Source organism: Bacillus capparidis (assembly GCF_017832095.1).
In the GTDB taxonomy this organism is placed as follows: Bacteria; Bacillota; Bacilli; order Bacillales; family Bacillaceae; genus Bacillus; species Bacillus gobiensis.
The window spans coordinates 1,093,562-1,324,247 of sequence record NZ_JAFDST010000001.1 but is presented as its reverse complement, the minus strand read 5'-3'; the positions used below and the strand labels follow the sequence as shown (position 1 = coordinate 1,324,247).

The 230,686-nt window shown below is 38.9% G+C and carries 260 protein-coding genes, 1 tRNA gene, 5 pseudogenes and 2 other annotated features (2 of these 268 cut by a window edge); of the genes and pseudogenes, 223 read left to right on the top strand and 43 right to left on the bottom strand.

Features of this window, described 5'->3' with window-relative positions; all coding sequences use genetic code 11:
• Both JOC74_RS06815 and JOC74_RS06810 read right to left on the bottom strand, forming a co-directional pair.
• Positions 1-313, bottom strand: the beginning of a protein-coding gene (locus JOC74_RS06815) for a transporter substrate-binding domain-containing protein (RefSeq protein ID WP_053603568.1). It extends 512 nt beyond the left edge of the window; 313 of the gene's 825 nt are visible here — the first part of the coding sequence; it begins with the start codon at positions 311-313; the stop codon falls past the left edge of the window.
• A gap of 21 nt (positions 314-334) precedes the next feature.
• Positions 335-1,063, bottom strand: a complete 729-nt coding sequence (locus tag JOC74_RS06810) for an amino acid ABC transporter ATP-binding protein (RefSeq protein WP_053603567.1) — start codon at positions 1,061-1,063, stop codon at positions 335-337.
• Positions 1,064-1,386: 323 nt separating this feature from the next.
• Here JOC74_RS06810 and JOC74_RS06805 point away from each other — a divergent pair, with 323 nt between their 5' ends.
• The 26 genes from JOC74_RS06805 to JOC74_RS23395 all read left to right on the top strand — a co-directional run bounded on the left by JOC74_RS06805 (position 1,387) and on the right by JOC74_RS23395 (position 25,235).
• Positions 1,387-2,448 carry an AI-2E family transporter gene (locus JOC74_RS06805; RefSeq protein ID WP_053603566.1) on the top strand — a complete coding sequence of 354 codons (1,062 nt, stop codon included), beginning with the start codon at positions 1,387-1,389 and terminating at the stop codon, positions 2,446-2,448.
• A 43-nt stretch (positions 2,449-2,491) separates the two neighbouring features.
• Positions 2,492-2,701 (top strand) — a binding site (T-box leader).
• Positions 2,702-2,758: 57 nt separating this feature from the next.
• The gene (gene alaS / locus JOC74_RS06800) at positions 2,759-5,398 is read left to right on the top strand and encodes an alanine--tRNA ligase (RefSeq protein WP_053603565.1); all 2,640 of its coding nucleotides are present in this window, start codon (positions 2,759-2,761) and stop codon (positions 5,396-5,398) included.
• Positions 5,399-5,485: 87 nt separating this feature from the next.
• Positions 5,486-5,752, top strand: a complete 267-nt coding sequence (locus JOC74_RS06795) for an IreB family regulatory phosphoprotein (RefSeq protein ID WP_082363915.1) — start codon at positions 5,486-5,488, stop codon at positions 5,750-5,752.
• A 7-nt stretch (positions 5,753-5,759) separates the two neighbouring features.
• Entirely contained in the window at positions 5,760-6,176 is a 417-nt protein-coding gene (gene ruvX / locus JOC74_RS06790; RefSeq protein WP_053603564.1) for a Holliday junction resolvase RuvX, read from the top strand.
• A 17-nt stretch (positions 6,177-6,193) separates the two neighbouring features.
• Positions 6,194-6,472 (top strand): DUF1292 domain-containing protein, encoded by a 279-nt coding sequence (locus JOC74_RS06785; protein WP_053603563.1) that lies wholly within the window; start codon positions 6,194-6,196, stop codon positions 6,470-6,472.
• Between the two features lie 151 nt (positions 6,473-6,623).
• On the top strand, positions 6,624-7,751 hold the full coding sequence (mltG, locus tag JOC74_RS06780; protein WP_082363913.1) for an endolytic transglycosylase MltG: 1,128 nt from the start codon (positions 6,624-6,626) through the stop codon (positions 7,749-7,751).
• Positions 7,752-7,978: 227 nt separating this feature from the next.
• Entirely contained in the window at positions 7,979-8,641 is a 663-nt protein-coding gene (locus tag JOC74_RS06775; protein ID WP_053603562.1) for an O-methyltransferase, read from the top strand.
• Positions 8,638-9,570: a peptidase U32 family protein gene (locus tag JOC74_RS06770; RefSeq protein WP_211086095.1), complete on the top strand. Its 933-nt coding sequence runs from the start codon at positions 8,638-8,640 to the stop codon at positions 9,568-9,570. Before JOC74_RS06775 ends, JOC74_RS06770 begins: the two co-directional genes overlap by 4 nt.
• A 17-nt stretch (positions 9,571-9,587) precedes the next feature.
• A complete protein-coding gene (locus tag JOC74_RS06765) occupies positions 9,588-10,856 on the top strand; it encodes a peptidase U32 family protein (protein WP_053603560.1) in 1,269 nt (422 codons plus the stop codon).
• 6 nt (positions 10,857-10,862) lie between these two features.
• Positions 10,863-11,498 carry a uridine kinase gene (gene udk, locus JOC74_RS06760; RefSeq protein ID WP_053603559.1) on the top strand — a complete coding sequence of 212 codons (636 nt, stop codon included), beginning with the start codon at positions 10,863-10,865 and terminating at the stop codon, positions 11,496-11,498.
• 239 nt (positions 11,499-11,737) lie between these two features.
• On the top strand, positions 11,738-12,214 hold the full coding sequence (gene greA, locus JOC74_RS06755) for a transcription elongation factor GreA (protein ID WP_053603558.1): 477 nt from the start codon (positions 11,738-11,740) through the stop codon (positions 12,212-12,214).
• Positions 12,215-12,265: 51 nt separating this feature from the next.
• The gene (locus JOC74_RS06750; RefSeq protein WP_053603557.1) at positions 12,266-14,008 is read left to right on the top strand and encodes a peptidoglycan D,D-transpeptidase FtsI family protein; all 1,743 of its coding nucleotides are present in this window, start codon (positions 12,266-12,268) and stop codon (positions 14,006-14,008) included.
• Positions 14,009-14,060: 52 nt separating this feature from the next.
• Entirely contained in the window at positions 14,061-14,738 is a 678-nt protein-coding gene (locus tag JOC74_RS06745) for a YrrS family protein (protein ID WP_225970349.1), read from the top strand.
• Between the two features lie 93 nt (positions 14,739-14,831).
• Complete coding sequence (gene mtnN / locus JOC74_RS06740; RefSeq protein WP_053603556.1) at positions 14,832-15,524, top strand: 5'-methylthioadenosine/S-adenosylhomocysteine nucleosidase; 693 nt, start codon at positions 14,832-14,834, stop codon at positions 15,522-15,524.
• 55 nt (positions 15,525-15,579) lie between these two features.
• Positions 15,580-16,503: a PLP-dependent cysteine synthase family protein gene (locus JOC74_RS06735; protein WP_053603555.1), complete on the top strand. Its 924-nt coding sequence runs from the start codon at positions 15,580-15,582 to the stop codon at positions 16,501-16,503.
• Between the two features lie 2 nt (positions 16,504-16,505).
• Positions 16,506-17,645, top strand: coding sequence for a bifunctional cystathionine gamma-lyase/homocysteine desulfhydrase (locus JOC74_RS06730; RefSeq protein ID WP_053603554.1), 1,140 nt, complete (start codon positions 16,506-16,508; stop codon positions 17,643-17,645).
• 75 nt (positions 17,646-17,720) lie between these two features.
• Positions 17,721-17,954, top strand: a complete 234-nt coding sequence (locus JOC74_RS06725) for a YrhC family protein (protein WP_053603553.1) — start codon at positions 17,721-17,723, stop codon at positions 17,952-17,954.
• A gap of 396 nt (positions 17,955-18,350) precedes the next feature.
• Positions 18,351-18,500, top strand: a complete 150-nt coding sequence (locus JOC74_RS06720; RefSeq protein WP_082363911.1) for a YrzI family small protein — start codon at positions 18,351-18,353, stop codon at positions 18,498-18,500.
• 156 nt (positions 18,501-18,656) lie between these two features.
• The gene (locus tag JOC74_RS06715; RefSeq protein WP_053603552.1) at positions 18,657-18,836 is read left to right on the top strand and encodes a hypothetical protein; all 180 of its coding nucleotides are present in this window, start codon (positions 18,657-18,659) and stop codon (positions 18,834-18,836) included.
• A 239-nt stretch (positions 18,837-19,075) separates the two neighbouring features.
• Positions 19,076-19,882 carry a creatininase family protein gene (locus JOC74_RS06710; RefSeq protein ID WP_053603551.1) on the top strand — a complete coding sequence of 269 codons (807 nt, stop codon included), beginning with the start codon at positions 19,076-19,078 and terminating at the stop codon, positions 19,880-19,882.
• A gap of 22 nt (positions 19,883-19,904) precedes the next feature.
• Entirely contained in the window at positions 19,905-20,699 is a 795-nt protein-coding gene (locus JOC74_RS06705; RefSeq protein ID WP_053603550.1) for an ABC transporter ATP-binding protein, read from the top strand.
• Between the two features lie 5 nt (positions 20,700-20,704).
• Positions 20,705-22,033: an FAD-binding oxidoreductase gene (locus JOC74_RS06700; protein ID WP_053603549.1), complete on the top strand. Its 1,329-nt coding sequence runs from the start codon at positions 20,705-20,707 to the stop codon at positions 22,031-22,033.
• 28 nt (positions 22,034-22,061) lie between these two features.
• Positions 22,062-22,907: an ABC transporter permease gene (locus JOC74_RS06695; protein ID WP_053603548.1), complete on the top strand. Its 846-nt coding sequence runs from the start codon at positions 22,062-22,064 to the stop codon at positions 22,905-22,907.
• A gap of 15 nt (positions 22,908-22,922) precedes the next feature.
• Complete coding sequence (locus JOC74_RS06690) at positions 22,923-23,921, top strand: ABC transporter substrate-binding protein (protein WP_053603547.1); 999 nt, start codon at positions 22,923-22,925, stop codon at positions 23,919-23,921.
• Positions 23,922-23,973: 52 nt separating this feature from the next.
• Positions 23,974-24,315 (top strand): amidohydrolase family protein, encoded by a 342-nt coding sequence (locus JOC74_RS23400; RefSeq protein WP_245212795.1) that lies wholly within the window; start codon positions 23,974-23,976, stop codon positions 24,313-24,315.
• 8 nt (positions 24,316-24,323) lie between these two features.
• The gene (locus tag JOC74_RS23395; protein WP_312883779.1) at positions 24,324-25,235 is read left to right on the top strand and encodes an amidohydrolase family protein; all 912 of its coding nucleotides are present in this window, start codon (positions 24,324-24,326) and stop codon (positions 25,233-25,235) included.
• 21 nt (positions 25,236-25,256) lie between these two features.
• On the opposite strand, the gene JOC74_RS06680 is transcribed toward JOC74_RS23395, so the two are convergent.
• Positions 25,257-25,418: a YjcZ family sporulation protein gene (locus JOC74_RS06680; RefSeq protein ID WP_082363908.1), complete on the bottom strand. Its 162-nt coding sequence runs from the start codon at positions 25,416-25,418 to the stop codon at positions 25,257-25,259.
• 143 nt (positions 25,419-25,561) lie between these two features.
• Here JOC74_RS06680 and JOC74_RS06675 point away from each other — a divergent pair, with 143 nt between their 5' ends.
• A complete protein-coding gene (locus tag JOC74_RS06675; RefSeq protein WP_053603545.1) occupies positions 25,562-26,032 on the top strand; it encodes a DinB family protein in 471 nt (156 codons plus the stop codon).
• Between the two features lie 9 nt (positions 26,033-26,041).
• On the opposite strand, the gene metG is transcribed toward JOC74_RS06675, so the two are convergent.
• Positions 26,042-27,700, bottom strand: a complete 1,659-nt coding sequence (gene metG / locus JOC74_RS06670) for a methionine--tRNA ligase (RefSeq protein ID WP_264080185.1) — start codon at positions 27,698-27,700, stop codon at positions 26,042-26,044.
• A 23-nt stretch (positions 27,701-27,723) separates the two neighbouring features.
• Positions 27,724-27,998, bottom strand: a binding site (T-box leader).
• Between the two features lie 413 nt (positions 27,999-28,411).
• Here metG and JOC74_RS06665 point away from each other — a divergent pair.
• The 12 genes from JOC74_RS06665 (at position 28,412) to JOC74_RS06610 (ending at position 41,274) form a co-directional block, all read left to right on the top strand.
• Complete coding sequence (locus JOC74_RS06665) at positions 28,412-29,197, top strand: SDR family NAD(P)-dependent oxidoreductase (protein ID WP_053603543.1); 786 nt, start codon at positions 28,412-28,414, stop codon at positions 29,195-29,197.
• Between the two features lie 453 nt (positions 29,198-29,650).
• Positions 29,651-30,856, top strand: coding sequence for an MFS transporter (locus JOC74_RS06660; RefSeq protein ID WP_211086094.1), 1,206 nt, complete (start codon positions 29,651-29,653; stop codon positions 30,854-30,856).
• Between the two features lie 19 nt (positions 30,857-30,875).
• On the top strand, positions 30,876-31,274 hold the full coding sequence (locus JOC74_RS06655; protein WP_053603542.1) for a carboxymuconolactone decarboxylase family protein: 399 nt from the start codon (positions 30,876-30,878) through the stop codon (positions 31,272-31,274).
• A gap of 25 nt (positions 31,275-31,299) precedes the next feature.
• Complete coding sequence (locus tag JOC74_RS06650; protein ID WP_053603541.1) at positions 31,300-32,103, top strand: amidohydrolase family protein; 804 nt, start codon at positions 31,300-31,302, stop codon at positions 32,101-32,103.
• Positions 32,104-32,229: 126 nt separating this feature from the next.
• A complete protein-coding gene (locus JOC74_RS06645) occupies positions 32,230-33,069 on the top strand; it encodes a helix-turn-helix transcriptional regulator (RefSeq protein WP_053603540.1) in 840 nt (279 codons plus the stop codon).
• A gap of 536 nt (positions 33,070-33,605) precedes the next feature.
• Complete coding sequence (locus JOC74_RS06640; protein ID WP_053603539.1) at positions 33,606-34,238, top strand: winged helix-turn-helix domain-containing protein; 633 nt, start codon at positions 33,606-33,608, stop codon at positions 34,236-34,238.
• Between the two features lie 116 nt (positions 34,239-34,354).
• Positions 34,355-35,239, top strand: coding sequence for an acyltransferase (locus tag JOC74_RS23875; protein ID WP_053603538.1), 885 nt, complete (start codon positions 34,355-34,357; stop codon positions 35,237-35,239).
• A gap of 13 nt (positions 35,240-35,252) precedes the next feature.
• Positions 35,253-36,491: a glycosyltransferase gene (locus JOC74_RS06630; protein WP_053603537.1), complete on the top strand. Its 1,239-nt coding sequence runs from the start codon at positions 35,253-35,255 to the stop codon at positions 36,489-36,491.
• 10 nt (positions 36,492-36,501) lie between these two features.
• Positions 36,502-38,733 (top strand): prenyltransferase/squalene oxidase repeat-containing protein, encoded by a 2,232-nt coding sequence (locus tag JOC74_RS06625; RefSeq protein WP_053603536.1) that lies wholly within the window; start codon positions 36,502-36,504, stop codon positions 38,731-38,733.
• Between the two features lie 42 nt (positions 38,734-38,775).
• Positions 38,776-39,837, top strand: coding sequence for a dTDP-glucose 4,6-dehydratase (rfbB, locus tag JOC74_RS06620; protein ID WP_053603535.1), 1,062 nt, complete (start codon positions 38,776-38,778; stop codon positions 39,835-39,837).
• Positions 39,834-40,730, top strand: a complete 897-nt coding sequence (gene rfbA / locus JOC74_RS06615; RefSeq protein WP_053603534.1) for a glucose-1-phosphate thymidylyltransferase RfbA — start codon at positions 39,834-39,836, stop codon at positions 40,728-40,730. Before rfbB ends, rfbA begins: the two co-directional genes overlap by 4 nt.
• A gap of 13 nt (positions 40,731-40,743) precedes the next feature.
• On the top strand, positions 40,744-41,274 hold the full coding sequence (locus JOC74_RS06610) for a chorismate pyruvate-lyase family protein (RefSeq protein WP_053603533.1): 531 nt from the start codon (positions 40,744-40,746) through the stop codon (positions 41,272-41,274).
• A gap of 130 nt (positions 41,275-41,404) precedes the next feature.
• Here JOC74_RS06610 and JOC74_RS06605 read toward each other — a convergent pair whose 3' ends face one another.
• Entirely contained in the window at positions 41,405-42,232 is an 828-nt protein-coding gene (locus tag JOC74_RS06605) for an aldo/keto reductase (RefSeq protein ID WP_053603532.1), read from the bottom strand.
• A 239-nt stretch (positions 42,233-42,471) separates the two neighbouring features.
• On the opposite strand from JOC74_RS06605, the gene JOC74_RS06600 reads away from it, so the two are divergent.
• Positions 42,472-43,053 carry a DUF6518 family protein gene (locus JOC74_RS06600; RefSeq protein WP_053603531.1) on the top strand — a complete coding sequence of 194 codons (582 nt, stop codon included), beginning with the start codon at positions 42,472-42,474 and terminating at the stop codon, positions 43,051-43,053.
• 145 nt (positions 43,054-43,198) lie between these two features.
• Positions 43,199-44,164: pseudogene (locus tag JOC74_RS06595) on the top strand (NAD(P)H-dependent flavin oxidoreductase).
• 332 nt (positions 44,165-44,496) lie between these two features.
• Here the strand turns inward: JOC74_RS06595 and JOC74_RS06590 are convergent.
• Positions 44,497-44,751, bottom strand: a complete 255-nt coding sequence (locus tag JOC74_RS06590; RefSeq protein ID WP_053603530.1) for a helix-turn-helix domain-containing protein — start codon at positions 44,749-44,751, stop codon at positions 44,497-44,499.
• A gap of 168 nt (positions 44,752-44,919) precedes the next feature.
• Here JOC74_RS06590 and JOC74_RS06585 point away from each other — a divergent pair, with 168 nt between their 5' ends.
• Positions 44,920-45,108, top strand: coding sequence for an SPOR domain-containing protein (locus JOC74_RS06585; protein WP_053603529.1), 189 nt, complete (start codon positions 44,920-44,922; stop codon positions 45,106-45,108).
• Between the two features lie 533 nt (positions 45,109-45,641).
• On the opposite strand, the gene JOC74_RS06580 is transcribed toward JOC74_RS06585, so the two are convergent.
• The 3 genes from JOC74_RS06580 to JOC74_RS06570 form a co-directional block, all read right to left on the bottom strand.
• Positions 45,642-46,103: a CarD family transcriptional regulator gene (locus JOC74_RS06580; protein ID WP_053603528.1), complete on the bottom strand. Its 462-nt coding sequence runs from the start codon at positions 46,101-46,103 to the stop codon at positions 45,642-45,644.
• A gap of 213 nt (positions 46,104-46,316) precedes the next feature.
• Positions 46,317-47,225, bottom strand: a complete 909-nt coding sequence (locus JOC74_RS06575) for an acyl-ACP desaturase (protein WP_053603527.1) — start codon at positions 47,223-47,225, stop codon at positions 46,317-46,319.
• A gap of 547 nt (positions 47,226-47,772) precedes the next feature.
• On the bottom strand, positions 47,773-48,150 hold the full coding sequence (locus JOC74_RS06570) for an SET domain-containing protein (protein WP_053603526.1): 378 nt from the start codon (positions 48,148-48,150) through the stop codon (positions 47,773-47,775).
• Between the two features lie 833 nt (positions 48,151-48,983).
• On the opposite strand from JOC74_RS06570, the gene JOC74_RS06565 reads away from it, so the two are divergent.
• Together JOC74_RS06565 and JOC74_RS06560 are read left to right on the top strand one after the other, a co-directional pair.
• The gene (locus tag JOC74_RS06565; RefSeq protein ID WP_053603525.1) at positions 48,984-50,072 is read left to right on the top strand and encodes an N-acetyltransferase DgcN family protein; all 1,089 of its coding nucleotides are present in this window, start codon (positions 48,984-48,986) and stop codon (positions 50,070-50,072) included.
• Entirely contained in the window at positions 50,069-51,145 is a 1,077-nt protein-coding gene (locus JOC74_RS06560) for an alanine/ornithine racemase family PLP-dependent enzyme (RefSeq protein ID WP_082363905.1), read from the top strand. Before JOC74_RS06565 ends, JOC74_RS06560 begins: the two co-directional genes overlap by 4 nt.
• Before the next feature lie 438 nt (positions 51,146-51,583).
• Here the strand turns inward: JOC74_RS06560 and JOC74_RS06555 are convergent.
• The 3 genes and pseudogenes from JOC74_RS06555 to JOC74_RS06545 all read right to left on the bottom strand — a co-directional run.
• Positions 51,584-51,982: pseudogene (locus tag JOC74_RS06555) on the bottom strand (sigma-70 family RNA polymerase sigma factor); the annotation flags it as partial.
• A gap of 23 nt (positions 51,983-52,005) precedes the next feature.
• Complete coding sequence (locus JOC74_RS06550; protein WP_053603524.1) at positions 52,006-52,500, bottom strand: ImmA/IrrE family metallo-endopeptidase; 495 nt, start codon at positions 52,498-52,500, stop codon at positions 52,006-52,008.
• Between the two features lie 399 nt (positions 52,501-52,899).
• Complete coding sequence (locus JOC74_RS06545) at positions 52,900-53,271, bottom strand: helix-turn-helix domain-containing protein (RefSeq protein WP_053603523.1); 372 nt, start codon at positions 53,269-53,271, stop codon at positions 52,900-52,902.
• 160 nt (positions 53,272-53,431) lie between these two features.
• On the opposite strand from JOC74_RS06545, the gene JOC74_RS06540 reads away from it, so the two are divergent.
• The 17 genes from JOC74_RS06540 (at position 53,432) to JOC74_RS06465 (ending at position 60,762) form a co-directional block, all read left to right on the top strand.
• Entirely contained in the window at positions 53,432-53,674 is a 243-nt protein-coding gene (locus JOC74_RS06540) for a helix-turn-helix transcriptional regulator (protein WP_211086093.1), read from the top strand.
• Positions 53,675-53,687: 13 nt separating this feature from the next.
• Positions 53,688-53,810, top strand: a complete 123-nt coding sequence (locus JOC74_RS23870) for a hypothetical protein (RefSeq protein ID WP_264080176.1) — start codon at positions 53,688-53,690, stop codon at positions 53,808-53,810.
• A 117-nt stretch (positions 53,811-53,927) separates the two neighbouring features.
• Complete coding sequence (locus JOC74_RS06535) at positions 53,928-54,497, top strand: helix-turn-helix domain-containing protein (protein ID WP_053603521.1); 570 nt, start codon at positions 53,928-53,930, stop codon at positions 54,495-54,497.
• On the top strand, positions 54,494-54,766 hold the full coding sequence (locus tag JOC74_RS06530) for a hypothetical protein (RefSeq protein ID WP_053603520.1): 273 nt from the start codon (positions 54,494-54,496) through the stop codon (positions 54,764-54,766). Before JOC74_RS06535 ends, JOC74_RS06530 begins: the two co-directional genes overlap by 4 nt.
• A complete protein-coding gene (locus tag JOC74_RS06525; RefSeq protein WP_158320299.1) occupies positions 54,766-54,942 on the top strand; it encodes a hypothetical protein in 177 nt (58 codons plus the stop codon). The genes JOC74_RS06530 and JOC74_RS06525 overlap by 1 nt, the downstream gene beginning before the upstream one ends.
• Positions 54,943-55,120: 178 nt before the next feature.
• Complete coding sequence (locus tag JOC74_RS06520) at positions 55,121-55,333, top strand: YqaI family protein (RefSeq protein ID WP_053603519.1); 213 nt, start codon at positions 55,121-55,123, stop codon at positions 55,331-55,333.
• Positions 55,334-55,432: 99 nt separating this feature from the next.
• Positions 55,433-55,618: a YjzJ family protein gene (locus tag JOC74_RS06515; protein ID WP_053603518.1), complete on the top strand. Its 186-nt coding sequence runs from the start codon at positions 55,433-55,435 to the stop codon at positions 55,616-55,618.
• Positions 55,615-56,559: a hypothetical protein gene (locus tag JOC74_RS06510; RefSeq protein ID WP_211086092.1), complete on the top strand. Its 945-nt coding sequence runs from the start codon at positions 55,615-55,617 to the stop codon at positions 56,557-56,559. Before JOC74_RS06515 ends, JOC74_RS06510 begins: the two co-directional genes overlap by 4 nt.
• The gene (locus tag JOC74_RS06505; protein ID WP_312883778.1) at positions 56,519-57,319 is read left to right on the top strand and encodes a PD-(D/E)XK nuclease-like domain-containing protein; all 801 of its coding nucleotides are present in this window, start codon (positions 56,519-56,521) and stop codon (positions 57,317-57,319) included. The genes JOC74_RS06510 and JOC74_RS06505 overlap by 41 nt, the downstream gene beginning before the upstream one ends.
• Positions 57,320-57,506: 187 nt before the next feature.
• Entirely contained in the window at positions 57,507-58,475 is a 969-nt protein-coding gene (locus JOC74_RS06500; RefSeq protein ID WP_053603516.1) for a winged helix-turn-helix domain-containing protein, read from the top strand.
• On the top strand, positions 58,420-59,238 hold the full coding sequence (locus tag JOC74_RS06495; protein WP_192841142.1) for an ATP-binding protein: 819 nt from the start codon (positions 58,420-58,422) through the stop codon (positions 59,236-59,238). The genes JOC74_RS06500 and JOC74_RS06495 overlap by 56 nt, the downstream gene beginning before the upstream one ends.
• Positions 59,231-59,398: a hypothetical protein gene (locus JOC74_RS06490; RefSeq protein WP_098945219.1), complete on the top strand. Its 168-nt coding sequence runs from the start codon at positions 59,231-59,233 to the stop codon at positions 59,396-59,398. The genes JOC74_RS06495 and JOC74_RS06490 overlap by 8 nt, the downstream gene beginning before the upstream one ends.
• Positions 59,398-59,622 (top strand): hypothetical protein, encoded by a 225-nt coding sequence (locus JOC74_RS06485; protein WP_053603515.1) that lies wholly within the window; start codon positions 59,398-59,400, stop codon positions 59,620-59,622. The genes JOC74_RS06490 and JOC74_RS06485 overlap by 1 nt, the downstream gene beginning before the upstream one ends.
• Positions 59,619-60,023, top strand: coding sequence for a RusA family crossover junction endodeoxyribonuclease (locus JOC74_RS06480; RefSeq protein ID WP_225970348.1), 405 nt, complete (start codon positions 59,619-59,621; stop codon positions 60,021-60,023). The genes JOC74_RS06485 and JOC74_RS06480 overlap by 4 nt, the downstream gene beginning before the upstream one ends.
• Positions 60,020-60,181 carry a hypothetical protein gene (locus JOC74_RS06475; protein WP_192841141.1) on the top strand — a complete coding sequence of 54 codons (162 nt, stop codon included), beginning with the start codon at positions 60,020-60,022 and terminating at the stop codon, positions 60,179-60,181. The genes JOC74_RS06480 and JOC74_RS06475 overlap by 4 nt, the downstream gene beginning before the upstream one ends.
• A gap of 78 nt (positions 60,182-60,259) precedes the next feature.
• Positions 60,260-60,508: a hypothetical protein gene (locus JOC74_RS06470; RefSeq protein WP_053603514.1), complete on the top strand. Its 249-nt coding sequence runs from the start codon at positions 60,260-60,262 to the stop codon at positions 60,506-60,508.
• Positions 60,508-60,762, top strand: a complete 255-nt coding sequence (locus tag JOC74_RS06465) for a hypothetical protein (RefSeq protein WP_053603513.1) — start codon at positions 60,508-60,510, stop codon at positions 60,760-60,762. Before JOC74_RS06470 ends, JOC74_RS06465 begins: the two co-directional genes overlap by 1 nt.
• A gap of 7 nt (positions 60,763-60,769) precedes the next feature.
• Here the strand turns inward: JOC74_RS06465 and JOC74_RS06460 are convergent, their stop codons facing one another.
• The gene (locus JOC74_RS06460) at positions 60,770-61,249 is read right to left on the bottom strand and encodes a hypothetical protein (RefSeq protein ID WP_053603512.1); all 480 of its coding nucleotides are present in this window, start codon (positions 61,247-61,249) and stop codon (positions 60,770-60,772) included.
• 236 nt (positions 61,250-61,485) lie between these two features.
• On the opposite strand from JOC74_RS06460, the gene JOC74_RS06455 reads away from it, so the two are divergent.
• The 31 genes and pseudogenes from JOC74_RS06455 to JOC74_RS24075 all read left to right on the top strand — a co-directional run bounded on the left by JOC74_RS06455 (position 61,486) and on the right by JOC74_RS24075 (position 85,955).
• Complete coding sequence (locus JOC74_RS06455) at positions 61,486-61,686, top strand: XtrA/YqaO family protein (RefSeq protein WP_053603511.1); 201 nt, start codon at positions 61,486-61,488, stop codon at positions 61,684-61,686.
• Positions 61,687-61,824: 138 nt separating this feature from the next.
• Complete coding sequence (locus JOC74_RS06450) at positions 61,825-62,598, top strand: hypothetical protein (protein ID WP_053603510.1); 774 nt, start codon at positions 61,825-61,827, stop codon at positions 62,596-62,598.
• 65 nt (positions 62,599-62,663) lie between these two features.
• Entirely contained in the window at positions 62,664-62,852 is a 189-nt protein-coding gene (locus tag JOC74_RS06445) for a hypothetical protein (protein WP_053603509.1), read from the top strand.
• Between the two features lie 96 nt (positions 62,853-62,948).
• Positions 62,949-63,131, top strand: a complete 183-nt coding sequence (locus JOC74_RS06440) for a hypothetical protein (RefSeq protein WP_053603508.1) — start codon at positions 62,949-62,951, stop codon at positions 63,129-63,131.
• A 20-nt stretch (positions 63,132-63,151) separates the two neighbouring features.
• Positions 63,152-63,610: a helix-turn-helix domain-containing protein gene (locus tag JOC74_RS06435; protein ID WP_053603507.1), complete on the top strand. Its 459-nt coding sequence runs from the start codon at positions 63,152-63,154 to the stop codon at positions 63,608-63,610.
• Between the two features lie 186 nt (positions 63,611-63,796).
• A complete protein-coding gene (locus tag JOC74_RS06430) occupies positions 63,797-64,732 on the top strand; it encodes a DUF6731 family protein (protein ID WP_211086091.1) in 936 nt (311 codons plus the stop codon).
• Between the two features lie 18 nt (positions 64,733-64,750).
• Positions 64,751-65,305, top strand: coding sequence for a hypothetical protein (locus JOC74_RS06425; RefSeq protein ID WP_053603505.1), 555 nt, complete (start codon positions 64,751-64,753; stop codon positions 65,303-65,305).
• 152 nt (positions 65,306-65,457) lie between these two features.
• On the top strand, positions 65,458-66,210 hold the full coding sequence (gene terS, locus JOC74_RS06420) for a phage terminase small subunit (protein ID WP_053603504.1): 753 nt from the start codon (positions 65,458-65,460) through the stop codon (positions 66,208-66,210).
• Complete coding sequence (locus tag JOC74_RS06415) at positions 66,185-67,384, top strand: PBSX family phage terminase large subunit (protein WP_053603503.1); 1,200 nt, start codon at positions 66,185-66,187, stop codon at positions 67,382-67,384. The genes terS and JOC74_RS06415 overlap by 26 nt, the downstream gene beginning before the upstream one ends.
• On the top strand, positions 67,384-68,787 hold the full coding sequence (locus tag JOC74_RS06410) for a phage portal protein (RefSeq protein WP_053603502.1): 1,404 nt from the start codon (positions 67,384-67,386) through the stop codon (positions 68,785-68,787). Before JOC74_RS06415 ends, JOC74_RS06410 begins: the two co-directional genes overlap by 1 nt.
• On the top strand, positions 68,753-69,778 hold the full coding sequence (locus JOC74_RS06405) for a phage minor head protein (RefSeq protein WP_053603501.1): 1,026 nt from the start codon (positions 68,753-68,755) through the stop codon (positions 69,776-69,778). The genes JOC74_RS06410 and JOC74_RS06405 overlap by 35 nt, the downstream gene beginning before the upstream one ends.
• A gap of 142 nt (positions 69,779-69,920) precedes the next feature.
• Positions 69,921-70,541, top strand: a complete 621-nt coding sequence (locus JOC74_RS06400; protein ID WP_225970347.1) for a hypothetical protein — start codon at positions 69,921-69,923, stop codon at positions 70,539-70,541.
• Positions 70,542-70,685: 144 nt separating this feature from the next.
• Positions 70,686-71,297, top strand: a complete 612-nt coding sequence (locus tag JOC74_RS06395) for a DUF4355 domain-containing protein (RefSeq protein ID WP_053603500.1) — start codon at positions 70,686-70,688, stop codon at positions 71,295-71,297.
• Positions 71,298-71,311: 14 nt separating this feature from the next.
• On the top strand, positions 71,312-71,686 hold the full coding sequence (locus JOC74_RS06390; protein ID WP_053603499.1) for a hypothetical protein: 375 nt from the start codon (positions 71,312-71,314) through the stop codon (positions 71,684-71,686).
• A 17-nt stretch (positions 71,687-71,703) separates the two neighbouring features.
• A complete protein-coding gene (locus JOC74_RS06385; RefSeq protein WP_053603498.1) occupies positions 71,704-72,747 on the top strand; it encodes a major capsid protein in 1,044 nt (347 codons plus the stop codon).
• Positions 72,748-72,764: 17 nt separating this feature from the next.
• Positions 72,765-72,920, top strand: coding sequence for a DUF7210 family protein (locus JOC74_RS06380; protein ID WP_158320298.1), 156 nt, complete (start codon positions 72,765-72,767; stop codon positions 72,918-72,920).
• An 85-nt stretch (positions 72,921-73,005) separates the two neighbouring features.
• A complete protein-coding gene (locus JOC74_RS06375; RefSeq protein ID WP_053603497.1) occupies positions 73,006-73,845 on the top strand; it encodes an MBL fold metallo-hydrolase in 840 nt (279 codons plus the stop codon).
• 146 nt (positions 73,846-73,991) lie between these two features.
• The gene (locus tag JOC74_RS06370; protein ID WP_225970346.1) at positions 73,992-74,306 is read left to right on the top strand and encodes a phage head-tail connector protein; all 315 of its coding nucleotides are present in this window, start codon (positions 73,992-73,994) and stop codon (positions 74,304-74,306) included.
• Positions 74,303-74,644: a phage head closure protein gene (locus JOC74_RS06365; protein ID WP_053603496.1), complete on the top strand. Its 342-nt coding sequence runs from the start codon at positions 74,303-74,305 to the stop codon at positions 74,642-74,644. The genes JOC74_RS06370 and JOC74_RS06365 overlap by 4 nt, the downstream gene beginning before the upstream one ends.
• Positions 74,637-75,074 carry an HK97-gp10 family putative phage morphogenesis protein gene (locus JOC74_RS06360; RefSeq protein ID WP_053603495.1) on the top strand — a complete coding sequence of 146 codons (438 nt, stop codon included), beginning with the start codon at positions 74,637-74,639 and terminating at the stop codon, positions 75,072-75,074. Before JOC74_RS06365 ends, JOC74_RS06360 begins: the two co-directional genes overlap by 8 nt.
• A 5-nt stretch (positions 75,075-75,079) precedes the next feature.
• Positions 75,080-75,484 (top strand): DUF3168 domain-containing protein, encoded by a 405-nt coding sequence (locus tag JOC74_RS06355; protein WP_053603494.1) that lies wholly within the window; start codon positions 75,080-75,082, stop codon positions 75,482-75,484.
• Positions 75,485-75,496: 12 nt separating this feature from the next.
• Complete coding sequence (locus tag JOC74_RS06350) at positions 75,497-76,000, top strand: phage major tail protein, TP901-1 family (protein WP_211086090.1); 504 nt, start codon at positions 75,497-75,499, stop codon at positions 75,998-76,000.
• Positions 76,001-76,055: 55 nt separating this feature from the next.
• Positions 76,056-76,508 carry a tail assembly chaperone gene (locus JOC74_RS06345; RefSeq protein ID WP_053603492.1) on the top strand — a complete coding sequence of 151 codons (453 nt, stop codon included), beginning with the start codon at positions 76,056-76,058 and terminating at the stop codon, positions 76,506-76,508.
• Between the two features lie 95 nt (positions 76,509-76,603).
• On the top strand, positions 76,604-76,855 hold the full coding sequence (locus tag JOC74_RS06340; RefSeq protein ID WP_053603491.1) for a hypothetical protein: 252 nt from the start codon (positions 76,604-76,606) through the stop codon (positions 76,853-76,855).
• A 16-nt stretch (positions 76,856-76,871) separates the two neighbouring features.
• Positions 76,872-79,313 (top strand): phage tail protein, encoded by a 2,442-nt coding sequence (locus JOC74_RS06335; protein ID WP_053603490.1) that lies wholly within the window; start codon positions 76,872-76,874, stop codon positions 79,311-79,313.
• Positions 79,310-80,767 carry a distal tail protein Dit gene (locus tag JOC74_RS06330; protein ID WP_053603489.1) on the top strand — a complete coding sequence of 486 codons (1,458 nt, stop codon included), beginning with the start codon at positions 79,310-79,312 and terminating at the stop codon, positions 80,765-80,767. Before JOC74_RS06335 ends, JOC74_RS06330 begins: the two co-directional genes overlap by 4 nt.
• Positions 80,764-83,682: a phage tail spike protein gene (locus tag JOC74_RS06325; RefSeq protein ID WP_053603488.1), complete on the top strand. Its 2,919-nt coding sequence runs from the start codon at positions 80,764-80,766 to the stop codon at positions 83,680-83,682. The genes JOC74_RS06330 and JOC74_RS06325 overlap by 4 nt, the downstream gene beginning before the upstream one ends.
• 11 nt (positions 83,683-83,693) lie before the next feature.
• A complete protein-coding gene (locus JOC74_RS06320) occupies positions 83,694-83,891 on the top strand; it encodes a hypothetical protein (RefSeq protein WP_053603487.1) in 198 nt (65 codons plus the stop codon).
• 74 nt (positions 83,892-83,965) lie between these two features.
• Positions 83,966-84,394, top strand: a complete 429-nt coding sequence (locus JOC74_RS06315; protein ID WP_053603486.1) for a phage holin family protein — start codon at positions 83,966-83,968, stop codon at positions 84,392-84,394.
• Positions 84,395-84,914: 520 nt separating this feature from the next.
• Positions 84,915-85,436, top strand: a pseudogene (locus tag JOC74_RS23385) (peptidoglycan recognition protein family protein); the annotation flags it as partial.
• Positions 85,437-85,457: 21 nt separating this feature from the next.
• On the top strand, positions 85,458-85,955 hold the full coding sequence (locus JOC74_RS24075) for a peptidoglycan-binding domain-containing protein (RefSeq protein WP_225970385.1): 498 nt from the start codon (positions 85,458-85,460) through the stop codon (positions 85,953-85,955).
• Positions 85,956-86,156: 201 nt separating this feature from the next.
• Here the strand turns inward: JOC74_RS24075 and JOC74_RS06305 are convergent, their stop codons facing one another.
• Both JOC74_RS06305 and JOC74_RS06300 read right to left on the bottom strand, forming a co-directional pair.
• Entirely contained in the window at positions 86,157-87,014 is an 858-nt protein-coding gene (locus JOC74_RS06305; RefSeq protein WP_053603484.1) for a YitT family protein, read from the bottom strand.
• Between the two features lie 372 nt (positions 87,015-87,386).
• On the bottom strand, positions 87,387-87,935 hold the full coding sequence (locus tag JOC74_RS06300; RefSeq protein WP_053603483.1) for a helix-turn-helix domain-containing protein: 549 nt from the start codon (positions 87,933-87,935) through the stop codon (positions 87,387-87,389).
• 503 nt (positions 87,936-88,438) lie between these two features.
• On the opposite strand from JOC74_RS06300, the gene pruA reads away from it, so the two are divergent.
• The 19 genes from pruA to JOC74_RS06205 all read left to right on the top strand — a co-directional run bounded on the left by pruA (position 88,439) and on the right by JOC74_RS06205 (position 110,361).
• Positions 88,439-90,007: an L-glutamate gamma-semialdehyde dehydrogenase gene (gene pruA / locus JOC74_RS06295; protein ID WP_053603482.1), complete on the top strand. Its 1,569-nt coding sequence runs from the start codon at positions 88,439-88,441 to the stop codon at positions 90,005-90,007.
• Positions 90,008-90,086: 79 nt separating this feature from the next.
• Positions 90,087-91,001 carry a proline dehydrogenase family protein gene (locus JOC74_RS06290; protein ID WP_053603481.1) on the top strand — a complete coding sequence of 305 codons (915 nt, stop codon included), beginning with the start codon at positions 90,087-90,089 and terminating at the stop codon, positions 90,999-91,001.
• Between the two features lie 276 nt (positions 91,002-91,277).
• Positions 91,278-92,573, top strand: a complete 1,296-nt coding sequence (locus JOC74_RS06285; protein WP_053603480.1) for a Glu/Leu/Phe/Val family dehydrogenase — start codon at positions 91,278-91,280, stop codon at positions 92,571-92,573.
• Positions 92,574-93,110: 537 nt separating this feature from the next.
• Entirely contained in the window at positions 93,111-94,466 is a 1,356-nt protein-coding gene (brnQ, locus tag JOC74_RS06280) for a branched-chain amino acid transport system II carrier protein (protein ID WP_053603479.1), read from the top strand.
• Positions 94,467-94,546: 80 nt separating this feature from the next.
• Entirely contained in the window at positions 94,547-94,819 is a 273-nt protein-coding gene (locus JOC74_RS06275) for a (2Fe-2S)-binding protein (RefSeq protein ID WP_098945218.1), read from the top strand.
• Positions 94,816-95,157, top strand: a complete 342-nt coding sequence (locus JOC74_RS06270) for a (2Fe-2S)-binding protein (protein ID WP_053603478.1) — start codon at positions 94,816-94,818, stop codon at positions 95,155-95,157. The genes JOC74_RS06275 and JOC74_RS06270 overlap by 4 nt, the downstream gene beginning before the upstream one ends.
• Positions 95,150-96,382, top strand: a complete 1,233-nt coding sequence (locus JOC74_RS06265; RefSeq protein WP_053603477.1) for an NAD(P)/FAD-dependent oxidoreductase — start codon at positions 95,150-95,152, stop codon at positions 96,380-96,382. Before JOC74_RS06270 ends, JOC74_RS06265 begins: the two co-directional genes overlap by 8 nt.
• Positions 96,383-96,393: 11 nt before the next feature.
• A complete protein-coding gene (locus tag JOC74_RS06260; RefSeq protein WP_053603476.1) occupies positions 96,394-97,575 on the top strand; it encodes an NAD(P)/FAD-dependent oxidoreductase in 1,182 nt (393 codons plus the stop codon).
• A gap of 153 nt (positions 97,576-97,728) precedes the next feature.
• Positions 97,729-98,706: an ornithine cyclodeaminase family protein gene (locus tag JOC74_RS06255; RefSeq protein WP_053603475.1), complete on the top strand. Its 978-nt coding sequence runs from the start codon at positions 97,729-97,731 to the stop codon at positions 98,704-98,706.
• Positions 98,707-98,905: 199 nt separating this feature from the next.
• Positions 98,906-100,204, top strand: a complete 1,299-nt coding sequence (locus JOC74_RS06250) for an MFS transporter (protein WP_053603474.1) — start codon at positions 98,906-98,908, stop codon at positions 100,202-100,204.
• A complete protein-coding gene (locus tag JOC74_RS06245; protein ID WP_312883777.1) occupies positions 100,201-100,386 on the top strand; it encodes a tyrosine-type recombinase/integrase in 186 nt (61 codons plus the stop codon). Before JOC74_RS06250 ends, JOC74_RS06245 begins: the two co-directional genes overlap by 4 nt.
• 1,446 nt (positions 100,387-101,832) lie before the next feature.
• Positions 101,833-102,615 carry a class I SAM-dependent methyltransferase gene (locus JOC74_RS06240; RefSeq protein WP_053603473.1) on the top strand — a complete coding sequence of 261 codons (783 nt, stop codon included), beginning with the start codon at positions 101,833-101,835 and terminating at the stop codon, positions 102,613-102,615.
• A gap of 195 nt (positions 102,616-102,810) precedes the next feature.
• Positions 102,811-103,431 (top strand): YcxB family protein, encoded by a 621-nt coding sequence (locus JOC74_RS06235; RefSeq protein WP_053603472.1) that lies wholly within the window; start codon positions 102,811-102,813, stop codon positions 103,429-103,431.
• Positions 103,432-103,975: 544 nt separating this feature from the next.
• Positions 103,976-105,010 (top strand): tyrosine-type recombinase/integrase, encoded by a 1,035-nt coding sequence (locus tag JOC74_RS06230; protein ID WP_211086089.1) that lies wholly within the window; start codon positions 103,976-103,978, stop codon positions 105,008-105,010.
• 454 nt (positions 105,011-105,464) lie between these two features.
• Complete coding sequence (locus JOC74_RS06225; protein WP_211086088.1) at positions 105,465-105,734, top strand: hypothetical protein; 270 nt, start codon at positions 105,465-105,467, stop codon at positions 105,732-105,734.
• 400 nt (positions 105,735-106,134) lie between these two features.
• Positions 106,135-106,554 (top strand): hypothetical protein, encoded by a 420-nt coding sequence (locus JOC74_RS06220; protein ID WP_211086087.1) that lies wholly within the window; start codon positions 106,135-106,137, stop codon positions 106,552-106,554.
• A gap of 62 nt (positions 106,555-106,616) precedes the next feature.
• Positions 106,617-107,216, top strand: a complete 600-nt coding sequence (locus JOC74_RS06215; protein WP_211086086.1) for an HNH endonuclease — start codon at positions 106,617-106,619, stop codon at positions 107,214-107,216.
• An 821-nt stretch (positions 107,217-108,037) separates the two neighbouring features.
• Positions 108,038-108,850: a helix-turn-helix domain-containing protein gene (locus JOC74_RS06210; RefSeq protein WP_211086085.1), complete on the top strand. Its 813-nt coding sequence runs from the start codon at positions 108,038-108,040 to the stop codon at positions 108,848-108,850.
• Between the two features lie 263 nt (positions 108,851-109,113).
• Positions 109,114-110,361, top strand: a complete 1,248-nt coding sequence (locus tag JOC74_RS06205; protein WP_211086084.1) for a hypothetical protein — start codon at positions 109,114-109,116, stop codon at positions 110,359-110,361.
• 361 nt (positions 110,362-110,722) lie between these two features.
• Here the strand turns inward: JOC74_RS06205 and JOC74_RS06200 are convergent, their stop codons facing one another.
• Complete coding sequence (locus JOC74_RS06200) at positions 110,723-111,934, bottom strand: hypothetical protein (protein WP_211086083.1); 1,212 nt, start codon at positions 111,932-111,934, stop codon at positions 110,723-110,725.
• A 279-nt stretch (positions 111,935-112,213) separates the two neighbouring features.
• Here JOC74_RS06200 and JOC74_RS06195 point away from each other — a divergent pair, with 279 nt between their 5' ends.
• The 5 genes from JOC74_RS06195 to JOC74_RS06175 all read left to right on the top strand — a co-directional run bounded on the left by JOC74_RS06195 (position 112,214) and on the right by JOC74_RS06175 (position 116,940).
• Positions 112,214-112,795: a recombinase family protein gene (locus tag JOC74_RS06195; RefSeq protein WP_211086082.1), complete on the top strand. Its 582-nt coding sequence runs from the start codon at positions 112,214-112,216 to the stop codon at positions 112,793-112,795.
• 120 nt (positions 112,796-112,915) lie between these two features.
• A complete protein-coding gene (locus JOC74_RS06190) occupies positions 112,916-113,113 on the top strand; it encodes a hypothetical protein (protein ID WP_211086081.1) in 198 nt (65 codons plus the stop codon).
• A gap of 776 nt (positions 113,114-113,889) precedes the next feature.
• The gene (locus JOC74_RS06185; RefSeq protein ID WP_312883776.1) at positions 113,890-114,327 is read left to right on the top strand and encodes a very short patch repair endonuclease; all 438 of its coding nucleotides are present in this window, start codon (positions 113,890-113,892) and stop codon (positions 114,325-114,327) included.
• Positions 114,328-114,468: 141 nt separating this feature from the next.
• A complete protein-coding gene (locus tag JOC74_RS06180; RefSeq protein ID WP_211086080.1) occupies positions 114,469-115,869 on the top strand; it encodes a DNA cytosine methyltransferase in 1,401 nt (466 codons plus the stop codon).
• Positions 115,870-115,983: 114 nt separating this feature from the next.
• Complete coding sequence (locus JOC74_RS06175) at positions 115,984-116,940, top strand: hypothetical protein (RefSeq protein WP_211086079.1); 957 nt, start codon at positions 115,984-115,986, stop codon at positions 116,938-116,940.
• A gap of 350 nt (positions 116,941-117,290) precedes the next feature.
• Here the strand turns inward: JOC74_RS06175 and JOC74_RS06170 are convergent, their stop codons facing one another.
• Together JOC74_RS06170 and JOC74_RS06165 are read right to left on the bottom strand one after the other, a co-directional pair.
• Positions 117,291-117,587, bottom strand: a complete 297-nt coding sequence (locus JOC74_RS06170; RefSeq protein ID WP_211086078.1) for a hypothetical protein — start codon at positions 117,585-117,587, stop codon at positions 117,291-117,293.
• Between the two features lie 171 nt (positions 117,588-117,758).
• Positions 117,759-118,505 (bottom strand): putative immunity/bacteriocin fusion bifunctional protein, encoded by a 747-nt coding sequence (locus JOC74_RS06165; protein WP_211086077.1) that lies wholly within the window; start codon positions 118,503-118,505, stop codon positions 117,759-117,761.
• Positions 118,506-119,201: 696 nt separating this feature from the next.
• Between JOC74_RS06165 and JOC74_RS06160 the strand changes: the two genes are divergently transcribed.
• Positions 119,202-119,275 (top strand) — tRNA-Arg (locus tag JOC74_RS06160).
• Positions 119,276-119,405: 130 nt separating this feature from the next.
• Here JOC74_RS06160 and JOC74_RS06155 read toward each other — a convergent pair.
• Positions 119,406-120,635, bottom strand: a complete 1,230-nt coding sequence (locus tag JOC74_RS06155; RefSeq protein WP_053603471.1) for an MFS transporter — start codon at positions 120,633-120,635, stop codon at positions 119,406-119,408.
• 126 nt (positions 120,636-120,761) lie between these two features.
• On the opposite strand from JOC74_RS06155, the gene JOC74_RS06150 reads away from it, so the two are divergent.
• The 3 genes from JOC74_RS06150 to JOC74_RS24070 all read left to right on the top strand — a co-directional run bounded on the left by JOC74_RS06150 (position 120,762) and on the right by JOC74_RS24070 (position 123,897).
• On the top strand, positions 120,762-121,445 hold the full coding sequence (locus JOC74_RS06150) for an ArsR/SmtB family transcription factor (protein ID WP_053603470.1): 684 nt from the start codon (positions 120,762-120,764) through the stop codon (positions 121,443-121,445).
• A gap of 79 nt (positions 121,446-121,524) precedes the next feature.
• On the top strand, positions 121,525-122,094 hold the full coding sequence (locus JOC74_RS06145) for a VanZ family protein (protein WP_053603469.1): 570 nt from the start codon (positions 121,525-121,527) through the stop codon (positions 122,092-122,094).
• 306 nt (positions 122,095-122,400) lie between these two features.
• The gene (locus tag JOC74_RS24070; protein ID WP_053603468.1) at positions 122,401-123,897 is read left to right on the top strand and encodes a recombinase family protein; all 1,497 of its coding nucleotides are present in this window, start codon (positions 122,401-122,403) and stop codon (positions 123,895-123,897) included.
• Between the two features lie 30 nt (positions 123,898-123,927).
• On the opposite strand, the pseudogene JOC74_RS06135 reads toward JOC74_RS24070, so the two are convergent.
• Positions 123,928-124,275: pseudogene (locus JOC74_RS06135) on the bottom strand (sigma-70 family RNA polymerase sigma factor); the annotation flags it as partial.
• A 266-nt stretch (positions 124,276-124,541) separates the two neighbouring features.
• On the opposite strand from JOC74_RS06135, the gene JOC74_RS06130 reads away from it, so the two are divergent.
• The 7 genes from JOC74_RS06130 to JOC74_RS06100 all read left to right on the top strand — a co-directional run bounded on the left by JOC74_RS06130 (position 124,542) and on the right by JOC74_RS06100 (position 127,823).
• On the top strand, positions 124,542-124,916 hold the full coding sequence (locus JOC74_RS06130) for a hypothetical protein (RefSeq protein WP_053603467.1): 375 nt from the start codon (positions 124,542-124,544) through the stop codon (positions 124,914-124,916).
• Positions 124,917-124,999: 83 nt separating this feature from the next.
• Complete coding sequence (locus tag JOC74_RS06125; RefSeq protein ID WP_053603466.1) at positions 125,000-125,347, top strand: hypothetical protein; 348 nt, start codon at positions 125,000-125,002, stop codon at positions 125,345-125,347.
• 156 nt (positions 125,348-125,503) lie between these two features.
• On the top strand, positions 125,504-126,076 hold the full coding sequence (locus JOC74_RS06120; RefSeq protein WP_053603465.1) for a TetR/AcrR family transcriptional regulator: 573 nt from the start codon (positions 125,504-125,506) through the stop codon (positions 126,074-126,076).
• Between the two features lie 13 nt (positions 126,077-126,089).
• Positions 126,090-126,431 (top strand): DMT family transporter, encoded by a 342-nt coding sequence (locus tag JOC74_RS06115; protein WP_053603464.1) that lies wholly within the window; start codon positions 126,090-126,092, stop codon positions 126,429-126,431.
• Complete coding sequence (locus JOC74_RS06110; RefSeq protein WP_053603463.1) at positions 126,432-126,746, top strand: DMT family transporter; 315 nt, start codon at positions 126,432-126,434, stop codon at positions 126,744-126,746.
• A gap of 133 nt (positions 126,747-126,879) precedes the next feature.
• Positions 126,880-127,605, top strand: a complete 726-nt coding sequence (locus JOC74_RS06105; RefSeq protein WP_053603462.1) for an SGNH/GDSL hydrolase family protein — start codon at positions 126,880-126,882, stop codon at positions 127,603-127,605.
• A 38-nt stretch (positions 127,606-127,643) separates the two neighbouring features.
• Positions 127,644-127,823: a hypothetical protein gene (locus tag JOC74_RS06100; protein WP_211086110.1), complete on the top strand. Its 180-nt coding sequence runs from the start codon at positions 127,644-127,646 to the stop codon at positions 127,821-127,823.
• 97 nt (positions 127,824-127,920) lie between these two features.
• On the opposite strand, the gene sda is transcribed toward JOC74_RS06100, so the two are convergent.
• The gene (sda, locus tag JOC74_RS06095) at positions 127,921-128,061 is read right to left on the bottom strand and encodes a sporulation histidine kinase inhibitor Sda (RefSeq protein WP_053603461.1); all 141 of its coding nucleotides are present in this window, start codon (positions 128,059-128,061) and stop codon (positions 127,921-127,923) included.
• 344 nt (positions 128,062-128,405) lie between these two features.
• Here sda and JOC74_RS06090 point away from each other — a divergent pair, with 344 nt between their 5' ends.
• From JOC74_RS06090 to JOC74_RS06055, 8 genes are read left to right on the top strand one after another with little or no spacing between them, the layout of a single operon-like run.
• Complete coding sequence (locus JOC74_RS06090; protein WP_053603460.1) at positions 128,406-128,924, top strand: YqeG family HAD IIIA-type phosphatase; 519 nt, start codon at positions 128,406-128,408, stop codon at positions 128,922-128,924.
• A gap of 6 nt (positions 128,925-128,930) precedes the next feature.
• The gene (yqeH, locus tag JOC74_RS06085) at positions 128,931-130,031 is read left to right on the top strand and encodes a ribosome biogenesis GTPase YqeH (RefSeq protein ID WP_211086076.1); all 1,101 of its coding nucleotides are present in this window, start codon (positions 128,931-128,933) and stop codon (positions 130,029-130,031) included.
• Positions 130,032-130,047: 16 nt separating this feature from the next.
• Entirely contained in the window at positions 130,048-130,896 is an 849-nt protein-coding gene (gene aroE, locus JOC74_RS06080; protein WP_053603458.1) for a shikimate dehydrogenase, read from the top strand.
• Positions 130,883-131,173 carry a ribosome assembly RNA-binding protein YhbY gene (gene yhbY, locus JOC74_RS06075; protein WP_053603457.1) on the top strand — a complete coding sequence of 97 codons (291 nt, stop codon included), beginning with the start codon at positions 130,883-130,885 and terminating at the stop codon, positions 131,171-131,173. Before aroE ends, yhbY begins: the two co-directional genes overlap by 14 nt.
• Positions 131,174-131,194: 21 nt before the next feature.
• Complete coding sequence (locus tag JOC74_RS06070) at positions 131,195-131,776, top strand: nicotinate-nucleotide adenylyltransferase (protein WP_053603456.1); 582 nt, start codon at positions 131,195-131,197, stop codon at positions 131,774-131,776.
• Positions 131,754-132,323, top strand: coding sequence for a bis(5'-nucleosyl)-tetraphosphatase (symmetrical) YqeK (gene yqeK, locus JOC74_RS06065; RefSeq protein WP_053603455.1), 570 nt, complete (start codon positions 131,754-131,756; stop codon positions 132,321-132,323). Before JOC74_RS06070 ends, yqeK begins: the two co-directional genes overlap by 23 nt.
• Positions 132,324-132,668, top strand: a complete 345-nt coding sequence (gene rsfS / locus JOC74_RS06060) for a ribosome silencing factor (protein WP_053603454.1) — start codon at positions 132,324-132,326, stop codon at positions 132,666-132,668.
• The gene (locus tag JOC74_RS06055) at positions 132,665-133,411 is read left to right on the top strand and encodes a class I SAM-dependent DNA methyltransferase (protein ID WP_053603453.1); all 747 of its coding nucleotides are present in this window, start codon (positions 132,665-132,667) and stop codon (positions 133,409-133,411) included. The genes rsfS and JOC74_RS06055 overlap by 4 nt, the downstream gene beginning before the upstream one ends.
• 78 nt (positions 133,412-133,489) lie before the next feature.
• On the opposite strand, the gene comER is transcribed toward JOC74_RS06055, so the two are convergent.
• Positions 133,490-134,317 (bottom strand): late competence protein ComER, encoded by an 828-nt coding sequence (comER, locus tag JOC74_RS06050; RefSeq protein WP_053603452.1) that lies wholly within the window; start codon positions 134,315-134,317, stop codon positions 133,490-133,492.
• Between the two features lie 82 nt (positions 134,318-134,399).
• On the opposite strand from comER, the gene JOC74_RS06045 reads away from it, so the two are divergent.
• The 3 genes from JOC74_RS06045 (at position 134,400) to JOC74_RS06035 (ending at position 137,985) form a co-directional block, all read left to right on the top strand.
• On the top strand, positions 134,400-135,029 hold the full coding sequence (locus tag JOC74_RS06045; protein WP_053603451.1) for a helix-hairpin-helix domain-containing protein: 630 nt from the start codon (positions 134,400-134,402) through the stop codon (positions 135,027-135,029).
• A gap of 65 nt (positions 135,030-135,094) precedes the next feature.
• Positions 135,095-135,673, top strand: a complete 579-nt coding sequence (locus JOC74_RS06040; protein WP_098945217.1) for a ComE operon protein 2 — start codon at positions 135,095-135,097, stop codon at positions 135,671-135,673.
• On the top strand, positions 135,670-137,985 hold the full coding sequence (locus JOC74_RS06035; protein WP_053603450.1) for a DNA internalization-related competence protein ComEC/Rec2: 2,316 nt from the start codon (positions 135,670-135,672) through the stop codon (positions 137,983-137,985). Before JOC74_RS06040 ends, JOC74_RS06035 begins: the two co-directional genes overlap by 4 nt.
• A gap of 126 nt (positions 137,986-138,111) precedes the next feature.
• Here the strand turns inward: JOC74_RS06035 and JOC74_RS06030 are convergent, their stop codons facing one another.
• Positions 138,112-138,246, bottom strand: coding sequence for a YqzM family protein (locus JOC74_RS06030; protein ID WP_082363884.1), 135 nt, complete (start codon positions 138,244-138,246; stop codon positions 138,112-138,114).
• 244 nt (positions 138,247-138,490) lie between these two features.
• Between JOC74_RS06030 and holA the strand changes: the two genes are divergently transcribed.
• Positions 138,491-139,510: a DNA polymerase III subunit delta gene (gene holA / locus JOC74_RS06025; protein ID WP_211086075.1), complete on the top strand. Its 1,020-nt coding sequence runs from the start codon at positions 138,491-138,493 to the stop codon at positions 139,508-139,510.
• 39 nt (positions 139,511-139,549) lie between these two features.
• On the opposite strand, the gene rpsT is transcribed toward holA, so the two are convergent.
• Complete coding sequence (gene rpsT / locus JOC74_RS06020) at positions 139,550-139,816, bottom strand: 30S ribosomal protein S20 (RefSeq protein ID WP_053603448.1); 267 nt, start codon at positions 139,814-139,816, stop codon at positions 139,550-139,552.
• Between the two features lie 185 nt (positions 139,817-140,001).
• Between rpsT and gpr the strand changes: the two genes are divergently transcribed.
• The 3 genes from gpr to JOC74_RS06005 all read left to right on the top strand — a co-directional run bounded on the left by gpr (position 140,002) and on the right by JOC74_RS06005 (position 142,744).
• Positions 140,002-141,105 carry a GPR endopeptidase gene (gpr, locus tag JOC74_RS06015; protein ID WP_053603447.1) on the top strand — a complete coding sequence of 368 codons (1,104 nt, stop codon included), beginning with the start codon at positions 140,002-140,004 and terminating at the stop codon, positions 141,103-141,105.
• 71 nt (positions 141,106-141,176) lie between these two features.
• Positions 141,177-142,385, top strand: coding sequence for a stage II sporulation protein P (gene spoIIP / locus JOC74_RS06010; protein ID WP_053603446.1), 1,209 nt, complete (start codon positions 141,177-141,179; stop codon positions 142,383-142,385).
• Between the two features lie 14 nt (positions 142,386-142,399).
• A complete protein-coding gene (locus JOC74_RS06005; RefSeq protein WP_053603445.1) occupies positions 142,400-142,744 on the top strand; it encodes a YqxA family protein in 345 nt (114 codons plus the stop codon).
• A 27-nt stretch (positions 142,745-142,771) separates the two neighbouring features.
• Here the strand turns inward: JOC74_RS06005 and JOC74_RS06000 are convergent, their stop codons facing one another.
• The gene (locus JOC74_RS06000) at positions 142,772-143,305 is read right to left on the bottom strand and encodes a GNAT family N-acetyltransferase (protein ID WP_225970345.1); all 534 of its coding nucleotides are present in this window, start codon (positions 143,303-143,305) and stop codon (positions 142,772-142,774) included.
• A 131-nt stretch (positions 143,306-143,436) separates the two neighbouring features.
• Here JOC74_RS06000 and lepA point away from each other — a divergent pair, with 131 nt between their 5' ends.
• The 10 genes from lepA to deoC all read left to right on the top strand — a co-directional run bounded on the left by lepA (position 143,437) and on the right by deoC (position 155,222).
• Positions 143,437-145,272, top strand: coding sequence for a translation elongation factor 4 (lepA, locus tag JOC74_RS05995; RefSeq protein WP_053603444.1), 1,836 nt, complete (start codon positions 143,437-143,439; stop codon positions 145,270-145,272).
• A gap of 60 nt (positions 145,273-145,332) precedes the next feature.
• Entirely contained in the window at positions 145,333-146,466 is a 1,134-nt protein-coding gene (gene hemW, locus JOC74_RS05990) for a radical SAM family heme chaperone HemW (protein WP_053603443.1), read from the top strand.
• Positions 146,467-146,551: 85 nt separating this feature from the next.
• Positions 146,552-147,583: a heat-inducible transcriptional repressor HrcA gene (hrcA, locus tag JOC74_RS05985; RefSeq protein WP_053603442.1), complete on the top strand. Its 1,032-nt coding sequence runs from the start codon at positions 146,552-146,554 to the stop codon at positions 147,581-147,583.
• Positions 147,584-147,651: 68 nt separating this feature from the next.
• Positions 147,652-148,245 carry a nucleotide exchange factor GrpE gene (grpE, locus tag JOC74_RS05980; RefSeq protein ID WP_053603441.1) on the top strand — a complete coding sequence of 198 codons (594 nt, stop codon included), beginning with the start codon at positions 147,652-147,654 and terminating at the stop codon, positions 148,243-148,245.
• A gap of 23 nt (positions 148,246-148,268) precedes the next feature.
• A complete protein-coding gene (gene dnaK, locus JOC74_RS05975; RefSeq protein WP_053603440.1) occupies positions 148,269-150,104 on the top strand; it encodes a molecular chaperone DnaK in 1,836 nt (611 codons plus the stop codon).
• A gap of 154 nt (positions 150,105-150,258) precedes the next feature.
• Positions 150,259-151,383, top strand: coding sequence for a molecular chaperone DnaJ (gene dnaJ, locus JOC74_RS05970; protein WP_053603439.1), 1,125 nt, complete (start codon positions 150,259-150,261; stop codon positions 151,381-151,383).
• Between the two features lie 19 nt (positions 151,384-151,402).
• A complete protein-coding gene (prmA, locus tag JOC74_RS05965; protein WP_053603438.1) occupies positions 151,403-152,338 on the top strand; it encodes a 50S ribosomal protein L11 methyltransferase in 936 nt (311 codons plus the stop codon).
• Positions 152,339-152,357: 19 nt separating this feature from the next.
• Positions 152,358-153,128 carry a 16S rRNA (uracil(1498)-N(3))-methyltransferase gene (locus JOC74_RS05960; protein WP_053603437.1) on the top strand — a complete coding sequence of 257 codons (771 nt, stop codon included), beginning with the start codon at positions 152,358-152,360 and terminating at the stop codon, positions 153,126-153,128.
• Positions 153,128-154,483, top strand: coding sequence for a tRNA (N(6)-L-threonylcarbamoyladenosine(37)-C(2))-methylthiotransferase MtaB (mtaB, locus tag JOC74_RS05955; RefSeq protein WP_053603436.1), 1,356 nt, complete (start codon positions 153,128-153,130; stop codon positions 154,481-154,483). Before JOC74_RS05960 ends, mtaB begins: the two co-directional genes overlap by 1 nt.
• Positions 154,484-154,550: 67 nt before the next feature.
• The gene (gene deoC, locus JOC74_RS05950) at positions 154,551-155,222 is read left to right on the top strand and encodes a deoxyribose-phosphate aldolase (RefSeq protein WP_053603435.1); all 672 of its coding nucleotides are present in this window, start codon (positions 154,551-154,553) and stop codon (positions 155,220-155,222) included.
• A gap of 209 nt (positions 155,223-155,431) precedes the next feature.
• Here deoC and JOC74_RS05945 read toward each other — a convergent pair whose 3' ends face one another.
• Complete coding sequence (locus JOC74_RS05945; protein WP_053603434.1) at positions 155,432-156,349, bottom strand: Na/Pi symporter; 918 nt, start codon at positions 156,347-156,349, stop codon at positions 155,432-155,434.
• A gap of 179 nt (positions 156,350-156,528) precedes the next feature.
• Here JOC74_RS05945 and rpsU point away from each other — a divergent pair, with 179 nt between their 5' ends.
• From rpsU to JOC74_RS05830, 23 genes are all read left to right on the top strand, one after another.
• Entirely contained in the window at positions 156,529-156,702 is a 174-nt protein-coding gene (gene rpsU, locus JOC74_RS05940) for a 30S ribosomal protein S21 (protein WP_003152957.1), read from the top strand.
• Between the two features lie 14 nt (positions 156,703-156,716).
• A complete protein-coding gene (locus JOC74_RS05935; RefSeq protein ID WP_053603433.1) occupies positions 156,717-157,163 on the top strand; it encodes a GatB/YqeY domain-containing protein in 447 nt (148 codons plus the stop codon).
• Positions 157,164-157,310: 147 nt separating this feature from the next.
• Positions 157,311-158,624, top strand: coding sequence for an NfeD family protein (locus JOC74_RS05930; RefSeq protein WP_053603432.1), 1,314 nt, complete (start codon positions 157,311-157,313; stop codon positions 158,622-158,624).
• Positions 158,625-158,646: 22 nt separating this feature from the next.
• Complete coding sequence (gene floA / locus JOC74_RS05925; RefSeq protein WP_053603431.1) at positions 158,647-159,642, top strand: flotillin-like protein FloA; 996 nt, start codon at positions 158,647-158,649, stop codon at positions 159,640-159,642.
• 27 nt (positions 159,643-159,669) lie between these two features.
• Positions 159,670-160,107, top strand: a complete 438-nt coding sequence (locus JOC74_RS05920) for a YqfB family membrane protein (RefSeq protein WP_053603430.1) — start codon at positions 159,670-159,672, stop codon at positions 160,105-160,107.
• A gap of 54 nt (positions 160,108-160,161) precedes the next feature.
• Positions 160,162-160,446, top strand: coding sequence for a sporulation protein YqfC (yqfC, locus tag JOC74_RS05915; RefSeq protein WP_053603429.1), 285 nt, complete (start codon positions 160,162-160,164; stop codon positions 160,444-160,446).
• A 15-nt stretch (positions 160,447-160,461) separates the two neighbouring features.
• On the top strand, positions 160,462-161,652 hold the full coding sequence (gene yqfD / locus JOC74_RS05910) for a sporulation protein YqfD (RefSeq protein WP_053603428.1): 1,191 nt from the start codon (positions 160,462-160,464) through the stop codon (positions 161,650-161,652).
• 3 nt (positions 161,653-161,655) lie between these two features.
• Positions 161,656-162,618: a PhoH family protein gene (locus JOC74_RS05905; RefSeq protein WP_053603427.1), complete on the top strand. Its 963-nt coding sequence runs from the start codon at positions 161,656-161,658 to the stop codon at positions 162,616-162,618.
• A 74-nt stretch (positions 162,619-162,692) separates the two neighbouring features.
• Positions 162,693-164,840 carry an HD family phosphohydrolase gene (locus tag JOC74_RS05900; protein ID WP_053603426.1) on the top strand — a complete coding sequence of 716 codons (2,148 nt, stop codon included), beginning with the start codon at positions 162,693-162,695 and terminating at the stop codon, positions 164,838-164,840.
• Positions 164,837-165,310: an rRNA maturation RNase YbeY gene (ybeY, locus tag JOC74_RS05895; RefSeq protein WP_053603425.1), complete on the top strand. Its 474-nt coding sequence runs from the start codon at positions 164,837-164,839 to the stop codon at positions 165,308-165,310. Before JOC74_RS05900 ends, ybeY begins: the two co-directional genes overlap by 4 nt.
• A complete protein-coding gene (locus tag JOC74_RS05890; protein ID WP_053603424.1) occupies positions 165,291-165,674 on the top strand; it encodes a diacylglycerol kinase family protein in 384 nt (127 codons plus the stop codon). The genes ybeY and JOC74_RS05890 overlap by 20 nt, the downstream gene beginning before the upstream one ends.
• Before the next feature lie 109 nt (positions 165,675-165,783).
• Positions 165,784-166,191 (top strand): cytidine deaminase, encoded by a 408-nt coding sequence (locus JOC74_RS05885; RefSeq protein WP_053603423.1) that lies wholly within the window; start codon positions 165,784-165,786, stop codon positions 166,189-166,191.
• Positions 166,175-167,077: a GTPase Era gene (era, locus tag JOC74_RS05880; protein ID WP_053603422.1), complete on the top strand. Its 903-nt coding sequence runs from the start codon at positions 166,175-166,177 to the stop codon at positions 167,075-167,077. The genes JOC74_RS05885 and era overlap by 17 nt, the downstream gene beginning before the upstream one ends.
• Before the next feature lie 132 nt (positions 167,078-167,209).
• On the top strand, positions 167,210-167,350 hold the full coding sequence (locus tag JOC74_RS05875; RefSeq protein WP_082363881.1) for a YqzL family protein: 141 nt from the start codon (positions 167,210-167,212) through the stop codon (positions 167,348-167,350).
• A gap of 35 nt (positions 167,351-167,385) precedes the next feature.
• Positions 167,386-168,153: a DNA repair protein RecO gene (recO, locus tag JOC74_RS05870; protein WP_053603421.1), complete on the top strand. Its 768-nt coding sequence runs from the start codon at positions 167,386-167,388 to the stop codon at positions 168,151-168,153.
• A gap of 410 nt (positions 168,154-168,563) precedes the next feature.
• A complete protein-coding gene (gene ccpN, locus JOC74_RS05865) occupies positions 168,564-169,202 on the top strand; it encodes a transcriptional regulator CcpN (protein ID WP_098945301.1) in 639 nt (212 codons plus the stop codon).
• Between the two features lie 18 nt (positions 169,203-169,220).
• Positions 169,221-170,033: a pyruvate, water dikinase regulatory protein gene (locus JOC74_RS05860; protein ID WP_053603419.1), complete on the top strand. Its 813-nt coding sequence runs from the start codon at positions 169,221-169,223 to the stop codon at positions 170,031-170,033.
• A 246-nt stretch (positions 170,034-170,279) separates the two neighbouring features.
• On the top strand, positions 170,280-170,768 hold the full coding sequence (locus JOC74_RS05855) for a YaiI/YqxD family protein (protein ID WP_053603418.1): 489 nt from the start codon (positions 170,280-170,282) through the stop codon (positions 170,766-170,768).
• 35 nt (positions 170,769-170,803) lie between these two features.
• Positions 170,804-172,618 carry a DNA primase gene (gene dnaG / locus JOC74_RS05850; protein ID WP_211086074.1) on the top strand — a complete coding sequence of 605 codons (1,815 nt, stop codon included), beginning with the start codon at positions 170,804-170,806 and terminating at the stop codon, positions 172,616-172,618.
• Between the two features lie 177 nt (positions 172,619-172,795).
• Positions 172,796-173,914, top strand: a complete 1,119-nt coding sequence (gene rpoD / locus JOC74_RS05845; RefSeq protein ID WP_053603416.1) for an RNA polymerase sigma factor RpoD — start codon at positions 172,796-172,798, stop codon at positions 173,912-173,914.
• 302 nt (positions 173,915-174,216) lie between these two features.
• Positions 174,217-174,576 carry a cytochrome c550 gene (gene cccA / locus JOC74_RS05840; RefSeq protein ID WP_053603415.1) on the top strand — a complete coding sequence of 120 codons (360 nt, stop codon included), beginning with the start codon at positions 174,217-174,219 and terminating at the stop codon, positions 174,574-174,576.
• 92 nt (positions 174,577-174,668) lie between these two features.
• Positions 174,669-175,385, top strand: a complete 717-nt coding sequence (locus JOC74_RS05835; RefSeq protein ID WP_053603414.1) for a tRNA (adenine(22)-N(1))-methyltransferase — start codon at positions 174,669-174,671, stop codon at positions 175,383-175,385.
• Positions 175,378-176,487, top strand: a complete 1,110-nt coding sequence (locus JOC74_RS05830; protein WP_053603413.1) for a Nif3-like dinuclear metal center hexameric protein — start codon at positions 175,378-175,380, stop codon at positions 176,485-176,487. The genes JOC74_RS05835 and JOC74_RS05830 overlap by 8 nt, the downstream gene beginning before the upstream one ends.
• A gap of 64 nt (positions 176,488-176,551) precedes the next feature.
• Here the strand turns inward: JOC74_RS05830 and JOC74_RS05825 are convergent, their stop codons facing one another.
• A complete protein-coding gene (locus tag JOC74_RS05825) occupies positions 176,552-177,493 on the bottom strand; it encodes a 4-hydroxy-3-methylbut-2-enyl diphosphate reductase (RefSeq protein ID WP_053603412.1) in 942 nt (313 codons plus the stop codon).
• 125 nt (positions 177,494-177,618) lie between these two features.
• Positions 177,619-178,212, bottom strand: coding sequence for a VrrA/YqfQ family protein (gene vrrA / locus JOC74_RS05820; RefSeq protein WP_082364335.1), 594 nt, complete (start codon positions 178,210-178,212; stop codon positions 177,619-177,621).
• A 200-nt stretch (positions 178,213-178,412) separates the two neighbouring features.
• On the opposite strand from vrrA, the gene JOC74_RS05815 reads away from it, so the two are divergent.
• Positions 178,413-179,732: a DEAD/DEAH box helicase gene (locus tag JOC74_RS05815; protein ID WP_053603410.1), complete on the top strand. Its 1,320-nt coding sequence runs from the start codon at positions 178,413-178,415 to the stop codon at positions 179,730-179,732.
• Between the two features lie 10 nt (positions 179,733-179,742).
• The gene (locus JOC74_RS05810; RefSeq protein WP_211086073.1) at positions 179,743-180,636 is read left to right on the top strand and encodes a deoxyribonuclease IV; all 894 of its coding nucleotides are present in this window, start codon (positions 179,743-179,745) and stop codon (positions 180,634-180,636) included.
• Between the two features lie 47 nt (positions 180,637-180,683).
• Here the strand turns inward: JOC74_RS05810 and JOC74_RS05805 are convergent, their stop codons facing one another.
• Positions 180,684-180,929 (bottom strand): DUF2624 domain-containing protein, encoded by a 246-nt coding sequence (locus JOC74_RS05805; protein WP_053606040.1) that lies wholly within the window; start codon positions 180,927-180,929, stop codon positions 180,684-180,686.
• A 163-nt stretch (positions 180,930-181,092) separates the two neighbouring features.
• On the opposite strand from JOC74_RS05805, the gene JOC74_RS05800 reads away from it, so the two are divergent.
• From JOC74_RS05800 to JOC74_RS05770, 7 genes are all read left to right on the top strand, one after another.
• Positions 181,093-181,977 (top strand): YitT family protein, encoded by an 885-nt coding sequence (locus JOC74_RS05800; protein ID WP_053603408.1) that lies wholly within the window; start codon positions 181,093-181,095, stop codon positions 181,975-181,977.
• A gap of 142 nt (positions 181,978-182,119) precedes the next feature.
• Positions 182,120-182,890: a metal ABC transporter ATP-binding protein gene (locus tag JOC74_RS05795; RefSeq protein ID WP_053603407.1), complete on the top strand. Its 771-nt coding sequence runs from the start codon at positions 182,120-182,122 to the stop codon at positions 182,888-182,890.
• Entirely contained in the window at positions 182,890-183,750 is an 861-nt protein-coding gene (locus JOC74_RS05790) for a metal ABC transporter permease (RefSeq protein ID WP_053603406.1), read from the top strand. Before JOC74_RS05795 ends, JOC74_RS05790 begins: the two co-directional genes overlap by 1 nt.
• Positions 183,728-184,138, top strand: a complete 411-nt coding sequence (gene zur / locus JOC74_RS05785; RefSeq protein WP_053603405.1) for a zinc uptake transcriptional repressor Zur — start codon at positions 183,728-183,730, stop codon at positions 184,136-184,138. The genes JOC74_RS05790 and zur overlap by 23 nt, the downstream gene beginning before the upstream one ends.
• Positions 184,139-184,231: 93 nt before the next feature.
• Positions 184,232-184,675, top strand: a complete 444-nt coding sequence (locus JOC74_RS05780) for a CHRD domain-containing protein (RefSeq protein WP_053603404.1) — start codon at positions 184,232-184,234, stop codon at positions 184,673-184,675.
• 144 nt (positions 184,676-184,819) lie between these two features.
• A complete protein-coding gene (locus tag JOC74_RS05775; protein WP_053603403.1) occupies positions 184,820-185,299 on the top strand; it encodes a hypothetical protein in 480 nt (159 codons plus the stop codon).
• Between the two features lie 103 nt (positions 185,300-185,402).
• Complete coding sequence (locus JOC74_RS05770) at positions 185,403-185,759, top strand: DUF4190 domain-containing protein (protein ID WP_053603402.1); 357 nt, start codon at positions 185,403-185,405, stop codon at positions 185,757-185,759.
• Positions 185,760-185,800: 41 nt separating this feature from the next.
• Here the strand turns inward: JOC74_RS05770 and ispG are convergent, their stop codons facing one another.
• The 3 genes from ispG to JOC74_RS05755 form a co-directional block, all read right to left on the bottom strand.
• Positions 185,801-186,919 carry a flavodoxin-dependent (E)-4-hydroxy-3-methylbut-2-enyl-diphosphate synthase gene (gene ispG / locus JOC74_RS05765; protein WP_098945215.1) on the bottom strand — a complete coding sequence of 373 codons (1,119 nt, stop codon included), beginning with the start codon at positions 186,917-186,919 and terminating at the stop codon, positions 185,801-185,803.
• Between the two features lie 95 nt (positions 186,920-187,014).
• Positions 187,015-187,356, bottom strand: a complete 342-nt coding sequence (yqfZ, locus tag JOC74_RS05760) for a protein YqfZ (protein ID WP_053603400.1) — start codon at positions 187,354-187,356, stop codon at positions 187,015-187,017.
• A 233-nt stretch (positions 187,357-187,589) separates the two neighbouring features.
• A complete protein-coding gene (locus JOC74_RS05755) occupies positions 187,590-188,351 on the bottom strand; it encodes a DUF1189 domain-containing protein (RefSeq protein ID WP_053603399.1) in 762 nt (253 codons plus the stop codon).
• Positions 188,352-188,610: 259 nt separating this feature from the next.
• Between JOC74_RS05755 and sodA the strand changes: the two genes are divergently transcribed.
• From sodA to JOC74_RS24255, 11 genes and pseudogenes are all read left to right on the top strand, one after another.
• On the top strand, positions 188,611-189,219 hold the full coding sequence (gene sodA, locus JOC74_RS05750; protein ID WP_053603398.1) for a superoxide dismutase SodA: 609 nt from the start codon (positions 188,611-188,613) through the stop codon (positions 189,217-189,219).
• 113 nt (positions 189,220-189,332) lie between these two features.
• A complete protein-coding gene (locus JOC74_RS05745; RefSeq protein WP_053603397.1) occupies positions 189,333-190,619 on the top strand; it encodes an MFS transporter in 1,287 nt (428 codons plus the stop codon).
• A 126-nt stretch (positions 190,620-190,745) separates the two neighbouring features.
• Entirely contained in the window at positions 190,746-192,869 is a 2,124-nt protein-coding gene (locus tag JOC74_RS05740; RefSeq protein WP_082363878.1) for a peptidoglycan D,D-transpeptidase FtsI family protein, read from the top strand.
• Positions 192,870-193,046: 177 nt separating this feature from the next.
• Positions 193,047-193,964, top strand: a complete 918-nt coding sequence (locus JOC74_RS05735; protein ID WP_053606039.1) for a phosphate ABC transporter substrate-binding protein — start codon at positions 193,047-193,049, stop codon at positions 193,962-193,964.
• Positions 193,965-194,037: 73 nt separating this feature from the next.
• Positions 194,038-194,964: a phosphate ABC transporter permease subunit PstC gene (gene pstC, locus JOC74_RS05730; RefSeq protein WP_053603395.1), complete on the top strand. Its 927-nt coding sequence runs from the start codon at positions 194,038-194,040 to the stop codon at positions 194,962-194,964.
• Positions 194,964-195,851: a phosphate ABC transporter permease PstA gene (gene pstA / locus JOC74_RS05725; RefSeq protein ID WP_053603394.1), complete on the top strand. Its 888-nt coding sequence runs from the start codon at positions 194,964-194,966 to the stop codon at positions 195,849-195,851. Before pstC ends, pstA begins: the two co-directional genes overlap by 1 nt.
• A gap of 21 nt (positions 195,852-195,872) precedes the next feature.
• The gene (pstB, locus tag JOC74_RS05720; RefSeq protein ID WP_053603393.1) at positions 195,873-196,691 is read left to right on the top strand and encodes a phosphate ABC transporter ATP-binding protein PstB; all 819 of its coding nucleotides are present in this window, start codon (positions 195,873-195,875) and stop codon (positions 196,689-196,691) included.
• Positions 196,692-196,702: 11 nt separating this feature from the next.
• Complete coding sequence (pstB, locus tag JOC74_RS05715; RefSeq protein WP_053603392.1) at positions 196,703-197,485, top strand: phosphate ABC transporter ATP-binding protein PstB; 783 nt, start codon at positions 196,703-196,705, stop codon at positions 197,483-197,485.
• A gap of 20 nt (positions 197,486-197,505) precedes the next feature.
• Positions 197,506-198,168: a phosphate signaling complex protein PhoU gene (gene phoU / locus JOC74_RS05710; protein ID WP_053603391.1), complete on the top strand. Its 663-nt coding sequence runs from the start codon at positions 197,506-197,508 to the stop codon at positions 198,166-198,168.
• A 94-nt stretch (positions 198,169-198,262) separates the two neighbouring features.
• Positions 198,263-199,063: pseudogene (locus tag JOC74_RS24260) on the top strand (HAMP domain-containing protein); the annotation flags it as partial.
• 372 nt (positions 199,064-199,435) lie between these two features.
• Positions 199,436-200,002: a methyl-accepting chemotaxis protein gene (locus JOC74_RS24255; protein WP_376773350.1), complete on the top strand. Its 567-nt coding sequence runs from the start codon at positions 199,436-199,438 to the stop codon at positions 200,000-200,002.
• Positions 200,003-200,139: 137 nt separating this feature from the next.
• Here JOC74_RS24255 and JOC74_RS05700 read toward each other — a convergent pair whose 3' ends face one another.
• Together JOC74_RS05700 and JOC74_RS05695 are read right to left on the bottom strand one after the other, a co-directional pair.
• Positions 200,140-200,625 (bottom strand): hypothetical protein, encoded by a 486-nt coding sequence (locus JOC74_RS05700; protein ID WP_053603389.1) that lies wholly within the window; start codon positions 200,623-200,625, stop codon positions 200,140-200,142.
• Entirely contained in the window at positions 200,622-200,975 is a 354-nt protein-coding gene (locus JOC74_RS05695; RefSeq protein ID WP_053603388.1) for a hypothetical protein, read from the bottom strand. The genes JOC74_RS05700 and JOC74_RS05695 overlap by 4 nt, the downstream gene beginning before the upstream one ends.
• 242 nt (positions 200,976-201,217) lie before the next feature.
• On the opposite strand from JOC74_RS05695, the gene rpmG reads away from it, so the two are divergent.
• The 10 genes from rpmG to JOC74_RS05645 all read left to right on the top strand — a co-directional run bounded on the left by rpmG (position 201,218) and on the right by JOC74_RS05645 (position 210,120).
• Complete coding sequence (gene rpmG / locus JOC74_RS05690; RefSeq protein WP_082363875.1) at positions 201,218-201,367, top strand: 50S ribosomal protein L33; 150 nt, start codon at positions 201,218-201,220, stop codon at positions 201,365-201,367.
• 54 nt (positions 201,368-201,421) lie between these two features.
• Positions 201,422-201,988 (top strand): 5-formyltetrahydrofolate cyclo-ligase, encoded by a 567-nt coding sequence (locus tag JOC74_RS05685; protein ID WP_148564322.1) that lies wholly within the window; start codon positions 201,422-201,424, stop codon positions 201,986-201,988.
• A 45-nt stretch (positions 201,989-202,033) separates the two neighbouring features.
• Positions 202,034-202,207 carry a protein YqgO gene (gene yqgO / locus JOC74_RS05680; RefSeq protein WP_098945214.1) on the top strand — a complete coding sequence of 58 codons (174 nt, stop codon included), beginning with the start codon at positions 202,034-202,036 and terminating at the stop codon, positions 202,205-202,207.
• A gap of 138 nt (positions 202,208-202,345) precedes the next feature.
• A complete protein-coding gene (locus JOC74_RS05675; RefSeq protein ID WP_053603386.1) occupies positions 202,346-203,521 on the top strand; it encodes a rhomboid family intramembrane serine protease in 1,176 nt (391 codons plus the stop codon).
• 154 nt (positions 203,522-203,675) lie between these two features.
• Complete coding sequence (locus JOC74_RS05670) at positions 203,676-203,870, top strand: YqgQ family protein (protein WP_053603385.1); 195 nt, start codon at positions 203,676-203,678, stop codon at positions 203,868-203,870.
• A 34-nt stretch (positions 203,871-203,904) separates the two neighbouring features.
• Positions 203,905-204,900 carry an ROK family glucokinase gene (locus JOC74_RS05665; RefSeq protein WP_053603384.1) on the top strand — a complete coding sequence of 332 codons (996 nt, stop codon included), beginning with the start codon at positions 203,905-203,907 and terminating at the stop codon, positions 204,898-204,900.
• A gap of 386 nt (positions 204,901-205,286) precedes the next feature.
• Positions 205,287-207,185 (top strand): LTA synthase family protein, encoded by a 1,899-nt coding sequence (locus JOC74_RS05660; RefSeq protein WP_053603383.1) that lies wholly within the window; start codon positions 205,287-205,289, stop codon positions 207,183-207,185.
• A 93-nt stretch (positions 207,186-207,278) separates the two neighbouring features.
• Positions 207,279-208,403: a M14 family metallopeptidase gene (locus tag JOC74_RS05655; RefSeq protein ID WP_053603382.1), complete on the top strand. Its 1,125-nt coding sequence runs from the start codon at positions 207,279-207,281 to the stop codon at positions 208,401-208,403.
• Between the two features lie 315 nt (positions 208,404-208,718).
• Complete coding sequence (locus tag JOC74_RS05650) at positions 208,719-209,810, top strand: YqgU-like beta propeller domain-containing protein (protein WP_053603381.1); 1,092 nt, start codon at positions 208,719-208,721, stop codon at positions 209,808-209,810.
• A gap of 1 nt (position 209,811) precedes the next feature.
• Positions 209,812-210,120: an MTH1187 family thiamine-binding protein gene (locus JOC74_RS05645; protein ID WP_053603380.1), complete on the top strand. Its 309-nt coding sequence runs from the start codon at positions 209,812-209,814 to the stop codon at positions 210,118-210,120.
• 37 nt (positions 210,121-210,157) lie between these two features.
• Here JOC74_RS05645 and JOC74_RS05640 read toward each other — a convergent pair whose 3' ends face one another.
• Positions 210,158-210,331: a DUF2759 domain-containing protein gene (locus tag JOC74_RS05640; RefSeq protein ID WP_082363869.1), complete on the bottom strand. Its 174-nt coding sequence runs from the start codon at positions 210,329-210,331 to the stop codon at positions 210,158-210,160.
• Between the two features lie 157 nt (positions 210,332-210,488).
• Between JOC74_RS05640 and JOC74_RS05635 the strand changes: the two genes are divergently transcribed.
• Positions 210,489-211,127 (top strand): MBL fold metallo-hydrolase, encoded by a 639-nt coding sequence (locus JOC74_RS05635; protein WP_053603379.1) that lies wholly within the window; start codon positions 210,489-210,491, stop codon positions 211,125-211,127.
• Between the two features lie 40 nt (positions 211,128-211,167).
• On the opposite strand, the gene JOC74_RS05630 is transcribed toward JOC74_RS05635, so the two are convergent.
• Entirely contained in the window at positions 211,168-211,410 is a 243-nt protein-coding gene (locus JOC74_RS05630) for a DUF2626 domain-containing protein (RefSeq protein WP_211086072.1), read from the bottom strand.
• Positions 211,411-211,617: 207 nt separating this feature from the next.
• Between JOC74_RS05630 and mgsR the strand changes: the two genes are divergently transcribed.
• The 3 genes from mgsR (at position 211,618) to JOC74_RS05615 (ending at position 215,144) form a co-directional block, all read left to right on the top strand.
• Positions 211,618-211,998, top strand: coding sequence for a transcriptional regulator MgsR (mgsR, locus tag JOC74_RS05625; protein WP_053603377.1), 381 nt, complete (start codon positions 211,618-211,620; stop codon positions 211,996-211,998).
• Between the two features lie 386 nt (positions 211,999-212,384).
• Positions 212,385-213,368 carry a glycosyltransferase family 2 protein gene (locus tag JOC74_RS05620; protein ID WP_053603376.1) on the top strand — a complete coding sequence of 328 codons (984 nt, stop codon included), beginning with the start codon at positions 212,385-212,387 and terminating at the stop codon, positions 213,366-213,368.
• A gap of 75 nt (positions 213,369-213,443) precedes the next feature.
• A complete protein-coding gene (locus JOC74_RS05615) occupies positions 213,444-215,144 on the top strand; it encodes a DUF6044 family protein (RefSeq protein ID WP_264080171.1) in 1,701 nt (566 codons plus the stop codon).
• Positions 215,145-215,605: 461 nt separating this feature from the next.
• On the opposite strand, the gene JOC74_RS23845 is transcribed toward JOC74_RS05615, so the two are convergent.
• Positions 215,606-215,728, bottom strand: coding sequence for a hypothetical protein (locus JOC74_RS23845; protein ID WP_264080170.1), 123 nt, complete (start codon positions 215,726-215,728; stop codon positions 215,606-215,608).
• A 220-nt stretch (positions 215,729-215,948) separates the two neighbouring features.
• Between JOC74_RS23845 and JOC74_RS05610 the strand changes: the two genes are divergently transcribed.
• A complete protein-coding gene (locus JOC74_RS05610; RefSeq protein ID WP_053603375.1) occupies positions 215,949-216,515 on the top strand; it encodes a hypothetical protein in 567 nt (188 codons plus the stop codon).
• Between the two features lie 690 nt (positions 216,516-217,205).
• On the opposite strand, the gene JOC74_RS05605 is transcribed toward JOC74_RS05610, so the two are convergent.
• Positions 217,206-217,910, bottom strand: a complete 705-nt coding sequence (locus JOC74_RS05605) for a TioE family transcriptional regulator (protein ID WP_053603374.1) — start codon at positions 217,908-217,910, stop codon at positions 217,206-217,208.
• 344 nt (positions 217,911-218,254) lie between these two features.
• Here JOC74_RS05605 and JOC74_RS05600 point away from each other — a divergent pair, with 344 nt between their 5' ends.
• From JOC74_RS05600 to JOC74_RS05590, 3 genes are all read left to right on the top strand, one after another.
• Complete coding sequence (locus JOC74_RS05600) at positions 218,255-218,851, top strand: ATP-binding cassette domain-containing protein (RefSeq protein WP_053603373.1); 597 nt, start codon at positions 218,255-218,257, stop codon at positions 218,849-218,851.
• Positions 218,852-218,946: 95 nt separating this feature from the next.
• Entirely contained in the window at positions 218,947-219,942 is a 996-nt protein-coding gene (locus JOC74_RS05595; protein ID WP_211086071.1) for an alpha/beta hydrolase, read from the top strand.
• A gap of 710 nt (positions 219,943-220,652) precedes the next feature.
• Positions 220,653-221,117, top strand: coding sequence for a hypothetical protein (locus JOC74_RS05590; protein WP_053603371.1), 465 nt, complete (start codon positions 220,653-220,655; stop codon positions 221,115-221,117).
• Positions 221,118-221,429: 312 nt separating this feature from the next.
• On the opposite strand, the gene JOC74_RS05585 is transcribed toward JOC74_RS05590, so the two are convergent.
• The gene (locus JOC74_RS05585; protein WP_053603370.1) at positions 221,430-221,702 is read right to left on the bottom strand and encodes a YdbC family protein; all 273 of its coding nucleotides are present in this window, start codon (positions 221,700-221,702) and stop codon (positions 221,430-221,432) included.
• A 679-nt stretch (positions 221,703-222,381) separates the two neighbouring features.
• Here JOC74_RS05585 and comGA point away from each other — a divergent pair.
• The 10 genes from comGA to JOC74_RS05535 all read left to right on the top strand — a co-directional run bounded on the left by comGA (position 222,382) and on the right by JOC74_RS05535 (position 227,404).
• Positions 222,382-223,452 (top strand): competence type IV pilus ATPase ComGA, encoded by a 1,071-nt coding sequence (comGA, locus tag JOC74_RS05580; protein ID WP_053603369.1) that lies wholly within the window; start codon positions 222,382-222,384, stop codon positions 223,450-223,452.
• Complete coding sequence (gene comGB, locus JOC74_RS05575) at positions 223,439-224,476, top strand: competence type IV pilus assembly protein ComGB (protein ID WP_053603368.1); 1,038 nt, start codon at positions 223,439-223,441, stop codon at positions 224,474-224,476. The genes comGA and comGB overlap by 14 nt, the downstream gene beginning before the upstream one ends.
• Positions 224,477-224,489: 13 nt before the next feature.
• Positions 224,490-224,789 (top strand): competence type IV pilus major pilin ComGC, encoded by a 300-nt coding sequence (gene comGC, locus JOC74_RS05570; RefSeq protein ID WP_053603367.1) that lies wholly within the window; start codon positions 224,490-224,492, stop codon positions 224,787-224,789.
• Complete coding sequence (comGD, locus tag JOC74_RS05565; RefSeq protein WP_211086070.1) at positions 224,782-225,225, top strand: competence type IV pilus minor pilin ComGD; 444 nt, start codon at positions 224,782-224,784, stop codon at positions 225,223-225,225. Before comGC ends, comGD begins: the two co-directional genes overlap by 8 nt.
• On the top strand, positions 225,206-225,556 hold the full coding sequence (gene comGE, locus JOC74_RS05560) for a competence type IV pilus minor pilin ComGE (RefSeq protein WP_053603365.1): 351 nt from the start codon (positions 225,206-225,208) through the stop codon (positions 225,554-225,556). Before comGD ends, comGE begins: the two co-directional genes overlap by 20 nt.
• Positions 225,465-225,968 (top strand): competence type IV pilus minor pilin ComGF, encoded by a 504-nt coding sequence (gene comGF, locus JOC74_RS05555; RefSeq protein WP_211086069.1) that lies wholly within the window; start codon positions 225,465-225,467, stop codon positions 225,966-225,968. The genes comGE and comGF overlap by 92 nt, the downstream gene beginning before the upstream one ends.
• Positions 225,965-226,333, top strand: a complete 369-nt coding sequence (comGG, locus tag JOC74_RS05550) for a competence type IV pilus minor pilin ComGG (protein WP_053603363.1) — start codon at positions 225,965-225,967, stop codon at positions 226,331-226,333. Before comGF ends, comGG begins: the two co-directional genes overlap by 4 nt.
• 63 nt (positions 226,334-226,396) lie before the next feature.
• Entirely contained in the window at positions 226,397-226,579 is a 183-nt protein-coding gene (locus tag JOC74_RS05545) for a YqzE family protein (protein ID WP_053603362.1), read from the top strand.
• Between the two features lie 137 nt (positions 226,580-226,716).
• The gene (locus JOC74_RS05540; protein ID WP_098945300.1) at positions 226,717-226,917 is read left to right on the top strand and encodes a helix-turn-helix transcriptional regulator; all 201 of its coding nucleotides are present in this window, start codon (positions 226,717-226,719) and stop codon (positions 226,915-226,917) included.
• A gap of 1 nt (position 226,918) precedes the next feature.
• A complete protein-coding gene (locus JOC74_RS05535; RefSeq protein ID WP_053603360.1) occupies positions 226,919-227,404 on the top strand; it encodes a DUF2178 domain-containing protein in 486 nt (161 codons plus the stop codon).
• A 31-nt stretch (positions 227,405-227,435) separates the two neighbouring features.
• Here JOC74_RS05535 and JOC74_RS05530 read toward each other — a convergent pair whose 3' ends face one another.
• The 4 genes from JOC74_RS05530 to JOC74_RS05515 all read right to left on the bottom strand — a co-directional run.
• The gene (locus JOC74_RS05530) at positions 227,436-227,765 is read right to left on the bottom strand and encodes a DUF3889 domain-containing protein (protein ID WP_053603359.1); all 330 of its coding nucleotides are present in this window, start codon (positions 227,763-227,765) and stop codon (positions 227,436-227,438) included.
• 210 nt (positions 227,766-227,975) lie between these two features.
• A complete protein-coding gene (gene sinR, locus JOC74_RS05525) occupies positions 227,976-228,305 on the bottom strand; it encodes a transcriptional regulator SinR (RefSeq protein ID WP_098945299.1) in 330 nt (109 codons plus the stop codon).
• Between the two features lie 108 nt (positions 228,306-228,413).
• Positions 228,414-229,202 carry a YqhG family protein gene (locus tag JOC74_RS05520; protein WP_053603357.1) on the bottom strand — a complete coding sequence of 263 codons (789 nt, stop codon included), beginning with the start codon at positions 229,200-229,202 and terminating at the stop codon, positions 228,414-228,416.
• Between the two features lie 29 nt (positions 229,203-229,231).
• On the bottom strand, positions 229,232-230,686 hold the 3' portion of the coding sequence (locus JOC74_RS05515; protein ID WP_053603356.1) for a DEAD/DEAH box helicase. 195 nt of this gene lie beyond the right edge of the window; the window shows 1,455 of its 1,650 coding nt (coding positions 196-1,650); its start codon lies beyond the right edge, outside the window; its stop codon occupies positions 229,232-229,234.

Genomic DNA, 230,686 nt, shown 5'->3' with positions numbered 1-230,686 from the left:
AAGGAATTCTTGTTTTGGAAGTCACTTCTTTGAATTCAGCTTTGTTTTCGTCGCCAAGAATTTCTTTTGCAATTGCTTTTGAAATATCAATATCAAAACCTTCAATTTCGCCAGAGCTTGGATTTTTTAAGCCAAATAACCGAGTGTCGTTTTTCACTCCGAAGACGATTTTGTCATTTTCTTTAATCGTGTCCAATGCGTTTTTGCCGCTGTCAGCGTTTCCGCCGCTGCCTCCGCTTCCGCAGGCTGCAAGCAGAAGCATTGCTAAAATTGTGACAATTGAAAGTGATAGAAATTTCTTTGAAGTTTTCATTTTTTTCCCCCTATATCTTTCTTAATGATTTAATATACGGCTAAGAAATAAGCGAGCCCGTTCTTCTTTTGGATTCGCATAAAATTCAGCCGGTGTTGCTTCTTCTAAAATTCTGCCTTCATCAATAAAAACAATACGGTCAGCGACTTCTCTGGCAAAGCCCATTTCATGGGTAACAACGACCATGGTCATGCCTTCTTTAGCCAGAGCCTTCATTACATCCAGCACTTCGCCGATCATCTCCGGGTCTAGCGCGGAGGTCGGTTCATCAAATAACATAACCTCAGGCTTCATCGCAAGTCCTCTTGCAATCGCGACTCTTTGCTGTTGTCCTCCGGAAAGTTGGCTTGGGTAGGAATTTGCTTTATCGGGGATCCCGACTTTTTCCAAATAGTACTCAGCTGTTTTCCGTGCCTCGCTTTTTGAAACTCCCAACACTTTTACAGGAGCCAGCATGATGTTCTCAATGACTGTTTTGTGCGGATAAAGATGAAAATGCTGAAACACCATGCCAATATTTCTCCGAACTTTATTAATATCGGTTTTTTTATCGTTTATGACTGTTTCATTAACCTTTAACTTTCCTTCATTTACTGTCTCAAGCCGATTGATGCAGCGCAGCATTGTGCTTTTGCCTGAACCGGAAGGACCAATGATTACGACAACTTCACCTTTTTTTATTTGTAGATTAATATCTTTTAAAACATGAAAATCACCGTAATGCTTGTTGACATTTTCGAATGAAATCATGGTGTTCCCCCTCGCTAATCCAAAATTAACCTATTAGAAAAACTATGTAATAATTCCTTACATGAAAGACTAGATTTTCTAACATCGAAGATATTATACCTTTATCCTATAATTGGAGTCAAATCTTTTCAAAAGTTTTGAAAAATCGCAACATTATTTCGAATAAGATTATATTAAGATACATAATGGTGGAGAAATCAGGAAAACTAGGTAGAACGAAAAAGGTAAGCAGTATTTTCTATATATTCTCTTAAAAGTTGAAAACACCTTTTTTAATGTATGAATATGATCTGTAAATCTCAATTGACATGGAGATGATGCTGTTGCTGAAAAAACCGATGCAGCTGCTTATATGGATTACCATCCTCCTGCTTTTCCTGCTATCAATATATGTGGCAATCAAGCTGAAAATATTATGGTATCCATTGTTCGCTATTTCAAAAGCAATCCTTATACCACTAGGCATCTCCATATTCATAACCTATTTGCTTTTGCCGATTATCGAAAAGCTGCATGAAACAGGGCTGCCGAGAACATTAAGCTTGCTAATCATATATCTCTTGTTTTTTGGCAGCGCCGGCTATGGTTTATACAAAGGCATCCCGATATTGCTAAATCAGCTATACGATTTATCTGAGAACATCCCTATGTTTGCAGAAACCTATAATGTGATGCTGAAGAAAATTCACAACCATACAGATCAATGGCCGGATGGGATGCACGAAAGGATCGATCTGGTGATTAGCCAAACGGAAGGGTTTGTCGCTAATGCTGTAGAAAAAGCGATAAGAAGCATGCGGATATTGTTTGATTATCTTTTAATTGGCGCTCTAATCCCTTTTTTAGTTTTTTACTTAGTAAAAGATATTAGTCTAATGAAAAAAACAGTATGGTATTTTACCCCGTCATCTTGGAGGAAGCGAGGATGGAGATTTCTTAAAGACGTCGATGATTCTCTCGGCGGGTATATCAGGGGTCAGCTGTTTGTGTGCGTCATTATAGGTACTTGTGCAGGGCTGACGTTTTGGCTCTTTCATATTCCATACCCGCTTATTCTCGGACTGGTGATCGCTCTAACAAACATCATTCCGTATTTCGGACCGTTTATCGGAGCTATTCCAGCACTTTTAATAGCAGCAGCTGTATCGTCGAAAGCTGTTATTGTTGTATTGGCAACGATAGCAATTCTTCAATTTATTGAAGGGAATATTCTCGGTCCTCTTATTGTAGGGAGAAGCTTGAATATGCATCCGGTTGCTATTATGCTCGCTCTTTTGGCAGGAGGAGAGCTGGGGGGGATAGTCGGCATGATTATTGCTGTCCCTGCGGCATCTATTCTCAAAATTATGTTCACTCATATGATTTCGATTCGCGCAGAGCATTGACAACAAGCAATGGACTGTCTATAATTTCGTTAGAATGAATATCGATAATTCGTTGAAGGATCTGAGTAAACTGATGTCCTGTTCAAAGAGAGAAGCTCTGTTCGCTGAAAGGAGCTTTAGCAGAAGGGCAGTTGAAGCTAATCCTAAAGAGCAGGAAAAGCCTGCCGAGCATTCCAGCGTTAATGGAAATTAAGGTGATGGGTGAATAAACCCATAATCAGGGTGGTACCGCGAGTAAGCTCTCGTCCCTGTATAAACGTTGTTTATACAAGGACGGGAGCTTTTTTAATCGTTAAAGGAGGAAAGGAAAATGAAGAAATTAACATCTGCTCAATTGAGACAAATGTTTTTGGATTTTTTTAAAGAGAAGGGCCATGATGTTGAGCCGAGTGCGTCGCTTGTGCCTCACGAGGATCCGTCTCTATTATGGATAAACAGCGGAGTAGCTACGTTAAAAAAATATTTTGACGGCAGAATTGTCCCTGAAAATCCAAGGATATGCAATGCGCAAAAATCGATTCGGACAAATGACATAGAAAATGTGGGGAAAACAGCAAGACACCATACATTCTTTGAAATGCTCGGTAATTTTTCAATCGGTGAGTATTTTAAAGAAGAAGCAATTGTCTGGGCTTGGGAATTTCTCACGAGTGAAAAATGGATAGGCTTTGATCCAGAGCTGCTTTCCGTGACGGTTCATCCGGAGGATCATGAAGCGTATTCGTTTTGGGAAGATAAAATCGGAATTCCTACTGAACGGATCATTCGTCTGGAGGGGAACTTTTGGGATATAGGTGAAGGTCCAAGCGGTCCTAACTCAGAAATTTTTTACGACCGAGGAGAAAGCTATGGGAACGACCCTAACGATCCGGAACTCTACCCTGGCGGTGAAAATGAAAGGTATTTAGAAATTTGGAACCTCGTGTTCTCAGAATTTAATCACAATCCAGATGGAAGCTATACTCCACTTCCGAAGCAAAATATCGATACCGGGATGGGCCTGGAACGGATGGTTTCGGTTATCCAAGACGTCCCGACCAATTACGATACTGATTTGTTTGTTCCGATTATCGAAGCAACGGAATCGATTTCAGGCAAGACGTACGGTGAAACGGTAGAACAAGATGTTGCTTTTAAAGTCATTGCCGACCATATGCGGACCGTGTCATTTGCCGTTGGGGATGGAGCTCTTCCTTCGAACGAAGGCCGTGGATACGTACTTCGCAGGCTGATACGCAGAGCTGTCCGTTATGCAAAAGCATTGGATATAAACCGTCCGTTTATGCATGAACTAGTGCCGGTTGTTGCTGAAATCATGGTAGCCTTTTACCCTGAAGTCAAACAAAAGCTCGAGTTCATTTCCAAAGTAATCAAAACAGAAGAAGAACGGTTCCATGAAACGTTAAATGAAGGTCTCGCAATTTTGTCAGAGATCATTAAGAAAGAAAAAGACAACGGAAGCAGCGTAATTAAAGGCATTGATGTGTTTAAATTGTATGACACATACGGATTTCCCGTCGAGCTTACTGAAGAATACGCAGAAGATGATCAAATGACAATTGACCATGACGGCTTCCAAACGGAAATGGAAAAGCAACGTGAGCGTGCGAGAAGTGCACGGAATGAATCAGGAAGCATGCAAATCCAAACAGGGGACCTTGGGAATATCAAAGTTCAAAGTGAATTCGTCGGCTATACAACTTTGATAAATGAAGCAGAAGTCCTTGAATTGCTGAAAGAAGGAGAGCTAGTTTCATCTGTTCAAGAAGGGGAGTCTGTACAGCTCATTCTGGACCAAACGCCATTCTATGCGGAAAGCGGCGGCCAGATTGGTGATAAAGGGTATCTTGCTAACGCCGAAACAGTGATACGTATTTCAGATGTACAGAAGGCTCCAAACGGCCAGCATCTCCACAAAGGAATTGTAGAAAAAGGCTTAGCGGAAAAAGGAATGAAATTAGAAGCAAAGGTTGAAAATAGAATGAGAAGCCAAATTGTGAAAAACCATACGGCTACCCACCTGCTGCATCAAGCGTTAAAGGATGTATTGGGACCGCATGTCAATCAGGCTGGATCTCTCGTATCAGAAAACAGGCTTCGCTTTGATTTCTCCCACTTCGGTCAGGTGACAAAGGACGAGCTTAAGGAAATTGAAAGTATTGTAAATGAAAAAATATGGGGCACACTCCCTGTACAAATCGAACGGAAACCTATTGATGAAGCGAAGGCAATGGGTGCCATGGCTTTGTTCGGTGAGAAGTACGGCGATGTTGTCCGAGTTGTTCAAATAGGCGACTACAGCTTGGAGCTGTGCGGAGGCTGCCATGTTGGGAATACGGCTGAAATCGGCATGTTCAAGATTGTTTCTGAATCCGGAATCGGAGCGGGAACCCGAAGAATTGAAGCTGTGACCGGCAAAGGGGCTTATGAAGAAATGAACGGGCAGGTCGCGCTTTTGCAAGAGACAGCATCCTTGTTAAAAGCAAATGTAAATGAAGTGCCAAAAAGAGTTGAAAGCCTCTATGCTGATTTGAAAGAGCTGCATAAAGAAAATGAATCATTGCTTGCAAAAATAGGGAATGCGGAAGCTGGCGCTATCCTGTCCAAAGTTAAAGAAGTAACTGGAGCCGTTAAGCTGCTTGCCGAACAAGTAAACGCTAAAGACATGAATCATCTTCGTACAATGGCTGATGAGCTGAAAAACAAGCTGGGCTCAGGAGTTATTATCCTTGGCGCTGTAAACGGTGAAAAAGTTAATTTGATTGCAGCTGTTACAAAGGATTTAACAAGTAAAGGCTTGCACGCAGGAAAACTCGTAAAAGCAGCGGCTGAGATCTGCGGAGGTGGTGGCGGAGGCCGTCCGGATATGGCCCAAGCAGGCGGCAAGAACCCGGATAAGCTTGCAGAAGCATTAACTTCTGCAGAAGAATGGGTGAAATCCGTTTTATAATTATTCAATATAGTGTAGAATGGGTGTAAGACAAGGACACGCCAGCTTCACTAGCTTGCGGGAATCTGGAAAAGAGGTGCATTACTTTTGAGCTCGTATGATAAGACGATGAAATTTAACTTTTCTGACGATTCGGCTGAAACCCACGTGGACGAGGTGCTGCTCACCGTTTATGATGCCCTTCAAGAAAAAGGGTACAATCCGATCAACCAAATTGTGGGATACTTATTATCAGGGGACCCTGCGTATATCCCAAGGCACCGAGACGCCAGAAACCTGATTCGTAAGCTTGAAAGAGATGAACTGATTGAAGAGCTTGTGAAATCGTACTTACAACAGAATAAAGAGGCATAAAAAATACATGCGGATTATTGGTTTAGATTTAGGCTCCAAAACACTCGGAGTTGCACTCAGCGACGAGATGGGTTGGACAGCACAAGGAATAGAAACAATCCAAATAAATGAGGCAATAGGAGACTATGGCCTAATCAGACTGTCGGAATTGCTAAATGGCTACTCTGTCGAAAAAATTGTGCTCGGTTTTCCGAAAAACATGAATGGTACGGTAGGGCCCAGGGGAGAGGCAAGCCAAAAATTTGCTGAAGTTCTTGAGGAAGCATACGGGATTCCAGTCGTTTTATGGGATGAGCGGCTTACGACAATGGCAGCGGAAAAAATGTTGATTTCAGCTGATGTCAGCAGAAAAAAGCGCAAAAAAGTAATTGATAAAATGGCTGCAGTCATGATTCTTCAAGGCTATTTAGACAGCCTGAATTGAAAATTGGAGTGATTATAATGGAACATGGTGAGAAAAACATCACGATTGTAGATGACAATGGAAATGAACAGCTTTGTGAGGTTCTTTTTACGTTTGAAAACGAAGAATTTGGCAAATCTTACGTTCTATATTACCCGGTCGAAGCCGAGGGGGAAGAAGAGATCGAAATTCACGCATCCAGCTTTACTCCGAATGAAGATGGAACAGATGGTGAACTATTGCCAATAGAAACGGAAGAAGAATGGGATATGATCGAAGAAACGCTAAACACCTTCCTTGCTGAAGAGGACGAATAATAAGAAGAAGCTGCCTTACATAGGCGGCTTTTTTGTTGTTTGGAGAAGTAAAAAAAGGTGTCAGAAAACATACCATATATCTCATTCCTATTTCAATTGCCGAACTAAATCGAATCATGTAGTATAGTAGCAGAGAGAAGGGAGGAATAAGATGCCTACTAAATTTTCAAACAAATCATTTGAAAAAAAGCTCCAGGAAAAGCGGATCCAAGCGAAAAAAGTACGGAAAATTGTTTTTTCCATTATTGCTGCTATCGTGGTGGTAATTGCCGTTTCTGCCGGAGGAGCTTATTTTTACATAAAATCCGCGCTTGAACCAACTGATTCAACAAATAATGAGTCCATCCACATCAATATACCAAGCGGATCATCTGTTTCCGATATTGCTGGAATTTTAGAATCAAATGAGTTAATTAAAGATAGCAGGATTTTTAGATACTATGTCAGATTTGAAAATGTTTCGGGATTTCAAGCAGGAGATTTTAATTTGAAGAAAAGCATGGGTACATCTGAAATAATTGAGAAACTGACTAAGGGGGAAAATGAGGTTGCCTTTCAACTGATTGTCCCTGAAGGAAGAAAGATTGATCAAATTGCTGATACCATTGCTGAAAATACAAGCTACTCAAGTGAAGAAGTAATGAAAACCCTTGATGATCGGAAATTCATAAATGAATTAAAAGAAAAATATCCGGAAACGATCACCGATGAAATTTTCAATAAAAACATTAAGCACCCTTTAGAAGGATATCTTTATCCGGCGACATATCCGTTTTACAATCCGCAAACCTCTTTGAAAGAAATTGTTATCCGGATGGTTGAGGAAACGGATAAACAAGTGAAAAAATATAAATCGACGATGGACGAACGAAATATGTCTGTCCATAAAACATTGACGATGGCTTCGCTGATTGAAGAAGAAGCAACGGCTAAAGTGGATCGGCATAAGATTTCAAGCGTTTTTCATAATCGATTAAAGAAAGATATGCCGCTGCAGACGGATCCGACTGTCCTTTACGCTCTTGGAGAGCATAAAGACAGGGTTGTTTATAAAGATCTCGAGGTCAATTCTCCTTTTAACACTTATAAAAACAAAGGACTGACACCGGGACCGATTGCAAATGCAGGGACAACCTCGTGGGAAGCAGCACTTAACCCAGAGAATACTGAATTTGTTTATTTTCTTGCCAAAAAAGACGGTGAGGTTGTTTTTACAAAAACATTGGAAGAACATAATGCTGCAAAAGAAAAGTTTATTATTAATCCAGAAGGCGAATGATTAAGAGGAGAGTAAGCGTGCTCTCCTTATTCGCTTTTCTCTATGAATTATGGTAAAATATATCGGGTTATTTACATGTACCTACGAGAGAACAATTCCTGAGTGCTCAGTCTTTTTAGAATGAGGCTCTTTTTTTGAGAGACACGCTTTTCGGTTTATAAGCATGTGCCAGATTCAAAAACAGGCTCGGGCTTCATAGCCGATTGTGCAAAAGGAGGGGCCTGCTTGTGAATATTATGCAGGATCAAATCAACAAATATATCGAAAAGTTTATCCAGCCAACATCTCTTGAACTGGCAAAGTTGGAGGCTAAAGCAAAAATAAATCATGTACCGATTATGGAAAGCACCGGAATTGAAGTTTTGCTTCAGCTATTAACAATAAAAAAAGTAAAACGAGTGCTCGAAATTGGTACAGGTGTCGGGTATTCAGCAATCCGTATCGCCACTGCTCTGCCGGAAGCAAATGTCTTTACTGTCGAACGGAATCAAGAACGCTATAACGAAGCGATCAAAAATATAAAAGAATTTCAACTCAATGAACGAATTCATGTTTTCTATGGAGACGCCTTGGAATCAGCTGATGCTGTTCGTACGGTTGCCCCATACGATGCTATCTTTATCGACGCTGCCAAAGGACAGTACAAGAAATTTTTTGAAACATTTGAACCGATGCTTGCAGACGATGGTCTGATCATTACCGATAACGTTTTGTTTAAGGGGCTTGTCGCTACAAATTACGAGGAGCTTGAAGATAAAAGAAAGCGGAATCTCGTATCAAAAATCGATGGCTATAATGAATGGCTTATGCAAAATACATCCTATCATACGACGATTATTCCTGCAGGAGATGGAATTGCCGTCAGCACAAAAAGAGGTGAACAGTTATGAAAACGACTCCAGAGCTTTTGGTGACACCTGCGAAAGCAGAACAAATTTCTTCCCTTATAAAAGCAGGGGCGACCGCATTTTTAATCGGTGAACAAAAGTTTGGACTGCGTTTAGCAGGAGAATTTCCAAAAGAAGAAATAACGAAAGCAGTGCAGCTTGCACACCAAGGCGGAGCAAAAATTTTCGCGGCCATGAATGCGATATTCCATAATGACATGGTACCGGAGCTTGGCAGCTACCTTTCTTTTTTAAAGGAAGCCGGTGTAGATGCGGTTGTTTTTGGCGATCCTGCTGTTCTTATGGAGGCGAGAGAGTCAGCTCCTGATATGCCGCTTCATTGGAGCACAGAAACAACGGGAACCAATCATTTTTCTTGCAATTATTGGGGGAAAAAAGGGGCTAAGAGGGCTGTTCTAGCGAAAGAACTCAGCCTGGACAGTGTTTTGGAAATCAAAGAAAAGGCAGAAGTGGAAATCGAAATTCAAGTACACGGTATGACATGCATGTTTCAGTCAAAACGCTCCCTAATTGGAAACTATTTTGAATATCAAGGAAAAACAATGAATATCGAAGGCGATAAAAAGGAATCTGGAATGTTCCTTCACGATAAAGAACGGAATTACAAATACCCGATTTTTGAGGATGTTAATGGCACACATATTATGAGTCCGAATGATGTGTGCATGATTGACGAACTCGGGGACTTTATCGATGCGGGAATCGACTCCTTTAAAATCGACGGGATTTTAAAATCACATGACTATCTGCTTGAGGTTACCCGCATGTATCGCGAAGCAATCGACCTATACATGGCCGATCCTGATGAATATGAGAATCGAAAAGATGCTTGGGTCGAAAAAATCGAATCGATTCAACCAGTAAACAGAAATATAGATACAGGATTTTTCTTTAAGGAAACCGTATATTAAACGAAGGAGGGGATAAAATGACAGCAGTGAAGGATCAAATTTCTTCTGTCGTTAATGGAAAAAGAGTCATAACAAAAAAGCCAGAGCTTCTTGCGCCTGCCGGCAACCTGGAAAAATTAAAAATTGCCGTCCATTACGGGGCAGATGCTGTTTTTATTGGTGGTCGTGAGTATGGTCTCCGCTCCAACGCTGACAACTTTTCAATCGAAGAGATGGCAGAAGGTGTGAAATTTGCAAAAGCATACGGCGCAAAAATTTATGTTACAACGAATATTTTTGCTCATGAGGAGAATATAGACGGTCTTGAAGACTATTTGAAAGACCTTGAAAAAGCGGGAATAACCGGGATTATTGTCGCTGATCCGTTAATTATAGAAACGTGCAAAACGGCAGCTCCAAAGCTGGAAATACATTTAAGCACACAGCAATCGCTGTCCAACTGGAAGGCAGTTCAGTTCTGGAAGGAAGAGGGCCTTCATCGTGTCGTCCTGGCGCGGGAAACGAGTGCGATGGAAATTAGGGAAATGAAAGAAAAGGTTGACATTGAAATCGAAACCTTTATTCATGGAGCAATGTGTATTGCTTACTCCGGCCGCTGCGTGCTAAGCAATCATATGACGGCAAGAGACTCCAACCGTGGGGGCTGCTGCCAGTCTTGCCGCTGGGATTACGATCTCTATCAACAGAATGGTACAGACGCAGTGGCCCTCTATAATGAAGAGGATGCGCCATTTGCGATGAGCCCAAAAGATTTGAAGCTGATTGAATCGATTCCGCAAATGATTGAAATGGGAATCGACAGTTTGAAAATTGAGGGCCGAATGAAATCGATTCACTATATCGCAACCGTAGTCAGCGTCTACCGTAAGGTTATTGATGCATACTCAGCAGATCCTGATCATTTTGAGATTCAGGAAGAATGGCTCAAGGAGCTTGATAAATGCGCGAATCGTGATACCGCCCCCGCATTTTTTGAAGGCGTTCCGGGTGTCAGTGAGCAGATGTTTGGCCAGCACGGCAAAAAGACAACTTTTGATTTTGCTGGTCTTATTCTTGACTATGATGAAGAGACGGAGCTAGTGACTCTCCAGCAGCGCAATTTCTTTAAAGTTGGTGATGAAGTGGAATTTTTTGGTCCGGAAATTTCAAATTTCACTCATGTAATTGATGCAATTTGGGATGAGGACGGAAACCCTTTGGATGCAGCCCGCCATCCCCTTCAAATCGTCAAGTTCAAAATCGGCAGAAAGCTTTTTCCGAGCAACATGATGAGAAAGGGGAAATAGAGAAAAATGGGGAAAAAGCCTATAATAATTGGAGTAGCAGGAGGGTCCGGTTCAGGTAAGACTAGTGTCACAAAAGCTATTTATGAACATTTCAAAGGACACTCCATACTCATGATCGAGCAGGATTTTTATTACAAAGATCAAAGTCATCTTCCATTCGAAGAACGGCTAAACACAAACTATGATCACCCTCTGGCATTTGATAATGATTATTTGATTGAGCATATTCAGCAACTATTGAATTATGAACCGATTGATAAGCCCGTATACAACTACAAGCTTTATACTCGTTCAGATGAGGTGGTGCGAGTAGAGCCAAAGGATGTCATCATTTTGGAAGGTATCCTTATCCTTGAGGACGAGCGGCTTCGCGACTTGATGGACATTAAGCTGTATGTTGATACAGATGCCGATTTGCGAATCATAAGAAGGATGCTTCGTGACATAAAGGAAAGAGGCAGATCGATTGATTCTGTCATCGAACAATATGTCACCGTAGTCCGACCAATGCACAACCAGTTTGTTGAACCGACGAAAAGATATGCCGATATCATTATTCCCGAAGGTGGCCAAAATCACGTAGCGATCGATTTAATGGTGACAAAAATCCAGACAATCCTTGAACGAAAAGAAATTTTGTGAAACAATAGCATATACAATCTCTGCAAAAGTCCATATTATGTATAGGTTGGAAAGGTATGAAAAAATATCTTTCAAGGATGTTTTTTTAATTGCATGATTTAACAATTTAAGCTAACATAAAATTCATTAATATGGGAGAGAAGAACGAGGACATTGGTGTCCTCATTCTTGTATATTTAAGGCTGTGCTCTCATACATAATACAAGTGATGAGCGACCAACCAGAAGGAGTGAAGGAAAATGGCACAAGAGAAAGAATATCCTATGACAGAAGAAGGAAAACAAAAGCTCGAACAAGAGCTTGAATATTTAAAAACAGTGAAACGTAAAGAAGTTGTGGAACGAATAAAAGTAGCACGGAGCTTTGGAGACCTTTCCGAAAACTCTGAGTACGATTCCGCAAAAGAAGAACAAGCATTTGTAGAAGGACGAATTACTACTTTGGAAAACATGATCCGCAATGCGAGAATCATTGAGGATGATGTGACAAATTCAAATATAGTCGGTCTCGGTAAAACGGTAACATTCGTAGAATTACCGGATGGAGAAGAAGAATCGTATACCATCGTAGGAAGTGCGGAAGCAGATCCGTTTGAGGGCAAAATCTCGAACGATTCACCAATTGCCAAAAGCCTGCTCGGAAAGCAAGTGAGCGATCAGGTGACGGTTCAAACTCCAGGCGGAGAAATGTTTGTTAAAATCATAAAAATCTCTTAAAGGGTTTATGATCGCTTAGCCTCGTCCACAATGTGGATGAGGTGTTTTTGTATGAAATCGTTTAATCGAGTAAAGCTGGTTTTGATTGTTTTCATATTGTTCTTTCTCATTCTTATCTATAGATTGATCGATATCCAGTTAATTTCGACTGAATCCTTTTCCAAGCTGAAGGTGAATTTGTTGCAGGAAAGCGTCAGGCAGCGAACAGAAGAAGTCGTAATTTCAGACGGAAGGGGATCCTTTATAGATAGAAATGGTGAATCTCTATCTATAAAAGAAAAGCCTGCTGTCATAGCTTTTCCTTTTATCAAAGATCAGCCCGACCTGATCCGGCAAGCTTCTGAGATTCTTCACATCGATGAAAACAGGCTGAATGACCTGTTGTCAGATGCAAAAAAGCCTGTCGTTCTAGAAGAAAAGATTACCGATCAGTCCATTAAAGATATAAATAACTTAAAGGCTGTCGGCATATATGGTGTATATATGGAAGAAAAAATAAACGAAAGGCTTGCGATGCATGCATTAGGAGTCACAAATGAAGATCCTGGACTGCTGAGGGCTAAATACCCGGACAAAAAAGATTTGTCCATTCGAACGGAAGTAGGTACTAGCGGCTTGGAACGGACATTTGACGAATTTTTGCTCCCTGAAACCGAAACGAAGCTTTTATATCATGTTGACGGAAAAGGAAACCCTTTGTTCGGTATGGACGTCAAATATAGTGCGGAAGCCAATGCCTTTTATCCGCTGAAAATTCAGACGACACTGAATAAAAAGCTGCAGGAATCACTGGAAGCAGTACTAAGAGACTATCAATTGACGAAAGGGGGCGCAGTCCTGGTTGATATTGAAAATAGCAGTATCGCGGCAATGGCCAGTAAGCCGGATGTGAACATGTCTGATCAAATGACAATGCAAAATCTTATGCTCTCCCCTGTTTATCCCGGCTCTGTATTTAAAACAGTGATTGCCGCTGCAGCTATTGAAAACGGGCTCGATCAGCCATCAAAGACGTACGATTGCAATTTGAACCTGTACGGAGAGCAAGGCGACGATAAAGGAAGGCTCTCCTTTGAAGAAAGCTTTGCCGAGAGCTGTAATTATACGTTTACACAGCTTGCTGAAGAAATGACAACCCGCAATCAGGATGCGATTGAGGATATGGCGGAAAAGCTGACACTGACACAAAATGTTGGATGGGAAGGAACTCTTTATCATCAGGAAAATTTCAGGCAATTGTACAACGAGCCGAAAAGCATGATTTGGAAAGACGAAAATGACAAACGAATTAAAAAAGCCATTGATCAAACGGCTATTGGCCAAAAGGATGTCAAAATCACACCTCTTCAAGCGGCAAATATGATGGCAACGATTGCAAGAGGCGGGGAAAAAGAACAAATTCGCCTAGTTGAGAAAATAAACTATAAAAATAATACGACGATGTATACATTCAAGGAGCAAAAAATGCCGGGGAAACAGCTCGATCGTTACACCGTCCAAAAAATGCAAAAGCTCCTTAGGCAGGTGGTTACTTCAGAAAATGGCACGGGTAGAAGGTTTCAAGATCTTCCGTATCAGGTTGCCGGAAAATCGGGTACCGCTGAAACCGGCTTGAAGAATGATCAGGGGAAAAAGTTATACCATAAGTGGTTTGCCGGCTATTTTCCTGCCGACCAGCCCAAATATGCCCTAGTTGTCGTTCATATGGATACTACAAGTGAACAAGCGGCAACTAACCCTGTGTACTATGACTATGTTAAAAAGGTTTATGAAATTGAAAATGGGCAGAAATAGAACTACTTGTTTATAAATGATAGAATAAGGTGTAAGGCAAGAGGGAAAAGGAGTGTATACGAAATTGGAAGAAAATCGTTCATCCCGCTATGAGAAACAAGATAAGCGGAGAAAAGCAAATTTTGTCCTTAACATATTAATTGGAATTGTTGCGATATTAATTGTTTTGGTTGCTTCACAGCTTTTAAGGAATCCACCTTCAAATGAGCAGGCAACCACCAATCAAGAAAATGAATCAAGTGCACCTGCATCGGATGATAAGAATCAGTCTGGCGGAGAAGATCCAGGCTCAAACGATGATTCAAACGAGACAGCAAATGATCAAGATGATCAAGCTGATAAAGATAACGATGAAGGCAACAGCGATAAATCAGACAGTGATGACCCGTTTGCCGGAGCAAAAGTTACCGAAGGCGGATCTTCTTCTGATGTTGAGCAGACGATCGTGAATCCGGAGTGGAAAGCGGTAGGGACCGAGCAGACTGGCGATCACGTAGCAACGTATGACGATAGTTCAAAGGATTGGGCAGAAATGCTGAAAGCGATGTCGTATGCAACAGGAGTATCTGAGGATAAAATGACCGTTGTATGGCTAGGGAATAACGGCGGACCTCAGGACGCAAAAGGAACAATTAAAGATAAAGAAAGTGGAGAAAAATATAAGGTTGAAATCACATGGGAAGACGGGAATGGATGGAAGCCGACTAAGGTTGAAAAATTAAAATCTTAAAAAACTGATGCGAAACGCATCGGTTTTTTCCGTACATATAGAAAAAGATGTCGTAAATAAACTAGTAATGTATGCCAAGAAAGGATGAAATATATGAAAATAGCGGTTATTGGAGCAATGGAGGAAGAGGTTTCTATTCTTAGAGACAGTCTTAAATTCACGAAGCAGGAAGTGTTAACAGGATATGAGTTTACGAGCGGGCGTTACCAAGATAAAGAGGTTGTCCTGTTAAAATCTGGTATCGGTAAGGTGAATGCGGCAGTGAGCACTACACTTTTGCTTGATCATTATCAGCCGGATTTTGTTATTAACACAGGCTCAGCCGGAGGGTTTCACCATACACTGAATGTAGGGGACGTTATTATTTCAAGTGATGTGCGGCATCATGACGTGGATGTCACTGTGTTTAACTATGAGTACGGCCAGGTTCCCGGGATGCCGGCAGCTTTTGCAGCAGATGACCGGCTTATTATGTTGGCGGAAAAAGGAGCAGAAACACTAAAGCCGTTACAAGTGGTTAAAGGTACAATTGCGACAGGCGATTCATTTATGAATGATCCTGAACGTGTAAACTTTATTCGCAGCAAATTCCCAGATTTGTATGCTGTAGAGATGGAAGCGGCTGCTGTTGCACAGGTGTGCTGCCAATTTAAAACGCCATTTGTCGTTATTCGGTCGTTATCTGATATCGCCGGGAAAGAATCGGAAATTTCATTCGAACAATTTTTAGAAACCGCCGCAGCAAATTCTACTCAGCTCGTAAAAAGAATGCTTGAGCAATTATAAGGAGAGGGAGGGCTTCCTCTTTTCTCCCTGTTAATTTGTGAAGGAGGAGATGCAGGTGGCCGTGATCTCGGACATTACTGAGTTAATTGGAAGAACGCCATTGTTCCATGTAACAAACTTCCCATTGCCTAAAGGGGTAAATCTATACGCAAAGCTGGAAATGAGAAACCCGGGAGGAAGCATCAAGGATAGATTGGGAAAGAAGCTTATCCAAGACGCATTTACTTCGGGAAAGCTGGCCGAAGGAGGCACTCTAATCGAAGCAACGGCTGGAAATACGGGGATAGGACTTGCGCTTTGTGCGAGAAAATTTGGAATCAACGTCTTATTATGCGTGCCAGAGCACTTTAGTCAAGAAAAGATAAGTCTGATGAAAGCTCTCGGCGCACAGATTATTTATACACCAAGATCTGAAGGTATGAAGGGAGCAATAGACAAGGCATTAGAGCTGGAACGTGAAATCAACGGTTCCTATTGTGTCAGTCAGTTTAAAAACCGAGTGAATCCATCGACATACTATGATACAATTGCCCCGGAAATATGGGAGGACCTGCACGGTCGAATCGACATTTTTGTTGCGGGTTCAGGAACAGGCGGAACATTCACAGGAACAGCCCAATATTTAAAGGAGAAAAACAATCAGATTAAAACAGTGATCGTTGAACCTGAAGGATCGATTTTAAATGGGGGAATTGCGGGTCCGCATAAAACAGAAGGAATCGGAATGGAATTTATCCCTGAATACATGAATCCCAATCACTTTGATAAGATCTATACTGTCAATGATAAGGATGCTTTTCGGCTCGTTAAAGAAGCGGCAATAAAGGAAGGATTACTCATTGGAAGCTCTTCAGGCGCAAGCTTATATGCCGGATTGAAAGAAGCGGAAGCCGCACAGCCAGGAACTAACATTGTCACCATTTTCCCGGACAGCAGTGAACGTTATTTAAGTAAATCCATATACGAAGGCGGGATATAGCGATGAAGAAAAAAACAAAGGTCATACATGGGGGCATCACGGGGGACGACCGCACAGGAGCCGTTTCTGTCCCTGTTTATCAAGTAAGCACATACAAGCAGCAGAAGGCGGGGCAGCACTCCGGATATGAGTATTCCCGTACAGGAAACCCTACCAGGGCGGCTTTAGAAACGATGATTGCCGAGCTTGAAGGCGGACATTCCGGCTTTGCATTCGGTTCAGGTATGGCCGCGATAACAGCTGTGATGCTCTTGTTCGATAGAGGGGATCATATTCTTTTTACCGATGATGTATACGGAGGCACGTACAGGCTGGCAAGTAAAGTATTACAACGAATTGGTATTGAAGCCACTTTTGTAGACACGAGCGATCCGGAAAAAGTGGAGGCAGCGATACAACCAAATACGAAAGCGATCTTCATTGAAACGCCGACCAATCCACTCCTTAAAATTACTGATTTACAAAGAGTATCCCAAATTTCCGTACAAAATCACCTCTTGTTTATCGTTGATAATACATTTTATACGCCGTATTTCCAAAACCCTATCCAGCTTGGGGCTGATCTCGTACTTCACAGTGCGACGAAATATATTGGCGGCCACAGTGATGTTGTAGGCGGACTCGTGGTAGCAGCCAATAAAGAGCTAGGGGAAAAGCTTCATTTTATTCAAAACTCAACGGGAGGAATTCTTGGGCCGCAAGATTCATGGCTTTTGCTTAGAGGAATTAAAACATTGGGTCTAAGGATGGAAGCGCATGAAAAGAACGCTGAGAAAATTGCAGCGTACCTAATCGATCATCCACAGGTCAAGCAAGTTTATTATCCCGGGCTTGCAACTCATACCGGTCACGAGCTGGCAAAGACTCAAAGCAGTGGGTTTGGAGGGATGATATCATTTGAAATTGATGAAGAAAAAGTAGATTCTTTTTTATCGAAGCTGACCTTTTTTGTCGTTGCAGAAAGTTTAGGTGCAGTTGAAAGCCTTATTTCTGTTCCGTCTAGAATGACTCATGCTTCCATCCCAATTGAACGGCGGCTTGAATTGGGAATTACTGAAGGTTTAATCCGTATATCTGCTGGAATCGAAGACTCGTCGGATCTCCTTGAAGACCTCGATCAGGCATTTAAAGCGATTGGCTGAATTTTCTAGTCTTTCATCCTTTAAATCTATGTTACTCTTACCTGTATAAAACTTATGATTGGCAGGTGAGGAAGCTTGAATGCAAAACAACTGAAGTCACTCGCGGAGGATTACAAGCAATTTGCGTTTACTTTGCTTGCGATCAGCGCGTTTTTATATATTGGATCCGTTCTTCCGAATCAGGAATTAAACATAGAGAAAAAAAATCTTTTACTATTTGTTGATTGTTTGTTTATTGCTGCCTCTTTTTTATGCGTAAAGAGATCCTTGCATTATAAGAAACAATTAGAAAAAGCAGAAGATGAATGAATTCATCCGGCTTTCATGAGAAAAAATCTCATTGAAGCCGGTTTTTTGTGTCAAGAGCACAAATGTGTCTATTTTTTAAAAATCACGTTTACAAAAAGGAAACTGTTGGATATACTTACTAAGTAAGAAAAAAATTAGCTAAGGAGGTTGATGAAAATGAAGAAGATTAAATTTGTAAAACATACCCAATTAAATACGTTTTTATTCAACCTGCGGGAGAATTGGTGCCCTTCCTTAACCGAGGCTAATGAAAGGCACACTTGCGTTTAATAAGATTGAAAACATTCGCGAAAAACTCCTCCGCAGGCCGATAGAACTTCTCCTGCGGATTTTTTATGCCCGCAGGAAGAAACTCAGGAGCGGGCTGTTTGATTTACTTGAAGGGAGGTGAGCGATATGACAATTAACCTATTTTTTTTAACATTAACGATTCACAGGCGATTTAAAAGTGCCGAAGAGTACGAACGAGAATTGGAAGTTCAACGAATTTATGAGGAAATGAAAGACAAACAAATTCGCAACATGAATTACTACAACATCCGATAAATGCCAAAGAGGGCAAAATATTAAGAAGGAGAGGATATTATGCAGGTCATTAAAATGGAGCTACTAGCAAGTTATACTATGGAGAAGGACCAGGTTTAGCGAATAATCGGTCAAAAGCCATTCCCGCATTTCTCATTATTGCATAGGATAGTAAAAATGAAAGATGCGGGTGATTCATTGATGTATGGGAACGGACCTAATAAACGGATAGCTTCAATCGGACACGGATATGCCTCTATGCCGCATTCATTTAAGCATGGGTATGGCAATCCATATAGATTAAAAAGGCTTCAGGCTATAGAGAGGGCAAATATTATACCGCCATATTGGTATTAACGACGAAAAAAAGAGTAGCTGCAGTCTCTTTAAAGAGACCGACTGCGAGTTGTTCTTTTTTTTTTCATTCTCAATTGTTATTTTCTCTAAATCATAGATATCTTTTTGTACAACTATACAAATATAGCCATTTATTGAAAGGAAATCTTACGAACAATATGTCTGAATAGTAAGACTATATTACGCTGTAATCATTCCTGCCAGTGATCTTGACATTCTAATATGAGGAGGCAAGACAAATGATTCACAGCCGTTACCAAGGGATTGCATTTGAAAAACGATTTCTCCCGCGATTGACAACTATGCAAATAAAAGAAATGCCAAAAGAGGATGCCCTGCTTGTATTGCCAATAGGAGCGACTGAGCAGCATGGCCCTCATTTGCCAGTCTATACAGATACACTTTTAGGCGAGGGTCTGCTCAACCTGGCATTTACTCATTTGGAAAACGAAAATGTTTGGCTGCTTCCTCCAATTCCATACGGCAAAAGCAACGAGCATTTTGGTCTTGCCGGAACAATAACCTTATCAGCAGCAACTCTTCAAGCTGTCGTCATGGATATTGCAAAAAGTGTGAGTGAAAGTGGATTTAAGAAAATTGTGTTGTTTAATTCCCATGGAGGAAATCACGATCTTCTCAATATGATGGCAAGAGAAATCAGAATTGAAACAGGCTTGATGGTTTTCCGACTTAATTCCACCGCATTTGATGTAACATCTGAAGTCATTTCCGAAAAAGAGCAGAAATTTGGTATTCACGGCGGGGAGGTCGAGACATCAATGGTGCTTGATTTGAAGGAAAGCTGGGTTCAAATGAAGTACAGCACCCGGGAATTTCCCAAGCTCGATGAGGATAGCAACATTTACTTAAAGGGCGGATGCTACTTTGCATGGCTTACAAAGGACATATCCGAGTCAGGTATTGCCGGTGATGCAAGCTTAGGTACGAAACAGAAGGGAGAGCAATTCAATGAAAAGCTAGGCATAAAAATTGCGAAAGTTTTGCTCGAAATGAGCCATTTTGACCTTTGCCGTATCAATCAGTAAATAAAAAGAAGGGAATGGGATCATGAGTCAACAGATCGAGGAAACGAAAGAGAGTAATCTTACATCAGCTTTAGTCGAACTGAACCATGTCTCTAAAATTTATGCTTCCGGAAAAACTGCGGTACAAAACGTAAATTTAACGATTAAAGAAAATGAATTTATATCATTTGTCGGTCCATCTGGCTGTGGAAAATCGACGATCTTTAAAATGATTGCCGGCTTGATCGAACCGACAAACGGATCTCTGAAAATCTTCGGAGAAGAAAAAGGGCAGAATACTTCTGACATTGGCTTTGTCTTTCAGGACGCGACACTTTTGCCATGGCGAACGGTGCTTCAAAATGTCATGCTCCCTCTCGAATTTTTCCCTATAAATAAATCGGAAAAGCAAGAGAAAGCATACGAAGCACTTGAGCTCGTCGGTTTAAAGGATTACGGAAAATCATTGCCAAGGGAGCTGTCCGGCGGTATGCGAATGAGGGTTTCGATTGCCAGGGCCCTTGTAGCCAAGCCGAAACTCCTGTTAATGGACGAGCCATTCGGAGCGTTGGACGAAATCACCCGCCAAAATCTGCAAAGCGAATTGCTGCGCATTTGGGAATCAGAAAAAATGACGGTACTGTTTATCACCCATAATGTGTTTGAATCGGTGTATTTATCAACAAAGGTTGCCGTGATGACAGGAAGTCCGGGGAAGATAGAATCTGTCTTTGATGTACCAATTCCGTTTCCGAGAGAAGATGAAACCCGTTCCACCCATGCCTTTAGTGATATGGTTGCCAAGGTTTCACGCCATTTAAAATCAACTGTGAGGTGAAGGTTATGTGGATCAATGAGCTTAACTCATTACTTGGTGAAAGGAAAGTGATTGTAAAAGAGACGACGCTTAATCGCCTATCAAAAGATTATTATTGGTACTCACCTGTATTATTCGAAGCTTTGAAAGAGAAAGTTGCTGATTGCGCTGTAGCTCCGGATACAGTGGATGAGCTGAAAACCGTTGTCTCTTTTGCTGTAAAACATAAAATACCACTGACTGCAAGAGGCGCAGGCACCGGCAATTACGGACAGGCTATTCCATTGCACGGTGGAATCATTATCGATTTAACAAAATTAAATCAAATGATAGAAGTATCAGAGACTAGTGTCAAAGCGCAGGCGGGAACAAAGCTGGGAATCCTGGAAAAAGAGCTTCGCCGGCAAGGCAAGGAGCTGCGCATTTTCCCAAGCACCTATGCAACAGCCACAGTCGGAGGATTTTTATGCGGTGGCTCCGGAGGTATTGGCAGTATTAGATGGGGCGGCCTTTGGGACGGAAATGTCCTTGGTGTGACGGTGATGACGATTGAAGAAAAACCAAAGCTTTTAACGATTAAAGGAGAAGAGATTCAAAATTATATCCATAATTACGGGACAACAGGCATCGTAACTGAAGCCATTTTGCCCATCGAACTGAAACAGGAATGGGGCCAGTATATCGCTTACTTTCCTTCCTTTAAAGAGGCAGTGTCCTTCAGTGATAAGCTGGCACGAGATGATTCCATAATAAAACGCCTTATTTCTGTTTGTGAATGGCCCATTCCGAAGCATTTCCAGCCTCTGAAAAAATATATACGCGATGGAAAGTCGATCGTTATGCTCGAAGTGGAAGAAGAGGCAGCTGGCAAGCTTAAACGATTGGCTGCAGAATTCTCGGGCGACATTGGATTTGAAATACCGGCAAGCAGCTATCAAAAAGGATTGAAGCTTTCCGATTTTACTTGGAATCATGCGACGTTGTGGGCACACAAGCATGGAGAAAATCTCACCTATCTGCAAGCGAGATTTACGTCAGAGCTTATTTTTCAACAAATGGATAGGATTCGGGAAGCGTTTGGATACGAGGTTCAATTCCATTTTGAATATATCAAAAGCAAAGGAGAAGTGATTCCTTCATCTTTGCCGATCATTCAATACCGCTCGAAGAAACGTCTATATGAAATTATTAATTTCTTCGAGTCGATTGGCGTGGCCATCAATAACCCGCATACATATTTACTCGGATTCGGCGGCTATAACCTCAGAATGGAAGAGATTATGAAGATAAAAGAAGAAAATGACCCGTATCATTTGCTCAACAAAGGGAAAATCCCTCTTCCGAACAAAATATAAGCTTTCAAAGAAGCAAAGGAGAATAAGAATGAATCAATTACAATCAGAAGGCGCCATTCAAAAAGTAAGCTCAAAGCCCATGAAAAAAAACAATAAACAATCTAATGCTTGGATTCCGCCGCTTGTTGTCTTTCTTTTATTTATTCTTTGCTGGCAGTTCGGACCTCCGTTGCTTAATATCAAGAGTTACCTGCTTCCAACACCTGCAGATATCTTTCAAGCATCAATAGAAAATTGGGAGAACCTGAAGAGCTCTGCGATACGCACAATTTCTGAATCAGTTTTCGGATTTATATTAAGTGTCATTGGCGGAGTTGCCGGTGCAATCGTCATGGCTTCTTCGAAAATACTAGAACGAAGCCTGTATCCGTATGCCATTATTCTACAGACGATTCCAATCGTAGCCATTGCGCCAATCATCGTGATTTGGTTTGGCTCAGGAATGAATGCAATTGTGATCATTGCTTTTACGATCGGATTTTTTCCGATGCTGTCCAATACTCTGATTGGATTAAACGCAACAGACAGGGGGATGATCAACCTTCTTCATTTGTACAAAGCTTCGAAGTGGCAAATCATGTGGAAAGTACGGATTCCTTCGGCGCTTCCTTATATTGCAGCGGGCTTGAAAATATCATGTACACTTGCAGTTGTTGGAGCCATTGTCGGAGAATATATTGCCGGGATCGGCGGAGGAGAAGGCGGGCTTGGCTATGCAATTACAGTCGCTTCCTCAAGACTGGAGACGCCTTATCTATTTGCGTGCGGAATTTCTGCTTCAATTCTCGGCATTGTTTTCTTTCTTCTAGTCCAGCTCTTTTCAAAATGGCTGCTAGGCTCGTGGCACGAATCGGAAATGAAAAATGAAAATTAATTTGGAGGGACACCAATGAAAAAAATAAAGTATACAGGTATCTTTATTTCTATTTTATTACTAACGATCCTCTCGGCTTGCGGCGGCAGTGAAGGAGCTTCCGGAGAGGGAGACGGAAACAAGGCCAAAAAAGCCACCTTGATCACAAACTGGTTTGCCCAGCCTGAGCATGGCGGGAATTATGCTGCGTTGAAAAAGGATTTTTATAAGGATGAAGGAATAGATGTAACAGTTGAACCAGGCGGCCCGAAAATCTCTTCCACACAAATTGTTGCTTCAGGAAAAGCCCAGTTCGGCTATTCACAGGCAGAAGATATTTTAATTGCCAGAGACAAAGGGATTCCTCTCGTAGTTATTGGCGCCATTTTTCAAAAAAGCCCGTATGTGTTTATTTCTCATGAAGAATCTGGAGTGAAAGATTTTTCCGACTTAAATGGGAAAAATGTATTCACAGCTCCAGGAGTTGGTTATTGGGAATACATTAAGAAGAAATACAAACTGGAAGATGCAAAAGAGCTTTCTTACACAGGACAGCTGAATACGTTCATTGATGATCCCAAAGCTGTAACACAGGGCTATATTACAAGTGAACCATTTGCGCTTGATCAGCAAGGAGTGAAAAACAGCACACTGCTGATTCATGATTCTGGTTTCCAGCCTTATGGAAACGTGATCTTCACGACAGAAGATACAATTAAAGATAACCCGGAGTTAGTTCAAGCCTTTATGAACGCGACCGTGAAGGGCTGGGATTATTACAAGGATCATTCAGATGAAATCAATCCATTTCTGCAAGAGAAAAACCCGGATTTGGATGTGGAAGCGATGAAATACGGAGCTAAGGCGCAAAAGGAACTTATATTCGGCGGTGATGCACAAGAGAACGGCTTTGGATATATGAGTGAAGAAAGATGGACAAAGCTGCGTGATCAACTCTTGGATCTTAAAATTATCAAAAACGAAGAAGATGTCTCTAAGGCGTATACGACTGAATTTTTGCCGGGAAAACAATGATTTTGAATGATTCACAGAACAACTTACATTCGAATAGGGTGAAGGTGATTAGATGTATGATTCGGTACTAACCAATGTCCGCTTCTTAGAAGATAAAAACCGCTATTCGATCGGAATGATTGACGGCAAGATCTCTGTGATCACAAAAGAAAATATAAATGGTATCCAGAATTATGATGCAGAGGGAGATTTCATTTTGCCTGCTTTTGTTGAAATGCACACCCATCTGGATACCGCTTTGACAGCAGGCGATCCGGCATTCAGTCAATCAGGAACGTTATTTGAAGGCATCCAGATCTGGCAGGAACGAAAAAAACTGGTGACTGAAGAAGACGTGATTAGCCGAGCGACAATAGCCTTGCGTATGCTCATTGAGCATGGGTATTGCATGTGAGGGCGGCAGTGGATATTTCCCAGCCAACCTTGGATTCTTTAAAGGCCTTATTAAAGGTACGTGAATCATTTAAAGATCTGATCGACTTGCAAATTATTGCCTTTCCCCAGGATGGCTTGATCAGCTGCCCGGAAAACCGTGAACGATTGGAAAAAGCACTATTGATGGGCGCTGATGCAGCAAGTGCAGTTCCGCATTTGGAGACAACGAGAGAGAACGGGATTGCTTCCCTCGATTATTGCTTTTCTCTTGCCAAAGTTCATCAGAAGTTTGTTCATGTATTTTGCGACGAAGTTGATGACGGACATTCGAGATTTATAGAGGCAGTTGCTGATTTAACAATTAAATACAGCATGGAGGGGTTAGTCACTGCGAGCCACGCAAATGCCATGGCGTATTATTCAGATGCGTATTCGCAAAAGATTTTTTCGCTCATTAACAAAGCTAAGCTGACGATTGTGTCGTGCCCCTTGATTAGTTCAGTTACCCAAGGGAGATTTGATTCTTCGCCAAAAGGCAGAGGGATCACGCGTGTAAAAGAACTTCACGAATCGGGAGTGTCTGTATGTATTGCTCATGACGATATTCGATCCCCGTTTTATCCCTTTGGAAACGGAAATATTCTTCAAGCGGCGCATATGGCTAGCCATTTAGCTCACATGACTGGCGAAAAAGAAGTCCTAGATATTATACAGATGATCACTGAAAACGGTGCAAAAGCTTTTGGCATCGCTTCAGACTATGGAATAGAGGAAGGAAACTCGGCAAGCTTCATCACCGTTCCAGCTGATGATATCATGGATTTATTCAGCCGGCAGCTCAAATCCCGATATGTGTTTAAAAATGGCCGTCTGATCGTTTCTACTCCGCCTTCAAAGTCTGTTTGGTATGTCGAACAAAAGAGAAATGTGGGGGATTGATCCCCCGCTTTTTCTATCTACCTAACTAACGTAACAAGCACCAATAATGATTAGAAGAATAAACAACACGACCACAAGCACAAATCCGGCGCCGTACCCTGGATAACCACCAGAATAACCTCCAGGATAACCACCAGCAAACGCAGGCGAGACATTGCTTGGATAACCGTAACCTTTCACCATACACACCACCTTTTACGAATGTCCCTATATTCTATGCGGCTAACACGAAAACGAAAGAAATTACCTGTAAATTAATGAAAACGCCTAGGAATTCAGTGTGTATGTGTCCAATTGATAAAGGGAAAACGATGGGAGGACAACAAATGAACAAAAGACAAAAAGTTCTTTTTGAACAGCTTTATACATACAGAGATGAATTGCTTCAATTGGTTGAAGATGTGTCTGATGAGGCTGCGAACATGATCCCACATGGATGGAACAACAATATCCGCTGGAATTTAGGGCACATTTATCTTGACCAGTATTTATGGATTCACACGTTAACAAAGGAGGAAGTGCCTGTTTCAATGTGCTTTAACGGTTGGTTCGGTTTCGGAACGAGCCCGAAGCAGTTTACTCATGAAACGCCTACTTTTCAAGAACTAATCAAACTTCTAACACAGCAGCCGGATGAAATCAAGGGGAGATATAAAGATCGATTGGAAGAACAATTCCCGCCGACTGAAATGGGAATGCACACGATTGAACAAGTATTGACCCGGACCATCTTCCACGAGGGGCTGCATACTGGCGCGATCCTGGCTATAAAAAAAGGATTAAAGCTTCAGCATTAACCATTCGGACTAGAAAGCTTCGGTTTTTAACCGTTCAAGCTCATCATCGATGCGTTTAACATCAATTCTTTCAAAAAGCGGTTTTACGTAAGAAAGCTTTTCCGCAGGAGCGATCTCTTTCCAAACAAACTCGTTAATTCCGAGCATTTCCTTTACCTGTCTGCTTGAAAAAGGCAGAAAAGGATTCAATAGCTGGGCAGAATTCGTAACAATGTAAAGACAGGTTATTATCGTATGATCACAGGTATTTTTATTTTCTTTGATTTGCTTCCAAGGTTGTTCTTCATCAAAATATTTATTGGAATATCGGATGAATTCAAATATGTTTTCTAAAGCGAGTTTGAAATGAGCTTCTTCGATAAGACGGCCGATTTGTTCATAAAGAGTTCGAACCTTTGTTTGAACAGATGGGTTAACATGTCCTTCAGGAATGAATCCATCATAATATTTCTCAATAAACTTTAAGGATCGGTTGACAAAATTTCCGTAAGCTCCTAACAGTTCACTGTTATGGCTATAGATAAATTCCCGCCAAGAAAAATCTGTATCCCGATTTTCAGGAGCGTTACTTACGAGAAAATACCGGATAGAGTCTGGATGGTATCGTTCAACAAGATCCGGCACCCAGACCGCCCAATTCTTACTCGTTGATAACTTCTTTTTTTCGACCGTCAAGTATTCATTGGAAACAACATGCTGAGGTAGGGCTTTATTCCCAATTCCTAATAAAATGGCCGGCCAGATGATTGTATGGAAAGGGATATTATCTTTTCCGTGTACATAGTATGTTTTTGTCTGTTCATTCCAAAAGAGCGAATCATCCCTGTTGTTTTCTCTCGCCCATTGCTTGCTAGCAGAGTAATAGCCAGCCACAGCCTCTATCCATACATACACTTTTTTTTCTTCGTATCCAGAAACGGGAACGCTGACCCCAATAGGTAAATCCCGTGAGACAGCACGGTCTTGCAATCCCTCGCTTATATACCTTTCAGAAAGCTGAATGGCATTATCACGCCATTTTTTATGTTTTTTTGCATCTGCGATAAAGTTTTCAAGCTCTATCTGGAAAGCACTCAATGAAAAATAAAAATGTTCGGTGACTTTAATTGCAGGAGAACTGCCGCATAGCTTGCACGTTTTTTCTAATAAATCGATCGGATCTAAAATGGCCGAACAATAATCGCACTGATCTCCTCGGGAAGACTGCCTGCAATTAGGACAAATCCCTTCCACATATCTGTCAGGCAAAAATTGATTGCACGATTCACAAAAGGTTTGTTCAATCTCTTTTTTATAAATGAAGCCTTTTTTAAGCAATTCCAAAAAAATCTGCTGGACGATTGTGTGATGATGCCTCGTGTCTGTTCTTGTATAACAGTCATAAGAAAAACCCAATTTTGCAAAACATCGGCTGAACTCTTGATGATATTGGTCAATAATCGCTTTTGGACTGACTCCTTCTTGTTTTGCCCGAATCGCTATGGGAGTTCCGTTACAATCACTCCCGGAAGCGTACAAGACGTTCTCCCCTTTTAAGCGATAATAACGTGCGAGAATATCTCCCGGCAATAAACTGGCGATGTGTCCCAGATGCAAAGAACCGTTTGCATACGGCCAAGCTCCCCCAATAAAAATATTCATATCCTTTTCCTCCTTGAATGTAAAAATAAAAAAACCCCATCCTTATAATGAATAAGGACGAGGTTTTATTCCCGTGGTACCACCTTTATTTACTAACAGCTCACGCCATCAGCCTCTTACAAGTACGGAGTAAAAAAATTACTCTTATACTGTGGTTTTGATAACAAGTACCACACTTGCCGTATCCTACTAACACCCACCTAAGGTACGTTCAGTACGAAGCTCAGAGGCCATTTTTCAAATGAGTATTTTTGCTTCTTTTCAGCTGGCCGAAGCTCTCTGTGAAAAAATACTTCATTTTACTTTTTCTCATCATTGCTTTTATCGATTTAGACCAAATTATAGTTGAAATGAGAGGGAATGTAAATTAATTTTTAGTTAGGGTCTCTAAATAAAAGTGAAAAGGGCGACTTGTAATGCAAGCGAAGAAATCGGCCAACAGATTGCAGCCGATTTTTTTCGTACGCATTGGTGAAGTACTCAAATGGTTGCGGCTACCCTATAGGCAGGCACATTCATTCGAAGTGGTCGGCTGATATCAACTATCTTTTCATGAAGCCATTCTAATGGCTCTTCCTTCTCGTAATATATGCAGTCGATAAGAATCCAGCAAACAGGCTTCATGTCCAATATAGAGAGCTGAGAAAAAAGGATGGCAAATGGAGGAGTAAGTGTTAACGAATTATCTAGTAAAACGTATATACTTTTAGCTAGAAACTTTTTTAGGAGGGACAATGGATGCGACTGAAAGAGAAAGTGGCAATCGTAACAGGTGGAGGCCAGGGCATTGGAGCTGGTATTGCTGAAATATTTGGTAAAGAAGGAGCCAAAATTGTACTTGCTGATGTTAATGAAGAAACAGGCCGCCAAAAAACTGATGAACTGAAAACGGCCGGAGTAGAAGCAATCTTTGTGAAAACAGATGTAAGTGACGAAAACCAGGTGCAGGATTTGATTCAAACGGCAATTGAAGAGTTTGGCGGGATTGATATATTAATTAATAACGCAGCTGTCACGGTGAGAAAGTCCGCGGTTGATACGACGTTTGCTGAGTGGCAGAAGGTAATTGGCGTGAATTTAACCGGAGCATTCCTATGTTCCAAATACTCAATTCCTGAAATAGAAAAGCGAGGCGGCGGCGCCATTGTCAATATTGCCTCGTGGCATGCAGAAAAAACGATTACCCGACTGGCTGCATATGCTGCATCAAAGGGTGGATTAACAGCATTAACGAGACAAATGGCTTTAGATTGCGGGCCATTAAACATTCGAGTTAATGCGGTTTGTCCGAGCACTGTCGATACTCCGCTATTGCGGCAAACCTTTGCAAGCCTTGAGGATCCAGAGGAAGGATTCCGGCAAACTCTTGAATTCCAGCCTTTTGGACGTATCGGTACCGTTGAAGACATTGCAAATGCCTGCTTATTTATGGTATCAAATGAAGCTGCCTATGTTAGCGGCCAAACATTAATGGTCGACGGGGCAGCAATTAATAAAATTGCCAGGCCATTAATGTTCGATTAGTGTCAGAAGTGAAAAGAGCGGCTGCTTATAGTAGCCGTTCTTTTGTTTATTACATCTATGAGAATAATAGTACGAAAGAATGAATTTAAAGAACAAGAAAATCGTACATTAATCCCGAGTGTAATTATTTACCAATTATTTTAAGTGGCCATCTGCTAAATAAATTTGAGGAGTATAATGATTTTATTTTTCCATCCACAAAAAAGTTATCCGCTGTCATTATTAAAACAACAAGGTCTTTCATCACTTAAGCATATTTGAAAATAATGTAATTCAATCCACAAAATCAATCGTTCAGAAAAACATCTAATTTTGGTTGTTTTTTCCTACAAATTTTAAGTTTTTTTATATAATTACTCTCAATAATGGTATTAATAATACTGGGATAAATACACTCCTATTACTCTGTATTCGGCATGGATTATGATTCAGATAGCGTAAGGGGGTGACAATATGGATAACGTCAATGGAGCAAAGTCATCTGGCATTTCAAGAGGATTGGTCTTTCTTATGGCAGTCACCTGCGGGTTTACTGTAGCCAATGTCTATTTGAATCAAACGCTGCTGGTAAGCATGGGAAATACTTTTCATGTTACAGCTGCACAGGCAGGTATTATTGCTACATTAGCTCAAGTAGGGTATGCAGCAGGGAATTTAATGCTAGTTCCTCTTGGCGACATTTTTGAGAGACGTCGTTTAATTCTGAATTTGCTGCTCTTAGTATGTTTATGCTCAGCCGCTGCAGCACTTGCTGTGAATTTTCCATGGCTGGTGATTGCAAATTTATTATTGGGCTTCTTCACCATTATTCCTCAGATTATCGTTCCTTTTGCAGCGGGGCTTTCTAGCGAAAAAGAAAGAGGGAAGGTGCTAGGGAATGTTGCAATCGGATTGGTGTGCGGAATATTGGGAGCAAGGTTAATAAGCGGAATAGTAGATACACAGTATGGCTGGAGAACGATGTACTGGATAACGTGTGCTGCCACCATCATTATCATGGTATTAATCCGTTTTTATCTTCCCAAAAGCAAGGGCGCGAACACTGTTAACTATGGAAAGCTTCTTTCTTCTCTGGGACCCCTGTTTTTACAAGAAAAAGTATTAAGAAAAGCTTGTTTGAGCCAAGGATTAATGTTTGGTGCCTTCAGTTTATTTTGGACGACTTTGGTATTTTTGTTAAGCGATCCTCCTTATTCTTATGGAAGCCAAGTAGCCGGCATGATTGGACTTGTCGGAATCGGGGGAGCGTTTGCCACACCTATCATAGGACGTATTATCGACAGCAAAGGGGCTAGTTTTGCTAATACGCTTTGCATGTCACTTTCATTACTTGCTTTTGTTCTGTTCTTGGCAGGTCAATCGTTTTTAATTGCAATCATTATAGGCGCCTTATTGGTTACGATGGGAACACAAGCCAATCAGGTGGCATGCCAGGCAATCATCTTTCAGTTATCAGCTGAAATGCGCAGCCGGCTCAACGGGATCTATATGGTTTCGACTTTCTTGGGCGGAGCGTTAGGCTCGTATTTAGGAGTATTAGCTTGGACCAACTTTCATTGGATTGGCGTTTGTGTACTCGGTATTATCATGATTGGCATAGCCTTCACCTCACTGATTACCTCTATGAGCCCAGCGCAAGAAATGAATGCAAAATCATAAAAAGGGAGATTGATGAATCATGCAAACTAGTGAAAATTATAAAAAAGGGTTAGAAGTGTTAGAGCAAATTGATAAGGATAATTATGAAGCAATTGTAAACAGCTTCAAAGAATCGGTTGCTCCTGATCTAGGAACATTGGCAGTGGAGTTTAATTACGGCCAGATTTTTTCAAGACCAGGCCTTGATTTGAAATCCAGGCTGTTAGCTACAGTAGCAGGATTAACAGCGCTTGGAAATACAGAACAGTTAAAATTTTATATTAACGGAGCATTAAATGTAGGATGGACACAAGAAGAAATCATCGAAGTCATGATGCAGATGATTATTTACTCAGGATTTCCTAACGGCTTAAATACAATTTTAACAGTTGCCTCAGAAGTGTTTGCGGAAAGAAATGAAAAACAGGCAGTAAAATAAAATTTAACAAAAGCGGAGGTAAATTATGATAATCGACAGCCATTCACACGTAATCATTCCAAATAACAAACACATTGAAATAATGAAAGACGCAAATGTTGACATGACGATTCTTTTTTCTACACTTATTCATCCTGAAAAAAGCGAGTCTTACGATGAGTTCATTGAAGAAATGGGAATGCTGCAGAAAATATTAAATAATCAGATCAACGGAAAAGAAGCAAGAGAACGGTCATTACAAGAATTGGTGGATACAGTTAATCGGTTCCCTGAACGTTTTATTGGCTTTGGCCCGGTTCCTGTCGGCATGTCGGCGCAAGATACTGGTGAATGGATCGAGTCGAAAATTGTAAAGAATAATCTCAAAGGTTTGGGTGAGTTTACGCTTGGCCCCAATTCAATTAAACTGCTGCAGCCAGTTTTCGAATCGGCAAATGAGTTAAATGGCCTTCCGATTTGGATTCATACATTTTCTCCGCTTAGCATTAACGATATTAAGGAACTCGTCGAATTAACGAAACAGTTTTCAAAGGTTCCGGTCGTTTTTGGTCATCTTGGTGGGTTAAATTGGCTGGAAACGATCCAGATGGTTAAAGACATACCAAACGGGTACCTGGACATTTCTGCTTTTTATACGACGTTTGCTTTGTCATTGGCGATGAAGGAAGTACCAGACAGAACGATGTTCAGCTCTGATTACCCTTACGGGGACCCGTATCTCGCTATTGAAGCTGTAAAAAGATACGCACCCAGCAAAGATATAGAAAGAAGAGTATTAGGGGAAACGATCGCTGACTTGTTGAACATTACTGTTCCGTCGCCAAGTTAAACATAATCTTTTTCTGTATTGTGAAAAAATGTCATAATCAAATTCATTCTGCTCCTTTTTCATGTAGAATAATATAAGGAAATTCATTATATTAATTATTCTCATCAATTAGGAGGAGTGATTGTATTGGATGGAAAAAAAGAAAAAAGAAAAGAACTCGGTGACTTCTTGAAATTAAGAAGGTCTAAATTATCTCCTCAAGAATATGGGTTACCGTTAGGCACGAGAAGAAAAACAAAGGGTCTCAGAAGAGAAGAAATGGCTCAGCTTTCTGGAATCGGGCTAACCTGGTATACATGGCTGGAACAAGGAAGAGATATTCAGGTATCGACACAGGTTTTGGAAAGCATATCACGAGTGCTCAGATTGAACTATGAGGAAAAGAGGCATGTTTTTCTTTTAGCAGGGCAGCATATTCCTCTGGATGATCATAATAGCTCAAAACAAACCTTACACCCAGTCGTGCAAAACTTTATCCATCATTTAAAAGATTGTCCTGTTTACGTGACGGATGAGAAATGGGATATTATTTCTTGGAATGAAGCTGCATGTGTGGTTTTCGGAGATTTTAAACGCATGAATAAGAAGGAAAAGAACGCGATTTGGCGCTGTTTTTGTTCTGAGGAATATCAAAACCTTCTTGCAGATTGGGAAGGCCACGCAAAAAAACTGCTTGCTCAATTTCGATCAACAGCAACCCGATTCATCGGAGAAGAGTGGATCAAAGAACTGATCGATGAATTGACAGAAAAAAGTGCCGAGTTTCGCCAATGGTGGAATCATCATGAAATATTAGGTACCCCTATCGGTGAAAAAGAAATACATCACCCGGTTGTCGGTACTATGTTTATGGAGCATGCAACGCTCCAAATATACGATTCTCCCGATTTAAAACTGACCATTTACAGACCTTTGGAAAAAGAGAATACGATTTCTAAACTCAATCAGCTACTATCTGTACATTAAAGCGTGCCATTTAATGGCACGCTTTCTTTGCGGGAATATACAGCTTCAATCAATCGTAAATAGATTGGGACAATATGCCTATTTATATCAAATTTTATTTTTTTAATAAATCTTATTTGGGAAGTAAGTCCCCTGCCGCAGGGATCCTGGGTGGGGGATCTATTGCCCAAGAGCTAGAGTGGGTTTACCTAAAATAAGATGAGTGAACAAAGGCTAAGTTGCTCAGTATTCCTTTTGCGGCGCCTTCACAAGCGAATGTGCAGAACAAGCAGCCTTAGAATGAAGATTACTGAACCACAGTCTGGATTCCATATTGTCAATCGTTAGACCAAAACTATTTTCTTATCTTACTTCATTATTATCGCTTTGTAGTGCTTTATGGCCCTGATCCCATTTAATTGCTTGAAAAAGAGAGGTTAAAGGGACAAGAGCATGTTCAAATGAAAATCTATTAATAACACAAAAAATCAATCTAAGAGAATGATTGAGGATTTGTTTATCATAAGAAGTAATGATGAAATTGGAGGAATAAGGAAATGTATGAAGCGATTGTTATTACAGAAAATGAATATTTAGTATGGATTCTCGAAATCTCATTGTCTGCGTTTAAATTTAAAATATTTAATACACACGATCTTCCCTTGATTAACAAAATTTCTCCCCGACTATTAATATTTGATTTTCCTTCTGCCCATCAAGATTCTAATTCGATACACAATATACTGAAAATCACGAGCTGTCCTGTCATGCTGATTGATTCTACTAAGCAGCAAAATATCTCCGATACAGTAAACGCCTTGAAAAATGGAGTCGGCCAACTCAAAGACGAGATAACGGTAGAACATCAAACGGCGTTTATCCTTAGACAAGGCTTGATATTCGACATAGCGAACCATTGTATTCAGAACGGCAACGATAGAATTTCTCTCTCCACCATCGAATTTAAACTTCTTTATTGCTTAGTGACATCAAAAAAACCCCTAACATCTGATGAATTAATCGACTACCTTGATACTACGGGTCCAGCGGTATTATACGTATACATCAAAAAAATCAGAGAAAAAATTGAGGAAAATCCGTGCCAGCCCAAAATTTTAATTAACGAAAGAGGAAAGGGATATCTATTAAAAAGCAAAGAAAAACATGTGCTTCAAGAAAGCAATCTATAAAAAAATTAATGCTGAATCTTAATGTTTATTAGAAGTTGGGAATTCTATTAAATGGTATTCTCAAGTTAAAGGAGGTGAAGCAAATACTGGACGTATATGAAAGCGAGTTAAATCGAATGAATGATTTTATTGCTAATGAAGCTTATCCCCTTATTGAACCTGGAGTAAAGTTGTTTAGTTCTACTGTTGACCACTATTCGTGGATCAGGCGTGAAACAACCTTAATCAACACAACGATTGGAAAAGATGTTTTTATCGGATTTCGGTGCTCCTTTGAAAATGCAAAAGTCGGTCAAGCCGTACAAATTGCTTCTAAAGTAAGTGTTGGAAATGGACATAGGCAGACCACAATTGAGAAGTATGCGTGGATTGGAGCAGGCGTTTATATTGATGGAGGCATTACAATTGGAGAGGGAGCTATTGTGGGTGCGGGCAGTGCTGTATATGAAGATGTACCGCCATACAGTATAGTTGTCGGTAATCCGGCTCGGTTCTTAAAGGAAAGAAAAGTTGAGAAAGACGGGGCGCCTGAATTTAGATCTTTTTTAACGAGTCAGCAAAAACTATTAAAAAATAAGCAATATGGCGATAGTCAACTTAAAGACGGACGTAATCAATTTATAGATGCAGATCTGAATGTAAAAGGAACACAAATAATCGGTGAAAATGTAATCATGATCGGAAAACGCATCTACAGCGCCTCTGGTACCTTGATTACAGATGGAGGGATCACAATCGGCAACCAGGCAGTTGTCGGTGACGATTCAATCATTGAAGGTGGAGGAAGGGTTACTATAGGTGACAATACTGTAATTGGTAAGGGAGTCCATATTCTTTCGACCTCCCATGATTACAAGAAACTGTCTCTGCCAATGGTGACAAAACCGGTTTTAATCGGAGACAATGTCGTAATTGAAGACCAGGCTATTATTTTTGGCGGGGTGTCAATCAAAAGCGGAACGCGCATAAAAGCAAACAGCTTAATCAATAAAAGTGTTTGAAAGGAGAGAGGATATGACTAAAATTTTTATGGTTCCGAATCCTACAGGAACCGGCCACAATATGAGGATGTATTCGATAGCCTGTAAGCTGACAGAGAATAAAGACGCAGATGTAACAATCGTGCTTAGCTCTCTTCAAGACACGTTTACGCCATTAATTGAGAACATCGGAGCACAAGTGATCAATTTTAATCCTGAAAGAGTCGTAAATTATTCGAAAAAATCGCATCTGGAAGAAGAGCTTACGTGGCAAACAATGATTAATCAATATTTTTCAGATACCTTTTTTAACGGGTCTGTCATTTTGAAATACATGTCCTTATTTTCTGAGAACAAACCTGATGTAGTCGTTAGCGATTACAATATTAATGCCAGCATTGCTGCTTGTATGCTTAACATTAAACATGTTTTTGTCACTGAAAGATTTAATTTTACGTTGGTTGATGTTTCTAATGAATTATTAAAAAAAGGCGGCTTCCGTTTAAATGAGGCTGAGCTCGATTCCGCCAGAACGTCAATGAACGAGTTGTTTAAATGGTTAGGAAATAACACTGAGCTTATACTTACTGATAAACCATATGTAGAAGAAATGGATCGTAATTCATTAATCAAGACATTTTTTGATGAGGGTAAAGCCCATTTTGTCGGTCCTATGATCAGATCGATCGAACAAAAAGAAGATCCATCATTTCTCTCATCTTTAGGCATAAACGAGGAAGCATTCCCGTTAATCACTGCTACTGTAAGTGGTACTACAATGTTCAAAGAAAACAAGAAAAAATTACTAGATTTATACATTGATATGTTTCAGAAAATTAAAAAAGATTATCCGCAAGCTCAAATGGTATTGTTGGCCAGAGAAAATTTAGTGGTTCCTGAAGGTATTTTATCCTTGCCTTATATAAGTAACTGGATTCCACTCCTGAAAAAGAGCAATGTTTTACTTTCTCATCCTGGATGGATCACTGTTACTGAAATCTCAGCTATGGGGATACCGGCAATTTTCTGCTTAGCATCATTCAAAGAATACCATGAAGCAGAAGCTTATCTTCGCCTCGACAAACTGGGCTATCAAACACATTACGGATTTGACCTCGATTCATTGGTTGAAAAAGTTGATAGTACGATAAACAATAAAGATCTGGTCACATCGATTTATAAAAATGTATATGAAGATTCAAATGGAGCTTCAAAAGCTTCTGACTATATATTAAGTGTTGCTCTTCAAGAAAACCAAAAAATTTTAAATTGAGGTGTGAAACATGTCGACAGTACTGACAGCAGATCCAATAAAAGAATTCTTAATCAAGCGTCTGTATGACAAACAATGGAACGGGTTCTATACAGCAATCGAAGGCGAAGATAATATTGTCTGTGATGATAAGCGTTTGGAAGATCAAATCTTTGCTCTCATTGCGCTTGCCGAAGCAGGAGCAGAAAAAGATTCATTGCAAGAGATGGTGAGCATTTTAAATAAGTTTTATGATGATTCGACGGGGTCTTTTCATGAAATGATTGATAGATTTGGTATTGTGCATAGTGTAGGAAGAGTTAGGCACACGCATATTCAACTGTTGGCATCCTATGGTTTGTTGAGATTAGGTGAATATGTAGAGGATGAAATGCTGATCCAAAAAGGCCTATCGCTCTTTCAGCTTATCAATGAAAAAGTTCTATCTAAGAACGCGCCTTCGATTTTGAATGAGCAATTAAATGAACCTATTAGTTATGACAAATCGGTTTTAAGTTTTATTTACGGGATGTTCGCTGCAGAAAAGGCCTTTCAGATCACAGAAGATCAAGAGTATAAAAATCTTTTGAACATCTTTGTGAAAAACTTGGCATACTTTGAAGATCAAGATTTCGGAGGATTGTACGAAAATTTGCTAATTGATCAAACACCGATGAAAAACAAGGGCAAAAAAGCATTTTCCCATGCAGCTGCGGCATTAGCATTCATCAAAGCTGGGCGTTTATTAGAAAATGAAGAGTTATTTGAAAAAGCGAAGCAGTATTTTATGTATATCACTGACCGTTTTAAGCATCCGTTTTTGGGCGGGTATTGGAATAAAAGCGATGTATCAGGAAAAGTGAAGGTCGACCCGCTTCAATCGTATTACGGAAATGAAGAATCTCCGTTTCCAGTGAAATTAACTATGGATCAGACGTTGTTACTATTATGCGCCGATCAATTGCATCAGTTATATCCTAATGAATCTTTTCAGATGCTGACTCAGGAGTTGGCTTCGGAAGTCAGCCGGTTTATTGATGAGTCCGGCGGCGTATTCATCGGTCAGGGCAATTGGTTTTCTACACCAGTAGACCCGACAGTCCCTCTCATTCGTCATTTTATGGTACCGCATCATACAGCCGGGGCGTTCTACGCTGGCAATACGGGTTACCTTCCGCTCCACGAAAAGCACACGAAAACCCAAGCTCTCACCTTGCTTTGTTACAGTCTGAGTCAATCTATCGTCCCAGGACGCAACACCACAACAGAGTATAAGAAAAAATCACCTCTTGATGTAAAGCAATTGGATTTTGATTTAACAAAGGTTTCATATGGAAAAGAAATGAATTTGCAAATTGATAAAGCTCTATATTTATCTTGGCTGAGTAAGACAAGATCAGGTTCAGGATTCGGACTCACGCCTTACCGGTCACCTTTGGGCTTTCGTTCTGATACTTCTCCACAAAACTTTTCAGCCTTGCATGTTGTTTCAGATCTTACAGTAATGGGTGAAGAGATCACAGAACAAGACAGAGAATCGATTCTGAAAGGAATGTTTGATTGCCAAAATCAAGATGGGGGCTTTGCAGAGCAAGCGGGCCATTTGAGTGAGGTGTTCACCACTTATTGTGTCGTCTTGACTGCTTTCATCTTAGGATCAAGTGTACCGAATAAAGAAAAATGCATACAATTTATTCAAAATTGCCAAAATTCTGATGGTGGATTTGGAAATTCGAAAGGTTATCCAAGTGACGTGTGGCATACAAATTTAGCGGTATTAGCTTTACACGCACTAGGAACGAAGCCATTAGATGAAGCGGAATGTTTAGTTTTTTGTGCTTCCTGCCAAAACGATGACGGAGGTTATGGTGTAAGGCCGAATGCACCTTCAGATACCTTTTCAGTTTTTCGTGCAGTCGACACCATCCTGGTTTTAGAACATCAACCAGCTGAATTAAACAAGACCATCCAATGGCTGCAAAGCTGTCAGACAGATACTGGAGGATTTATGTACAAGCCGGGATCGGTCGAAAGTTTTGTTGGAAGCTATCACGCGATAGCCGCCCTTTACCTATTGGGAGAATTGCCAAAGAAATTGGAAGAATGTAAAACCTGGCTCAGTCAGCACCAGTCTAAAGACGGCGGATTTTCAAGAGCGATTAACGCACCGTCTGATACGACAGATGAAGGATTTATCTGTTTGCAAGCCTCTTATATGCTTGAAAGAAATCTAAATCCTTATTGGGTTGCGATCATTACGTAATAAATCAAACTGCACATACGAATTCCAAAAGGAGGAATTATAGTGATTTATTTAGTAACTGGCGGGGCGGGCTTTATCGGAGCAAATTTTTTAAATTATATTGTCCCCAAGCAAAAAGATGACATCTTTATAAATATAGATAATCTTGGCTATTCCGGGAATTTACTCAATGTTGAAAACATAGAAAGCCACGAAAATTATCATTTTAGAAATGTCGATATTCAAGATTATAATGGCTTGAAACAAGTATTCAGTGAATGGAACCCTGATGTCATCATTCATTTTGCAGCTGAAAGCCACGTTGACAGAAGCATTCTAAGCCCTCTTCATTTTATGAAGACAAATATTCTTGGCACATTCAATTTGCTGGAGCTGGCAAGGAATTTTTGGAAAGATAAAGAACACTGCCTTTTTCATCATGTAAGCACGGATGAAGTATATGGGAGTTTGAAAGAATCAGGGTATTTTACTGAAACAACTCCTTATCATCCCAACAGTCCTTACTCTGCTTCAAAAGCAAGCAGTGATCACTTAGTGCGTGCTTATTTTCATACGTATGATTTGCCGGTGACAATTTCAAATTGCTCAAACAATTATGGTCCCTATCAATTTCCTGAGAAGCTCATTCCGATGACACTTTCCAATTTTCTAAACGGAAAACCTATACCTATATATGGAAACGGGCAAAATATTAGAGATTGGCTGTACGTGGAGGATCATTGTCAAGCGATATGGCACATCATTCACAATAGTGAGGTCGGAGAAACTTATAATGTTGGTGGCAACAACGAATTGACGAATCTTGAAGTCGTCCGTGTGATTGCCGATAATCTTTCAGCATTCACAGGGGTTGACTCATCAAGATATTTAGAACAAATAACTTATGTGAAAGACAGGCCTGGACATGATTTCAGATATGCGATTGATGCAAGCAAAATCAAAAATACATTAGGCTGGTCTCCGGAAGAAACGATTGAATCCGGAATGAAGAAAACCGTTAAATGGTATTTGGACCATCAAGATTGGATAGAAAAAGTCAGCTCTGGCGATTATCAAGGCTGGATCAAGCTTAATTATTCTAATAGAGAGGTGGGCAATCGATGAAAGGAATTTTATTAGCAGGAGGGAATGGCACCCGTCTTTACCCTCTAACAAGAGTGACGAATAAACATTTAATGAGCATTTATGACAAGCCAATGATTTTTTATCCGTTATCTACGTTAATGCTGGCTGGCATTCGGGAGATCGCTTTAATATCATCACCAAAAGATTTACCGTCCTATAAACAATTGCTCGGAAGCGGTGAACATCTGGGACTTTCAATCACTTATATCGAACAAGAAAAACCAGAGGGAATTGCTCAAGCCTTCACTCTTGCTGAAGACTTTATTAACAGAGATTCTGTATGCCTTACATTAGGCGACAATATTTTTTACGGGGACGGTTTCTCTAAATTGTTGAAGGATTGCACAGAATTAGAAGAGGGGGGCATCGTGTTCGGCTATCAAGTGAATGACCCTGAGCGATATGGAGTCGTAAGCTTTGATCAGGCAGGCAATGTAATTGATATCGAAGAAAAACCTCAAGTCCCTAAATCTAATTATGCCATCCCTGGTGTGTATTTTTATGACAATAAAATCGTTGACATTGCCAAAGGACTGACTCCTTCCGCTAGAGGCGAGCTGGAAATCACCGATGTCAACTTGTATTATTTGCAAAGAGGTCAGCTGAAGGTAAAGTTATTTGGCCGCGGAAGTGCCTGGCTTGATACAGGAACGCCCGATAGCTTGTTAGATGCAAGCAATTTTGTCGGAACGTTGGAAAAAAGACAAGGAAACAAAATTGCCTGCTTGGAGGAAATTGCGTATAAAATGGGTTATATCTCAATAGATACGTTAACGAAAAATATTTCCGCCATGCCTAATGGAACCTATAAAAAATATCTTGCGCAAATCCTGAAAAATGAAACAGCAAGCGTTGCCGCTGTAACATCATAAAGGAGGGCACGGCATGAGCACGACACAAAAAGAACAAAGCGTTCTGCTTGAACCTCTTTTAAATGTGCTTTTAAAAATTGACGGTTCGACAACATTAGCGTTGGAAAGCATGACTCAATCTGAACTGGAGCTGCAATTAATCAGCCATACGGTCGTTCCGGAAGAACAATTGCCTCCAGAGGTGAAAATAGCATTTACCGGTAATGGACCGTTTATCAAAAGAAGAACCAGTTTAATGATCGGTAATGAGATGATCTCTGAAAACATCGTATATTATGATTTGTCTCTTTTCTCAAACGGTTTATCGATTGACTTAAATAATGGTGAAGTACCTATTGGAAAGTTAATTAAAAGTACAGAGTATCGAAGAGACATTTTGTTTAGCGGATGGATTAGTCCGCAACAAATCAAATCATTTGGATTTACGATCGGCAAGAGATCTCCTTTGAAAAAATACAAGATCGTGAAAAACAATTCATGCTGGTTCTATATCTATGAACTTTTCAACACAGATATCATTTATCAAAATCTCAGCCCATCATGATAAGTGGGAGCTGCCTGTGAGACAGGCAGCTTTTTCATTTTTAGCTATTTTAGATTTATTTGTTCAATCCAGCGGTGTTTCAAAAATGAATGATAAAATGCTTAATAATGCGAATGAAATCATTCTCCACTTATCCAAATACTAAATGAAAGTGATCAGGATGCGGTCCAAACCGGCGATTTTCGTTTAATTTGTTAATTGAAACAATATCTTCATTATTAAGTGAGAAGTCAAAAATATTAAAATTTTCCTTGATTCTTTTAGGGTTTGAAGATTTAGGTATAGGAATGATTCCTTTGTGCATATGCCACTTAAGGATAACTTGTGCAACTGATTTATTGTATTTTTCAGCTATAGCCAAAAGAGAACGATCGTGTACAAGACTGCCTTGCCCTAATGGACTCCATGCTTCTACTTGTATGTTTTTGTTTAGACAATAATCGTGTAAATTATTTTGGACTAAATAAGGATGATATTCAATTTGGTTGATCACAGGCAGCACATTACAATTGGAAATCAGTTGATCCAAATGGCTGATTTGGAAATTACATACACCGATGGCTCTGATATATCCTTCTTCATATAATTTCTCCATCGCTCTCCAGCTATCTAAAAATTTATCTTGAACAGCCCAATGAATTAAGTATAGATCCAAATAATCAAGCTGAAGGAGCTTCATGCTTTTCTTAAACGCCTGCAATGTAGATTGATATCCTTGATCTGAATTCCATAGTTTAGTAGTTATAAATAGTTCTTCTCTCGGCAGGACGAGATTCTTAATTGTTTTCCCGACTTCCTTTTCATTCCCGTATGCTGCTGCGGTATCGATTAACCTGTAACCTGTCTCATAAGCGTGAGAGAGAGTCGTTTCTACTTGATCTTTGTTCCTGACCTGCCATAAACCGATTCCTGTTGAAGGGATAACTACATCATTATTTAGTACTTTTACGTTTTCCATTTATTCTCCTCCTTTTGAATCTTTGTTATATTTAGAATAATTCATTTTGCAATCATAAAGAAGATTTGTATTTATCATAGTATTAATAACAATAACTACACATACACCTTTCATTTGCTTTGGTGAATATTGTGTAATCGTGGACGAGGAGGTCTTTGTATTTGTTTAAAAAAGAAACTTTGAACAAAATAAGGGGAGAGCAATTGGCTTCAGCAACAATACAGTAAAAGACTTTACAATTGCTGTCATTATTTGCTTTAGGCATGCTTCTTGGCTTTAAAGCCAAATATAGCGATACGATTCCGTCAAACGGGATAATTGGAAATGTATGGTGTGTTATCAGTGATATAACCACCAGATTAGGTATATGGATTCTGTTGGCTACAATTATTGCTGTATGGAGCAGGAATCCGAGAATTGGAGCGTTAAAAGTTTTTGTATTCTTTGTCGGAATGCTGTTGATATATTATATTTTTTCAATGTGGTTATTTGGTTTTTTCCCAACCTATTACTTTATCCGTTGGGGTCTAATTGCGTTAGCATCGCCAATAGGAGCCTATATCGTATGGTTTAGCAGAGGAAACGGATGGATTGCAGCGTTATGTGCCGCACTGCCTATTAGTTTGTTAGTTTCAGAGGGCTATCCGTTTTTTTATATGTTTGTAATCACTCTTGGGTTTGATATCTTGGCAGTAATCATATTATTTCTAGTTTTAAAAATGAATAAGAAACAATGGTTGCGAGTCATTACTTCGGTATTACTCATAGAGTTTATACTTATAAAATCAAATGCACTATCATACATATTTGGCGGTCTATAAGAGATAAAATATCCACCACAGATTCAAGAGATTAGTAGATATAATTGTTTTTTTATGAAGATTTGATTAATCAAGGTTAGTGTGAGCTTACCTTTTGAACAGGTGTAGATTATTTTTTAGCAAATAATTAAGGGAGTGTCAGCAATTGAAAACACGAGTGACGAAAATATTGGGAATTCAATATCCGATCGTACAAGGAGGTCTCGCTTATTTAGCCTATGCCGACCTTGCAGCTGCGGTTTCTAATGCTGGAGGGCTCGGACAAATTACAGCGATGTCTCTAAAAGACCCGGAAAAGCTTCGAAATGAAATAAGAAAAATACGAACATTGACCAATAAACCGTTTGGTGTCAACTTCGCCATTGGCAGACAGTATGAGGAATCTTACGCCGACCTTCTCGAGGTTGCCATTGAAGAGAAGGTACCTGTTATCTAGATCACCGGGGCAAACCCGACACCGATTTTTGAACGGCTGAAAGATGAAAACATCCGTACACTCGTTTTGGTTGCAAACACTAGACAAGCGCAAAAAGCTGAAAAACTTGGCGCAGATGCCGTAATGGCTGTAGGGAATGAAGGAGGCGGCCATTTAGGATTGGATGAAGTTGGAACAATGGTTCTCATACCGCGAGTCGTTGAGTCAGTATCCATCCCTGTGCTGGCAAGCGGAGGAATTGGAGATGCAAGAGGATTCTTAGCAGCACTTTCACTCGGAGCAGAAGGAATCGAAATGGGAACCCGCTTTATCGCCACGAAAGAATGCGTTCATGCTGGGGATGTGTACAAAAACGCGATTATTGAAGCTAATGAAACGGATACTGTAATCATCAAAAAGAGCTTGCGATCACCGGGTCGCGTTCTGAGGTCAGATTACACTGAGCAAATAATTGCCCGGGAAAAAGCCGGTGAAACCTACGAAGATTTAAGAGAGGTAATCAGCGGAAAAGCTAATTGCAGCTACATTTACGAAGGAAACGAAAAAGAAGGATTCGGATGGGCAGGACAAGTCATCGGCCTGATCAACGATATTCCAACTGTAAAAGAATTGATTGATGAGATAGTGACCGGTGCTGAAAAAGGGAATAAGCGCTTGAATCAGATGTTTGATTAAAGAGAACAGCCCTACCACATTAGAGTGATGGGGCTAACAAAAAAGTATTCGTAAGTATTATTCTAAGAGATTGCAAATAAATTGAAAAGCCCTAATTCGGGCTCTTTTTTAAATCAGTTTATCGTTCACAAGCATAATTATCTTTATCAAGATCCATTTAGAGTGATACGCTGGATGGGAGCTTGCTATAAATAAATGGAGTTGAACACCCATAATTTTCAAATGTGTAGGTTAATATATCTGGGTCAAAAACCCTATTTTTTAAATAAAAAAATTCACTTAGTTATGTATCATCTATATGCTGGGTGAACTGAAGCCCAGGGATTTTTGCATTATTTCTTTTTCTGTTCATCCCCAGGCTTACGTCCTCTTTCAGCTTCGAGCAACCATTCTAGCATCTTGATTTTCTCTTCCTTAGTAAATTCTCCATCGCTTGCTGCCACTTTTACTTCAGGATTGTCGACTATTCTTTCTGCAGTTTGACGATAACTTTCGCCTCTTATAAGGTAATCAGTTGATACCTCGAAGAAATCCGCGATTTTCAATAATGTATCATAGTCTGGTTTTCTTTTATCTCTTTCGTACATGCCTATAGTGCTTTCCGAAGCTTTTAAAATTTTACCTAACTCTTTTTGAGTTATTTTTTATCATTTCTAAGCGCTCTTATACGCTTTCCTAAAGTCGACATTTTACATTTGCCATACATCAGCTCCTGCCATTTTGATCGAGGTATGTTTTATTGATAGCAAAACGATATGAAAATCCTAAATACAAAAATGAACGATATTGCTAATGCGATTGTAAAAGCAACCACTGGCAAGTCTGTTCATGAGTTAAGACCACCAAAGAAAGACGATAATAAAGAGGAATTGTATAAGGTTCAAACGGGTGCATTTAAAGATAAAGAAAATGCAGAAAAACTAACCAAGGAACTTAAAAAGTAAGGCATTTCTTCGTATATTACAAAAGAGTAATCAAAAAAGCCCTTCCGTTTGGAGGGACTTTTAAAATGGATAAATGGTTTCTAGTTCTAGAAATTCCGTCATTTTTTATCGTTGACCATATATTTAGATGTTGCCAACTCGCGTGCTATTCACTGTCACAGTGGATGTAAGAAATTCTTAAAGATAGAGGTGAGATTGATTGTTTTTTTCTTCTAGAAATAATCACTTAGATATACCTAAAACAATGAAAGCCCTACCTCTCTTCCATCCTTACGGCTCCTTGTCCGTGCCAGTGTGAATCGGTATTACAAATATCAAGTGATTATTTTATCGAGTTTTTTGATAAAACTTCAAATGTTCGTAGAAGAAGTTTAAATAATAAAAATGGATTAGATTGTAGAAATAACAAAAGAGGTAATGTTCTAAAAGTAAGTTGAAGAAGTTGAATGTTTTGAAATGATTTACTTTTAATCATAATATTACCGAAAAATTCAGAATATTTGTTGGGATGAATACATTATCTATAATTAACCTTAACAGAAACTTTTTATTTGTTTTTCAGTAATTCCTTTAATTACTTCCAGTTCACTAATCAAAAATTCATATGCATTATCCAACATTTTTTTTTCGCTTGCATTAAGTGCTTTTTCTTTCTTCATGCGCATTAAATCACGTACAACTTCAGCACCTTCCTGTAGTTCACCCGTTTTTATTTTGTCCGTGTTTACTTTATACCTTTGTTTCCACGGTAGAAATCTATCTGATTCTCCATGCTGAAAAATGTGTATGATGTGTTTTAATGCAAGTATATCAGTAACTGGTCGTATACTTGAACTCAATATTTTACGCGTTGGAATCATAACTTGCATATTACTGATTGACATTTTTATGACATAATACTGTTGTTTTTCCCCTGAGAATTCTTTTTCTTCTATGGCTTCAATTATACCTACTCCGTGCATTGGATAAACAATGTTATCGCCAATTTGAAACATAATCCACCTCCATATATGATCCTTTTTAAGGTTACCACATATGTGTTTTTTTATCAAATATTTAATATTATCATGCGTTTATCTTTGGTGTCAATAACTTTTTCTTTGAAAATCAGATCAAGCAAAAACAATATCAAAAGAATAGGGAACGTGTCGGATTCCCAATAAAAGGGAAGGTCAATTGTTCCGTGTATATCCTGAAACCTCGGCTAATTAACATAGATCAGTTTTTCCTTGAAAACGACCAAATCGATCCCGTATTTTTTTCAACCTTGCGTGGTACTCCAAAATCTCAATTCTTGCTTTTTCAGCTAGAGGTGCAATTGGTCTTAAGTTTTTTAACCCCCAATAATCAACTACTACATCAAGTACTTGATCAAAATATTGCAGTGGCCCATAGTTAGCTTCTTTTGCAATCACAGCCATTCGATTTTCAAAATCAGGCATAACAGCACCTGGCATTTTAAAATTCATAATCACATTGGCAATATGATAGCAATAATTAGGTTCCAATTCCAAATGTATTCGAATGACATCCCGGTAAAATGCATAATGAAGAGTCTCATCTTTGGCAAGACGGCGTAATAATGTAGCAAGATCTGGATCATGCTCACTTGAAACCTTGGCTACATTATTGTAAAACACCATCGTTGCAAGTTCTTGTAGCGTCGTATATGTCATCGCTTCGATTGGCGTATGAAAATCAGGCTCAAATCCACCCTCAACGACTGACTTTCTTAATTCATGTAATCGTTTAGGATTCACACTCCGAGTGAGTAGTAAATATGTCTCCAATAAATTCGAATGTTGATCCTCTTCTGAAGTCCAAGTATGAATAAAGTCTGTAATAACAGAAAGGGACCCTTTAAAAGTCGCAGATAAATAAGTTGTAAACCATGGCAAATTCACTTCTGTTAATAAAGCTGTTTCAATGGCTGTAATTACACCAGAAGGAAGAGTAACTTGACTTTCGTCCCAAGGAACTCTTTTAAAGTCCATTCCCTTATCCCAAGGTAAAAACTCATGATAACCCCAGTCTATCTTTTGCGCTCTTATTTTATGTTGTTCATACAGTTCTTTTAAACGTGGTTCTAATCGGAAATCTAAATCATTTGTTAGCATATATAAGTTCCCTCTTTTCTTATCATTGATAGTCATTCTATTTCTACATTCATTTTTATCCTTAAAAATTTTCTATAAATATTACTTTCCTTTTTTTAAGTCAAAAATAACAAATTTCATCAAAACTCTATAAGAACCCTTTATTTCTATATGATATTTTTCATATCAAAAGGGAAACCATTACGTATATTGTGATTTTTATAAAAAGGGTTCTGAGGCATGCGATATGTTGTTTAGCCTAAATAAAAGAAAGAGCGTGTTTTGATCAATTTTTTTTCAAAACACGCTCTTTCTTTTTGTTCGTTTATCAAGGTTATTAGTATCAAATTGATCAAACATTATTCTAAAGCAACACATGATCAATTATGACAATAAAGAAATTAACAACAATGCTTTATAAAAGTCTTTATCTAAAAATCTTGTACAAGCTTTATTATAAACCATTAATTGGTAATTTATCTGATTTGTACATTAATAAAACTGGCTAACCTTATATTACGATTGGGCGCTTTCTTTAAGAGAGGATGCGCTTGATTATTTTTTTATTTTAAACCTTATTAAACCAAAGTGGGTCATTGTCATCAACATCGCCATTATAGTTTATTAGAATTTCTTCTCCTGCTTTTATATCTGTAAAAGCATAGTATACAAACGTGTGATTTGTAAAATTAATATCATAAGTTGCATTGGGTTCATATGAATGGTTAAACAGCATTCCATAACCAAGAACGACTGCAGTGTGGTTTATTCCATACTCAAAAACGTAATCAGTGAGTATTGTTTGTTCAATGTATTTATGCTGGTCGTTAGGATAAGGAATGACAGGTGCTTCATGTATAAGTTCCCCTTTTTCTATATCGCATGTAGCGAATACCCCTCTATTAAATTCTCCATTACTTAGTGTAGAGGCTTTTACCTCAATCAAATTAAGTCACCTACTCATCTTTTATGTTTTCTATCTAATTGTACCTCAACTTTTAATTGAACAAGTTAATAATACATTTATTGTTTACTTTAGTAAATTGTTATAGAAAAGAAATATATTATTTACAATTATTGTTTAATAAAAGAAGAAATCTATACTGTAATTTATCAATATAATGGATGTGAAAAGAGTTTTCTTTTTTATTCAACAATAGGGCGCTTTCCTGTAACAAGGGTCAGCGCTTATTTCTGTTTTAAGACCAGATTGTTGAACAACACCTTTAAAGAAAACTGGGTATTTATTTTAAAATATAGATGAGATTGTGAAGGATTGTACGTGAACGGGCGAGAAAGGTTGAAGAAGAATTCATGGTCAAATCTAAAACACCTCCTACCAATGAAAGGTGTTTGTTATTTGTCTTTTGAAATCTTTTCTATTCTTCTGTAATCATTAGGTTTTCAATATGATTTTGTCATAAGTTTTTGGTATGACGCAAGATAAAGTTACACTAATGTCTGCGGTTCTGAATAAAAGGAAGTTACTCCACCATTCGTACCTATATCCTTAATAAAAAGCTGATGCAAACCTGCCTTTTGATGTAATCCTTGATTTTTATCACAAGTCTTTGGAATAAAACAATATAAACCTTTATTTTTTAACTATGCTATACTTGTACCATGCGTAGAATATTGTATATTCTGAAAAAAATTACATTTTCTAACTTATAGGCTTCTTTTCTATATGGGACAGGTGTTTTTTCCTTAACCAAAAATGTAAAATCTCTTTTACGCGTAAAGACGGAAGTAAAAATAGATTTGGGGAGGAAAAGCCTTATGAAAGAAACAGCAATAGTATATTGTGAAAATAAATTTGGTACAATGGATGGAAAGACAGCTAATGGACTGACTAGAAGCTCAAGGAAATATGAGATTGTCGGAGTTATTGATAGTACAAAGGTTGGTATGGACGCCGGTGAATACCTTTTAGGAGAGAAAAATGGAATTACTATATTCAAGAACCTTAATCATGCTCTTAAAAATTTACAGAGTGTTCCTGATCAATTCATTTACGGAATAGCTCCTTCTGAGGCATTTTTGAAAAAGGATGAGAGAAATATCCTTTTTAAAGCAATGGAACATGGAATGAATATCGTTAACCCTCTTCATGAATTTTTTACGGATGATGAAGAATTTATCAATCATTCTAAACAGTTTGATATCACAATCCATGACGTAAGAAAGCCTGCGCAAAAAAAGGACATGCATCTTTTTTCAGGGCGGATTTTAAACATTAATACACCCATCGTAGCGATACTTGGCACGGATAGCGCAATAGGCAAGCGAACAACGTCGGTTCTTCTCGAAGATGCCTTACTTGAAAAGGGCTTAAATGTCGCTTTTATTGCAACTGGTCAAACAGGTTTAATACAAGGCGCAAAATACGGTGTTGCGATTGATGCTATTCCTTCTCAGTTTATGACAGGTGAAATTGAAAACCAGATCATGAAAGCTTATGAAAATGATAATCCCGATATTATCATCGTTGAAGGCCAAGGGGCGTTAAGCCATCCTGCATATATAAGTTCGTGTGGGATTTTAAGAGGCTCAAGACCTGGGGCAGTCATCATTCAACATGCGCCCAAACGAGAACATTTAGGTGATTTCAGCTATATGAAAATGCCAACGATAAAAAGTGAGATTGACCTCATTGAAAACTTTTCAAAGTCAAAAGTGATCGCTGTGACCATCAACCATGAAAACATGTCTGATGAAGAGCTGGGTATAATAATATCGGAATATGAAGATGATCTTAAACTTCCAACGACGGATGTTCTCAAATTTGGGTGCAACAAACTGATTGCATGTATCTTTGATGCTTACCCAAACTTAAAAAGTAAACAGAAAAACGTATTATTTAATTGACCATACCTTTTACACCACGTGTCGAAATCAACCTTGCAAAAATTGCACATAATGCAGCGAAGCTAGTCGAAATATATGGCTCTAAAAATATCGGGATAATGGGGGTTACAAAAACGGTTTGCGGAGCTCCAGAAATAGCAAAGATATTATTGGACCAAGGTATTCACATGCTCGCAGATTCGAAATTGGTAAATCTCCAAAAAATGCGTGATGCAGGAATTAAGGCAAACTTTGTTTTATTAAGATCACCTGCTTTAAGTGAAATTGATTCGGTTATTAAAAATGCAGATATTAGCATTAATACCGAACTTTCCGTTATTAAAAAATTATCCGAATCCGCTTTGGCATATAACACTGTGCAGAAGATTATTCTAATGATTGAAATGGGAGATTTAAGAGAAGGGATAATGCCCGTAAATCTTGAGACTTTTATTCAAGAGGTCTTGAAACTCCAAGGGATTAAAATTGTAGGGATAGGTGTAAACTTTGCTTGTTTTGGAGGAGTCAAACCAAACGAACAAAAAATGAATGATTTATCTATACTGGCCAACGCAGTTGAAACGAAATTTCTGCTTCCTCTTTCATATGTATCAGGTGGAAACTCGGCCAATTATAATTGGTTTATGACAGCTGATAGTGTTGGTAAAGTTAACAACTTACGGTTGGGAGAATCTATTTATTTGGGACGTGAAACCTTAAACCGAATGGCAATTCCAGAATTATATACTGATGCGTTTACTCTCGTTACAGAAGTTATTGAATCGAAAACAAAACCATCTATACCTTACGGAGAAATAGGTCAGAATGCTTTTGGAGTCTTTCCGCAATTTCAAGATCGTGGACAAATAAGTAGAGCTATTCTTGGAGTGGGGAATCAAGACGTACTGGTAGCAGGACTAATACCAACGTTGGATATTGAAATTCTTGGTTCAAGCAGCGATCACACCGTGCTCGATGCCAAAAAAAGCAACTTAGCAGTAGGAGACGAAGTAACTTTCAACCTTAACTATGGTGCACTACTTTCCATAATGACTTCCCCTTATGTATATAAAAAGTACAGCAACGCCCTTTAAGTAATCATTCTTGGCCTTAAACTCCCTTCTTTCCTCCATTCATTTGCTAAAGCAGAAAGATTTAATAGTCTGCATTTCATCTATCTAAAGCTATTGAAGTTTTATAAATCTTTAAGGAGACTTTTCATAATCTGGCTATATTTTATTTTGAATTTTCTGCCGGATGAAACAAATTCAGAACAAGTAATACATCACAAACGAAATGAGATCTCATTATTAATTTATAGGGGCAGACCCAAATGTCATTTGACTGACGGGTAAGCCCCTTCTTTTTAAAAATTCAAACCATCTTTTGATATTAGGCAGCCTCATTGGCTGCCTTCTTTATGAGGTTGTGGTGATTTTGCAAATAGAGATACTGTTATTCAGTTATAGGGTACTTTATTGGATTTTTATTTGACAAACCCAAGAGGCGCTCTTGCTTCGGCCTCCTTACAATCATTTCCCCTTAGCCTTTTTCCGCTTTTCTTTCTCCGCTCGATAAAACTCATGAAACATCTTCATCAGAGCCCGCTTTTCAATCCGGGAGACGTAGCTTCGCGAAATCCCCAGCTCCTTTGCGATTTCGCGCTGCGTTTTTTCTTTCCTTAAATCAAGTCCGAAACGACCGACGATGACTTCTTTTTCGCGGGTATCCAAAATGTCGATATATTTTTTGACTTTCTCAAGCTCCATATTGAGTTGAATCGTATCGATCACATCTTCGCTTTCTGATTTAAGGACATCGATGAGGGAAATTTCATTCCCCTCTTTATCTTGGCCGATCGGATCATGCAGGGAGACGTCTTTTTTCGTTTTTTTCAAGGCGCGAAGATGCATTAATATCTCAAGTTTTATTACTATAGGGGGGCGCGTATTGGTTATGGTACAGTACTAATATTATAAAAATAAAGCTTGTTGTAATACATACCCAAACGTTTTTTTGCAAAAGTGCAAGTTGTTTCAAACGTGTCAGCTACCTGTTGCGATGCATGAAGTTGATTTTTAGGTAAATCCAACCCTTTAAGCATGAATGTGGGGATGCAAAAATGAAATGCAAAATAACGCGCTTGTTTTTCTTGGTATTTTATCCATTCTTCATGCATTTCAGATTGATCGCCTTCATGTCTAAAAATGTGGCACACTTCATGGCTAAAATCTATACGTTGCTGAGCTGTTGGCAATCGGCTATCTAGGATAATACTATACAATCCATTTATTTCGATAAACTGGCTTTTTACATCCTTGTAATGAATCCAGATTCCAAGTTTTCTTGCGATGTTTTCAAAATCCAAATCTTCTGGAAAGCAAATATTAAGTTTCTTATAAAAATTTGCTATCCAATCTTCCAAATGACTGTAAGTATAGTGCTTCACTCGTAAAACCCCCTAAGATAAAACTTATACTACAGAATTAGCGGTAATCAGATTCAAACTAATCCAAATAAATTTATTGATTAATTAGAAGAGAACGTACGTTCTTTTTAAGCTGGAAAGAAAAGCCCGTAATAGGGCTATCTCTTTTAAAAATTTATCATTCACATACTTAATTACCTTTATCGCGGTCTATCTTAGACTGATAGGTTGGAAGGGCTTGGAACCCCATTCGGGACTGGTGATTATCACCTATGCAAAAAGACCTATTATATGGCTAAAAAAAAGAACTTTTTATAAGCCAAGAATTTGTTTCTTGGTATAAAACTCTTCATTAGTAATATTACCAATATCGAGCAGTTCTTTTGTTTTGAGAAAAACACTAAAAATGGCTTTATGTCATTATTTGTTTCGTTTGTTGGGTTGTTGATCGCCGGGTTTTCTACCTCTCTCGGCTTCGAGCAACCATTCTAACATCTTGATTTTCTCTTCCTTAGTAAATTCTCCGTCGCTTGCTGCAACTCGAACCTCAGGATCGTCAACAATTCTTTCAGCTGTTTGGCGATAGCTTTCTCCACGAACTAAATAATCAATTGAAACATCAAAGAAATCACTTAATTTTTCAAGGGATTCTAAATCTGGCTCTGATTCATTTTTTTCATACTTTGCATATCCTTGCCTTGTCAATCCAAGAAACTTAGCCATATATTCTTGTGTCTTCTTTGCTTCGATTCTTAGCTCTTTCAGCCTATCCCCAAGCTTTTTATCGGGCATATCAATCACCTTCCAATTACTATTATACGCAACAAAATGTTTACATAAAAGACCCGCAATAAAAAGTTGCAAACAACGGTTGACAGTAACTAAAAATTGCGTATAATTAAAATTGCAAAGGCAACAAAAAGTTCCCTTAATGATATCAGGAGGTGACATCATGACAGAAAATGAGTTGAGTGAACTTTTGAAGAATTCGCGAAAAAAGCTTCATTTTTCACAGCAGGATGTAGTTGATAAATCTGGAACTGGTATTACAAGACAATATTACGGCATGATCGAAAAAACTGAAAGACAACCATCTGTTGCTCTTGCAAAAAAATTTGCACCTGTACTTGGAGTTCATTGGACTATTTTTTTTGAAATCGATAGCAACAAAAAGTTACGGAAAACAACTGCTTAAGGAGGTGAGTACTTTGAAAGTAAACGTAATAAAAGGTCCTCGTTTCGAACAGGTCCAGGAACTAGCATACCGTCATCTAGCGAAATTGCTTGCTGAAAAGTATTCAGATGTACCAAAAAAGAAGGAGGTTGGATGACAAATCGACTAAATTTTATCGAAAAACTTAAAACTCAATGATAGGGGCAATTGATCGTTAATTCCTTCCTTAATAAAAGAATATCACCAAAAACGATGTATATCAGGGGGCGAACACATGACGAACAATCCGTATAATCTCAAAAATCTACCTTTGATTATGCGGCATGTCAGAAAAGACAGAGGGTTATCCCAGTATCAACAAGGACAACTGATGCGCCGTGATCAGCGGGAGATTTCAAATATCGAAAATGGACTTATCCGGGTGACGCCAGATATGGCAATCAAATGGTTTACCGTATTGGACGCATACGAACATATTGATCTTGTTCATTATCTTTTCAAACTTCATCCTATGGCAACAGCACCGGTTAATCCGGAATTGAACAATAAGCCTGCTAGGGCCATAACCAATCTGAAAATTCAAATGAGGCAAGCCTTACAGGCCTTAGAAAACATTGAGGATTGGATGTTAGATCAACGTCCCGGCAAACGATCGGAATTACCGATAGCCGATTTTGGAGAAGTAAGCGATATTGATGACGCATTGAAAACATTCTTTTATGCAGCAAGTAGAGAATTTGATCTCAATATGGTTGAGGTTGCTGATCAGTGGACAAGAAAAGCCATTGTACAACACGTAGCAATGCCACAAAAACAAGAGAGAAAGGAAGCAGCCATGATATGAATGCAAAAGACTTTTTACCCAAACATTATGTAAAAGCAGCACAGCATCAAAAATGTTTACACGAATTGATTTTAAGAATGGAACAACAGTTATTCGAGGGAAGTATTGAAGAAATGGATAGGTGCCGTAAGGACATGGCTAACAGCATTCGAGAGATCAAAAGATTACAAGAAATAAAGAAAAACAACGATGCCTTGAGGTCCACCTTATATGTACTTAAAGCAAGAGGTATTGATGTAGAAGTTGTCTTGAAAAGGGGGATCGATTAATGAAAAGGACATTAAAAGAAGAAATGCTTTGGCTGGCTGACACGCTTGAAATTTACGCTCAAGACGAAAAATCCAGATCAAATATCGATGAAAACCAATACTGGTATGCATTAGGGATCGAACGAACCTGCATATTAATCAGAGAACACGTGGAAATGGTAGAAAAAAAGCACTGAGCGCCAACTCAATGCCAATAAAGTTAAAGAATTTGAATAATTGATAGCTCTATTATATCGCACACAGTAGAGCGCGACAAGCTTGTGTTTGTCGTCGGATCAGTGAAGGACTTATCCCCCTCACTTAAACCTTTGCTGGTCCGGCGATGCACTCAAGCATCAGAAAGAAGGTGAAAACGTGAATATTGAACATCCTGCAATCTCTAGTATCAATCGTACTGGATACGCCGATATGGTAGCTCAGGAAGAACATCAAGGCATTGATTATTTCGGTAATGAGATTTTAATTGGTGATGATGTCGTAATCGATGAAGACGGCGAAATGGTCTTAAAGGATGATTTAGAGAAGTTTTTGTCTGAGAAGTATGGGTTTAAGTTTCAGACATTATAAAAGCCCGCATGGGGAGATGCGAGCTAGGAAGGTGATGCCGTTACTGTATTCGTACTTCCATTGTACGGTATTGCCTTGAAAAACACAAGGAGGTAAAGCATGGCTAAATCAATCACAACTGCATTCGACGGACGTTTGGAAGCTCAACAACGTTTAACACTGGCAGGGGGATCAATCGGCTACCGCAAAGGAAAACCAGTATTCCAATTCCCTAGCAAGGCGCAATATGACGAGTATTTGAGCCTCGGTGCAGAGGCATATAAAAGAAAGGTGGGTTTAGCGTGAACGGATTATCTACCGTTGATTATTCAGACTACATGCCACCTCAGCAGCAAGCTTCCAGTGTAACGACAGAGGCTATGGTGAGCAGACAGGCTCAAGAGGTACAAGCTGCCATGGTGATTGCGAAGAAGTTCCCACGTGATACGTATCAAGCCTTCGAACGGATCAAAACGGCTTGTGGCCGTAAGCTATTGGCCGAGAGCGCAGTGTACGAATATCCAAGAGGGAATCAGAAGGTTTCTGGTCCATCTATACGACTTGCTGAAGCACTTGCTCAAAACTGGGGAAACCTCGATTACGGAATCATGGAGTTAGAACAGAAAAATGGTGAATCCTCAGTTATGGCCTATGCTTGGGATCTTGAAACAAATACCCGTCAAACTAAGATTTTTACGGTCAAGCACGAAAGGAAAGCAAGGGGCAATATTAGCAAACTAACGGATCCAAGAGACATTTACGAAATGGTTGCGAACCAAGGTGCAAGAAGGGTAAGAGCCTGCATCCTTGGTGTTATCCCAGGAGACATTGTAGATGCTGCCGTTGATATGTGCCAAAAGACATTAATGAGTGGACATACGGAGCCTTTGGAAGATCGTTTACGAAAAGCATTTAGCGCCTTTAAATCCGAATATGGCGTGACCAAGGAAATGATCGAGGAATATATCGGTAGCAATGCTGATGCCTTTACTGAGCAAGATTTCTTGAAGATCAGAAGGATTTACACTTCCCTACGTGATGGGATGGCCAAGAAAGAGGATTATTTCAATACGAAAGTAAGTACAGCTACGAAATCAAAAACAGAGGAAGCCTTTAAGCAGAAACAATCTTCTCCTGAACCTGAGAAAAAAGAGTCATCAAAAGCTGAGAAGAAAGCAGAGGATAAGCCGAAAGAGGGTGCTAAGGATGCAAAGCCTTCTGCATTTGAACAAGAAAAATTACTATAGTCGCGAGATTGATCAGCAATACATGTCCAATTCACAGTTTAAGAGCTTCCTTGAATGTGAAGCAGCCACAATGGCGAAGATCAACGGAGAGTACACGGAGCCTTCCAGTGAGGCCCTTCTCTTCGGGTCTTATGTTCATGCCTGGTTAGAAGGTCCAGAAGCGTTTGACGAGTTTAAACAGAATACGCCAGCTTTATTCACGAATAAAGGTCAGCTTTATAAGCAATATCAGCTGGCAGACATCATGATCGAAACGATTCAAAATGATCCACTTTGTATGTTTGTTCTCACAGGAAGAAAAGAGGAAATCATTACAGCTGATCTGTTCGGTGTCCCTTGGAAAGGAAAGATTGATGTATATGATCCGGACGCTGGAAGATTCGCTGATTTAAAGACTACTAGAGCCTTACGGGGCAAGATTTGGGACAACGAGTTGGGTTACTGTTCTTTTGTTGAAGCATACGGCTATATCGGTCAAATGGCGCTATATGCGGAGATTGAAAAGAGAATGACTGGACGGTCTGAGTGGTTGGAACCTTTGATTGTCGGAGTCTCTAAAGAAGATCCACCGGATAATGCAGTGATCAATATCGATGAAAGTCGAATGGCCGTGGAGCTTGAGGATATCGAAAAGAAAATGGATCGTATTCTCCAAGTCAAACATGGCGGCCAAAAGCCAGAGCGTTGTGAAAAATGCAGGTATTGCCGTAGGACAAAGCAGCTGGATGGAATTATTCATTTTACTGAGTTGATCGGATGAAAGAAGAACTAGAAACAGTCCCAATCCCATACTGTTACGTTTGGCTAACTGAAGGTTATCACGAAAGGAAAAAGCTATTCCGGGCGTACATACAAGGTTATCTCAACAAGAATGAGCCCGGTCTGCAGCTGGTACGAATTGAGGGCATGACGGCGATTTGTAAAAAGAAATGAGGAGAGATCGGGGCATGGAAAGTGGAATACAGGCGTCGGGGTTCGTGATCCAGCCCCGATTACGCTTCAAATATGTTAGGGATCAAATGCTTTACCAGTACCTATTGTCAAGGGCTGAATACAGGGATAAGGCGGAATTATCAAAAGGGAAAACGATAATCAAAATTACTCACTTATCAGAAGAACTTGGTTGGACGAGAAAAGAGATTTCATTCTCTTTAAAAAGATTGGAGAAAGAAGAATACATCACCAAGGAAACATTGCTTCAGAAACGAGGAACCTTGATCACAATTGTTGATTACGAAAATCTTCAAAACCTAACTTTTTACAAGAAAAAAGATTCAATTAAGGGACAAGAGAAGGGACATGAGGATGATATGAAAAACAATGGCAATGGACATGAGGATATTCCAGAGATCATTGATATAACAAGTGTTGAAGATGATGTGAAAATTAACAAGGGACATGAGAAGGGACAAGAGGAGGGACATGAGAAAGGACATCTTATTAGTATAACAGCATTTATAAACAGCATTATAAACATCAATAAAACATTAAAAGAATATATCGTCGATGCTCCAGTGAAAAACAAAAATTTGAGCTCGATCGAGGATATTAAAACCTTTGTTGATTTTGCTTCGCAAACCAACGCTCTGCCACAGGGGGCCAATTTAAAGATTATAGTTTCATATTTTGATTGCATTCGACTGACCAGATCAACTTGCACGGTATCGGCCAACATCTTGGTGAAATTCATTGAGAAGATTCACAAATACTCGGCCAACCAGATTCATTACGCCATGTGGAAGCATGTTGAGCAGCACGATGACAAAAAAGAAAGCTATACTCTCGGCATCATGCGAAATACGAATGAACATGAAGCGCGGCGAGGCTTGATGAAACTGAAAAACAAAGGAGGCGGCACATTTGAAAAGCTTCCGGGAAGCTCTCAAGAAGGGAGCAAATACGAATACGGATTCTAAGATCACTAATCAGTATAAATGTCCGGGGTGTGGTGAAATCGTAAAGGAATTTACAACGGTCATTGCGATAGGGCCAAGCAAAGGAAAAACGGTGTCCAGTAAGATTGGCTGCGATTGCCCGGTATATGAAATAGTGAAGCAAGAGCAAAAAGAAGCTGATCAAGCCAGGATGAAACGGATTTTTAAGGATTACAGCTTAGTGAATAAATCACTGGAACAAGCAAATTTCAAGACATTCGACCAATTAAAGTTTCCAGAGGCATTCAAAACAGCAGTGGATTTTGTAAAAGAGTTTGATCTTAAACAGCCGTCCAACCTCTTTTTCCAAGGAACTTTCGGAACCGGGAAAAGCCACCTGTCCATATCGATTTCAAAAGCACTGGTGGCTCGGGGGTATAGTTCCATTTTCATCTCCATTCCGAAGCTTCTGACAAAGATCAGGGGAACATATAACAATCATTCAGAGGTAACGGAAGAGCAACTCGTAAAAGCCCTGTATGCTGCTGATTTGGTTGTTTTTGATGATATCGGAGCTGAAGGAGATTTAAACGGATGGTCAGCGCAAAAGCTCTTTGAACTGCTGGACCAACGCTCTGGAAAACACAATGTGTTCACCACGAATTTGCAATCTGATGATTTCGAAGCAACTAGAGATAGAGCGAGGCTATTCTCAAGGATCATGGAGAACACGACGCCGGTTATTATGAACGGATCTGATTACCGAAAACGACACTTTTTGAAGGAGGGGAAAGAGAGTGTGTGAACTATGCAACGGAGAAAAGAAAATTATCGAGCAGCTGTCTTTTGGGGTTCGGTTTATTCCTTGCCCCAATTGCTCAACAGAAACGGACCTGCAGCCAATCATTGACCAGTTGAAAGCGAAAATAGATGAAATTGAATCAGCGAGAAAGGAAAGTGCTTAATGCTCTATATCGCCTTAGAAAACGCGGATTTTGCGTGGAGAGAGGAACAGGTCAAAGAGGTCGATAAGCTTTGGAAAGATGGGGCACCACTCGACACGATTGCCAAGTTAATGGGCAGATCGACGAGGGATGTATTCATCTTGATCTATGACAGGCTGGATACAGGAAAATTATCAGGAAGAAAAGGCAGCATTTTTGGATATCTACAGGAGGCGGTGGAGTGAACAAATTCACCATTCCAATCGTGCCGATGGGAGCCGTTCGCATGACACATAAAGGCAAATTCAAAGATAAAAATGCTCAAAGGTACTTAGCTTACAAAAGCGCTATCCAGTGGCAGTTGAAACAGCAACTGAAAGGGCACAAGCTCTTTACGGGTCCGGTTCATGTGGAAATATGGTTTAACATGCCAATCCCGGCTAGTTGGAGCGGCAAAAAGAAAGCAGAAGCCGTCGGCACTCGTCATTGTAAAAAGCCTGATATTGATAATTTAACCAAGGGTTTGTTTGACTCTCTTAATCAATTGATCTGGACAGATGATAACCAGGTTGCCAGTATGACAGTTTACAAGGTTTATGCGGAATCACCTGGTATTGAAGTCTTAGTGAAGGAGGTTGCGGCATGAGTACAAAAAATAGAAATGATCAGCTTCCGGGCGAGGTTATTACATGGAAAATGAGTGAAAAGGAACGGCTGGCGTACATAGCCAAGCATCCGATAATTCCAGAGGAAAAGCCGAAGCCGTTAGACATGATTGAGCAAAAAATTTGGTCAAAAAAATAAAAAAGCCCGAGCAGAGCCCGGACTATAGCGGGTAGGAAGTTCATTGTAACAGGGTTCTGATCCAATTTGGAGGTACTTATGGAGGATAAATTACAGGAAATTGTGAATGAAGCCAGCATACGTACAACGATATTTGAGGATACGTACATCGTGGAAATAAGGAAGGAGTCATTTGATTATCTCATAGAGCAAGCTGAAAAGACTGTTAACGTAGAAAATGAACGCTATTATAAAGCTTTGATTGACATTACAACAAATCCATCGATCCATAGTGCAGATCAAATGTACAAAGTTGCACTAAAAGCACTGGCAGGTGATCCCGAATGATGTCTTTGCAAACGCAAATTCTGCATAGTGTCCTGGCATCGAAAAATCAGGTGCTGACGGTGGATTATCTGGCTAAGAAATATAAGGTGCCAGCTGAATATATCGTGGCTCTAGCTGAACGAAACAAAGATTTCGTTGTGACTAATGGTGTGGTAATGGCGAAACGGGAAAAGGCTTTGACGGCAGCATTCGCTGGGGCTGGGGTCGTTTTGCTATTTGGGATTGTTGTTTTGCTGCCGGGGTTGATTGGATGAAAGTACTTCAGTTTCCTCTAATAAGTCTAATGTGAAATGGTAATAGAAATCTAAAGGCAAAGAGATAAAATATAATTGAATAAATTAAATTCCAGCCGTTGTACGCCATATACCCGGATAATTGCATTCCAATATCAACTAATAGGGAGAGTACTGTAAAAAATATTGTCAATTTCCATTTGTTTTTCTTAGTAAAGAAATTAAAAAACAATACACCCAGTGAAGTTGGTATAAAGGTGTAGGATAGTATATCGCCTATTCCAGCTTCCTTTGGATTACCTAAATGGATAAGGTCAAATACTCTAGCAACTAAAGTATCACTTAGCCAGGTAGCAAACCCCAAAATACCAAACGTGATGTATACTTCTCTCCAGGTAATATGTTTTTTAGGAACGATTAAAACAGTTATAAATAACAAAATGGTTACAACGATAGGAAACCATAGTCCTTTTGAAGTTAAATCTAATTTATCCAATAAATTGTTCATCTTTAAAATGCTCCTCGTATTATCTAAATTAAGCTTTGACTAAGGAGAGGTTTTATATACGAAAAATTCCGTAAAAAAATAAAGGAGTCAGGGGGTATGGACAAGCAAGAGAGATATAAAATGGTTATTCGAATCAATGATGTGATCGACCGGTGATGTGGAAGAACAGATACGTTGGGGGCTATTGAAACCAGCATGAGTATCGACTTTTGGCCATTTATTAGGAGGGGAACATTATGAGACTGAAAGAATTGAAAATTGATCCTAGTACAATGAAACTAGAAGTTGATATGATGGAAGAGCAGGGAAACTTTGCAATTGTTGTATGCAAAGGAACCGCAAAAATGACCAAGCTTCCCCCACATGGTGAGACGAAGATCATTACTCACCAGGGTAAGGTGAAACGCGTTAAGTTTGACGAAGGGGAAGAGTTTTAATTTTATTTCATATTCCACCTAAAATAATTTAAGGTGGAATATGAAATAAATCCAATCATATAATGAACACATCATTTCTTTTTTTACCTTTTTTTGTATGTTAACATGAAAAATGTATAAAAAAAGGAGGTTGAGGATATGTCAATATTCAGAAAAAGAATGAAGATTGTAGCTCTGTCATTTATGGCATTACTAGTTTCAGTAATGCCGAGCTTAAGTGTTCAAGCTGAGAGTTCCAAAGTTGATGAATCTGCCAATTGTCCAACCTGCGGAAAAGCTTTGCCTAATGGAGAAGATTTACCTGATTCAAAAGGTTCAAAGGAGGATATCTCTAAAGCCAAACAGATTGTATTCTCTTCTAAACAATTTAAAGCAACCAAAAAAAATGAAATTCAAAAAGTTAATCAAAAATTGATTAGAGTTGAAATTCTTGAAGATGGTACGGGAATTGTAAACATTCCTTCAAGGGAATCAAATAAGAATCTAGCTGTAGTTCAATATGGTGTTGATTTAAAAACAAAGGAAATCAAACTAGAAAAGAAGATTTATGTTGCTCATGATAATGATAAAAAGAATCTGAAAATTGTTGCTAATGGAAAAACCCTTACTGATTTCGTTGTCGATCGTGATCATATGATTACAACTTCCACTGGTGAAAAAGTAACTAGTAAAGAATTCACAAAGCAATTAGAAGAATCAAAAAGTAATGGAGATGTAAGCACACAAGGCTATGGAAGTTGTGAGGTTGGTGTCGGTTTACTGTGTGGTGCAACAGGTTTTTGGGCTTGCTATTATGTTTGCGTTTGGGATGCAATAAAGAATTTTGAAATGCCAGAACTCGGATGTAATTTTATGTGTTCATTGATATTTGCAGTAGGATGTATCGAAGCTACTGATCGAATTTGCCCATGACTTTTTAAAAGGCTATCAGTAAAATAAACTGATAGCTTTTTATTCCTGCTAGAAAGGAGAAGCAAATGAATAGTTATATAAAATTAGGAATGGTTTTACTTGTTGGTATTTTTATAATTTCAATGCTCTTCTTTTATATTTTTGATGGGAGTCTGGAAAGTGATGATATTGTTAAAAGTTTAATCTATTCTATAGGTTTTAGTGTAGTTTTTAGTACTGGTTTAAAATTACGCCGCAATCAGAAACAAAAATAAAAAACATAAAGTTCTACCAGCTAACTGGAGGACACTGATCTTTGCACTTTTAGTGCTTGGATTGGTGTCCTTTTTTTATTTGATCGGGGGTTAATTATGGGGACGCTGCAGGAGGAATTAGAAAAATATCAGATGGCGAATAGGCAAAAGCCAGTGAAGAAACGAGAAGTATCGAAAAAACGTGATGAGAATCTTTCTGAACGTGATCTCAGGGATTTGATGGGCGTTGATAGACAAATACTTTCTCGAAAGCGTGGAGGAGCTTACAGGGTAAAATAACGATAATAGGGGGCAGAGTCATGAATAGACAACAAATCGAGAAGATATTAAAAGATTACAGCTGGATGATCAACAGCATTAAGATATTAAGAGACTCCATGAATGACGCAGGAGAGGGCTTAACGGCTCAATATGGCATAGAATCAGGACAGCCTAAGCCACAGGGTACCACAAGCGATCCTGTCTTTAGAGAGGTCGTCAGGCGTGAAAAACGGTTCAAGAAAGTAGCCCAGTATGAGGAGAAGGTGAAAGTGATTCAGGACCGTCTGCCGGCCATTAAAGAAGAACGGGAAATCGAGGTGCTGCACTGGTTGCTTGAGGGGAAAAGTTATAGGTGGATTGCTATGCATATGGGGTTATCACATTCACATATTGGCAGATTGAAAGATTCAATTGTCGATCAGCTAACAGAATATGTTCCAAATGTTACAAATGGGACAGAAGGGACAAAATTGCGGCATCATCACCAGGCAGTGTAAAATGAAAGGCGGGTTCGGGGAGGCAGGTTATTCCTGCTTCCCTGTTTATTTGTGCGAAAAAAGAGCCAACCTTGCGGCTGGCTAAGAACATATTGCAGGTCATATCACTCATGAAAATCGTTCGACAAATGTCGAAAATAGTTCCATTTACTCCAATTTTAGCTGATAATTAGGCGGGGGTGTAAAATGAACCAGAAAAAAATAAGATTTGAATATTATCATGTAGTTTTTAGAAAAAAAGATGACAGACAAGCACAGAGGGATAGACTTTTTGACTTATCTCAGTGGATGAGGAAAGCCAAACAAAAATCATTAGAAGCAAGAACGTTTAATTATCGTCAGGAAAAAGCTAGACTAGATGATACGTATTGGGATGACGAATTAAAATTTTATTTTTTGCATTTTCTAAGACTTAGGGATACTATTCCAGCAACAGCAACGGTCACAACCAAAGTTGAACCCTTAGAGCTAGAAGATGATGAGTTTATCGGAGAAGAAGCTACTGCACTATATGATGAAGTTAATCATGTTTTAATGTTACAAAGGAATAAGTACAGTCTTGGTCCAGAAGGCATTGAAGAATATCTAAATATACTTTGGGATTCAGAAGACGAAACGATATATTTGAGACCAATTTGTCCTCCGAATGTTTTTGAGATGGCTAAAAAGTCATCAGAGTACAGAAAAATTAATTTGAGATTTGCTGATTTGAAAACAGTCGAAAGTTCACAACGGCTAATCGATAAATTTAAATCACCTCTTGGATCAATTCTCTCGAATTTTGAGAAATTTGATGGAGTAAATGCGCAAGTCACAATTACTGTAGGGAATACAAAAAGCTCTTTAAATACAGATACTATTTCAGATACTCTGTCAGATATTGAGGAAAATAGTGAATACTTTTCAAGAGCAGAATTAGTTAGAAGACCAGAGGATGATGATACAAGGGTTGAATTAATTGATCTCTTTGCTCATAAAGCACATGATTTTTGTACTTTTAGAATGGAGAGGCGAGAGCACTTGAGTCATCATGCTATAGCAAAAGAAATGTGGATTATATATAGCGCTAACGAAGAGTGTAAAAATAGGCAAAGAGTTATTAGTTCCTATTTAAGAAATTAATAGATTGGGAGAATGTACATGGCCGGTAACAATGAAAATATTAAAATAAATGTTGCCCATTTAATTATTCCTGTAGTTATATGTGCTATAGCAGTATTTATTTTATATATGCTCGGCGTGGACAATAATATTAAAAATTTAGATAAAGTACTAGAAGGCACTGTGAATTTCAGTGCAATTTTACTTGGTTTTTTGGGAGCGCTATTAGGTATTTTATTGAGCATAAAAGACAGTGCCATAGTTAAGGCTATTTTTAATCGAAAAGGATCGTCAATCTTAAAATATTACTTTAATGAATCGTTTGCAGTTGGACTGCTGGTGGTAGCCCTATCATGTGTAATGCAAATCTTTTTAGATGAAAAAACAATTTGTGCGAAGATTTTATTCTATAGTTGGTTTTTCTTTGTCTTGTTTTTTGTTATATCAACTTATCGAATTGTTAAACTCCTGATGGCTGTTTTTTTTATAGCTAATGAAGACGACGTAAGTTTACGTCCGGAGAGCAACAGGATAGGTGATGAAGAAAGGCGTGAACAGCTAAGACAAGATTTATCAAATAGTAATGAAAGATAAAAGCATCCTGAGTTCTCATGGGTGCTTTTTTATATATTCCGGTAAATCTTAGGATAGACATTTGGCGGCTTCGGCTTGAGTATGGATCAGATTAGAGGGAATATCCTTTCTAAAACAAACTTAATTAAGAAGGAGGCGGCAGGTGAATGTAGATGAACTGGCAGCAGATTAGAGAAGAATATGAGAATTCATCCATCACATTAAAGGCTCTAGCTGAAAAATACGGTGTTAAACTTGGTACTCTAAAAAGCAGAAAGAGCCGTGAAGGATGGTCGAGAAATGCAACCTCAACCAAAAAGGATGCAACCAATCAGATTAGGGATGCAACTCCTAAAAAACGTAAAAAACAAGTAAATCGGAGTGGAAATCCTAATCCGTCAAACAAATTCCCAAAACGCAACAGCTTTGCTAAAACTCACGGCATGTTCTCAAAGTATCTACCAGAGGACACGCTTGAGATCATAGAAAGCATGGATGAGCGTTCGGCAGCTGATTTAATTTGGGATCAGATACAGATTCAGTATGCTGCCATCATTCGGGCACAGCAAATTATGTTTGTGCAGGATAAAGATGAACTAACAAAAGAGCTCAAGAAAACGAAAGAGTCTGATATGGCATCTGAAGAAGAATATGAGATTCAATTTGCCTGGGATCGTCATGCTACTTTCCTAAATGCCCAATCACGGGCGATGAGCGAACTTAGAAGTTTGATCAAGCAGTTTAATGAGCTAGCACATGAGGATGATGAAAGAAGATTGAAGCTGGAACAAATGAGACTTGGTATCGAGAAAACGAAAGCTGAAATCAACAAACTCAACAAATCAGAAGGTGACGAAGAAACCCAAAAGGATGTTGCTGCTGCTTTAAGGGGGTTAGTCAATGGAATTAACTCCAAAGCAGATTGATGTTGTCGAGAGTGTTCGTGTTGAAGATCCAAAAATACTCATTCTCAGTGGCGCAAAGCGTGCTGGAAAGACTTATGTTGCTATCCTCTTGTTTTTGGCTCTTGTGGCTAAATTTGAGGCGAAGGGATTATCATTCATCATTGGTGGCGCGACTTATTCTAGTATTTGGCGTAACATCCTAAACGACATGGAAGGTATCATCGGCAAAGATATTAAGCTTGATAAGACAAATGCCTTTGAATTGTTTGGTAATAAAATCTATGTGTTTGATGGATCGAAATCAGATTCATGGAAAAAAGCAAGGGGCTTTACAGCAGCAGGTGCTTTAATGAACGAAGGTACAGCCTTACATGATTCCTTCGTGAAAGAGGTTATTTCTCGTTGCTCTTATAAAGGTGCAAGAATCATTATGGATACCAACCCTGAGAACCCGGCGCATTCTGTTAAAGAAGATTACATCGATAAAGATGGGCAAACACTAGCCAGTGGCCATTTAAATATCAGAGCATTTCACTTCACTCTCTACGACAATATTTTTTTGGATCCTGAATATGTGGAAAGCATTGTTGCATCAACACCCACAGGAATGTTTACAGACCGTGACATATTTGGTCAATGGGTCGCAGCAGAAGGTGTTATTTATAAGGATTTTTATCAGAAGATTCATTATGTATCATCAAAAGAGATTGAGAATAAACGATTTGTTAAACATTTTGCTGGTGTTGACTGGGGTTACGAACATCCTGGTTCCATTGTTGTCATTGGTGAGGATGATCAAGGTGACTTTTACGTACTAGAAGAACACGCCAAACAGCATGAAGAGATTGATTATTGGGTTAAAATCGCTAAAGGTATTAAAGAACGCTATGGAAATATTAATTTTTATTGTGATTCAGCACGTCCTGAACATGTGAAACGTTTTAGACGTGAACATATTAGAGCATTCAACGCTGATAAATCTATTATTTCAGGAATCGAAGAAGTGGCGAGGCTCTTAAAATTAAACAAATTATATATCGTGAAAGATAAAGTGGATCTCTTCAAAAAAGAGATCTTTTTATATGTCTGGAATGAAACGACTGGTGAACCTGTGAAGTTATGGGATGACGTATTAGACTCCATCCGTTATGCCATTTACACACACAATAGACCATCACGAAGGAGGGGAGACTAATGAACCTAAATCGGTACATTGACAAGATCAAAAACACAGGGATCACAAAAGAGATTGTTATGGAATTGATCTCAGCAGATAAAAAAGATCACGATCGAATTAAAAAACTCTATGAACGATATAAATCAGAACCAGAAGGCGTACCGATCTTAGAACGGACGCCTTTTAAAATGGACTTGTCGGAAAAAGAAAAAATTCAAAGGATAGACGATAAGGTTAATAATCGGTTAGCAAATGCTTTTGATGCCGAAATTGTCGATACAAAGATTGGTTACATGTTTGGCCATCCGATCACATATGAGTTTGATGATAAAAGGGAACCGGGAACTACTTCACCGATCAATGACATGATCGATTCGTTTAATGTGCGCAATCATGTGGAGGATGAGGACTCAGAACTTGGAAAGATGGCCGCAATTTGTGGTAAGGCAGCAAGGCTAATCTACATCGATACCGAAGGCAATGAGCGAATCAAGAATATCGATCCTTGGCAGGTTATTTTTCTAGGCGACAACATAAGCGAGCCTACCTATTCGCTTTGGTATTACAAGGATGCCAATGGGTTTCAAGCTGCGGAATTTTACGATGATTCGACGGTTTATTTCTTTCGATCTAATGAAAGTGGAGAACTGCAGCTTAGTGAGCAAAAAGCGCATATGTTTGACTTCAATCCTCTATTCGGCCTTGCCAACAACAAAGAATTAATGGGGGATGCAGAACGTGTTCTAACTCTGATTGATGCCTACAATCGAACATTGTCAGATGCAAGTAATGAGATAGAACAATATCGTTTGGCTTATCTCATTTTAAAGGGAATGGGAGCCGATGAAGATACGCTTGAGCGTATGAAGAAGTCAGGAATCATCGAATTATTTGATGAAAAAGATGATGTTTCGTATTTGACGAAAGATATCAACGATGCATTGATCGAGCACCATTTAGATCGGTTAGAGAAGAACATCATCCGTCTTTCAAAGTCAGTAAATTTTGATGACGAAAGCTTTTCTGGTAATAGTTCAGGTGTTGCTATTAAATACAAGTTGCAAGCATTAGAAAATAAATGTATCACCTTAGAGAGAAAGATGACTTCAACGCTAAGGTATCAATTTAAAGTCTTATTTTCAGCATGGAGTAAACGGAATGGGGTGGCACAAGAAGATTATTTGAAAGTTTGGTTTAGCTTTAAGAGAAACCTTCCTGAAAACGTCCTTGAAGAAGCACAGGCAACAGCTGCACTTAGGGGACAAGTGAGTGAAGAAACTCGTTTGAGCAAGCTCTCATTTGTCGATGACGTACAATTTGAGATAAGGAAAATGGAAGAGGAACAAGATGAATACGCCCGTCATTTGCAACCGTTAGGCGGTGAAGATGACAGTGACCAGGAACCAGCAGGAGATCGATAAACTATTAGACCAAATGATTCAAACGGCTGAAAAGGACATTGACAAGGCGTTTGCCAAGCGATTGAAGGACATTCTGGCTCAAATAGCCGAGATGTATCGAAAGTATTCGGAAGGTGGAGAACTTACGATAACTGCCTTAAATAAATTCAATCGTTATCAGAAGGAAATGGCTCTCATTTCCGAACAGATGACGGAGCATTACAAGTATTTGCTCCAATCTATGCAAGAATTGATGGAGAAAACCTACTTGGAAAACTATCTTCGTTCTGCTTTTCTCTATGAGTTTGAAAGCCAGCAGTTGATGAATTACTCGATTCCTTCAGCACAATTGCTTAAAACAGCTATTCGAAATCCGATTCCCAAGCTCACATTGCCGAAGTTGATGGAAACACATCGGAACGAGATTGTAAGAAGAATAGGTATTGAAATCACACAGGGATTGCTTGCTGGTGAAGATTATTCAAGAATGGCAAGGAGAATTGAAAACACCGTCAATTTTAGCCGGAACAAAGCCAGGAACGTCGCTGTTACCGAAGGGGGAAGGGTGCAAACCGTCAGCCGTTTAGATAGTGCAGACCAAGCTTCTAAGTATGCTGACTTGGAAAAGGCGTGGAATTCTACCTTAGATTCTCATACAAGAAGCTCTCACAGAAGCTTAGATGGACAAAAGGCTGATGATGAGGGTTATTTTCATATCCGGGGATTAAAGACAAAGGGACCGCATCTATTCGGTGTTGCTTCAGAGGATATCAACTGCAGATGTGCTGTTATTTTCCTTGTGAATGGCAAGTTTCCGGAGGTAAGACGTGCTCGTAACTATGAAGATCCCAAGTATCAGCAGAAAATAGCTGATAGAATGGATCGATTGTTAGCTGATGGATTTACTGAGAAACAGGCCGAAAAGCTTGCTACAAAAGAAATCAGTCCTCCAAGTATGAAGGTTCCTTGGATGTCTTATGAAGCATGGCTTGATAACAGGTTCTTGTTATAACAATTAAGTTGTTTCTTTAGTGCTTAAAGATATGACCGAAGCATATTAATGGACTACATGCTACTGAATTTAGTCTATAATTTATAGTTGTAAGATGAGGCTTACTTAATGAAGAAAAGGAATTATAGATAGGGTGATTGAATTGGGTCAAAAGGAACGTTTAGCTGATGAATTCTTAACGAATAAGGGCATGACGTTAGGAGAAAAAGGGTTCCAAACGGACACACAGTTAGTAGAGACTTTACCCAATAGTAATATTGTTTTTTATCATTTTACTAAAGAAGATAAGCTAGAAAGTATTTTTAGTAATGGTCTTTACTCTTATAGACCAGTTGCTTGCCCAAAACCACCCCAAGAATTTGAGCACTGTTATCTTGTAGAAGGGTTCCTTGAGCCTTTTCCTAAGTGGCTAAAACAAAACATTTATTTTGGCAATCTTGGTATTGAGTCAGTTCAGAATTATATTGGTAATGTACTTTTGCGAATTGAAGTTCCCTTTGATTATCCAGGTATTTATATAGCAGATTACGCACATGTAATAGAGTGTAAATACTGGAGAATAACAGGAAAACAACCTTTAGGGTTGGGGTATCATTGCCAAAATGGTTATGAAGCTACCCAAGCCTACGTCAACTCTTACATTCCAATAAAGGACTACATAGGAGGACATTTAGCCCCAGTTGTTCAAGTATTAAGAAGAAATAGGGGAATAACTATTCCTGATAGGTATATCTCAATATCAAGTATTCAACCACTAACATAAAAAGGGTTGTATTTATCACCTAAATGGGTTTGAAAAAAGATAAGTTGATTCATTTTTTAACTTGCCCTAAGCATGGCGTAAAAAGGCTTATTTTTTATGCACTCATAACAGGCGAGAACTGTAGAGGGCAAAGGAGGAAAATAAATGAAATTAGAAGATGTTAAGAAGTTTCTTGCTGAAAATAAAGATCAAGACGATGTCAAAGCGTATCTTGGAGAACTTTCTGCCGTATCAGCTGATAAGGTGAAAGGTTTCTTGGATACTGCCGATGGAAAACGACTCATTCAACCACGTTTAGATAGCTATTTTACGAAGGGGCTTGAAACGTGGAAGCAAAACAACCTGGAATCGTTGATCGAGGAAGAAGTAAAAAAGCGTAATCCAGAGAAATCACAAGAACAAAAAGAAATTGAAAAACTCCGTAAACAAATTGAAGACGCTGAAAAAGCACGTAACCGTGAATCATTAGTCAATAAAGCCTTGAAGGTTGCAAAAGAAAAGAACCTTCCAGACGGCATTATTGACTTTTTTATTGGTGATGATGAGGAAACGACAACGGCTAACCTTGCAAAGTTTGAAGAGGTGTATAGCAAAGGTGTACAAGCTGCCGTTGATAAAAAATTCAAGGATTCAGGTCGCCAATTACCAGGTCAAAGTGGTTCGGGTGAAGGTGCCGATTACGGGAAACAACTAGCTAAGGATTTTGCAGAAAACAACAAAGGGCTTGAAGATGCTCAAAAATCTTATTTTGAATAAGGAGGAATTAATAGATGAAATTCGTTGAAAGAACGTTTACCAACAAAACTGAGATTCTTAAATTTCCTGATCATTACGTTAACGTGGCGGTGACCATGAGTGATGCAGGGATTGAAGCTAATGCAGACGGAAAGAAAATTGTCCCTGCCGGAACAATCATTGGTGGAGGTTTTTCAGCTAATCCATCAACACAAGCTGTTAAAGCAACAACCAGCGGAACACCAGCTGTTTCTAATGCAGAAGGTGTTCTTTTTAATGATGTCGATGTGACTCATGGTCCTGCACCTGGAGCAGCATTGATTCACGGCTTTATCGATTCTACTAAAATTCCAGCCGAACCAACAGCCGAAGAAAAAGCAGCACTAAAACAAATTACATTTTTGAAATAAGAAAGGATTGATAGAATATGAACATTTTCGATCTTGTTAGCGCTGATTATATTGCCTCTTACTACAGTGAGAAGGCATCAAACCGCATCCCATACCTTGGAGCAACACTATTCCCGGCAAAGAAACAACTTGGCTTAGATTTAAGCTGGATAAAAGGGGCAAACGGTTTACCAGTTGCTTTGATGCCATCTGAATTTGATTCCAAAGCGACTCTTCGTGATCGGATTGGATTTACAGATGTCCAAACAGAAATGCCGTTTTTCCGTGAATCTATGCGAATCGGTGAACGTGATCGTCAACAATTGAATACACTCGCTGCATCAAACATGAATGACATGGCGAAAACGATTGTAAATCGTATATATGATGATGTCTCAGGCCTTGTGAACGGAGCAGCTGTTCAACCTGAACGTATGATTATGCAACTTTTATCATCGGGTAAAATTGATATTGTTGCTAATCGTGTAAATTACACATATGACTACAAAATGTCCGATGAACACAAAGAACAGTTGCTAGACGGTGCCAGATGGTCTGATACCGAAAATTCTCGTCCTGTTGAAGATATTATCGCTTGGCAGGATAAAGTAGAAGAAGACACAGGAACACGTCCAACACGAGCTATTCTTACTCGAAAAACGTGGGGCTATCTCATGCAAAATAAAAGTATTCGCTTAGACATGAATCCAACAGGTGGACAAAACATCATCATGACAGATGCCATGTTAAAGCAATATTTCAGTTCGAAAGTTGATGTGACATTCGCTATTTATAACAAGAAATTTATCACAGAGGATAAAACGACGAAAGGTTTCTTCCCAGATGATTTCTTTACATTAATTCCTGATGGTGCTTTAGGAAACACGTACTTTGGTACAACTCCAGAGGAATCTGATCTTATGGCAGGCAACACAGATGCTAATGTCCGCATTGTTAATACTGGTGTAGCCATTACATCTGTCAAAGAACCACATCCAGTAAACGTGAATACGATCGTCTCTGAGATTGTCCTACCATCCTTTGAATCTATCGATAACATCTTTATTGCTCAAGTCAATTAATCTAGGAGGTTATGATTATGGCAGAAGAAAATAAAGAATCTAGAACAAGAAAGGTGAAAGTTACTTTATTAAAGAATGTCAATTTGAATGGGGAACGCTTTAAGAAAGGGGATTCCCTGTCACTAGAGAAAAGTAAGGAAGATGCATTTAGAGATGCTGGTGTCGTCGAATGAATAAAATCATCTTGAATAACGGTTAACTATATAAAACTCATCTCGCTTTACTTTGTTATAATAAATAAAATAAGGTGGGTGTTATATGAAATTATCCGTTTTAGTAGATAATAATACTTTTATTGATCGATATTTTTTAGGGGAACCAGCATTATCTTTTTTTATTGAAGAAGATGACAAGCGTATTCTTTTTGATACCGGATATTCTGAAGTTTTTATAAAGAATGCAGAAAAAATGAACATTGATTTAAGAGACCTCGATTATGTCGCATTATCACACGGACATGTAGATCATACATGGGGATTAACTCATTTAATTAGACTCCACATGGAAGCTAAAAATGAGAAAATGATGTACAACACTCCTACAGTTATTGGGCATCCGTTGATTTTTAATACAAAACTAGTTGATCCTGTAGGAGAGATAGGAAGTATCATATCCCATGAAAAGTTAAGTAAACACTTTCCAATTCGTTTAACTAAGGATCCATTATGGCTGACTGATCGATTAGTATTTCTAGGTGAAATTAAAAGAATATTTGATTTTGAAGGAAATGATTTTATAGGAAAAGTTGTTACAGATCAAGGGGAAATTAATGACTACATTAAGGATGATACAGCAATAGTTTATAAATCTTCAGAAGGGCTAGTTATTATCGTAGGGTGTGCACATTCTGGGATATGTAACATTATTGATTATGCTAAAGAAGTATGTCAGGAAGAAAGAGTAGTTGATATTATTGGAGGATTTCACCTTTTAAACCCAACAAAAAAGCAATTAGAAAAAACAGTCCAATATATAAATGAACTTAAACCTACTAAACTTCATGCTTGCCATTGTACAGATTTAAACTCTAAATTAGCTCTTTCAACAGTTGCAGCCATACAAGAAGTTGGAGTAGGCTTACAACTATCATATCTTTAGTTTTGACAAACGGAGTACTTTTTAAAGAAGCACAATAATAAATGACCAAGAAAGAATTCATTTTGATCAATTGTTTTTCAAATCAAAATGAATTTTTTTTATTTTTTAAATCAAACTTTATTTTAAAGCTACAGTAGGTGATCCAATTGACGGAACAGGAGATGCTAGCAAAGGTTAAGGAGATTCTACAACCGAAAACGGATAAGCATGATGAATATTTAAAAACTATGATTCCATTGCTAACAGAATTCGTTAGTGATAAATGTAATCAAGAATTTTCACTAGAGTACAATATGCCTGCAGGAATTATTTTGTTTATTGCTAAAGCATGTGAGTTTAATATGGGCTCAAGCACGATCAGAAGCCGGACAACGGGTAACGTGTCTTATTCATACAATACCGAGTTACCTGAGAGCGTGATAAAGCTTCTGAGGCCATATAAAAGGCTGAGATTCGTATGATTGAGGCTTATGAACAATTTCCACATACTATCACATTCGTACATCAAACAAATGTCTTAGACGGCGCAGGAGGTTGGGAAACTGGTTGGGACACCTATGACACTAGTGAGGCACTTGTTACGCCTATCTCAAGCCGAGAATTCGGTCAGTCGTCTCAGACAAGAAATCCTATCGAGTATGAGGTTTATTATCCGTATCGAACAGATATTAAGCCGGAAATGCGCGTTATTTACGAAGACGAAGGTGAGACACTAGCCATCAAGACGCGTCCCATGGATCAAGGCGGTGAACACGAGGTAATGATGATCGAATGCACCTTTGGTGATGCGAATGGTTAGAATCGGGATCACCGGTTATGGTGACAGGGGCTTTGAACGGGCTATTAGTCGGTTTGAGAGGTACGTCATACGTGAGGTGAAACGGATTGTCGCGGAGACTTCTGAGATTATTGTCTCACAAGCCAAGGCTTTGGCACCAGTTGCTGAAATAGATGGCGGAAACCTTAGAAGTTCAATTGAAGTAAAGTACTATAATAGCGGACTGACAGCAGAGATAATATCTGGGGCAGATTATAGTTTGTGGGTAGAGTTTGGTACAGGCGTATATGCTACTGGTCCAGGAGGCGGACGTACTGATCCATGGGTGTATTTTAACGAGAAAACACAACAGTGGACTTTTACTCGAGGCATGCCTGCTCAACCTTTCTGGAGACCAGCTCTTGAACAAGGAAGAGATCACTTTGAACGAGAAATGAGAAGGTTGGGGTAAGAGATATGAGAACAGCCTTATTTGAGCTTCAGAAAGCTTTATTTCAGCGACTTTCGAATGATGCTGCCTTGTCGTCTAAGGTTGGCAACCGTATTTATGACGCTGTCCCGGAAAATACTCCATTTCCCTATTTATCAATAGGCGAACCAACGATGAGAGTCTTTGATACAAAGTCATCATTCGGAGAAAATATCGTCCTGTCAATCCATTGTTGGAGTGCTTATCAGGGGAAAAAGGAAGCTTTCGAAATACTTAATTTAATACTTGAATCACTTAGCGGACCGCCTCTTCAAATTGGGGGCGGTTTTAAATTGCAAGATTTCAGGCGTGAGCAAATGAACGTGATTATCGACATTGATGGGAAGACGAAACACGGGATTTTGGAATTGCGCTTTTATATCAATAATTAAGGAGTGAAGACAATGCCACAAAGAGGGAAAGATATTATTTATCTTGTTCAGCCCATCAATGCAACGGTTGGTTCTGATGCTTTATTGCCAGCTTTTCAGACAGAAGGCACATGGAACCGAGAAAAAGAATTGATCGATGAGCAAACGAAGTCAGGACGAGCCGTTGCACCCGGTAGTAAGAGTGAAAACATTGATTTAACATTATTCTTCGAAAATGGAGATGCTGGACAAAATGCCATCGATGATTCTTATGACAATGATCAAGATATCAAGGTATGGCGTGTTAATACAAAGCTTAATGCAAACGGAAAACATGAGGCTAGATTCAGTTATGCGGTAATTGAAAGTATTGAAATGAGCGAACCGACAGATGGTTTTGTAGAGATGTCTACTACCTTACAAATTCAAAATGTATCACAAAAAGGGGAAATTGATCCTCTTCCTTCAGAAGTACTCGAAATGGCTCAATACGACTTTGAAACACCGGGCGAGACAGGAAAACCAACCACACCTTAAAAGGCTAGCGCTTGCTAGTCTTTTTTCTAATTCAAAATATCAGGAGGAAACCATAATGGCATTTTTAACAATTGGAGATAATCAATATGAGGCGAAAGCAACATTTAAATTTGAAATGATCGCTGATAAAAAGTATGGCGGTGAAAATGAATTAACAGGCTTAGAAAGCATCTATCAAAAGCTTATGAGCTATAAACCTAGCGGCCTGCTAGCCTTCTGGGATTGTGCAACGGCTCATTACAGCAAAAAAGAGCAACCAAGCGTTGATCTCATAACAGAAGCTTTAGAAGAGATCATGGAACATGAGGATGGAGCGGATGAACGGCTATTCAAAGAAGCTTTCAAGGCGTTGGATAGTTCGGGTTTTTTCAAACTCCAGTTGAAAGAGTACTGGAAGAACATCGATATGATCGAGAAAATGGCGGACGAAAACGACGAGAAAGAGATCAAGCAAGCGAAAGCAGCCAAGGAAATGTACACAGAAAGAAGAAAAGAGCTACTCGAATAAATTACAACGATATTTTTGCAGATGCAGCACGGTATTTACAGGTTTATGATACAGAATTAATCCTGTCCTGGACACCTAATGAGTTCTGGGCTTTTTTGCGTGGCTCCAGGCATCGACAAGCTGATGAGATTGAAATGCTTGCAAAAGCTGCCATGTTCAATCGCTATGCACAAAATGCGAAACAGGCCTCAGAAAGAAAAATGTTTGATGTGGATCGTGCTCATAACCGAATTGAAAAAGACATGAAAAACTGGAAAGAAGCAAGGGAGCCGGTTGTATCACTTGAGAAATACAGAAAGGCTAAAGCTGCCTTAAAAGAATATAGCAAGAAACTCTCATCCTCTTAGAAAGGAGGTTGATCAAATGAACGAAAGACTTCAGGCGTTTGTAGGTGCTAGAATCAGTGAATTTAGGCGTAGAATGGCTGAAGTTCATCGGACAATGAGGCGAACTGCGACGAATGTTGTTGTAAACGTAGAAGCCAGGACAGAGAAGTTTACTCGGCGTATGGATCGACTAGCCAATATGATACGAACCTTTGACACGATCGGACGAAATACCTTCCAAGGCATAGCAATATCCATAAGTTCGGCAGCCGTTCCTGCCGTGGCATCATTAGCAGGCGCTATTGGTTCACTTGGACCGATGCTCGGTGTTGTCGCCGGCGGTGCAGCAGGGTTAGGAACATCTTTCGGGTTAGCAGGTGTCGGCGCAGCAGCCTTTGGAGCCGTAGCTGTTACAAATTTACAAGATGTATTCAAGGCCTCAGAGGACATTCAAAAAATTCAAGAAAAGCTTTCTTTAGAGAATGACGCGAAAAAGCGTGCGAAACTCTTACAAGAACAAGCGGCCATTATGGCGAACATGAATAAAGAGCAAGTAAGAGCTTATAAGTCTATGCAGAATCTTAAAAGTGTCTGGCAGGGGATCACAAAGCCACTTGAAGCAAAAACCGTCGATATTTTCGCCAAATCCCTTGACGCTCTATCAACTATCCTAAATTATCTTAAACCTACATTCACAGCTGCCACAAGCGCAGTCGATAACTTGGTAGATTCATTGAATCAGACACTCAACACAGACGATATACGTAATTTCTTTGACTGGATGGGAAAATCAGTAGGTCCTGCCATGGAGTCGCTAGGAAAAGCCGGAATGAACGTTATGCGTGGGTTTATGAACCTTATGGTCGCGTTTGGTCCATTATCAACCAACATGCAAAACGGTTTGCTCGGCATGACGGAGAGGTTTGCTGAATGGACATCCGGGATTGGGAAATCAAAAGGGTTTCAGGACTTTATTAACTATGTAACAACGAACGGTCCTAAGCTTTTATCAATTGTAGGTGACCTCAGCATGGGTTTTATTGGCATGTTCACGGCATTTGCTCCTTTATCAGCTGACATGATGACCGGTATTCAAAACCTAACTGCTAGATTCCGAGAATGGGGTGAAACCCTATCCTCGAATCAACAATTTCAGGAGTTTATTGGCTATGTAAAAGATAATGCCCCAACTGTTATCGCCCTAATTGGCGAGATCACAAGACTCATTTTGAATCTATCAATTGGTTTAGCTCCTGTTGGCCAAGCTATTCTTGGTGTCCTTACGCCGTTTTTAAGCTGGATGAACAGTATGATGGAGGCGCACCCACTTATCGGGAATATTATTGCCGTGCTTATTACATTAGGCGGTGTCTTAACTGCACTGGCACCTTCGATTATTGCGGCAACCTCCTTATTTACTGGATTAGGAGGAACTGTTGTAAAGATCAGTTCAATGATTATTGGCGCTTTTTTACCTGCAGGAATGACCACAAGAACAGCATTTACGTTAATGGGTACCTCGATCAAGAATTTTGCGGTTAAGGCGGCAGCGGCTACTTGGAGTGTCATAGTATCCATGGGCAAAATGACCGCAAACATGATCAAAACAGCAGCTGTATTTGTTGCGAGATGGGCTTGGGTAGGTGTACAAGCCTTGTTACACGCTGCAAGAGTTGCAGCGGCGTGGTTTATCGCAATGGGACCGATTGGATGGGTCATTGCAACAGTGGTTGCACTCGTTATTTTAATCATTGCCAACTGGGAAACAGTGAAAAAATGGACAGTGCAAATCTGGACGGGTATCTGGCTTGCCATACAGTCTTGTTGGCGGATGGTCACAAAATGGACATCACAGTCCGCTGGAAAGGTCTACAGCTGGATAAAAGATAAATTTAACAAAGCAAAAAGTGCGGTACAGGGAGCGATGGAAAAAACGCTTAGTACCATCCGAAAAATTTGGAACACAGCCGTGGATTTCCTTACTGGTATCGACCTTGTGCAGATTGGTAAGGACATTATCAACGGCTTAATTAAAGGTATAGGAAGCATGGCCAATTCTGTTTGGCAAAAAGCACAGGGTATCGCTGGAGGAATTAAAAACGCTATAACAGGAGCTCTAGACATCCATTCTCCTTCAAAATTCACAATTTGGGCTATGAAAATGGTCGGAAAAGGAGCAATAAAGGGTCTCAACTACATGATGAATCCTGTTACTAAAACCGCGAATAAAATGGCACAGGCCGTTATGATCGAACCTCAACGCACTCAATTTGCCTATGATACATCAATTAATTCACAACTAAACAGCGGTGATTTAGGAAAAATCAGTAATGATATCAATGCAGAGGTAGAAAAATTTGAACTTCCTGACCAACCGATCATTGTTGAAATGGATGGAAGAGAAGTAGGCCGAGGCGTTAAGAATCACGTAACAGAATTTCAAAATGTTGACGAACAAAGGAGGGTAACATTTAGATGATCACACAAGAAATGTTACCTAATACGTTTAAAGTATGGTTTAACGATATTGAGATCACACAATATTTTTATGTGAAAACAGACAGTGGAAGAGGTATATTTGGCCGTGAAATTGATATGCTTTCTGTTCCTGGACGAGCTGGGGGATATCTAAGGAAAACAAACACTCCTGTACGTCCGATCAATATTGATTGTTTTTTTAGTTTTGCAGATGAATTTGAACTACGAAAAAAACTAGAAGAACTGAACGTAATTTTACACACAGAGGAGCCAGCTCCTCTTATTTTTTCAGACGAGCCAGATCGGATCTATTATGCAATTTTTCAAAATGTATCTGAAGGATATGAAAATAAAGGTACTTATCAAGCAGAACTGAATTTTGTTTGCCCTGATCCCTACAAGTACAGAGCAACAGAAGCGGTTGGCTACTATAATCAGGAGACATTACAAAGTGGAATCGTACTTAAAAATTCCGGAGCTGCAGCGACACCACCAACATTTGAAGTTACTCTTAAAGACAAAGTAACCTATTTGGATATCGCTGGTGAGAATGATTACATGCGTGTAGGTACGTCCGAATCAACAGAAGATACACCGTATGATAAATATCAAAAAGTGTGGGAATCTACTCCAACCATGACCGGGTGGGCATCTGCCTCATATGTTCCAGATGGCGGCATAAAGACAGGAACAATGACCGTCCAAAATGGTGATTTCGTCGCAACTGATTATGGAACGGGGATTGCATGGCATGGTCCGGCTGTCATGCAATCCATCGGGTCGGTGCTATCCGATTATTATTTTCGTGTTTATTTCAATGTGAGTTCAAATCATGGGCAACTCACAAGATGCGAAGCTTATCTGCTCAATACATCCGGGCAACCGATTGGAAAGCTTGTGGCACTAGTGAGGCATGCTTCCTCAGAAGTCGAAGTCGAGGTCAATATTAGAAGCGGTGGCAAATCAACCTATTTCGTCAATCAAAAATGGAAGTTCCGAAGTTTCTTAGGATATATCGACATAGAAAAAGTGGGACAAAGCTTTGTCGCACATGTAGCACAGCAAAGAATAGGGGAAGATGGAAAGATCTATACAAGTGAAAAATACGCTTTCTCATTTAATGATTTAAATAATGAATTTCAAGAAGATTTAGCTGCTGTTGGATTACACATCGGAGCCAATAATACAAATACTCCCGGTATCGCTCGATTTCGGGGGGCAGAAGTATCTACCGTCAATCAACAAGAAAATGGTGTCGAATACATCGGGGGAGCCGGAGACACTTTTACATTTGACCACAAAGCCTCACGAATCTATAAAAATGGGGAGTTGTTTATGAGAAAAGACTTTGGCGCTCGCTTTTTTGAATTGGCAAAAGGGATGAATACATTGATTTTCAATCCGACTGAGGCAATTGATCATGTGAAAGTCAGGTGGAGGGATCGTTTTAAATGATACATGTATTACATCATCAAACGGATGACCTTGTCGGATGGGTCGATCTAGTCTTGGAAGATAATCATTCACGTTCTCTCAATGAAGAAACATTCGATTTCATCGCTCCTAGTGATGCTGACGGAATAGACAAGGTTCAGGGACGTTCTCGGATTCTGATACCAGCAGAAGAAGGTGACTACAGGGAATTTATCGTTGATAAGATTTATGAAAGTCGTGTAAGCAAGCAAACAGAAATCTATTCGATTGCTTCCTACACAGATTTGCAAAAATCGAAAGTCATTGCTCCTGCAGAACGGGACGGACAAACGTTAGAAAGTGCAGCAGATTTTGTACTCGAAGGACTTGAATGGCAAGTAGGAATCGTCGAATATTCCGGCATCCGGAAATGGATGATTGAAAAGCATTTGAGTGCATACGAGGCATTAAGAGTTATTGCATCGTTATTTGATGTCGAATTGGTCTTCCGAGTGACAACGGACGGTGATAAAGTGACTGGCCGTTATGTTGATTTTTTGAAAAAACAAGGAATGAATCGCGGGAAAGAAATAACATTTGGCAAAGATTTAATCGAGATTAAACGTACCATTGATCCCAGCCGGGTGGTTACAGCTCTCTACTGTATCGGTCCCGAAAAAGAAGATGGAACGCGGCTAACCGTCACGGTTACAAACAACGAAGCTTTCCAGAATTGGAATCGAAAAGGGCAGCATCTCATTGAGATATATGAGCCCGAGTCAAACGATCAAGATATGACGCTTGAACGGCTAACCCAACTGGGAGAAACGGAGTTAAACAAACGGATTGCGGCAGCTGTGAATTATGAGGTGGAAGGGGCTTCACTTGAACATATTTTGGGCTACGAACATGAATTAACAAGAATCGGAGATACGGTAAAAATTAAAGATGAATCTTTTGAGCCTGAAATGTACCTGGATTCGAGAGTCATCCAAATCGACCGATCTATTTTTGATAAATCGAAAAAAACGTATGCCCTTGGCGAAGTCATCGAGTACGAAAAAGAGGATGTCATGCGGCTGTGGAAGGACCTTCAATCTCTCTATGCAACGAGGGTTGTTAAAAGCCCAAATCCTCCGGCCGGAAAACCAACGATCATCTGGATTAAAACAGGTGGCCCTATTGATGTTCCACACAGCTGGGACGGCAGCGGCTGGATCCCTTTTTCTCCACTCGAAGCCAAGGATATTAACGCGGAAACGCCAGGAGGCGCACAAGATAAGGCTAACAATGCAAGAGATGAAGCGAATCAATATACCAACTCTCAGTTAGAAAATTATGTGCAAACCGTCATCTATAATCAGGACATGTCAGCCATTCAAAACCAAATCGATGGCAGTATCACGACATGGTTTTATGATTATGACCCATCCATGTCAAATGAACCTGCCAATCTGTGGTCAACGGATGAGGAAAAGAATAACCATTTAGGCGACCTTTTCTACAATACGTCGTCAGGATATACCTATCGTTTCGCATTAAATAACAGCGTTTATCAATGGATACGAATTACAGATACGGATGTAACGAAGGCTCTTTCGGATGCGTCGAAAGCACAAGATACGGCCGACTCCAAAAGGCGAGTATTTGTCAATCAGCCATCACCACCTTATGAGCCAGGTGACATATGGACACAAGGCACCAATGGGGACATTTTGAGTTGTCAGACGGCTAAACAAGAAGGTGAGTCTTACGCTGCTGCAGATTGGGTGAAGGCAGCAAAATATACAGATGACCAACGAGCGATCGATGCAGAAAATAATGCAATTGACTATACGAATGGACAGGTTGAACAGGTAGAAGAAGCCATTTCCCAAAGGGAGTTATCGATATTTAGGCAAGATCAAGAACCTTCCGGCGGCGGGTTTGTTGTTGGTCAATTGTGGATACGAACAACCGATTTCACATTCTTCCGTTGGACAGGATCAGCATGGGAACAATTCACGCCAAGCGTTAATTCTGTAAATGGAATAGACAATCGTTTATCCATAGCAGAATCCAATATCACAGAATTGGATAATGAAGTGAGTCTACGAGTAAAGCAATCTGATTATGATGTAGACATGGATGATTTAACCAGTCGGATGAGTAGCGCTGAATCAAGCATTACGATTCATGCAGATCAAATCCAACAAAGAGTCGAGAAAAACAACGTTATTTCGTCAATCAATCAAACGGCTGAACAAGTCCAAATTCAAGCGGAGAAAATTGCTCTCAATGGCTATGTGGAAGCAAAACACATTAAGTCTCTTAATGGTCTAAATGTTAATAATAATTTTATTGTTGATGTTAATGGTAATGTTACTTTTAAAGGTAACTTAGAAGGTGCTACAGGAACGTTCAATGGAAAAATAACTTCATCTGATTTGATATTAGAACCCGAAGAATATCATCCGTTGTCAGGTAGTTCTATTTTATTCCCTTCTGGATGGGCTACACAAGGTGGGGAGAGTTACTATATCAATGGGAACATAGCATTAACTTCATCCGAAGGAGTTTTATCCATTGAAGGTAGAAACGGTGACGGAACAGAACTAGGATATGTTCATATTCAATCTCCTTTATGGGTTAACGGATACCTTGATGTAAACGGTAGTATTGAATCTAATGGATCTCCTGTTCATACAGCAAATACAGCCAGACCTGCGCAATACACCATATATGGCTTGAATCCAGCAATTAACCGTATGAGAAGAAAAATTAATCATAATTTAGGATACACGCCAAGAGTTATTCCGGTCATCCGTTGGCAAACTGGCAGCGTATCGGTCAACGACATAAATTTAGTTTACACAGAAAATGTCAGCGATACATCATTTGATATTGTAGTTGCCGGAAAAAGAAATTTCAGCTCAAGTGAGTATGTGTTTGTAGATGTAATCATGATGAAACCATAAGGAGGATAAAAATGTCGCAAAAAAGTACAGTTGATTTGATGATTGATGATTTAAAGCTTCAAATCATGAATCTCAGCGGAGATCGTGCAACCTATAGAGCGATAGCAACCAATAAAGAGGTTGAAAACAAGCAATTAAAGCAGGAAATCGAAACACTGAAAAAGGAAATCGAAGAATTGAATAAGGATGAAGCAAAAAGCGCTGAATAAGTGCTTTTTTATTTTGCCTTTAAGGAGGCGGATCAAAAAAGGGGCACAACTAAACAAACGAAAGGTGAGAGAAAATGAAACATAACACAGATACATTATGGGTTGCTATTACGGGCGGTGGAGTTTCTTCCATCGCCTATTTGCTTGGGGGCATTGATAATTTGCTAATTGCTTTTGTGATCATTTTGACATTGGACTATGTAACAGGTGTGACTGCAGCATTCTACGACAAAAAGGTTTCTTCAAAATCAGCTTTCAAAGGATTGATGAAAAAAGGAGCAATGTTTTCCTTGGTCATCGTGGCCACGCAGTTAGACATTATTTTAGGCAATGAAGGAAAGTTCGTTAGATATGCTATTTTGATGTTTTTAATAGGAACAGAAGGCATTTCTTTGATTGAAAACCTTGGTCGATTGGACATCAAAGTCCCTAAATTCCTTTCGGATCGATTCAGTCAATTGAAAGATGACAATGAAGAAGAAAAAGATAAAATCGGGAAATAAACTGCCACAGGGTGACTTTTATATTTAAAGGCTATGTTAAACATAATGTTGATCCACCAAAAAAGGACCTCAAACGGGTCCTTTTTTGAATCTTTATTTGATTAAGGTGCCCGTTCGTAGAATCCTGTTATCCCATAAGGTTTGCAATAAAGTATTTAAAACCATAGGCTCCTATTGAACTAATACTAGCAACTAAAACTGCAACTGATAAATAAGGATTATAACCGGATTGCTTCCTCGAACGAAATAAATAAAGAGTGGATAGAACCAAACTGATGATAAATGAAACTAACCAAAAATAACTTAATGAAATAAATTCAAAATTGATTAGGTAATTAACTATGTAAAAAACATTAATCAATAGTAATAGGAGTAAGACAAGCTTCTTCAATAGATACACCTTCCTTTTCCTAAATTATCTAACCATATTTTAACACATAGAGAATAACTCGCCCGTTAGTTTAAAAACAAAATCAAAAACATTCTTTGACGGAGACTAAATAAAAAGGAGAGTGTCATTATGGCTATTTCAACGAAATATTCAATCGAACACAGAATCATTGCAAAAGGAAAATCACGTTCTGGTTTACCGTTAACAGGCAAAGTTTTGTTTATCGTTGCTCATGAAACTGGAAATAACTCAGCAGATGCTGACGATCATTTTACCTATTTTAACCGTCATGTGATTGCTTCATCTGCCCATGCGTTCATCGATGATACAAAAATACTTGAGATCATACCACTAAATGAGCAAGCATTTCATGTCCAGTTCCAGAAACCAATGGATAATATTATGTTTGGAGCTGATGCCAACACAAGGGCTATCGGTGTAGAGTTATGCCGTACTGGAAGCTTTGCCAAGGCGTATGATCGCTATATATGGTATTTTGCATATCTATGCCGAAAATTCGGTTTAAATCCTAAAAAGGACATAGTTTCTCATAAAGTATTGGATCCGAAAAGGCGTTATGATCCACAGAGTTGGTTACAGCCCCACGGGATATCATGGGAAAGATTCATTTCTGATGTCAAAAAGGTATATAATGCGTGGACTGGCGGCAGCGTGAAAGTCGAAGCTCCTAAAACCGGAGTTAAAGATGCCGCAACTTCTAATCCTGAAAAAGTGCTAAGAAAAAGCTCTAAAGGTGCAGCAGTCAAAGAATTGCAGAAAAAACTAATTGCGGCAGGTTTCAAATTGCCTAAATACGGAGCTGATGGTGACTATGGAAATGAAGTGGTTGATACCGTTAAAGTATTCCAGAAAGCCGTAGGTATCACTGCTGACGGCATTTATGGACCTGTTACTGATAGCAAGCTCGAAAACTACAAAAAGTCTGTGAAAAAGAAAACTTCCCGATCCTCAGTCGTTCCTTACCCTGGGCACCTTATTAAACGTGGTTTCTGCGGCAAAGATATGGAACGGATCCAGCGAGCTGTAGGTGTTGTAGCAGACGGTATTTACGGTCCTGCAACCGAACGTGCAGTTAAAGCTTATCAAAAACGGCATAGTTTAGCTGCTGATGGTATTGTCGGACCGGATACTTGGAATGTAATGTTTTAAGATGAAAATTGCATGTGTAGTATTTATCTAATCCAATAGTCTTCTATATTGTGTAATTTGCGGTCCGGGTTCAGGCTGTCTTTTTTATTAACTTCATTTTACAGAAAGAGACGATTTTTTGTTTTATTATATAAAAATAAAGAAGGGCTCCAGAAAGTCAATCAAGATGACTTTCTGGACAGCCCCTTTAAACAATTTCTTCTACCTCTCATTACTAACAGAAGGCAAACCCGAAAAACCGAATTTCCCTCCTACCGCTTCTTTTACCTCGTGGATGACAATAAAAGATTTGGGATCGATTTGTTGTATATGCTTTTTGATTTTCAACAGCTCGTTCTTTTTAATTACAACGTAGATAATTCGTTTGTCTTTATTAACATAGTATCCGTAGCCGTAAAAAATGGTAGCGGCATTTCCGTATTTCCGAGTAATGACTTGGGCAATTTCTTCATATTTATCAGACATTATGGTGAGTGCTTTCTTATTGTGGAAACCCTCAATGACTAAATCAACTATTTTGGCACACAAAAACACAAAGATAAACGTATACAACATGTTATTGATACCAATGGCAAATACGGCAGCGAAAATAATGACGCTGTCCATATAGAACATGCTTTTTGAGATGTTGTAGCCTTTTGTATAATTTAATAAATAAGCCAAAAGGGTCGTTCCGCCAGCTGATCCATCAGCAATGAAAATAAGAGCTAATCCTGCTCCCATTAACACAGCACCAAACACAATTCCTAAAATCATGTCGTGAACGGCAAACGGAATAAAACTTACGACACTAAGGAAAACAGAGGTCATTACCGTGCCCAGTATCGTATAAAGAATCTTCCGTTTACTTAAAAATTTGCAGGCCAGGGCAATAAAAATAAGATTAATGACAAATGTGCTGATACTCGCAGGAATATGAAATAAATAATATAAAACCAAAGCGATACCAATCGTACTTCCGTCTCCTAATTTATTTGGTATCACAAAGAAATGAATCGATGCAGCAACAAAAAAGGCTCCTATTATAATGCAAAGTACATCTTTAATAATTGCTTTCATTTGATCCCTCCTCTACAGTCATCTCGCCGATTAAAATGAAAAACGCCTCAGAAATTGAATGGTTCAAACAAAAAAATTTCTAAGACAAAACTTTTATGAAAATAGTTTAATTTCTTAAATTCCCCTTAACATCGATGCTTGTATAAGCATCTCACTCGTTTGTCAATGTTACTAAAATAGTTTTTCCTTGTAACCAAGTGTCATATGACAATTGCACAGAATACTTATATTAATTAAAAAACTCACTAGGAGTCAATGATCTACCCGAAGTGAACTTAGTTGTTGGCTTTTCTTTGGATGTCCATTTTCCCAGTCTTCAAACTCAACAATAGTTACCCGCGTCAAATTAGCATCAAAAAGGCGGTCTAAAAATCAATCACGAGAGGCAGCTGCACTAACATATATAAAGTTAGCAGGTTTGTCCGTGTTGTTAAACCAGTTGTGAGGTCTGGTTGAATCTATATGAATGCTATCCCCGGGGTAAAGGTCGTATTCAATATCATCAAAAATGATAGTCATGGTGCCATCGACAACATAAATAAATTCTTGGCCATCATGAGAAAAAGGTGTGCCTTTTTTATCTCCGGGTAATAAGGTAACTAGAATTGGCACAAACAAGGGATTTGATACATCACCAGATAGATCTGAATAAGTAAAGGATGACTTATGTTTTACTTGTTTATCAGTTGCTCGTCTGATCATATTTTTATCAGTTTGTATTGTGTCAGGAAAGAAATAACTTGGACTAACACCAAGAGCTTCAGATATTTTTCGCAGGGAGAGTAACGTAATGGAACAGAGAGAACGTTCTACTTGGGATAAGAAGCTTATAGATAAATCCGTTTTTTCGGAGACTTCCTTCAATGTCATTTTTTTCTCTTTACGGAGTCTTCTTATTAAATCCCCTAAATTTGAATTCATTTTATACCCCCAAATATAGATTAGTGTCAAAAATAAAAAACGCTGGTTTTCATGTTAGAGAAGATCTAGGTTAAATGAATTTCATATTAAACAGGGCTTCTTAAATACCATTTTAGATAAGAGCTTAGAATTTCAAATAAAATCATGTGTGATATGATCTGACAAAGCAATTGATGACTTGATTAGTTTCATTTTAGAATTTAAGCATCACTTAAAAATTTTATTATCACTTAAATTTTATGAATTTAATTTTAACATATTAACTTAAGGAGGTGAAGTTATCAAATTATTAATACTATATTTGAGTTAAGATCATTTTTTTACACAATAATTTAAGTGATATTTAAAATTTATGGTTGTAAATACTTATTAATAAAGTATTAATTAAATTAATTAGTAGAAGAAAAAACTTCTAGACAAGAGTTCTAAAATGCTGTCGCCAAAGCGAGTGTCTCTAGGAGATAACGGCAAAGATTATGTTGAATATAAAAGGAGTGGATCACATGATTACAACAACTAATACGGATATCAACTCATATAAACACGAACCATTCACAGATTTTACACTTGAAGAAAATAGAAGTGAATTTAAAAAAGCATTAGAAGTCGTGCAATCTGAGCTAGGAAAAGATTATCCACTTGTCATTGGAGAGGAATTTATTACAACCAAGGAACAAATTATATCAGTTAATCCAGCGAATAAGAAAGAAGTAATTGGCCGAGTTTCCAAGGCCAATAAAGAATTAGCTGAGAAAGCGATGCAAACAGCACTATCTACATTCAATACATGGAAAAAAGAAGATCCAGAAGTACGTGCAAACATTTTATTCTGTGCGGCAGATATCATCCGTCGTCGTAAACATGAATTTTCAGGTTACCTCGTTAAAGAAGCTGGGAAGCCGTGGAAAGAAGCTGATGCAGACACAGCAGAAGCAGTTGACTTCCTTGAATACTATGCACGCCAAATGATGAAATTAAAAGACGGATCACCGGTAGAAAGTCGTGAGGGGGAAATTAACAAGTTTAATTACATACCACTTGGCGTAGGTATCATTATTTCACCATTTAACTTCCCATTAGCAATTATGGCAGGGACGGTTGCTGCAGCTATTGTAACAGGAAACACGGTTCTTCTTAAACCTTCTGACAATACACCGGTAGTTGCGGCAAAGTTCGTTGAAGTTATGGAAGAAGCGGGTCTTCCTCAAGGTGTATTTAACTATATACCGGGTGACGGAGAGGAGATAGGGGATTACCTTGTCGATCATCCGAAAACACGATTTATCTCCTTCACAGGTTCTCGTGAAGTTGGCTGCCGGATTTATGAACGTGCAGCGAAAGTGCAACCTGGCCAAATTTGGTTAAAACGTGTGATCGCTGAAATGGGCGGAAAAGATACAGTAGTCGTAGATAAGGATGCAGATTTAGATGTAGCGGCATCATCAATTGTTTACTCTGCATTTGGATTTTCCGGACAAAAATGTTCAGCCGGTTCTCGTGCGGTGATACATCAAGATGTTTATAACGAAGTGCTTGAAAAAGCGGTGGCTTTAACGAAGACATTAACGGTCGGTAGTCCTGAAGACGTGAACACCTATATGGGTCCAGTAATCGGACAAGCCTCATACAACAAGATAATGAAGTATATCGAAATTGGTATGGAAGAAGGCAAATTGATGACTGGTGGAGAGGGGGATGATTCCGAAGGGTATTTCATTCAACCGACGATCATTGCTGATGTGAACGAAAAAGCACGCCTTATGCAGGAAGAAATATTTGGTCCCGTTGTCGCCTTCTGCAAGGCACGTGACTTTGACCACATGATGGAAATCGCTAATAATACCGAATATGGCTTAACCGGTGCGCTGCTTTCTAACACCCCTGAACATATTGAGCGTGCAAAAGAAGAGTTTCATGTGGGTAATCTTTACTTCAACCGAGGATGTACAGGTGCTATTGTTGGATACCATCCGTTTGGAGGATTTAACATGTCAGGAACAGATTCAAAAGCAGGGGGTCCTGATTACCTGATTATGCACATGCAGGCAAAAACAACTAGCACAACAATTTAAATAAGGATAGGGCGGCTTTTCAAAAGCTGCCCAATACTAAATCTTCTAACAAGAATAATATAATCTGGGGGAATAAATTATGTTAGATGTAGTTTCGAAAAACGTTTTTCTCTATGCTGCCCAAAACAAAGCGCTAAACAAAGCTGCGAAGAAATGGGGTCTTAAATTTGGAGCCTCTCAAGTTATTGCCGGGGATACGATTGAAAGTGCCATTAAGAAAGTGCATGAATTAAATGAAAAAGGATTGAGCTGTACACTTGATCATTTAGGGGAATTCGTTTTAAGCAAAAGAAAGGCTCTTGAAGCAACAGAGTATAACGTAAAAACTCTTGAATCCATTGCTGAATATGGAGTTAATAGTAATTTGTCTGTTAAAATGACCCAGCTTGGTTTGGATATTGATCGGGATTTTTGCATCGAAAACATGTGTCGAATTCTTGAGACAGCGAAAAAAACAAATAACTTTGTAAGAATTGATATGGAAGATTACACCCATTGCCAAATGACGCTAGATATCCTAAGGGAACTGCGTGAAACCTATGATAATGTGGGTACAGTGATTCAATCTTATTTACATAGAGCCGAACAGGACGTAAGAAGTTTAAAAGGAATTTCCCTTCGTTTAGTTAAGGGGGCTTATAAAGAGTCTCCGGCAGTAGCATATCAAGTGAAAAAAGATGTAGATGAAAATTATATGAACATTATTAAATTGCATTTATTGAGCGGCAGCTATACGGCGATTGCTTCTCATGATCACACTATCATTTCCAAAGTAAAAGAATTTGTGAAAGAAAATAACATACCACGTGATCAATTTGAATTTCAAATGCTGTATGGTTTTAGAACAAAAATGCAGCAAAGTTTAGTTCAAGAAGGATATAAAATGCGTGTTTATATTCCTTTCGGTAGTGACTGGTTCGGTTATTTTATGCGTCGGCTGGCAGAAAGACCTCAAAATGTCTCTTTTGCTCTTAAAGGATTGTTTTCTAAGTGATTAATGGGCCATAGGGAATTCTTTTCTCATTTGGAAAAAATGAATTTTTCAATCGTGTATCACAAGGCTATCATCAATGGAAGGATTTATGAAGATTATTGTCGAGGGTTTAAAAAATAGTGAATATTCTATCCATTACACTATCAACATTTGTCGCACTTGATCAACTATACGTCCAACATGTATTCCGTAAAAATAAATCATCTTAAAAGTTTAGTTTTATAGTTATAAAAATATTTCAAGTGTAAACAACATATAACATAAGAGGTGTAAACAATGAAAGGGACAATTACGGTTGATAGTAATTCTGTTCAGCATGGCAACAAGCAAAATGAGAGGTTAGATTTATTAAGTTCAACTCAGTTCATCGTAAAAGAAGCAGTTCAAAGATTAGGATATAAAGAAGATATGTATGAATTATTAAAAGAACCTCTTAGAATCATCAAAGTACGAATTCCGGTTCGAATGGATGACGGTTCAATGAAGATTTTCACCGGCTATCGTTCTCAACATAACGATGCAGTTGGACCTACAAAAGGTGGAGTGCGTTTTCACCCGGAAGTAAATGAAGAGGAAGTAACAGCATTGTCAATGTGGATGAGTTTAAAATGCGGTATTTTCAATCTTCCTTACGGTGGAGGGAAAGGCGGAATTGTATGCGATCCTCGCAACATGTCCTTCAGTGAATTAGAACGTTTAAGTCGAGGATATGTTCGTGCGATTAGTCAAGTGGTTGGCCCAACAAAAGATATACCTGCACCAGATGTATTTACAAATCCACAAGTTATGGCATGGATGATGGACGAGTACAGCCGTATCCAAGAATTTGATTCGCCGGGATTTATTACTGGCAAACCGCTTGTCCTAGGAGGTTCACAAGGACGTGAAACAGCAACAGCAAGAGGAGTCACAATTTGTATCGAAGAGGCAGCAAAGCGAAAAGGAATTCAAATAAAAGAGGCACGCGTTATTATCCAAGGATTTGGGAATGCAGGAAGTTATATTGCCAAGTTTATGCAAGATGCAGGCGCAAAAGTGGTTGGCATTTCTGATGCATATGGTGCGCTTTATGATCCGGAAGGGTTAGATATTGATTATTTACTTAATCGACGTGATAGCTTTGGGACAGTAACAAGCTTATTTATAAACACTATTACAAATCAGGAACTACTCGAACAAGAATGTGATATCCTTGTTCCAGCTGCAATTTCCAATCAAATTACAAGTGAAAATGCAGGACATATTCAAGCTGAAATTGTTGTGGAAGCTGCGAATGGACCCACAACTTTAGAAGCCACAACCATATTAGCTGCACGTAACGTGTTACTTGTACCAGATGTTCTTGCTAGTTCAGGTGGTGTTACTGTTTCTTATTTTGAATGGGTGCAAAATAACCAAGGTTACTATTGGACAGAAGAAGAAGTCTCTCAAAAGTTACGCCACAAAATAGTCGATTCTTTTGAAAATGTTTTTTCCACAGCGCAACAACATCAAATAGATATGCGTTTAGCTGCATATATGGTTGGAATAAGAAGAATGGCAGAAGCTGCTCGTTTTCGCGGATGGGTATAAGCACTTAGTTTGAAAAATTAAACTACCTTTTATTTTTAGCTCTATTAAATGTTCTTGTTGATATAACAAATATGTGGACTTCTGATTAATGGAAGACTATTTTACTCAATGATCCTAAAATGTAGAATAACAATTTGACTTTCCTCATTCTAAAATGTGGTCTATAGACCTTCACGTACTTTCTTGGCTAGTTTGCATGAGAACCTGAGTATTGTTTATAAACTCATGACACTAATCTTAATCTGAGGGAATGGATCGACATCTAGGAAATTTAAAGCTCTCTTAAGAAAAAATTTAAACACTACTTAATTTATAAATATTTATTGAAGTGTTAATTAAATTGATTGGAGAGTTAAGTCTTCTTATCTCAATAACCTTACAAAAATTAACAAATGCTGTATTGCCGTAGATATAGTGTCACTAGGAAAGCATTATGGCTGACGCTAAGTTTTTTGTTTTTAAAAACGTTAATAAATTTACATTTGGGAGAACGAAGAGTATAAAGAAGGTTTCTATTAAACTATTGGGGGACTTTAAATGAAAAGTACTTTGTCGACAGGACAACTTATTGCCGTCGGGCTAATGTTATTTGCGATGTTTCTTGGGGCTGGTAACATAATATTTGCACCAATGGTAGGTCAACTTGCAGGAACGAACACGTGGATTGCGATGTCAGGGTTTTTAATCACAGGTGTCGGCCTTGTCTTATTAGCAATTATAGCATTAGCTATATCAGGAGGTACAGTAGAGAACCTTGCTGCAAGAGTACATCCAAAGTTCGGTATGATATTTTCAATAGCCTTATTTTTAACTCTAGGGCCAATATACGTAATTCCAAGAACTACGTCAGTCGTATATGAAATATCGGTATTTCCTGTAATCACTGATATGGTTCAGTCAAATAATTTATTCTTATTTCTGTTTTCTTTTCTTTTTATTCTAATGACTGTCTTACTTTCTCTTAACCCAAGCAAGTTTGTGGATAGATTAGGCAAAGTGATAACACCTGTATTTGCTACTCTTTTAATCATATTAATAGTTAAGTCATTCGTTACCCCCATGGGAAGTTTTGGTGAACCCAAAGAGCCGTATATACAAGATACATTTTTAAAAGGATTTGTTGAAGGTTATTATACAATGGATGTTCTTGCCGCGTTTATATTTGGGGGAATTTTTATTAAGTCAATTAAGAATTTAGGAGTTATAGGGAAAAAAGCAACATCCCTTGTTTTTATTAAAGCAGGAGTTATAACTGTAATTGGTTTGGCGCTTTTGCAGTTATCTTTAGCTTGGATAGGAGCATCGAGTATAGATGCCATTGGATATGCCAGCAATGGTGGAGAAGTGTTAGCAAACAGTGCAATCCATTTATTTGGATATGTCGGAATATTCTTAATAGGTACTGTTGTATTTTTAACTGGAATAACAACAAATATAGCGTGCTTATCAGCAGTAGCAGAATATTTTAATCGAATCTATCCGAATATTTCTTATAAAAAATGGGTAGTATTATTGGCTATTGTTAGTTTAATAATTACAAATTTTGGATTGGATAAAATACTAGATACGGCTTCACCAATTTTGCTTCTTTTATATCCAATAGCGATTACATTAATTATTCTTTCCTTTACCAATAATCTTTTTAAAGGTTATCAATCCGTATATGTAGGTTCAATTATTGGTAGTGGATTTGTTGCACTATTAGATGCTTTAAAAGAAGCAAATGTTTTTGTGGATTTTATTAATCAAACGTTTTCTTTCATTCCACTGTTTAGTGTCGGGGCAGGATGGATTATTACGGGACTGATTGGAACTGTTATTGGTATTATTGTAGCTACTTTGAACAAATCCGAAGAAAGAAAGCTTGATATAGGGGGGGAAGAGGTTTCATGACGTAATAATGAATAATTGCAGGGGCTATCTACTTTTCAGTTTCATTCTTCATTAATAAAGTATAAATTGAGGTGTTTCAAGTGAAAGAAGATGAAATGATCATATGCAGATGTGAAGAAGTAAGTTACGAGGAGTTGGAGACTACAGCTGCCAAGTATAAATGTTCGGCTAGGGAATTAAAGCTTCGTACTAGAGCTGGCATGGGTTATTGTGGTGGAAGAACATGTCGGACTATGGTAGATAAAATAGCTGCTATATCATCAAATGATAAAAATCGAACATGTGTGTCATTGAAATATCAGCCACCAATACGCCCGATTAGCTTTGAAAATTTAAGGAGGATAGATAAATGACGCAAAGAATCTTAGACCACCCTATACTCGGAAAAATTGAAGATAATAATTATGTTTCCTTCACATTTAATCATAAGGTCTATAAAGGGCTGGAAAATGAATCTTTGGCTGCCGCTCTTTTAGCCAATGGAATTCGCACACTTCGACACCATGAAGAGAGCGGATCACCAAGAGGTTTCTATTGTAATATTGGCCATTGTTATGAATGTAGAGTTTCGGTAGATGGTCAACAGGGTATTCGGGCATGTCTTACACCCATTAAAGAAGGAATGATTGTAGAAAGTAGTGGCCAAATACAAACATCCTATAAAGATGATGGGGGACTGGAAAATGGATAATGCTATCATTATAGGATCTGGACCTGCAGGTTTAACAGCGGCAGTTACTTGTGCAGAAAATGGAGTAGATGTTGTTGTAATTGATGAATATATGATAGCTGGTGGTAGGTTACTTGGACAGCTTTATGAAGAACCGAATGGGTCCTGGTGGAATGGGATTAAAGAATCAACTAAATTATATAAAAAAGCAGTTAATCTTGGAGTGAAGTTTCATTTAAATACAGCTGTAAATAACATTGAAAAATTAAATGGGTTATGGGTTGTTTATACAGAAAAAGAAACATTTCACACGGATAATCTGTTATTAGCAACTGGGGCAGCAGAATCTCCTGTACCTGTACCGGGTTGGACATTACCCGGAGTTATGTCTGTTGGTGCCGCTCAGGTGATGACAAATGTTCATCGAGTCAAACCCGGGGAGCGTGGAGTTATTATCGGTGTGAATGTTCTCTCAGCTGCTATTGCGATGGAATTACAACTAGCTGGCGTAGAAGTAGCTTGTCTTACTTTACCGAAAATGAACCGTATAACAAAGGATGCGGGTCAACCAAAAAAAGTACTAGATTCACTTCTTCACGTATCCCATATGGCTCCGTCACCATTCGTTCGATATGGCAGCAAGTTAATGAAGAATGACTTTATGAAAAAGTTGGGCGTTAATTTCTACCCTAAAAAAGGAGTGAAAATGTGGGGGATTCCAATTCAACTTCGAAAAGCCGTAACTGAAATTTATGGTGAAAATGAAGTCGAAAGAGTAACATTAGCAACAATTAATGCTGATGGGGAAGTAGTTTCTGGTAGTGAGGAACATATTCAAGTAGATTTTGTTTGTATTGCCGGAGGTTTATACCCATTAGCTGAATTAGCAGCAGTTGCAGGTTGTCCATTTTATTTAGTGGAGGAATTGGGAGGCTATGTTCCTTTACATAATGAACGGATGGAAACCCCTCTAGAAGGACTATATGTTGCAGGAAACATTACTGGTATTGAAGGAGCAAAGGTTGCTGCTGCACAGGGGAGAACAGCAGGTTTATCAATTGCACACCGTTCTGGAATGAAAAGATTAGATATAAATATTAAAGATTCTATTGAAATGACTGAACAGACTAGGAATAATGCACATATACAATTTCATCCGGAAATAGAAGTAGGAAGAAAGAAAATCTTGCAGCAATGGGAAGCTTATCAATCTAATAAAAAAAGCCAGGTTGTTACTAATGTATAGGGAGGAATAACATGACTAATACATTACATTGCGATGTCCTTGTAATCGGAGGGGGAATTATTGGTTCATCGATCGCTTACTATTGCTCAAAATCCGGTTTAGATATAACGGTTCTTGAAAAGAATGAATTGGCAAGTGAAACAACCTCTAAATGCGATGGAAATATTTTAGCAGTGGATAAAGATCCAGGATTTGATAGTCAAATGGCTCTAAAAAGCCAACAATTGGTATATGAATTAAATAATGAGCTTGAAATCCCATTTGAATATAGGAACCCTGGTAGTGTTTTAGTTTGTGAAAATGATACGGAAATGGAGGCTGCACAAAAATGGGTGCAGCAACAACAAGATGCGGGGCTAGATTTTCGAATGTTGGATCGGGAAGATCTACGCAATGAATCTGATTACTTTGCAGACGACATCCTTGGTGGGCTTGAGTGCAGGACTGATTCTAGAGTAAATCCTTATATGTTAACATATTCGCTGATTCATCGTGCCAAACAATTCGGTGCGAAAATACATACGAATACGGAAGTGAAAAATCTTTATAAAAATCAAGTGAATCAATTTGTAATTGAGACAAATAATGAAACCTTTACGGCTAATAAGGTTGTCAATGCATGTGGTGTATGGGCTCCGTTTATTGGAGAGATGTTAGATATAGACATTCCAATAAAACCGCGTAAAGGTCAGGTCATTGTTGCTTCTAGACAACATCCTGTTGGATTAAGAAATGTAATGGAATTTGGCTACCTCATTTCAAAATTTGGTGGGGAGAGGAAAGTAGATCCATTCACTGAGAAATATGGCATTGCATTAGTTTTCGAGCCTACCGAAAGTCAAAACTTTTTAATTGGTAGTAGTCGTCAATTTAATGGATATGACACAAAAGTGGATCATGAAGTAATAAAATATATCGCAAAAAGAGCTGTTCGTTTTTACCCTAAAATAGCGGATATGACTGTTATAAGAACATATGCAGGATTACGACCATGGACAGCTGACCATCTTCCAATCATTTCACATGTTGAAAAGGTACCGGGGTTATATATTGCAGCAGGACATGAAGGGGATGGCATAAGCTTAGCTGCGATTACAGGTAAAGTAATCGAAGAAATGATCAATCAAAATGAAACATCGATTCCAATTGAACCACTTCGTTATGACCGGTTCAATGTTAACGTAAAGCAGTGATCCGAATGAATTGAAAAAATATTAGGAAAATTGCGAGAAAAAAATAACTGTTGTGAGGAGAGTTAATTGGTTTTCAGGGTCAACGGTATAGGCTTCTGATTTTTAAAGTGAAAAATACACGGGTATGATATCAGCAAGAAAGGATGAAATAGTATGTTAGCCTTAAATACTGATGTACAAAAAAGTTTAGTAGATATGAATGAGATCATTGAATGCGCAGCTGTCGCATTAAAGGAATTTTCAGAAGAAAGAACAGTTACGCCTATTCGTGCCGCCTTACCCTTTGATGGTGGTCAAAATACTGCATTAGTAATGCCTTCCGTGGCTGAAGAACTCGGGAGCATTGGATTAAAAGTAGTAACCGTAGTTCCAAATAACAAGAAATTAGGGAAGAAAACAATAAATGGTATTGTGATGTTATCAGACTTCAAAACAGGAGAACCACTCGCTCTTTTAGAAGGCTCTTATTTAACAATGATTAGAACAGGCGCTTTATCAGGGGTAGCAACGAAATATTTATCCCGTCAAGATTCAAAAAAATTATGTATTATCGGTACTGGTGAACAAGCAAAAGGTCTGGTTGAAGCTGTGCTAGCTGTTCGAGAGATTGAAGAGATTTTCCTTTATAACAGAACGGAACAGAAAGCACATGAATTTGCTGAATATATTAGAAAGAAATTTAATAAACGTGTCCGAGTATATTCAGACTCAAACGAAGCAGTATGTGAAGCTGATATTATTGTTACTACAACAAACTCTTCAACACCTGTTTTTTCAGAGTCATTAAAACGAGGTGTTCATGTGAATGCAGTTGGTTCATTTAGACCAACAATGCAAGAGTTACCATCTCATGTAATTTCTCAAGCTGACAAAGTAGTAGTGGAATCAAGAGAAGCAGCTTTAGAAGAGACTGGTGATTTACAAGTTCCGATAAATGAGGGCATATTTAAGCCAAGCGACATCTATGGAGAGCTTGGGAAAATCGTAAACGGAGAATATAAAGGCAGAGTCAGCGATCAAGAAATTTCCGTGTTTAAATCAGTTGGACTAGCTGTTGTGGATATTGTTGTAGCCCAATATTTTTACAAAAAAGCTATTGAAAATAAGGTAGGAACTAGTATTCTATTTTAAGTTACAGATATTTATCTATCTTGAAAAATGATTTAATATTTTAATTTCTCTCTCTTCAACGATAAATAGTACCTAGCTACATTTTATACATGACAAATTTTATTGAATGTTCCATCGTCAATAAATTATCAAGAATATTGACAGAAAATTGATAATCATCAGAAAATGTATCACTTAAATTTGAAGGGAGTAATTCAAGATGGAAAAGAAACAAATGCGGCGAGTATTAGTTGCAAGTTTAGTAGGGAGTTCGATTGAGTGGTTTGACTATTTTTTATATGGGACTATTGCTGCACTCGTGTTTAACCAGTTATTCTTCGTAAATGAGGATCCGACAATAGGACTGTTGTTGTCCTATGCATCTTTTGCGTTAGCATTCTTTATCCGCCCTTTTGGTGGGGTGATCTTTAGCCATATTGGCGACCGCATCGGGAGAAAGAAAACACTTGTTTTAACACTTAGTTTAATGGGGGTTGCAACATTTGGGATGGGGCTTCTTCCGACGTATCAAGCCGTTGGTATTTGGGCGCCGATTTTATTAATTACTCTGCGTTTGATTCAAGGTCTAGGTATTGGTGGTGAATGGGGAGGAGCGCTGTTATTAGCCGTTGAATATGCTCCCGCTGAAAAACGGGGCTTGTTCGGTGCTATTCCTCAGATGGGTGTTACAATAGGGATGTTGCTCGGAACCATTGCTTTATCAATTATGACACTGCTTCCTCAAACCGAATTCATGACTTGGGGGTGGCGTGTACCATTTATATTTAGTGCTTTGCTTGTATTTTTTGGCCTATGGATTCGTAAAGGAATTGATGAAACACCATCTTTCAAAAAAGTGCAGGAATCCGGAGAAGTTCCAAAGCTACCAATTGTAGAAACTTTTAAGAATTATTGGCGTGAGGTGATTATTGCCGTTGGAGCCAAAGTTGTAGAAACAGCCCCATTTTATATTTTTAGCACGTTTGTCGTATCATACGCTCCTTCAAACCTAGGTTTCTCACAGACAGATACATTAAATGCAGTCATAATTGCAACGGTTATAACAACGTTTTTAATACCAATCATGGGTAACTTATCTGATAAAATTGGCCGCAAAAAACTGTTCATAGGCGGAACGATTGGTATGGCTCTGTTTGCGTTCCCATACTTCTTGATGCTTCAGCAACAATCGGTACTGTTTTTAATCGTTGCAACAGTGATAGGTTTAGGGATTATTTGGGCTCCAATCACAGCTGTTCTTGGAACGATGTTCTCGGAAATTTTTGATGCAAAAATACGTTATACCGGTATTACGCTTGGATATCAAATCGGAGCAGCTCTGGCTGGAGGAACAGCGCCGTTAATTGCAACGGCTTTACTTAGTAGGTTTAATAACTCTTATGTTCCTGTCGCCATTTATATTATTTTTGCAGCTGTCCTGTCCCTAGTTGCGATTTGGGCAGTAAAGGATCGCAGAAATCAGAAATTAGACGAATCGAATAATAGCATCGAAGGTTGATAGTTCATATATCTTTATTAGACGTCTTGCACTCCCTTCGTCGCACTTTGGCAAGTATGCTACTTGAAAAAGATACACCACTCCCTGCTATATCAGAAATTCTTGGCCATGTTAATACGGAATCAACAGCTGTTTGGAGAGCTTGGGAACATCGTAAACAGAGAATATATGGGCAAAGTTAGTGATCAGGATCACCGTGTTTAAATCAGTTGGACTAGCTGTTGTGGATATTGTTGTAGCTAAATATTTTTACAAGAAAGCTATTGAAAATAAGGTAGGGACTAATATTCAATTGTAAGTAATTGTTTAAATTGTTTACTGGTTATGATTTCTATTTTCAATTTTAGGTGTCTTGTTACTACTTTCAATATAAATTTTGTAATAGTACTTTTAATGTTTTTTGGTGCAGCATTTTTTGATTTTCTTTTTTAGGCTAGAATGAATAGACTACGGACCTAATGCAAGAACTCAAGTATTATTGGGGATGTTTATGTTATTTATAACTGCAACCTAAATAGCATTTATATTTGTAATTTAGTCTTATATTTTAATGTTCCTGAATGGGCCAATTTTGTATTGACTTGTGTCAATGTCAAATTTAACCGCTTTATGGCTATTAGCTTTTCATCTGAATTCAGTTAAGAAATTTAGTTAAGATGTTTGCAAAAAGTGCAAAAATTCAAGAGTAAGAATTGATTAATGGTACTCCATCTCAGGATAATATGCCCACCGGACAACGGTGAGCTTTTTTTATTTCCTCTTAACATTCACAATATCCATAAATTTGACTAGATTTGTATCTCCTCTCCTTCACTATCCACAACATACTGCTGTTTTGTTTGTGTGTTTATGTACTCCACAAGCCCTTGAACACTTTAAAGGTGTAATCTTAAAATTAAAATGTACCTTATAGATAGACCTTTTTTTAAAGTGTCTAGTCTATAGGGTACGTTTTATCAGGATAGGCATTCTTTTTTTATCCCTTTCTCATGAAGAAAACAGCCATTTGTACAACTCCAGTGAACATATCCATGAGTATGGGGGTGTTCATCATGAAGATACGGATTATTGAAGGACCACATGTGACAAATGTATCAATGCTTGCTACAATTATATATTAAAACTCTATCAAAAAGTGATGGAGCGCCAGGTCGAAGACGAAAATCAAAATGATCCTGATAAAGATTAGATCTCGAAATTGCATGAAAACAGATGCCTACTAATTATGTATGGCTTCTTAATTTATTGTTCAGGTACTTTCTTTATCTCATCTTCATATATTGGGGCAGAAATGGGGCATGAATCGAGTAATTTTCATTTATTTTAGGTGAATTTCATGTCATTTAAGGTTAAAGAACCTTGATACAAAAGGCTTTGTTATCAGCATTTAACAAACCACGGCAAAAAGATCACCGGCCTTCTAAGTCGTTGGTCGGGAGTTCGAACCCTCCTGGGATTCAACACTTCTTTTTTTATATTGACTTACGGACCAGGATAGGAAGAGAAAACTGAATTATATAAATAATTTAATAAGTAAAAGTTATTCACTTTTATAAAAATAATCAAATTTACTTATCGTAATCTTTGGTTAAAATTGGTATAGATATATCTTTGAAGGGGGAGATTCTTTGCCAATTGATTTTCATAATGAAAAAAATCGTTTCACATACTCTAAACGGTTAGCCAATTCAACTTGGATAAATAAAATAAGAGAAATTTACGATGTTAAAGGAAAAAAAGCTCTAGATATAGGTTGTGGTGGAGGGATTTACACAAAAGCACTTTCAGAAATGGGAGCTTCTTATGTAACAGGATTAGATTTTTCCGAACAAATGCTTATATCTGCAAAGGATAATTGTAAGGATCACAATAATATAGATTTCAAAGTTGGTAATGCATTGGATACAAAACTGCCAGGCGAACAATATGATGTTGTTCTAGAAAGAGCCGTGATACACCATATAACAGATTTATCTTCATGTTTTAAAGAAACTTTCCGCCTACTTAAGAAGGGTGGTTCATGCATTATTCAAGATAGAACACCTGAAGATTGTTTGTTAAAAGGAAGTTCGACACATATAAGGGGTTATTTTTTTTCAAAATATCCTAATTTAAAAGAAAAAGAAATTTCACGAAGATATTCAAGTGAAGAAGTACATCAAGCGTTACTAAATGCAGGTTTTCAAAAGATTAAAGAATACAAGTTATGGGAAACAAGATCAATTTATAATGAAGTAGATCAATTATCCAATGATTTGTTAAGTCGTACAGGGCGTTCTATTCTTCATGAGTTAACAGATAATCAATTACAAAATCTTGTAGATTATATTAAACAACAATTAAAAACAGAGAATGGGGAACAAATTATTGAAAAAGATAGATGGACTATTTGGACAGCAAGAAAAAATTGAACAAAATAATAATTTTATAGTTCTTCAACTAACCTGTGCGATGTTTGAAGATAGCATCGCCTTTTTTCTTAATGTGCATTCAGGTTAGGAAGGAAGTATTAGCTCTTTAAAGAATAATTTTAAATCAGAATATAGGGTGTTTCATATAACTGATTGGTAAGAAGAAAATTTAAAGAAATTAAGGATGATGTTGATATGGAGCTTCATTATCAGCTAGAACCAAATGATATATGGGCTTATCGAAAAAAAGCACGCACTTCTTCTAGAAGATTAAGAAACAGGCTTCGTTTAATCTATTTACTCGTTCCAATACTTGCATTTATAATGTACACACTAGATGTATGGAGTGTTGAGGCTCCAATCTATTTAAAAATTGCCCGTGTTCTATTCCATACCTTCTTATGGTCTGTTGTTATCTTCCCTCTACTTGAACAATTCGTATATTATCTTAGGTTCAAATTATCCCTTAAAGAACCTGGGGTTTTGGATGAAAGAAAAATCTCCATGAATGAAAATGGGATTATGTTCGATCGTGGAAAAGAAACATCTTTCTATAGGTGGAATGAATTAGTTCGAGTAATTGACGACAAATCATACTATTTCTTATATGTCGAAGACTTAAAAGCGATCACTATCCCCAAAAAAACATTGAGTGCTTCTCAATCCCAACAAGAATTTCATAGTCTGCTTATTCAATATGCAAAACCTTTAATTCAGCAATATTCCAATCAAAAAAAGGATAAACTCTCTACAAAGAATAGAGTGGTTTTACTTATTATCTATTTATTGCTAGTCGTTCTTTCAAAGATGTCTTAAGATCTATGTCTTATCTATTAAAACTCTATCGCAAGTAAATGGAACGCTAGGTCGAAGACAATAAACAAAATGATCCTGATAAAGATTAGATCTCGAAATTGCATCAACAGAAGCCAACCAATTAAGTAGAGCTTCTTAATTTATTGTTCATGGACTTTCTTATCTCATCTTCTTATATTGGGGCAGATGGGGCAGAAATGGGGCAGGAATCGAGTAATATTCATTTATTTGAGGTGAATTTCTTGTCATTTAAGGTTAAAGAACGTTGATACAAAAGGCTTTGTTATCAGTATTTATCCAACCACTGCAAAAAGATCAACGGCCTTCTAAGCCGTCGGTCGGGAGTTCGAATCTCTCCTGGGACGTACATATCGAAAAAAGGCTGATATATCAAGGTTCTCAAGATTAGAATTAATCGAGAGTGTCCGACGTATATCAGCCTTTTTTGTGTGATTTTTGGGTTGAGCCGTCGGACAGGACTTTGGACGTTTTTGGGACATATGGCTTCCTTTCAAGTGTCCTCCATTACAAGGAGGTTAATGATATGGCAAGAGCATTTATAGGTACCAGATTGAACGGATCGGCACAGAGTAATAGAACAAGAGTTGGAATGGAACGCTACACGTTAGACGAAGCATTAGAAGCCTTTATCAAAGCAAAAGAAGCAGAAGGTGTCCGCCCTAGAACGATTCATGATTATCGCAAACACATTCAGTATTTAAAGATGTTCCTCAAAGAATGTAACTACGATATTAGCGATATCAATGAGCTTACAGCTAAGGTGATACGGGAATACATCATTTACATGAAACAAACGAAAATGGCGTACAAAGGTATTGAAAACCGTGAAAAAGAAGTTGCAGGACTTTCAGTGAACACAATTAATATCCGCTTGCGGACATTAAAGACAATGTGTAACTTCTGGTTCAGGGAACAAATAATTGGGACTAATCCCATCAGCAATATTAAACAGGTTAAAGATGATGAACATACAGAAGTGCAAGGCTTGAACGATGAGGAATTGAATAAGCTGTTAGGCTACTTTAATACAAGAGAATACGCTCAATGGAGAGATAAAGTGTTGATTCTTCTTCTGCTAGATACAGGAATGCGGATTAATGAAGCCGTCAATCTGAAACTTGTACACATTGATTTTAAATTACTAACGATTCACATTCCTTCCGAGATTTCGAAGAATAGGAAGGGAAGAGATGTTCCAATTACGAGAGAAGTGGCTAAGCTGTTGCAGGAACTTCACAATGAAACATCTAATTATTTTCATGAATGCGATTATGTATTTTACAATGCGTATGGTGAAGTGTTTACTGCAGAAGCTTTTAGACGCCGGCTCAACCGCATAAAGAAAAGAATTGGCTTTAAAAAGCTTCATCCGCACATGTTTCGGCATACGTTTTGTAGGAACTTTATCTTAAACGGTGGAGATATATTTACACTTCAAAAGATTGTAGATCATGCAGACATCAAAACAACACGAAATTACTTGCAAATGGAGAAAGAACATATTAATCAACAGCATAATAAATACTCGCCTGTAAGGAAATACTTGGATAAAAGGTGAGCTAAGGAGTGGCCATTCCGGCTGCTCTTTTTTATTAGAAGAGTGTGGGGGGGTTATTTCCACATTTTTTTTGCCATCAATATTATGAATGTAAGGGAGTAGGTCAATCCACACGAAACGGATAATAATATTCATACGAGTCGTGAAGGCTTTTGTAAAGCATTGTCCGTTGAACAGTTCCTTCCAATCTTTGAGGCATTTATGATATGAATTGACGTGTTGAATATGATAATAAAAGTAATGTTAATACCTAAAAAAATAATTATATAAATATAATTAAAAACAGAGAAATTATCGCCATAAACATTGTTTACTGGTATACTTTATAAGTATTCCAGTGGAAAAAAATCCTAAAAAAGTTATTGCAATAATAACGGAATTTATCTAAACTAAATTTAAAGAGTTAACATTTAATAATCCCGAGAAGATGTTTAAAAACTTATGAGGAGAGAAAATGAGAGAAAAAGAACGGATTAACAGAATACTAACTTTAATTGAGAAATTGTGGGTAAAATATCCAGACATGAGATTTTTTCAAATTGTGAGTTGGCTAGAGAGTGAATACACAAAGCAAAGTGGGAAGGGAGTAATTAAAAGAGACTTAGTCGATAGTGATGAATTTGGTGGAGAATCACGGTTTCTTTTGGCAGATTTATTCTATGTAGAGGATAGTGATTTTGAGGAATTTTTAACAGAAGTTTTTAAGAGAAAAGCATCTGAATAGCTGGGTATTTAAAAGAAAAGATGGTTCTGTTATTTCATTTACCTAATAGTTGGTACTTTTTACGTACAATTTCCTCAATCTACTTATCCGCATTTCCTTGAAGGACTACGAAGGAATCCATTCAACAAATAATAATATTCTCTTGTATTTGAATTGAGGAGGGCATAAGGAAAGAGAGTAATTTAAGGAGAAGGTTAATTCTATAAAAAATTGCAATAATATTGTTTAGTTATCCTTAAAGGGACAAAAAAATAACTACTATCCACTGAGTACTGGATTCTGCAATACTTTTGTTCGGAATATTCAGTTTTTTTGCACTCAGAATTAATGCGAGAATGACCAAGGGGTAAAAACGTGAACTCAATTGCGGATAGAATCGAAGAGGAAAGGAATAGTTATAGTGAGGAAAATTGATATTATTGTAAAAATATTATTAGAAGAACAAATCTTTTATTTATATGGTTCTGAATTATGCAAGAATACAGGAATTGAGTTTTTTGAAGTGTTTGACTTTAATTGTGCTAATGCTGTAAAGGCTATCATTGGGGAAGATTTTTTTGGCGAAAATTATTGTTATAATATTGACCCATTTATTGAGGGATGGAGAAGCAAAGAAGATTTTGAGATAAAGATGTTAGAATGGGATATTACATTAATAGAAGAAATTTCTTTAAAACAGAAATCTGATGTTATTGAAGAACTGGTAAAGGTTAAAAGAGAGTTGTATTCAAAAATTTCAAATTTAAACGAATACGGTGTGTATTTTAGAGGGATTGAAGAAGAGAAACTGCTAGAAAAGTTGCTCGAACAGCTTTCTTGAGTCTTTAATATTAAGAATGGAAATACATTCTCAACTAGGCTAGATAAAAGGAGTTAACCCTTATGGAAGGTAGTTCATGTCTTATATACAAGACTTGTCGGATTTGCGGTCAAACCAAAGGATATCAACAATTCGTATCAAAAGGCAGAGGGAAAAGGAAGTCGTATTGCAAAGGATGCAAATGGAAAAAACGTGAACAGAGAAACCCGTTTGCTGGGTATACCTTTGACATCAGTATACTGAAAAGGACAGATATAAAAGTTTGCTTCAGTTTGTCGTCAAAGAAAAGAATTTATTACAAGATTTCATATGAACAAGCAGTTTTAATGGTAGCAGAAGGAGTAGCAGGGATAAAAAAAGAAACTGAAATTCATCTTATTTATAACAGGCAATTATTTCGTAAAATGATTTTGATTAGAGATAAAAGTATATGTGCCTATTGCAGAAGCTATGGAGATACAATAGATCATATCATTCCTAAATCACAAGGAGGACTATCTATATTCAGCAATTGCGTTTGTTCCTGTATAAGTTGTAATAGGACTAAAGGTAATGATTATGTATTAGATTTTTTAAATCGAAGTAATATTGGTATTATACTTGGAAACATTGAAAATGAAATACTGAAGCAACATTTTAAAAGCCTAAAAAGCAACAAGTAATGTTGTAGTTGAAAGCACCTCAATTCACACAACATGGTTGTAAAAAAATCCGATACGAGACGGTTTTTTGCGGCTTTTCATTTAATAAAAACACAAAAACAATAAGTGTTTCTAAAGTAAACTTCGAAACGTGTAAACATTATTCCTTTTCAATATTCATAGGAGCATTCAAAATAATTCTAAGAAAAACAATAGACTAATCTATTGCATTACTATAATAATAGTATTATAATATATACACTATAATTGAAAATTGAATAAAGCATCAAACTAATAAACTATAAAGGAGTGGAATTTACATGCAACCCGCCTCATAAGGAGGTACACTGTTTCTGCATGCCTATGACGTACTCATAGGGATAGGCTAAAATTTTATGCCTATATTGGACAGGGACGAGTGTGCTTTCAATTGAGATAGGTTGTGTGTAGATTCGCTCTTTTTTTGCGTGTCTAAGGTGCAGCGAAAATAAATCAAATTATAGAAAGGGGGGCGAGTAGTAAAAAAAGTATGAGTCAGAAAGTTAGTTGATTCAAAAAAACTGCATTAACACATGGGGATGTGAAAAATTTACACTACTCTAGTGAAAGTATTGCACTAGGGGGTAGTGCAAAAAATGTAAAAGGGTAGTGCGAAATTTGCCCGATATAAGAGGAACTATTAGAGGAATAAATAAGAGAATAAATAAATAGGGTCGCTTACGCTCCTAGTCGCTCCGCTCCTTTCTATTCTATTTCTTTGTTATCTCTCTATTGCAAACATGGGATAAAATGAAGGCATTCGTTATGACTCATTAAAAATAAAAAGAATTGAGGATATAACAATGAAAGAAAGTAAAGTAGGATTTATCAAGTTTAATTCAAGTTTAATGAACGATTATAGGTTAAAGATGGGAGAAACGCTTGTATACGGTGCGTTGGTATCGTTTAGACATATGAGTATTCAATCCAATACAAAAGATGAACAAGGTCAAGTATACGCATATCCGCCTATCTCAAGTATTGCAAATATTACAGGACAATCAGAAAGAAGTGTTAAGAGTCATATTCAAGTGTTAGAGGAAAAAAGGTTAATGACGGTTAAAAGGTCGTACAAAGAAGGCGGTAAGGAGAAAAATGTAAACCATTACTATCTTAACACTGAGGTGTTGAAGGTCTATTTCACTGCTGATACGAATATGACTACGTCGGTTAAGATTGCTAAACCAAAAACAACAGATTCAAAAGAAAAACCTAAAGAGACAAAACAAAAGGTGTTCATTGCTGATGCTGAGATCGAGAAATGGTTTACTCATTATCAAGGTGAACATAATAATAACTCTGCTAAGAAGCTAAACGAATTAGCTGAGAAGTATGGCTCTGAAACGGTTGTAAAAACTATTCATAATGCAATGAATGGTGTAAATATTGACACTCTACCTCAAGGTACAACAGGTCTTATACTAAGCAGATTGAATGAGAAAAACCTAGAGGATGCGAAGCTTCAATTAAGGAATGAGAAAGAAAGGCAAGAGAGATTTATGAATGAACAGATTACACCATTTTTTGACTATAAAGCAGAATTGAGGCGTAAACAAAAGAAGGAGAATAATACATTCTCTAATGATATGAAAGCACTATTGGGAGAGGTATTATAAAAGTGTAGATTAGGGATGACTCACATTTGAGTTATCTCATTTTTTATATTGGTGGTTAATTGTACAAATAGTTAGGACTTGAAGATATTTTTACAGACTAATAAAACTGTGATTTTATGAAGAGTTATGTAAACAATTATCTCATCGTTAAAAACAACTATTAGGATAGAAACGAGTAATCTATTCTCTTTTCCGATAGAACAATCGTTTGATATAATTTGATAAGAAATAGAAAACAGTATTGTTGGAAACGAGGGAACTAAATGAGGTACGGTTATTCAACAAATATAAAAGTTTTTTATCAAAGTGGAGATTTATCTTCTTATTTAACTCAGCTTGAGCAAAGTGTAGTAGACTCCATTAGGAATGAGAAAGAGGATTATATTCTCAACGTAAATGAGGAGGAGTATATCAGCTATTGGGAAAATCAACTCAAAGTTGAACCATTAAATATTCAGTTTGATAATGCATATGCCAATCAAAAAGAAGAAATGATTAGGGCAGAAAATTATCCTAGAGATTTTTACGTTATTGGGGGAAAGTCTTATCCAAGAATGGTAGTATATTTTCATCTTCCGATTGAAGGTAATGTAGACTTAATAAGGTATACCCCCAGTACCAGACTTGTGTGGACACAAGAAATGCAATTATTGGATAAAGAATTGGTTTTTAAAAAAATCCAATTCAGAGATGATGTTGAAGAATTAAATAGGGAATTTGAAAGTGTTACAAGAAGCTTAAGAACAATGCAGGAATATGTAAATAATGACGTTCTGAATTTTAATAATTCTTTAAGGAGAAAGATTCAGAATGCTTTTAATACAAGAAAAGAAGAAATGTTAAAGAGACGAAATTTATTAGCTGGTTTAAAAGTTCCAATCAAAAAGTCGGAAAGTGTCTCAAACACCTTTTCTATTCCTTCACCAAAAATAAGAAAGAAAATTACAGTAAAGCCAGTTGTAACAGATGTTGGATTTAAGCCAGAACCAAGTCTAGACATGGAAACTTATAAGGAAATACTTAAGATAATTAATGGGATGGGGAAGGAATTTGAAAGGAAACCTTCAGTTTATTCTGACAAGGGGGAAGAACAGCTTCGTGACCATTTCCTAATGCTACTAGAGCCAAACTTTGAGGGTTCTGCTACAGGAGAAACCTTTAACAAAAAGGGGAAAACGGACATTCTTTTAAGACATGAAAACAATAATGTTTTTATCGCAGAATGTAAGTTTTGGAAAGGTAAAGGTAGTTACATAAAAACGATAGACCAACTATTGTCATATCTGACATGGAGAGATTCAAAAGCCGCTGTTATTATGTTTGTAAGAAATAAGGAGTTCTCATCTGTCATTGATATTGTAGAGAAGGAGACGCCGAATCACGCAAACTATTTAGGTTATGTGAATAAAGATGATGAAACATGGTTGAATTACCGTTTTCATATCAATGGCGACCCAAATAGGGAAGTTAAATTAGCGGTTATGCTCTATCATATACCGATAGTGGAGTAATTTACAAATATAGGATATCAGGAAACGACAATAGGGTGGCATTCGAATACAGGCTCTCCTTTTCACTTGTTGGAACGGAATATTGATTGTGGTCTGGAATTCAAGCAGCTTAATAAAACTCGTCTTATTTATTATTCTGCTATCAAATACATTATGACTTGAATTGGTTGAACCTTAATGTGAATTAGTGCAGGCCAAATTTTAAATTACAAATTTAGCCTGCACTGCACTCCTTGGGTGTAACGTAACCCACAAATTAGGGCTACAGAGATTAACCATTTGGACGGGCTGCCAAGCCGTTCCGCTCTTAAAGCTCTTAAAACTGAAGATTGTATGATACATTATGCTAACGATAGAGTCATTATATTAATTCCATTTGAGTGATATCTTTGTCAGTTATATATCTAATTTCTAGTATTTCTTTAAACATATCTCTCCTATCATCATTAGATTTATTTGTGAAATCGGTGTTTTCATACCAGCTTATTAATGCTGCTTTTTGTTTCTCATTGAACTCATTATTTTGATTGTAAACGTATAACCCGGCAATATATGTTATATAATCTATGCGTCTTGGAGGGACAAGCTCGTTATCGTCAATAAACTTAAACGTCTTCTCTAAACCATCTAAAGTAAGGTCGAAGCATTGTTTCAATTTATCGGTTTCTAATGAGCATAGCTGGTTTTCTTTTGTGTCTGAGGCCATAGGGGTGAAGTTGCGTACATGATTCTCTCTTTGTGTTACAACTTCATAGGCAGTGTTTAATGTTGCTATAGGGATTGATACTTCGGTATTTTTTTGGACAAAAAGAGAATCATAACCATTTGCCTTCATTTTTGAGACAAATACGTCAGTATAATCAGAATAAATATCCATACCTCTAGCCAGTAATTTTGCAAATTTAAGCTGTACGCTCGATACACGACTTCCTGCATTGTTAAGTACTTCAAACCAATGTACTTGTTCTGCTTCGGTTAAATCTTCTGCAATATTCACTGTATAGTTGTAATCAAATAACTTACTTCTTACTGACATAAGGACATCTTTTACTTCTTGTTTCATTAAAAAGTTATTGCTGTTTGTGTATTTGAAAAATTCGCTAATATCTTTGTTCAACAATTTCCCAACAGGTATTTGATGATTTTGTATTTCTCCACTCACTTCATAAAAATACCCTCTCCCGATATCTAAAACAACACTTCTAAAAGAATCGTCATCGCTATAAGCTTTGAAGTTGCATGTTAGGCGTTGTTGCCCATCTGTAATTGAGTGCTTACCTTGAACATTTCCATCAATTAGCTTTCTGTCAATAAATGTGACCTGTTCTACAGCAATACTAGTGTCTAAGATTTCATTAATTGAAATTGGTGAGACAGGGGCTTTACCTAGTAACTGAAAATTTAATAAATCAATATTTTTTTGTAATGTCCAACGTATTCCAGATTGATAAAGTGGCAGTACAATTTGTTTACTTTCAATTCTTTCACATAGGTTTTTTATTGTTATCTGATAAGACCTCTTTGTTGGATTAAATGATATTGCTTTTAAAAGTTTTTTGCTTATGGTTGCCATTATTAATCACTCCTAGATATATTTGGTATGAGTGTAGTTTAAAACAGCAGCTTATAAAAAACAAGTGATTTTTCTGAAAAAACATACTATTTAGAAAGTGCTGCACCTAATCCCCTTTATTTAATAATATGAAATTTAAAAGTGCTGCACTTAAAAATGTATATTAGGTGACAAAACTTAAAAGTATTGACACTGTTTTTGTAATGTAATATTATCAAGGTATCAATAAGTGACAAAACATAGTGACGTAAATGAAGCGAGAAAAGAGGCGTTTAGATAATGAAATATGGATATGCAAGGGTTAGTACTAGAGGACAAGCTGCAAATGGGAATTCATTAGAAGAACAAGTTAGTAAGTTGGAGAATGAAGGTTGTGAAATAATCTATCAAGAAGCTTTCACGGGAACAAAGACAGATAGACCTAAATTTAAAGAATTGCTATCTTTACTAATTGAAGGCGATACTTTGATTGTTACTAAGTTGGATCGTTTTGCAAGATCAACAATAGATGGTATTGAAACTGTAAAATCACTATTTGAAAAAGGTGTAAAGGTTCATATTTTAAATATTGGGTTAGTAGAGAATACACCTACAGGAAACCTTATATTTACTGTTATGAGTGCTTTTGCACAATTTGAAAGAGATATGATAGTGGAACGTACACAAGAAGGTAAAGCAATTGCAAAGCTACGAGATGATTTTCGGGAAGGAAGGCCAAGAAAACATACTAAGAAACAAGTAAAACAAGCTTTGAAGCTTCTAGAGACTCATTCATACAAAGAAGTTGAAGAGATGACAGGCATAGGTAAAAGAACACTTATCAGAAGAAAGAATGAGTACAAAGCAAAGAGCCTAGATTAAGAAAACAAGCCTTATATAGTTATTAGTTTAGCTTACGAAAATGTTATAATTAATAATGAATGAGAATGTATATGATTTAACTAATTGAAATAATATTGCGAACAAATAGGAGATGATAAAATGCAAGGGATCTTAGGAGCAATAGGGAAAACATTAATCTCTTTACAAGAGCAGGGTGAAGTTATCATTGAAAGAACAGAAGAACTTTATATGGATGAAATACTTTATTCCGTTGAAAAAACTTTAATAGATGTAAAGGCTGCTTATAAAATTGAAGAATTAGAAGCTAACTTAAAGATTAAGATAACATTACAATAAAAGAGATACAATAATAATTCATGGAATTATTCAGAAAAGACAGCGGTAATAATATCTCGCTGTCTTTTTGAGTTGGTTGGAAATGAAATAGTTGAATAGAACGAAAAGTTGTAACACAAAAAGGTATAAACCGATAAGAGTTAAAGATTAAGAATAGCAAAAATATAGGGGGGTGTAACCGCTAAGTAGGAGTTGAACAGTTTCTGCTAGATAAGACTGAACACTTTTTACCAATTCGAAGCATCTGCTTTACATGGAGAAGTGTGCATGATAGCCTTGGTGGCTATGCGAACTTCTATTGTGATGCGGCTTCGCTTGGAAATCTTGCACGCAGAGGCTCCATGTCAAGCAATTATAGGCACACGCTAATTTCCAGAAAAGTGTTCACTCATGTTTAGCAAAAAGTGTTCAATTTCGCCAAGCGCTTACAGGGGGCTATTTTTCACATTTTACAGCCGGTATTTATTTGAATAGGGAGATAGTTGGTAAGCACACGTCACAATTATTTCACTCTGTCGATCAGATAATAAAATATCGATTTTATTGGGAAGAGCTTACCGTCTTCTTTGAAATGGGTTGTTTACATAGACAGACTATTCCTAATAGATGCGTCTTTACATAGAATAGTTTAGGTAAGGAAAAGTCTTATGCTTGTCTAGAGAAAATATGCGAGTTGTTGATGATCCAATGCTATCAGAATTGTATAGCTTGGCTTTCTTGTCTTATTTTTTGATTAAAGGGTATATATATAAAACTTAGTGAATAGAGGTGAGGTTGTGGAATTTTCTGAAGAAGGCAGAAAAAATATTATGAGGTCAGTTAAGTCCAGATCAAAATTGGAAGATAGGGTTTCAAAAGAGTTATGGAAGTATGGTATCAGATTTAGGAAAAATGATAAGAAGTTATTTGGGAAACCCGATATTACCATTAAAAAATACAAAATCGTCATATTCATTGATTCATGTTTTTGGCACCTCTGTAAATTGCATGGGCATTTCCCTAAGAGTAATCCAGAATTTTGGAAGGAAAAACTTCTTCGTAACAAAAAGAGGGATGAAGTGGTGACTGATTATTATGAAAGTAGAGGTTGGAATATAAAAAGGATCTGGGAACATGAAATCCAAGAAGATTTTGATAAGGTAATCAGTGATACAGTGGTTTTTATTAATAATGCAAAGAAACACTTTTTAGAAAAAGGCAGAGTAAGAAAATAAGACTTTTCGAAAGTAATCACAAATTCATGCCAAATTCATGTATAATAAAAATTTAGACATTGATATAATCTATGAAAACCCTGGACTTTTCGAAGATTTCCTATATAATATGTGTATACTAATCACCAAGGAGAGGATAGAATGCCATATGCAATAGATTTATTCTGTGGCGCAGGTGGTATGAGTGAGGGTTTGATCCAAGCGGGATATCATATCCTATTTTCAAGTGATATAAGCGAGGATGTTGAAAGAACTTACACACATAGACATGAACAATTGGGCCTTCATCAAGGGCAAAATACTTACTTTCATCGAGCAGATATTTCCCAATTAAATGGCGATTTTATTTTTCAAAGCATACACTCCCTAGAGATTTTCCAAGGACATGAAATACCTGAAATTGATGCGATATTTGGAGGTCCGCCCTGTCAAGGATTTAGTCTTGCTGGGAGAAGAAAGAAAAATGATCCCCGAAATATGCTGTTTAGGGAATATATTAGAGTGATAAGCGAAGTACAGCCAAAGTATGTGGTGATGGAAAATGTTGAGGGTTTTCTTTTCACCAAATTAGATAATTTTATAGGGGTAACTGGAATAAACTATCCAGATGATACATTGGTAACTGAATTGTTAGCAAATGAGTTGAACGCAATAGGATATAGGGTATTAACACCTAGATTATTAGATGCTTCTAATTATGGAGTTCCGCAAAAACGTAGAAGGGCTATTTTTATTGCTTTCCGACATGATCAAGCTCCTCCTCAATATCCTGAAGTAAATGAAAATCAGGAAATTGTTACGGTACAAGATGCTATTTCTGATTTAATTATTGATAATGCCCACACAATCAATAATGACAGTTTAACCAATTATCAAGTAAGGTCTAATTTAGGTAGGACTCCAAGAATTTTAAATGCTAATCGGCATGGCATTGAATTTGGTGATCCGATAGCACACCGTGGGCCAATTCAAAACCATGATTTGTCAAGACATAGTGAAGCTGTAATTCAACGTTTTAGCTTGTATCGTGAAGGTGAGAATACGTCGACAGTTTTAAATCGAATCTTAAACAATGGATTGGAGAATGTTCTGTTTAATTACCCAGATCTTCTTATAGAATGTTTTAATAAACAGGATGAATATAATGACTTAGTTAGCTTGGCAGATGCATTAGAGGATGGGTCTGCTGGAGAAGATATTGTTAAGAAATTTTTGTCTAAAAAGGGGAATAGATTAAGATATAATAGAAATCAGCCTGCTCCTACAGTAGTTACATTACCGGATGATTTTATTGTCCCTTTTGAAAATCGGATTCCTACTGTTAGGGAATTAGCAAGACTACAATCATTTGATGATAGTTTTGAATTTCGGGGTAAAAGAACAACGGGAGGAGTTAGAAGGAGAGTCGAAGTCCCGCAGTATACACAGGTTGGAAATGCTGTCCCTCCTTTGCTTTCCAAAGCCATTGGATTGAAAATAAAAGAAGCATTAAATACGGAAAATAATACTGACACACTTGAAAATGAGTTTATTATAGTATGATAGACTTAGATCGTTATTTTTAGACACCAGATTACACTTAATCTGGTTTTTTTTAATATTTTTTTGTAAAATTATGTTTGTATTCAAAATTAATGAAAATCGGGGGAATATTTAATGAGTCAAAACATTTGTGAATATTTGAGGGAGGAGGCTATAAAAGGATTATTTGAATTAACCACTGTTAAAAAGGCTTGGCCAACTTGGCGTCAAGAAATTACCAATCGTATTGGTAATTTAAATGCTCCATTAAATATAATAAATTTAGGAGACCATTTGTCCGAGGTATTTAGATCTACATCTTCTTCAGGAAGGTCACAAGCATCTATTTCGGGTGGAGGTACAGGTTGGGAAGCACTTGTATGTTGGTATCTGAATCTGTGTCTATTGGAAACAAGAACAGTCGTTATAAAATTTAAAAAATCATTAATTCCCAAACCTGTTAGGGAGGCGATAACTGTTCGTTATGGTACTTTTCCATCTAACACAGAATCAGATTTAATAGCAATAACCTTTCCGAATAAAGAAGAATATACTACAATGGATAAGTTTGCTATTCAGACTAGGGACACTCAAGGTGATTTAATTCCTCCTGCTACCAGAGGTGGGAAATTTAATTACTCTAATATTATAGACTCATTAACTGATAGGGATTTTAATGAATTGGAAATTGGGATAATTCAGTGTAAAACAAATTGGAATGATAACGCTCAAATACCAATGCTTTGGGATATGATTTATTCATCAACTGGTTTCGAAGGACATAGAATAACAGTGGGTTCTTCTGCCTATTCTATTAAAGATATTCATCGATTTACTTATTCCTTTGTTACTGTGCCAACTAGCTCGGATGGGGGAAATGACATTAAACCATCGAGTACCTGTGTTAAAAGGGTTCAAAACTTAACAGGAGGAAACTATTGGGGTAAACCAACAGTGCCTTCCATAGCAAATTCGATTAAAGAGATTTTCGGAAAGAACTTTTCTTCAGCATCACCTACTGCGTTAAGAAATACATTAGCTTCAGCAATGGGGCAAATTGGCTCAACATATTCGTACTTTAATTTAGTATAATCTGTTTAATATAAAAAGTCCAGGGTTTTATATGTTTTTTCTACTTCTTTAAAGATCTATATGATTGTGTAGCAAAAGTTTAATTTGAAATAGTTGTGAAATCAACATAATGAAGAATACGAAGTGCTAGATTGGGATTATGATATTAGCCACACAAACGAAAGAGTAGCCATTTAACCTCACTACTTTCATAAAACAACATCAGACGAAAAAGCAGCTAAAGAAAAACTGATTATTTTTCTTACTGCTTTTCTTTTTGGCTCTGTTAAATTTTAACGTTGATAATTTGATAAATCTAAAGGAAACCCAATTTTTATGGTTTTCCCAATCTTGTTTAACAAACGTTCCCGTTATTTTAATTTATCATTTTCTTTCTCTTCATAAAAAGCCTCAACATAATCAATGCCTTTATTTTTAATCATCACCTTAGCTCTATCATTTTCATCAACATCCATATGAATATATCCAGATGTAAGTAGATAATGATATGCTAAATGTTTTTCGCTATTCCTTTCCCCGATTAACTCTTTTCTTTTGGTGAATAAAGCTTGATTTTGAGTAGGTGGATGAAAATAAAGGTCATAAAGCTGTTCTAAAATTTCTAATCTTATTTTCTTTCTTTCTTTAATCTCATTAACGTTTAGCATTTTATCGTTCCTTTTCCTTTTCATTTATGGATAAGTACTAAGATGAAAGTTCCTATTATCTTTTTTACTTACTGAAATATCATAATAAAAAACAAAGCTGAAAAGACAAATAAAAATAATTGTTAATTAAAGGATAATAAAACCCTTCCAAATGGAAGGGTTGCTTTTATTTTAATCACCATTAACACTACATACAGCCGTCATAGCAACTGCACAAGCGACATCGCAAACCGTACCCGCTATAGGATTCAATAAAGTATAAACCAGACAGAATTGAATACAAGCGACCACTCCAGCCATTCCGCAAGCAAATGCTTTTCCATTCCAAGTGAATCCTTGGGTCGACACATCGCCTTCAGTATTATTATAATCTTTGCCATATACCATAAAGTCATTATTATTATTTTGAATCAAAACATCAATATCATCTTTGGCTTCAGCTTTAGGAGGGATCTTCTCAACTGTGAACTGGAAAAATTCATCTGTTGCTGAACTGTATCCAAGTGTATATATAACCACATTCCCTGCCTTATCTTTTAGCCCGCCGTATACAAATGACAAATCTGATTTAGTAAGACCTTTATCGATTGTAGCGTTTTCAAAAAGCAAACTTTTTCCATCCAAGTTAACTTCCTTATATCCTTCTTTTTTCAATTTTTTCAATAACTTTTTAAAGTCATTGTTTTTAGAAAGCGCTTTATTTTCTATTTTAGCAACGCCATCATTTGACAAGTACTTCGTTTCAATCCCCATTTCGTTCTTTAGTTTTACTTTTAATTCATCTAATGAAGTATCCTTTGAGCATTTACTGCATTTCTGTGATTGTTGTGTAGATTCTTGGGGTTCTTGTGCTAATGAGTTAAAAGGCATTATGACTATCAAAAACGACAGCAACACTAATAAACTCTTTTGCTTCAAATTTGTCACCCCTGTTTTTTTATTAAAAATTACGTAGTTACGTAATTTTTTACACTATTTTTTATTGTCCTCCCAAATACTTGCTATCGCATCATATTTCCATTTAATTAAGTATACTAATACGATTATAACCAACAATTTCAATACTGAATAAATAAGAAAATCATTCGTCATCATATCAGTTCCTTTAAAAGTCCCAATTAAATACTCCGTTACAGTCATGGCGACCCAACATAAAACACCAATTAAGGGAAGGTACTTTCTATACCACTTAAAGTTCTTTTTGGCTTTCTCAACTGTAAGTTTCTTTTTATTGATCACTTTATCACCCCTCACTTATAATTTTAGCATAACAAACAGGTTAGAAAAAATAGGTAATTTGTTGGGAATTTTATGGGAATAGAATTATAACTATTATGTGGGAAATCACTTAGTTAGCTATATTGATATTTCCATTTGCACTCATCAATTTCTCTTATCCTATGAAATTCAAAAAGTCCTCAAAATTGCGGGAATGTAACACCCAAAGAATATTGAATATGCAACAGATAGTAAGAACAGTGATTGTAGTAGGAAATAAGTATGTGATAAAATAAGGGAGAAATTCAGGACATATCCGAAGAGTAGCCGTCGGACTAAAGAACAAAAACAGGACAAAGGATAGTCCATAAACCTTAATATATCAAGCTCTTTTTTGTCCCAGTAGCTCAGCAGGATAGAGCAACGGCCTTCTAAGCCGTCGGTCGGGAGTTCGAATCTCTCCTGGGATTATCACCTCTTTTTTCTCGAAAAGGATGGGTAGTACCGAATACCAATATACGAGAAGAAGCCCACCAATGAGGTAGGCTTCTTTAATTAGGAAGGATATTTATGTAACGCTAACTTCTCGCTTGAAGATTTTTATGCACGTGTTTCTGTTTTTTTCATATTTGTTTTGTACTTATTAGGTCCAAAAAAGGCAAACCCACTAGCTGCCATACATGCAATTGCACTTAAAGCAAATGCTGATCTAGGTCCCCAAATTTCAGCAATCCATCCAACTGCTGTTCCTCCTATAGGTGCAGTTCCTAAAAAGGCAACATAATACATCGCCATCACTCTTCCACTCATACCATCTCCTGCATTTAATTGAAGACACCCCGAACAAGCTGTTAAGAACAAACTACTTCCTACCCCCATTAATCCAACTGTTATGAAGGCAACTGGCAGTGTGGGGGACAATGCTACTGCAACTATAGTGATTCCGAATACAGTGGAAAGAAGAGCTACCCGTTTTACAGTAGGGTCTTTCCAACTTGCTATCAAAAGTGACCCTATGACTGATCCGATACCAAGACTAGACATAAGTAATCCATACCATTCACCACTTTGTTGAAATGTTTGGGAAGTAAATAAAGGAAGCAACACTTGAAAGTTCAAGCCAAAAGTAGCTGTAATAAACATAATAAGTAAAGTTGTCCTCAATTTAGGATGATTCCAAATATGAATCAATCCTTCCTTCACCTGACCATGTTTGCGAGTTACTACAGACTCTACTTGTAGCTGACTTTTATTTATCTTTAGTAAAGCGATAATAACTGCAATATATGAAGCTGCATTTATTAAAAAGCAAACACCTACTTCTGAAATAGAAATCAGGATTGCTCCAATTACAGGGCCAATCACTCTCCCGCTAGTGCTAATCGTATTATTTAAAGCTACTGCATTTGTTAAATGTTTTGGCCCCACTAATTCTCTTGTGAATACTTGACGACCAGGTGTATCCAATGCATTCACACATCCCAATAAGAATGCGATAATCCATATCATCCATATTTGTACACTTCCTGTAAGAGCCAGTATTCCAAGAAGGAGCGCTAAAATACTTGATGAAATCTGAGTAAACATTAAAAGGGTATGCTTGTTCCATCTATCCACCAAAACACCACCATAAACACTTAGAAATAGCAAAGGTGTAAATTGAATAGCAGTTGTAATTCCAAGCATTAGACCAGAACCACCTAACTGAACCACTAGCCAGTTTTCAGCGACAAGTTGTATCCATAATCCTGATGTAGAAATGATTTGTGCAAAAAAATATAACCTATAATTACGGATGCTTAAGGAACGAAATGTCCTTTTCAATTTCACTTGGTATCGCACTCCTTCTATATTGAATTCATACAAAAAATAACAGCCACTCTTATTTTTAGTTATAATTATAGAATATAATGACTTAGACGACGATCGAAGTATGAAATATTTAGAGGTGATAGAGTGAGTGTAGAGCCAAGTGTTTCTGTTGTTGCAGCTTTGATAGCTGATAAATCCAGAGCTTCAATCTTAGAATCCTTAATGAACGGAAAATCCTTTACTGCTAGTGAGTTAGCCACTCAGACAAAGATCACAATTCAAACCGCAAGTTCTCATTTAGCAAAATTAGTTGAAGGAAATTTATTGGCAGTAGAAAAACATGGTCGTTATCGCTATTACCGATTGGCAAGTGTTGAAGTAGCTGAGATGATTGAAATGTTATCCTCTTTTGCACCAACACCCAAAGTTCAATCTTTAAAAGAGAGCAGAACTAAGGATTCCATTCATTATGCTCGCACTTGTTATGACCATTTGGCAGGTACTCTAGGTGTAAATTGGACACAATATCTACTTGATAACAGTTTTATTATCGAAAAGGAAAGAGACTATGTTTTAACTCAGACAGGTACTGCTTTTTTTCAGAGTTTAGGGATAAATATTGACCAACTTCAAAAGAAGAAAAGAGCGTTTGCTCGAAAATGCCTTGATTGGAGTGAACGTCGTTATCATCTAGCAGGTGCTTTAGGGGCTGCTGCAACTGACCATTTTATAGAGAATAAATGGGTAGAAAGAAATCATGAAAATCGGTCTCTTTTGTTAACAGAAAAGGGGAAGGAAAATTTTAAAAAATTAAATGTGAAAATGTAACGATCCTAAGATAAAGAAGGAACAAGTAGCTCTTTATAGAATTCTAATTATAGGATATTTCTTGAAAAAGGGTGATTAAATGATAAACGAAACCTTACCTTACGCAATCGGATTAAGCGTTTACATTGTTTTTATTATGGTAAGGGTTTACAAAGTGATTTTTTTAAAGAAAGCTCGTTATTCTTTAGAAAGAAGTATCTTTATTTTTGCAACATTTATTTACTTAAGTGGGGTAGTATCCGTTACACTTTTTCCGATTCCTGTGGACGCTAGATTAATAGCAGATAGTATCTCAGGTGGTTACGAGGAGCCACATAATTTTATCCCACTTTACTCAATAATTGGGATTTTAAATACTGGGTTTGAATCCATTATTCTTACCCAACTTGGTGGTAACTTAATCCTTTTATTCCCTTTAGGGTGTTTGATGCCATTGTTATCGAAATTTAACACACTAAAGAAAATTTTGTTGTTAGGTTTCCTAGTTGCACTATTAATAGAATTACTTCAATTTGGAATATCTCAGTTAATAGGCATTACATATAGAAGTGTTGATATAGATGATATTCTCTTAAACACCCTAGGAGCTGGTATGGGATATACCGCATATAAATATTTATATCTTAAGTTTAAGGAGCATTACTTGTAGGGTCACGTATAAATGAAGAATCGGTTTTCCCTAAATAATTCAGTGATTTGTTAAAAAGCCTTTTTCGGGATAAAAAGCGGACTTTTATAATTCAAAAGGAAGCAGGCTCATAGGTTAGGGCTTCTTTTTTTATCCTCTTTCTCATGGAGAAAACAGCCATTTGTACAACTCCAGTGAACATATCCATGAGTATGGGGGTGTTCATCATGAAGGTGAGGATTATTGAAGGACCACATGCTGACAAATGCGTTCATGCTTGCTATGATTATTTAATAAATCTCTACCGAAAGGAGATGGAGCGCCAACGTGATAGCGATTTACGTAAGGGTATCGACCGAGGAACAAGCGACCAGGGGATACAGCATAGAGAATCAAATAGAAGCTTGCATGAAAAAAGCAGGAACCCATGATGTATTAAAGTACGCGGATGAGGGGTTTTCAGGAGAACTAATGGAGCGTCCGGGATTAAATCGACTGCGTGAAGATGCGAAAAAAGGGTTGATTGACAAGTTAATATGTTATGATCCTGACCGGTTATCAAGGAAACTAATGAACCAGTTAATTCTTGATGACGAGCTGCGGAAACAGAAAATTACGATGGTTTTCGTCAATGGTGAATATGCAAACAGTCCAGAAGGGCAGCTCTTTTTCTCTTTACGTGGTGCAATTTCAGAATTTGAAAAAGCGAAAATTAAAGAAAGAACGTCTTCTGGCCGGCTATCAAAGGCTAAAAAGGGGAAAGTGGTGAAAAATTCAAATCTCTTCGGCTATGACTACAATAAAGAAAAAGAAACCTATGAGATTAATGAAGAAGAAGCAAAAATCGTTCGCATGATTTTTGATTACTATACGGATCCCAAAAGCAGATTCAAAGGAATTAATGGAATTGCTCTACATTTATCCGAGATTGGAGTTAAAACCAAAAATAAAGCAAAGGTTTGGCATCGTCAGGTTGTAAGGCAAATCCTCATGAATAGAGCTTATACAGGGGATTATGTGCAGAACAGGTGGGATACTGTTGGCTCATATGTAAGCAAACAATCGGGGAATAAATCCATTCAAAAAATTAAGCCTGAAGAAGAATGGGTATATATGAAGATTCCTTCAATTATATCGGAAGAACAGTTTAACTATGCTCAGGATCTATTAGGTCAAGGACGAAGAAGGTCAACTAATTACGGAAAACATGATTATTTATTATCAGGTTTGGTTAGGTGTGGCATATGTAATGGCACCATGACTGGGCGAAAAAGGAAATCTCACGGGAAAGATTTTTTTATTTACGAGTGTCGAAAAAATTATGCGGGTGCAAAGTATAAAGGCTGCGGCAAATCTATGAGCGAAAATAAATTAAATCGGTGGGTATGGGAAGGCGTTCAGGAATTTATAAATAATCCGGATAAAATTTCTGTCCATCAAGAAAAGAAAAAAGAAACGTACCAAAAAGAAGAATTAGAGATGATGAAGTTAGAAATTGAAAAAGCAAAAAAAGGCCGTCAGCGATTAATCAAGTTGATCAGCCTAAGTGATGATGATATTGATATAGAAGAAATTAAAGAACAAATGGTGGAATTGCAACAAAAAGAGAATAATCTTAAAGAACAGTATACACAGATGGAAGAAGAAATAAAAGGTGATAAGGAACATTCAGTCAGTCAAATAGCTCTTAAATCTGCAATTGATTATTATCGAACTTTTAAAGGTAAGAACATGACATTAGATGATCAGAGGGATCTAATTAGATTGCTTGTAAAGCAGGTCATTATAAAAGATTCAGAAACAGTGGATATCATCACTTTTTAGGGTACAGCATGCAATGCTGTACCCTATTGTTATAAATATCTCATTTTCTATACAGCGTGCAGCATAGGTGGCCAGCTTCGTTCCTTTACCGGACGAGTAGCTTTCGATCGCCTTTATAAGACCAATCGTACCGATGGAAATTAAATCCTCCGCATCTTCTCCAGTGTTTTCAAATTTTTTAACGATGTGGGCGACCAATCGAAGGTTATGTTCAATCAGCATGTTTCGGGCATGCTCATCCCCATTTGCCATTGATTCTAAGTATTTCTTTTCATCTCCGCTTGAGAGCGGTTGTGGAAAGGCATTATTTTTCACGTATGATACTAAGAAAACAAGCTCCTTAATCACAATCCCGAGCGTTGCTAGAATACTTGACATAATTCTTCACCTCCACAAAAGATCTAGGCACTTGCCTATTCGTACTATATGTGGAAGGGAGTTTGTTTGTGTCTGTACCACCTGAAATAGCTTTAGAAAGAGGAGATGAATTTATTTTTAAACGAGCAATTCAAAAAGTGATGATGCAGCATGCGTGGAGCGCAACAATTAATATATGTTATTAAAATCCGCATAGTACCTATTTATCTTGTCCAATTAACTTTGGCAAATGTGAATATAATATACTCATGAAAGGGGGAAAACTCATGAGCAACCCATGGTTTTCGAATAAGAATGATGGTAAAAACAAAAACCAAAGCCATGCAAAGTCAGACAGTGATTCAAAATCGAAGTCAGATGTCGAATTTGATTTTAAAAACGATATAGATACAGATGTAGACAGTCAAAACAAATTAAAAAACACAGATAAGAATATCAATGAAGCAAATGCCAAAATTATTAACAGCGGAAACTCCAAAGTTGACCTTAAAATAGATGTAGATTCTGATTCTAAATCAAAAGTTCGTTCAAAAGCTGAAGCAGATCAAGATCAGGATCAAAAACAAGATCAAGATCAAAAACAAGGTCAAGACCAAGATCAAAAACAAAAGTTAAAACAATATCGCAATTACAAGCATTAGATTAATATGATTCATTTAAAGGGGTATTCATTAGATTTATGAATGCTCCTTTGGATGTACTAGTTTTGAAAAGAGGACACTATATGGAAAATCACCAGATCCAAAATCGTTCCTTGCAGCAATTTGATGGATCAATAAAGGAAAGATCTATTAATGAAATTCAATCTAACCTTTCTTCATCTGTTAATCGCAGCGGGAATTCAGATGTTGATGTCAATGTAAATATTCAAGTGGATACAATGCCAATTGCACTCTCGTTACTATGTTTATCCTTCGCTAATAAACAATTATCTCGACAAGAATTTGAAACAGCAATTAAGGAACTAGAAAAGGTGACACGTCGTTATAAAAAACCTGAAGAAAAAATAAAGGAACTTTCAAAAGTAAAATTATTTAATGAAAATAGGAGTAATCGAATATGGGGAGGCTGACTAAGTAAGGTCATTATAGGTGACTTTCTGAGGTCAGCTTTTCTTTATAGTTATCAATTAACTTTTCTATACTGTTGATGAAAAAAAGAAATTAATTTGCATGACAAAAAATGTGCTACACTTAACCTAACGAACGGTAGGTAGGTGATTTCATTAATGACAGAAAAAATAAAAGAAGCCGCCCTGACATGCTTTGCGCAAAACGGATTTGCGGGTGCATCATTATCAGCTATTGCGAACGCTGTTGGAATAAAAAAGCCTTCAATCTACGCTCATTTTAATGGAAAGGATGAGCTTTTTCTTGAGGTGTTTAAGCTTGCGCTGGATCATGAGATCGCATTCACAAAAGCATATTTAGAAAATCAATACTCACTCGGCCTGGAAAGCTGTTTATTCGAATATTTGAACCAGCATAAACAAAGGTATGAAGACGATATGAAGGCGAAATTTTTTCTAAGAATGTCTTTTTTTCCGCCAAATCATCTATATGAAGAGGTGATGGCTGATGTCTACAGGTATTTAGATGAAATTGAAGCTCTGTTTCTTCCATTGTTTGAACAGGCGAAAAGTGACGATATTATTCGAAAAAATGTGAACAATGAAGTGCTCGTCAATGCTTTTATGGGAGTATTAGATGCCGTATCGATCGAAATGATTTACGGCGGAGACAAAAGAACAGAAAAACGAATCAATGCTTCCTGGCAAATTTTTTGGTCGGGAATTACGTAAGGAGCAATAATCAATGAATAAAAGCTGGATTTATATTTATTTAGCAGGATTAATCGAAATTCTCTGGGTAACTGGATTAAAATATGCCGATCATCTATGGGAATGGGCAACAACAGCAGGCTTGCTCGTTTTAAGCTTTTATTTGGTTATAAAAGCAGTGAAAAATATCCCAGCTGGAACGGCCTATGCGGTTTTTGTCGGAATGGGAACTGCAGGAACAACTCTCACCGGCATTTTGTTTTTTGGTGAATCCTTTCAGTGGATGAAATTAATTCTTATAACTACATTATTGAGCGGGGTTTTAGGACTAAAGCTCATCTCAGTAAACCGGGAAAAGAAAGGAGCTGATTCTTAAATGGAATGGCTTTTTCTTATGTTGGCAGGAATTTCTGAAGTGTTTGGGGTATTGTTTTTAAATAAATTAAGCCGAAGCAAAAAATGGTGGGATGGCTTGCTGCTTCTGGTTACTTTTACCTTTAGCTTCCTTTTGCTTTCAAAATCAATGGAAACAATTACGATGGGAACAGCATACGCCGTATGGACGGGAATCGGTACAGTAGGTGGAGCATTGGTAGGTATCCTGTTTTATGGAGAATCAAAGGATGTAAAAAGGTTGTTTTGTATTGGAGTGATTCTCGCCTCTGTTATCGGCTTAAAGCTTATTTCATAATAATGTTGATGAGTAAACAAACCGAATGCTTTGAACCTCTCAACTAATAAGAGAGGTTTCTTTATTTCCCTTACTTTTGAAACAAATCAGTATATAGGTTACCATATACGTAATCGCAATGGAGGGATAATGATTGAAAAAAGCATTAATACTTCTACTGCTTTTATTGGCAGCAGGCTGTGGAGGCAACCAGAAAGAAAAAATTGTCGCGTTTGGAGATAGTAACACACAAGGAGCGAATTGGAGCCTTCATCATTATGCGACTTCAGAAAAATGGGTGAACTTGCTCGGTAATTCACTTAGAGGGGAATATAATATCATCAATGCGGGAATTGCAGGAGAAACCACCGAAGACGCAAGGTATAGATTTGAAAAGAATGTACTAGATAATAAACCCAATTACCTGTTTATAATGTTCGGTACGAATGACGCAGCAATCTTTACCGGAAATGTTCCCAGGGTTTCAAAAGAGAGGTTTAAAGAAAATCTTTTGTACTTTGTGGAGTCCAGCAAAGATCGAGGAATCCAGCCAGTGCTGATGACATGTCTTCCGCTGATAGAAGGGACAAACCATTCATTATTTTATTATTCGATATATGATCCGAAAGCATTTGAACAAGTTGGAGGCGCGAGGGCTTGGCATAATTCCTATAATGAAATTGTCAGAGAAACAGCAAAAGAAACCAACGTGCCGCTTATCGATAATTGGAAGGCATTCGTTAAGGAAGCTGGCGGCGATACAGACAAGAAATTAATTGAATCAGGACTCATAGATCCTTCCGGCAATCATATGACCCCTAAAGGTGCAAGATTGGTTTATCATGAGATAAACGATCATGGGTATATTCAAGAACACTAAAGGACAAACGCCTAATCACATCCTGAAATTTGTTCATAATGTACTATAAAAAGGTTAGAAGGGATGTGGACGTTCTGTACGGCTTGCCTAACGATTATTGGCTATACCCGTATCCCGCCTATCCCCGTGATACAGGATACGGGTATGCTCTAATAGTCGTATTATTGGTGGTTTTGCTTGTTATTGGCGGCGGATTTTGGTTTTATGGGTATAAATAGCACCTCTTTCATTGAGGTGTTTTTTTTGATTGGAGTAGTAAGGTAAAGATGCAAATGATATAATATCTCTTTGGATCAGAAGGAATGATGTTTTCATTTATGAAGAACGGGATAAAACATGGCTAAGTGATCTTCGTTTGATTTCAATTTCAATGAGCTCAATAAACTCTTTGTTTAAATTCATTTCATTTGCTTTGTAGTAAGATTCGATAAGTAATTCATCAGACAGCTTTCTCATACTTGATACCCATTTAATGGGAATTGCACCTCCGATTTTAGGGTTCTATTGTTTGATGAAGAAACATAAACTGTTAGGTTTTAATGTATGATTAATCTAACATGAAAAATGGACAAGAACAACCGTTCTCTTATCCACATGGAAAAGTGGATAACTTGTGGGTATCATGTTTATAAATTAGCCAATATCAGATAAATTAAGTGTGGAGAATGTGTGTAATTTAATCCACACTGTAGGAAAACACCAAGAAATGTCGAAAACTTTTTAGAATATTCTTTGAATTTGACAGAATGTGATTGTGTTCGACATAATGAAATTTTCACGAAAGGTGTAGGTGCTGCCCTGTGCTGAAAAAGTTTTTTTTACCCGATGAATTTGTAAAAGATATTTTCGACATCACTCCAGACAAATTACGTGAACGAAATGTCAAAGGGATCATCACCGATTTAGATAATACATTGGTGGAATGGGATCGCCCGAGTGCCACACCGCGGTTGATTGAATGGTTTGCTGAGATGAAAGAGAATGGGATTAAAGTAACGGTCGTCTCGAATAATAATGAAAAGCGAGTAAAGATTTTTTCAGAACCGCTTGGGATCCCCTTTATTTATAAAGCAAGAAAGCCAATGGGCAGAGCTTTTCGAAAGGCTGTCAAAAACATGGAATTAAATAAAGACGATGTGGTTGTGATTGGCGATCAGCTGATGACAGATGTACTCGGCGGCAATCGGCACGGCTACCATACGATCCTGGTTGTGCCAGTCGCCTCTTCGGATGGTTTTTTCACAAAATTTAACCGCCAGATTGAACGAAGGATCTTAAGCGCCTTGAGACGCAGAGGCCACATTCAGTGGGAGGAATAACAGACAATGGAAAAAGTAGTATGTATCGGCTGCGGAGTTCCTATCCAAACCGATAACAAAGAAGAACCGGGCTATACTCCAGAGGCGGCGCTCTTAAAAAATGAAGTGATCTGCCAACGCTGCTTTCGATTAAAAAATTACAATGAGATACAGGATGTCTCGCTTGATGACAGCGACTTTTTAAAAATTCTTCATTCCATCGGCGAGACGGATTCATTGATTGTAAAAATTGTTGACATATTTGATTTTAACGGGAGCTGGATCAATGGTTTAAACCGATTTGTCGGAAAAAATCCTGTATTGCTTGTAGGGAATAAAGCCGATATCCTGCCTAAATCCTTGAAGAAAGACCGCTTGATCAATTGGATGAGAAGAGAAGCAAAGGAAAATGGGCTGCAAACACTGGATGTCTTCCTAATCAGCGCAGACCGCGGCCAGGGCATAAAAGAACTGATTCAGGCGATCGAATCTTATCGGCAAGGAAAGGATGTCTATGTAGTAGGTTGTACAAACGTAGGCAAATCAACTTTTATCAATAGGGTAATAAAAGAAGTATCAGGTGAGGATCAGGTTATTACAACGTCCCATTATCCGGGTACAACGCTCGATCTAATCGAAATACCTCTTGATGACGGAACCTCCTTGTATGATACGCCAGGAATCATTAACCATCATCAAATGGCTCATTACATCAATGCAAAAGACTTAAAGGTGCTTACACCAAAAAAAGAACTAAAGCCGAAAATTTACCAATTGAACGAACAACAAACGCTGTTTTTTGGCGGATTAGCAAGATTGGACTTTGTGTCTGGAGATCGTTCGTCATTCGTCTGTTTTGTACCAAATGCAATAGAAATCCATCGGACGAAGCTTGAAAATGCTGATCGGCTGTATGAGAAGCATGTTGGCGATATGCTTCAGCCGCCTGGCCCTGAAGATGTCTCTGAATTTCCGGAACTCGTTAAGCACACTTTTCAGATCAAGCAAGCAAAAACGGACATTGTTTTTTCGGGACTTGGGTGGGTAACTTTGCAAAGCGCGAACCAAACCATTGCTGCCTATGCACCAAAGGGTGTCCATGTCTTTTTGCGAAGATCATTTATATAGAGGGGAGTAAGAGGAAATGAAGCATCTATACGGACTAATCGGGAATCCAGTTTCTCATTCCATGTCACCGGATATTCATAATTCGGCATTTCAAGATTTGAATTTGAATTACTATTATCAAGCGTTTCATGTAGAAAACTCTGACTTGGCGGATGCAATAAAAGGTATCAAGTCGCTTGGCATTAAAGGGTTTAATGTAACCGTCCCTCATAAAGTATCTATCATGGAGTATCTTGATGATGTGGATGAGAGTGCCAAGCAGCTTGGAGCAGTGAATACCGTTTTGCATGAGAATGGAAAATTAATCGGGTATAACACAGATGGAAATGGTTTCTTACAGTCTATAAAACCGTCTCTTTCCAAGCCGCTTGAGAAAAATTCAATTCTTGTCATAGGCGCGGGTGGAGCGGCAAGAGCGATTTATTATACACTTTCAAAGTTCGCTCCCGAAAAGATTGATATTTGCAATCGGACACTTGAAAAAGCTGTATATTTGATTGAGCATTTTGGGGCAGGTCAAAGAGGCGAAGCTTTGACCATACAAGAAGCCGAAAGCAATCTTTCTGAATATGATGTTATTATTCAAACGACTACAATCGGAATGCATCCAGACACAGCTGAAAAGCCTATATCGCTTAAGATGGCCAAAGATAATAGTCTCGTATGTGATATTATTTACAATCCGTTAAAAACGGCATTGCTAAAAGAAGCAGAAGCCAAAGGATTGCAAACATTAAATGGAGTCGGAATGCTTGTTGAGCAGGCTGCCCTTTCTTTTCACATTTGGACAGGCATGAAACCAAATACTGAAAAAATGGCAGAAATTATTGTCGGAAAATTAGGAGGAGAACATGTTAACAGGTAAGCAAAAACGTTTCTTGCGTGCAAAGGCCCATCACTTGTCGCCAATTTTTCAAGTGGGCAAAGCAGGCGTGAATGAAAATATGATCAAACAATTAAATGATGCGCTGGAAGCGAGAGAGCTGTTAAAAATCAGTGTATTGCAAAATTGTGAAGAAGACACATCAACTGTCGCTGAAATGATTGCTGAAGGAACAGGGGCAGACATCGCCCAAACGATCGGCAAGACCATCGTTTTGTATAAAGAGTCTAAAGAGAACAAGCAAATTACGCTTCCATAATTGAGGCCTGAGGTGGGTATGATGAAGAAAATAGGAATTTTTGGCGGGACGTTTGATCCTCCTCATAATGGTCATTTGCTAATGGCCAATGAAGTATTGCATCGGTTATGTCTGGATGAAGTCTGGTTTTTGCCAAATCAAATTCCGCCCCATAAACAGGAAGAGAAGTTTTCTGACAGCGGGCACAGGATTGAAATGCTCAAGCTTGCCATCGAGTCAAACCCGTCTTTTAAGCTCCAGCTGATCGAAATGGAGCGGCCGGGCCCATCTTATACGTATGATACAATGGTTTTGCTGAAAGAAAAATATCCTGATTATCAATTTTATTTTATTATTGGCGCTGATATGGTAGAGTATTTGCCTAAGTGGCATAAGATTGATGAGCTGTTGGAAATTGTCCAGTTCACAGGGGTAAAACGAATCGGTTTTCACATGGACACTCCTTATCCTGTACGATTTGTTGACGTTCCCGAATTTGAAGTCTCTTCCACGATGATTCGTGATCGTGTAGACAAAAATGAACCGATTAATTACTTGATTTCGGAGAAGGTTAGGCGTTATATAGAGGAGAATGGTTTATATGAATCGAGAACAAGCACTTGAATGCGTAAAAACTCAGCTGACAGAGCATCGATATACTCATACGATCGGAGTGATGGAAACCTCTATAAGTCTTGCTGAAACCTATGGAGCGGATGTGGAAAAAGCAGAGCTCGCAGCAATCTTTCACGACTACGCAAAATTCCGTCCATTAGAGGAAATGAAAGAGATCATATTGAGGGAAAAGATGCCACCGATGCTGTTGGAGTATTCGCCAGAGCTTTGGCACGCTCCGGTTGGGGCCTTTTTAGTCGAAAAAGAAGTCGGAATATCAGATCGTGATGTGTTATCAGCAATTAAGTTTCATACGTCAGGAAGAGCCGATATGACTCTCCTTGAGAAGGTCGTTTATGTAGCAGATTATATTGAGCCCGGACGCAGGTTTCCCGGGGTGGACGAGGTACGGGATCTCGCAAAAGACAGCCTTGATTTGGCACTCATTCAAGCTGTTAAAAACACCGTTATCTTTTTATTGAAAAAAAATCAGCCCGTATATCCTGAGACGATGGAAACCTACAATTTTTTGATTCAAACTAGGAGGAAAGATTAGATGAACGAAGCTTCAATTTTAAAAGTAGCAGCAGAAGCTTGTGATGACAAGCGCGCCGAAGAAATAATCGCACTGAATATGCAGGGGATTTCATTGGTAGCTGATTACTTTTTGATTTGCCACGGCAATTCTGATAAACAGGTTCAAGCCATTGCCAGGGAGGTAAAAGATCAGGCAGAGGAGCACGGGATTCATGTCAAACGAATGGAAGGGTTTGATGAAGCAAGGTGGATCCTGATTGATCTAGGCGATGTGGTGGCACATGTATTCCATAAAGAAGAAAGAGGGTACTACAACCTGGAAAAGCTGTGGGGAGATGCTCCGCAAGAAGATTTGCCTCTATGATTTACCGGGACTTTGCGAGTGTTTACGACGAATTGATGTCCCATGCACCGTATGATGAATGGCTGAAGTGGATTGACGAGTCAATAAAGGCCGCAGGAAAGGAAAAAGGAAGCGTTTTGGATCTTGCTTGCGGGACAGGTGAACTCACGCTTCGGCTTGCAAAGAATGGCTTCGAAGTAACAGGGATTGATATTAGTGAGGAAATGCTCTCTGTAGCAATTCAAAAAGCACTGGCAGAGAAATTATCCATTGATTTTTATAACCAGGATATGCGTGATATAGCCGGGCATGAAAATCGTTTTGACGCAGTCGTTATTTGCTGTGATTCGTTAAATTACTTAACTGAAGAAGAAGATGTGCTAAGGACCTTCCAGGAAGTTTACCACACGCTATCTTCTTCCGGTCTGCTGCTCTTTGACGTTCATTCGAACTATAAAATGAATGAGTTGTTTCCCGGACATACTTACGCTGATGATGATGATGAGATCTCAGTCATTTGGAAAAGTTTTATGGGAGATGCTGAAAATTCCGTTTTCCACGATATGACTTTTTTTGTGAACCAAGGGGACAATACATACGTCCGATACGATGAAACCCATCTTCAGAAGACACTTCCGATCAACAGATATATTCAATACCTTGAGAAATCGGGCTTTACTCTGCAAAGTTTGACCGCTGACTTTACAGATAAAAGTCCAACTGATACGTCTGAGCGGCTTTTTTTCGTCGCCAAGAAAGAGTAAAAAACCATCGTTTAAAGGTACGATGGTTTTAAAAATGCCTTTTCCGCTCTTTGCGTCTCTTGAAACGATATGAAAGAATTATGAAGAAGCGGGGAATTGCTTTTTGATTAAAGAAAGGTCTTCTTCGAATTTCGTATGAGTGGATCGGAACAGGCGGTGAAACATATCCCCAATCCCTTCATCCAATGCTTTAATTCCTTCTCCAGTCACTCCGCCTTTTACACAAACCTTTTCTTGCAGCGACGGAAGTGTATAATGCTCTTTTTCAAGTAGCTTGCCTAGGCCTACCAGCATTTCTTTAGAAAGAACTGTCGCTTCAGCATGAGAGATATTTGTCTCTGCAACTGCTGCGTCGATGAATCGTTGGACTAAATAGCTGAAAAAAGCCGGGCCGCAGCTTACAATATCTGAGGCGACTCTTGTAATTCTTTCTTCAATTTGAACAGGAAGAGATATTCCTTTTAAAAGCTGTAAGATGTTCGTTTTCGTCTTGTCCGTACAGCTGCTTCCGTACGTAATAAGAGAGATTCCTGCGAATGCTCTATTCGTTATGCTCGGGATAATTCGAGCGGTTTGGCATGGCACAATCTGTTCAATTTGATCAACTCGAATGGGACTTGTAATGGTAATTAAACACTGTTTTTCAGTAAATAAGCGGCTGTGCTTGCTGAGAAAAGGGTAAATATCTAAAGGTTTCACACACAAAAAAATTAGTTCGCTTTGTAAAATGACATCCTCTGGTGTTTCAGCCAATTGAATTTCCGGATATTTGTTTTTTAACGTTTTCGCTTTTTCCAAGGTGCGGTTGGTAATCGAAAGAAATGAGGGATTGACAGCTTTTGATTCGATAAGAGCTTCAATTAATATCGTCCCCATATTCCCTGTGCCAATAAAGCCGATATTCAAACCTTATCCCCCCTTAGGCCATTTATCTTCTAAACGATATGTGCAATAACCGTCAAATATGAATGAAAGTGGGTGCTTGAATGTGGAATGGATAAAGAAATACAAATGGGCAGCTGCAGGAGCAGCGTTTTGCATCTGTGCTGGTCTATATATTTTTGCTGAACTCAATAAGAAAGAAGACCATGAAGTGCTTCCAAAAGAAGTGTCTGCAGAAGCTATTGAGAAACCTCAGGAGGAAACACCACCCGAACAACCTCAGTCTATAGTCATTGATGTCAAAGGAGCAGTAAAAAAACCCGGTGTTTATGATATGCAGTCAGGTGACAGGGTACATCATGTTATTCAAAAAGCTGGAGGGGTATTGGATGGAGCAGATCAAAATCAGTTAAATCTTGCCCTGCTATTACAGGATGGGATGGTCATTTATGTGCCAAAGAAAGGAGAAGAAGGGGCGGCTTCAGGAGCAGCTCCTGAAGGGCAAAGCAATGTTGAAAGCACGGAGCAAAATGGTTCTGCAAAAACTGTGAATATTAACACGGCCACTTCCGAAGAGCTACAGACCCTCCCAGGCATAGGGCCGTCCAGGGCAGAGACCATTATTGCTTATCGGGAAGAAAACGGCGGATTCAAAACAATTGAAGACATGATGAACGTCAGCGGAATCGGTGAAAAGTCTTTTGAAAAATTGAAGCCTTCAATTACCGTAAAGTAAATTGACTTCTAAAGAGCAAGGAATGTAAACTAAAACACAGGTTAATAGAGTAAGGAGGAACCAGGTTGGAAGAACGAATTTCTTGGGATCAATATTTTATGGCCCAAAGCCATCTGCTCGCACTGAGAAGCACATGTACAAGACTTGAGGTTGGTGCAACAATTGTCAGGGACAAGCGTATTATTGCCGGGGGCTATAACGGCTCGATCGCAGGGGGAGTGCACTGTATAGATGAGGGATGTTACGTCATTGACTCTCATTGTGTACGAACGATTCATGCGGAAATGAATGCAATCCTGCAATGTGCGAAATTCGGCGTTCCGACAGAAGGGGCGGAAATGTACGTTACGCATTTTCCGTGTTTGCCATGCTGTAAATCGATTATTCAAGCAGGTATTCGACGTTTGTATTACGCAAAAAATTATAAAAATCATCAATATGCAGTGGAATTATTTCAACAGGCAAATGTAAAAGTCGAGCAAGTAGATGTAGATCATAGAATGATAGACGGAAAAAACAGAGAAAAACAAGTTTTTGTTGAAGGCTTGATTGATAAGCTGTCTTCAACTGGTATTGAGGAGGAAGAAAGAAAGAAACTGTTTGAGGAAGCGAACCGGCTTTTTGCTTCGAATGTTTCTTCATGAGTCTGCGTTTTTTTCTGCTGGCAATTTCATCTGCAGCTGGAATTGCCATTGCATCTTCTTCTAACCTCTTCTTTCTTCCAGTCATTATCTGCCTCTTTATCTATTGTCTCTACCAAAGACGAATCGAGCTGTTTTTTCTATGCCTGTTTTTTATTTTTCTCTTTTTCTTCAATTTCAAATTAATAGACCATATAAATATTACCCGCTTCGAAGAAGGATCTCTGCGTACGGAGGCTTCACTTATTGATATTCCAAAACTAGACGGAGATCGTTTTTCCGCAAACGTTAAGACGAGGGAAGGAGAAATCTTTTCTGCTGTTTATTATTTGAATGAGCCATCCGAAATATCAAAGCTTTCACAACTTGAGCCAGGGAATGTATGCGTGATGAATGGCGAATTGAAACCACCGAAAAATGCAACTGTTCCAGGAACATTTAATTATAAGCAATATTTGCATGATAAAAAGATTCATTGGATCTATCGTGTAAATTCTATTGAGGATTGCAGGATGACCGGGAATTTCCCGCTTAAGAAAATCAGAAAAGCTGGATTGGATTTTATTAAAGAGCATGTACCGGAAACTTCAGCCGGCATTGTACAGGCGTTGATATTTGGCGATCAGCAAAATATAGATCCCGAAGTCATTGATGCTTATCAGCAGCTCGGAATTATCCATATCCTTGCAATTTCCGGCCTCCATGTTGGAATCTTAACTGCCGCCCTCTATCATGTCTTGCTTCGTCTTGGAATGACAAGAGAATCAGCAAAGCTTCTTCTCATAGCTGTCCTGCCTCTGTATTCGATCATAACTGGTGCATCTCCGTCAGTGTTAAGAGCGGCATTTATGACAATGGCATTCCTGTTGTTTTCGTTGATCAATGTCCGCCTGAAAACGGCAGATGCTTTATGTCTCGTATTTTTAGGGCTTCTCCTGATTGATCCCTATCAATTATTTCAAGTCGGATTTCAGCTTTCATTTGCTGTTACCTTTTTTCTTCTCATGTCAAAATCGATTATTCAGCAAATCGCCTCTCGAATAGGCCAGCTTATCATGGTCTCCTTGATTGCACAGCTAGGTTCATTGCCGATCCTTCTTTACCACTTTCAATCAGTTTCTCTTTTAGGCTTGGTAATGAATATTCTCTTTGTTCCTTTTTATACGTTGCTTATTCTTCCGTTTGCGTTAATCAATTTTATCCTTATGCTAGCTTTTCCTTCACTCGGCGCTTTCTTTTTTCGATTTCTTGACTTCCTGATGCAGTGGAGCCATCAAATCGCGGTTACCATGGCTGCTATTGATCCTGTGCAAATCATCACAGTAAAACCGGGTCTTTTTCAGCTTCTTTTCTATGTGATGAGCGCTGTTCTTTTATTATATAAGCTGGAAACGTCTGGTCCGGGTAAAGCTTCATTTGTTTCTTCGCTCCTTTTAGTTGCTGCTGTAGTCCTTCATCTATTGACTCCTTCTTTCTTAGCAAAAGGAGAGGTTGTGATGCTTGATATTGGCCAGGGAGACAGCATGTTTATTTCTGCTCCTCGGTCAAAGGGCAATGTATTGGTAGACACGGGAGGAATCGTATCCTTTCCAAAGGAAGAATGGCGAAAGAGAAAATCACAGTTTTCCATCGGGAAGAATATCCTTATCCCATTCCTGACAGCAAAAGGCATTCGGCAGCTTGATGCTCTCGTATTAACACATGCGGACCAAGACCATATTGGCGAAGCGGATGTTTTAATCACTCAAAAGAAAGTAAAAAAATTGATTGTACCTATAGGTTTTATACGGGAAAGGAGTGATGAATCTCTGATTACGCAGGCTATGGAAAATGGAATTCCTGTAGAGGTTGTTCAAAGCGGGGATGTTTTAGAAATCAATGATTTAACTTTTCGAGTGCTGGCTCCTGAAGAAATTGATAAAGAGAGTAAAAATAACAGCTCGCTCGTATTATGGTTTCGGGCAAATGATATCAGCTGGCTGCTTACTGGAGATCTTGAAAAGGAAGGAGAGCTCAGTTTATTGAAGAAATATCCTTCTTTAATGGCGGACATCCTTAAAGTGGGACATCACGGCAGCAAAGGCTCAAGCGGGAGCGAGTTTATTAAACAACTCCATCCGAAAGCAGCCTTTATTTCAGTAGGGGAAAATAATCGTTACCAGCATCCGCATCAAGAAGTGCTGAATATATTATCTGACTTTCAAGTGCATACTTATCGTACAGATAAGCATGGCTCGATTCAGTATGTATATGATAACAAGAAAGGAACCATTCAGCTCCACCCTCCATATGATACAGTACCGAAATCAAAATAAGGTGAACCTTCAAACAGTTCGCCGCTTTTATAGGCAGCCCGTCCCCCGCCTCGACGGGGATCTAACTGACCGTTAATAAAAAACCGTCAGCTTAGCGGGCTGACAGTAAAGAGAATCGAAGAAGTCTTACGAGCCGATTAAATGAATTACTGTACCGATAATAAACAGAACGGAAAAGAAACCGAAAGATACGATAAATCCGACTGCTGAATCAACAGCATCATTCCGCTTGCTCTGCACATTTTTTTCAAACTCATTCATTTTGACCCCTCCCCGTGACTTCAGTATAGAGGAGAATAAAGGAAAAATCCATCATTATCGGAAACGTTTTCATTTTCATATACCGTTTGTATGGTATTCCGTTTTTGCAAGGAGTTCCGGACCCTTGCAAAGACGTTTACTATAGATGAGAGAGGCAATTTGTTGCTTCTCTCTTTACTAATTCCTCTGCTCCGGTTTAGGATAGAGATATGCGAACAGCAGGCAGCAGAAAGGTTGAATATGGATGGTATTACAAGTTTGGAAAGATATTAAAAAAGGAAAGATAGAGCCCGTTTATTGTATATATGGAAAAGAACTATACCTCATACAAGAAACGGTTTCCTTATTGAAAAAAGCTGTCGTTGAAGAAGGGACGAAGGATTTCAATTTCTCTGTCTTTGATTTGGAAGAAGAATCGATTGAATATGCCATAGAAGACGCTGAGACATTTCCGTTTATGGGAGATAAGCGGCTCGTTATCGCAAAAAATCCTTCCTTTTTATCAACGGAAAAGAAAAAAGATAAGATCGATCACCCGCTTGATCGTTTAGAAACCTACATAAAAACTCCGGCGCCGTATACCGTATTTATTTTGTACGCCCCTTATGAAAAGCTGGATGAAAGAAAAAAAGTGACGAAACTCCTGAAAAAGGAAGCAAGCATGGTTGAAGCAAAGGAGCTAAGCGGCTCCGATTTAACAGAGTTCACATTGAATCTCGTTGCTGCTGAGAACAAAACTATGCAGCCTGAGGCGGCTCAGGAGCTCCTCATGCTTACATCAGGGAATTTATCTGCAATTGCCCAGGAAGTAAAGAAGCTGTGCACCTACAAAATCAATCAGGAAGACATCACGGTGGATGATGTGAATACGCTTGTGGCCAGAAACCTTGAGCAAAATATCTTTGAGCTTATTAACAAAATCGTAAGTAAAAAAAGAACAGAAGCCTTGCAAATTTTCTATGATTTAATAAAACAAAAAGAAGAACCGATCAAAATGCTGGCTTTAATTATGAATCAATTCAGGCTGATCCATCACGTAAAATACTTTCAAAAACAAGGCTACGGTCAAAAACACATTGCCTCCAATATAAAAATTCACCCGTTTCGCGTAAAGCTTGCTCTTGATCAAGCTCGGCTGTTTTCTGAGCATGAGCTAACGGAGATTAGTAAGACCTTGGCGGAAATGGACTATGAAATGAAGTCGGGGAAGAGAGATAAACAGTTGATTTTGGAGCTGTTTCTCCTAAATGTTTTAAAGAGTTAAACCGAAAAAAAATGATCCTCATGTTCGAGGATCATTTTCTTATGCAGAAAGACCGTTTACTTTTTTCGCTAGACTTGATTTATATCTTGCAGCAGCGTTTTTCTGTACAAGGCCTGTTTTAACTGCTTTATCAATTTTTTTAGAAGCTTCAGAAAGAGCTGCAGCTGCTTTCTCAGCATCATTGTTGTTGATGTGAGCTTCTACTTGCTTCATTGCAGTACGCATAGCAGATTTAATCGTCGCATTATGAGCACGTCGTTCGTTGTTTGTTTTAGTGCGTTTAATCGCTGATTTAATATTTGGCATTTGATTCACCTCCCAAGATCAACCTCTAGGAAATGAGGTCATCTCTAACATAGAACAAATTGTATTCTATCAGACGCCCCATAAGATTGCAATCATATTAGGCAAGGATATTCTCACAAAACGAATGATTTTTTGCTGGTGTGGAGAAACTATCCATATTCATACATGGTGGAGGTTAAAAACATATGGAGCAAAAGAAGCTTGATCTAAGCAAATACACCGTCCGTACAGATTTAGCAGTTGAAGTAAAAGAGATGATGACTGAAAATCAACCTAATACGAAAGATGCTAGTGGATTTGTCGTCAAGGAACACGAAGAAAACGGTGTAAAAATAACTACTGTTGAAATTACTGAAGAGGGTGAAAAGCTATCCGGCAAAAAGAAAGGAAACTATCTGACCCTGCAGGTAGAGGGAATCAAGGAGCAGGATTCCGAGATGGAGGAAACGGTTGTCGAGGTTTTTGCCAAGGCCTTTTCATCGTTTTTAGAGAATTTATCCATCGATCAGAATGCGAGCTGTTTAGTCGTGGGGCTTGGCAATTGGAACGTAACTCCGGATGCACTAGGTCCTACCGTGGTAAAAAACCTTTTGGTCACCCGGCATCTGTTTAAACTCCAGCCGGAACAAGTCCAAGAGGGCTATCGTCCGGTCAGCAGCCTTACCCCAGGGGTTATGGGACTCACGGGGATTGAAACGAGCGATATCATTCAGGGAGTAATCAGCGAATCAAAGCCGGATTTTGTCATAGCAGTTGATGCTTTAGCTGCGAGGGCGATTGAAAGAGTTAATACGACGATTCAAATTTCAGATACCGGCATTCATCCTGGATCAGGTGTTGGTAACAAACGGAAAGAGCTAAGTAAAGATACATTAGGTATCCCAGTGATCGCGATTGGTGTTCCTACTGTAATTGATGCCGTGACGATTACGAGCGATACGATTGACTATATTTTAAAGCACTTCGGCCAAGAGATGAATGATAACAGCCCCTCCAAGTCACTGGTTCCGGCGGGAATGAGCTTTGGCAAGAAGAAAAAGCTGACGGAGGAGGATCTTCCGGAAAAAGAGCAGCGACAATCATTTCTCGGCATCGTTGGAACGTTAGAAGAAGAAGAGAAAAGACAGCTAATATATGAAGTGCTGGCGCCTTTGGGACATAATTTAATGGTGACCCCGAAAGAAGTGGATTCCTTTATTGGCGATATGGCAAATGTCATTGCGAACGGCTTAAATACCTCTCTTCATCAGCTTGTTTCCCAGGATAATAAAGGCTCCTACAACCACTAACTTTCACGGTTCTACTCTTTCTAGCTTGTTCATAGAGTATTTAATAGACAAGCAGTGAAAGGGGAGAACCGATGAAGAGAAGAAAAAAGAATCGACATTTGGTCGTAGCAGTTCATGCGGGAACATTTATTAAATCGGGCTTTGCATTCATTTCAGGGCTTTTGCTGATTTTTATTATTACAGGTGCGCTTACTTCCTTAAGGCCGGAGCTTAGGCTATCCTCTTCTTCAATCAATGGAGTGGCGGCAGAGATTCCCGGATCCTCTTTTTTGCTGTTATTAGCTTCTGAAAATAAGTATTTTGCAGCTGGTGCAAAGGATCAAGAGATTAACTTTCATTTGTCCTCCATTATGCTTAAGCTTGCGACAAGCATTAATTTAGAGGATCCGAGAAGCTTCCTCGGCCGCGAGCTTCCCGGATTCTCTCAATTTGATACGGAAATCCTTGTTGCGGGGGAAGGAACCGACTACACAAATATGCCCTATGAATCTGCTCCTCCTGCCGATGTGCTTGAAAAAGAAAAAGAAGCTAATTTAGCAGAATTGGAACAAATCAATCCGGAGAAAAAGGAAGAATCTCCGAAAGAGACGCCAAAACAAACGACGGGTGATAGAAAAGTCGTTTATATTTACAACACACATAATACAGAATCATATCTGCCTCTATTAAAAGGAGAAACGGATCCAAATCGGGCTTTTCATTCAAAAGCAAATGTCACCTTGGTCAGTGACATGCTTGGAAAATCGTTAAAAGCCGAAGGGCTCGGCAGCGAAGTTGAAAAAAAAGATTTCCAGGCGAGCCTGAACAAAAAAGGCTGGAATTACACACGTTCATATGAAGAGTCACGTTCTGCGGTTCGAGAGGCTTTGGCAGCAAATAAGGAGTTTGCATACACGATCGATATTCACCGCGACGTGAAAAGGCTGAATGGTACGTTAAAAGAAATTAACGGAAAAAAATATGCAAAAGTTGCTTTTATCGTAGGAACAAATAATTCATCATTTTCCAAAAACCATCAAGTGGCAACTGAACTCCATAAACTTCTTGAAAAGAAGTACAAAGGTGTAAGCAGAGGCGTATTTAAACAGGGAGGCAGCCGCAATAATGGCGTCTACAATCAAGATTTATCGCAAAATGCCTTGTTGATTGAATTCGGCGGTGTTGACAACAATTTAGAGCAGCTGAGAAACTCTGCTGACGCTATTGCAGACGTTTTTAGCGAGATGTATTGGGATGCCGATAAGGTAAATACAAAAGCAAATGAGAAAGTAAAACAGTAAAGGAGTTGACCGAAATGGCGGCTTTCACAATGAGATTTTTCTTCTTAGTCGTCATCTTGTTGTTCGGTGTATTGCTCGGAATGCAGCAAGCAAATGACGGGATGAAGCACATGAAGGGCTATGAAGATCCGGATCTGAAAAATGCCTTTGCGCTTCAAGGCGGAGAAGGGGAAGAGAGAGAGGCTTCTGTCCTCGGTCATGAAGTAAGTACAACCGATTTAGAAGAAAAACAAAAAGAGCTTGAAGAGGTTGAAGCCTTTAACATTTTTTCAAGAACGGGAAAAGCTTTAGCTGATGGAATTACAAATTCTGCCCAATCACTTTACGATTGGGCGGCTAAAAGAATAGAAGGCGAGTAGGTTGTCAGCCTTCTTAAAGAAGGACCTTTAAAAGGCAAATTCTTTTTTGAGAAGGCTCATTATGATTCGATCTACATATTGTCCGTTCTTAAAAACATCATCACGCAGAACCCCATCTTTCTTAAAACCAGCCTTTTCATAACAGCGAATCCCACCAAAATTGTCGGCATCAACTGATAGATATACTTTGTGAAGATTTAGCCTCATAAAAGCAAACTCAGCAAGTACCCGGGTTACTTCCGTTCCATATCCCTGCCCCCAAACTGATTTTTCCCCAAGCCAAACGCCAAACTCTGCTTTCCGTGACCATGGGTTAACGTTGAATAGATGAGCATTGCCAATTGCTGTTCCATCCTCTTGAAGAACAGTAAAATCCACTCTGGATGGATCGCTTTTTGCATAGATCAGGGTCCTTTCTCTAACAGTGGCAGGGGTTAGCGGAATACCAGTGCCAGAAGGGGGGCATTTGTTTATATCAGGATCAGATAGCCATCTATAACGCATTTCCCAATCATCCTCTATTACTGGACGAAGTGTAATTCTTTTTGCGGATAACATCATTTTTTCACCTCTCCTACAGATAATATAACATTTCACAAACCGGTACAAATGGATTTCTAATTGAATCTTTACAAGTGTATTGATATAATCAAACCTAGCGCTAACGGCGTTTTACAGTAGGAGTGATAGAAGTGACGGATAAAGAAAATCGCTTAAAAAGGCAATCAAGAATCCGTAATTTTTCGATCATCGCCCATATTGATCATGGAAAATCAACACTGGCGGATCGAATATTAGAAAAAACAGCTGCGATCACGCAAAGGGAAATGAAAGAGCAGCTTTTGGATTCAATGGATTTGGAAAGAGAACGCGGAATTACGATTAAGCTGAATTCGGTTCAGTTAAAATATGCGGCGAAAGACGGGGAAGAATATATTTTTCATTTAATCGATACTCCCGGACACGTCGACTTTTCTTACGAGGTTTCAAGAAGCTTAGCTGCCTGTGAAGGGGCGATTTTAGTCGTTGATGCAGCGCAGGGCATAGAGGCGCAGACATTGGCAAACGTTTATTTGGCTCTGGATAACGATTTAGAGATTCTTCCGATAATTAACAAAATTGACTTGCCGAGTGCTGAACCGGATCGCGTCCGTCAAGAAATTGAGGATGTAATCGGCCTTGATGCTTCAGAAGCTGTACTTGCTTCTGCAAAAGCAGGGATTGGAATCGAAGAAATTCTGGAACAAATTGTCGAAAAAGTGCCTGCTCCGTCCGGTGATCCGGATGCGCCGCTTCAGGCGTTAATTTTCGACTCGCTTTATGACGCATATCGGGGAGTTATCGCTTATATCAGAGTCATTAATGGAACGGTTAAGCCCGGGCAGAAGATAAAGATGATGGCAACGGGCAAAGAATTCGAGGTCATAGAGGTAGGGGTTTTCACCCCGAAAGCAACGCCGACCGAAGAGCTTACGGTTGGAGATGTCGGCTTTTTAACTGCTGCGATCAAAAATGTCGGCGATTCCCGGGTGGGTGATACGATTACGCACGCCAAGAATCAGGCAAGCGAAGCCCTTCCAGGATACAGAAAAATGAATCCGATGGTATATTGCGGACTTTATCCCATTGACACAGCGAAGTACAATGACTTAAGAGAGGCTCTGGAAAAGCTGGAACTGAATGATTCCGCCCTTCAATATGAACCGGAAACTTCACAAGCGTTGGGCTTTGGGTTCCGCTGCGGCTTTCTTGGCATGCTTCATATGGAAATCATCCAGGAAAGAATTGAAAGAGAATTTAAAATTGACTTAATTACGACGGCACCAAGTGTTATTTATGAAGTATTTATGTCGGATGGGGAAAGCCTTATCGTTGACAATCCGTCAAACATGCCTGATCCGCAAAAGATTGACCGAATAGAAGAGCCGTTTGTCAAAGCGACAATGATGGTTCCAAACGATTTTGTCGGGGCGGTTATGGAATTATGCCAGGGCAAAAGAGGAAACTTTATCGACATGCAATATATGGATGCCAACCGGGTAAATATCGTTTATGAAATCCCGCTTGCCGAAATTGTATATGAATTCTTTGACCAATTAAAATCGAATACAAAAGGATACGCGTCGTTTGATTATGAAATGATTGGCTATAGGCCGTCGCAACTTGTGAAAATGGATATCATGCTGAACGGTGAAAAAATCGATGCCCTCTCCTTCATTGTTCATCGTGACTATGCATACGAACGAGGAAAAATCATCGTTGAAAAGCTGAAAGAGCTTATTCCACGCCAGCAATTTGAAGTGCCTGTTCAAGCGGCAATCGGCCAGAAAATTGTGGCAAGGTCTACCATTAAAGCGATGCGTAAAAACGTATTGGCGAAATGCTACGGCGGCGATATTTCAAGAAAAAGAAAGCTTCTTGAAAAACAAAAAGAAGGCAAAAAGCGGATGAAAACAGTAGGATCTGTAGAGGTGCCCCAAGAAGCATTTATGGCCGTCTTAAAAATGGATGACAGCCAAAACAAATAAAGATGTCAAAACAGCCGCAGTGGTTATACTGCGGTTTTCTATATAAAGAAGGTGCTAACGATGAAGTCTGCTTACATTCACATTCCGTTTTGCGAACACATATGCCATTACTGCGACTTTAATAAATTTTTTATTCAAAACCAGCCTGTTGACGATTATTTAGTGTCGTTAGAAGCAGAAATGAAAAACACAATCGAACGAGAAGGAAAAAGCAGAGTAGATACAATATTTATCGGGGGCGGAACACCAACTTCTCTTTCGGTCCGCCAGCTGGAGCACCTGATGAATTCAATCCATAAAGTATTAGAGCCCTCCGGCCAAATCATTGAGTTTTCAGTTGAAGCGAATCCTGATGACCTTAATGCAGAAAAACTTTCCTTTTTAAAAGAAGCAGGAGTAAACCGTCTAAGCCTTGGAGTTCAGACGTTTGAAGACGAGCTTCTCAAAAAAATTGGCAGAGTCCATGAAACGAAGGATGTTTTTATTGCGGTTGAACAAGCTAGAAAGGCAGGGTTTCAAAATATCAGTCTTGATTTGATGTTCGGCTTGCCCGGACAGACTACCCTGCATCTAGAAAGGTCTCTTCAAACCGCCCTTTCTCTTGACGCGGAGCACTATTCGGTGTATTCGCTGATTGTCGAACCAAAAACGATTTTCTATAATTTGATGCAAAAAGGAAGACTCCATCTTCCTGCACAAGAAACAGAAGCGGAAATGTACGAATTAGTTATGGAGAACATGGATCATCACGGTGTGAAGCAATACGAAATCAGCAATTTTTCGAAACCCGGTTTTGAAAGCCGGCACAATCTCACATACTGGAACAATGAGCATTACTATGGATTTGGCGCAGGCGCCCACGGATACGTCAATGGGAAACGAACCGTCAATGCAGGCCCATTGAAAAAATACATGGCTCTTGTTGATGAAAAGGGATTTCCTTATACGGAAGAGAGCGATGTTTCTTTTAAAGAGAAGATTGAGGAAGAAATGTTTTTAGGCCTGAGAAAAACGGCGGGCGTTAATAAGCATGTATTTCAAGAGAAGTTCGGCCAGCCTGTGGAAGCATTTTTTGCCGAAACTGTTCAGAAGCTTGAAAAACAAGGCCTGCTTCTTAATGGTACCACGAACATTTCCCTTACTCATAAAGGAAAGCTGTTGGGAAATGAAGTTTTTCAGTCGTTTCTGAAGTGAATGAATTGACATTTTAAAATGGGTTTGATAATTTTGTTATAGAATTAGCACTCATTCATACAGAGTGCTAACAGGGGTGATGATGGTGTTAACAGATCGTCAGCTTTTAATTCTGCAAGTAATAATCAATGATTTCATCCAGAATGCGCAGCCGGTCGGATCAAGAACGTTGTCCAAAAAAGGTGAAATCCAATTCAGCTCGGCGACGATCCGGAATGAAATGGCTGATCTTGAAGAGCTCGGTTTCATTGAAAAAACTCATACTTCCTCCGGAAGGGTTCCTTCTGAAAGAGGGTATCGATATTATGTGGATCATTTATTATCCCCGCGAATGCTGACAAAAACAGATTTAACCTTAATTCAGTCTGTTTTTAAAGCGAAAATAGTTGAGCTTGAAAGAATTGTTCAAAAGTCAGCCCAAGTTTTATCAGATTTGACTAACTATACATCAATTGTGTTGGGGCCGAGAATCAGCGAGAATCACTTGAAGCAAATTCAAATTGTTCCTATTCAACCTGATAAAGCGGTAGCGATTCTTGTTACGAATACTGGACATGTAGAACACAAGCTGATTAATTTCCCGGGGAAAGTTAATTTGTCAGATCTCGAAAAGCTAATCAATATTCTGAATGAGCGCCTCTCGGGTGTGCCAATGTCTGAGCTGAAGGATCGGATTTTTAAAGAGATTGTAATCTTTTTAAAATCCCATATTGAAAACTATGACCATGTGTTCAGCGGTTTATCCGCAGCTTTCCATTCATCTATTGATGACGGACAGCTTTATTATGGCGGCAAGATCAATATGCTGAATCAGCCGGAATTCCACGATATTGACCGTGTGAGGTCGCTGTTGTCCATGATTGAAGAAAAGCAGGATGTTATACGCTTGTTCGAAAATAATCACCATGGAATATCGATAAAAATCGGTAAGGAAAATGATAACGAAGCGATGGAGTTTTGCAGCCTGCTAACCGCCAACTATTCAGTCGGTTCTAAACAAATTGGCTCGATCGCAATTATCGGCCCGATCCGTATGGATTATTCAAGGGTTGTGAGTTTGTTGAATCAGGTTAGTTCAGACTTGTCAAATGCACTGACGAGTCTGTATGATGAGTAAAGTGACAAAGGCAAAGGGATTTGAATAAAATATATCCGTACCGAAGCCTTTGAGGGAGGTGAACACAGTTGACAGAGAAAAAGAATACAGCAGAGCACGTTGAAACAGAGGAAGAACAACAGGAAGCTGGGGGATTTTCCAATGAAGCTGCTGACTCTGCTAATGAAGAGGCAGATGTTCAGGAAGAGTCTGCAAACGATACTCAAGTTCTTCAAAATGAAGTAGCAAAATTACAAGAGCTTCTAGACGAAAAAGAAAACAAAATCCTGCGTGTTCAGGCGGATTTTGAAAATTATAAACGCCGTACTCGGACGGAACAGGAAACAATCCAAAAATACCGTTCTCAAAATATCGTAACAGAAATCCTTCCAGCGTTAGACAGCTTTGAAAGAGCGCTGCAAATAAACCCCGAAAACGATCAGACAGAGAGTTTATTGCAAGGCATGCAAATGGTGCAGCGCCAGCTCGTTGAGGCTTTGACAAAAGAAGGTGTTGAAATTATTCCTGCAGTTGGAGAGGAATTTGACCCAACCCTTCACCAAGCTGTCATGCAGGTAGAAGATGAAAGTTATGATTCGAACGTTGTGGTCGAAGAATTGCAAAAAGGCTACAAGCTTAAGGACCGTGTCATTCGTCCATCTATGGTAAAAGTAAACCAATAACTACATAGCAGGAGGTTATAAAAGTGAGTAAAGTAATAGGTATTGACTTAGGTACAACTAACTCTTGTGTTGCCGTTTTAGAAGGCGGAGAACCAAAAGTAATTGCAAACGCAGAAGGCAACCGCACAACTCCTTCTGTCGTGGCGTTTAAAAATGGAGAACGCCAAGTGGGAGAGGTGGCAAAGCGCCAAGCGATTACAAATCCCAACACAATTATTTCAATTAAAAGACACATGGGTACAGATTACAAGGTAGAAGTGGAAGGGAAAAACTACACTCCTCAAGAAGTGTCTGCTATTATCCTTCAACACCTTAAATCGTATGCAGAAAGCTATCTTGGCGAAACGGTTGAAAAAGCAGTAATCACAGTTCCTGCTTACTTTAATGATGCAGAGCGCCAAGCGACAAAAGATGCTGGTAAAATTGCCGGCCTTGAAGTAGAACGTATCATCAATGAGCCGACTGCAGCTGCTTTGGCATACGGCTTGGACAAAACAGATGAAGACCAAACGATCCTTGTTTACGACCTTGGCGGCGGTACTTTTGACGTTTCCGTACTTGAGCTTGGAGACGGCGTATTTGAAGTACGTTCCACTGCTGGTGATAACAGACTGGGCGGAGATGATTTTGACCAAGTCATCATTGACCACTTAGTAGCTGAATTCAAAAAAGATAACGGCATCGACCTTTCCAAAGACAAAATGGCCCTTCAGCGTTTAAAAGATGCAGCTGAAAAAGCGAAAAAAGATTTGTCCGGTGTATCATCAACACAAATTTCTTTACCGTTTATCACTGCCGGTGAAGCAGGCCCGCTTCATTTGGAATTAACCTTAACAAAAGCAAAATTTGAAGAGCTTTCTGCCGGTCTTGTAGAGCGCACTATGGGTCCTGTACGCCAAGCGCTTCAAGATGCAGATCTGTCAAGCAGCGAAATCGACAAGGTTATCCTAGTCGGTGGATCTACCCGTATCCCAGCAGTACAGGAAGCAATCAAAAAAGAAACTGGAAAAGATCCTCATAAAGGAGTTAACCCTGATGAAGTGGTTGCTCTTGGAGCAGCGATTCAAGGCGGAGTTATCACTGGTGACGTAAAAGACGTTGTTCTTCTTGATGTCACTCCGTTGTCACTTGGAATTGAGACAATGGGTGGCGTATTCACCAAGCTGATCGAACGTAACACGACGATTCCAACCAGCAAGTCGCAGGTGTTCTCAACAGCAGCAGATAATCAAACTGCCGTTGATATCCATGTCTTGCAAGGGGAACGCCCTATGTCTGCAGACAATAAAACACTCGGCCGTTTCCAATTGTCCGATATTCCTCCGGCTCCGCGCGGCGTTCCGCAAATCGAAGTGTCATTTGACATCGATAAAAACGGTATCGTAAACGTAAGAGCGAAGGATATGGGTACTGGTAAAGAACAAAACATTACAATCAAATCTTCTTCAGGCCTATCTGATGATGAGATCGATCGGATGGTAAAAGAAGCAGAAGAAAATGCGGATTCTGATGCGAAGAAAAAAGAAGAAATTGAGCTTCGCAACGAAGCGGACCAGCTAGTGTTCACGACTGAAAAAACGTTAAAAGACCTTGAAGGCAAGGTTGACGAATCAGAAGTAACAAAAGCCAATGAAGCAAAAGACGCGTTAAAAGCAGCGATTGAAAAAGGCGAACTAGAAGAAATTAAAGAGAAAAAAGACGCGCTGCAAACAATTGTTCAAGAGCTTAGCATGAAGCTTTACGAAGAAGCAGCACAAAAAGCACAAGCTGAACAAGGTGAAGCAGGCGGCAAAAAAGACGATGACAATGTCGTCGATGCTGAATATGAAGAAGTAAATGATGATCAGGAGAAAAAATAAAGCTTCTGATTGAAAAAAGAACAAAATGAAAAAAAGTCAAAGTCAGGCATCTCTTGGCTTTGACTTTTTTCGCTTGAAGCTAGAAAAGAATTGATAAAATCTGAAAAGAAATGATACAATCTTATTTATGTGAGAAAATCGGGAGTGTGAAGCAATGAGTAAGCGTGATTACTACGAAGTGTTGGGCGTCGGTAAAAACGCCTCAAAAGATGAAATCAAAAAGGCTTACCGTAAGCTTTCAAAAAAATACCATCCAGATATTAATAAAGAGCCGGGGGCTGACGAGAAGTTTAAAGAGGCGAAGGAAGCCTACGAGAATTTGTCTGATGAACAGAAACGCGCCCAGTACGACCAATTTGGCCATACCGATCCAAATCAAGGCGCTGGAGGCTTCGGCGGCGGCGATTTTGGCGGATTTGGCGGGTTTGACGATATCTTTTCAAGCATTTTTGGCGGCGGCGGAAGAAGACGTGATCCAAATGCGCCTCGCCAAGGTGCTGATTTGCAGTATACGATGACTCTTTCCTTTGAAGAAGCTGTTTTCGGAAAAGATACATCAATTGAAATTCCACGTGAAGAAACGTGCGATACGTGTAAAGGCTCTGGGGCAAAACCGGGTACTAAACCAGAAACCTGCAGTCATTGCGGCGGCGCGGGTCAATTAAATGTGGAGCAAAATACCCCATTTGGAAAAATTGTCAACCGTCGAGTTTGTCATTACTGCAGTGGAACTGGGAAACAGATCAAGCATAAATGTTCGACTTGCGGCGGAAGTGGCAAAGTAAACAAACGCAAAACCATTAAGGTGAATATCCCTGCCGGTGTCGATGACGGCCAGCAAATGCGAGTGTCCGGACAGGGTGAACCAGGTGTAAATGGAGGTCCTCCAGGAGACCTATTCGTCGTCTTCCATGTAAGAAGCCATGAATTTTTTGAACGAGATGGTGACGATATCTATTGCGAGATGCCATTGACCTTTGCCCAAGCCGCTCTTGGAGATGAAATAGAAGTACCGACGCTGCACGGAAAAGTAAAGCTCAAGGTACCGGCTGGAACACAAACAGGCACGAAATTCCGTTTAAAAGGAAAAGGTGTTGCCAATGTTCGCGGATACGGACAGGGAGATCAGCACATCGTTGTCCGTGTTGTCACTCCAACCAATTTAACAGAAAACCAAAAAGACATTATCAGAGAATTTGCAGAAGTATCAGGCAATCGTCCCGATGAACACGAAATGAGCTTTTTTGATAAAGTAAAACGAGCGTTTAAGGGAGAGTAATTAAGAGGAGTTGGTAGATTTGAAATGGTCTGAAATTAGTATCCACACAACACATGAAGCCGTTGAGCCGATATCGAATATTTTGCACGAAGCGGGAGCGAGCGGAGTTGTGATTGAGGATCAGCTTGACCTCATAAAAGATCGGGAAAATAAATATGGGGAAATCTACCAACTCAACCCTGATGATTATCCTGATGAAGGGGTGGTTGTTAAAGCGTATTTGCAAATCAACAGCTTTCTTGGAGAAACTGTTGATGGCATTAAAGAATCGATTAACAACTTGCTTCTTTACAATATTGATATCGGAACTAATAAAATTACAATTAGTGAAATGCACGAAGAAGAATGGGCAACTTCTTGGAAGAAATATTATCATCCCGTAAAAATATCAGAAAAAGTTACGATTGTGCCAACCTGGGAGGAATATACGCCGGTAAATACCGATGAGCTCATTATTGAGCTGGATCCGGGAATGGCTTTCGGAACCGGAACGCACCCTACGACCGTTCTTTGTATCCAGGCGCTTGAAAGGTACCTCCATAAAGGGGATCACGTTATTGACGTAGGAACAGGCAGCGGCATATTAAGTATTGCGGCGGCTCAGCTTGGGGCAGAATCTATTCTTGCGACAGACCTTGACCCTGTAGCAGTAGAAAGTGCCCGGCTGAATGTAAAGCTTAATAAAGTAAGCGGGCAAATCACAGTGAAGCAAAACAACCTTCTTGATAATATGCCAGAAGAAAATGATGTTATCATCGCAAATATTTTGGCTGAAGTTATTTTGCGTTTTACAGACGATGCCTATAAGCTGTTAAAGAAAGATGGAATATTTATTACTTCGGGCATCATTAACCACAAGAAACAAGAAGTAAGAGATGCGTTAATCCAGGCTGGCTTTGACATTGTTGAAACCTTGGCAATGGAAGATTGGATCAGTATCATTGCAAAAAAATAAAAAAGGAAGTCGCTTACGTATGCAGCGGTATTTTATTGAACAGAAAAAGGAACAGGTAAATTCTGCAGAGCTAATTTCGATAACAGGCGAGGACGTCCATCACATATCGCATGTTATGAGAATGCAGCCGGGGGATCATGTGATCTGCATGACAAAAGATGGTTTCGAGGCGGTCTGTTTGATTGAAGCCATATTCCATGAGAGAATAGATTGCAAAGTCGAGGAATGGACCGGAAAGTCGAGAGAGCTCCCGCTGCGTGTAAATATTGCCAGCGGCCTTTTGAAGGGCGATAAGTATGAATTAGTGCTGCAAAAAGGCACTGAGCTAGGCGCTTGTTCTTTTCTCTCTTTTCAATCAAAGAGATCTATAGTGAAGCTGGATGAAAAAAAAGCTGTTAAAAAGCTCGAGCGATGGAAAAAAATAGTGAAAGAGGCAGCTGAACAATCCTATCGCAGCCTCATTCCTCATGTGGAGCCTTTACTTTCATTTAACGTCCTGTTGAACAGGATGGATGAGTTTGATACTTGTATCGTTGCATATGAAGAGTCTTCCAAAGAAGGAGAGGCAAGCGAATTTTATCAAGTATTAAAACGCTCGTCATCAGATTCTTCGATTTTATTTCTTTTTGGTCCGGAAGGCGGATTTGATTCGGAAGAAATCAAAGCGCTTAAAGAAAAAGGAGCTGTTGTCTGCGGTCTTGGACCAAGAATTTTACGAGCAGAGACGGCACCGCTTTACGCTTTATCTGCCATATCCTACCATACTGAGTTAGCTAGAGGTGAACAATAATGTCAACAGTTGCATTTCATACCCTTGGCTGTAAAGTCAACCATTATGAAACAGAAGCCATATGGCAGCTTTTTAAAGAAGCCGGGTACGAACGTAAAGAATATGAACAAACGGCAGATGTGTACGTGATTAATACTTGCACAGTGACGAATACGGGAGATAAAAAAAGCCGGCAGGTTATTAGAAGAGCGATCCGAAAAAACCCTGACGCCGTTATTTGTGTAACAGGCTGTTACGCGCAAACGTCTCCTGCTGAAATCATGGCAATTCCTGGCGTAGATATCGTAGTCGGTACGCAAGACAGGAAAAAAATGCTTGATTATATTAAGCAGTATCGTGAAGAAAGACAACCGATAAACGGCGTTACTAACATCATGAGAACAAGAGTTTATGAAGAGCTAGAGGTGCCTGCTTTTACAGATCGCACTCGTGCATCATTGAAAATCCAGGAAGGCTGTAATAATTTCTGTACTTTCTGTATTATCCCATGGGCACGCGGCCTTCTTCGATCACGCGACCCGGAAGAGGTCATTCGCCAAGCACAGCAGCTTGTCGATGCGGGCTATAAAGAAATCGTTCTGACTGGTATTCACACCGGTGGATACGGAGAAGACATGAAGGATTATAATTTTGCAAAGCTTCTCAAAGAACTAGACACGCGTGTGACCGGCTTAAAACGGATTCGAATTTCATCAATTGAAGCCAGCCAGATTACGGATGAAGTCATCGAGGTTCTGGATCAATCTGATAAAATCGTTAGACATTTACACATTCCGCTGCAATCTGGATCAAATAGTGTACTAAAACGTATGAGAAGAAAATACACGATGGAATTTTTTGCTGAACGTTTGGTTAAATTGAAAGCAGCATTGCCTGGGCTTGCTGTGACATCTGACGTCATCGTAGGATTTCCTGGTGAAACAGAGGAAGAATTTATAGAAACCTATCAATTTGTGAAGGATCATCAATTTTCTGAGCTTCATGTTTTTCCGTACAGCAAACGCACAGGCACTCCTGCCGCTAGAATGGAAAACCAAGTAGATGAACAAGTGAAAAACGAACGGGTTCATCGATTAATCGAGCTTTCTGACCAATTGGCGAAACAGTATGCCTCTCGATATGAAGGAGAAGTATTGGAAGTGATCCCAGAAGAACGGTTTAAAGAATCGGAAACTGAAAATCTTTATGTTGGGTACACAGACAATTACATGAAAGTAGTTTTCGAAGGCAATGAAAATCTTATTGGAGAATTGGTGAAAGTAAAAATACTCAAGGCTGGATATCCGTATAATCAAGGCCAGTTCGTTACGACGATTAAGAATGAAGCACTTGATAATGTACGCCTGTCGTCTTAAATATTCAAGACAATTCGTTTAGATTACGAACTCACTTTTGTGCGGAAAAAGCAGGAGGGAAACTCTAATGTCAACAGAAATCGCTTATATGATCGATCATACGGCATTGAAGCCTGATACATCAAAGCAGCAAATTGAAAAACTCTGCCAAGAGGCGAGTGAATATAATTTTGCTTCAGTTTGCGTAAATCCAACGTGGGTATCCTATGCAAGTGAATTATTAAAAAACTCTGAAGCAAAGGTTTGTACGGTAATTGGCTTTCCGCTCGGCGCAACAACAAGCGCTGTAAAGGCTTTTGAAACGTCGGATGCGATCAAAAATGGCGCCGATGAAGTCGATATGGTCATTAATATCGGCGCATTAAAAGACAGCAACACGGAGCTTGTTGAGCAAGACATTAAAGCTGTGGTCGAAGCAGCAAAAGGAAAAGCGCTTATAAAGGTTATTATAGAAACAAGCCTTTTGACCGATGAAGAGAAAAAGCTGGCCTGCGAGCTTGCCGTTCGCGCCGGTGCTGATTTTGTAAAAACGTCAACCGGTTTTTCCACTGGAGGGGCTACAGAAGAAGATATTAAGCTGATGCGCCAAACAGTAGGACCAGAAATCGGTGTGAAAGCATCTGGAGGAGTAAGGGATAAAGAAGGTGCTGTTCTGATGATCTCTGCTGGGGCGACACGAATCGGAGCAAGCGCTGGCGTTTCAATCGTCAATGACGAGCTCGCAGAAACAGATTATTAAGATGGAAGCCGCCCGCTCCAAAATGGAGGGCGGCTTTTTTGAAAAATCGTCGCGGGATAGCCGAAATAATGAAAAGATCGCCGGAAAAGATGCAGAATCACGTCATTAAAAAATAAACCTCAAAAAAAATCTTTCAACCAAATTAAATTGTATTCCTGAGTTATCATTATTAAGAATGTGTTTGCGCTGTAAGCCCCCGCAAAAAAACTTCATTTTACAATAAATGCCACGACCCGATGGATATACCCTGTAAATGGCAAGACTATCAAAGCAGTAAACAGATTAAACAATAAGCTGAAATGGGCGATCTGCTGGGCTGGATTTGATGAGAGGAAATAAATGGATTGAAGGAATTGCGGCAAAAATGGAAAAGCGAGCAATACACCGGCAACGTTAAACAGTACATGGGTAAGCGATGTTTGCCGCGCTGCTTGCCCTCCTCGCGCTGATGCCATTACGGCTGTGATGCATGTGCCGACGTTTGAGCCAAGTACGACGGCAAAAGCGTTAATCAACTGGAAAACACCTCCATTCATGAGTCCCATAATGACACTGATACAGACAGAGCTGGAATGAATAATGGCCGTGAAAATCGCTCCGAAAAAAAATGAATGCCAAATGCTTTCATTGGAAATCTGAATCATCAGAGCCCCGAGCTCGTTTTTTGAAATCGGTCCTGCGAGAGCAGAGAAGCTGTCAATGCATAAAAAAATAAGTCCTAAGCCAAGAAAACTCGTTCCTAAGGATTTAAACTTTTGGTTGCCGGTGATCACAAGCAATACCCCAAAAAGAATCAACGGAAGAATCAAATATTCCAGCCGGACGGCTAAAAATTGTGTCGTAAAAGTAGAGCCGACATTTGTCCCCAGTACCATCGGAATGGCCTGCTTAAACGTTAGCGCACCAGCACTCACTAACCCTATTGCGATAACCATAAATGCTGAGCTGCTTTGCAGTACTCCGGTAAATAAGATACTTATTAAAAATGCTTTTAATGGGTGGTCAGTAAATAGCAGCAGGCTCTTCTCAATTTTTTCAGAGGTAAGCGCTGCAAGCCCCTTTCGAATTAAGTACATTCCCCATAAGAACAAAACAATCAGTGAAATAAAAAATACTATAAGCATCATTGGTTGTCTAAAACCTCCCACCATTACTATACAAACACGTCCTAACTTTTTAGACCAAAAAAATGAGTAAAGCTCACTCAGTTGACCAAGGAGGTAGCATATATTATAATGTCAAGGTACGTGATTGCATGTATAATTTTATAGCAGTCGATTGGTGTATTCGGAGGGAGGGAAAGAGAATGTCAAAAACGGTCGTTAGAAAAAACGAATCGCTTGAAGATGCTCTTCGTCGCTTCAAACGCAGTGTATCAAAGACAGGTACATTGCAAGAAGCAAGAAAGCGTGAATTCTATGAAAAACCTAGCGTAAAACGCAAGAAAAAATCAGAAGCGGCAAGAAAACGCAAATTCTAAAAGAGGGTGTATTTATGTCTCTTCTTGAGCGATTAAATCAAGATATGAAGCTGTATATGAGAAACCGTGAAAAAGACAAACTTTCTGTCATTCGAATGGTTAAGGCTTCCTTGCAAAATGAGGCAATTAAGCTTAAGAAAGACGGGTTATCTGAAGAAGAGGAACTCACCGTCCTTTCTCGTGAAGTAAAGCAACGTAAAGACTCCCTCCAAGAATTTTCAAACGCAAATCGTTCAGATTTAGTAGATAAAGTTCAAAATGAATTGGATATTTTAGAAGCTTATTTACCAAAGCAGCTTTCTGAAGATGAGCTGCTTAGCATCGTAAATGAAACGATTTCTGAAACCGGGGCAAGCTCGAAGGCAGAAATGGGCAAAGTGATGTCTGCCATTATGCCAAAGGTGAAAGGAAAAGCTGATGGAGGGCTTGTAAACAAGCTCGTATCGCAGCAGCTTTCTTAACAAATGCCAAAAAAAGCATCTCCTCCTATGGAGATGTTTTTTTAATGAAAAATTACAGCACTACATATTATAAAAAAATGAAACATATTGTTTGTTATTTCCGTAATACAGATATATCAGCAAGAGAGGAGGATGTAATATTAGGACATGGTTAAAAAAAAGATTGCTCTTGCTCTTATCTATGGTTTTGTATTAGTCTTAAGTATAGGAGTTCATGTGACCGCAAAATCCACCTCTGAAAATGTGTATGTCATTCCAATCGAAGATACAGTAGAGAAAGGCCTCTCTCAATTTCTCAAAAGATCCTTCAAAGAAGCGGAAGAAAACAATGCAGCACATATCATTCTGAACATAAATACTCCAGGTGGCGCAGTTGATGCAGCATTGGAAATGGCCGATACTATCAATTCAACCGACATTCCTGTAACCGCTTTTGTCAATAAGCGGGCACTTTCTGCCGGTGCTTATCTAGCGCTTAATGCTGATGATCTTTATATGGCACCTGGTGGTATGATAGGTGCCGCAGCTGTGATTGACATGGAAGGAAATGCTGCAGATAAAAAAGTAGAGTCACTGTGGTTAAGCGAGATGGAGGAAGCAGCCTCAAAAAACAGCCGTGATCCTAAATATGCTCTGGCAATGGCTGATATGGATGTTGATGCCAGCGAAGTTGGGGCTCCAGCTGGAGAGTTGCTGACATTAAATTCTGAACGTGCATTGGAGGTTGGATATACAGAAGGAATCACTGCCAATCTGGATGAGCTTTTGATGAAACTTAATCTTGAAAATGCGAAGGTAACTGATATTAAGGTGAGCTTTGCAGAGAGTGTTGCCAGAATCGTGACTCATCCGGTAGTTATTCCTATATTATTATCGATTGGCAGCCTCGGGTTGATCATGGAGTTATTTTCTCCCGGATTTGGGATTCCTGGAATCTTGGGGATCACTTCTCTTGTACTGTTTTTTTTCGGTCATTTTATTGCGGGGCTGGCAGGTACAGAAACGATTCTTCTTTTTATAGCGGGAATTGTGATGATCTTATTAGAGTTTATCGTCCCAGGAGGAATAGTTGGTGTACTTGGAATTTGTGCTGTTATCATCAGTTTGTTTTTAGCATCAGGAAATATTGCGGTCATGTCGATTTCTTTAACAATTGCGATCACAGTTGCCGCAGCAGCATCTATTCTATTTACGAAGGTGTTGGGGAAAAATATGAAATTTTTTAAAAAGCTAGTGTTAAATGACTCTACTAATACAGAAAGCGGTTATATTTCTAATGAGAACCGACTCGAACTGATTGGAAAAGTTGGTGTTACGTTGACCCCGCTCCGGCCTTCCGGAACGATCGTCTTGAATGATGAAAGAATTGATGTCGTTAGCGAAGGTACTTTTATCGCAAAAGACAAACAAGTAAAAATTGTGAAGACAGAAGGTTCGAGGATTGTAGTCAGAGAAATCTAATTCATACAAGGAGGACCACAGAATGGATCCACAAGCTTTATTATTTTTAGCATTAATAGCAGCAGGAATAATCGTTTTAGCTATTTTCTTTACGTTTGTGCCTGTTATGCTCTGGATATCTGCAATGGCAGCCGGAGTGAAGATCAGTATCTTTACACTTGTTGGAATGAGGCTTCGCCGCGTCATACCTGGCAGGGTTGTCAACCCTTTAATCAAAGCGCATAAAGCCGGGGTTGATGTGACAACTAACCAACTCGAGAGCCACTATTTGGCCGGCGGAAATGTTGATCGAGTTGTAAATGCATTAATTGCAGCACAACGCGCAAATATTGAACTATCGTTTACAAGATGCGCAGCGATTGATTTAGCCGGGAGAAACGTGCTTGAAGCAGTGCAAATGAGCGTTAACCCGAAAGTTATTGAAACGCCGTTTATTTCCGGGGTAGCGATGAATGGGATCGAAGTAAAAGCGAAAGCAAGAATTACCGTTCGGGCGAATATTGACCGCCTCGTCGGGGGAGCTGGTGAAGAAACGATTATCGCCCGGGTTGGTGAAGGCATTGTATCAACCATTGGTTCAGCTGTAGACCATAAAAAAGTGCTGGAAAATCCCGATATGATTTCGCAAACCGTTTTAGGGAAAGGGCTTGATTCAGGAACGGCGTTTGAAATTCTATCGATTGATATTGCGGACGTGGATATCGGCAAAAACATCGGCGCTATTTTACAAACTGATCAAGCGGAAGCCGACAAAAATATTGCCCAGGCAAAAGCGGAAGAACGCCGGGCCATGGCTGTTGCGCAAGAACAAGAGATGCGTGCCCGTGTTGAAGAAATGCGTGCTAAAGTCGTGGAAGCAGAAGCTGAGGTGCCGCTTGCCATGTCAGAAGCACTTCGTGAAGGAAATATCGGCGTTATGGATTATATGAATTTAAAAAATATTGAATCGGACACGGAAATGCGCGGTTCTTTCGGGAAAATAACTAATGATCCTTCAGAAGACAATCCTAAATCATAATGTCCCAAATACAAAGGAGTGAAACCTTTGATCGGAGAACTTCTTACAAATCCGCTGGTCATTGCCATAATTATCGGGATTATTACGACTGCATTCAACGCGATTTTTAAAGAGAACAAAAAAGATTCAAACAAGCAGGCTCCTTCTCCGAAACAGCCATCTGAAAATCGGGAGAACTCAAGTGAAGCTTCATTGCCAGAGGAATTAGATAATTCAGCAGACCTTGTTACGATTCAAAATCAATATGAAAAGCAAAAAGAAGAAATCCAAGACAGGTTGACCAAAACTAGAAATGACATGTCACCTCACAAGCGTCAGCCTGCGGCAAAAGCAGATAATGTAGCTCGTAAGGCACTACAATTGAACAAGGATACAGTTGTGCAAGGGTTCATCCTCGGGGAAGCATTCGGGCCTCCCCGGTCGAAAAATCCTCACTACACAATGAAGAGCCGTAAGAAAAATTAAGTATTAGAACCTCTTTTCAAGTCATACATATGAGTTGAAAGGGGGTTCTTTTTTATGGCGCAAAAATGGCATAAACGAATGAGATCATGGATCACCAAAACGTTAGAAATGCCCCCCGATGTCATGATGGATCTGCCCAGAATCACCATGATTGGACGGCTTCATATATACATAGAGAACCATCGCGGGCTATTGTTATTCAGTGAGGAAGAAGTCAGGCTTATGCTTAAGCAGGGACAGTGTATTATTCATGGCAAGAATTTTGTGATCAAAGCGATATTGCCTGAAGAGATTCTGCTTGAAGGCAAAATTGATCAAGTCAAATACATTGAATCCTGATGAGGGGGGAAAACAATGAAGAATAAATGGTTTTCTTTTTTTTCCGGGACGGTTCAAGTGGAAGTAAAAGGTCCAGGGATTGAAAGGTTTATAAATGAATGTATGAGAAAAAAAATACCTTTATATCAAGTGCGGAGAAAAAATGGACATGTTCTGTTTTTTATCAGGCTTTCTGATGTATATGCCCTAAGGAGAGCCATTAGGAATTTTGAATGCAAATGCAGCTTTACGAAACGGAAAGGACTTCCTTTTCTTATACGGAAGTCGATGCGCAACAGCGGATTTGCCATTGGTTTTTTTGGTTTTTTTCTCATCCTGTTTCTGCTTTCAAACATGGTATGGAGCATCCACATCACCGGAGCGAAGCCGGAAACTGAACACGAGATCAGGAAGCAGTTGAATGAGATTGGGATAAAAATCGGGAGACTTCAATTTGTGACCCCTACACCGGAAATTATTCAAAAAGAGCTGACTGACCGCGTCAGCAATATTACATGGATTGGCGTCGAGTTAAATGGTACGGATTTACAGATGAAGGTCGTTGAAAAAAACGAACCGGAGAAACCGGAATACGTAAGCCCTCAAGACTTAGTAGCCAAAAAGAAGGCGGTCATTACCAATATGTTCGTCGAAAAGGGAGTGCCGCTTGTTACGGTGAATGAACACGTCAGGAAGGGGCAAAAGCTTGTCTCTGGAATTATTGGCTACGAAGATAATAAACAAAAGGTTGCTGCAAAAGGAGAGATATTGGGAGAAACGTGGTATAAATCTACTGTGACTGTCCCGCTTGAAACAACTTTTCAAGTGTACACGGGAAAAGTAAAAACGATGCACAAGCTGGCCGCAGGCTCGCAATCGATTCCATTTTGGGGCTTTTCATTGTCGGACGAGGAAATGGGAGCATCAAAAACCGAAAAACTTACCTATCCCCTGCACTTTTTGCAATTCAAATTACCGTTGTCCTATGAAAAAGAACTGATTAGAGAAACGGAAACATCTAAGCGATCGTATACGGAGAAGCAAGCAATCGAAGAAGGAATAAAGATGGGAAAAAAAGATGTTGAGAAAAAAATTGGAATTGATGGTAAAGTAATAGATGAAAAAGTTTTGCACCAAACGAGCGAGAATGGTAAAGTAAAATTGATTATTCTGTACCAGGTAATTGAAAACATTGTAAAAACTACACCTATCGTTCAGGGAGATTAAAGAATGACAGAACACTTACTTCAAATGAATGAGCAATTAGATAATACGGAAGAAGCCATGGCTCTGTTCGGCAATCAAGACGTATACTTGAAGCTGATGGAGGAGGGAATGGGAGTTTCCATCATTACGAGAGGGGAAACTGTCTATGTCTCCGGATCCGAGAAGCAAGCTGTCATAGTTGACCGGCTGTTATCCTCGTTATTGCGCTTGATCCGAAAAGGCATCGATCTTTCAGAGCGTGATATCGTGTATGCAATGAAAATGGCAAAAACAGACCAGCTTACGTATTTCGAAAGCTTGTATGATGATGAAATTACGAAAAATGCAAAAGGAAAAAGCATTCGTGTAAAAACACTCGGACAGAGGAAGTATGCTGCTGCGATGAAGGAGCATGATATGGTATTCGGCATTGGGCCGGCCGGAACGGGAAAGACGTATCTTGCAGTAGTAAAAGCTGTTCATGAATTAAAGAATGGACATGTAAAACGAATCATTTTAACCAGGCCTGCTGTAGAAGCCGGTGAAAGCTTAGGCTTTTTACCGGGAGATTTAAAGGAAAAAGTGGATCCGTATCTCAGGCCGCTGTACGACGCTTTGCATGATGTGTTAGGCTCAGACCATACCGAACGGCTGATGGAGAGGGGAGTTATTGAAATTGCTCCTCTTGCGTATATGAGGGGAAGAACGCTTGATGATTCCTTTGTCATTTTGGACGAGGCGCAAAATACGACTCCAGCCCAAATGAAAATGTTTTTAACCCGTTTGGGCTTTAAGTCCAAAATGGTCATTACCGGCGACATCACCCAGGTTGATTTACCTAAAGGGATCAAATCCGGCCTTCAAGTCGCGAGAGAAATGCTTAAGCATATTCCTGATATTCCATTTGTGGAATTGGACCCAACCGACGTCGTTAGACATCCGTTAGTTGCGAAAATTATCGAAGCATATGAAACGAAGAATAACTAGTGACCCGATTTGCCGCTTATCGGGTCTTTTCCTACATAATGTAAAGATAGTTTCAAAAAAGGGAGGTGCTTTTTTTGAAAAAAAATGAAAATAAGGAAAGCAGCAGGCTGAACAGGATGAAACACTTTCGTTTTTTGCATTACATCCTGTATGGTTTTTTGGCAGCTTTGTTGTTTTTTCTTTTATTTTTCCATATAAGGCCAGAAACCCTTGATCTGGATCTTTTTTCTGTCAGTGACCAAACGATATACTCACCATCAACAGTTGAAGACGAGCAGGCTACAGAAAACAGAAAAAGGGAAGCAGTTGATGAAGTTAAAGATCAGTATGTGATGAGAAAAGACTTCTCAGATAACCAAGTAGATCTGGTAGCTTCTATTTTTTCAAGCATAGCCGAAGTGAAGGCGGAGCGTGATGAAAAGAGTAAAAACGAAGGTTCTCCGCCAGACGATAAAACGCTTATTGACTCGGTTAAAAAGCAACTGACGAAGGATGTTAATGATGCATTATCCGACGATATCATATTGTCGCTACTCAATACGAGCAACGAGGAACTGGAAAATGTAAAGGATTACGTGATCACGACAGTAAATTCGATCATGGGCAATGAAATTTCGATTGAGGAAATTGAAGAAGCCAAAAATAGTGTCAACAAAGAATTAAAAAATTATTCTATTCCATCTGAGCTGCAGAACGCTGCGGTGACTGTCGGCAGGTATGCCATTATTCCAAACCATGTATACGATCCAAAAGGGACGGAACAAAAAAGGCAGGACGCGGCTGACAATGTTCAACCGGTACAAATCAAACAAGGCCAGATTCTCGTTGAAGAGAACCAGTTGATCGACAGGGAAGTCTATCGAAAGCTGCAGCTGGCCGGTCTTTTGGACGGATCTGATTTGTACAGGCCAGTTACTGGACTATTGCTGCTGATTGGCTTATTCATTGCTGTAATGGCGTACTATTTTCAAAAACAGGACAAACCGATTACTGAGAAAAATAAATCTTTATTATTATATTCATTAATCTTTGTCATTACGATTTTATTGATGGAAGTAATCAGTTTATTTCAACAGATGGATTACCGAAATACCGCCTATCTCGTGCCGGTGGCAATGGGTGGTGTGCTGATTAAACTTTTGCTTGATGAGAAGATTGCGATTTTATCAAGTATCATCTTTGCAATTTGCGGAAGCATTATGTTTAACGATGAGGTTACTGGTGTGTTTAACTTTGTCGCAGGCATTTACTTGTTGATCAGTTCGATTTCTGGTGTGCTCTTTTTAGGAAAGCATAATGCGAGAGCAAAAATATTGCAAACCGGCTTATATGTTTCGATTATTAATATTCTTGTAATGTCGGCCCTCTTGTTTATTCAAAATACGACCCAGCCTGGCTGGGAAATTGGGACAAATGCGGTGATGTGTATCTTTTCAGGTGTTGCTTCTTCTGTATTAGCGATTGGTTTAACGCCGTTTTTTGAAACAGGGTTTGGTTTGCTTTCAACGATAAGGCTGATTGAACTTTCCAATCCGAATCACCCTTTGCTGCGGAAAATACTTACCGAAACGCCTGGAACCTACCACCACAGTGTAATGGTAGCCAATTTGTCGGAGGCGGCGTGTGAAGCAGTCGGGGCAAACGGTCTCCTTGCAAGAGTGGGAGCGTATTACCATGATATCGGGAAAACGAAACGCCCTCAGTATTTTATTGAAAATCAAATGAACATCGATAATCCGCATGATAAACTATCACCACAGCTTAGCAAAAACATTATCATTTCCCATGCGGTAGACGGGGCAAATATGCTGAGGAACCATAAAATGCCAAAAGAATTAGTCGATATTGCCGAGCAGCATCACGGAACGTCACTGCTTAAGTTCTTTTTTTACAAAGCGAAAGAAAAAGGTGACCGTATTACGGAGGAAGAATTTCGTTATCCAGGCCCTAAGCCGCAATCGAAGGAAGCTGCCATTATTTCGATTGCCGATAGCGTAGAAGCGGCTGTCCGCTCAATGCACAATCCGAACCCTGACAGGATTGAAAAACTGGTCAGGGCGATTATCTCAGATAAACTGCAGGATAATCAGTTTAGCGAATGCGATTTAACATTTAAAGAGCTTAACAATATTGCGAAAACGCTATGTGAAACGTTACAGGGAATATTCCACTCCCGGATTGAATATCCGGAGTCAGTCAAACAGAAGGTGAAGCAAGCATGACATTAATAATTGATTTAACCGACACGACCGGCCGTTTAAGCGATGGCCAGCTTGAAGCCATTGAAAAGCTGCTTGAATTTGCCGCAGAGGAAGAAGGTACCGAACCGGAATCGGAGGTTTCCATTACGATTATGACAAACGAAGAGATTCAGCAGATCAACAAACAGTACAGGAGTAAAGACAGTCCGACAGACGTTATCTCTTTTGCCATGGAAGAAGAAGGTGAAGGAGAAATAAAGATTGTCGGTGCTGATACGCCTCCGGTGCTGGGAGATATTATTATCAGCATTGAAAAAGCTAATGAACAGGCAGAAGAATACGGGCATTCTGTGGAAAGGGAATTAGGGTTTTTAGCGATTCACGGATTTCTTCACTTGCTAGGATATGATCACATGACTAAAGAGCAAGAGGAGGAAATGTTTACAAAACAAAAGGAATTGTTAAACAGATATGGGCTTAAAAGAACCTAGGAATAATAATGAGTGGACCCGCCTTATGAATAGTTTTAAATATGCCTTTGAAGGAATTCGCCAAACGTTATTATCTGAAAGGAATTTTCAAATCCATACCGTTGCAGCATGCGTGGTCATCATTTTTGCTGCTGTTTATCAGATATCCTTTCATGAGTGGCTTATTGTACTCATTTTGATTGGCGGAATGCTGGCTTTGGAATTAATGAATACGGCTGTTGAACATATTGTTGATATGGTTAGTCCAAAGCATCATCCGCTGGCCAAGGCGGCCAAAGATGCATCAGCCGCTGCAGTTTGCGTATTTGCAATTATATCGTGTATGATAGGTTTACTCATTTTCATACCAAAAATCTTTTTGTGAGAAAATTCTTACAAATGCTTTGCAATTATTGAAATGGGCGTGAAAAAATTACCGTTATCCTGTAAAATAAAGGTGTAACGGTGTTACATTAGTATAAGGGAGTCGCAAGATGATCATTAACGATTTAATTTTAGAAGCGGAAAAAGCAAGACAATTCGCTTATGTCCCATACTCCAAATTCAAGGTTGGAGCTGCTATTTTAACAAATGACGGAAAAGTATACAGAGGATGCAATATAGAAAATGCAGCGTATGGAGTATGCAACTGCGCTGAACGAACAGCCCTTTTTAAAGCTTATTCAGAAGGGGACACATCTTTTCAAATGCTTGCGGTAATCGCGGACACCGCTCGCCCTGTCCCGCCCTGCGGAGCATGCAGGCAAGTGATATCCGAGCTTTGTCCGCCGGATATGAAAGTCGTATTGGCTAATTTAAATGGTGATAGAAGTGAAATGACTGTGCAAGAATTATTGCCAGGGGCATTTTCTCAGGGAGATTTAAATGGACATTCAGTATAAATCAGGATTTGTTTCCATCATTGGTAGACCCAATGTTGGAAAATCAACCTTTATCAACCAGGCAATTGGCCAAAAAATAGCGATTATGAGTGATAAGCCGCAAACGACTAGAAATAAAGTGCAGGGTGTTCGAACAACCGCAGATTCCCAAATCATTTTTATTGACACTCCAGGTATACACAAGCCCAAACATAAGCTGGGCGACTTTATGATGAAAGTGGCAGAGAATACATTAAAAGAAGTTGACTTGATTTTATTCGTGATAAACGCGGAAGAAGGGTACGGACGCGGAGATGAATTCATTATCGAGAGGCTGAAGCGCACGAAGACTCCTGTTTTTTTAATTGTTAATAAAATTGACAGAGTCCACCCTGATCAGCTGCTTCCTCTTATTGATGAATACCGCGGGCTCTATCCGTTTAAAGAAGTGGTGCCAATCTCGGCGCTTGAAGGCAACAACGTAGATACTCTTCTGAAACAGATTGAAGACTCCCTGCCGGAAGGACCCCAATATTACCCTTCTGATCAGGTCACAGATCATCCGGAACGATTTATTATTGCTGAATTGATCCGTGAAAAAGTGCTTCATCTTACACGTGAAGAAATTCCACACAGCATAGCGGTAGCTATTGATTTGATTAAAAGAAGAGAGAACGGTTCTGTATATGTTGAAGCCACGATCGTTGTGGAAAGAGACTCCCAAAAGGGAATTGTTATTGGCAAAAGAGGTGCTTTGCTGAAAGAAGTTGGAAAACGGGCAAGGAAAGACATTGAGCTTCTGCTTGGTTCACAAGTATTTCTTGAATTGTGGGTAAAGGTACAGAAGGACTGGAGAAACAAAATGTCGCAGCTTCGTGATTTTGGCTTTAATGAGGATGAGTATTAAGATGTTTTTCTTGGACAGCAATAGGCTCTTTTAACAATAATTGTTTCACATGAATTGAAGGAAGTGTGGTCAAGATAAGATTAAGATTTTGGACTATCAAGCTGGTTTAAATAAAAGAAAGGCGGGGTTAAAATGTTGAATTTTACCTGGACTGTTTTTTCGCAAACAGGTAACGTCGATACCTATCTCCTTTTTAAAGAACTGGAGAAGGAGAAAACCGAAGTGCCCGAAAGACTTGATAATAAGCTGGCCGAAATTGACTATCCGATATAACATCTTGATCGCCCACTTTTGGAAGGTGCGCGTAAATGCTTGTAAAGTGTGAAGGTATTGTTATTCGATCAAATGATTATGGTGAGTCCAACAAAATTGTGACCTTGCTGACCAGAGAGCTTGGAAAGGTTGCAGTCATGGCTAGAGGAGCGAAAAAATCAAATAGCAGGCTTTCCTCCATTTCACAGCCATTTATTTATGCTAACTTTTTATTTCAAAAAAGCTCGGGAATGGGAATGCTTCAGCAGGCGGAAATGATTGATAGCATGAGAGGTATACGTGAAGACTTGTTTAAAACGGCGTATGCCTCTTATATTTCTGAGCTGATGGACAAAGGTACAGAAGAAAAAAAACCAAATCCTTATCAATTCGAGCTTCTTTTGCAATGCTTAAAAAAAGTAAATGATGAGTATGATCCTGATATCATTACCCACATTGTCGAAATGAAAATGCTGAGTGTTATGGGCTTGTATCCGGAGCTCAATCAATGTGTTCATTGCAAGAGCAAAGAAGGAACCTTTCATTTTTCGATAAGGGATAATGGTTTTATTTGTCATCGTTGTTTTCATAAAGACTCATACAACGTACCTATTTCCCAAGCAACGGCAAGGCTTTTGCGATTATTTTATTATTTTGATCTGGAGCGTTTAGGAGAAATCTCTTTAAAGCCGGAGACTAAAAAAGAGCTAAAAACGGTGTTGGACTTGTATTATGAGGAATACACCGGCATTTTCTTCAAATCCAAACGATTCATTGATCAAATGGGAGAAATGAAAAAATTGCTTAATGATAACAATAATTGACTCTCGCAAAAAGCGGACACTTCTGTTTGGTGATAGCAATTGGCTCATCAAACTGAGGGAAGCTCCCGTCCTAATGTTTTTTTGAAACAATGGGACGGGAGCTTTTTGTCTTGAAACCTCAAAAAAAGTCGTATCTTGCAAAAATTGAACAAGTATTTTGCCAATTTGAATCAAAATATAGTAAAATAGATCGGAGCGAACTTCATTTAACGGTATGAAACGGGCGATCTTCTTTCTTCAGATCGCCTGGCATATTTTTTTTGAAAATCATATAATGATCCTTCAATCATAGGGTTTGAATTGCCCCGACTGATTGCTACTCTTTTTATTACGGGCTTCTCAATCAAGGCTGCCTGTTACTGAGCGATAAAATGAACTTAGATGCTGGGTCGACCCTGTGGCAAAAGGCGGTGAAAACGATCGAATTAAATAAAAGACAGGAACATATTTTGCAGATCGTAAAGGAGCATGGACCGATAACCGGTGAGCATATTGCCGACATGCTTCATTTAACTCGGGCAACCCTGCGGCCGGATCTTGCCATCCTTACAATGTCTGGTTTTTTGGAAGCCAGGCCGAGGGTAGGGTATTTTTATACAGGAAAAACTGGTGTGCAGCTGTTAGCCGATAAATTAAATAAACTTAAGGTGAAGGAATTTCAATCCATTCCTGTCGTCATTCATGAAAATGTGTCGGTTTATGACGCCATCTGTACGATGTTTCTTGAAGATGTCGGGACCCTATTCGTTGTTAATAAAAGCGCTGCGCTTGTCGGTATCCTATCGCGCAAGGATTTGCTAAGAGCCAGTATGGGGAAGCAGGAACTTTCTGCGATCCCGGTCCACATTATTATGACCAGAATGCCGAATATTACCGTCTGTGAGCGTGAAGATCTCATCATGGATGTGGCCAAGAATTTGATCGAAAAACAAATTGACGCTCTGCCTGTAGTAAAGAAAACAGAAAATGGATTAGAGGTAATTGGCAGAGTGACGAAGACCAATATGACGAAATTGCTCGTCAGCCTATCTGAAAATGAAATTCTGTAGAAACAAGGGGGAAGGGAATTGAGCAATCATATTATTTATGTTGTATCTGACTCTGTAGGGGAAACTGCCGAATTGGTTGTCAAAGCTGCGGCAAGCCAGTTCAACGGATCATCTGATCACACAAATATTCGAAGAATTCCGTATGTTGAGGACAAAGGGACAATTAATGAAGTTATTTCACTTGCAAAAGCAGATAAGGGCATACTATGCTTTACTCTCGTTGTCCCTGAACTGCGCGAGTATTTAATCACGGAAGCGGAAAAAGAAAATGTCGTTTATTACGATATTATCGGTCCGTTAATTGATAAAATGGAATCCTCTTACGGGCTCGCTGCTAAATATGAACCAGGAAGAGTCCGCCAATTGGATGAAGACTATTTCAAAAAGGTTGAAGCCATTGAATTTGCAGTGAAATACGATGATGGACGTGATCCGAGGGGCATTTTAAAAGCAGATATCGTTTTAATAGGTGTATCGAGAACATCTAAAACCCCTTTATCGCAATATTTGGCACACAAGCGAATAAAAGTAGCGAACGTTCCTATTGTGCCGGAAGTGGATCCCCCTGAAGAATTGTATAAAGTTGATCCTTCGAAATGTATCGGTTTAAAAATCAGCCCTGATAAGCTAAATAATATACGCAGGGAACGTTTAAAATCTCTCGGGCTCAATGATAAAGCAATCTATGCGAATATGAACAGAATCAAAGATGAATTAGAGTATTTTGAAAAAATTGTGACGAGAATCGGCTGTGAGGTCGTAGATGTTTCTTACAAGGCGGTAGAAGAAACGGCAAATATCATTGCAGGTATGATGAAGAAAAATCCGTAAAGGCTCAGGAGCTTCCACCTGGGTTTTTCATTTGTGCAAAAAGGGAAGAGTTAAAAATGTAGCATAATATCAACTTTTGTATTATAATAAAAAATTGTGATAAAATTATTGAATTTAGGTTTAAGCTTGACAATGAACGAATAAACTAGTATGGAAAACGTGTCAAGAAGTCTCTTTATAAAACCTTTCGACATGGGAGGATTTTTTTCGGTCTGCAAAAAGCATAACGAGAAATGCAGGAGATTGATGGAGGGATGGAGAATTAAATTTCTTGATGAAGCGAAAAGGACAATTTTTGTGGACGCAGATGCGTGTCCTGTGAAAGATGAGATTCGGCTCGTTGCCTCAAACTTTCACACGAATATTCTCTTTGTTGCTTCATATGTTCATTATCAGCAAACATCAGAAAATGAAAACTGGAAATATGTAGATCCTCAAAAAGAAGCTGTTGACCTATTTATCCTGAACCATATACGTGCAGGTGATATCGCGGTCACACAAGATATCGGACTCGCGTCCTTGCTTCTGGGAAAACATGCGACAGTTATTTCTGAAAGAGGCCGTTTATATCACGAATCAACAATTGACCTTGCATTAGAAAGACGATATCTTTCTCAAAAGGAGCGCAGGCGGGGCGTACACATGAAAGGCCCTAAAAAGCTTGTTAAAGAGGATCGTGAACGTTTTTCTGCCCGATTGCAAAAAATCTTGTCGAATAATGAAGGAATTATTTAATTCATATCGAATTATGTACGACGGAGTGTTTTTAAATGGCAAATATGATTCCTGAAGAAACGATAAACAGTGTCCAAAAGTCAGCTGATATTGTTGAAGTGATTGGTGAATATGTGCAATTGAAAAAGCAGGGCCGGAATTACTTTGGACTGTGTCCTTTTCATGGAGAAAATACCCCGTCCTTTTCCGTTTCAGCTGATAAGCAAATCTTTCATTGCTTTGGCTGTGGTGCGGGTGGTGATGTTTTCTCATTTTTAAAGCAGCTGGAAGGGTATTCCTTTCCGCAAGCTGTTTTGGTTCTTGCTGAAAAGTACCACATTGATATTCCTGATGATGTGTCACACGCAGCCGTCCCAACATCAGAAGAAGGTTCAGATAATCTGAAAATGATTGAAGCCCACGAGCTTTCTAAGAAATTTTACCATCATTTGCTGGTGAATACAAAGGAAGGCCAAGAAGCATTGGATTATCTTCAGGACAGAGGTTTTTCGAATGAAGATATCGAAAAGTTTGAGATTGGGTATTCTTTAAACTCGTGGGATTTCATGACAAAGTTCCTTGAAAAACGGGGGTTTGACCCGGAAATGATGGCAAAAGCAGGATTGCTTGTGAAAAAAGAGTCAGGAGACGGCTACTTTGACAGGTTCAGGAACCGAATCATATTTCCGATCCATGACCATCACGGAAAAACAGTGGCGTTTTCCGGCAGGTCACTTGCGGATAATCAGCAGCCGAAGTATATGAACAGTCCTGAGTCTCCTTTATTTCATAAAAGCAAGCTTTTGTATCACTTTCATCAATCCCGAGTACATATCAGAAAACAGGAAAGGGCTGTTTTATTTGAAGGGTTTGCAGATGTCATATCCGCAGTCAAATCCGGAGTGAATGAAGCTATTGCTACAATGGGAACGTCACTCACAGATGAGCATGCGCGGTTGATACGCAGGAATACGAATGAAGTCATCATTTGTTACGATTCAGATCGAGCAGGTTTCGAGGCCGCGCAAAAAGCAGCTGAACTATTAATAAAGAAAGACTGCAAGGTCAGAATTGCAATGATGCCTGATCATCTTGATCCTGATGACTACATCAGAAAATTTGGCGGCGACAAATTTAAAACTGATGTAATAGGGGCAAGCGTTTCGTTTATGGCATTTAAGCTTCAATACTTTAAAAAGGGGAAAAATCTCTCTGATGAGGGAGAACGAATTTCCTATATAGAGAATGTATTGAAGGAAATTAGCAGGCTGCCGACGGCTCTTGAAAAAGAAGTGTATATCAAACAGCTTTCAGATGAATTTTCGCTTTCATATGATTCTTTACAAGAGCAATTATCTGTTTATGATCATAATACTCAACAGGCTCAAAAAAAGGAGGCAGCTCCGAAGCCTGCTGTTACCCAAACAAAAGCTAAGCCTTGGAGGATTCGTCCTGCCTATGAAAATGCGGAGCGGACTCTCTTGGCGCACATGGTTCATGACCCGGAGATGATAAGAAAAGTACTTGATCGGATCGGGCTTGATTTTAACCTCGATGAACACAGGGCAATAGCCGCTTATATTTATGCGATGTACGAAGAAGGTTTAGATGTTTCCATTAGCAAATTGATGGGTAAAATGAATGATCAGGCTCTTAACCAGATTTTATCGGAAATTGTGATGGGGCATAACGATCGTGAAATATCGGAAGAAGAACTGTCGGATTATACGAGGAAAATCCTCAATTACCGAAACAAGTCAGTGATCCGGGAAAAAGAAGAAAAAAGACAGGAAGCCGAACGGAAAAAAGATTTTTTAGCGGCAGCTGCTTTAGCCCAAGAAATTGTGAAGCTTACTCGGTCTTTAAAATAAAGTAAAACTTCTCTAAGGTGGAGGCTTACACCCTGTGAATGCAGGATAAATTAAATCGATTGCAATGAATCCTTACGGAGGAGCAATCTGTACGATTCTTGTTTATTTTCAAGACGTTTTCGATATACCAGAGAGTATGCTTTAGAATATTTGGTTTTTGGAAGGAGGTATCCATGAATGGCTGATAAACAAACGCACGAAACTGAAACTGAATTCACGTTTGAGCAGATAAGAGATCAGTTGACAGAGGTGGGGAAAAAACGTGGAGTTTTGACATATGAGGAAATTGCCGAGCGTATGTCAAGTTTCGAAATTGAATCAGACCAAATGGATGAATATTATGAATTTTTAGGTGAGCAAGGTGTTGAATTAATAAGCGAGAATGAGGAGACTCAAGATCCTGACGTCCAACAGCTTGCCAAAGAAGAAGAGTTTGACTTAAATGATCTAAGCGTTCCTCCGGGAGTCAAAATAAATGATCCAGTCCGTATGTATTTGAAAGAAATTGGCCGGGTAAATTTGTTATCTGCAAAAGAAGAAATTACCTATGCCAAAAAAATAGAAGAGGGCGATGAAGAATCAAAACGACGCCTGGCAGAAGCGAACCTGAGATTGGTTGTAAGTATTGCAAAGCGATACGTTGGCCGAGGCATGCTCTTCTTGGATCTCATCCAAGAAGGAAACATGGGCTTAATGAAAGCCGTTGAAAAATTCGATTACCGTAAAGGCTACAAGTTCAGTACGTATGCGACATGGTGGATCAGGCAGGCAATTACAAGAGCGATTGCTGATCAAGCCAGAACGATTCGGATTCCTGTCCATATGGTAGAAACGATTAATAAGCTGATACGTGTACAAAGACAGCTTCTTCAAGATCTTGGACGTGAGCCTTTCCCAGAAGAAATTGCAGAAGACATGGATCTTACGCCTGAAAAAGTTCGTGAGATCTTAAAAATTGCTCAAGAGCCAGTTTCGTTGGAAACTCCAATTGGCGAAGAAGACGACTCTCATTTAGGCGATTTTATTGAAGACCAAGAAGCGACTTCTCCATCTGATCATGCAGCTTACGAGCTGTTGAAAGAACAGCTTGAAGATGTTTTAGACACATTGACCGACCGGGAAGAAAACGTTCTTCGCCTGCGTTTTGGCCTTGATGATGGAAGAACACGCACGCTTGAAGAAGTTGGCAAGGTATTTGGCGTTACAAGAGAACGGATTCGCCAAATTGAAGCCAAAGCTCTTCGTAAGCTTAGACATCCAAGCAGAAGCAAACGATTGAAAGACTTTTTAGAATAGAGTTGTGTGAGAACGGAATGAAAAACCGTTCTCTTTTTTATCACAAATTTTATGAAAACGCTGTATTTATTACTTTACTTCATTTTACTTAATTTTCTCCGGTTTTGCAAACCCTCTATCGGTTGAATTTTTATTTTCGGAGAAATAATTTAAAGTCAGGGAATACCCGATTAAGCTAAATATATGTCTAAACTGTGAACAACAGAGTTTTTTCCTATCATATTTTCTTTCCATTTTGTAAAATAAAAAGAGAAAGTGCTTACATATGTGGATCGGGGTTATCACAAAGGGGGATGTGCCGAATGAAACGCAATCCGTTGATACCATTTTTATTTATTGCCTTGATAGGAATTGGCTTAGTTTTCGTTTTATCAATTAAGGGGTTAGGAGATGAAAGAGAAATAGCAAGTGGAGGGAAGGAGCCTGCAAAAGAGGAAAATGCAAACGCTTCACCTGAAGAAATATACAAGCAAAGCTGCGTCAGCTGCCACGGGGAAAATTATGAAGGGGTATCTGGCCCCAGCTTGAAGGGTGTCGGCGAGAAAAGGGACGTTGGAGGTATCAAAGAAAAGATACAAAATGGCGGAGGCGGCATGCCGGCTGGACTGGTTCCGGAAGAAAAGCTGGATGAAATGGCAAAATGGGTTTCAGAGATCAAGTAATGCATGTAAAAAAGTCCTTTGCATTTGAGAGGACTTTTTTTTAATATATATAGTGCATTCCATAATTATTTTATTAGTAAAGAAGTGATGACATGAATGAAACGAAATTATCGAAAAGGCTTGAAACGGTGGCGTTAATGCTCAATGAAGGCTGTACATTTGCCGATATCGGCTCCGATCATGCGTATTTACCTTGCTACGCTGTGTTGAACGGCATAGCTTTAAAGGCTATAGCTGGTGAGATATCAGAGGGCCCTTATCAATCGGCAGTCTCTCAAGTGATAAAATCTAAGCTGGATTCAAAAATTTCCGTAAGAAAAGGAAACGGCCTTGAAATATTAACGCCCGGAGAAGTTCAATGTGTGACAATTGCAGGTATGGGAGGCTCATTAATCGCCCAAATTTTAGAAAATGGAAAAGATAAGCTGACAGGATCGGAACGGCTCGTACTTCAGCCCAACATTCATTCTCATCACGTGAGAACGTGGCTGTATAAAGAACATTACGAGATTCTGCAAGAAACGATTCTTGAAGAAGATGATAAAATTTATGAGGTTATTGCTGCGGAAAAAGGGGATAGAGACCGTCCTTACCAATCCATTATGTTTGAAGCGGGGATTTTAACAGGTCCGTTATTGGCAAAGGAAAAGAATGATGTTTTTCGAAAAAAATGGTCTTTTGAACTTGAGCACTTAAACACCATCTATACCTCAGTCAAAAAAGCAGCAGATTCAGAAACAAACAGAGAAAAGATGAAAGAAATACTTACGCAAATCAATCTAATTGAGGAGGTTCTGTCACATGTCTAAGCAAAGCGGTACCGATTTTATCAAATGGTTTGAAGACTTTTGCCCGCCTTCTTATGCGGTTGAAGGGGATCCAATCGGACTTCAAATCGGAACGTTACATAAAGAAGTGAAGAAAGTGATGATTACGCTCGATGTCTCTGAGGATGTTGTAAAAGAAGCGATAAAAGAACAAGCTGATCTAATCATTGCCCACCATCCACCCATTTTTCGGCCATTAAAAAAGGTTGAAACGAATCACCCGAGCGGCAAGGTCATCGAGCTATGTGTGAAGCATGATATTGCCGTTTACGCGGCACATACGAATTTGGATGTTACAGATGGCGGTGTCAATGACATGCTGGCTGAAGCACTGATGCTGAAAAATACGGAGGTGCTTGTACCGACTTTTTCAGATCCGATGAATAAATTAGTCGTATTTGTACCAAAGGAGCATGAAGAAAACGTTAGGAGAGCTGTCGGTAATGCTGGAGCAGGGCACATTGGCGACTATAGCCACTGCGCTTTTTCCACAGAAGGGATAGGCAGCTTCCGTCCGCTCGAGGGGTCAGATCCTTTTATCGGAACCGTGGGTGAGCTGGAGCTTGTCCATGAAGTCAGGCTGGAGACGATTTTTCCATCACGAATAAAAAAACAGGTGCTTGCTGCAATGCTGGAGGCTCATCCGTATGAAGAAGTAGCTTACGATATTTATCCAGTCGAGCAAGCTTCAATTAAAAAAGGATTAGGAAGAATTGGGACAATCGAGCAAGAAATGACGCTGCACGATTTCGCCCTGTATGTAAAGGACAAACTTCAAGTGGGCGGAGTTCGTATGTCTGGGAACCCGCAAGCCTTAGTCAAAAAGGTGGCAGTCCTAGGTGGAGACGGGAACAAGTTTATGAGCAACGCAAAAAAGATGGGCGCTGATGTATTCGTAACAGGTGATATTTATTTTCATGTAGCTCAGGATGCCGTTGCCGAAGGATTAAATCTCGTGGATCCGGGGCATTATGCAGAAAAAATAATGAAGCAGGGGCTTGCTGATTTATTGGAAGCTAAATGCAAAATGGAGATATCATTTGCTGCTTCTAGTACAGATACCAATCCCTTCGTATTTCTATAAGATATGGTGCGGTGATAATTAAATTGCATGCAAACGATAAATAAGAGGCTGGCGAACCAGCCTCTTATTTTGCTTTAACCTTTGGCAGTATTTTTTTCAGTGGAATGTCATGCTTTATCGTCCAGGTCGATTCATCTTCCCAATTGAAGCCTTCCAAAAACCGAATAACTTCCTTTGTAATAGGAGTCGGTGTAGACGCCCCTGCTGTGATTGCTACAGTTTCTACATTCTTTAGCCACTCAAGCTTTAGTTCGCTAATATCACCGATACGGTAAGCTTTTGTACCGGCAATTTCTTCAGAGACCTGTGCGAGCCGGTTGGAGTTATTGCTTTTTGGATCTCCAACAACAATCGTTAAATCAGCTTGTTTCGCTTGTTCAGACACGGCCTCTTGTCTGACTTGAGTTGCCAAACAAATCTCCTGGTGAAATTCAACATGAGGATATTTTTCTTTTACTTGCTCCATGATATCGTGAACATCCCATTGCGACATAGTGGTTTGGTTTGTAACTATAATTTTGTCATTCTGTATGTTAAGGTTAGCGACGTCTTCTTCTGTTTCTACTAAATGAACGATATCAGGTGCTACACCTACAGCGCCCTCTGGTTCCGGATGTCCTTTCTTGCCGATATAGATAACGTGATATCCTTTTTCTTTCATATCCAAAATTAGATTATGGGTTTTTGTTACATCCGGACAAGTCGCGTCAATTGCAACCAGCCCTTTATCTTCAGCAATTTTCCGTACTTCAGGTGACACACCGTGAGCCGTAAAGATGATCGTCCCTTTATCTACATTTTTAATAATTTCCAAACGGTTTGTGCCATCCAGCGTAATGATGCCGTCCTCTTCAAAGGCATCTGTCACGTGCTTATTATGAACAATCATTCCAAGGATATAGATCGGTCGAGGAAGAGATTTATCAAGAGCCGCATTTTTTGCAATAACCATTGCGTCAACAACTCCATAGCAATAGCCGCGCGGAGATATTTTAATTACATTCATTCTTGTTCCTCCTACAATCGAAGCTTAAGAGACGTCACAAAATAAAAAGCCGTTGTAAACGGCTTTATACTCTCAGGTTCTCTTTCTTCTATTATAGCTGATCTCACATTGGATATCAAAGATTCTTATACATACAGCCTAGGTCTTGAGCTTCCGGAAGGCTGGTTGCTAGAAGGCTTTGAAGCGGGCTGTCCGCTATCTGCTGCCGTCTTTTTTTTCTTTTTTTGCTGAGAGCTTGCTTGCATTGTTTCATTTGAATTTTCAGCTGAAGATTTGTCTTCTTTGCTGTTTGCATCGTCAGCTTTGTTTAGCTGGCTGTATAACTTTATCATGGAAGGAATATTTCTGACCAGAGGTCCGTATTGCTGGACCATCGGTGTAATTTGCTGAGCCATTCCGAGCATTTTTTGGACATTACCGAGCATTCCGGAAATATTGGCTGGATTTGCAAGATTCTGTAGTCCTTGTAGGCTTTGCAGACCAGAACCTGTACCTGCTCCTGGCAAGCCGCCTGCGCCTGGTAAGAATTTGGAGAGAAGTCCTCTGATTCCTCCTGCCCCTGCGTCATTCCCTGCACCTGCCCCTGGCGGCTGAGGGAAAAATTGGCCCATCTGTTGAAATGGCTGTTGAATTGGAGGCTGCGGCTGTTGAAATCGATTCATTTGGAAATTTGCAGCTTGCTGTTGCCGAAGAGCTCTTGGCATTCTTGGTCTGCCCATCTGCTGTGGACCGTTTCGTATTTGTCGTTGTGGAAACAATTGATTACCTCCTTTCGAAAAACATCTTGCACGATAGGATATGCATAAAGAACAAAATTTGTCTATTCATCTTCTTTCCGTCGGCTAATGGTTTTTTAGGAACGAATCAGTTATAATGGGTTTTTGATGGACACTAATTTAGTGTTTAAGGAGCTGAAAACATGGGACAAACAAAATTTACTGAATACAATTTAAAACCCTTTATCATAGAAGCAGTTGAGAAAATGGGATTTTATGAACCGACTGATATTCAAAGGAGGCTGATTCCTGCTGCTTTAAAAGGCGAGAGCGCCATTGGCCAATCTCAGACAGGAACAGGAAAAACGCATGCGTATTTGCTGCCGTTAATACATAGCATCCATCCTGATCAAGAAGAAGTACAGGTTGTGATTACAGCACCTACAAGAGAGCTTGCCAATCAAATTTATCAGGAAGTATTAAAAATTACGAAGTACACGGAAGCTGATGAAGAAATTATCTCAAAATGCTACATTGGCGGAACAGATAAAAAGAAAACCATCGAAAAGCTTAAGAGACAGCCGCATCTTGTCGTTGGAACTCCGGGTAGGATTGCAGATTTGATTAAAGAAAAAGCTCTTAACGTCTTTACGGCGAAAAGCTTTGTCATTGATGAGGCAGACCTCATGTTGGATATGGGATTTTTAGAGGATGTCGATTTTATTGGCTCCAATATGCCGGAGCAGCTTCAAATGCTCGTTTTCTCAGCAACAATTCCGGAAAAGCTGAAGCCTTTCTTGAAAAAATATATGAAAAATCCAAAATATGCACATGTCGAGCCGAAGCAAATTGCGGCAGAAAATATTGAGCACGTGCTAATCCCATCGAGGCATAGAGACAAGGACAAGCTTTTATTAACCATGGTAACCCACATTAACCCGTATTTAGCCATTATTTTCACAAATACGAAACAAGCAGCTGATCATGTCTTTGAGTATCTCAGAGATCACGGGGTAAAAGCTGGAATTTTACATGGAGGCCTGACACCGCGAGAACGCAAAAAGGTAATGAAGCAAATCAATGAATTAGAATATGCTTTTGTTATCGCGACTGATTTAGCAGCACGAGGGATCGATATTAAGGGTATCAGCCACGTTATCAATTATGAGCTCCCGGATGATCTGGACTTTTACATTCACCGTGTCGGCAGAACAGCCCGGGCCGGATCAACTGGTATCGCCATGACAATATATGATACATCCGATGAAGATGGCTTAGCAAGACTTGAGAATATGGGCATCGTGTTTGAAAACAAGGAAATTGTTAAGGGAGAATGGGTAGCCCTTGAAGATCGGCAGCGTAGAAAGAAACGTAAACGTGTGGCTGATGAAATTGATGAAAAGGCAAAGCATTTTGTTAAAAAACCGAAAAAAGTAAAGCCAGGATATAAGAAAAAAATGACCGCAGAATTAGAAAAAATCAAAAAGCGGCAAAGAAAATTAAATTCGAGAAAAGGAAAGTAGGGGAAACGGTTTGGTAAAGATAGGGTCACATGTAAGCATGAGCGGCAAAAAAATGCTGCAGGGAGCAAGTGAAGAAGCACAGTCTTATGGAGCAAACGCATTTATGGTTTATACGGGAGCTCCGCAAAATACGAGGCGTAAAAAAATTGAAGATTTAAATATAGAAGCCGGCACTGCCCATATGAAAGAAAACGGCATCGAGGATATTGTTGTACATGCCCCCTACATTATTAATATCGGAAATACGGCGAATCCAGCAACCTTTGAGCTGGGTGTTACTTTTCTCCGTTCAGAAATTGAGAGAACAGCTGCTATCGGCGCTAAACAAATTGTCCTGCATCCCGGTGCGCACGTTGGTGCAGGAGCTGAAGTCGGGATCAAAAAGATTATAGAAGGATTAAATGAAGTTATTGAACCTGGCCAATCGGTGCAAATCGCCCTTGAAACGATGGCAGGAAAAGGATCTGAATGCGGGAGGAGCTTTGAAGAGCTTGCGGAGATTATCAGCGGTGTGACCCACAATGAGCATCTCTCTGTTTGCTTCGATACGTGTCATACGCATGATGCAGGCTATAATATCGTCGAAGATTTCGATGGGACTTTAAATGAATTTGATAAAATTATCGGGCTGGACAGGCTTAAGGTTCTTCATATTAATGACAGCAAAAATGTATGCGGAGCAAGAAAGGATCGTCATGAAAATATTGGCTTTGGCCATATCGGTTTTAAAGCTCTCAATTATATAGTTCATCATGATCAGCTGCAAGACATTCCGAAGATTCTTGAAACCCCATACGTTGGAGAGGATAAGAAGAACAAAAAACCTCCTTACAAATTTGAAATCGATATGCTCCGGAATCGGCAGTTTGAAGAGAGCGTACTTGAAAAGATTTTAGCCCAGTAATGAAAATGAGAAACTTCTCGTATCAAAGGGTACGAGAAGTTTCTTTTTCACCTGATAAATTGGTTTAATAATTCATTCACCTTTTTGGCAGTGCTCTTGGATGTAATGCTCTCTACTTTTGTAATCAGGCTTGCTCTTTCCTTTTCATCGAAAATATTGACATTTTTTCCGTGTAACAGAGCCGCAACATCAGCAGCCTGTTTGGCAGTTAACGAAATTCCATACTGATTGGCATAGCTGAGAATATCCTTTGCTGTTGCTCGATTTAACCTCTGTAAAATAATCTTTTGCATGAAATACAACGTTCGTTCCTCCCCTCAAATCTAATTGTATGGGTGAATGACTCATATCGTTCCAATTTTTTCATTCAATTGGAGTTAAATTTAGTCAACATTGTATTTAATGGTATGATAGTAGTAGGAAAAAACCAGTTCGTTATGAAAGAAAGGAGAAAGTATGTCAGCACCAAAAAAACAGCATAAAAAAGAATCAAAAACCCGATTTATCTTTCGGCTATTTATGATATTAATTGGAGCAGCATGTGCTGCGGTGAGCATTGAATTGTTCTTAGTTCCAAATAATATTATTGATGGCGGAATTATAGGTATTTCTCTTATTTTGGATTACATATTTAAAGACAATCCTTTTATCAACTTCGCCGTCCTTGTCGTTGTCCTGAATGCACCATTTATGCTATTTGGCTACAAGCACATCGGGAAAACCTTTCTGGTCTCTACGATCATTGGGATTGTAGGGTTGTCCGTCGTAGAGAGCTCTCTTCATCACATTCATGCCTTCACCACAGAGCCGGTTCTAGCGACGGTATTTGGCGGACTGCTCCTCGGATTAGGCGTCGGGATAGTGATTCGAAACGGAGGTTCCATGGACGGATCAGAAATTCTCGGTATCCTTTTTACAAAAAAGCTCCCGTTTTCAGTTGGTGAGTTTGTCATGTTTTTTAACGTTTTTATTTTTACTTGGGCGGGCTTTGTATTCGGTCCGGAGCAAGCCATGTATTCGGTAATGACCTATTTCATTGCTTTTAAAACAATTGATGTTGTGATCCAGGGGCTGGATGAAACGAAAGCGGTCATTATCGTATCCGATAACTATGAGGAAATATCTGATGCTATATTGGACCGATTGGGCCGCGGCACAACAAAGCTGAAAGGAAAAGGCGGCTATTCAGATCTCGAGACAGAAGTGATCTATGCGGTAGTCACACGTTTAGAAATAACAAAGCTAAAATCAATCGTGTTCGAAATTGATGAACAGGCATTTATTACAATTATGAACACTCATGAAACAAGAGGAGGAAAATTCAAAACTGCTATTCATTAAACGATATATTTTACTTTTTATCTGATAAACGGTATAATTTATGATCGAACTGGTTTGAAGTGGTTTGCTATAATAGCAGCCATTTTCTTTTTGATTGTAAATCGTAATGGTTCAGAAAAATAAATTGAAGGTGAGAAGCAAGATGGTATCTCCAGCACTTGAATTGAAGCATGTTTCTTACGCTTATGAGCACGAAAATGCAATTGAGGATATCACATTTACAATAGAAGAAGGAACTTTTCTCGGCTTGGTCGGCCCGAACGGATCGGGGAAAACAACTCTGTTAAAGTGCATTCTTGGTTTAATAAAGCCACAATCGGGTGAGTTAAAGCTGTTTGGCGAATCCTATAAAAAGTATAAAAATTGGGGACAAATCGGGTTCGTTTCGCAAAAAGCAAACAGCTTCAATACAGGGTTTCCCGCCTCCGTATTTGAAGTCGTCGCGAGTGGATTAACAGCGCGGCTCGGGCTTTTTAAGAAAATGGATAAAAAAAGCAAGCGTGCGGTTGAAGATGCAATAGAAGCTGTAGGAATTACTTCTCTTACACATCGCAACATTGGCGAGCTATCTGGTGGGCAGCAGCAACGGACGTTTATTGCCAGAGCTCTTGTCAGCGATCCGAAGCTATTGATTCTTGACGAACCCACAGTCGGTGTGGATCAAAAAAACGTAGAAGGTTTTTATCACCTTCTTCAAAAATTAAATAAAGAACGAGGCATGACACTGATACTTGTCACACATGATGTAGGTACAATCTCCGATAAAGTTACACACGTCGCCTGCTTAAATAAGACGCTGCATTTTCATGGCAGCCCCTCACAATTTGAATCGGTATCAGATCGTACGTTGTCATCTTTTTACGGTCATGATGTACAAACGATCAGCCATGATCATCACGGAGGGTACCTATAATGCTAGCACCTTTTTTTCAATATGATTTTTTACAAAATGCACTTATTTCAGGTCTGCTAATCGGACTTATTGCCCCTATACTCGGTGTATTTATTGTTGTCCGAAGAATGTCTTTAATTGCTGATGCACTAAGCCATGTGACCTTGGCAGGCATTGCAGCAAGCCTTTATCTTGAAAAGCGCTTTGCGTTTATGGCTGGCGTAAGCCCTTTGTATTTGGGAATGTTTTTTTCTATATTCGGGTCACTCCTCATAGAAAGGCTTAGAAGTGTATACAAGCATTTTCAGGAGCTGTCCATTCCGATCATTCTTTCCGGAGGTATTGGCGTTTCTGTCATTTTTATTTCTCTTGCAGACGGTTTTAATACCGATTTGTTCAGTTATTTATTTGGAAGCGTCAGCGCAGTCTCAAGAACGGATCTTTTTATTATCGTAGGTGTAACGGTTATTGTTCTGCTCTTGGTTTTTGCTCTTTACAAAGAGTTGTTCATGCTTTCTTTTGACGAAGAACATGCTCGCTCATCTGGTATACCGGCAAAATGGCTTCATTTTATTTTTATCGTAATCGTTGCCTTGGTTATTGCTGCGTCGATGAGAATTGTCGGCATTTTGCTTGTCTCTTCTCTAATGACATTACCTGTTGCGGCTAGTATCAGGATCGCAAAAGGATTTAAGCAGGCGATCTTTTATTCTGTTCTATTTGGAGAAATATCTGTTATCATTGGATTAATATCAGGTTTTCAGCTGGATCTTGCACCAGGAGGAACCGTCGTAGTGACTTCTGTTATCATTCTATTGCTGACACTGGGCTTGAACAAATTTAAAAGGAGATTTCTACATGAACGTTCAAGAGGCGCTTGATTTATTGAAGGAAAATGGATACAAATATACAAGTAAAAGAGAAGACATGCTGCAGTTGTTTGCCCGTTCCGATAAATATTTATCAGCCAAGGATGTGCTTTCAGATCTTAGTGTTGACTATCCCGGACTTAGTTTTGATACCATTTATAGAAACCTTTCGCTTTATGCTGATTTGGGGATTTTAGAAACGACTGAGCTTTCCGGTGAAAAGCTGTTTCGATTTGTGTGTTCATTCAGCCATCACCATCATCACTTCATCTGTCTCGCTTGCGGCAGAACAAAGGAAATTGATGCTTGTCCGATGGATGCCGTAAATGAAAATTTTAAAGGATACGAAATCAGCGGGCATAAATTTGAAGTATACGGAACGTGCCCTGACTGTCAATAAACCATTTTTAATACACATTAGATGTTAGTACAAGCAATTCATCCTTCTGCAAAATACTTTATATTATGCCAAAAGTGTTAGGAGGGTGAAAAAATGAATAAACATCATCATAAGAGTGACTTTTTTATTGCAAGGTTAAGGGGTTCAGAAGAGGTTCCGCCAGTTCGTACCAATGCAAGCGGATTTGCACAGTTTCAAATAAGCAGCGATGAAAAAAGCATTCGATATCAATTAGAGGTAAATAATCTTCGCAATTTTACTCAGGCACATATTCATATCGGTGAAAGAGGGGAGAATGGTCCTGTAGTTGTTTTTCTCTTCGGTCCGGTTGATCCTAGTATCAGTGTAACTCAAGGTGTCATCGAAGGTACCATTACCAAGAATGATCTCGTAGGGCCCCTTAGCGGAAAGCCGCTTTCGGCATTAATAAAGCTTATTAGAGATGGAAGAACATATGTCAATGCTCATACCGTGCAAAATCCGGACGGAGAGATTCGCGGTCAAATAAAACCGTATCAATCTAAAATAAAAAACTAATTTCTGATATAAGATTCTCCATGTTTAATCCTGTTTCTATACAGGATTTTTTTATTTTCGTAAATTCCCTTGGATAAATCATACTTCGGTTACTTAATCATACCTATTTAGCATGAGAGTTCTTTTAAAAAGGGGATGATTTTTATGTGTCCATATTATCCAATTCGAGTAAATAAATGGGACCATGTTTTATATTTGCTGCGTCAAAGCTTATATGCTGAAGAAATGGTGTGTGCAATGAGCAGTGAGCTTTTCCATATCCCAAAAACAAAAGATTTAAAAGGAAATCGAGAAATGCACAGTCATCTGGTTCCAGCTTCTTATCATCGTGTGACGGCTGCAGGGTCTGCCCAAAGGCTAAAAAACGGCGAGAAACAGAATTCGATTGTAGAGACTATGACGGCTTGTATCTTAAATGCTGAAAGCCAAGATAAAAAAGTACGTGAAGGGTTAAAAACGATGGAGGAAAATGCAATTCCCGAGTATAAACCCTTTATTAAAGTAATTATCAAATGGCAAGAACAAGCAGAAACCTCTTTAAATCAAGCGAAAGCCTCACTGCAATCAATTGGGGTTTCGTTTTCCGCTGAAAGTGAGCAGCAAAGTGGAGAATACAGTCAATAAATAAGCGGGTAGTTTAAACCGCTTTTTTGTTTTGAAATACATAAACCAATACAAAACTGATTAAACTATAAATGCTCCTTTATCATGAAAGTGAGGGCTGACAATGGATCAAGAAAAAAATCACAATCGATTTGAAAACCGGGATGAGCCGGATGTCAATAGACGTAATTTTGACGAAGAAACGGCTGCAGAGCTCACAGAACCATATCGAGCAAAAAATGATTCAGACAGGCGTAACGATGTCGAGGACGCAAACAGAGATAATGCCGGATGGATCGGTTATGCTGCTTTGGCAATATCGATCATTTCCTTGTTTATATTCCCTGTTCTATTAGGGATTGTCGGTATTATCGTCGGCTTTATTGCAAGAAGAAGAGGAGCAGGAGCATTAGGGGCTTGGGCAATTGGAATCGGTGTTGTTTCTTTGCTCATTGGAATATTTATCACCCCATTTTTCTAGGTACAAAAAAGCTTGGCGGAATTCCCGCCAAGCTTTTTTATTTAGGCTTTAATTTTTTCTTTTTCAGCTGCTTCTTTCGCATAATGCTCTTCGGCAAGCTTATCGATTTCTTTTTTTAATTCCTCGACCATTGTTTCTTCAGGAACTTTTCTTACTGTTTTTCCTTTGCGGAACAGAAGGCCTTCACCTCGGGCACCGGCAATGCCGATATCGGCTTCACGTGCTTCGCCAGGACCATTTACAGCACAGCCGAGAACAGCAACCTTAATCGGAGCTTTTATTTTTGAAATATATTCTTCGACTTCATTTGCAATGCTAATTAAGTCAATTTCAATTCGCCCGCACGTTGGACAGGAAATCAATGTTGCCGCATTAGAGGCAAGGCCAAACGATTTTAACAACTCTCTTGCAACTTTAACCTCTTCAACCGGGTCAGCGCTTAAGGAAATGCGCAATGTATTTCCGATTCCAAGGCTTAAAATCGCTCCAAGCCCCGCAGAGCTTTTCACAGTACCGGCAAATAATGTTCCGGATTCGGTAATTCCGAGATGAAGAGGGTAGTCAAAGGCTTCAGAAGCTTTTCTATAAGCTTCAATTGCAAGCTGAACGTCTGATGCCTTCATACTGACAATGATATCGTGAAAGTCAAGGTCTTCAAGAATTTTTATATGATGAAGCGCACTTTCGACCATGCCATCTGCTGTCGGGTATCCGTATTTATCAAGAATTCGTTTTTCCAACGAACCCGCGTTTACACCGATTCGAATCGGTATGCCTTTTTCTTTGGCTGCTTTCACAACAGCCTCCACTTTTTCACGGCGCCCGATATTTCCAGGGTTTATCCTAATTTTATCGGCTCCGCCTTCAATTGCTTTCAATGCTAATTTATAGTCAAAATGTATATCTACAACCAAAGGTATCGTAATTCGTTTTTTTATTTCCGCAATTGCGTCGGCAGCTCTTTCATCCGGACAGGCTACACGAACAATTTGGCATCCCGCTTCCGCCAGCCGATTGATTTCAGCTACTGTCGCTTCCACGTCATGAGTTTTTGTTGTTGTCATGCTTTGTATAAATAATTCATTACTTCCGCCTATTGTTAAAGGACCTACTTTGACTGGGCGAGTTTTTGTACGATGTGTGATTTCACTCACTTTCAACCGCTCCTTAACGTTTGTTTAGCATCTTCATGCTGCCTTTGTCGTTTTAGTTACATGTCATATTGTATCAGTCCGTCAGTCAAGCTGACAAGGAATTAAGAAGATTTATTGTATACAGGGAATTTATAAACTTTCCCCGACTGAATGAGGTTTGCTTTCGTTTCGGGATTTAAACGTTCGAAATCCTCGACAATTTGCTCAGCTGATATAGGAGGAGAGCCGCCGCTTTTTTGATCAACGATGGAAAAAACCGTTTCTCCCTTTTTAACCGTATGGGCTTGGAAAACACTCCCTTCTTCAGCTTGGGAAGAAACCGGCTGAATTTTAGGCTCCTCTTGCTGCTTCTCTTGCGGAATGGGATTAGTTCCCCAGCTTAAATCATAGTACACAATAAAGGAAAGAAATACTAAAGAAACAACAATAATGAACCGTTTCAACCTAGTTTCCTCCCGACAGTTTTTATCATTATATGCTTGTCCTAAAGAGGATAGAACAAAAGCGCAAGCGCCTTGAGTTCACTTGACTCAAAAAGTGCTTTTTACTTTTAGATGCATGAGGTTATTTCTCACAAGAGCTAAGCGCTGAGGGCGGACACAACCGCCAAGTTATCCACAATCCCATTTGTTTTATAAATGAAAAAACCGCCAAATTATATTGGCGGCAAGAATCGTTATGTTCTTTTTGTAGGAATTTCTTTAACTGCGAGAAATAGAATCATGAAATGCACAAACCAATTTAGCAGCATTGGACTTGGAACTTCAGTATGTAAAGCTGTCATGATAGCAAAAAAGACGGTTGCCAAGGTGGCAGAGTATGCAGCCATGGTCCAAAGCTGTTTATAGGGCAGCATGCTGCTTTTTCCTTGCATATTTTTGATCAAGATCCCCAGTACAGCCAAAAGTGATACTTCGATAAATTTGCTTGCGGCAGAAAAAAAGAAGATAAGTACAATTAGTACAGGAACAAAGAAAGATTGTAATTGACCAGACAGGTCTAAAATTTCATTTTTGGAAATATCAGAAGGGAACATAGTATATTCAAATTCCATCGCCTGCCCGTCTGTTGCAATGACGAACTTATCTTTTAAAAACGCAGCGGCGTTTTGTTTCGCTTCAATTTGTTCCGTATCATATGCGCTTGCAGGATCCAGAACGACCATAAACTGTCCGGCCTGCCCTTCTACAGGGGCTTTTTCCGCAGTTGATAATTGGCCATCTTTGATACTGAAATCAGGTATATCCCTTTCAAGAATATCTTTGAAATCATAAGATGCCTGGTAGATCGTCGTTCCCATATTGAATGCAGATGGCAGCGCTGCTAGAAACGACAAAAGAAACACATACAAAATGGCGATGCCTATTTTTTGAAAACGAGTCCGGGCAATCGCCTGCGGGGAGTAAATACTTTTAAAAAATTGTCTAAAAATCCTCATCACGTCCAATTATATAATCATAATACCCGCTCTTCATTGTAACAGTAAGCCGAATGTGAACACAAGAAACTTACGCATAAGCAAATCGTGATCACATGTTTAAAACTGCGGAGGATCGGAAATTGTATTATAGACTCGGGTCACACCGATACAGACATGAGCATTTGTATTGAAACAGGCTTATATTTTTGATACTCTGAAAATTGAAAAGGCTTGCTTTCAGGCCCGATTACATAACAAATTTAGGGAGGAATTATTAATGGCATTTGAATTACCAGAACTACCTTATGCTTATGATGCATTGGAACCTCACATCGACAAAGAAACGATGAACATTCACCATACGAAGCATCACAACACATACGTAACAAAATTAAATGACGCAGTCGCAGGAAAGTCAGATTTGGAAAGCAAATCAGTAGAAGATCTTGTTGCAAATCTTGATGCTGTACCTGAAGATATTCGTACTGCTGTGCGCAATAACGGAGGCGGTCATGCCAACCATTCGTTCTTCTGGAAAACACTTTCTCCAGATGGCGGCGGTACTCCAACCGGCGAACTTGCTGATGCGATTTCAGCTGAATTTGGCAGCTTTGATAAATTCAAAGAAGACTTCGCAGCAGCTGCGGCAGGACGTTTTGGTTCTGGCTGGGCATGGTTAGTCCTTAACAACGGCAAATTGGAAATTACAAGCACACCAAATCAAGACTCTCCTTTATCAGAAGGCAAAACGCCAATTCTTGGTTTAGACGTATGGGAGCATGCATACTACCTAAAATACCAAAACAAGCGTCCTGATTATATCGCCGCATTTTGGAATGTTGTAAACTGGTCTGCAGTAAACGATCTTTACACAGCAGCAAAATAATCACGTATATGAGAACAAGGATCGATTCTTTCGATCCTTGTTTTTTTCTGCTTTTTTTACATATCTGCAAATCGATTAGACAAACTAATGACTACAGTAAAGGGGAGTCATTGATGAGCAGACTAAAAAAAATGGTAGGGGACGTGGAAATCAATCAAGATCTGCTGCTGCTTCTGTCAGTAGGAGGCCTTTACTCATTATCCATCGCATTATCAAATACATTTGTAAATATTTATTTGTGGAAGCAATCGGGGCAATTTGTTGATTTGGCCATCTACAACCTATCTTCGGTGATATTTGAGCCGATTGCCTTTTCGCTGGCTGGCTGGTGGGCGAAAAGGATCGACAGGGTGATTATCCTGCGGCTGGGCATTGTGTTTTTAGCTGCTTTTTATTTGATTGTACTTGGTGCAGGCGAAGTAGCATCGGCGAATCTCGTCATGCTTGGCAGCGTATTGGGGATTGGCTCTGGCTTTTATTGGCTGGCATATAATGTATTAACATTTGAAGTGACTGAACCTGAGACAAGAGATTTTTTCAATGGCTTTTTAGGAGTACTGGCCTCATTCGCGGGAATGATCGGACCGGTTGTCGCAGGTTTTGTGATTTCCAGGCTTCAGGATAACAATGGGTATAATTTGATTTTCAGTCTTTCGTTAGGTTTATTTTTATTGGCTGTTATTATGAGCTTTTTTTTAAAAAGAAGAGAAGCTCACGGAAGATTTTTGTTTAAAAAAATCTGGGAAGAGCGAAATCATGATAAGGATTGGGGAAGAATTACCAACGCCCATTTTTTCCAAGGGGTCAGAGAGGGAATATACGTCTTTATTATAAGCGTTTTTGTATTCATATCGACTGGAAGCGAGCTTGCGCTAGGCACCTTTGGACTAGTGAATTCAGCTGTATCTTTTGTTGCATATTATTTGGCAGCAAGGATGATCAAAAAACACACGAGAAAAAAAGCGATTTTTTTTGGCGGGATGCTTCTTTATAGTTCGTTGTTCCTTATTCTGTTCACCATGTCCTATCCGACACTTATTTTATACGGAATCGCGATCTCAATCGGCTATCCTCTTGTGCTTGTGCCGTATATTTCAATGACATATGATGTGATTGGCAAAGCGAGAAACGCACGAAAGGCAAGAATTGAATATATTGTGATTCGAGAGCTGTTTTTAAATTTTGGAAGGATCTGTTCCATATTAATTTTTCTTTTACTCGTTTTGCTGCTAAATGAGGAGATCGGCATCCCGGTATCACTAGTCATTCTTGGAACAGGTTATGCTGCTATATATTACTATGTAAAGGATATTCAGCTTGAAGAGCATGGTGAGGAAAGTATAGCAGAAGACGGACAGAAACAAGCTTCTGAAACGAACCTTATAAAAGGTGAGAGGTAAGTTACATTTTTATGACAATTCGTGAATATTGTAGAATAATGTCTAAAGGCACTTTATTATTAATCAGATAAGGTGTCTTTTCTTACGCATGTATTGAAGTTAAATATAGACTAGGTGATGGAAGATATGAATAAGAAAACGTATAAAAAAATAATGCCGATTCGTTTGCATTTGTTATTTCTTTTTGCCTTTATCATTTTTACTGGTGTGATTATCAGGCTGGGAATTGTACAAATCGTTTATGGTCAAGACTATACCAACGAAGTAGAAAAGCAAGAAGACGTCGATGTAAGCAATTCAGTCCCAAGAGGAAAAATCTATGACCGGAATTTTAATACGATGGTCGGAAATTCTCCACTTAATGCGATTACATACACGAGAAGTGCCAGTACGACACAGGAAGAGCGGTTGGAAGTTGCAAAAAAGCTGTCAAAAATGATTAAACTCGGTACCGATAAAATAACAGAACGGGATAAAAAGGACTATTGGATTTTGACTAACTCGGAGAAAGCGAAATCACTTATTACGAGTGAAGACCGGCAAAAGCTAGAGGACGGAAAGATCGCTGAAGAAGACCTGTATCAGCTTCAGCTGGAACGCATAACCGAAGAAAAATTAAGTGAACTGACAGATGAGGACTTGAAGGTTCTTGCGATCAAAAGACAAATGGATCAAGGATATCCTTTGAATCCGCAGTTTATAAAAAATAAAGATGTGACAACAGAGGAGCTGGCATACGTCAGCGAACATTTAGATGAGCTTCCCGGAGTAAACGTAACGAAGGATTGGGACCGGGAATATCCAAACAAGGATCTGCTTAGATCTCTTCTTGGACAAGTGTCAAAGACCAATGAAGGCCTTCCGCAAAGCCTGCTTGATCACTACCTTTCTCTGGGCTACAGCAGAAATGACAGGGTTGGGAAAAGCTATCTCGAATTGCAATATGAAAATGTTCTTCAAGGACAAAAAGAAAAAATAAAAAATGTAACAGATCGTTCGGGAAATGTGGTTGATTCCCAAGTTATCAATCAAGGAAAAGCAGGCAAGGATCTTATCTTAACGATTGACATTGATATGCAAAAAGAAGTGGAAGCGATTATTGAAGATGAGCTCAGGAAAGCAAAGCAAAAGCCGGGTACTGCCTTATTAGACCGGGCGTTTGTCGTCATGACGGATCCGAAAAATGGAGACTTGATATCCATTGCCGGCAAACAAGTAAAGAATAAAAACGGCAAGCTTGCTTTCGATGATTATGCTCTTGGTGCGATGACTTCATCATACGCCATGGGATCATCCGTTAAAGGAGCGACGGTTCTAACGGGTTATGAAACAGGCGCCATTCAACCAGGGACAATTCAAACGGATGAACCACTCTATATTAAAGGGTCGCCTCCGAAAAAATCGGTAACGACAATGGGTCCGGTAAATGATTTAACCGCACTTATGAGATCATCAAATGTATACATGTTCAAGACTGCGATAGAGATAGGAAATGGTACGTATAAAAGAAGTGAACCGCTCTCGATCGATCCAAAAGCGTTTAACACGTTCAGGTATTATTTTAACCAGTTTGGCCTCGGCGTAAAAACTGGAATCGATCTTCCGAACGAAGCTGCAGGGCTAAAAGGGGCTAAAACGGACCCCGGGTTCCTGCTTGACTTATCGATCGGGCAGTATGATACGTATACACCGCTGCAAATGGCACAATATGTGTCTACGATTGCAAATGGAGGGTATCGAATGCAGCCCCATCTTGTAAAAGAAATACGGGAGCCTAATCCAGATAAAGGGATCGGAAGCGTTATTGATTCAGTTGACCCAAAAACATTAAACAGAATCGATATGAGCGACAGCGAAATCAAACGGGTTCAGCAAGGATTCAAGCTTGTCATGCAGGGGCCAAACGGCACTGCAAGCTCTCAATTTTCATCAAAGAGCTATAATCCTGCCGGAAAAACGGGAACTGCCCAAGCATTTTACGATGGCCCGAATAAAGATAAATTTTTAACTCCGACTTACAACACAACTCTCGTTGGCTATGCTCCGGCTGATAATCCGGAAGTCGCATTTTCAGTCGTGGTTCCATGGGCTTATGAGGATTATTCAGACAAGCATTCAATCACAAATAATATTGGCGAACGAATTCTTGATAAATATTTCGAATTAAAATCGAAACAAAGTAAAGAAAATACGGCAAATAAAAATTTGGATAAAATTGAAGATGAAGCAAACACTCAATTAAACGAATAAAGAAGGAAGCGCCCTGGAATGACAGGGCGCTTTTTTGTAAATACTATCCCAATAAAATGCAAAATTCGACGTGGATTTACAAAACCTTAACAATTGGTTCAAACAGGCTTAATAATGAAAAGTTACCCTATTCCCTGTAGGACAAATTTCACAAATCATGTAGGGGGAATTATGGAAATGAAGAACTTCAAGGGTATAGCACTACTGTTTCTCATGTCTGCAATCCTAGTATTTGCAGCGGCATGCGGAAACTCAAATGAAGGTGGAAATGCTGAAGATAGCGGAAGCGGAAATGAAACTTCTGGAGAAGCTTCAGGATCTCTTTCAATTTCCGGCTCATCTGCTATGCAACCATTAGTACTGGCTGCCGCTGAAAAGTTCATGGAAGAAAATCCGGAAGCTGATATTCAAGTACAAGCTGGCGGTTCTGGAACAGGTCTTTCACAAGTCGCAGAAGGTTCAGTACAAATTGGAAACTCTGACGTTTTCGCTGAAGAAAAAGAAGGAGTTCCTGCAAACGAACTAAAGGATCATCAAGTAGCAGTTGTAGGAATGACCGCTGCAGTTAACCCTGAAGTTGGCATTAAAGATATTTCTTTGGACAACCTTAAAAAAGTTTTTACAGGTGAAATTAAAAACTGGAAAGAGCTTGGCGGAAAAGATCAAAAAATCGTTCTTGTCAACCGTCCTGATTCTTCTGGTACTCGTGCTACTTTTGTTAAATATGCACTTGGCGGAGCAACACCTGCAGAAGGAATCACTGAGGATTCTTCAAACACTGTTAAAAAGCTTATCGGAGAAACTGATGGCGCGATCGGATATCTTGCTTTCTCTTACTTAACAGATGATAAAGTTACATCTCTTTCAATTGACGGCGTTGAACCAACTGTTGAAAATGTACAAAAAGGCGACTTCCCAATCTGGGCTTACCAGCATTCATATACGAAAGGCGAGCCTGACGGATTAGCGAAAACGTTCCTTGAATATTTACAAAGTGATGAAATTCAAAATTCTATCGTTACTGACCAAGGATATATTCCAGCCACAAAAATGGAAGTTCAACGTGATGCAGAAGGCAAGCAAACAGATAAATAATTGCCTCTGATAAATTGTAGGGAAAGTGGTCACCTGACGCTTTCCCTATTACGATGTTATAGGAGTGTAAAAAATGGCAAAAAAATTAGAAGAACTTTCTGCTAGAGAAAGATTAATACATTCTAAACAAAATCGAAAAATGGATGAGGTTCGGGGAAGGATTCTCGTTACTGCGTGCGCTCTTATAATGATATCAGCCACAATCGCAATAACAATCTTTCTCGGAACGAAGGGTTTGCAATCTTTTCTTGTAAATGGTGTTAGCGTTGGGGAATTTTTAACTAGCTTACAATGGAATCCTGTAAATGAAAGCCCTGAGTACGGAGCATTCCCGTTTATCTTTGGCTCTTTTGCAGTAACTATTCTTTCTGCACTTGTTGCTGCACCTCTTGGAATCGGCGGGGCAATATTCATGACAGAGATCGCTCCGTCTTGGGGAAAAAAGATTCTGCAGCCGGTTATTGAACTGCTTGTCGGTATCCCTTCGGTTGTTTACGGGTTCATCGGGCTTACCGTATTGGTGCCGTTTATCGCTCAATACAAATCGGGGCCGGGACATAGCTTGCTTGCTGGAACGATCGTTCTTTCCGTAATGATCCTGCCGACCATTACGTCTATTTCGACCGACGCCATCTCTTCCTTGCCGAAAAGCTTGCGTGAGGGCTCTTACGCGCTAGGGGCAACACGATGGCAAACGATTCGCAAGGTATTGATTCCAGCAGCGCTTCCTACCTTGCTTACTGCAGTCGTACTTGGTATGGCCAGAGCATTTGGCGAGGCACTAGCAGTGCAAATGGTTATCGGAAATTCAAGAAATCTACCGGAAAGCTTGCTCGATACGGCAGCTACATTAACGACTATTATTACATTGAATATGGGGCATACCACATACGGAAGCGTAGAAAACAATACGCTCTGGTCCATGGGGCTTGTTCTGTTAATTATGTCCTTCCTATTTATTCTCTTTATTCGTTATCTGTCAGCTAGGAGGAAAATCTAATGAACAGCAAAGTAACCGACCGGATTGCAACAGGTGTCTTTGGTGTTATTGCCGGAATTATTGTTGCTCTTTTAATTGGCTTATTTTCTTATATCATTTTTAATGGTATTACTCATATATCTTTAGACTTTTTGACAACCAGATCAAGTGCAGTTGCATCAGGCGGAGGAATTCGGGATCAGCTGTTTAACTCGTTTTATATTCTGTTGATCACCATGATCATTACGATACCGCTTGGAGTAGGCGGAGGCGTCTATATGGCAGAATATGCACCTGCAAATAAACTGACTGATTTTGTCCGCACGTGTATAGAAGTGCTGGCTTCATTGCCCTCGATTGTTATTGGCATGTTCGGTTTGCTTATGTTTGTAAATTTAACTGGATGGGGATATACGATAATAGGGGGGGCACTCGCTTTAACCGTATTTAACCTGCCAGTTATGGTTCGTGTAACAGAGGATGCGATTCGTTCGGTTCCAAAGGACCAAAAGGAAGCTTCACTTGCGCTCGGTGTATCAAAATGGCACACGATCAAAACCGTATTGATTCCTGGCGCGATTCCTTCTATTATCACCGGTGCAATCTTAGCTTCGGGGAGAGTATTTGGAGAAGCGGCAGCCTTGCTTTTCACAGCTGGTTTGACGACACCTAGACTGAATTTTGAAAACTGGAACCCTTTTTCCTACACATCGCCGCTTAACATTTTCAGACCGGCTGAAACGTTAGCAGTACACATTTGGAATGTCAATACGCAAGGGATCATCCCAGATGCAGAAGCCATTTCAAATGGCGCAGCAGCTGTGCTTGTTATTTCTGTATTGATTTTTAATCTCGCAGCCAGATGGCTTGGATCGTATATCCATAAGAAATTAACGGCAACGAAATAGAAAGGATAGGTGAATCCATAAATGGCTCAAATATCTGCATTAAACAGGATAAAGGAATCTGAAGCAGAACCTGAAAACGCTGTGAAAGAACATGTATTACAAGTAAAAGATTTAGATATATATTATGGGGAAAAACGGGCAGTAAATAGTATTTCTTTTGATATAGAGAAAAACGCCATTACTGCTTTGATTGGACCTTCCGGATGTGGAAAATCTACGTTTCTTAGAAGCGTTAACCGAATGAACGACCTCATCCCCGGCTCTAGGTTCGATGGTCAAATTATTTATGAAGGAATTAACATTCTTGACAGTAAAATTAATGTCGTCAATTTAAGAAGAGAAATCGGCATGGTTTTTCAAAAGCCAAATCCATTTCCAAAATCAATATACAACAACATTACGCACGGATTGAAATATTCAGGCATTCGCAAGAAATCTGTTTTGGATGACATCGTTGAAGAAAGCTTAACAAAAGCTGCATTATGGAATGAAGTTAAGGATCGTCTCAAAGAATCTGCGCTTTCCCTTTCAGGCGGACAGCAGCAGCGTCTATGCATTGCCCGTACATTAGCAATGAAGCCGACAGTCATGCTTCTTGATGAACCCGCTTCTGCCCTTGACCCGATTTCTAATAGTAAAATTGAGGATCTTTTGATTGAGCTGAAAAAGGATTATTCGATTGTCATCGTGACGCATAATATGCAGCAGGCTTCAAGGATTTCTGATAAAACTGCCTTTTTCCTAAACGGTGATTTAGTAGAATATGCAAACACAGAGAAAATATTTACTAATCCGGCCGAGAAGAAAACAGAAGAATATATTACTGGCAGATTTGGATAGGAGGAAAGAGAATGAGTGCGGTAGCTGAAGGGATACAAACTCAGGAAGTCTTTCAAATGAACGACTTGAATTTATGGTACGGTGATAATCACGCATTAAAAAACATAAACTTTTCTATCCGCAAAAATGAAGTAACCGCAATTATCGGGCCTTCAGGCTGCGGGAAATCTACGTTTATTAAGACATTAAACCTTATGATTAACATGGTGCCGGGGGTTAGAATGTCCGGTGAAATTGTTTACCAGGGAAATAACATTTTACAATCTAAAATTGATTTGGTGGAACTTAGAAAAAATGTAGGCATGGTGTTTCAAAAAGGTAACCCTTTCCCCCAGTCAATTTTTGACAATGTTGCGTATGGCCCTCGCATCCATGGAATTAAAAGCAAGTCTAAGCTAAAAGAGCTTGTTGAGAAGTCATTGATTGACGTTGCTCTGTGGGATGAAGTGAAAGACCGTTTGGATGCTCCTGCGCTTGGTCTTTCCGGAGGACAGCAGCAAAGGCTTTGCATCGCTCGGGCTCTGGCGACTACTCCTGAAGTAGTGCTAATGGATGAACCGACTTCTGCGTTGGATCCCATTTCCACACTGAAAATTGAAGAGCTTATACTTGATCTGAAGAAAAAGTACACGATTGCAGTTGTAACACACAACATGCAGCAGGCAGCAAGGGTTTCTGACCGTACCGCATTTTTTTTAATGGGAGAATTAGTTGAAATCAATCAAACCGATAAAATCTTCTCAAATCCAGAGGATCAAAAAACAGAGGACTATATATCCGGCAGGTTTGGATAAGTCATACAAGGGGGATGTAGATGCAAGTTCGAAAGAGTTTTGACGAAGAGCTTCAAAGCTTAAAAAAAGAACTGCTTAGAATGACTGAATTTGCCCAAGAAATGCTTGATTTATCAGTAATGGCACTAAAAAATCAAGACATTGAGCTGGCGGAAAAGGTCGTGAAGAAAGATCAATTTCTCAATGAACAAGAAACAGATTTGAATAACCATGCAGTTACATTGATTGCAAAGCAAGCTCCTGTAGCTTCGGATCTCAGACAGTTGATTGCAGCGATCAAGATTTCTTCAGAGGTCGAAAGAATCGGTGACCTTGCAGTTAATATTGCAAAATCGACCATACGAATCGGAAACAAGGAAACGCTTATCAAACCGATTGTGGATATACCGAAAATGATTGATATTGTAAAATCGATGCTTACTGATGCGATTCTTTCCTATCGAAACAATAATACTATTCAAGCAAGAAACGTCGCAGAAGCTGATGATAAGGTGGACGCTTACCATAAAAAATTGATTGATGAACTGATGAAATTAATGACAGTACATCCGCAGTATACGTCGCAGATTTTACAGCTCTCTTTTATTTGCAGATATGTTGAAAGAATCGGTGACCACATTACGAATATTTCCGAACATGTTATTTTTGTGGATACAGGCATCCAATATGATTTGAATAATTAAAGCCCTGAATTTCTTTTCAGGGCTTGTATTTTTGCTTTGTTTATAGTTCATATGACCTAGTAGATATTACATATATAAGCGGGAGGAACTATTCATGGCCGGAATTTGGAGCAAATTAAAAACAAATCCTTTAACAACATTGACTGCATGGAGCGGGTTGTCCTTTACAAAGAAAATTATTGTTTCATACTTGATTACGATCAGCCTGACCATATTTGCCGCATTGGTTGCTGCCGTATATTTGTCCCAGCTAATTAAAGATGTGAAAGAAATGGATATTAGCAGTGAGCGATCGGTCCTAGTGACTGAAATCGGGTCAATGATTCGCGCCAAGGATGCAAAGCTTTCAGATTACATTACATTCAAAGAGGAGCAGTACGTTCAGGAATTTCGTACATATCGCAATCAGCTGAAACAATCTCTTGATGATATTAAAAAAAATGATAAAAACTATCAACAACAAGTCGATCAGTTGATAAAAAATAATGACAAAATGGATGAACTCTTTGTCAATACGGTCATGCCTTCAGTATTAAGGCTCGATGAGGATATTTACACACAAGCAAGAGACGAAACGGCAAAACTCAGAGACGAGAATCTTGACCTGCTGCATACGATTAGAGAATCGATAAACAACGAAAGAGAGATTTCTTCAGAAAAAGCAGAATGCGGAGCTGCAACTTCATTGACAGTTCTTATCGTTTCAATCATATTTGCCATTATTTTAAGCGGTGTGCCGCTATGGATCATTTTAAGTGGAATCAAACGGAATCTTAAACAAATGGTGCATTTGTCAGATGAAGTCGCAAAAGGAAATCTATCTGTAGATCCGGTCATCCCGCATACGAAGGATGAACTTGGGTTGCTTGCAGCAAGCAGCAATCAGATGGCTGAAAGTTTAAAACAAATGGTATTGCAAATAACGGCTGCTTCAGCTGAGATTTCGGACCAATCAGACTTACTGGCCGCACATTCCGGAGATGTCCAGAAAACAAGCGCAGTTATTTCTGAGACCATGGAAGGGATGTCTGAAAACATGGAGCAGCAAAGCGGCTATCTAGGGAATATGCTTGAAGAATTTACGACTTTTAATGAAGAGGTGAAAAACGTAAGCGGATCAGGAGAATCTTTACACCAATCTTCCGTGCGTATGCTTTCAAGCACGAAGGATGGATTTTCTGTTGTAACGGCTCTTTCACAGCAAATGAAGCAAATGTACAGTACAGTAAAAATGGCTCATGACCAGGTGAACAACTTGAATGCCGAGATGGTAAAAGTGTCAAAGCTGGGACGAGCCATTCAGGCGATTGCTGAACAAACGAATCTTCTTGCACTAAATGCTGCGATTGAGGCGGCAAGAGCAGGTGAGAGCGGCAGAGGATTTACGGTCGTGGCGAATGAAGTCAGAAAGCTGTCGGCTAAAGTCGATGAATCCGTTAAAGAAATTACAGCGATTTCAGCCAGCGTTCAGGAAAACAGCGAAAAGGTATCTTCTTTGCTTCAAACAAGCTATAAGGAAGTAAGTACAGGAGCAATCCAGATGGACGAGGTTGGTATCCGATTTGAAAAAATAAAAGAAGAAACAGAAGGAATGGGAGAACACATTGACGAAATCTCATCTGTGCTTAAGCATACAACGGAGCGCAGTGAAATAATTATGGGCTGGCTTCAGCACATTGCTTCAGCCTCAGCTGAATTTTCATCTGGGACAAACCAAACTGCTGCATCAATTTATACGCAAAATCAAGAAATCGGCCATATTTTTAAGCAAATTCAAGAGTTAAAACAGCAATCTACTCTTCTTTCACAGAGCGTAAAAAAGTTTTTAATTTAAAAAATATATTTTTTTAAATGCGATTATATGATTCCTATTTTCAACTTAAAACAGTATGAGTGTCTCTATTAGAAAATAGTCAAAATCTCGTACTAACATATTATGTACAAAAAAACAGGCTGAATCTCAGCCTGTTTTTAACGTGTCAGAACGTTTACTATCTGTTTAAAGCCCATACCGTATTTTAATTCAAAATCACCTGCACGTACCTTAGTATGGTAGCCGCCGTCGATCACATAGTCGTTAAAATCTCTTGCGGAAGGGATGAGTCCGTCTTTTTCAAGTTGATTCGAGACGTCAGCAGAACTCATTCCGTCTTGAATGGTCAACTTGTAATTTCCTTCTTTTTTAGAAGTTTCTTTTTCGGCAGGCTTCTCTTGTTCAGCCTTATCAGCTTGCTTTAATGCCTCTTCTTTTGAAGTAAGAAGCTTCTCATAGTCATTCCGTTTCAGTGACACCAATTTATTGGCTTCTAAGTACGACTTCACTTGGTTTTCTGTGATCTCTGCCTCATCTTTGGAAGCATCAGCTTTTTCATCAGGTGAAAAATAAAATGTTCCTGCAAGCACTGAAGTAGCAAGAATCATTCCTCCAGCAAACGCCTGTAATCCTCTTTTGGTCATACGAGAACCCTCTCATTGTCTTTAATAATTGCGCGAACATCTTCGACTGAAACATGTTCAGCTCTTGAAATGGCTTCTACGGACATGCCGTTGTTGTATTTCGAAATAATTTGTTTGACCGTATGCTGATCAATGTGGCTAACGTTCGTTTTGCCAGCAACGAAATTGGTATCTAGCAGCTCTTCTTCAAGGACGGTCATTTTCTTCTTTAACTTGTAAATTTCCTGCATAGCTGAAAGCTGTAATGTTTCTACTTCCTGCTCCACATCCTTGATTGAGTCTCTTTGAAAATATGATAGTGCGATTAGCACGATACTGGCAATAAATAATACGGCAATAGCAATTTCCACTTTCTTCACCTTCACTTTTTATTAGTGTCTGTATTTTTTATACCATAAAACCCCCCATTTCAAAAGGAAAATTGCAAAAAAAAGCGATAAAATGTTGAAAAATATTTTATTATGTAATAAAGTGAAATCAACTGTGAAAAAATCGTTCTTTTATAATAATTCAACTGGCGTTTCATGCCTGTAAGTGGTATTATAGGAGAGTCTGATTCCATAAAATGAATGATTAGTTTGGAGGGAAAATAATGCGCGTAAACATAACTCTGGCTTGCACTGAATGCGGCGAGCGTAACTATATTTCTAAAAAGAACAAACGCAACAATCCAGATCGTGTAGAATTTAAAAAGTATTGTCCACGTGAAAAAAAATCAACTTTACACCGTGAAACAAAATAACAGCAGGAGATTTCCTGTTGTTTTTTTTATTCAACAAAAGAGGCGGGGAATCGCTTGAAAAAAGAACTGAGAAGGCAAATGCTGCAAAAGCTGAGTGAAATGCATGCAGTGAAGAAAGAATGGCAAATCAACAACATTCATCAAGCCCTTTTTGAAACCCCAGAATGGGCAGCTGCAAAAACAATCGCAATAACGGTTTCGATTAAATGGGAGATACCAACGGAATTAATTATTGAGAAGGCATGGGAGGAAGGGAAAATTGTAGGAGTGCCGAAATGCGATCCTCGAACAAACGAAATGCAATTCAGGCAGATCAAACAATTTGGCCAGGTAAAAAAAACATATGGGAATTTGTATGAACCATTAGTAGATGAGACAGAAATGATGGAAAAAAGCACAATTGATTTGATGGTTGTTCCCGGTATTTGTTTTGGGAGAAACGGATTTCGAATCGGGTATGGAGGAGGCTATTTTGACCGGTATTTGGTTAACTTCAGCGGAAGAACGCTTTCACTCGCCTATTCATTTCAAGTTATTCCCGAAGTCCCTCATTTCCCGCATGATATCCCAGTAGAGCAAATTGTGACAGAAAAAGAAATTATTCATTGCCCTGCAGAATAAATAATCGGCTAGTAAGACAGGATACGTATAGGAGGGATTTCTAAAATGAAAAAACTTTTGTTTATCCTGATATGCGCAGCTGTACTTTCAATCCTTGTCGATAACCGCTACAGAGTTCTTAATGTGGTTTTAGGGCAAGACAAGCTCAGACATTACTTCATTCATTCAATTATGAAAATTCCTTTTATTCGAAACCGATTTATTGAACAGGCACTATAGTTTCTAAAAGTCGCTCAGGTTATCTGGGCGGTTTTTTTATTACTTAAAACCCATGAACGAAAAGGATAATGGCTGTTAGCTGAGAATCATATGAAATACTGGTATAATGAAGTAAAATTTACTTGGAGCGTTAGACGTATGTATTCATTTCAGAATGTGTATTGGAATTTAGTATTAAAGCTTATCGAGAAGCAGTATGATCTAGTAAGCATGTCGTTAGACACAGAAGAAATCTGGCTGCAGCCTTCTTATAATTCTTCTTTTGATTTCATTCGTTTTAACAGAAGAGATGTCGATTTCAGTCAAGAGGTAGAAAGAGAAACAGAGATTCAGATGCAGAAGCTGGAGCAATTGCGAATGAGGATAAATAAGAAATCCATCCGTTTGCTTAATGTCCATTTTACTGCTCAACCGCCGGTAAATGATAGGAATGATATCCCTTTTTCCGTTTCTGAGACTAAGAATGTGGAAGTGGTTACTTTTTTAGTTCACCCATTGTCACTACAAGAGAATGCCGAAAGACTAGGATCTGCGTTAAATATTAGCTTTGGCCCGCTTGATCCTTCTTATGAGGCTGTTACATATGATCAGGTGATGGATACAAGGAATCAAGTTATGCAAACCGCAAAGCATAAGGAAGCGGAAAGATCCAAGCAGGCAGAAATGTTTCAGTATGGGAAACCATATGTAACGTACTTTTTTGCCGGCGTGCAAGTTTTACTCTTTATTCTTCTGGAAGCTGCTGGGGGGAGTACCAATACTCAGACACTAATTGAATTTGGGGCAAAGGAAAACTCGCTGCTTGCCGCAGGAGAGTGGTGGAGATTAATTACGCCGATTGTGCTGCATATCGGCATGACACATCTGCTGTTTAATACCGTCGCATTGATTTCTGTCGGAGGAACTGCAGAAAGAATCTATGGTTCTGGACGATTTTTGTTTATATATTTGGCAGCCGGAATATTCGGAAGTATTGGCAGTTTTCTTTTTAGCCCTTTTCCTTCTGCCGGTGCATCCGGCGCGATTTTTGGCTGCATGGGAGCTTTGCTGTACCTCGTATTTCAGAACAGACAGCTCTTTTTTAAATCAATTGGAATGAATATATTAGTTCTTATTGGAATAAACGCAGGTATCGGCTTCTTTGTTCCGAATATCGACAATGCCGGCCATTTTGGCGGACTGATCGGCGGTTTTCTTGCGGCTGCTGCAGTAGGAATGCCAAAGAGAACCAATTTGCCGCTTCAAGGTGCGGCGTTTCTCATCGCCGTAATTTTAGGTGCAGGTGCATTTTTATACGGAATCTATACGTATTGAGAGACGTTTTGACTAAAAAAACGAGCAAGTTTTTCCAGAGTCCTGCATAGGATTTTTTATGAATAAAGACTTAGGCAAGCTTTACCTTGACGAATCAATAGATTGTTTATACGCTAGTACTGTAATAAAGTAATTTCAAAAAGTATGGTGTAGCATGAAAACTTTATATGATGTCCAAGCTTTTCTTCGGCGCTTTGGAACCTATGTATACTTTGGCGACCGAAAAGCAGAGCTGGAGTTTATGCTTGGAGAACTAATTGAACTGTATGCAGATGAGATGATGACACGAGAGGATTTTTTAACAGCGACTATGCTCGTGAAAAAAGAACTCGCTGCCATCTCTAAATAAAAATTCAGAAATGAACAGGTAAAGGTGATATGGAATGAATGACAGCTGGTTAGTAGGTGTTGATTTAGGCGGCACCACAATAAAAATTGCTTTTGTTGACTTTGAAGGTACAATTCAATACAAATGGGAAATCCCCACCGATAAAAGCGGGGAAACGATAGTTGCAGATATTGCGCAGGCTATTGATGATAAACTTTCTGAGATTAATCAGTCCAAAAGAAAGCTGTGTGCTCTAGGGATGGGTGCGCCTGGTCCAGTGGATTATAATTCGGGAATCATCTATGAAACTGTTAATCTTGGATGGAAAAACTATCCGCTACAAGAACATTTACATACGGAAACAGGTTTACCGGCTGCTGTTGAAAACGATGCCAATATCGCAGCGTTGGGAGAAATGTGGAAAGGTGCAGGAAATGGTGCCAACGACCTAATTTTGGTCACTTTAGGTACGGGAGTTGGTGGAGGAATTATCGTTAATGGTGAAGTGGTTCATGGCATAAATGGAGCTGGCGGAGAAATTGGTCATATATGTTCTTTGCCGAGCGGCGGAGCACTTTGCAATTGCGGCAAAACCGGCTGCATCGAAACAATAGCATCTGCTACTGGAATCGTACGTATAGCGTTAGAGAAACTAAAAGAGCACGGTGATCAGCCTTCACTGCTAAGAAAACATTCATTTATTACTGCCAGAGAAGTGTTTGAAGCTGCTAAGGCAGGAGATGAGCTGGCAATGGAAGTAATAGAGTATGTTACTGGACATTTGGGACTTGTATTGGGCCACCTTGGAAGCGCATTAAACCCTTCTCAAATAGTGATCGGCGGCGGGGTTTCAAAAGCTGGAGAACTGCTGCGCAGCAAGCTTGAAAAAGCCTATAAAAAATATGCTTTTCCTCGTGCAGCCAATTCTGCAGAAATTTCTATTGCTGAACTTGGAAACGACGCAGGTGTTATCGGGGGCGCATGGATTGCAAGAAACCTCTATTTGCAAAACCAACAATTGAATGTTATTTCTCGCCTGAACGCTGAGTAAGTTACTTTCTTGGGAGAAATGAGTTAATTGCATATACACAGGGGAAATAAACTGACTTATTAAAATTGGATCAGACCGGAGATCAGTGGAGGAATATTTTCAAAAGGCTAAACATCTTTTGAATAAAACCTCCACTGTTTAGCGTTTCAAAATATAGGTCTAAAGATTTGATTTTCCTTTAACGAAAAAAACATGAAACTTTAACCAGTTTAACTCGTCTTACTATCGGAACAAGTCAAGAAGATTTCAGTTCAGTGACAAAACTCGTAATTCGTTGATTTGTTGTAAAAAATGGATTAAGATTTGGTTTAGATTTCTGTTTTTTTGTTAAAAATCAGAGGCACACGTTTAAATGCGAGTTGTTTGTTGCATTAGGAGGCATGCGAATGCGAAGAGGATCATTTTCAAAAATTTCTTTCTTGGTACTTGCTACTATTTTCATGTGGCTTAAAACCTATATTATTTATAAAACAAGCTTTAACATTAAAATTGAAAATATCACACAAGAGTTTATTTTATTTATTAATCCGTTAAGCTTTTTGCTATTTATATTTGGCATAGGGTTGTTTTTTAAAGAAAAGAACAGAAACCGGTATATTCTTGCTGCAAGCTTTTTTGTCACATTCATTCTGATGGCAAATGTGATATTTTATCGTTTTTACGATGACTTTTTAACAATTCCTGTTTTGTTTCAGACTAGCAACATGGGAGATTTGGGAAGCAGCATTACGAGCTTGTTTGAAATAAGCGATTTATTCATGGTGCTGGATCTTCTGATTTTACTTTGGCTGTACAAGTCAAACCCTAAGTTTAAAACGGATTTAAGGGCAACTAGAAAAGAGAAGACGGCTTATTTTCTTCTTGTCGCTGCTGTTTTCTTTTTTAATTTGGGAATTGCCGAAGCGGAAAGACCGCAGTTATTAACAAGATCCTTTGACCGGGAAATGCTTGTAAAAAACATCAGCGTTTTTAATTTTCACCTCTATGATGCCATGCTTCAATCAAAGCAATCTGCACAACGTGCTCTGGCTGACAGCAATAGCCTGACTGAGATTCAAAACTATGTGGATGCAAACCGTGTTGATCCAAATGAAGAGTTGGCCGGAATCGCAAAAGGCAGAAACGTAATTGCGATTTCTCTTGAATCAACTCAGAGCTTCGTCGTGAATAAAAAATTGAATGGCAAAGAAATCACTCCTTATCTTAATGATTTAATAAAGGAAAGCTACAACTTTACGAATTTCTACCATCAAACGGGCCAGGGAAAAACGTCTGATTCTGAATTTATCGTAGACAATTCATTGTATCCGTTAGGAAGAGGCGCTGTTTTCTTTACAAATCCGGGGAATAAGTACATGGCATCTCCTGATATATTTAAGGAGAATGGCTATTATTCTTCAGTTATGCATGCCAACAACAAAAGCTTTTGGAACAGGGATCTCGTCTATGATTCTTTCGGCTATGACAAATTTTTCGATCTCGACAGCTACAATGTCAATGAAGATAACTCGATAGGATGGGGGCTGAAAGACAAAGAGTTTTTTGAACAATCTGTTGAGTTAATGAAAGAAATGCCTCAGCCGTTTTATACACGTTTGATTACGTTAACGAATCATTTTCCATTTGAACTCGGAGAAGAAGATAAAATGATTGATGAGTATGATTCCAGCAGTAGGACATTAAATCGTTATTTCCCTACTGTACGTTATCAGGACGAAGCATTAAAACGATTTATCGAAAAGCTGAAAGAAGACGGTTTATATGAAAATTCGATTATTGTACTCTATGGGGATCACTACGGAATTTCTGAGAATCATAATGAAGCAATGGGGCAGTTTTTAGGTAAGGAAATTACCCCTTTTGAAGAAACGCAGCTGCAGAAAGTCCCATTTGTCGTTCATATTCCAGGCATTACGGATAAAGGTCCGAAAACAATTGAAAAAGTCGGTGGTCAAATTGACATCCGGCCTACGATCATGAATCTATTAGGAATTAATACAGAAGATCAGATTCAATTCGGCAACGACTTGTTGTCTAAGGAAAAACAAGATTTAACCGTGTTAAGAGATGGCAGCTTTATCACGAAGGATCGACTATACACAGATGGAGTCTGCTATGATAAAGCAACTGGCGAGCCGATTGACGAGGAACCCGAAGGATGCGAGCCATTCATCGAAAAAGCGAAACAGGAGCTTTCTTATTCTGATGAAATTGTTTACGGCGACCTCCTGCGATTCTATAAAGAAAACAAAATAGTGGATGGTTCAAAGCCGGACGGACAGTGAAGCTTCTGCCCTAAAAATGGGCAGGAGCTTTTTATAATTGGGGAAAATCTTTTTATTTTCGCTCATATATTGTTACGGGAAGGAGAGATGTTCATGCCGGTTATTCAAATCCAACCAAGATTAAAGCAGCAGGTGAAAAAAGTATCTGAGGTGTTAAATATTCATCCTTTCATATTGGACCTTTGCAATCAAGACTGTACTCAAGATGAGCTGTTGATTCCCGGGTTTTTCTTAAATGAGAGTGATTTTCGCGCAGAAAGAATAGACAGCTTCGCTCATCTGGAAGAGCTTGTGAAAGAATCGGAAAAAACAAGAGACAATTGGGCTGGTGAAAGAAATGTATATAATTCCAAAATAATTGAAAAAGATTTACAAAAAATAATTGAACTATTTCCATTTGTGAGATATCGTGTAATTGGACACTCTGTTTTAGGGAAGCCGATTCATGAATTGACAATCGGAGACGCGGGTGCGCCAAAGAGCGTTCATATAAACGCATCGTTCCATGCAAATGAGTGGATTACAACGTCTGTTTTAATGAAATGGTGCAAAGAATTTTTAGTTTCGTTATGTACAAATGAAAAGCATTTTGGACTTTTTCCTATAGAACAATTTAAGCAAACCAAAATATCGCTCGTTCCGCTGGTTAATCCTGATGGAGTTGACCTCGTTTTGAATGGTCCCGACCATGTCAATTTTGATACTGATACGTTACTTTCAATTAATGAACACCAGCCAGATTTTAATGAATGGAAAGCAAATATTCGCGGAGTTGATCTCAATAATCAATTCCCATCTTTTTGGGAAATTGAGCAGCAAAGAAAACCAAAATCTCCATCGTACCGTGACTATCCCGGATATGCCCCATTAACGGAACCGGAAGCAATTGCAATGAGCAATTTAGCTGAGAAAAGCCAGTTTGACAGACTTCTAGCCCTCCATACGCAGGGAGAGGAAATTTACTGGGGATATAAAGGCTTTGAACCTGAACAATCACAAAAAACCGTAGAACTATTTGGAAGCTTGAGCGGTTATAAGCCTGTGAGAAACCTTGACAGCTATGCGGGTTATCGTGATTGGTATGTTCATCGATATTCAAAAGAAGGCTACACAATTGAACTTGGAAAAGGAAAAAATCCATTGCCTTTTGCGCAATTTGAAGAGATATTTCAGAAGACAAGAGGTATCCTATGGACTTCGCTTTCCTTTGCTGATTGAAAACGGAGAATCTTTTCTGTATTTACATAATTTTTTGAACTTTCTTTGGCTATAGCCTGCTGATTCCTGCATCTTGAAGCTATTGCAAAACTTTAGACATTGACCGCTTGCATTGGTATTTCTCAGTTCGGTTAGCGCAGGAATGAAAAGATTGAATACCATGTATGGGCAGGCTTAATTCCTACCTTAATACGATCAGTTTTTAGATTTGCAAAAAAATATCAATACCTTTTTATGTCCGAGGCAGATACATTTTAATGATTCATTTCAGACGTGTTCTCGGTAAATTTAGAAAATAGGAGGAATGCTAGGAGGATGAGATTACTCCTATTGGCCCTTGCTGCAACTGTGTTATTAGCTGCTTGTAACGCAGCTCCCCGACAAGTTTTGCCGTCCGGCGGCGGTGAGACGGATCTAGGAAAAACAGAGCATCAAGAAAAGAATCAGAAACCGAATAACGGGCCAATACAAGAGAAAAATATAAGGTCGATTGCTGATCAATCGGCTGAAAAAGTGTTTGGTTGGCTGGATGAAGAAACCATCGTATTTTCTGCACACAACATGCTGAAATCACACAATTTATTTACAGGCAAAGAGACGACAATTTTTAAGACGAGCGGACAGATCTCGGATGTGCAGATCAATCAAGCAAAAAAACGATTGCTCATTCAATCTGCAGCGGAAAATGCATCGATGGAGTTAAATCTAGTAACAAATGAAGGAGATCTGCTATTTAAACATCAGTTTGATGGTTATGAATTTCAGTCGGCTTGGAATCCTTTTCAGCCAGATTTGATATTTTTGACTGCTTTTAAGCAGGATTGGACCTATACTACGTTTTTAATTCATGCCGGCCAAAACAAAATAGAACGACAATCCTTACAAATCCCGTTCGCTAATTGGTCATCTGAAGATACTCTGGAATACCTTAAATGGAACAACAAAGCCCCTGAAACATCCGCACCTCTCTATAGGTATCATTTGTCTAGTGGCAAAAAAGAAAAAATCTATGACGATATCGTTGCATTTGCAGTATTTTCTGACGTGCGGCTGGCTGTGAAAAAGCCATCGGCAGGTAATAAAGGAGAATTTATGTTTTCGGAGGCTGATAGCGGTTTCCCGCTCTCGCAGTATTCACAACCGCTTGCTCCCAATTATTCATCTTGGGATCCGGGAGAATATGATTATGACAGCAAGACAAAGAGTTTTTATTTATTTAATCAAAAACAATTGAAAAAAATTAATGTTGAGAGTGGAGAGGATCAAATTGTCTTATCAGATATTCCTATGGAGCCGATTAATCTTTCTCCTGATGGCATGTATGCCCTTTATGGATACTCGTTTGAGCAAGTGATTTCCATACTCGACAAAAAAATCGTTAAAATAATGAAGGAGGGAGATGAATAAGATGGCAATTGCAGATATTACAATCATTCCAATCGGTACAGAGTCACCTAGCGTCAGCCACTATGTAGCAGATATTCAGAAGGTACTTGAAGCATTAACAGAAGAGGGGAAAATCACGTATCAATTAACCCCGATGAGCACACTGATCGAAGGAACGATCCCTGATTTATTTACGGCGATCCAAGCCGTACATGAGGTGCCTTTTAAAGAAGGCGTTAAAAGGGTCGCAACAAACATTCGAATTGATGATCGCCGTGATAAAGCAAACACGATGAACGGCAAGCTTGAAAGTGTGAAAAGACATTTGTAATAAAAAAACTGTATCCGATGAATATCGGATGCAGTTTTTAATGTGCTGTAGGGTATCCGCTATGTAACAGTGTCATGAAAGTGAATAAGCCAAATACCGTGAAAGCGGCTCCCGCAAATAAAAATCCCAAAATGTTTTTTTCTTTTACTGTACGAAAGACAGCATATGCAGCAAGCAAGGTGATTAGCCCAAAAATGATGATAAGCAGCACGCTTGTCATCCCCCTTTGTCAGTTCAATAGGAACTCTTACTTATAATTTTAACCGCTTACATATGAGATGTCGAGTCTTTTTGTATGAGATGCAGCTGTTGAATCATACTGGAATACGGGTCATAATATAGACGAAGCAGAAGTAGGAGGGTAACATATGAAATGGACTAGAATTCCTTTGGGACCGATTCAGACAAACGCCTATATTTTGGAAGACGATAGTGGTTCGGCTTTGATCGTGGATCCCGGAGCAGAAGCTGAAAAGCTAATCTCGCTAATAAAAGAGAAAAACGTAAAGCCGCTTGCTATTCTTTTAACTCATGCCCATTTCGATCATATTGGAGCATTAGACTTGGTAAGAGAAGAGTGGAATCTGCCTGTGTATCTTCATGAGGAAGAAAAAGATTGGCTGCAGAATCCATCATTAAATGGTTCTGCAAGACTGCTTGGCCAAGGTATTACAGCGAAACAAGCTGACGTTCTGATCGAAAAGGATCAAAAAGTGAAAATCGGCAGCTTTCAATTTGACATTTTCCATACGCCCGGCCATTCGCCAGGAAGCGTATCCTATTATTTTCAAGACGAAGGTATCGTTTTATCCGGAGACGCATTATTTAAACAGGGCATTGGCCGGACAGACTTAACAGGCGGAAGCTATGATACTTTGTTGAAAAGCATTCATGAACAATTATTAACACTGCCTGAACCGACGATCGTACTTAGCGGGCACGGCCCGGAAACTGATATCCAAACTGAGATGGATGAAAACCCGTTTTTAAATGGATTTTCGCTATAGAAAAAAACCACTTCTTGATGAAGTGGTTTTTTCATGGACATTAATGGCCCTGACCTGGAACCATAATAAAAATAGAGTAGTATGTAAACCCTGCCATAAAAATAGTTAAATATGCTCCAAAAATATAAATGTACATCCGCTCGGTTAAATTCAAATAGGAAAGAAAAACAAAAAATACCGTTTGGCCGAAAAAAAGTAATGAAGCATCTTTCATTTCGCCCAAATAAAACATGACCGCAAAAATCCCTGTCCAGAAGCCCAGCACCCTGTACATTCGATTCATCCGATTTCCCCTCCAAACGCTCCCCTTTGCATCTTATTATAAAGATACAGAGCCTTTATGTAAACACTTACATTTTGTCGTTTTTCCATCGCTGGCAAACAGAAAGTCCCGATGTTTTTCAATTCTAAAGAAAAATTTGTGTTTACATAAAAATAAGATAGGGTACTAAAGATACAAAGGATAAGGATTAATAGAGGAGGAAAGAAGATGGAAGAACTTACTTTTTACTCATATCCAAGTTGTACTTCATGTCGAAAAACAAAGCATTGGCTAAAAGCAAACCAGATTGATTTTACAGAAAGACACCTATTTAAAGAAACGCCAACGATAGAAGAATTAAAGCATATTCTCTCTCTCACCACAGAAGGAATTGATGAAATTCTGGCGACAAGAAGTCAAATCTTTAAGAAATTAGATTTGGATTTTGACGAACTTACTGTGAATGAACTATTGGATATTTTGCATAAAGAACCAAAATTACTTAGAAGGCCATTACTCATCGAAGGACAAAAGTTAGTTGTCGGCTACAATCCGAGTGAATTGCTCAAGCTGTCAAAGAAAAAAGCTTTACATCAATCAGTATCATAAGACCATTCGAAGGAGGAAGCAGCATATGCTTTCTTTTTTTTGATGTTTAATTACGAAAAGAAACAACAAGTCGTATGAACAGCAGAAACATTATTGAAGTGATCATACCCCATTTTCTTGAATTTTTTTCTTCTACTAACTTTATATCATTTGTCAATCGTTTATAATAAATTGGAATGTCTTGGTTTATAGTTATTCGTAATGAAATACAAACCACAGATACAGAAAAGTCGCAGCCTCATTAGGACGAGCTGTGTACTTTGAAGTGCCAGCCATATAAACAGGACGAGTGGAATCAAACTGCAGAGTGGATTAAAATAGTGTAATAGAGTTGGAGTTTCGCTCAATTTTGAAATTACATAATAATTAGAGAAAGGACGTGTAAAATGAGTCTGCCAATATTAACAATAGTCGTCCCCTGTTATAACGAAGAAGAAGTTTTTACAAAATCTTATACCCAATTAAAGATGGTATTAGAAGAGATCATTGAGAATGGAGACATCGATCGTCATAGTCAATTGTTATTCGTTGATGATGGCAGTGCGGATCGAACGTGGGAGAAAATATCAGAGGCATGCGTACTCGATTCGTCTGTAAGCGGGTTGAAGCTCTCGCGTAATTTTGGCCATCAAAAAGCTCTGCTGGCAGGATTGGAGAAGGCCGTAAACGATTCAGACTGTATCGTGTCGATTGACGCGGACCTTCAGGATGACGTACATGTGATAAAGGAATTTGTGAACAAGTACGCAGAAGGATATGACGTTGTATATGGTGTTCGCAAAAAACGAGATACGGATACGTTTTTCAAAAGGGTAACTGCATTAGGGTTTTATAAGCTAATGAAAAAATTTGGTTTGTCGTTGGTTTACAACCACGCGGACTATCGCCTCATGAACAAGAAATCGTTAGAAGAAATGCTGCGTTTTAAAGAAACGAATCTATTTTTGCGGGGGATCGTTCCATTGGTCGGATTTAAGTCGACCACTGTGTATTATGATCGGAAGGAAAGAGCAGCTGGAGAAACAAAATATCCGATTGCCAAAATGCTTGCTTTTGCGCTCGATGGAATCACTTCCTTTAGTGTCAAACCGATTCGATTGATAACAATTTTGGGATTTCTTGCTTCTTTAAGCAGTTTAGCTGCAGGAATCTACGTTTTTATTTCGATAATGATGGGCAAAACACAATCAGGGTGGGCATCTTTAATGATTTCAATATGGTTGATTGGTGGTTTGTTGTTAATGAGCGTGGGATTAATCGGTGAATATGTTGGAAAAATATACGAAGAAGTAAAGCGCCGCCCGCGTTATATCGTTGAAGAAAATATAAACAATTTGGAAAAATCAAAAACCCCTGCGAATATAAAGTGAAGAAATTGCTGTATTCGCAGGAGTTCCATTGCAGCTTTCACGTAAAAAAAGAAAAGGTACATAGGGAGCTTTGATATGATACAGTACTTAAATGAAAAATTGGCATCCGTTAAAAACAACGAAAATATGTTAGTGACGATTGCAATATTATTAGTTTTAGCCTGGGTTGCCCCGTATTTTATTCTAGGCCAAGACGCACATATGAGGGTACACGATAATTTAGATTCGAATCTGGGCTGGTATAAATCTCTAAAAGACAGCGGACTGTTGTTTGGTCCGTTGAATGCTCCATTTCCACAAATTTTTAATGGAGAGCTGTCAAGAGATTCATTTTATTCTCAGTTTAATGGGATGGTTATGCTATTTAGCCTTCTCCCGCCAATGGTCGCTTACGGTGCAAGCCAGCTTATTACGCGCCTCGGTGCTTTTTTAGGCATGTATTTATTGTTGAGAAAGTACGTAATAAAGGGAGAGAACCAAGGGATCATTCGAGTTGGCGCTGCTGTGACATTTGCGCTTACGCCATACTGGCCATCCGGAATGCTAAGCATTTTGGGTATGCCGCTCGCACTCTGGGCATTTCTAAATATCAGGCGAGGAGAAAAACTATGGAAAAATTATGTGGTGTTAACCGTCCTGCCGTTTTTCTCAAGCTTTGTGCTAGGATTTTTGTTTTTTCTCACTTTTATGGGGGTTTTTTGGCTCATTGACCTCCTGCGATCCAAGAAATGGAATGTTCGCTTGATTGTTGCGATTGGCTATATGGGTATCCTATATTTACTGCTTGACTACCGGTTGGTTGCTTCTATGTTCTTGCCGCATGAGACAACAAATCGTGAGGTGTTTTATCAATCAAAGTTGAATTTTTTCGAGACATTGAGACTGGTAGGTAAAAATTATGTGATAGAGCATAATCAGGATTTGACGGTATGGGGAGTGATTGTTCTTCCATTAAGTCTGATATGCCTGGGTATGGTTATATATAAACGGAATTGGAAAAAGCATAAATTGTTTATCGGCTTACACATTTTGAACATTGCTTTATCAACCTGGTATGCCTTTTGGTTCTTTGAAGGCTGGCAGCCACTGAAAGAACAGGTGAGCATTTTAAGGTCCTTTAACTTCGCCCGTTTTCACTACTTAAGGCCGCTTATCCTTTATACGCTGTTTGCTCTTTCACTACGGATGGTTTGGAATTGGGGCAATTTTGGGAAAAAACTAGCTGTAATATGTGTTATTGCACAGGTTTGTGTGCTACTGCCATTTAATGAACAGATCACATATAAAAATGAACCTTCCTATCGACAATTTTTTGCTGAAAAGCAGTTTGAGGAAATCAAAGACTATATTGGGCAGCCTGTTGGAGATTACCGTGTCGTCAGCATCGGAATTCATCCGGTCATTTCGCAATATAACGGATTTTACACGCTTGACTCATATAGCAATATGTACCCACTCTCCTATAAACAAGAATTTCGCGAAATCATCGCACCAGAGCTTGAAAAAAACCGTTCACTTGCCGAATACTATGACTATTGGGGTGGCCGGTGTTACATCTTTGTGGATGAGCTCGGCAAGCATTACATGTTTTCAAAGCACTCCGACAAAAGAATCGAAAAACTTGACTTGAATACAGATAAGTTGAAAGGTATGGGCGGCAAGTACATTTTGTCTGCTGTACCGATCGAAAATGCTGCTGAAAATCTGTTATCGCTGGAAAAAGTGTTTGATGAAGATTCATCGTATTGGAAAATTTATTTGTATAGAGTGGAGTAGTGAATAAAGCCTTCTCCGATTATTGTAAGCACCCTTGGTTTTATTAGACTTTGGGTGCTTTGATTTTAGAAAGTACATACAATACTTAGAGTCATTTGGAGCAACTGCATAAAGCTCCAACACCACACATAGCTAACCAGCTTTTCGAAACCGCGAATTGCCTACATGCAGCATTAGCCTATCCTTTGGTGCCTGCTGCCTTTACTATTTGAGAATATTCCTCGAAAGTGAAAACCATCAAAAAAGTAAAAAAAATCCACAAAATACAAGCCATTTTATATAAAAATCATATCATGTTACTAGGAGTAGAGCCTGGGAGCCAGAAGCATAAATGGGTGAAGGAATGAAAACATTGTAGGTCTTAAAACTATTGTAAGCGCTTTCTCCATCGTTCTTTTTGCTTTATTAGTACCCAGAAATTGAGAATTTAACTTTTTGAAAAATAATTTTTTGAAAACCTTCTAGTATAAGCTTACTTTCCTTCTGGCTAAATATTTTGGCAACCATTTCGTTGGGAAGAGAGGCTTGTGCTTTTCACAGTCAAACCCTAACTCCACTTCATTCTGAATTAAAGCCACACCCATCGATTCCCCCCCAAACTAGCGTGTAGAATTGGGTGGTAATCGTGGAAAAAAATGAATCAGGCTTCAACCCCAAATTACAGAAGCGATACGGCACACTATAATCATTTCTCAACTTTCTAATATAATCGGGTAGAAAAATTTTTGGCGAATTAAATCTTCTAGGCATTTGTTTTTCTAACTAATAGAAATTACAAATTATAAAAAAGGAGACGTTTTGAGAATGTCCCCAACTAACGATCAAAATGAAATACTGTCAAATAAAAATTCAATGTTGTCCCATGATGAGATAGAAGCCATTGAATCATGGATATCTCAGATGGGAAAATACCGATTTTTTAAAACGGCAAAACAGAAAATGCTTGCTGCAAAAGAAATTCTAAATTTAAAGTATAATATGATTGGCCATGGTAATAATCGAATCGTCTATGATCTTAATAATGGCTATATATTAAAAATTGCACTGTCTGATCTAGGGATAATATGCAATACAAATGAATATTACATTTATAATAACTGCAATGAGGAAGTACAAAAGCATATTTGTCCGGTGATGGAGTTTGGGCCTAGCTGGATCATTATGAAGAAGATGGACACTAAAATGCAGCATGTAATCTCGGATTATACGAAACTAATTGAGTTGAAATTAAAATTCCTTAAATTCGGTATTATTCCAATAGATTTGAGGTTAGCTAATGCCGCATTCACTGAAGAAAATCAAATGGTTGTCATTGATTACGGTCTATTCACTATGGATATCAAAAACTCTGTTTTCCGGTGGTTTATTTGACGATGGTGGGGATTTAAAGGCATTTGCTAATAACTGATATTGCCAGGGCAGTTTCTTTTTTTGATAATCGAGATCAAAATCATTATGACAATGTTTGACGAACCGTTGGTTTTGAAGACAGAAAAAGTTAATAGAAATAAACGAAGGTTACATATTATCTGCTGTACCAATCGAATTTGCTGCAGATAATAAGTTATCGCTGGAAAAAGTGTTTGATGAAGGTTCGCTGTATTGAAAAATTTATTTGTATATGGTGAAGTAGTGAAAAGAGCTTTCACAGATTATAGTAAGCATCCATGGTTTACTACACATTGGGTGCTTTTTTGTGATGTGAAAAAATAAATTTTTACTTCTCTGTGTCTCATACCGAAGGTAAATAGAAGTTTATGACTATTGCACCAATTAGAAAATGAAATACAGTAAGGTCGTGTTAGAAAAACCATTTTATATTTTTTAACAGGGATGCTTTTATTGCTGTCAGCACTCAGCGCCGGGGAGGATATTCTTAATTGGGAGTATGGCTTCTACGGGTATAATTTTATCGTTTTTGCAGCTTGTTTATCAGCAGGGATATTTTTTTTCAAATACGGTTTTGATAATAAAAAAAGAAAATCCTTAAAAACTAATAATAAAAGCTTATAGAATTAGACTTTTGCATTTTTCTTAAATCTTGATATGGAAAAATACGTGTTACATAAGCTCAAGTACCTCACAAAGCTCGATTAACTGGTGTATTCCGCGAAACTGGTGACGATTGCGCTCATGGATGATTTGGAGCGCATTTTCCGTGACTTTTTTTACTTCCTTGATGCTTTGATGTTCCACAGCCTGTACAATTTCCTTCATATTCTTTAAAAAATAAACGGAGTTTCGCAACGTGCGAATGAGAAGAATTTTCCGAGTATGCAACGGTGTAAACAGACGATAGCCATTCTCCGGATCTCGCTCCGGTATGAGCAATCCTTCTTTCTCCCAATGGCGAATAGCCGATGTTGTGACACCTGTGAATGCGGCAGCTTCGCCAATCGTCATGAGTTTTTTAAGCTTTTTATTTGCTAAGGGCGGAAGCTTGAGGTTTTTCAGTAGCTCAAGCGTCTTATCTGCTGCGGCTTTTTCATTCTGAAGGCTGGTCTGCTCCTTGTTTATAAGCCAGAATGCAGCGTCTATATCAGCGTTTTGAATGTTTCGCAGAACCTCGCAGGTAACCGCAACACCAAACCCTTGAAACATGGTGCGCAGGCAGCGAAAATATGCCAAATGTACCTTTGTATAAAGGCGGTAGCCATTGGCTGCACGTGCAGGGGCAGGAACGACTCCCCATGATTCATAATGTCGTAATGCGCTCGTACTAATGTGGAGTTCTCTCGCAATTTCGATAGGCTTGAAGTATCTCATTTCATGCCCCCCTCCTAAGTATCGATTCGTTTACTATATCAAAAGCATATATCTTTAGGCAAAACATTATAAAAAAACCTTAAAGCAGTAGGTCTTTTTCCTGGAAAAAGGAGCTTATATAACAAAATCAATTCAATCACAGGTCTTGAAGCTATTCAAAAAATGATAACCGTCAATCAATCGCCCCTTTCACGATGCAGCGATCAAACGTCTCCACTTAAGTTAACTTGTACACTCTTTTACGTAAGACATTTGCGGCATTGCCTGAAGCAAAGGAGAAAGGGTTAAAGGCGAATCACTTTTCCTTTAATACTGCTGGAGGTAGATGCAAGAGGTGCGAAGGTTTGGGACAAGTAGCAGTGGATATGCACTTTCTCTCTCATTTGAACGTCGTCTGCCCGGATTGCCATGCCAAAAGATTTAATCAAGAAGACTTAGAAGTTACCTATCAAGATCATACAATTTCAGATATACTTGAGCTAAGCATTGAAGAGAGTCTTTTCATGTTTACTGAACAAAAGAAAATAACAAAACTTCTAAAGTTATTATGTGAAGTTGGACTCGGTTATTTACATTGGGGTCAGTCGGTGACGACCCTTTCCGGCGGGGAAGGACAGCGTTTAAAGCTTGCGAAAGAGCTGAGTGCATCCACCGGCGGTCATACCTTGTACCTGCTCGATGAGCCATCTGCCGGTTTGCATCCACTTGATGTTCAAAATTTGCATCTGCTGTTGAATAAACTTGTTGATGCAGGCAATACGTTAATCATGATCGAATATAATACGGACTTAATCGCTGCCGCTGATTGGGTAATAGACATGGGTCCCGGCGGCGGAACGTCTGGTGGAAGGCTAGTTGCTAGCGATACGCCGGATGACGTAGCTTCAGTGAAAGAATCGTTCACTGGCAAATTTCTATTTAAAAAAAATTCATATAATTAGGAATGATCAGGTCGCTCGGGAAGCTTTAGGGACCTGATCGTTTGAAAAAATAACTTGCGAGTTCAAAAGCTTATTTGAATAAAGAAATCATCTGAATGAGGGACACGAAATTGATTTTTTCAAAGATAATAGATCGCTGCGCCTTACATCATTTACATAAGACTCGAAGTGAAAAGTTTCAGTATTCCCCTCTCTCCAACTGGATACCTGAAACAATGGATAGAGAATCTTTCTACAACGCATACACAACCGAGATTTCTTTAAATATGGATGAGGTAGAAAATGATTATGCAATCGGGAAATTCACATTCGAATCTTTAGTTCCATCTGGTGATTCTGCTAACGATCATATTGAAGACGAATTATACATAACTAATAATGAATTTGCACCTAACATTATTTTTGTACACGGTTGGCGGATGGACTCCCTGGATCGAATAAAGAAAATATTTCATAGTGAAATGAGGGATATGAGATGGAATATGTATTACTTCACACTCCCTTACCATTTTCAAAGAAAACCAGGTCAATCGCTTTATAGCGGAGAATATATGATAAGCGCTGATATTTATCGGACAGTTCAATCTATTAAGCAGTCCGTTGTTGATTTGCGAGCGCTCATACAATGGATTAAAGCGAATAAAAAGGGACCAGTCATTTTGATTGGAGTTAGCTTAGGAGGTTTTATTACGAACCTAACAGCTACTTTGGAGACTGAGATCGATGCTTTAGTTTCCATATTCTACGCGAACCGTCTTTCTTATTCGATATGGAATACGATTCCCGGAAAATATATACGTGAAGATTTAGAACACCATGGTATAAATTATAATGATTTAATCAGATATTGGAGGATCACTGAACCTAGCCAAGCGATACCGAAAATCAGGAAGGAAAAGATATTATTGATATCTGCAAAACATGATCAATATGTTCATCTTGAGGATGCTAATCATTTATGGGAGTCCTGGGACAGACCTGCCAGATATATTTATAATTGCGGACATGCCGGAATCGTCCTTAAAAGAAAAAAGATCGCATCAGACACAATTTCTTTTCTTCAAAAAAATATAGGAAAAGATATCGAATAAATAAGCTAAAAGGATGTTACAAGCGTGAAAAAATTTCTTCAAATTTCTATTCTTGTCCTTGGGTTATATACGGCAGCTCATATTATCTATGGGTTAAATTTTAATCCTGCAATTAGCCTTGTGACTCGGATCATTCAGGCACTCCTCTAGTTTATGTTTATTCGTCTATGTAATTAAGTTTCTAAAAACGACTGATCAATCCAACTGAATAGGAGGAAATCAAAGATTGGTCCGTATCGATAATATTGCACGGATTTTTAGGGTATTTAAGTTCACATACAATAAAGAAGTTTAATCTTAATTCCCTAAACACATAACACCTCTCGGAAATGGAACGGTTCAAAAAATAGATGTTTTTAATTTTCTTTATCCTATACTTATTTTCCTGAAAATAAACAACAATAAAGTCGTTTCTGTAGTTCTTAAAGAAATGAATGTGCTATTTTAATGAGCTACATGCTACTGAATTAAGTCTTTAAATTATTGTTGAAAGATAAATAATAATGAATAAGACAGTTTTTTAAAATGGCCAGAAATACGATCCTAAAATACTTGCTGCAGCTTGTAGAATAGAGTGGGATAAAATTTTTGAATTGGAAGAAAAGTAAGGGCATGCGTTATTGAACTAACGGGATAGGGAGTTTAGTTGAACGAGGAGGTAGCGTGGTGTTTGTAGAAATGACTTAATACAGTTGTAACGGGGTGTCTAAATGAATAGATGGTTGGTTGCCTTTGTCATTCTTACTGGATGTAATCTAATAGGGTGTTCTAACAATGAGATGTCTGGAGAAAAACCTCCAAAAGTCTTGATCGAGATTGAAAATGAAACGTATGAAACGATACTTGGCTCTTATTGTTGGGGAGGATTTGGGAAAAGTACCTGCGTTGATACTGCCGGACCTATTAAACTGTTGGAGGGGAAAAAGCCTATCGGGGTAAAACCTGGTGAAACAATATCTTTCATGATGAATTATGAACCTAAACCAAATGAAATGAATGTGGTAAAGATAAATGACAACAAAGAATCCGATGTAGTGGTGAAAGATAATCAGATAACGGCTCCTATGCAAAAAGGTGTCTATTATTATTCATATCGAGTAGGGTGGATGGATGAAAAAGAATCGAATGTGTCTAACGGTGATGCTTTCTATGCTTTCGTTCTAGAAGTAAAATAGTTCTACTCAACAAACGGATGCTTTTCTTGAATAAGCAACAATAGTTTAGTAATTTCTCTAAGTTCATTTAAATGCCAAAAACTCCTACTTTTTGATCGGAATCAGCCTTTTTTTGGTTGAAAACATTACACTACATTTAAAAACCAGATGTTAATCCACAATCGAGCCCGTTAACGGCAAAACTTAAAATGAGTATAGTATATTCGTTTCAATTATTCATCAGTGAGTTCAAAAATCCTGTATGTTAATTTTATGGGCTAAATTGTTGTCAGGTAAGCTGAATAACATCTTGTTTAGGTGTTGCAGTTTTTATCAAATCTGGGAAACATTGATAGAAGTATAGGTATGTTCTTGTCCAGAATTTAAGAAAATTTGATCGTGCATCTCATCCATAAAAAATTGATAAGCGGTTAGACTTTCCCAAAAAGAGAAGATACAAGCTGTTAACGGTTCTTTATTATCCCAACCACCAATTTGTCCTAAGAATCCCTCAATGTCATTAATAGATTGCCATTGACTCTGATACTTAGTGAAGTTCTCTATCTGATCTTCTTTAACTTTGCATGAAATTTTTTTAATTATCATTGCTTCACCCTTCACCTCATTCCTTTAGAAATAAGAAAATCTTTTTCCCAATCGCTGAAGATGATTATATTCTATGATTAACTTCGATATACAAATAAGAAATCCCTTTTGTTCCACACATGGACCTTAAATTAAACGACTTTATTATAATGAAACAATTTATAGATTTTGTTTGTTTCACCTATCACATTAGTCGTTCATTCAATTGGAAATTTTTTTGTAACACAATTCAACAACTATAAGCTTACTCATCCTTTATAAATTGTTAGATAGCAGCATTTTATCGGTTTAAATCATTTAATGTGCACTTTCATAAAACATCGGTTTGTTTATGAACTTTTCATTTTTGGGAAAGTTAAGAGTAAACCTTTGAAGGAGGACGATTGAATGATTCGGACGATTCTTATGATTATTGGCGCCATTGTCGTAATTGGGGCGATCATTAATTTCTTGTTTTAACATATAACAGACGACGGAGAGAGGATGGGGATATGACCCATCCTCTTTTTTGTCGTGAATAGAAAATGATTTTTTGATTGGATACGCTGTGTCGGTTTTGCTAAAGCAGACATTTTACCACACGAGATTTCTTATTATTTGGCTGGAAATTGATGATTTTTTGATTTGATGGAAAACCTCTGTTGGATTACACTGCTCTCATAGAAAGGAGGCAGTGCTTTTGTATGAAATTGAAACGTTAAGTGATCGCTTAATTGATGAAGCGTGCAAGCTGCGAGCTTCAGATATTCACATCGTGCCGAGGGAAAAGGATGCGGTAGTTCATTATCGAATCGATGATGACTTAATTCGCATGAAAAAGATGAAACGAGAGGAGAGCCATCGGCTGATCTCCCATTTCAAGTTCCTTGCTTCTATGGATATTGGTGAAAGAAGGAAGCCCCAAAATGGCTCGTTATCTGTAAAAAGGGAGGATGCGTCGGTTCATTTACGGCTCTCGACTTTGCCTACTGTCTATGATGAGAGTCTGGTTATACGCGTACTTCCTCAAGAACGGATACCGCCTCTCAATAAGCTGTCTTTGTTTTCTTCTTCGACCGCTAAAATTTTATCATTATTAAATCATTCTCATGGACTATTTTTATTTACCGGTCCGACAGGCTCTGGGAAATCGACGACCCTTTACTCATTAATCCGTTACGCGAAAGAGAATTTCAACCGGAATATTATTACACTTGAGGATCCTGTAGAAACGAAAAGTGAGGATATTCTGCAGGTACAGGTAAATGAAAAGGCGGGAATTACCTATGCTTCCGGGTTAAAAGCGATTCTGAGACACGATCCAGATATGATTATTCTCGGCGAAATCAGAGACGCTGAAACGGCGAAGATAGCAATACGTGCGGCTCTAACCGGTCATCTTGTCCTCAGTACAATGCATACAAAAGACGCAAAGGGTGCCATCTACAGGCTGCTTGAATTCGGAATTAAGCTGTCGGAAATTGAACAAACCTTAATCGCCGTTGCCGCACAGCGCCTGGTTGATTTACGTTGTCCATATTGTACAGAGAAGCCGTGCTCTGTTTATTGTAAGCTTTTAAGAAATACGAGAAGGGCAAGCGTATATGAGCTTTTGTATGGGAAAAGCCTCAGTTTATGTATGAAAGAAGCGCAGGGGGAGCATGCAGTCCATCACTACGTCACTTTAAAAAGGCTGATGCAAAAGGGTGTTGCTCTCGGCTATCTGACTGATAAAACGTACTTTCGCTGGGTGCTTCATGAAGTGGAATAATAGTAAGTGGTCAATCAACGAGCAGGCTTTTTTCTTAAAACGAACAGGGGAAATGATTGAAAAGGGATACACTTTATTAGAAGCATTATCGTTTATCTACCTGCAATTGAACCCGCATCAGCAAAAGCACATTGACGAAGGCATTAAACAGCTAACGACAGGTGACCCGTTTTACAAGGTTCTAGAGACAATTGGATTTCAAAGAGATGTCATCAGCATTCATTATTTTGCCGAGCAGCACGGAAATTTATCATTTGCGTTAAAACAAAGCGGAGACCTTCTATATCGAAGGGTATCTCAAGCTGAGAAATTTAAGAGAGTGGCAAAATACCCGTTGTTTCTTATTTTTGTCGTGGCGATCATGTTATACATCATCCAAGCAGTTATTGTTCCCCAGTTTTCAAGCATCTATCAATCCATGAATTTGGACGCATCATTTGGAATTACATTTCTATTTGCATTTTTTAGCAGCTTAAAGTATGTATTACTTCTTTTTACGATTCTGATCGCATATTGTGTGGTCTATTATTTTTTTGTCTTTCGTCATCGAACACCATCGGCAAAAATGGCCCTTCTCATTAAGTTTCCTTTTTGGGGAAATCAAATCCTTCTGCTTAATAGCTATTTTTTCTCGCTCCAGCTTAGCAACTTACTGAAATCGGGATTATCTATTTATGACAGCCTTAAAGCGTTCCGGGATCAATCATTTTTGCCTTTTTATCAGGAAGAAGCTGAAACGTTTATTCAAAGATTAAAGCATGGAGAAGATATCGGCCAATTGCTAAAAGATCATCCGTACTATGAAAAAGACCTCTCAAAAGTAGTTAAGCATGGCCAAATCAATGGCCAGCTTGATCGTGAGTTATTCACCTACAGCCAATTTTTACTCGAGCGGCTGGAAAGGAAAGCGGAAAAATGGTCCAGTATTCTTCAGCCCGCTATTTACGGATTTGTCGGATTCATGATTGTTGTTGTTTATTTGTCAATGCTTTTGCCAATGTATCACATGATGAATGAATTATAAGGTGGTGAAAGAAATGAACGAAAAAGGATTTACATTGATTGAAATGCTGATAGTACTTCTAATTATTTCGATCTTGCTTCTTATCACAATCCCAAACGTGACAAAGCATAACCAAAGTATACAAACAAAGGGCTGCGAAGGACTTGTGAATATGGTTCAAGCACAGGTAACTGCATTTCAGATGGATCATGACGGAAAAATTCCAACGATAGTAGAATTACAGCAAGACCAGTATGTAAAGGAAGGAACCGCTTGTCCGAACGGCAAAAATTTAACGATTGATAACAGTTCCGGGGAAGTAAATGTTGAATAAGGAAAGTGGTTTTACGCTGTTAGAAAGCTTAACCGTTCTTGCTATTGCTACGATCATGTTAACTGTTGTTTTTGCCGTAATGCCTCCCACTCTTCAAAAGCAGGCTGACATGCAATTTGTAGAGCAATTTATACGTGATCTTCACCACGCACAACAGTATGCAATTACGACAGGTGAGCGGGTCAGGGTGATATTTGATCATCAAAACAAAAGCTACGCAGTCCGCCCGCTGAATTTGGAATTAAAAAGTGTAATGACTCGGAGCTACAACGCGACAATCAAAATTGAAGAAACGACACTGACAAAAAATTTGATCTTCACAAGCAGCGGGTCCGCGAATGCAAGCGGGAAGATTGTGATCCGGACGAAAGAGAGTGTGTATGAAATCACCATCTACATTGGCGAGGGAAAAATGAATGTTCAAAAAATCGAATAAAGGGTTTTCTACAATTGAAACGGTGTCAGCATTTAGTATTTGGGCCATGATGACTTGCTTGCTGCTTCCTTTTCTTCATCAAATTACAATACAGAGGGAAGTGAACCAACAAAAAGAGCAAAGCTATCATTTATTAAATGCTGAGCTGAATCATTATATGTTTACCGGGGAAAAACGCAAGAAAGTCTTTGTCCTCGGAAATGAGACATATGTAATTGATTGGAGGGATGAAGAGAATTTTGAACAGGCTTGCATTAGGCGGGAAGGCGGATCTGAAAAAGACAAGCATTGCTTATCCATTTACAAAACAGAATGGTTATACTCTTCTTAATGTCCTTCTGTCACTTTCACTTTTCATTTTTATGTCGGGATCCTTTGGTACACTCCTTCACTATTTGATGACAAAAGAGGGGAATGAGGCCATTTACCAGCATGAATGGACCAATACGGTGGAGCAAATGCTTTTAGAAATCAAGCAAGGGGGAAATGTCAGAGTCATAAATGCAGGGCGGGGGATTGAGTTTGAAACTCAACAAGGGCAAACGATTCGTTATGAAAAATATCAACAAGTGCTGAGAAAAAGAGTTGATCTTAAAGGACATGTTCTCGTTCTTCAGCATGTAGCAGATGTCGCATTTTCGTTAGCTGATGGACAAGTGAGCATGAAAGTTATAAGCAGCAACCAAATAGTATATGAAGCATCTTTTCCAATTTATCAATCCTTCGGAGGGGATAAACCTTGAAATCTTCTTCGGGATATATCTATCCTTCAACACTTTTTCTATCACTTATTTGTCTAACGGTCATAGGTCATAGCTCTTGCGCATTCATTTCCGAGCTAGAAGCTTCAAAACTGACTCGCGATTTTTATTTCCGCCAAAATCTTCTTCAAAATGGAGCTCTAATAGCCATTCACAGCATAACAAACGGCGATGGATTGGTAATGACGCATCAATTTGAGCACGGATCAGTCCAAATCAGTATCACACAAGAAAAGGATATGTCTCACGTACAGCTCTCTGCTTTCTCTGAAAGCGGCTATACGTCATCGGCTTCTTTTTTATTTGATACAAACGAACGAAAAATCATTCAATGGAAAGAGCCTTGATGAATAAATTGCTTTCATTTCGTCGACACTCATACTAGAAAAACTGGTATTCGAGGTGCGCCAATGAAAACGAATGATTACGTGAAATATATGACAGAGCAGCTTGTGAAATATATGGACATGCCCGAAAACGAAAGAAAAGAATGGAGACAGGAACGAAAAAGTCCAAAACCTCCGAGGTCAGTCAGATGGTTTGGTATGTTCCCAATCGCGATCAAAATGTTTTTTCAAAGAAATAAACAGTGAAAAACCTTTTCCTAAACAGGAAGAGGTTTTTTTGATAAGGAAGGTCAGTTATACATAATGTTAAATTGACTTTACAAAAAGTGGAGTATAATATACAATGTTGGTAATCATTAGGAAAGGTGATTGGTTTATGAATGATTAATAATAAGGTAAAAGAGCTCCGTGCAAGATTTGATTTGTCGCAGGAAAAATTGGCAAATCGGGTAGGGGTGACGAGACAGACGATTGCTGCATTAGAAAAGGGTGACTATATTCCATCCTTGCTGTTAGGTCTGAAAATTTGTAAGGAATTTGAGTTGAAAATGGAAGACGTTTTTTGGTTAGAGGAGGAGAAATAAATTGCGTATCATAACAAAATTAATTATTAATCTCGTGTTGGGGGTATTGGCTTGCTGGGCGTTTATTGAACTGTATGATAGTTATTCTGAATTTTCGAAAATAATTGAACATGAAAATGGGAGTGAAAACGCACTTTTAAACGGATTTGAAATTACGATTAATATCATTCCACTTGCGCTTCTGATTCTTGCCGTGATTATTTATGGCCTAATTTTCCTGAAGAAAGAGGGGTCTATGAAAAGGTTATTTAGGCTGACCCCTAATGAATTCGAAGAACAGGATGAGAGAGAGAAAATGATAACAGCTAAGTCCTGCAGAAAAGCATATATTGTCATGTCAATATCCTTACCAATTGCTGGAGGTCTACTAAGTATGTATCCGCTAGTGCAGCATTTCATTCCTTATTTTCCTATTATTCTTATTTTTCTTTTATTCGCAATCTTACATATCACTTATACCGTTACTTATCGGAAACAACTTAAATAAATTCATTAATAAAGGCTCCTTCGCAAAAGCTTTAGGAGCCTGATTTATATTCTTCGACAACGACAACTTTATTTACTTTTGTCGAATAGGGTTCGTAGGAAATCGTTACGAATACACCTGTTTTTTTATTTTCTTCCATTAAAGTTAGATGATATTGAATGACAGCTTCGTCTTCCCTTTTTCTGTCCCAGATTTTATGCTTTGCAACAACCTGGGCAAGCGGATAACGCTTCTTAACTTCCTTTACTGCTAGGGTTTCCCACTTCGATTGATTGGCTGCTGAAGCTTTTTCAACTGCGAGTGCGGGGGTGGCGATGTTGATTGCGACAATACAAATCAACAGGGCTTTCACAATTTTCATGTCATACCCATCCTTTCCCCCCTAGTTTTGCCATTTTCATTTTTGATATACAGGGTTAGCAAATATTTTCATGAAAGGAAGAGGTGCGGGTGTCCAGAGAGTAAACAAAAGCATGCCCACTCTCTATGTGCAAGGAACCCATGTCATCACCTTATGTATGTGTTAGGATCTAGAATTTTTCAGAAAAGTGATTTTTGAAAAAGGATTATTTTAATTTTGCGCTTTTTTCCACTTTTGAAAATCAAGAAATTCTCGAAATTCTTTTTTTGACACACCAGATGCCATTGCATCTTGAACTAATTTTTCCCATTCGCTATCTAATTGACCAGTGTATTCGGATTCATCATTTTCATGAAGTAAAGTATGAACCGACACGTCAAGGACAGCTGAGATTTTTTCAAGGAATTGTATAGAGGGATTTGTTTGTAAGTTTCGTTCGATGGAACTAAGATATGATTTTGCAACTCCTGCTTTTTCGGCTAATTCAGAGAGTGAGTATCCCTTTTCTTTACGAAACTGTTTTATTCGCTGGCCAATCAATGTCATCACCTTCCTTCCGATATTATAGCACATCATTCATGACTTTTTGTTTGAAAAAACATATGATGAATTCTTCTTTTAATAATCCGATTTCATCTGATGGCTGAATTAGATGACATGTTTTAAATAAAACAATCCGCCGCTTTCGATTTTTATTACAATTTTTGGCTCGTAAAGGGATTGCAGCGCCTGTTTTTCAATCTCATATTCTTGCGGTTTTTCAAGAATCTCTTCATAAAATTTTTCTAAAAGTGCAAGGTCGTAATTCCATCGTTCAATAGAGGCGAGAGCCCAATCGTTTGGTTCGGTTCTTGCATAGCTCTCAATAAATTTTTCCAGCCTTTTTATAGCGCTTTCGAGTTTGATAATCGGAGATACCGAGTAGCAAAAATCGGATATATGGGTTGTAAAGGAATGCTTATTGATTTTCTCTTGAAACGATTCAATGATTGTTCCGCTGATTAAATGCAATCCTAATGACAATAATTTATCTTTTTTTAAATCCGATTGGTATGAAATTGTAACGTTTACTCCCAACCATGGATGAAGGGGAACTTGTTGGCCATTCGAATTTATCTCTTCATACAATCGGATAAATTTCCCGTTTTTTTTAACAGATTGAAACATTTGAAATAAACGGGGAGAGCCGAAATGAATAAACTCCCCGTCAATCCCTTCAGGAGCCTTATCGTAGTCGGTAATAAACGTAAGGTGCATTGGTTTTGCTTCTCCTCCCGTTTTTTCAAGCCAATGCCAGTAAAATGGCCGATTCATGATTTCTTTGTCCACTTCGTTCGTAAGCTGAACACTGAGGTGTCCGTTGCTTTTCTCGGTGATGGTACAAAGGTTGGCTTCAAAAAAACTGAGTAGAAAGCTGTGGATTTCTTGTTGGTTCAATTTTATATTTCCTCCTTAGCACGATTCTGCTAATTGACTTGATTGGAAATCGTTTCTTGTAGCTGGTTGATTTTCAACCGCATTTCTTCGTCTGATTTGGCAGTATAAAGGATATTGTGTATATCCTCTTCGAATGAATTGGAATCAAGCCTCGCTAAAATATCATCCAGTTCGCCTACAACCTTCTCGAACAGATGTATTTTTTCATAAAGCAGCTTTAATATATGTTCTTCAATTGTGTTTTTTGTCGCCATATTATAGATTTGTACGTCTCTCGTTTGACCGAATCGGTGTATCCTTCCGATTCTTTGTTCAAGCCGCATTGGATTCCAAGGCAGATCGTAGTTAATGATGGAGCTGCAGAATTGAAGGTTGATTCCCTCTCCTCCTGCTTCTGTCGCTATTAATACCTGAACCTTATTCCGAAAAAGCTCCTTCATCCAATCTTTTTTCCCTCGTTTAAACCCTCCTCGGAATGGAACAGAGCTGATGCCGTTTTGCTGTAAGAACCACTGCAGATAAATTTGTGAGGCACGATATTCAGTGAAAATGACAACTTTATCATTTATTTTCTTTATTAGCTCGACAACCTCGATTGCTTTTGAGTTTTGCGTCACTTGGTTAATTTGTTCCATCAATCGTTCAATGGCATCCATGTGAATGGCAGGGGTTTGCTTCTCCTGATTGTCGATCATTTTCTTTAATGTCATATAAACGGCTTCCCTGCTGGAACAGCATTCTCGTTCCAGTGTCATAATAGAGAAAGCGCTTGAAGCTTCTTCTTTGTTCCTTCTGAGCTCTGTGATTTCCTTATATAACGCTTCTTCGGTTGGCGATAAAGTAACCGAAATCGTTTTAACCAGCCTTTTTGTCCAATCGACACCCGTATTTTGGCGCCTGTTGCGAATCATCACTTTATTGACTAAATTTTTCAAATGATCCTGCTCTTCTATTGATAATTTCTGCTTTGAATAAGCTTCGCTAAATACTGTTTCATTCCCCAGATGTCCCGGTTTTAACAAGGAAACAAGGTTGAAAATCTCTTCAATTTTATTTTGAATCGGGGTGGCAGTTAGCAATAGGCAATATTTTTTCTTTAGCGTCCGGACAAATTCATAGTTTTTCGTTTTGTTGTTTTTCAGTTTGTGAGCTTCATCAATAATCACTAGATCATAAGGAAGCGATAAAACAATTTCTTTGTGAGGCGAACGCTTGGCTGTGTCGATAGAAGAAACGACGACATCACATTGCTCCCATACGTAGCTCTTTTTCTGTTCAACTGCCGGGATTAAAAATTTTTCCCGAAGCTCCTTTACCCATTGGGAAACCAGAGACGCAGGAACAAGGATGAGGATTTTTTTTGCCAGGCCCCTGATCATGTATTCCTTCATTATCAAGCCGGCTTCAACCGTTTTTCCCAGACCGACCTCATCTGCAAGAATGGCTTTTCCATTCATTTTTTCTACGACCTTTTGCGCAACCTC

Excerpts from the sequence above, each read along its gene's own strand:
- floA (WP_053603431.1), top strand. The coding sequence starts at position 158,647 with ATGGATCCACAAGCTTTATTATTTTTAGCATTAATAGCAGCAGGAATA.
- JOC74_RS05670 (WP_053603385.1), top strand. The coding sequence starts at position 203,676 with ATGAAAACTTTATATGATGTCCAAGCTTTTCTTCGGCGCTTTGGAACC.
- JOC74_RS05595 (WP_211086071.1), top strand. The coding sequence starts at position 218,947 with ATGAGGGACACGAAATTGATTTTTTCAAAGATAATAGATCGCTGCGCC.
- JOC74_RS05655 (WP_053603382.1), top strand. The coding sequence starts at position 207,279 with ATGCCGGTTATTCAAATCCAACCAAGATTAAAGCAGCAGGTGAAAAAA.
- JOC74_RS05795 (WP_053603407.1), top strand. The coding sequence starts at position 182,120 with ATGGTATCTCCAGCACTTGAATTGAAGCATGTTTCTTACGCTTATGAG.
- JOC74_RS06665 (WP_053603543.1), top strand. The coding sequence starts at position 28,412 with ATGCGACTGAAAGAGAAAGTGGCAATCGTAACAGGTGGAGGCCAGGGC.
- JOC74_RS06590 (WP_053603530.1), bottom strand. The coding sequence starts at position 44,751 with ATGTACGAAAGAGATAAAAGAAAACCAGACTATGATACATTATTGAAA.
- JOC74_RS06525 (WP_158320299.1), top strand. The coding sequence starts at position 54,766 with ATGAAAAGGACATTAAAAGAAGAAATGCTTTGGCTGGCTGACACGCTT.
- JOC74_RS05960 (WP_053603437.1), top strand. The coding sequence starts at position 152,358 with ATGCAGCGGTATTTTATTGAACAGAAAAAGGAACAGGTAAATTCTGCA.
- recO (WP_053603421.1), top strand. The coding sequence starts at position 167,386 with ATGCTTGTAAAGTGTGAAGGTATTGTTATTCGATCAAATGATTATGGT.
- JOC74_RS06195 (WP_211086082.1), top strand. The coding sequence starts at position 112,214 with ATGAAATATGGATATGCAAGGGTTAGTACTAGAGGACAAGCTGCAAAT.
- JOC74_RS06695 (WP_053603548.1), top strand. The coding sequence starts at position 22,062 with ATGAATCAATTACAATCAGAAGGCGCCATTCAAAAAGTAAGCTCAAAG.
- mltG (WP_082363913.1), top strand. The coding sequence starts at position 6,624 with ATGCCTACTAAATTTTCAAACAAATCATTTGAAAAAAAGCTCCAGGAA.
- JOC74_RS05740 (WP_082363878.1), top strand. The coding sequence starts at position 190,746 with ATGAATAAGAAAACGTATAAAAAAATAATGCCGATTCGTTTGCATTTG.
- JOC74_RS06450 (WP_053603510.1), top strand. The coding sequence starts at position 61,825 with ATGTCAATATTCAGAAAAAGAATGAAGATTGTAGCTCTGTCATTTATG.
- pstA (WP_053603394.1), top strand. The coding sequence starts at position 194,964 with ATGAACAGCAAAGTAACCGACCGGATTGCAACAGGTGTCTTTGGTGTT.
- JOC74_RS06475 (WP_192841141.1), top strand. The coding sequence starts at position 60,020 with ATGAGTACAAAAAATAGAAATGATCAGCTTCCGGGCGAGGTTATTACA.
- ruvX (WP_053603564.1), top strand. The coding sequence starts at position 5,760 with ATGCGGATTATTGGTTTAGATTTAGGCTCCAAAACACTCGGAGTTGCA.
- terS (WP_053603504.1), top strand. The coding sequence starts at position 65,458 with ATGAACTGGCAGCAGATTAGAGAAGAATATGAGAATTCATCCATCACA.
- JOC74_RS06170 (WP_211086078.1), bottom strand. The coding sequence starts at position 117,587 with ATGCTAAACGTTAATGAGATTAAAGAAAGAAAGAAAATAAGATTAGAA.
- dnaG (WP_211086074.1), top strand. The coding sequence starts at position 170,804 with ATGGCAAATATGATTCCTGAAGAAACGATAAACAGTGTCCAAAAGTCA.
- JOC74_RS06405 (WP_053603501.1), top strand. The coding sequence starts at position 68,753 with ATGACAGTGACCAGGAACCAGCAGGAGATCGATAAACTATTAGACCAA.
- mtnN (WP_053603556.1), top strand. The coding sequence starts at position 14,832 with ATGAAAATAGCGGTTATTGGAGCAATGGAGGAAGAGGTTTCTATTCTT.
- JOC74_RS05830 (WP_053603413.1), top strand. The coding sequence starts at position 175,378 with ATGTCTAAGCAAAGCGGTACCGATTTTATCAAATGGTTTGAAGACTTT.
- comGE (WP_053603365.1), top strand. The coding sequence starts at position 225,206 with ATGTTCAAAAAATCGAATAAAGGGTTTTCTACAATTGAAACGGTGTCA.
- udk (WP_053603559.1), top strand. The coding sequence starts at position 10,863 with ATGGGGAAAAAGCCTATAATAATTGGAGTAGCAGGAGGGTCCGGTTCA.
- JOC74_RS05735 (WP_053606039.1), top strand. The coding sequence starts at position 193,047 with ATGAAGAACTTCAAGGGTATAGCACTACTGTTTCTCATGTCTGCAATC.
- phoU (WP_053603391.1), top strand. The coding sequence starts at position 197,506 with ATGCAAGTTCGAAAGAGTTTTGACGAAGAGCTTCAAAGCTTAAAAAAA.
- yqeH (WP_211086076.1), top strand. The coding sequence starts at position 128,931 with ATGGAAAAAGTAGTATGTATCGGCTGCGGAGTTCCTATCCAAACCGAT.
- JOC74_RS06505 (WP_312883778.1), top strand. The coding sequence starts at position 56,519 with ATGCAAAGCCTTCTGCATTTGAACAAGAAAAATTACTATAGTCGCGAG.
- JOC74_RS05815 (WP_053603410.1), top strand. The coding sequence starts at position 178,413 with ATGGGACAAACAAAATTTACTGAATACAATTTAAAACCCTTTATCATA.
- JOC74_RS06750 (WP_053603557.1), top strand. The coding sequence starts at position 12,266 with ATGAAATCGTTTAATCGAGTAAAGCTGGTTTTGATTGTTTTCATATTG.
- JOC74_RS06200 (WP_211086083.1), bottom strand. The coding sequence starts at position 111,934 with ATGGCAACCATAAGCAAAAAACTTTTAAAAGCAATATCATTTAATCCA.
- rfbA (WP_053603534.1), top strand. The coding sequence starts at position 39,834 with ATGAAAGGAATTTTATTAGCAGGAGGGAATGGCACCCGTCTTTACCCT.
- JOC74_RS06125 (WP_053603466.1), top strand. The coding sequence starts at position 125,000 with ATGGAAAATCACCAGATCCAAAATCGTTCCTTGCAGCAATTTGATGGA.
- JOC74_RS05875 (WP_082363881.1), top strand. The coding sequence starts at position 167,210 with ATGTTGAATTTTACCTGGACTGTTTTTTCGCAAACAGGTAACGTCGAT.
- JOC74_RS06335 (WP_053603490.1), top strand. The coding sequence starts at position 76,872 with ATGAACGAAAGACTTCAGGCGTTTGTAGGTGCTAGAATCAGTGAATTT.
- JOC74_RS06625 (WP_053603536.1), top strand. The coding sequence starts at position 36,502 with ATGTCGACAGTACTGACAGCAGATCCAATAAAAGAATTCTTAATCAAG.
- JOC74_RS06385 (WP_053603498.1), top strand. The coding sequence starts at position 71,704 with ATGAACATTTTCGATCTTGTTAGCGCTGATTATATTGCCTCTTACTAC.
- JOC74_RS05755 (WP_053603399.1), bottom strand. The coding sequence starts at position 188,351 with ATGAGGATTTTTAGACAATTTTTTAAAAGTATTTACTCCCCGCAGGCG.
- JOC74_RS05605 (WP_053603374.1), bottom strand. The coding sequence starts at position 217,910 with ATGAGATACTTCAAGCCTATCGAAATTGCGAGAGAACTCCACATTAGT.
- JOC74_RS05935 (WP_053603433.1), top strand. The coding sequence starts at position 156,717 with ATGTCTCTTCTTGAGCGATTAAATCAAGATATGAAGCTGTATATGAGA.
- JOC74_RS05745 (WP_053603397.1), top strand. The coding sequence starts at position 189,333 with ATGAGCAGACTAAAAAAAATGGTAGGGGACGTGGAAATCAATCAAGAT.
- JOC74_RS06575 (WP_053603527.1), bottom strand. The coding sequence starts at position 47,225 with ATGCTAACAAATGATTTAGATTTCCGATTAGAACCACGTTTAAAAGAA.
- JOC74_RS05665 (WP_053603384.1), top strand. The coding sequence starts at position 203,905 with ATGAATGACAGCTGGTTAGTAGGTGTTGATTTAGGCGGCACCACAATA.
- JOC74_RS06700 (WP_053603549.1), top strand. The coding sequence starts at position 20,705 with ATGTGGATCAATGAGCTTAACTCATTACTTGGTGAAAGGAAAGTGATT.
- JOC74_RS06215 (WP_211086086.1), top strand. The coding sequence starts at position 106,617 with ATGGAAGGTAGTTCATGTCTTATATACAAGACTTGTCGGATTTGCGGT.
- JOC74_RS05930 (WP_053603432.1), top strand. The coding sequence starts at position 157,311 with ATGGTTAAAAAAAAGATTGCTCTTGCTCTTATCTATGGTTTTGTATTA.
- comGB (WP_053603368.1), top strand. The coding sequence starts at position 223,439 with ATGAAGTGGAATAATAGTAAGTGGTCAATCAACGAGCAGGCTTTTTTC.
- JOC74_RS06315 (WP_053603486.1), top strand. The coding sequence starts at position 83,966 with ATGAAACATAACACAGATACATTATGGGTTGCTATTACGGGCGGTGGA.
- JOC74_RS06785 (WP_053603563.1), top strand. The coding sequence starts at position 6,194 with ATGGAACATGGTGAGAAAAACATCACGATTGTAGATGACAATGGAAAT.
- JOC74_RS05530 (WP_053603359.1), bottom strand. The coding sequence starts at position 227,765 with ATGAAAATTGTGAAAGCCCTGTTGATTTGTATTGTCGCAATCAACATC.
- gpr (WP_053603447.1), top strand. The coding sequence starts at position 140,002 with ATGGAGCAAAAGAAGCTTGATCTAAGCAAATACACCGTCCGTACAGAT.
- JOC74_RS06470 (WP_053603514.1), top strand. The coding sequence starts at position 60,260 with ATGGAGGATAAATTACAGGAAATTGTGAATGAAGCCAGCATACGTACA.
- JOC74_RS05620 (WP_053603376.1), top strand. The coding sequence starts at position 212,385 with ATGAGTCTGCCAATATTAACAATAGTCGTCCCCTGTTATAACGAAGAA.
- JOC74_RS06260 (WP_053603476.1), top strand. The coding sequence starts at position 96,394 with ATGACTAATACATTACATTGCGATGTCCTTGTAATCGGAGGGGGAATT.
- JOC74_RS05635 (WP_053603379.1), top strand. The coding sequence starts at position 210,489 with ATGAAATGGACTAGAATTCCTTTGGGACCGATTCAGACAAACGCCTAT.
- JOC74_RS05770 (WP_053603402.1), top strand. The coding sequence starts at position 185,403 with ATGGATCAAGAAAAAAATCACAATCGATTTGAAAACCGGGATGAGCCG.
- JOC74_RS06145 (WP_053603469.1), top strand. The coding sequence starts at position 121,525 with ATGATAAACGAAACCTTACCTTACGCAATCGGATTAAGCGTTTACATT.
- JOC74_RS06190 (WP_211086081.1), top strand. The coding sequence starts at position 112,916 with ATGCAAGGGATCTTAGGAGCAATAGGGAAAACATTAATCTCTTTACAA.
- JOC74_RS06345 (WP_053603492.1), top strand. The coding sequence starts at position 76,056 with ATGGCATTTTTAACAATTGGAGATAATCAATATGAGGCGAAAGCAACA.
- JOC74_RS06715 (WP_053603552.1), top strand. The coding sequence starts at position 18,657 with ATGAAAGATGCGGGTGATTCATTGATGTATGGGAACGGACCTAATAAA.
- JOC74_RS06175 (WP_211086079.1), top strand. The coding sequence starts at position 115,984 with ATGAGTCAAAACATTTGTGAATATTTGAGGGAGGAGGCTATAAAAGGA.
- aroE (WP_053603458.1), top strand. The coding sequence starts at position 130,048 with ATGAAGCATCTATACGGACTAATCGGGAATCCAGTTTCTCATTCCATG.
- JOC74_RS06265 (WP_053603477.1), top strand. The coding sequence starts at position 95,150 with ATGGATAATGCTATCATTATAGGATCTGGACCTGCAGGTTTAACAGCG.
- JOC74_RS05800 (WP_053603408.1), top strand. The coding sequence starts at position 181,093 with ATGTCAGCACCAAAAAAACAGCATAAAAAAGAATCAAAAACCCGATTT.
- mgsR (WP_053603377.1), top strand. The coding sequence starts at position 211,618 with ATGGAAGAACTTACTTTTTACTCATATCCAAGTTGTACTTCATGTCGA.
- deoC (WP_053603435.1), top strand. The coding sequence starts at position 154,551 with ATGTCAACAGAAATCGCTTATATGATCGATCATACGGCATTGAAGCCT.
- JOC74_RS24255 (WP_376773350.1), top strand. The coding sequence starts at position 199,436 with ATGGTAAAAGTGTCAAAGCTGGGACGAGCCATTCAGGCGATTGCTGAA.
- JOC74_RS06580 (WP_053603528.1), bottom strand. The coding sequence starts at position 46,103 with ATGTTTCAAATTGGCGATAACATTGTTTATCCAATGCACGGAGTAGGT.
- JOC74_RS05890 (WP_053603424.1), top strand. The coding sequence starts at position 165,291 with ATGGGCTTAAAAGAACCTAGGAATAATAATGAGTGGACCCGCCTTATG.
- JOC74_RS06655 (WP_053603542.1), top strand. The coding sequence starts at position 30,876 with ATGCAAACTAGTGAAAATTATAAAAAAGGGTTAGAAGTGTTAGAGCAA.
- JOC74_RS06320 (WP_053603487.1), top strand. The coding sequence starts at position 83,694 with ATGTCGCAAAAAAGTACAGTTGATTTGATGATTGATGATTTAAAGCTT.
- pstC (WP_053603395.1), top strand. The coding sequence starts at position 194,038 with ATGGCAAAAAAATTAGAAGAACTTTCTGCTAGAGAAAGATTAATACAT.
- JOC74_RS06180 (WP_211086080.1), top strand. The coding sequence starts at position 114,469 with ATGCCATATGCAATAGATTTATTCTGTGGCGCAGGTGGTATGAGTGAG.
- JOC74_RS06455 (WP_053603511.1), top strand. The coding sequence starts at position 61,486 with ATGAGACTGAAAGAATTGAAAATTGATCCTAGTACAATGAAACTAGAA.
- JOC74_RS06055 (WP_053603453.1), top strand. The coding sequence starts at position 132,665 with ATGATTTACCGGGACTTTGCGAGTGTTTACGACGAATTGATGTCCCAT.
- JOC74_RS06255 (WP_053603475.1), top strand. The coding sequence starts at position 97,729 with ATGTTAGCCTTAAATACTGATGTACAAAAAAGTTTAGTAGATATGAAT.
- JOC74_RS05825 (WP_053603412.1), bottom strand. The coding sequence starts at position 177,493 with ATGAATGTAATTAAAATATCTCCGCGCGGCTATTGCTATGGAGTTGTT.
- era (WP_053603422.1), top strand. The coding sequence starts at position 166,175 with ATGGACATTCAGTATAAATCAGGATTTGTTTCCATCATTGGTAGACCC.
- greA (WP_053603558.1), top strand. The coding sequence starts at position 11,738 with ATGGCACAAGAGAAAGAATATCCTATGACAGAAGAAGGAAAACAAAAG.
- JOC74_RS06390 (WP_053603499.1), top strand. The coding sequence starts at position 71,312 with ATGAAATTCGTTGAAAGAACGTTTACCAACAAAACTGAGATTCTTAAA.
- JOC74_RS06285 (WP_053603480.1), top strand. The coding sequence starts at position 91,278 with ATGAAAGGGACAATTACGGTTGATAGTAATTCTGTTCAGCATGGCAAC.
- JOC74_RS06290 (WP_053603481.1), top strand. The coding sequence starts at position 90,087 with ATGTTAGATGTAGTTTCGAAAAACGTTTTTCTCTATGCTGCCCAAAAC.
- JOC74_RS06465 (WP_053603513.1), top strand. The coding sequence starts at position 60,508 with ATGTCTTTGCAAACGCAAATTCTGCATAGTGTCCTGGCATCGAAAAAT.
- holA (WP_211086075.1), top strand. The coding sequence starts at position 138,491 with ATGGTATTACAAGTTTGGAAAGATATTAAAAAAGGAAAGATAGAGCCC.
- JOC74_RS06030 (WP_082363884.1), bottom strand. The coding sequence starts at position 138,246 with ATGAATGAGTTTGAAAAAAATGTGCAGAGCAAGCGGAATGATGCTGTT.
- JOC74_RS06070 (WP_053603456.1), top strand. The coding sequence starts at position 131,195 with ATGAAGAAAATAGGAATTTTTGGCGGGACGTTTGATCCTCCTCATAAT.
- JOC74_RS06485 (WP_053603515.1), top strand. The coding sequence starts at position 59,398 with ATGCTCTATATCGCCTTAGAAAACGCGGATTTTGCGTGGAGAGAGGAA.
- JOC74_RS06770 (WP_211086095.1), top strand. The coding sequence starts at position 8,638 with ATGAAAACGACTCCAGAGCTTTTGGTGACACCTGCGAAAGCAGAACAA.
- zur (WP_053603405.1), top strand. The coding sequence starts at position 183,728 with ATGAACGTTCAAGAGGCGCTTGATTTATTGAAGGAAAATGGATACAAA.
- JOC74_RS06365 (WP_053603496.1), top strand. The coding sequence starts at position 74,303 with ATGATTGAGGCTTATGAACAATTTCCACATACTATCACATTCGTACAT.
- rpoD (WP_053603416.1), top strand. The coding sequence starts at position 172,796 with ATGGCTGATAAACAAACGCACGAAACTGAAACTGAATTCACGTTTGAG.
- JOC74_RS06235 (WP_053603472.1), top strand. The coding sequence starts at position 102,811 with ATGGAGCTTCATTATCAGCTAGAACCAAATGATATATGGGCTTATCGA.
- JOC74_RS06445 (WP_053603509.1), top strand. The coding sequence starts at position 62,664 with ATGAATAGTTATATAAAATTAGGAATGGTTTTACTTGTTGGTATTTTT.
- JOC74_RS06660 (WP_211086094.1), top strand. The coding sequence starts at position 29,651 with ATGGATAACGTCAATGGAGCAAAGTCATCTGGCATTTCAAGAGGATTG.
- JOC74_RS06610 (WP_053603533.1), top strand. The coding sequence starts at position 40,744 with ATGAGCACGACACAAAAAGAACAAAGCGTTCTGCTTGAACCTCTTTTA.
- JOC74_RS05700 (WP_053603389.1), bottom strand. The coding sequence starts at position 200,625 with ATGACCAAAAGAGGATTACAGGCGTTTGCTGGAGGAATGATTCTTGCT.
- JOC74_RS06460 (WP_053603512.1), bottom strand. The coding sequence starts at position 61,249 with ATGAACAATTTATTGGATAAATTAGATTTAACTTCAAAAGGACTATGG.
- JOC74_RS06810 (WP_053603567.1), bottom strand. The coding sequence starts at position 1,063 with ATGATTTCATTCGAAAATGTCAACAAGCATTACGGTGATTTTCATGTT.
- JOC74_RS06585 (WP_053603529.1), top strand. The coding sequence starts at position 44,920 with ATGAAAATCCTAAATACAAAAATGAACGATATTGCTAATGCGATTGTA.
- JOC74_RS05905 (WP_053603427.1), top strand. The coding sequence starts at position 161,656 with ATGACAGAACACTTACTTCAAATGAATGAGCAATTAGATAATACGGAA.
- JOC74_RS06765 (WP_053603560.1), top strand. The coding sequence starts at position 9,588 with ATGACAGCAGTGAAGGATCAAATTTCTTCTGTCGTTAATGGAAAAAGA.
- JOC74_RS23845 (WP_264080170.1), bottom strand. The coding sequence starts at position 215,728 with ATGGGTGTGGCTTTAATTCAGAATGAAGTGGAGTTAGGGTTTGACTGT.
- JOC74_RS05585 (WP_053603370.1), bottom strand. The coding sequence starts at position 221,702 with ATGATAATTAAAAAAATTTCATGCAAAGTTAAAGAAGATCAGATAGAG.
- rpsT (WP_053603448.1), bottom strand. The coding sequence starts at position 139,816 with ATGCCAAATATTAAATCAGCGATTAAACGCACTAAAACAAACAACGAA.
- JOC74_RS05885 (WP_053603423.1), top strand. The coding sequence starts at position 165,784 with ATGATCATTAACGATTTAATTTTAGAAGCGGAAAAAGCAAGACAATTC.
- JOC74_RS06565 (WP_053603525.1), top strand. The coding sequence starts at position 48,984 with ATGAAAGAAACAGCAATAGTATATTGTGAAAATAAATTTGGTACAATG.
- JOC74_RS06000 (WP_225970345.1), bottom strand. The coding sequence starts at position 143,305 with ATGATGTTATCCGCAAAAAGAATTACACTTCGTCCAGTAATAGAGGAT.
- JOC74_RS06360 (WP_053603495.1), top strand. The coding sequence starts at position 74,637 with ATGGTTAGAATCGGGATCACCGGTTATGGTGACAGGGGCTTTGAACGG.
- JOC74_RS05855 (WP_053603418.1), top strand. The coding sequence starts at position 170,280 with ATGGAGGGATGGAGAATTAAATTTCTTGATGAAGCGAAAAGGACAATT.
- JOC74_RS06710 (WP_053603551.1), top strand. The coding sequence starts at position 19,076 with ATGATTCACAGCCGTTACCAAGGGATTGCATTTGAAAAACGATTTCTC.
- JOC74_RS05545 (WP_053603362.1), top strand. The coding sequence starts at position 226,397 with ATGAAAACGAATGATTACGTGAAATATATGACAGAGCAGCTTGTGAAA.
- mtaB (WP_053603436.1), top strand. The coding sequence starts at position 153,128 with ATGTCAACAGTTGCATTTCATACCCTTGGCTGTAAAGTCAACCATTAT.
- JOC74_RS05610 (WP_053603375.1), top strand. The coding sequence starts at position 215,949 with ATGTCCCCAACTAACGATCAAAATGAAATACTGTCAAATAAAAATTCA.
- JOC74_RS05615 (WP_264080171.1), top strand. The coding sequence starts at position 213,444 with ATGATACAGTACTTAAATGAAAAATTGGCATCCGTTAAAAACAACGAA.
- JOC74_RS05835 (WP_053603414.1), top strand. The coding sequence starts at position 174,669 with ATGAATGAAACGAAATTATCGAAAAGGCTTGAAACGGTGGCGTTAATG.
- JOC74_RS05790 (WP_053603406.1), top strand. The coding sequence starts at position 182,890 with ATGCTAGCACCTTTTTTTCAATATGATTTTTTACAAAATGCACTTATT.
- JOC74_RS06120 (WP_053603465.1), top strand. The coding sequence starts at position 125,504 with ATGACAGAAAAAATAAAAGAAGCCGCCCTGACATGCTTTGCGCAAAAC.
- JOC74_RS06650 (WP_053603541.1), top strand. The coding sequence starts at position 31,300 with ATGATAATCGACAGCCATTCACACGTAATCATTCCAAATAACAAACAC.
- JOC74_RS06640 (WP_053603539.1), top strand. The coding sequence starts at position 33,606 with ATGTATGAAGCGATTGTTATTACAGAAAATGAATATTTAGTATGGATT.
- pstB (WP_053603393.1), top strand. The coding sequence starts at position 195,873 with ATGGCTCAAATATCTGCATTAAACAGGATAAAGGAATCTGAAGCAGAA.
- pruA (WP_053603482.1), top strand. The coding sequence starts at position 88,439 with ATGATTACAACAACTAATACGGATATCAACTCATATAAACACGAACCA.
- JOC74_RS06500 (WP_053603516.1), top strand. The coding sequence starts at position 57,507 with ATGGAAAGTGGAATACAGGCGTCGGGGTTCGTGATCCAGCCCCGATTA.
- JOC74_RS06130 (WP_053603467.1), top strand. The coding sequence starts at position 124,542 with ATGAGCAACCCATGGTTTTCGAATAAGAATGATGGTAAAAACAAAAAC.
- JOC74_RS06535 (WP_053603521.1), top strand. The coding sequence starts at position 53,928 with ATGACGAACAATCCGTATAATCTCAAAAATCTACCTTTGATTATGCGG.
- yqfD (WP_053603428.1), top strand. The coding sequence starts at position 160,462 with ATGAAGAATAAATGGTTTTCTTTTTTTTCCGGGACGGTTCAAGTGGAA.
- hemW (WP_053603443.1), top strand. The coding sequence starts at position 145,333 with ATGAAGTCTGCTTACATTCACATTCCGTTTTGCGAACACATATGCCAT.
- yhbY (WP_053603457.1), top strand. The coding sequence starts at position 130,883 with ATGTTAACAGGTAAGCAAAAACGTTTCTTGCGTGCAAAGGCCCATCAC.
- JOC74_RS06515 (WP_053603518.1), top strand. The coding sequence starts at position 55,433 with ATGGCTAAATCAATCACAACTGCATTCGACGGACGTTTGGAAGCTCAA.
- rpsU (WP_003152957.1), top strand. The coding sequence starts at position 156,529 with ATGTCAAAAACGGTCGTTAGAAAAAACGAATCGCTTGAAGATGCTCTT.
- JOC74_RS05650 (WP_053603381.1), top strand. The coding sequence starts at position 208,719 with ATGAGATTACTCCTATTGGCCCTTGCTGCAACTGTGTTATTAGCTGCT.
- JOC74_RS06630 (WP_053603537.1), top strand. The coding sequence starts at position 35,253 with ATGACTAAAATTTTTATGGTTCCGAATCCTACAGGAACCGGCCACAAT.
- JOC74_RS06230 (WP_211086089.1), top strand. The coding sequence starts at position 103,976 with ATGGCAAGAGCATTTATAGGTACCAGATTGAACGGATCGGCACAGAGT.
- JOC74_RS06435 (WP_053603507.1), top strand. The coding sequence starts at position 63,152 with ATGAATAGACAACAAATCGAGAAGATATTAAAAGATTACAGCTGGATG.
- JOC74_RS23875 (WP_053603538.1), top strand. The coding sequence starts at position 34,355 with ATGAATGATTTTATTGCTAATGAAGCTTATCCCCTTATTGAACCTGGA.
- JOC74_RS06545 (WP_053603523.1), bottom strand. The coding sequence starts at position 53,271 with ATGCCCGATAAAAAGCTTGGGGATAGGCTGAAAGAGCTAAGAATCGAA.
- sda (WP_053603461.1), bottom strand. The coding sequence starts at position 128,061 with ATGAGAAAGCTGTCTGATGAATTACTTATCGAATCTTACTACAAAGCA.
- rpmG (WP_082363875.1), top strand. The coding sequence starts at position 201,218 with ATGCGCGTAAACATAACTCTGGCTTGCACTGAATGCGGCGAGCGTAAC.
- ybeY (WP_053603425.1), top strand. The coding sequence starts at position 164,837 with ATGACATTAATAATTGATTTAACCGACACGACCGGCCGTTTAAGCGAT.
- cccA (WP_053603415.1), top strand. The coding sequence starts at position 174,217 with ATGAAACGCAATCCGTTGATACCATTTTTATTTATTGCCTTGATAGGA.
- JOC74_RS06250 (WP_053603474.1), top strand. The coding sequence starts at position 98,906 with ATGGAAAAGAAACAAATGCGGCGAGTATTAGTTGCAAGTTTAGTAGGG.
- JOC74_RS06675 (WP_053603545.1), top strand. The coding sequence starts at position 25,562 with ATGAACAAAAGACAAAAAGTTCTTTTTGAACAGCTTTATACATACAGA.
- JOC74_RS05660 (WP_053603383.1), top strand. The coding sequence starts at position 205,287 with ATGCGAAGAGGATCATTTTCAAAAATTTCTTTCTTGGTACTTGCTACT.
- JOC74_RS06035 (WP_053603450.1), top strand. The coding sequence starts at position 135,670 with ATGAGTCTGCGTTTTTTTCTGCTGGCAATTTCATCTGCAGCTGGAATT.
- JOC74_RS06680 (WP_082363908.1), bottom strand. The coding sequence starts at position 25,418 with ATGGTGAAAGGTTACGGTTATCCAAGCAATGTCTCGCCTGCGTTTGCT.
- yqfC (WP_053603429.1), top strand. The coding sequence starts at position 160,162 with ATGGCGCAAAAATGGCATAAACGAATGAGATCATGGATCACCAAAACG.
- JOC74_RS06690 (WP_053603547.1), top strand. The coding sequence starts at position 22,923 with ATGAAAAAAATAAAGTATACAGGTATCTTTATTTCTATTTTATTACTA.
- alaS (WP_053603565.1), top strand. The coding sequence starts at position 2,759 with ATGAAGAAATTAACATCTGCTCAATTGAGACAAATGTTTTTGGATTTT.
- JOC74_RS06605 (WP_053603532.1), bottom strand. The coding sequence starts at position 42,232 with ATGGAAAACGTAAAAGTACTAAATAATGATGTAGTTATCCCTTCAACA.
- JOC74_RS06325 (WP_053603488.1), top strand. The coding sequence starts at position 80,764 with ATGATACATGTATTACATCATCAAACGGATGACCTTGTCGGATGGGTC.
- JOC74_RS06115 (WP_053603464.1), top strand. The coding sequence starts at position 126,090 with ATGAATAAAAGCTGGATTTATATTTATTTAGCAGGATTAATCGAAATT.
- JOC74_RS06225 (WP_211086088.1), top strand. The coding sequence starts at position 105,465 with ATGAGAGAAAAAGAACGGATTAACAGAATACTAACTTTAATTGAGAAA.
- JOC74_RS05775 (WP_053603403.1), top strand. The coding sequence starts at position 184,820 with ATGTGTCCATATTATCCAATTCGAGTAAATAAATGGGACCATGTTTTA.
- brnQ (WP_053603479.1), top strand. The coding sequence starts at position 93,111 with ATGAAAAGTACTTTGTCGACAGGACAACTTATTGCCGTCGGGCTAATG.
- yqgO (WP_098945214.1), top strand. The coding sequence starts at position 202,034 with ATGAAAAAACTTTTGTTTATCCTGATATGCGCAGCTGTACTTTCAATC.
- JOC74_RS06330 (WP_053603489.1), top strand. The coding sequence starts at position 79,310 with ATGATCACACAAGAAATGTTACCTAATACGTTTAAAGTATGGTTTAAC.
- dnaJ (WP_053603439.1), top strand. The coding sequence starts at position 150,259 with ATGAGTAAGCGTGATTACTACGAAGTGTTGGGCGTCGGTAAAAACGCC.
- JOC74_RS05805 (WP_053606040.1), bottom strand. The coding sequence starts at position 180,929 with ATGCAAAAGATTATTTTACAGAGGTTAAATCGAGCAACAGCAAAGGAT.
- JOC74_RS05945 (WP_053603434.1), bottom strand. The coding sequence starts at position 156,349 with ATGATGCTTATAGTATTTTTTATTTCACTGATTGTTTTGTTCTTATGG.
- comGC (WP_053603367.1), top strand. The coding sequence starts at position 224,490 with ATGAACGAAAAAGGATTTACATTGATTGAAATGCTGATAGTACTTCTA.
- JOC74_RS06705 (WP_053603550.1), top strand. The coding sequence starts at position 19,905 with ATGAGTCAACAGATCGAGGAAACGAAAGAGAGTAATCTTACATCAGCT.
- JOC74_RS05675 (WP_053603386.1), top strand. The coding sequence starts at position 202,346 with ATGTATTCATTTCAGAATGTGTATTGGAATTTAGTATTAAAGCTTATC.
- JOC74_RS06415 (WP_053603503.1), top strand. The coding sequence starts at position 66,185 with ATGGAATTAACTCCAAAGCAGATTGATGTTGTCGAGAGTGTTCGTGTT.
- JOC74_RS06110 (WP_053603463.1), top strand. The coding sequence starts at position 126,432 with ATGGAATGGCTTTTTCTTATGTTGGCAGGAATTTCTGAAGTGTTTGGG.
- JOC74_RS06395 (WP_053603500.1), top strand. The coding sequence starts at position 70,686 with ATGAAATTAGAAGATGTTAAGAAGTTTCTTGCTGAAAATAAAGATCAA.
- JOC74_RS06355 (WP_053603494.1), top strand. The coding sequence starts at position 75,080 with ATGAGAACAGCCTTATTTGAGCTTCAGAAAGCTTTATTTCAGCGACTT.
- JOC74_RS06005 (WP_053603445.1), top strand. The coding sequence starts at position 142,400 with ATGGCGGCTTTCACAATGAGATTTTTCTTCTTAGTCGTCATCTTGTTG.
- JOC74_RS06720 (WP_082363911.1), top strand. The coding sequence starts at position 18,351 with ATGACAATTAACCTATTTTTTTTAACATTAACGATTCACAGGCGATTT.
- JOC74_RS06425 (WP_053603505.1), top strand. The coding sequence starts at position 64,751 with ATGGCCGGTAACAATGAAAATATTAAAATAAATGTTGCCCATTTAATT.
- rsfS (WP_053603454.1), top strand. The coding sequence starts at position 132,324 with ATGAACGAAGCTTCAATTTTAAAAGTAGCAGCAGAAGCTTGTGATGAC.
- yqeK (WP_053603455.1), top strand. The coding sequence starts at position 131,754 with ATGAATCGAGAACAAGCACTTGAATGCGTAAAAACTCAGCTGACAGAG.
- JOC74_RS06410 (WP_053603502.1), top strand. The coding sequence starts at position 67,384 with ATGAACCTAAATCGGTACATTGACAAGATCAAAAACACAGGGATCACA.
- JOC74_RS06210 (WP_211086085.1), top strand. The coding sequence starts at position 108,038 with ATGAAAGAAAGTAAAGTAGGATTTATCAAGTTTAATTCAAGTTTAATG.
- spoIIP (WP_053603446.1), top strand. The coding sequence starts at position 141,177 with ATGAAGAGAAGAAAAAAGAATCGACATTTGGTCGTAGCAGTTCATGCG.
- JOC74_RS23400 (WP_245212795.1), top strand. The coding sequence starts at position 23,974 with ATGTATGATTCGGTACTAACCAATGTCCGCTTCTTAGAAGATAAAAAC.
- JOC74_RS06530 (WP_053603520.1), top strand. The coding sequence starts at position 54,494 with ATGAATGCAAAAGACTTTTTACCCAAACATTATGTAAAAGCAGCACAG.
- JOC74_RS06380 (WP_158320298.1), top strand. The coding sequence starts at position 72,765 with ATGGCAGAAGAAAATAAAGAATCTAGAACAAGAAAGGTGAAAGTTACT.
- JOC74_RS06270 (WP_053603478.1), top strand. The coding sequence starts at position 94,816 with ATGACGCAAAGAATCTTAGACCACCCTATACTCGGAAAAATTGAAGAT.
- JOC74_RS06375 (WP_053603497.1), top strand. The coding sequence starts at position 73,006 with ATGAAATTATCCGTTTTAGTAGATAATAATACTTTTATTGATCGATAT.
- JOC74_RS06205 (WP_211086084.1), top strand. The coding sequence starts at position 109,114 with ATGAGGTACGGTTATTCAACAAATATAAAAGTTTTTTATCAAAGTGGA.
- JOC74_RS06350 (WP_211086090.1), top strand. The coding sequence starts at position 75,497 with ATGCCACAAAGAGGGAAAGATATTATTTATCTTGTTCAGCCCATCAAT.
- JOC74_RS06300 (WP_053603483.1), bottom strand. The coding sequence starts at position 87,935 with ATGAATTCAAATTTAGGGGATTTAATAAGAAGACTCCGTAAAGAGAAA.
- JOC74_RS05645 (WP_053603380.1), top strand. The coding sequence starts at position 209,812 with ATGGCAATTGCAGATATTACAATCATTCCAATCGGTACAGAGTCACCT.
- JOC74_RS05630 (WP_211086072.1), bottom strand. The coding sequence starts at position 211,410 with ATGAATCGAATGTACAGGGTGCTGGGCTTCTGGACAGGGATTTTTGCG.
- JOC74_RS06440 (WP_053603508.1), top strand. The coding sequence starts at position 62,949 with ATGGGGACGCTGCAGGAGGAATTAGAAAAATATCAGATGGCGAATAGG.
- JOC74_RS06100 (WP_211086110.1), top strand. The coding sequence starts at position 127,644 with ATGTACTATAAAAAGGTTAGAAGGGATGTGGACGTTCTGTACGGCTTG.
- JOC74_RS06430 (WP_211086091.1), top strand. The coding sequence starts at position 63,797 with ATGAACCAGAAAAAAATAAGATTTGAATATTATCATGTAGTTTTTAGA.
- JOC74_RS06730 (WP_053603554.1), top strand. The coding sequence starts at position 16,506 with ATGAAGAAAAAAACAAAGGTCATACATGGGGGCATCACGGGGGACGAC.
- pstB (WP_053603392.1), top strand. The coding sequence starts at position 196,703 with ATGAGTGCGGTAGCTGAAGGGATACAAACTCAGGAAGTCTTTCAAATG.
- JOC74_RS06540 (WP_211086093.1), top strand. The coding sequence starts at position 53,432 with ATGACAGAAAATGAGTTGAGTGAACTTTTGAAGAATTCGCGAAAAAAG.
- vrrA (WP_082364335.1), bottom strand. The coding sequence starts at position 178,212 with ATGGGCAGACCAAGAATGCCAAGAGCTCTTCGGCAACAGCAAGCTGCA.
- sodA (WP_053603398.1), top strand. The coding sequence starts at position 188,611 with ATGGCATTTGAATTACCAGAACTACCTTATGCTTATGATGCATTGGAA.
- JOC74_RS06305 (WP_053603484.1), bottom strand. The coding sequence starts at position 87,014 with ATGAAAGCAATTATTAAAGATGTACTTTGCATTATAATAGGAGCCTTT.
- JOC74_RS05780 (WP_053603404.1), top strand. The coding sequence starts at position 184,232 with ATGAATAAACATCATCATAAGAGTGACTTTTTTATTGCAAGGTTAAGG.
- JOC74_RS05590 (WP_053603371.1), top strand. The coding sequence starts at position 220,653 with ATGAATAGATGGTTGGTTGCCTTTGTCATTCTTACTGGATGTAATCTA.